The sequence below is a fragment of the Streptomyces sp. ADI95-16 genome, assembly GCF_003721495.1.
GTDB lineage: Bacteria > Actinomycetota > Actinomycetes > Streptomycetales > Streptomycetaceae > Streptomyces > Streptomyces goshikiensis.
On record NZ_CP033581.1, the window covers coordinates 4684838 to 4908008 of the forward strand.

The following is a 223171-nucleotide window of genomic DNA, read 5'->3' on the forward strand; positions in this document are numbered from 1 at the left end:
GGCGCCGGTCACCACCCGGCGGGGTTCGCCCCGTCCACCGCGAAGACCGACCCGTCGGGGGCCGAGGCGTACACCTTGCCGGCGGCGACTACGGGGGCGGGGAGGGTCGGGGCCAGCTTGTCGCCGCCCATCCGGGGCTTCGTCTGCCCCAACAGCCGGTGGGTCGCGGCGTCCACCGCCAGCAGCCGCCCGTCCAGGGCCGTGAGGTACACCCGCCCCTCCCCGGCGGCGGGGCCCGACGCGGCGGTGACGCCGGTCTCCAGCCGCCACTGCTCCCGTTCCCCGTTCACGGCGGCCAGCGCGCCCGAGATGCCGAAGACGTAGGCCACCCCGTCGGGTCCGACCGTCGCCTGGGCCTGGAGCATCGGCGCCAGCAGCCGGACGGACCGCACCGTGCGCGAGCTCAGTTCTACGCGTACGACCGAGTGCGCCATCAGCTGCGCGTCATTGACCAGCAGGTACACGCTGCCGTGCGACAGCCCGAACGGCTCGGCCGTCCCGGCCACCCGGACCTGCGTGCGCGGCGTTCCGTTCGCCGGATCGATCACCGCCACCTGCGTCGACTTGCCGTCCGCGGCGGGCGTCGAGACGTAGAGGACGGGGTCACTGCCCGGTTCCCCCGATTCCGTCCGCCAAAGGGAGCCCACCCCGCCGACCTGCTTCGTCCACTGGACGGCACCGCTCGCCGCGTCCAGCGCGGTGGCCGTCCCGTCCGCCGCCGCGACGAGCACCCGGGTGCCCGCCCCGACCGCCTGCGCGCCCTGCGGCATCTTCCGGTTCCACCGCTCCGTACCCGTCGCGGGGTCCAGGGCCCGGAGCAGCCTGCCGCCCTCCGTGACCGTGAGCACCAGCCCGCCGCCGTGGAGGGGAGCGCCCGTCTGGAGCGTGCCCGGCGTCGTACGGGCAGACCACAGCAGGGAACCGTTCGCGGGATCCAGCCGGGCCACGGCCGTCCCGGGCCCCGAGCAGTACAGGGCCGCCGCGTCCCAGGAGCAGGTCGAGGCCCGGTCACCCAGGGACGCGGTCCACGGGGCGAAGGGCTTCGGCGCGGATCCGGCGGGCGCCGCCGCCCCGGCCGCGAGCCGTTCCGGTCCGGAGGGCGGTCCGGACATCAGGTATCCACCGGCCGCGCCGCACGCGAGCAGCAGCCCGAGCCCGGCCGCCACGGCCACCCACCGCCGGCGCCCACGGCTCCCACCCGCACCCGCGACCGCACCCGCGTCCTCGCCCTCGACCCGCTCCCGCAGGTGCGTGGCCTCGTCCGCCGCGGCCGCGGCCGCCGCCACCGGCCGCCGCGGCCGCTGCCGCGGTACGAACGACTGGGTGTCCTCGGCCGTCGGGTACGCGATCGCCCGCATCTCCGCGATCAGCGCCTCGGCCGTCGGCCGCTCCGCCGGCTCCTTCGCCAGGCACCGCGCGACGAGCGGCGCCAGCCGCTCCGGCAGCCCCGTCAGGTCGGGCTCGCTGTGCACCACCTGGTACGCCACCAGGTAGTGGCTGTCCGAGTCGAACGGCCCCCGCCCGGTCGCCGCGTGCACCAGCACCGCGCCCAGCGCGAAGACGTCCGCGGCCGTCCCGACCTCCCGGGGCCGCTGGAACTGCTCCGGCGCCATGTACGGCGGCGTGCCGATCAGCTTCCCGGTCTCGGTCCGCAGATCGCTGTCGGCCGGCCGCGAGATCCCGAAGTCGATCACCCGTACCCCGTCGGGGGCCATCAGTACGTTGCTGGGCTTCAGGTCCCGGTGCACGACCCCCGCCCGGTGGATGTCGCGCAGCGCCTCCGCCAGCCCGGCGGCGAGCCGCGTCAGCTCAGGGGGGTCCAGCACCCGCTCCCGTACCCGCTCGGCGAGCGTCGGGGAGTCGATGAACAGGGTCGCCATCCACGGCCGCTCCGCATCCGGATCGGCGTCCACGACGGGCGCGGTGAACGCTCCGCTCACCCGCCGCGCGGCCGCGACCTCCTGCCGGAACCGCGCCCGGAATTCCGGATCCACCGCGTGCTCGGGATGCACGATCTTGACGGCGAGTTTCAGCCCCGACCCTGACGTGGCCAGATGGACGACGCCCATCCCGCCGGAGCCGAGCACGGACTCCAGCCGGTACTGCCCGGCGTACTCCGGAAACCCCACGTAATCCGCGCGCAGCGAATGCACCGTCCACCACCCCCGACGGAGCCTAGTCCATGGCCCCGGGGCGGCTCCAAGGTCCTGCTACCCTGCGCGAGTTGCGCAGCGCAACACCCATGGGGGGAGATTTCACATGTCGGTTGAGAACGAATCAAGCCAAGTCACCACCGCGTCCGACGGCTCCGGATTCCAGACGTTTCCGGTCGCGCCGGGCTACCGGGTGAACGTCCGCAGCGGCCCGTCCACCACGTACCCGATCGTCAAGGTGCTGCCCTACGGAGCCTCCGTGACGATCCGCTGCCAGACGCCCGGCGAGCGGGTCAGCGGCCCCTGCGGCACCTCGAACATCTGGGACTGCATCGGGAACGGCCAGTACGTCGCCGACTCGTACGTCAAGACGGGTGCCGACGGCTACGTCACCAATCGCTGCGCCTAGGGCCTGTCTTCCGGATCATGCCGGGCTCGCGGGGTCTGGCACGCACGCTCGCCGCGTTGTCGTCGGTCGCCAACGCTCCGCGTTGACTCCCTCCTCCGCCTTGCGATCGCACGCACCAGACCCCGCTCCCTGATCCGGCCCGATCCGAAAGACAGGCCCTAGCCCCATCGGGGCGCGGGCGGTCTGACACGTGAGACGCGCCCGGCCGCCCCGGCCCGGCGGTGGATAATCGCTGGTGTGAGCGACGACCAGCGAGACCAGACCCCCGCCGGGCCGGCCCCGGCCGCGCCGGCCTCCCCGGCCGCCGGACCACAGCCCGAGCCGATCCGGTTCTTCGGCACGACCTGGGTCGATCACGACGGCGGCTACGCGCTGCTCCGCGTCGGCCTCGCCGCCGGCTCGCTCGTCACCGCCTTCGCCGCCGCGCTGCTGCTCCGCCTCGCCTACGAGGGCCTGGAGATCGGCAACGTCGGCCCCTTCCTCAGCATCTCCGTCGTGGTGCTCTTCGCGGTCGCCAGCTCCATCGCCTTCGCCAAGACCTGGGATTCCTTCCGGCGCCGCCCCGCCCCGTCCTCCGACGAGGCCGCGCTCAAGGGCCTGAAGACGATCGGTTTCATCGGCTCCCTCATCGCGTACTTCCTGCGCTGCTTCGTCGAGGCGCCCGGCGAGCAGCTGCGCCGCGCCGAGTACGAGCGCGCCACCGCCGAATTCGCCCGCCGCCGCAGCTCCCGCACGGGCAACCCGGCCGCACGCCGCCCCAAGCGCAAGAAGTAGCGGGCAGCGAGCAGCGCCGGCGAGAACCCCTCCCGGTCGACGCACCGGTTGACGCCCCGGCACAGCCGGGAGCATTATTCATCACATGATGAATAACCCGCCGGCGGTCGCCGTGCACGCACACGGCCTCACCGTCCGCCGCGGCACCGGCCGCACCCCGCGCACCGTCCTCGACTCCCTCGCCTTCGACGTCCCCCGCGGCCGCATCACCGGCCTCCTCGGGCCCTCCGGCTGCGGCAAGTCCACCCTCATGCGCGCCGTCGTCGCCACCCAGGCCCACGTCACCGGCACCCTCGACGTCCTCGGCCGCCCCGCCGGACACCCGGAGCTCCGCTCCCGCATCGGCTACGTCACCCAGGCGCCCTCCGTCTACGACGACCTCACCGTCCGCCAGAACCTCGACTACTTCGCCGCCGTCCTCGACCCCGGCCGCACCGCCGCCGACCGCCGCCGCGCCGCCGTCGACCGCGCCATCACCGACGTCGACCTCACGAGCCGCGCCGGAGCCCTCGCCGGCAACCTCTCCGGCGGCCAGCGCAGCCGCGTCTCCCTCGCCGTCGCGCTCCTCGGCACCCCCGAACTGCTCGTCCTCGACGAACCCACCGTCGGCCTCGACCCCGTCCTGCGCCGCGACCTCTGGAACCTCTTCCACGACATCGCCGCCACCCGCGGCGCCACGATCCTCGTGTCCTCCCACGTCATGGACGAGGCCGAGCGCTGCCACGACCTGCTCCTCATGCGCGAAGGCCGCATCCTCGCCCAGGACACCCCCGACGCACTGCGCACCCGCACGGGCACCACCACCGTCGAGGAAGGCTTCCTCCGCCTCGTCGACGAAGCGGGCGCCGCCGCCCGGGAAACCCAGGAGACCCAAGCCCGATGAACACCGCCCGCACCACCGCCACCGCCACCCGCGTCCTGCGCCAGCTCCGCCACGACCCGCGCTCCATCGCGCTGATGCTCCTGGTCCCCGTACTGATGCTGACGCTGCTCCGCTTCGTCTTCGACGGCGACGCCCACACCTTCGACAACATCGGGGCGTCCCTCCTCGGGATCTTCCCCCTCATCACGATGTTCCTGGTGACCTCCATCGCCACCCTCCGCGAGCGCACCTCCGGCACCCTCGAACGCCTCCTCGCCATGCCGCTCGGCAAGGGCGACCTCATCGCCGGCTACGCCCTCGCCTTCGGCGCCGTCGCCGTCGTCCAGTCCGTCCTCGCCACCGGCCTCGCCCTCTGGCTCCTCGGCCTCGACGTCGTCGGCTCCCCCTGGCTGCTCCTGCTCGTCGCCCTCCTCGACGCGCTCCTCGGCACCGCCCTCGGCCTGTTCGTCTCCGCCTTCGCCGCCTCCGAATTCCAGGCCGTCCAGTTCATGCCGGCCGTGATCTTCCCGCAGCTGCTGCTCTGCGGACTCTTCGCCGCCCGCGACACCATGCACCCCGTACTCGAAGGACTCTCGAACGTCCTGCCCATGTCCTACGCCGTCGACGGCATGACCCAGGTCCTCACCCACACCGACATGACGGCCGACTTCGTCCGCGACGCCGTCATCGTCGCCGCCTGCGCCCTGCTCGTCCTCGCCCTCGGCGCGGCCACCCTCCGCCGCCGCACCCCCTGACCGCGATCCGGACGCCTCGCCCCCGACCCCGGCCCTGGTGCGAGGATGAGGAGGGAGTACACGCATCGCAGACGAGGTGGATCGGGCATGACCCAGACAGTCGCAGTCCTCGGTACCGGCAAGATCGGCGAGGCCCTGCTCAGCGGAATGATCCGCGGCGGCCGGCCCGCCCAGAAACTCCTCGTCACCGCCCGCCGCCCCGAGCGCGCCGCGGAACTGCACACCCGCTACGGCGTCGAAGCCGTCAGCAACGCCGAAGCCGCCAAGCGCGCCGACACCCTCATCCTCACCGTCAAGCCGCAGGACATGGGCAAACTCCTCGAAGAACTCGCCCCGCACGTCCCCGCCGACCGCCTCGTCATCAGCGGCGCCGCCGGCATCCCCACCTCCTTCTTCGAGGAGCGGCTCGCCCCCGGCACCCCCGTCGTACGCGTCATGACGAACACCCCGGCCCTCGTCGACGAGGCCATGTCCGTCATCTCCGCCGGCAGCCACGCCACCGCCGCCCACCTCCAGCACACCGAGGAGATCTTCGGCGGCGTCGGCAAGACCCTGCGCGTCCCCGAATCCCAGCAGGACGCCGCCACCGCCCTCTCCGGCTCCGGCCCCGCCTACTTCTACTTCCTCGTCGAAGCCATGACCGACGCCGGCATCCTCCTCGGCCTGCCCCGCGCCCAGGCCCACGACCTGATCGTGCAGGCAGCCATCGGCGCCGCCGTGATGCTCCGCGACAGCGGCGAACACCCCGTCAAGCTCCGCGAAGCCGTCACCTCCCCGGCCGGCACCACCATCAACGCGATCGTCGAGCTGGAGAAGCACGGCGTACGGGCGGCCCTCATCGCCGCCCTCGAAGCCGCCCGCGACCGCAGCCGCGAGCTCGCCTCCGGCAACAGCTGACGGCCGGACGGTACGGGCCCCCGCGCAGGCGGGGGCCCGCCACCCGCCCCCTTCAGCGCTCCAGCAGCCCGATCGCCCGGTACGCCCGGTCCACCACCGGCCGCGCCAGCCCCCGGGCCCGCTCCGCCCCGGCCCGCAGCACCTTCTCCACCGCCCCGGGATCCGCCGCCAGCTCCGCGTACCGCTCCCGCACCGGCCGCAGCAGCTCCACCACCGCATCGGCGACGTCCCGCTTCAGCGCCCCGTACCCGCCGTACCCCTCGGCGAGCACCGCCGGCTCCGCGCCCGTACAGGCGCCCAGGACGTCCAGCAGATTGGCCACCCCCGGCCGCGCGGCCCGGTCGTAGACGACACCGCCGTCCCCGCTGTCGGTCACGGCCCGCATCACCTTCTTGTGGACGACCCCCGGCTCGTCGAGCATGAACACCACGCCCGCCCCCGCGTCACCGGACTTCCCCATCTTCGACGTCGGGTCCTGGAGGTCCATGACCCGCGCGGCCACGGCCGGCAGCGTCACCTTCGGCACGGCGAAGGTGGGCCCGTACCGCTGGTTGAACCGCACCGCCAGATCCCGCGTCAGCTCGACGTGCTGCCGCTGGTCCTCGCCCACCGGCACCTCCTCCGTGTCGTAGGCCAGGATGTCGGCGGCCATCAGCACGGGGTAGGTCAGCAGCGACAGCCGTACGCCGGCCCCCGCGGCCTGCGCCGCGGCGGCCTTCTCCTTGTACTGGATCATCCGCCGCAGCTCCCCGTCGGTGGCGGTGCACTCCAGCAGGTACGCCAGCCGGGTGTGCTCGTCCACGTGGCTCTGTACGAACAACGTGCACTTCTCGGGGCCCAGCCCGGCGGCGAGCAGCAGCGTCGCCGCCTGCCGGCTCAGCCGCCGCACCCGCGCCGGATCGTGCTCGACGGTCAGCGCGTGCAGATCGACGACGCAGAACAGCGCGTCGTCCGGCGCCTGGTCCGCGGCGACCCACTGCCGGACGGCCCCCAGGTAGTTCCCCAGCGTCAGATGCCCGGTCGGCTTGACCCCACTGAAGATCCTCGTCATGTCCTCTGTCTCCCTGTTCGTGTCGGAGCCGCCGCGTCGGGCGACCGAGCCACTCCCGGGAGGGGAGAAACAAGAACGGCCGCCGAGGCGGCGGCCGTGAGCGCATGCGTGCTCGTGTGGATGGTCGGCCGCCGTCAGGCGGCCCACCAGCGCAGGTTGAGCGTGAGCGCATGCGTGGTCATGGGACCCAGGCTAGCCCCGGAGAGTGACGCCTGTCCCAGGGTTGACACAACTGTCCTGGGTCCGTAAGGTTCTTCGAGTTGTCCGACGTGAGCGCCGACCCCGGTCGGTCCCCGGACAGCCATCCCGCACTACACATTCGAACGAACGACGCACTGTGTCGGCTCGTTTTTGATGCGTATTTGCGAATGAGGAATCCGCGTTCCAGGACGCAGTCGCCGATTAGGTTCGGGGACAGGGAATCCGCTACTGTCTCACTCGTCGCAAGGGCCCAACAGCCCCAACGGCAAACCCCGCTGACTGGGGGTCAGGCCCGAAAGGATCTGATAGAGTCGGAATCGCCGGAAAGGGAAAACGCGAAAGCGAATCACCTGGAAAGCGAGCGGGACTGACTCTGATAGAGTCGGAAACGCAAGAACGAAGAACGAAAGCCCGGAGGAAAGCCCGAGAGGGTGAGTACAAAGGAAGCGTCCGTTCCTTGAGAACTCAACAGCGTGCCAAAAATCAACGCCAGAAGTTGATACCCCGTCCACTTCGGTGGATGAGGTTCCTTTGAAAAAGACCTGTGAGGTCGCCTTCGGGTGATGCTTGCAGGCAATTACACAGCGAGGATGCAGTGGTCAGTCGGTCTTATTCCGACATGACTGACCCGCTCTAAGTGCGTGTGCACCCGATTACGGGTAAACATTCATGGAGAGTTTGATCCTGGCTCAGGACGAACGCTGGCGGCGTGCTTAACACATGCAAGTCGAACGATGAAGCCCTTCGGGGTGGATTAGTGGCGAACGGGTGAGTAACACGTGGGCAATCTGCCCTTCACTCTGGGACAAGCCCTGGAAACGGGGTCTAATACCGGATACCACTCCCGCCCGCATGGGTGGGGGTTGAAAGCTCCGGCGGTGAAGGATGAGCCCGCGGCCTATCAGCTTGTTGGTGGGGTAATGGCCCACCAAGGCGACGACGGGTAGCCGGCCTGAGAGGGCGACCGGCCACACTGGGACTGAGACACGGCCCAGACTCCTACGGGAGGCAGCAGTGGGGAATATTGCACAATGGGCGAAAGCCTGATGCAGCGACGCCGCGTGAGGGATGACGGCCTTCGGGTTGTAAACCTCTTTCAGCAGGGAAGAAGCGAAAGTGACGGTACCTGCAGAAGAAGCGCCGGCTAACTACGTGCCAGCAGCCGCGGTAATACGTAGGGCGCAAGCGTTGTCCGGAATTATTGGGCGTAAAGAGCTCGTAGGCGGCTTGTCACGTCGGATGTGAAAGCCCGAGGCTTAACCTCGGGTCTGCATTCGATACGGGCTAGCTAGAGTGTGGTAGGGGAGATCGGAATTCCTGGTGTAGCGGTGAAATGCGCAGATATCAGGAGGAACACCGGTGGCGAAGGCGGATCTCTGGGCCATTACTGACGCTGAGGAGCGAAAGCGTGGGGAGCGAACAGGATTAGATACCCTGGTAGTCCACGCCGTAAACGTTGGGAACTAGGTGTTGGCGACATTCCACGTCGTCGGTGCCGCAGCTAACGCATTAAGTTCCCCGCCTGGGGAGTACGGCCGCAAGGCTAAAACTCAAAGGAATTGACGGGGGCCCGCACAAGCAGCGGAGCATGTGGCTTAATTCGACGCAACGCGAAGAACCTTACCAAGGCTTGACATATACCGGAAAGCATTAGAGATAGTGCCCCCCTTGTGGTCGGTATACAGGTGGTGCATGGCTGTCGTCAGCTCGTGTCGTGAGATGTTGGGTTAAGTCCCGCAACGAGCGCAACCCTTGTCCTGTGTTGCCAGCATGCCCTTCGGGGTGATGGGGACTCACAGGAGACCGCCGGGGTCAACTCGGAGGAAGGTGGGGACGACGTCAAGTCATCATGCCCCTTATGTCTTGGGCTGCACACGTGCTACAATGGCCGGTACAATGAGCTGCGATACCGTGAGGTGGAGCGAATCTCAAAAAGCCGGTCTCAGTTCGGATTGGGGTCTGCAACTCGACCCCATGAAGTCGGAGTTGCTAGTAATCGCAGATCAGCATTGCTGCGGTGAATACGTTCCCGGGCCTTGTACACACCGCCCGTCACGTCACGAAAGTCGGTAACACCCGAAGCCGGTGGCCCAACCCGTAAGGGAGGGAGCTGTCGAAGGTGGGACTGGCGATTGGGACGAAGTCGTAACAAGGTAGCCGTACCGGAAGGTGCGGCTGGATCACCTCCTTTCTAAGGAGCACAGTACCGATTGCAGACAAATGTTCTGCACGGTCAGCTCATGGGTGGAACGTTGATTATTTGGCACGGTTTCCTGGATGGATCACGAGTACTGCTTCGGCGTGGAAAGTGAGTCACTGACGGGGGATCGTGCCTGGCACGTTGTTGGGTATCTGAAGGTACGGCCGTAAGGTCTTATCTTCGCGATGCCGGCCCCAGTGAACTTCACTTCTTGTAAGTGAGGGTGATGGGTGGCTGGTCGTTGCTTGAGAACTACACAGTGGACGCGAGCATCTGTGGCCAAGTTTTTAAGGGCGCACGGTGGATGCCTTGGCACCAGGAACCGATGAAGGACGTGAGAGGCCGCGATAGGCCCCGGGGAGCTGCCAACTGAGCTTTGATCCGGGGGTGTCCGAATGGGGAAACCCGGCAGTCGTCATGGGCTGTCACCCACTGCTGAACACATAGGCAGTGTGGAGGGAACGAGGGGAAGTGAAACATCTCAGTACCCTCAGGAAGAGAAAACAACCGTGATTCCGGGAGTAGTGGCGAGCGAAACCGGATGAGGCCAAACCGTATGCGTGTGATACCCGGCAGGGGTTGCGCATGCGGGGTTGTGGGAATTCTTTTGATCGGTCTGCCGGCCGGTCGGCGAGTCAGAAACCGTTGATGTAGTCGAAGGACATGCGAAAGGTCCGGCGTAGAGGGTAAGACCCCCGTAGACGAAACATCAGCGGCTTGCTTAAGAATCTCCCAAGTAGCACGGGGCCCGAGAAATCCCGTGTGAATCTGGCGGGACCACCCGCTAAGCCTAAATATTCCCTGGTGACCGATAGCGGATAGTACCGTGAGGGAATGGTGAAAAGTACCGCGGGAGCGGAGTGAAATAGTACCTGAAACCGTGTGCCTACAAGCCGTGGGAGCGTCGCCGTTGTTCTTCGGAACAACGGTCGTGACTGCGTGCCTTTTGAAGAATGAGCCTGCGAGTTAGCGGTGTGTAGCGAGGTTAACCCGTGTGGGGAAGCCGTAGCGAAAGCGAGTCCGAATAGGGCGATTGAGTTGCACGCTCTAGACCCGAAGCGGAGTGATCTAGCCATGGGCAGGTTGAAGCGGAGGTAAGACTTCGTGGAGGACCGAACCCACCAGGGTTGAAAACCTGGGGGATGACCTGTGGTTAGGGGTGAAAGGCCAATCAAACTCCGTGATAGCTGGTTCTCCCCGAAATGCATTTAGGTGCAGCGTCACGTGTTTCTTGCCGGAGGTAGAGCACTGGATAGGCGATGGGCCCTACCGGGTTACTGACCTTAGCCAAACTCCGAATGCCGGTAAGTGAGAGCGTGGCAGTGAGACTGTGGGGGATAAGCTCCATGGTCGAGAGGGAAACAGCCCAGAGCATCGACTAAGGCCCCTAAGCGTACGCTAAGTGGGAAAGGATGTGGAGTCGCAGAGACAACCAGGAGGTTGGCTTAGAAGCAGCCACCCTTGAAAGAGTGCGTAATAGCTCACTGGTCAAGTGATTCCGCGCCGACAATGTAGCGGGGCTCAAGCGTACCGCCGAAGTCGTGTCATTGCAGCGTATAGCCCCAACGGGTGTTGTGATGGGTAGGGGAGCGTCGTGTGCCGGGTGAAGCAGCAGCGGAAGCTAGTTGTGGACGGTTCACGAGTGAGAATGCAGGCATGAGTAGCGATACACACGTGAGAAACGTGTGCGCCGATTGACTAAGGGTTCCTGGGTCAAGCTGATCTGCCCAGGGTAAGTCGGGACCTAAGGCGAGGCCGACAGGCGTAGTCGATGGACAACCGGTTGATATTCCGGTACCCGCTTTGAAACGCCCAATATCGAATCAGGCGATGCTAAGTCCGTGAAGCCGTTCCGGACCCTTCGGGGAAAGGAAAGTGGTGGAGCCGACGAACCAGACTTGTAGTAGGTAAGCGATGGGGTGACGCAGGAAGGTAGTCCAGCCCGGGCGGTGGTAGTCCCGGGGTAAGGGTGTAGGCCGAGGGGTAGGCAAATCCGTCCCTCATTAAGGCTGAGACCTGATGCCGAGCCGATTGTGGTGAAGTGGATGATCCTATGCTGTCGAGAAAAGCCTCTAGCGAGTTTCATGGCGGCCCGTACCCTAAACCGACTCAGGTGGTCAGGTAGAGAATACCGAGGCGTTCGGGTGAACTATGGTTAAGGAACTCGGCAAAATGCCCCCGTAACTTCGGGAGAAGGGGGGCCATCACTGGTGATCGGATTTACTCCGTGAGCTGGGGGTGGCCGCAGAGACCAGCGAGAAGCGACTGTTTACTAAAAACACAGGTCCGTGCGAAGCCGTAAGGCGATGTATACGGACTGACGCCTGCCCGGTGCTGGAACGTTAAGGGGACCGGTTAGTGCGCTTTCGGGCGTGCGAAGCTGAGAACTTAAGCGCCAGTAAACGGCGGTGGTAACTATAACCATCCTAAGGTAGCGAAATTCCTTGTCGGGTAAGTTCCGACCTGCACGAATGGCGTAACGACTTCTCGACTGTCTCAACCATAGGCCCGGTGAAATTGCACTACGAGTAAAGATGCTCGTTTCGCGCAGCAGGACGGAAAGACCCCGGGACCTTTACTACAGTTTGATATTGGTGTTCGGTTCGGCTTGTGTAGGATAGGTGGGAGACTTTGAAGCGGCCACGCCAGTGGTTGTGGAGTCGTCGTTGAAATACCACTCTGGTCGTGCTGGATGTCTAACCTCGGTCCGTGATCCGGATCAGGGACAGTGTCTGATGGGTAGTTTAACTGGGGCGGTTGCCTCCCAAAGGGTAACGGAGGCGCCCAAAGGTTCCCTCAGCCTGGTTGGCAATCAGGTGTTGAGTGTAAGTGCACAAGGGAGCTTGACTGTGAGACCGACGGGTCGAGCAGGGACGAAAGTCGGGACTAGTGATCCGGCGGTGGCTTGTGGAAGCGCCGTCGCTCAACGGATAAAAGGTACCCCGGGGATAACAGGCTGATCTTCCCCAAGAGTCCATATCGACGGGATGGTTTGGCACCTCGATGTCGGCTCGTCGCATCCTGGGGCTGGAGTCGGTCCCAAGGGTTGGGCTGTTCGCCCATTAAAGCGGTACGCGAGCTGGGTTTAGAACGTCGTGAGACAGTTCGGTCCCTATCCGCTGTGCGCGTAGGAATATTGAGAAGGGCTGTCCCTAGTACGAGAGGACCGGGACGGACGAACCTCTGGTGTGCCAGTTGTCCTGCCAAGGGCATGGCTGGTTGGCTACGTTCGGGAGGGATAACCGCTGAAAGCATCTAAGCGGGAAGCCTGCTTCAAGATGAGTATTCCCACCTCCTTGAGAGGGTAAGGCTCCCAGTAGACGACTGGGTTGATAGGCCAGATGTGGAAGCCCGGTAACGGGTGGAGCTGACTGGTACTAATAGGCCGAGGGCTTGTCCTCAGTTGCTCGCGTCCACTGTGTTAGTTCTGAAGTAACGACCGTGTTTATGCCCGGTTGGTTAACTTCATAGTGTTTCGGTGGTCATAGCGTTAGGGAAACGCCCGGTTACATTCCGAACCCGGAAGCTAAGCCTTTCAGCGCCGATGGTACTGCAGGGGGGACCCTGTGGGAGAGTAGGACGCCGCCGAACAATCATTGTGGGAAAGCCCCGCACCAGGTAACTGGTGCGGGGCTTTTCTGCGTTTAGGGGTCGGTCGACGACCCGCGCCACGCCCGGGCCGGTGCTCGTGCGGGGGTGGCGGCGGGTGGGCTGGGGGGCTGAGATCGCGCGTTTGTCCTGCGGATGCCCGGCATGGGGTCCGGGTTGACGCGCACTGTCTGCTCGTAGTGTTGGGACATGGGCTACGACCTCGTCATCTTCGACAACGACGGCGTGCTGGTGGACAGCGAGCCACTCGCCAACGGGATCCTCGCCGGGTATCTGAGCGAGCTGGGGCACCCCACCTCGTACGACGACTCGCTCCGCGACTACATGGGAGCCGCCGTGCACCGGGTGCACGACGTCGTCTTCGAGCGGAGCGGGGCGCGGCTGCCGGCCGAGTTCGACGAGACCCTCCACGCGCGGACGTTCGCCGCGTTCGAGCGCGAGCTGAAGCCCGTGCCCGGTGTGGAGGAGGTGCTCGGGGCGCTGACCGCGCAGGGAGTGGCGTACTGCCTCGCCTCCTCCGGGAGCCACGAGCGGATCCGCGTCGGGCACCGGGCGGCCGGGATCGACGGGTGGTTCGAGGAGGAGTGGCTCTACAGCGCGGATGACGTCGGGAAGGGGAAGCCCGCCCCGGACCTGTACCTGCACGCGGCGGACCAGATGGGTGTGCTGCCCGCGCGGTGCGTCGTCGTCGAGGACAGCCCGCTCGGGGTGGAGGCCGCCGTCGCCGCGGGGATGGACGTGTACGCGTTCACCGGGATGATGTCGGCCGAGCGGCTCCCCGGGGCCACCGGGTACTTCGGGGACATGAAGCAGCTGATCGGGCTGCTCGGCCTGGAGGCCTGAGCGCGCGGTGCGGGCCGGCCGGGCGACGGCCGTCCCCGCGATCCCCGGGCACGCGAACATTGCCGTGTGATCTCTCTACCCACGGGTAGCCGCCGGGCCTACGCTGAGCCGCCATGACAGCTGATGTGCGGCTCCGCCGTGGGCGCGGGTCCCTGGGGTTCGCTTTCTTCGCGCAGGGCGTGACCTTCGCCCTGCTCGTGACCCGGATCCCGGCCATCCAGGACCGGTACGGGATATCCGACGGGCTGCTGCCCGCGTTCCTCGCCGCCGTCCCGGTCCTCGCCGGGGTCGCGAGCGTGGCCACCGAGCACCTGGTGAAGCGGGTCCCGCCCGCCCTCGTACTGCGGTGGGCGCAGCCGCTGGTGCTGCTGTCCCTGCTGGGCGTCGGGGCCGGTAGCCAGCTGTGGCACGTGGCGGTGGCCCTGGGGGCGTTCGGGCTGTCGGTGGGCGCGCTGGACGCGTCCATGAACATGCTCGGCGTCAGTCTCCAGCGGGCGTACGGGCGCAGCATCATGCTGGGCTTCCACGCCTCGTACAGCCTCGGCGGGATCGTCGGGGCGTCCGCGGCCTGGGCGGGGGCGCACTGGCACCTGTCGCTGCTCACGGGGTACTTCCCGGCGGTGGCGGTGCTGCTGCCCCTGGTGTTCTACGGGAGCCGGTTCTACGTCGGCCACCGGGACGGGGGAGAAGAGGTTCCCGAGAAGGGGCTGGGGGCCGGCGGGTTCAAGCTGCTGCTGCCGCTGTGCCTGGTGATGGCGTGTGCGTACATCGGGGACTCGACGGTCTCGAACTGGAGCGCCAAGTACCTCCAGGACGTGCTGGGGGGCTCGGAGCAGCTGGCGACGGTCCCCTACAACGTGTACATGGTGACGACCCTGATCGGGCGGGCCGCCGGTGACGTGGGCGTGCGGCGGTTCGGCGCGGTCGCGGTGGTGCGGGCCGGGACGGTGGTCGCCGCGGCCGGGTTCGCGGTGGTGGCCGCCGCGCCCGGGGCGTGGGCGGGGATGCTCGGGTTCACGCTGCTGGGGATCGGGCTGTGCGTGATCGTGCCGCAGACCTTCGCGGCGGCAGGGCGCCTCTTCCCCGGTGCCTCGGACACGGCGATCGCGCGGCTGAACATCTTCAACTACGTCGGGTTCCTGATCGGGTCGCCGCTCGTCGGCGGCATCGGGGACGCGTGGAGCTACCGGGGCGCGATGCTCGTACCGATGGGGCTGGTGCTGGTGACGCTCCTGTACGCCCGCTCGTTCGGCGCGGAGGGCGCCCGATACGGTGTCCGGCATGAGCGGCGAGCCGGTGACCGGGCTGTTGATGTGGGACGAGGCGGTAACGAGGTATGACTTCGGGCCGAGCCATCCGATGGACCCGGTGCGCCTGGCGCTGACCATGGGCCTGGTGCGCGCCTTCGGGCTGGACCGGGAGATGGAGGTGCGGGCGGCTCCGGAGGCGGGGGAGTCGACGCTGCGGCTCGTCCACCGCGAGGACTACGTGGCGGCCGTGCGGGAGGTGTCGGCGGATCCCGGGGTGGCCGACGGTTCGTACGGGCTCGGGACCATGGACGATCCGGCGTTCCACGGCATGCACGAGGCGTCCGCGCTGATCGCGGGGCAGTCGGTGGCGGGCGCGGAGGCGCTCTGGCACGGGGAGGCCGAGCACGCGGTGAACTTCGCGGGCGGGCTGCACCACGCGATGCCCGGGGGCGCGGCGGGGTTCTGCGTGTACAACGACGCGGCGCTCGCGATCGCGCGGCTGCTGGAGCTGGGGGCCGAGCGGGTCGCGTACGTGGATGTGGACGTGCACCACGGTGACGGGGTGCAGGCGGCGTTCTGGGACGACCCGCGGGTGCTGACGGTCTCCCTGCACGAGCACCCCCGGACGCTGTTCCCGCAGACGGGCTGGCCCGAGGAGACGGGCGGTCCGGCGGCGGAGGGTTCCGCGGTGAACGTGGCGCTGCCCGCCGGGACCGGCGACGAGGGGTGGCTGCGGGCGTTCCACGCGACGGTGCCGGAGCTGCTGGCGGACTTCCGGCCGCAGGTGCTGGTGTCGCAGCACGGGGCCGATACGCACTTCGAGGACCCGCTGGCCCACCTGGCGGTGTCGCTGGACGCGCAGCGGGTTGTCCAGGAGGCCTGTCACCGGCTCGCGCACGAGCACGCGGGTGGGCGCTGGCTGGCGCTGGGCGGCGGCGGTTACTCGGTGGTGGACGTCGTACCGCGCTCGTGGACGCATCTGGTGGGCATCGCGGCGCACCGGCCGGTGGATCCGGCGGCGACGGTGCCGGACGTGTGGCGGGACGAGGTGTACGCGCGGACCCGGCAGCCCGCGCCGGCCCGGATGACGGACGGGCGGAATCCGGTCTGGCGGGACTGGGAGGCGGGATACGACCCGGCGGACCGGACGGATCAGGCCGTTCTCGCGACCCGGCGGGCGGTGTTCCCGTTGCGTGGCCTGCTCACGTAGCGCGTGGCCGCGTCGTTACGCCAACTGTGGGGCTGTTCGCCGGAATTGAGGATCCGCGGGATGCGGTGCGGCAGCATCGGAGGGTGTTGAGCACCGCCGCGCTGCGCGCGCATCTGCTGGCCGCCCGGTTGGCCGGGCCCGTAGCGACCTCGCGGGAGGAGAGCCTGCGCAGTTACCGGCTGTTCGCGGCGCGCGATCCCCGGGTGCTGCTGGGGCTGGATCCCGAGTGGCGCTGGGGCGAGGGTGACTTACTGCGGCTGATGGCGGACAAATGCGGGGTCTCCGCGGACCCTTCGCACGTCAGCGGCCCGGACGTGATCGATCCGGAGCGGACGGTGGCGGCCCTGGAGGCGTTCGCGGACCGGCTGCGGGAGGCGGTCGGGGCGCGGTCGCCCGTACTGTTCGGGACGGGACATCCACACCGGCTCCTGGGGTTCTACGTCAGTTTGGCGCAGGCGCTGTCGGCGGCGGGCTGTGTTGTCCTCACCCCGGCGCAGGGGGTCGGTGTCGACATGGCGACCCGGTTCGGCGTACGCCCGCACCGCATCGATTACGTACGGGGGGTCGCACTGGTGCGAGAACCCGGCGCGCGGGAGCCGGGGAGTGCGACCGGCGCGCACACCCATTCGCCGCTGCCGGTTCGGATCGCGCTCGGGGCGCTGGCGGAGGCCGGCGGGCCACTGCCGGAGCTGGTGGTCGGAGATCACGGATGGGTCTGCGGTGCAGGTCAGCTCGGTGTGGACGCCATCGGGCTGGCGGACACGGATGATCCCGCGCTGTTCGTCGGGGAGGCCGAGGGGCGCGTCTCCGTGGCGGTTCCGCTTGATGACGCGGTGCGCTCGGACTACTACCGACCGCTCATCCGCTGGGTACTCCATCGAGCCAGTCTTCCGCCGGGCCAGGAGTGGCCGTAGCTCCTCTTCCCCACTCGTATCACACGCCCCTACTCTGGGGAGTGAGCGTGCGACGACGAGGAGTAACCGGAGGGGAAGCCGGTGCCCGTCATGCGCGGAAGGTCAAGGTGTGTCATGGCTGCTGGCGAGAGGCCTCTCAGTGAGGTTCAGTTCCTGACCGTGGCGGAGGTCGCCTCGGTGATGCGAGTGTCGAAGATGACCGTGTACCGCCTGGTGCACAACGGTCATCTGCCCGCAATCCGGGTGGGCCGGTCCTTCCGGGTCCCCGAAAACGCGGTCCACGAGTACCTTCGAGAGTCCTATGTGGGGGTGGAGTCGGCCTGAGGGGGACGCCTCGGGTCCCCGCGATCGCCCTCGGATTACAAGCTCAGAGCTCGGGCGGGTAGGCTAGGCCGACGTAGGTCGTGTGGGCCCAGACGCCCCGCACCGAGTGAAGAGAAGTGAGCGAGGGTAGTCGTGGGCTCTGTTATCAAGAAGCGGCGCAAGCGGATGGCTAAGAAGAAGCACCGCAAGCTGCTCAAGCGCACCCGCGTCCAGCGCCGTAACAAGAAGTAAACGGCAGCTGTACGTGTTCTCCGCAGCCCCTCCACCATCCTGGTGGAGGGGCTGCGGTGTAACCGGGGGACTTCTTCGAGGGAGGCGCTGAACTCGTGGGGAAGGTCGTGCTCGTCACCGGGGCTGCCCGGCAGCTGGGAGGCCGCTTCGTGCGCCGCATCCAGCGCGACCCGGATGTGGAGCGGGTGATCGCGGTGGACGCGGTGACCCCGACACACCGGCTCGGATCGGCCGAGTTCGTCCGTACGGACATCAGGCAGTCGGCGATCGTCCGCGTGCTCGCCGAGCACGCCGTGGACACGGTGGTCCATCTGGCGGTCACCGGAGGCACGGCGGTGCCGGGCGCCGGCCGCAGCGCCGTCAAGGAAACCAACGTCATCGGGACGATGCAGCTCCTCGGGGCCTGCCAGAAGTCCCCGACGGTGCGCCGGCTCGTGGTGAAGTCCAGTACCAGCGTGTACGGGGGCACCTCGCGGGACCCCGCCGTCTTCACCGAGAGCACCCAGCCCAAATCGCTGCCGTCGGGCGGGTTCGCCAAGGACGCCGCCGAGGTCGAGGGCTATGTACGGGGCTTCGCGCGCCGGCGGCCCGACGTGGCGGTGTGCGTGCTGCGCTTCGCGAACATCCTGGGCCCCTACGCCGACTCGGCGCTCGCCGAGTACTTCTCGATGCCGGTGATGCCGACGGTGCTGGGTTACGACCCGCGGCTCCAGTTCGTGCACGAGGACGACGTACTGGACGTCCTGGGGCTGGCGGCGCGCGAGCCCCGGCGCGGGACGCTGAACAGCGGTACCTTCAACATCGCGGGCGACGGCGTGATGCTGCTGTCGCAGTGCTCGCGGCGGCTCGGGCGGCCCACGGTGCCGCTGCTGCTGCCCGCGGTGACATGGGTGGGAGCCGCGCTGCGGACGGTGGGGGTCACGGACTTCTCGCCCGAGCAGATCAGGCTGCTGACCCACGGGCGGGTCGTGGAGACCACCCAGATGCGGGACACCTTGGGGTTCAAGCCGATGTACACCACCGCCGAGACCTTCCTCGACTTCGTCCGGAGCCGGGGGAACGGGCTGCTGCCGCCGGAGCGGGCGGGGCGCGCGGTGGACCGGGTGGCGGGGATGCTGAACGCGGATCTGACGAGTGCCGGGCCTACGGTTGAGGGAGCGCAGCGATAGTGGCGGACGCCAAGGTCATTCCGTTCGACGAGGACCGGCCGAGGCGGCGCCCGCCGCGCCGGGTGCGGGTCGCCGCGGCGACGGAGCCGGAGGCGGTGGCCCCGCTGCCCGCGCCGGGCGCGGAGGCGGGCGCCGGGCCGGGCGGCGGCAGCTGGGACCGGCGGATCGCCGGCGGGCTGGCGTTCCTGCGGCGGCGGGTCACCGGGGACTACGAGGTCGACGACTTCGGCTACGACGAGGAACTGACGGACCAGGTCCTGATGTCCCTGCTGCGGCCGCTGTACGACAAGTACTTCCGGGTCGAGGTCAAGGGCGTCGAGAACATCCCGAAGGAGGGTGGGGCGCTGATCGTGGCGAACCACTCGGGGACGCTGCCCCTGGACGGCCTGATGATGCAGGTCGCGGTGCACGACCACCATCCGGCGCGGCGGCACCTGCGGCTGCTGGCGGCGGACCTGGTGTTCATGCTGCCGGTGGTCAACGAGCTGGCGCGCAAGGCCGGGCACACCCTGGCGTGCGCGGAGGACGCGCAGCGGCTGCTGGAGGCCGGGGAGCTGGTCGGTGTCATGCCGGAGGGCTTCAAGGGGATAGGGAAGCCGTTCGGAGACCGGTACAAGCTCCAGCGGTTCGGGCGGGGCGGCTTCGTGTCCACGGCGCTGCGGGCGGGGACGCCGATCGTGCCGTGCTCGATCGTGGGGGCGGAGGAGATCTACCCGATGGTCGGCAACGCGAAGACGCTCGCGCGGCTGCTGGGGATCCCGTACTTCCCGATCACGCCGACGTTCCCGTGGCTGGGGCCGCTCGGGGCGGTGCCGCTGCCGACGAAGTGGACGATCCAGTTCGGGGAGCCGATCCCGACGGACGGGTATCCGCCGGAGGCGGCGGAGGATCCGATGCTGATGTTCAACCTCACCGACCAGGTGCGGGAGCAGATCCAGCACACCCTGTACCGGCTGCTCGTGCAGCGGCGGTCGGTCTTCTTCTGACCGGGCACCTTCCGGCCGGGCGCCACGAACGCCGGCGGGGCTGGATGATCCAGCCCCGCCGGCGTTCGGGTGCCGGGCTACTCCGCCGCGTCCTCCGCGCTCAGGCCCAGGCCCGGGAGGAGACCCGGGAGCAGGGGCGGGAGCGTGATGTCCGGCTTGGGGAGCTCCGGGGTGGCCGCCGAGGGAACGGGAGAGTGACCCCCGGGCGGGTTCAGGAGGTCACCCGTACCGCCCAGGAGGCCGCCGGAGGCCGGGGGCTTGCTGGTGGTGCTCCCCGACGGTGCCGCCGGGCTGGCGGGGTGTCCGCCGGCCGACGGGGTGCCGGGGGAGGCGGCGGGCTGCTGCTTCCCGGCGGGCGCGCTCGGCTTGGCCGAGGTCGCCCCGGTTCCGCCGCGGGGCTGCTCCGGTGGCTTGGGGAGCATGCTCTGCAGCGGCGCCACGTCCTCGTCTATGGCCTGGAAGACCGACTCGACCTCTCCGCCCACGTCGCCCAGCTGCGGCGGGAGCTTCTCGCGGAGCCTGCCCCACGCGTCGCGGTGCGAGCGGGAGAACGAGGACAGCGTCTGGATCGGGCCCAGCGAGCCGTCCCGCTCGTACGCCGCCTGGAGGAGCCGGTGGCCCTCCGAGGCGTCGTGTCTCATGCCCGCCAGCGCTCGGCGGATCTCGCCCAGGGACTCGTGGTCCAGGACGCCCGTACGGCCGCGCTCCATCAGCCTGCGGGCTTCCGACAGACGGTGCGAGGCCTGGTCGAGGTAGAGCTCGCCCCGGTCCGAATCGTCGTCGGCCATCCCGAGCTTCAGATCCTCCATGCCCCGCTTGACGGGGTACAGGGAGTCACCCGGCAGGGCGTCCGTACTGGCAGCGGCCACTCCGCTGAAAGCCCCCGCGGCCACACCGACCGTGAGACCGCCCGCTGCGATGCCCTTGGACCAGCGGGAGCGGGGCCGCAATTTCCGGAGCGAGGTCGCCCGGTGGGCGCCGCGGCCGGTCCGCTGCTCGGGCACCAGAGGGTCCGGGGCGGCACCGCCCCCGGCCCTCTGCTCCATCACCATGGCCTCCATGGCGGCAACGAGCTGGGCTCGCTGCACCACTTTGACCTCGGGGTCCAGCTCCGGGCGCGGCATTCGTTCGCCGAGCACGCTCGCCAGGGCCAACAACCGGTTGTGGTCAGCAGGTTCGGCAGGTGCCTCGGACTGCTCGGCCGCCGGGTCCGGTTCCGAAGGATCGGATGGGTTCCGATCCTCCAGGGCCTGGGCGAAGGCGTTCGCCCGCCGGTGCGGAGTCACGTTCGCGATCACTGGCGGCACCTCCTCTCGTCATGACGATCGACTCCCCAAGGTGTCCGGAAGGTTGCCTTCCTTGAGCACATCCACACTTTCGGGTGAGCGGCTTCGGGCAGGGCGTGTCCACAGGGAGCCTGCATTCCGCACAACGAGCGGCGCGGCACTTGGGTTACGGACGAAGGATGATCGGACCACAGCGTCATCAGAGTCAGGTTGTTTTGTCGTGTAGGCATGGGTGTGGGCTTCGGCGCGGGAGCGCCACCCGTCGGCGCGCGTCCCCGTCAGCGCGCGTCGTCGGGGAGCAGGCGGGCCAGGGTGCGCACCGCCCGGTACTGGAGCGTCTTGATGGCGCCCTCGTTCTTCCCCATCACACGGGCGGTCTCGGCGACCGAGAGGCCCTGGAGGAAGCGCAGGGTCACGCACTCCTGCTGCTGAGGGTTGAGTTTCCGTACGGCCTCCAGCAGGGCCGCGTTGGAGAGGGACTCCAGGACGGAGTCCTCGGGGGACCGTTCCACCTCGTTGGCGTCCAGCATTTCGCCGGTCGTCACTTCCAGGCGGAAGCGGCTCGACTTGAAGTGGTCGGCGACCAGGTTGCGGGCGATCGTCACGAGCCAGGCGCCGAAGTCCCGGCCCTGCCAGGTGAAGGTGGAGATGCGGCGCAGGGCGCGCAGGAAGGTCTCGCTGGTGAGGTCCTCCGCGGTCGCCTTGCCGCCGACGCGGTAGTAGATGTACCGGTAGACGGTGTCGCTGTACTGGTCGTAGAGCCGGCCGAAGGCATCCGCCTCTCCGGCCTGGGCGCGTTCGACCAGGTCCATCATGCGGGCCTGGTCGCTGTCCGCGGTGGGGCGGCGGGCGGTGGGGGCGCTCGTGCCGGTGGCACCGCCGCCCGCGTTGCCCGCGGAGCGACCGCGTCTGCCCACGGTCGCTCCGCCATCCGTCAGGGCATAGCAGGGACCGGCCGGGCCGAGGCCGGCAGGGACCGCGGCGGCGAAGGCGGGGACGGCGTACGCGGTGGGGACGAAGCCGCGCAGGTGGTCGAGGACCGTCGCGCGCAGCGTAGCCAGGCCCGAGGCGTCAACCCCGACAGGTGGGTACACGGGACTCCCAGAGGCAGAGCTTCCATCACGTGCAGTGCGGGACCGTTCACCCGTCGTGGCGACAGATGGCCGGTGGCATGCGTTTGAGGAGAATAACGCTTCGTACAGGCAGTGCTACACCCAGTTGCTCAAATCACCGCTTCCGACACTTCTGTTGCGTGTCGAGGGCATATTCAGACGCAATTGGTGATCGGTTCTTGATCGGTTGGATGCGCGGAATGGACGCTTCCAAGGTGGCTCGCGACCGAGTGGGGCATGCCGGAGTGCCGCGCCGAAGGCGCGGGCGGAGGTGGGGGGATCGCCGCCGGGGCGGCGGGCGGGAGGCGTCCGGGAGCGGGCCGCGGGGCGCGCGGGGGCTCCGGCGCAGGCGGCGGCCGGAAGGCGGGGCCGGGCGGTGTTACTTGCGGCGGCGGTGCAGGGCGATGGCGGCGGCCGCGCCGCCCGCGATCGCGCCGACACCGGCGGCCGCCGGGACGCCGACCTTCACGGCCTTGCGGCCGGTCCGGTAGTCGCGCAGCCGCCAGTCGTTGGCCCTGGCATGCTTGCGCAGTTTTGTGTCGGGATTGATCGCGTACGGGTGTCCGACGAGCGACAGCATCGGGATGTCGTTGTGCGAATCGCTGTACGCGGCGCAGCGTTCGAGATCGAGGCCCTCGGCGGCGGCCAGCGCGCGGACGGCCTCCGCCTTCGCGGGGCCGTGCAGCGGTTCGCCGACGAGCCGGCCGGTGTAGACGCCGTCCACGGACTCGGCCACGGTGCCCAGGGCCCCGGTCAGGCCGAGGCGGCGGGCGATGATCGTGGCGGTCTCGACGGGGGCGGCCGTCACCAGCCACACCTTCTGGCCGGCGTCGAGGTGGGCCTGGGCCAGGGCGCGGGTGCCCGGCCAGATCCGCTCGGCCATGTACTCGTCGTAGATCTCCTCGCCGATGGCCATGAGTTCGCAGACCCGGTGGCCCTTGACGATGGACAGGGCGCTGTCGCGGGCGTCCTGCATGTGCTCGGGGTCCTCGACGCCGGCCAACCGGAACCAGGCCTGCTGCCAGGCGAAGCGGGCGAGCTCGCGCCGCTGGAAGAACTCGCGCTTGTAGAGGCCGCGTCCGAAGTGGAAGATCGCGGCGCCCTGCATGACGGTGTTGTCGAGGTCGAAGAAGGCGGCGGCCAGATCGTCCCCGGCGACGGGGAAGGGGGCCGGGGCGGCCTCGGCGGCCGGTTCGGGCTCCGCCTGCGCCGTGTTGACCTGGACGTTCTCGTCGTCCTCGACGATTTCCGGATCCGGCGCATCGGTCAGAGCGGACTTGCGGGCGGCCTCGGCCGAGGCCTCGCCTGCCAGCACGCTCCGCGCTGTCGCGGAGCGCCTACGGGGGGTGAGCCATCCCAGAGCGGCCATGACGCGAGCATAGCCACTGTGTTCGGGAGTTCCCGAACCGATGGGATGCGGAGGCGTGAACTCTGCGGGGCGGGGGTGTTACGGACGGCGCGGGAGAATGGGGGCCATGAGCCCTTTGCTGCGTCGTAAGGAAAAGAAGCGCCCCGAGGAGCGGATGGTCACGCTCATCGGGAAGCCGGGGTGCCATCTGTGCGATGACGCCCAGGAAGTGATCGAGAAGGTGTGCGCCGAGACGGGCGCGCGCTGGGAGAAGAAGGACATCTCGCAGGACGAGGAGCTCTACCGGCTGCACTGGGAGCAGATCCCGGTGGTGCTGGTCGACGGTGAACAGCACACCTTCTGGCGGGTGAACCCCGAGCGCTTGCGCCGGGCATTGGGAGCCTGACCGCGCGGGCGGTTACCATCATGGGCGATTTATGGGGACTCGGGGGCGTATCGATGAGGAGTGTGTACGGTTTTGCCCCCGTCCGGATTTGAACGGGTTCGGCCCGTTCCCGGTTCCACCCCCGCGCGCCCGGGTCGCGTGACCCCGGTCACTTTGCTCGGACAAAGCGGACACAATCTTTGTGCACGCGTTCACAAAGACATAGCCTGCTTCCGACGGGGCGGTCTTGGGACAAGTGACCGCCTGCAGCCCCGCTCATCCCGCAGGAGCATCGTGGCAACTGGCCGAACTCACCGACCGGCGACCCGCAGCCGAGGTATCCCCGAGGCCACGGTCGCCCGGCTTCCGCTGTACCTGCGCGCCCTCACCGCGCTCTCCGAGCGATCGGTGCCCACGGTGTCCTCCGAGGAGCTCGCGGCCGCCGCCGGAGTCAACTCCGCGAAGCTGCGCAAGGACTTCTCCTACCTCGGTTCCTACGGGACGCGCGGCGTCGGCTACGACGTCGAGTACCTCGTCTACCAGATCTCCCGCGAACTGGGCCTGACCCAGGACTGGCCCGTCGTCATCGTCGGCATCGGCAACCTCGGCGCGGCCCTCGCCAACTACGGCGGCTTCTCCGCGCGCGGATTCCGCGTCGCGGCGCTCATCGACGCCGATCCGGCGATGGCCGGGAAGCCGGTCGCCGGCATGCCCGTCCAGCACACCGATGATCTGGAGAAGATCATCTCGGAGAACGGCGTCTCGATCGGCGTGATCGCGACCCCCGCGGGCGCGGCCCAGCAGGTCAGCGAGCGGCTGATCGCGGCGGGCGTCACCTCCATCCTGAACTTCGCGCCGACCGTGCTGTCCGTGCCCGACGGCGTGGACGTGCGCAAGGTCGACCTGTCGATCGAGCTCCAGATCCTGGCCTTCCACGAGCAGCGCAAGGCGGGCGAGGAAGCGGCGGCCGCCGGTTCCGTCGACGCCGACGGCGACGGGGCCCCGGACGCGGGTGCCGGCGCCGCCGATGGGGCCGGAGCCGGGACGGGGGCCGCCCCGGCCGCCGCCCTGATGCCGCCGGCCGGCCGCGGCGCCGCCGCTGCCGCCGCCGCGCGCAAGGGCGGCCCCGAGGGTGACGTCCCGGCGGTGATGCCGGCATGAGTCTGCTCGTCGTGGGGCTGAGCCATCGCAGCGCGCCGGTCAGCGTGCTGGAGCGGGCCTCCCTGAACGCCGACGCCAAGGCGAAGCTGCTGCACGACACGCTGGCCGCGGAGCCCGCGGCCGAGGCGACGGTGCTCGCCACGTGCAACCGGATCGAGCTCTACGCCGACGTGGACAAGTTCCACGCGGGCGTGTCCGAGCTGTCGACGCTGCTCGCGCAGCACAGCGGGGTGGCTCTGGAGGAGCTCACTCCGTACCTGTACGTGCACTACGAGGACCGGGCGGTGCACCACCTGTTCTCGGTGGCGTGCGGGCTGGACTCGATGGTGGTCGGCGAGGGCCAGATCCTCGGCCAGATCAAGGACGCGCTGGCGCTGGGGCAGGAGCTCCACACCGCCGGGCGGCTGATCAACGACCTGTTCCAGCAGGCGCTGCGGGTGGGCAAGCGGGCGCACTCCGAGACCGGGATCGACCGGGCCGGGCAGTCGCTGGTGACGTTCGGCCTGGAGCAGCTGGCCGTGCACCTGCCGGTGCGGGAGTGGGCCGTCGGCAAGCGGGCGCTGGTGCTCGGAGCCGGGTCGATGTCCTCGCTCGCGGCGGCGACGCTGGCGCGGGTCGGCTTCGCCGAGATCGTGGTGGCGAACCGGACCGCCGAGCGGGCGGAGCGGCTCGCCGAGATTCTGGTTGCCTCGGGCACCGGGGTGGCGGCGCGGGCCGTCGCCATGTCGGCCGTCGCCGATGAGCTGACACGTGTTGACGTGGTCGTCTCCTGTACCGGTGCGACCGGGCTCGTGCTGACCGCGGACGACGTGGCCGCGGCCGTGTCCCGTGGCTCCGCCGCGCACACGTCGGCGGGGCCGGAAGATCGGGGCTCCGCCCCGGACCCCGCGCCTCAAACGCCGGCGGGGCTGAGTGCGGCCGGCGCCGGTCCGGAGCTTGTCGACGCCGGGGTCGTCGCGCGGCTCGTTGCCGCCGCCGACGGCGGGCGGCGGCGGCTCGCCGATGCCGGGGCCGTGAGGGTGCTGGCGGCCGTGCCCGAGGGCGACGGGTGTCCCGTCGGCGACGGGCGGGCCGCGATCGCCGGAGTGGACGCCAGTTCGCTGGAGCTGCACGGCACCTGGGCCGACCAGGGCGAGGCGGCCGCGCAGCGCCAGCCCCGGCGCGGGGTGCGGGCGCAGGTCGACGGCGTCGCCGTCCGGCTCGCCCTCCTCGACCTGGCCATGCCCCGCGACATCGACGCCGCCGTGCACCGCATCCCCGGGGTACGGCTCGTGGACATCGAGTCGCTCGCAGAAGCCTCCGCCGACGCGCCCATGGCTGCCGATGTGGACGCCGTACGTGGGATAGTCACCGAGGAAGTGGCCGCCTTCGGCGCCGCGCAGCGGGCCGCGCACATCACGCCCACCGTCGTGGCCCTGCGGGCCATGGCCGCCGAGGTCGTGGCCATGGAAGTGGCCCGGCTCGACGGCCGGGTCCCCGACCTCGACGAGCGCCAGCGCGCCGAGGTGACTCAGACCGTGCGGCGCGTCGTGGACAAACTCCTCCACGCGCCGACCGTGCGCGTGAAGCAGCTCGCGAGCGAGCCCGGCGGCGCCGGGTACGCCGAGGCGCTGCGCGAACTCTTCGACCTCGACCCGCAGACGGTGGCCTCCGTCAGCCGGGCCGACGCGGCAGACCAGAACGACGACTCAGGACGGGCATCATGAATCCACGTCTCGACCAGCCCCTGCGGCTCGGCACGCGGCGCAGCAAGCTGGCCATGTCCCAGTCCGGCCATGTCGCCGACGCGGTCCGGGCCATCACCGGCCGCCCCGTAGAGCTCGTGGAGATCACGACGTACGGGGACGTCTCCCGTGAGAACCTCGCGCAGATCGGCGGCACCGGCGTCTTCGTGACGGCGCTGCGCGACGCCCTGCTGCGCGGCGAGATCGACTTCGCCGTGCACTCGCTGAAGGACCTGCCGACCACGCAGCCCGACGACCTCGTGATCGCGGCCATGCCGCCCCGCGAGGACCCGCGCGACGCGCTCGTCGCCCGCGACGGCCTGACCTTCGAGCAGCTGCCCGACGGCGCCCGCGTCGGAACCGGTTCGCCGCGCCGGATGGCGCAGCTCAACCACGCCGCGCGCGCCCTCGGCAAGCGCATCGAGACGGTCGCCATCCGCGGCAACGTCGACACCCGGATCGGCTTCGTACGGGACGGCGAGCTCGATGCCGTCGTCCTCGCGGCCGCCGGCCTCAACCGGATCGGCCGCAGTGATGAGGCGACCGAATTCCTGTCCGTGGACAGTGTGCTGCCGGCTCCCGGCCAGGGCGCCCTGGCCGTGGAGTGCCTCGCGTCCGACGCGGGGCTCATCGCCGCGCTCGCCGAGCTCGACGACCCGCACACCCGGGCCGCCGTGACCGCCGAGCGTTCCCTGCTCGCCGCCCTGGAGGCCGGCTGCAGCGCCCCCGTGGGCGCGCTCGCCGACCTCCTGGCCGACGGGCAGATTGTCAATGAAATGCGCCTGCGCGGCGTCGTCGGCACCCTCGACGGCACGACGCTCGTGCAGCTGTCCACCACCGGTCCCGTGCCCCAGTCGTACGACGACGCCATGGCGCTCGGCCGCGAACTCGCGGACGAGATGCTGGCCAAGGGCGCGGCCGGTCTTATGGGGGAGCGATCGCTTTGAACCCCTCACGTCCGACCACCTCCGCCCTTCCGGCCGTCGCCGCCCGGGGACACGTCACCTTCCTCGGTGCCGGCCCCGGCGACCCGGGTCTGCTCACGCTGCGCGCCGTCGAGGCGCTCACGGCCGCGGACGTACTGATCGCGGAGCCCGAGGTGCTCGATGTCGTACGTACGCATGCGCGCGCGGGTGTCGACACGCCGCAGCTGACGATAGCTGACGAAGCGTCAGCGGCCGCCGGTATCCCGGCGATCCGGGACGCGGCCAATCTTGTCATGGAGGCCGCGCGCTCCGGCAGGCGGGTCGTGCGTGCCGTCACCGGAGACCCCGGACTCGACGGCAACGCGGCCCAGGAGATGCTCGCCTGCGCCACCGCGGGCATCCCCTTCGAGGTGGTCCCCGGCGTCGCGACCGCCGTCGGCGTGCCCGCCTACGCGGGCGTCCCGCTCCGCGGCGAACAGGGCGCGGACGTCCGCTTCGTCGACGCCCGCACCGCCTCGGCGCGCTGCTGGAGCGAGGTCGGCGCCAGCGACGGCGTCCTCGTCGTCTCCGCGACGCTGGAGACGGTGTCGGCGGCCGCCGCCGAGCTGGTCAGCGCCGGGCGCAAGCCCGACACCCAGCTGACGGTGACCGTGGGCGGCACCACGACCCGCCAGCGCACCTGGAGCGCGACCCTCGGCACCATCGCCACGGTGTTCAAGCAGGGCAAGGTCCTCCCCTCGCCCGAGGGTGCCCGCCCGGTCATAGCCGTGGTCGGTGAGCACGGCGCCACCGCGCGCCGCGAGGAGCTGGCCTGGTTCGAGTCGAAGCCGCTGTTCGGCTGGCGGGTGCTCGTACCGCGCACCAAGGAGCAGGCCGCTTCGCTCTCCGACCAGCTGCGTTCGTACGGCGCGGTGCCGCACGAGGTGCCGACCATCGCCGTGGAGCCGCCGCGCACCCCGCAGCAGATGGAGCGGGCCGTCAAGGGGCTCGTCACCGGACGCTACGAGTGGATCGCCTTCACCTCGGTCAACGCCGTGAAGGCCGTCCGCGAGAAGTTCGAGGAGTACGGGCTCGACGCCCGCGCCTTCGCCGGGATCAAGGTCGCCGCCGTGGGCGAGCAGACCGCCGCCGCGCTCGTCGAGTTCGGCGTCAAGCCGGACCTGGTGCCGAGCGGCGAGCAGTCCGCCGCCGGGCTGCTGGAGGACTGGCCGCCCTACGACCCGGTCTTCGACCCGATCGACCGCGTCTTCCTGCCGCGCGCCGACATCGCGACCGAGACGCTGGTCGCGGGCCTGATAGAGCTCGGCTGGGAGGTCGACGACGTCACGGCCTACCGCACCGTGCGCGCCTCGCCGCCGCCGGCGGACACCCGGGAGGCCATCAAGGGCGGCGGCTTCGACGCCGTTCTCTTCACCTCGTCCTCGACCGTGCGCAACCTCGTCGGCATCGCCGGCAAGCCGCACAACGTCACCGTGATCGCCTGCATCGGCCCGGCGACCGCCAAGACGGCGGAGGAGCACGGCCTGCGCGTCGACGTCCTGTCGCCGGAGCCGAGCGTCGGCAAGCTGGCCGAGGCCCTGGCCGAGTACGGCGCGGCGCGCCGCGAGGCGGCCAAGGAGGCCGGCGAGACGGTGTTCCGGCCGAGCGAGCGCCGCCCCGGCGCCCGCCGGCGCCGCACCACCTGAGCGGTGGGCAGGAGTTGATCAGGGCCCGGACGCGCCGCGCGTCCGGGCCCTGACCCGTGCCGGGGGCCCGCCCGGCACGGCCTACGCTGGTTCCCGACTGTTCTCGAAGCTCGAAGAGGCGACTGAGTATGAGCGCGTACGGATCCTTCCCCGGCTCCCGGCCCCGCCGGCTGCGGACCACCCCGGCGATGCGGCGCATGGTCGCGGAGACCCGGCTGCACCCCTCGGACCTGATCCTCCCCGCTTTCGTGCGCGAGGGCATCAGCGAGCCCGCGGCCATCTCCGCGATGCCGGGCGTGGTCCAGCACACCCGGGACACGCTGCGGAAGGCCGCCGTGGAGGCGGTGGAGGCGGGCGTCGCCGGCATCATGCTCTTCGGCGTCCCGGCCGACGAGAACAAGGACGCGCTGGGCACGGCGGGCACCGAGCCGGACGGCATCCTCCAGCTCGCGATCCGCGACGTGAGGGCGGAGGTCGGCGACGACCTCGTCATCATGTCGGACCTGTGCCTGGACGAGTACACCGACCACGGCCACTGCGGCGTCCTGGACGAGAACGGCCGCGTCGACAACGACGCCACGCTGGAGCGCTACGCGGAGATGGCCCAGGTCCAGGCCGACGCGGGCGTCCACGTGGTCGGCCCCAGCGGCATGATGGACGGCCAGGTCGGCGTCATCCGCGACGCCCTCGACGAGACCGGCCACGAGGACGTCTCGATCCTCGCGTACACCGCGAAGTACTCCTCCGCGTTCTACGGCCCCTTCCGCGAGGCCGTCGGCTCCTCGCTCCAGGGCGACCGCAAGACGTACCAGCAGGACCCGGCGAACGCCCGCGAGTCCCTGCGGGAGCTGGCGCTGGACCTGGACGAGGGCGCCGACATGGTCATGGTCAAGCCCGCCGGCCCCTACCTGGACATCCTCCACCGGGTCGCGCAGGCCGTGGACGTACCGGTGTCCGCCTACCAGATCAGCGGCGAGTTCGCGATGATCGAGGCGGCGGCCGAGAGGGGCTGGATCGAGCGCGACCGCGCCATCCTGGAGAGCCTCCTCGGCATCAAGCGGGCGGGCGCGGACACGATCCTCACCTACTGGGCGACCGAGGTCGCGGGCTGGCTCCGCCGGGAGCGCTGACCGCGCCGGACCACGGGTTCCGCCGACTGGCCCCGGCCGCATGCCGGGAGCACCCTGGAGGGATGGAGGTCGACCTCTGGAGGTGATCCACCATGCCGACGCTGGTCGGGTGGCATGTGGAGCTGGAATTCACCGAGGAGGGCAACCGCACGAGCGCGGCTGCCCTGGTCAGACTCGGGGACGGCTCCGAGATGAGGGCGCGCGGCTACGCCATGCGCCACCCCACCGACCCGGAGCAGCTGCGGGTCGGCGAGGAGATCGCGGGATCGCGGGCGCTGATGGATCTCGCGTCGCAGCTCCTGCAGAAGGCGCACGCCGAGATCGACGACGCCTCGGGCAGGAACTCCTATCCGCTGACCCAGTGAGTCAGACCCGCCCAGGTTGAGGGCGAGAGGGTGAGCGTGGGGCCGTGCGGGACCTTCGAGTCCCGCACGTGCACCTCGTCCGCCGACGTGCAGGGAGCCATTTCGACGCAGGCACCACCTTCGTCGCCGCTGTAGCTGGACTTCCGCCAGGCGATGGCGACCTCCAGGCAGGCGCCGCCCTCGCTGCCGCTGTAGCTGGACTTGAACCACATGAGTTCGGTGCTCATTGCTCTCCTAGCAGCTCATCCAACAGGCCTTTCGTGTGGGTCACGTTGAGGGCCTGGGATCGCAGCATTGCATACTTCTGAGCAAGGATGCTGACCTCGTTGGGGTCGCGGACGAGGAAGCTGCCGCGCTGGGTCTCCGAGTACGCGAGACGCTGGTGGTCGGGGGTTTCCAGCAGGATGAACGGGCCGTTGAGACCCGCGTGGGCGGTGATGCCCAGGGGCAGGACCTGGAGCGAGATGGTCGGCCGGTCGGCACAGGCGCGCAGGTGCCGCAGCTGCTCCAGGTAGACCTCCTCGCCGCCGATGCGGTCGCGGATGGCGGGCTCCCAGATGACGAAACCGAGGGTGGGCGGCACCCGGCGGCGCAGTATTTCCTGGCGCTGCATCCGGCGGGCGGTCTTGAGCTCGATCTTCTCCTCCCCCATGTACGGGACGCGGCAGCTGAACACGGCGCGCGCATAGGCCTCGGTCTGGAGCAGGCCCGGGATGGTCAGCGTGTCGTACCAGGACAGGGCGAGGGCCTCGGCCTCCCGCGCGAAGTACTCCTCAGCCCATGGCGGGATCATGTCGACCTCGGGCATCCTGTTCGCGGCGACCGTCAGGAGCCCGGGAAGCCCCAGGATCCGGTCCATCCGCTCAGCGATGTCCGGCATGAGTACCCGGCGGCCCTGCTCGATGGAGGCGAGGGACTCCACGTCCATCACCACCTGCTCGGCGAGCGCGCGCTGGGTCAGTCCTTGGGCGACACGGGCGGTGGCGGCCTGCTCGCCGACCATCTTCATCGCCGTTGCGTTTGGCCGGGGCCTTTTCCTTGGTGGCATGAACCTGAACTCCCCACCTGGGCACGAGGGATAGCCGTATCGACCCGTACTCGGGAGTGAGTACGGGGCGACCGTCTCCCTGATGCTAGTCACGGACGGCGACGATCGTCAGGTGAATCTGAACATTCAACCCGCCCTGATGCGGGACCGGTTCTATCCGCGGAGTCTTCAAACGGTGCGCTCTGCCAGGGAGTTCGCCGATGTGACCCTTGACGCGTGGGGTGTGACATCGCGCCGGGACGACCTGTTGCTCTGCGTGAGCGAACTGGCCACCAACGCCCTGCTGCACGGCGTCCCGCCCGGCCGTGGGTACCGGCTGCGGCTGCTCCGGTTCGAGGGCGTCGTCCGGGTCGAGGTCCACGACAGCGGCCCCGGCCGGCCCCGGATCGCAGGCCGGAACACGTCGGCCGAGCACGGCCGAGGGCTGTTCCTCGTCGAGGCGCTCGCCGACCGGTGGGGGGTCGGCGCGCGGACCCCCGGCAAGGTGGTGTGGTCCGAGTTCGACGCCTGAGGCTCAGCCCAGACGGGCCTCCAGGCGGGCCATCGCCTCCGCGAGCTCGGCCGCCGCGCCCAGCGGGACGATCGCCGCGCGGCCCGGGACGCGGACGCCGCCCGTCAGGGCCACGCGGGTGCCGCCGCCCGGCTCCGGCGCGGCCGCCATGCCGATGATCAGGAACCGGCTCTGCAGCCAGCACCAGCCGGGCCGCAGCACCCCGCGCAAGCGAGCCCGCAGCCCCCACCGGCTGCGGGCCACCGCCTCCACCCGGTCACCGGCCACCCGCACCACGCGGACCCGCCGCATGTCCGGCTGGAAACGCCCGAACTCTCCCTCCAGGTCGGACATGAGCGCCCACACCCGCTCCACCGGCGCCGGAACGACCCGCTCGACCACCCGCGCCCCGCGCACCCCGGCCGCCATGACCCGCAACCGGGCCACCGTGTCGATCGCGGCCGCGTCACTCGCGTACGCCGTCATGAGAACCACGCCTTCCGGAAACTCGAACGGGCCCGGTGCAGCCGGGATTTGGCGGTGCCCGCCGGAACGCCCAGGACGGCCGCCGCGGCCTCCTCGTCCAGGCCCTCGATGTCCCGCAGGACCAAGACGGCCCGGTGCCCCGGGGAGAGCCGGGCCAGCACGTCGCCGATGTCGGCCGCCAGCTGCGGATCCCCGCGCTCCGGTACGTCGGCCAGCTCGGCCGGCACGGCCCGCGCCGCGCGCCGGGCGACCCGTACCGCCTCCCGGACCGCGATCGCCCGCACCCAGCCGTACAGGGCCTCCGGCTCGCGCAGGCCCCGTAGCGCCCGGAACACGGCGACCAGCGCCTCCTGCGTGGCGTCCGGGCCGTCGGCCAGCGCGATCGGGACGCAGATCCGGGCGATGTACGGGGTGAGGTGGTCGAGCAGGTCGTGCATCGCGAGGGTGTTCCCGGCGCGGGCCGCCCGGGCGAGGGCGATCCCGCGGTCCTCCCCGGCGACCGGGCTCACCGGACGCGCGCCAGCCGGGCCGCCGCCCAGCCCAGACCGAGGCAGACGGGCGTGTACAGGGCGAGGTTGAGGGCCCGGAACGGGCCGGCCGGGCCGTCGAGGAGCCCGGCCGCCCATCCCAGCCCCGCGAGGCCCCGTACCACCAGCCCGCCCGCGACGGCCCCCGTGACCAGCCGCGCGGGACGCCCGCCGCGGCCGTGGGCGTGCGCCAGGACCGCGCCGGCGGCCGTCAGGGTCAGCGCCGCCAGCGGCAGCACCACGCGCGGCGCGAAGGACACCTCAGTGCCGAGCACCGCCAGCGACAGCGCCCGCTCGCTCGCGGCGGGCCAGGTCAGGCCGGTGGCCCAGTACAGGTGCGCGACCCCGTCGGCGGCCAGGACCGCCGCCACCGCGACCCCCGTACGGCGCCGCCGTGCTGTCTCGTCCATGAGCGCTCCCCCCTCGGTGGTGACGGCCGAGTGGACGGCCGACACCCCAAAGAGGAGGCGCACAGGGAGAACGTTCCCTGTGCGCCTCGTCACACCGGCGGAGCGAGGGCCGTCAGAGGCGCTCGGGCGTCCGGATGCCCAGCAGGGACATGCCCTTGGTGAGCGTCCGGGCCGTCAGGTCGCACAGGAACAGCCGGTTCTCGCCGACGACCAGCTCCGGCTCCGGCTTGATGACCGGGCACTGGTCGTAGAACGTCGTGAACAGCGAGGACAGCTGGTACAGGTACGCCGCCAGCTTGTGCGGGGCGTGCTCGGCGGCCGCCTCGGCGATCAGCTCGCCGAACTGGTCCAGGTGCAGACCCAGCGCGCGCTCGGCCGGCGCCAGCTCCAGCTCCGGGTGCGCGACCGGCGTCCGGTCACCGGCCTCGGCCGCCTTGCGCAGGATCGACTTGATGCGGGCGTACGCGTACTGGAGGTAGACGGAGGTGTCGCCGTTCAGCGAGACCATCTGGTCCAGGTCGAACTTGTAGTCACGGGCGGCCGAGGTCGAGAGGTCCGCGTACTTCACGGCGCCGATGCCGACGAACCGGCCGTTCTCGACGATCTCCGCCTCCGACAGGCCGACCTTCTCCGCCTTCTCGCGCACGACGGCCGTCGCCCGGTCCACGGCCTCGTCCAGCAGGTCCACCAGCCGCACCGTCTCGCCCTCACGGGTCTTGAACGGCTTGCCGTCCTTGCCGAGGACCGTACCGAAGGCCAGCTGCACCGCCTGGACGTCCTCGTTCAGCCAGCCGGCGCGGCGGGCCGTCTCGAAGACCATCTTGAAGTGGAGCGACTGGCGCGCGTCCACCACGTAGATGAGGGTGCTGGCCTTCAGGCCGCCCACGCGGTCGCGGATCGCCGACAGGTCGGTCGCCGCGTACCCGAAGCCGCCGTCCGACTTCTGGACGATCAGCGGGGTCGGGTTGCCGTCCGGACCCTTGTACTCGTCGAAGAACACGCACAGCGCGCCGTTGGAACGGACGGCGACGCCCGAGTCCTCCAGCAGCTTGCAGGTCTCCGTCAGCATGTCGTTGTAGCCGGACTCGCCGACCACGTCCGCGTCCTGGATGTCCATGTCCAGCTTGTCGAAGACGGAGTAGAAGTAGATCTTCGACTCGTCGACGAACCGCTGCCACATGGCGAGGGTCTCCGCGTCCCCCGCCTGGAGGTCCACCACCCGGGCCCGGGCCCGCGTCTTGAACTCCTCGTCGGAGTCGAAGAGCGCCCGCGAGGCCTTGTAGAGACGGTTCAGGTTGGACATGGCCTCCTCACCGGAGACCTCGATGTCCGCCTCTGCGCCGGCGGCCTTGTGGTCCAGCTCGTGCGGGTGCTCGATCAGGAACTGGATGAGCATGCCGAACTGGGTGCCCCAGTCGCCGATGTGATGACGACGGACCACCTTCTCGCCCGTGAACTCCAGGATCTCGACCATCGCGGCACCGATCACGGCCGAGCGCAGGTGCCCGACGTGCATCTCCTTGGCGACGTTCGGCTGCGCGTAGTCGATCACCGTGGTCCCCGCGTTCGGGGAGAACGGCACGCCCAGCCGGTCGTCACCGGCGCGCGCGGCCAGCGTCTCGATGATCGCCCGGTCCGAGACCGTGATGTTGAGGAAGCCGGGGCCCGAGACCTCGATCTCCCGGATCACATCGCCCTCGCCGCCCGTCGGGATCCCCCCGACCACGGCCGTGGCGAGCTCACGCGGATTGGCCTTCGCCTTCTTCGCCAGCGCCAGGATGCCGTTGGCCTGGAAGTCGGCCCGGTCGCTTCGTCGCAGCAGCGGGTCGGCGGCACCGGCCTCCGGCAGGGCGGAGACGAGGGCGTCCGCGACGCGCTGATTGACGGAAGAAGCGAGGGAAGGGACCGATGCCATGAGCTGCCGTTCCTGTGAGGGAGGGATGGGTACCACGATTGGTTGTTCCGACAAGTGCCGAGTATCCCACGCGGGCGCCATCCGATTCGCGGCATAAAACAACCGCGGAGCGCCCCGCGACGTCTGGGAGAATGGCTGAAGCCAGCATTCGAGATAGAAGGACGTGTCGTGGCTCAGAGCAGCACCGAGACCGACTGGGTCTCCCGTTTCGCGGACGAGGTCATCGCCGAGGCGGAGCGCCGAGCACCCGGCAAACCTGTCGTCGTCGCGTCCGGACTCTCCCCCTCCGGCCCCATCCACCTGGGCAACCTCCGCGAGGTCATGACCCCGCACCTGGTCGCCGACGAGATCCGCCGCCGCGGCATCGAGGTCCGGCACCTCATCTCGTGGGACGACTACGACCGCTACCGCAAGGTGCCCGCGGGCGTGCCCGGCATCGACGAGTCGTGGGCGCAGCACATCGGCAAGCCGCTGACCGCCGTGCCCGCCCCGGCCGGATCCGCGTACCCGAACTGGGCCGAGCACTTCAAGGCCGCCATGGTCGAGGCGCTCGCCGAGCTGGGCGTCGAGTACGACCCCATCAGCCAGACCGAGCAGTACACCACCGGCGTGTACCGCGAGCAGGTGCTCTTCGCGATGAAGCACCGCGGCGACATCGACGCCGTGCTCGACCAGTACCGCACCAAGCAGAAGCCGGGCGGCAAGAAGCCGCAGCAGAAGCAGGTCGACGAGGCCGAGCTGGAAGCTGCCGAAGGCTCCGGCGCCGCCGCCGAGGACGACGGCAGCAGCTCCGAGAGCGGTTACTTCCCGTACAAGCCCTACTGCGCCGAATGCGGCAAGGACTTCACCACCGTCACCTCGTACGACGACGAGACGACCGAACTGACCTACGTCTGCGCCGAGGACCAGTTCACCGAAACGGTCAAGCTCAGCGAGTTCAACCGCGGCAAGCTGGTCTGGAAGGTCGACTGGCCGATGCGCTGGGCCTTCGAGGGCGTCATCTTCGAGCCCTCCGGCGTCGACCACTCCTCGCCCGGATCGTCCTTCCAGGTCGGCGGGCAGATCGTGCACATCTTCGGCGGCGAACAGCCGATCGGCCCGATGTACGCGTTCGTCGGCATCAGCGGCATGGCCAAGATGTCCTCCTCCAAGGGCGGCGTCCCCACCCCGGCCGACGCGCTGAAGATCATGGAACCGCAGCTGCTGCGCTGGCTCTACGCCCGCCGCCGCCCGAACCAGTCCTTCAAGATCGCGTTCGACCAGGAGATCCAGCGGCTTTACGACGAGTGGGACAAGCTGGAGTCCAAGGTCACCGACGGCTCGGTGCTCCCCGCCGACGCCGCCGCGCACGCCCGCGCCGTGCGGACCGCCGCCGGCGAGCTGCCCCGCACCCCCCGCCCGATGCCGTACCGGACCCTCGCGTCCGTCGTCGACATCACCGCCGGACACGACGAGCAGACCCTGCGCATCCTGTCCGACCTGGACCCGACCACCCCGCTGACCTCGCTCGACGAGGTCCGGCCGAGGCTCGACCGCGCCGAGAACTGGATCACCACCCAGGTCCCGGCCGACCAGCGCACCCTCGTGCGCGAAGACGCCGACACCGAACTGCTGTCCTCGCTCGACGCCGAAGGCCGCGAATCGCTGCGGCTGCTCGTCGACGGGCTCGACTCGCACTGGTCGCTCGACGGACTCACCACCCTCGTCTACGGCGTCCCGAAGGTGATGGCCGGCCTGGAGCCCGACGCCAAGCCGACGCCGGAGCTCAAGGTCGCGCAGCGGACGTTCTTCGCCCTGCTGTACCGGCTCCTCGTCACCCGCGAGACCGGACCCCGACTGCCCACCCTGCTGCTCGCGGTCGGCGCGGACCGCGTGCGCAAGCTGCTGGCCGCCTGAGCCGTCGACCGGTACGCGAAAGGGCCCGCACCCCGAGGGGGGTGCGGGCCCTTTGCGCTGCGTACCCGGTCAGGCGATGTGCTCGCTCTCCAGCTCGCGCTGGTAGCGCATCTTCAGCCCCGGCATCAGCTTCCGGATCATCGACGAGCTGCGCGGGTGCTCGATCCCGTGCCGGTCCGCGAGGTGTATGTCCACCTGCTCCGGGGTCGGGAAGTCCGAGTGCTCGTCGAGGTACGCGCGGAACACCTCGTACGCCGCCTCCGCGAACTTGACGTCGTCGAACCCGGCATCGGCCTCGGCGTCCGCCGCCGCCTCGGCCTCCTGCTGCGCAAGGTCCTCGCCCGGCCCGGCCGGGGGCATCACCGGCGTCGGCTCCAGACCCTCGACGTACTGCGGGTTGTAACCACCCTCGTACGAGGCCTGCGGCGCGAGCGGACCGGCGAACCAGGCGCTGTTGTGCGCCGCGGGCATCGCGGTCGGATCCACGGCGAACGCCGCCGCCGCGGCCTGCCCGGCAGCCTGGGCGGCCAACTGCTCGGCCAGCTGCCCCTGCACCTGGCCGGCCTCCTGCGCCGGGCCGTCGGCCTGGCCGGCCGCCTGTCCGGGGAGCTGCTCCTGCGCCGGGCCGTCGGGCCGGCCGAGAAGCCGGCTCGGGAACTGTCCCTGGCCGTCGGCCTGGCCGGCCGCCTGTCCGGGGAGCTGCTCCTGCGCCGGGCCGTTGGCCTGACCGGCCAGCAGCGCGAGCTGCGCCGCGAGCTGGGCTTGGCCTTGGGCATCGGGCTGGCCCTTGGCGTTGGCCAGCAGCGCGAGCTGCGCCAGGAGCTGACCCTGAGCGCCCGGCTGGCCCGGGACGAGGCCGTTGGCGTCGGGCTGGCCCGGCTGGGCGCCGGGCTGGGCCCCAGGGAGGCCCGAGGGCTGGTCCGCGTCCTCGTCACGCCCGGCCAGGGCAGCGGCAGGAGGCAGCAGGAGGGGATCGATGCCCGCCGCCGCCAAGCCTTCCGGCGCCGTCTGCGACAGCGGCACACCGATCCGGGCCAGCCGCAACGGCATCAACGCCTCGACCGGAGCCTTGCGGCGCCACGCCCGCCCGTACCGCGCCTGGAGACGCGCCTGGTAGATCAGCCGGTCCTGCTCCATACCGACCGCCTGCTCATAGGAGCGCAGCTCCCACAGCTTCATCCGCCGCCACAACTTGAACGTCGGCAACGGCGAGAGCAACCACCGCGTGATGCGGACGCCCTCCATGTGCCGGTCCGCGGTGATGTCCGCGATCCGCCCCACCGCGTGCCGCGCCGCCTCCACCGTGACCACGAACAGGATCGGGATCACCGCGTGCATGCCCACACCCAGCGGGTCCGGCCACGCCGCCGCGCCGTTGAACGCGATCGTCGCCGCCGTCAGCAGCCACGCCGTCTGCCGCAGCAACGGGAACGGGATCCGGATCCAGGTCAGCAGCAGGTCCAGCGCCAACAGCACGCAGATGCCCATGTCGATGCCGATCGGGAACACCAGCGAGAAGCTGCCGAAGCCCTTCTGCAACGCCAACGCGCGCACCGCGGCGTACGATCCCGCGAAACCGATCCCCGCGATGACCACGGCCCCGGCGACCACCACACCGATGAGTATTCGGTGCGTACGAGTCAGCTGCATCGCGGCCACCCGCGATCCCCTCCCCTTAATGAGCTACGGCAGGCACAGCGTACGGCCTACTGTCCGGAGGGCGACTGCTCCGGCTTCGGGGACTCCTGCTTGGCCTCGCCCTTGTTGGCGGCCTCCACCGAAGCGACGGTCTCCTTGGCGGCCGCGATGGCGTTCTCCATCAGCTGCGCCTGCTCAGGAGCGTCCGCGCCCTCGTAAGAGGCACCGTTGTAGTCCACCGTGACCACGACGTTCTGGGTACGCGCCACGATCGTCGTGTTGAAGAACTGGACGTCCTTCTTCACCCCGTACACCACCGACGTGCCCTCGTCACCGATGCTGCCCGCCGGCTCCACCTTCACATCGGTGGCGTCCTGCGTCGCCTTCGCCGACTCGACCTGCTTCTGGTACTGCTCCTCGGCACGCTTGTTGCCACTGCCCAGCGACGCGTGCGACTCGTAACGGACCAGCGACACCGCGAGCCAGCGGTACTTCGAGCCCTTCAGACCATCGACGTCGAGACCGTTCCAGGAACAGCTGGCCCGGCTGGACAAGTCGTTCGACTTCGTCGCCGCACCGCTCTTGTCCTTCGCCTGCGGGACGAGCGAATCGATGCTCTTCTCCGCTATGGCCTTGCAGGGGTCGGGCAGCGTGGCGTACGCCACCTTCTCCAGCTCGGCCGACGCCTTCGGCTTGGGCTTGGAAGAGGACGACGACGAGGACGAACCGGACTTCTTGCCGTTGTCCGAAGCCGAACCCGAGTCCTTGCCCGAATCGGAGGAGCAACCGGCGACGGTGAGGATCACCGGGACGGCTGCGCAGGCGAGAACGCGGGTGAAGCGCGAGGCTGATCGGTGCATGGTTCCTTCAGACGTTGTGGGTCTTCGTGGGTCTTCGTGGTCTTCGTACGGGCGTACGGAGGACGTTTCCAGGGCGCGGGACCCCGACAACGGTAGCCCGACGCCGCGCCGGCCTGCTGTGCCCGCCGTCACGCCGACACCGCCCGGGCCCCCGTCAGCCTCCGAACCGCTCGGACAGCGCCTCCGCCAACTCCCGCGCCGCGTCCTGGGTTTCCGTACTCGGCGGGACCGTCCCGGCCGCCGACGGCTGCACGCTGTACTCGACCGTGACGATGACGTTGGAGGCACGGAACACGATCCGCACGCTGCGCGCCTGCGCGGCGGTCGCACCGGCCGCGCCCAGCTTGTCGTCGAGGAAGGCCTCGTCACCGAGGTCCTCCAGGACCCGGGACCCGAGCACGGGGGCGGGGGAGCCGCTCGGGCTCCCGCTCGGGCTGGGGCCCGTACTCGCACCCGCCGAGGGGGCGGCACCGGCACTCGTACCGGGGCCGGGACTGGCGCTGCCACTGGGGCTGGCGCTGGGGCTGGCGCTGGGGCTCGGGCTGGTGGTGGGCCCGGGGAAGGGCAGCTTCGCGTCCGTCAGCTGACGCACGTACACCTGCCGCGCCCGGTCGTCGTCACTGGCGGCGGCGCGGTCGTAGGAGACCACGCGCTCGAATCCGACGTACAGCAGCCGGGTTTCGGCGGGCGTTCCGGCGGCCCAGCGGCAACCGACGTGCCGGTCGCCGTCGTAGGAGGTGTCCGCGGCGCCGGCGTAGAGCTTCTCGCGCTGTTCCTCGGTGAGGGAGTCCGGGGTCGGCAGCATCGCCTTGAGGCGCTTGATCTCGGGAGCCTTGCAGGGGGAGGGCAGGCTGCGGTACTTCCCCGCGGGCGCGGGGGCGGGGCTTCCGCCGGCCTTCGCGTCGCTCACGGTCCGGTCGCCGCCGCTGCTCGTACACCCGGTGAGACCGGCGGTCGCGAGCGCGGTGAGCATCGCTATGCCGGGCAGGACCCGTCGTACTGCTGTGGCCGCTCTGGCTGCCTTGCGCTGCACGTCCTCTGGCTCCCTTCGACCGGCCGGCCGGCCGCCGGTCAGGAAAATGCGTTGCCGCGGCTGAGGCGCGGCTGGACACAATGTCTATCGCACACGCTGGTGCCGGCGCCGGTCCGCTGTCTGTTTTGGGGCCATGAGCGAGGCTTTTGCGTATTGAGACTTTTCTTTGACTAACGGGGTATTGGGGCGGTTATGTCGTATGTAGAGGTGCCCGGGGCGAAAATCCCGATCCGGATGTGGACGGATCCGGCGTCGGTCGAGGCCGGCGCGATGCAGCAGCTCCACAACGTCGCGACCCTCCCGTGGATCAAGGGCCTGGCGGTCATGCCGGACGTCCACTACGGCAAGGGCGCCACGGTCGGCTCGGTGATCGCCATGAAGGACGCGGTCTGCCCGGCGGCGGTGGGCGTGGACATCGGCTGCGGCATGTCGGCGGTGAAGACCTCCCTGACGGCGAACGACCTGCCGGGCGACCTGTCGGCGCTGCGCTCGAAGATCGAGCGCGCGATCCCGGTGGGCGCGGGCATGCACCGCGACCCGGTGGACCCGGAGCGGCTGTACGGGTTCCCGGTGGAGGGGTACGGGGGGCTGTGGGAGCGGTTCGACTACCTGGCGGACGAGGTGAAGTTCCGGCGCGAGAGGGCTATGCGGCAATTGGGGAGCCTTGGCCAGGGGAATCACTTTTGGGAACTTTGTGTTGATGTGTCCGATTCGGTGTGGATCATGCTCCACTCCGGTTCCCGGAACATCGGCAACGAACTCGCCGAGCACCACATCGGCATCGCCCGGGGGCTCTCGCACAACCAGGGACTGGTCGACCGCGACCTCGCGGTGTTCCTCGCGAAGACCCCGGAGATGCAGGCCTACCGGAACGACCTCTTCTGGGCGCAGGAGTACGCCAAGTACAACCGCGCCGCGATGATGAGCCTGTCGAAGGAGGTCATCCGCAAGGAGTTCCGCAAGGCCAAGGTCTCCTTCGGCGAGGAGATCAGCTGCCACCACAACTACGTGGCGGAGGAGCGGTACGACGGCATGGACCTGCTGGTCACGCGGAAGGGCGCGATCCGCGCCGGCAGCGGTGACTACGGGATCATCCCGGGCTCGATGGGGACGGGCTCGTACATCGTGAAGGGCCTCGGGAACGCGAAGTCCTTCAACTCGGCCTCGCACGGCGCGGGACGGAAGATGAGCCGTACGGCGGCGAAGAAGCGGTTCTCGGCGCGGGATCTCGCGGAGCAGACCAAGGGCGTGGAGTGCCGTAAGGACACGGGCGTCGTGGACGAGATCCCGGGCGCGTACAAGTCGATCGAGCAGGTCATCGACCAGCAGACCGACCTGGTCGAGGTCGTGGCGAAGCTCAAGCAGGTCATCTGCATCAAGGGCTGACGGACAGCGGAAGGGCCCGGACCGATCTCATCGGTCCGGGCCCTTCCGCGTCACGCTTCAGTTCTTGTCGGCCCAGTCGGTGTCGAAGACCAGCTCGGCCAGCCGGAAGACGACGCGCGTGCGGGAGAGTTTGCCGTAGACGCGGACGTAGTACGCGTCCTCGCCGCCGTACCGGAACACCATGCGCCGCCTGGGCGAGTACGGCACCCCGTTCACATGCCCGGACTCGGCGACGGCCCGCAACTGCGCCTGCGCCTCCTCACGGGTGCCGTCGAACTTCTTCACCGTCTGAAAGCGGTGTATCTCGGAGTCGCAGTTCTCCGCGGTGATCACCCACTGGGCCATGTCGGCTCCCCTCCCCTAGATAGGTGGGAGCAGGCTACGGGTGCAGCTCGACGGCTACAGCTCGCGGTGGACCTTCGTGTTCGAGGCCTGGGCGCGGGGGCGGACCACCAAGAGGTCGATGTTGACGTGGCTGGGGCGGGTGACGGCCCAGGCGATGGTGTCGGCCACGTCGTCGGCGGACAGGGGTTCGGCGACGCCCGCGTAGACCTTCTCCGCCTTCTCCGCGTCGCCGCGGAAGCGGGTCTTCGCGAATTCCTCGGTCTTGACCATGCCCGGGGCGATCTCGATGACGCGGACGGGCTGGCCGACGATCTCCAGGCGGAGGGTTTCGGCGAGGACGCGGGCGCCGTTCTTGGCGGCGACGTAGCCGGCGCCGCCCTCGTAGGTGGAGTGGCCGGCGGTGGAGGAGAGGACGACCACCGTGCCGTCGCCGGAGGCGGTGAGGGCGGGGAGGAGGGCCTGGGTGACGTGGAGGGTGCCGATGACGTTGACCTCGTACATCGTGCGCCAGTCGGCGGGGTCGCCGGTGGCGACGGGTTCGGCGCCGATGGCGCCGCCGGCGTTGTTGACGAGCACGTCGCAGCGGTCCAGGGAGGCGGCGAAGGCGTCGACGGCGGCGCGGTCGGTGACGTCGAGGGCGTACGCGGTGGCGGCGTGGCCGGCGGCGGCCAGTTCGGCGGCGAGGGCCTCGATGCGCTCCTTGCGGCGGGCGGTGAGGACGACGTGGTAGCCGGCCTCGGCGAGCTGCCGGGCGGTGGCCGCGCCGATTCCGCTGCTCGCGCCGGTGACTACGGCGGTTCGGGTGGCGGCCGTGCTCATGTGCGGGCTCCTCGGTCGTGCGTACGGGCGATTACTCGCCAGCATAGGCGGGGGTCAGTGGCCGCGCGGGGCGTACATGATCAGGGCCATGCCGGCCAGGCAGACGAGGGCGCCGGTGATGTCCCAGCGGTCGGGGCGGTAGCCGTCGGCGACGGCGCCCCAGATGAGGGATCCGGCGACGAAGACTCCGCCGTAGGCGGCCAGGACGCGGGCGAAGTCGCCTTGGGGCTGGAGGGTGGCGACGAAGCCGTAGAGGCCGAGGGCGATGACGCCGGCGCCGATCCAGGCCCAGCCCTTGTGTTCGCGGACGCCTTGCCAGACGAGCCAGGCGCCGCCGATTTCGAGGAGGGCGGCGAGGGCGAACAGGGCGGCGGAGCGGGCGATGAGCATGGCTGGAAGCCTATGAGGGGTGTCGGGGCGCCAAGGTGCGGCGATTGGGGGAGGGGCTCGCCCTCGTTCGTGTGATGGTCCGATCGGTGGGTGGGTGTGCTGGCTAGCCTCCGCGCGTGGAGGTGGTGGCGGTGCGCCGTGGTGCCGTACGGAGTGTGGTGGTGGCGGGTTCGCTGGTGCTCGGCGTGGCGGGCCTGGCCTGCGGTGCGCAGGCGTCGGCCGGTGAGGCCCCGGGCGCTCGGGGTGCTCGGGGCGCCTGGGCTGCCGGGGGCGCGGGGGCGGGGTCCGAGGCGGATGTGTCGTACCACGGGCGGGTGCGGCTGGCCGGGGGCCGGCTGCGGGTGTGGCTGATCCCGGCGAACGACGGGCCGTCGGCGCTGCCCGACGCCGCGGTGCGGGTGCGGCTGTCGGCCGACCTCGCGGACCGGCAGGAGCTGGCGGAGGGCTGCGCGCGGACGGGGACGCGCGAGGTGGTGTGCGGGACGGGTCCGCTGCCGCGGCACGGCCGGGGCCGGCACATCGCTCTGGCGCTGGAGCTGCGGGAGCGCCCGGACGAGGTGTCGGTGCGGGTCGACACCTGGTGGAACGGCGGCGCGTCCGACCGGAACCGGGCCAACAACGAGCTGGTGGTGCTGGCCCTGGACACGGGTGACTCCTACGCGTTCTGAGCGGGGCCGCCCGGTGGCGGGCGTCGCGGTAGCAGCCAGGCTCCTACGGCGGCGGTGAGCTCGGCGTCCGTGGCCGTGGGGGCGCTCCAGGCGAGGTATCCGTCGGGGCGGACGAGTGCGCAGGCGGTGCGGGTGCCGTCGCGCCAGTGGGCGTGGGTGAGGGGGGCTGCGGGTGGGGTGGCGGCGCCGGGCGGGGTGATGAGGACGAAGCCGCCGGCGCGCAGGGCCTCGTACAGCCGCTGTCCGCCGGCGAGGGCGATGTCGGGGGCGCGCCGGCCGGCGGGGCGGCGGGTGCCGGGTGGGGGCGGGTAGGAGATGCCGAGGCCGGAGACGGTGGCGAGGGCGCGGTCCTGGGCGGGTCCGATCCGGCCGAGGAGGGAGGCGCCGAGGTTGCGGGCGGCGCGGCGTAGGGGGCCGGCGGCCATGACGACGCGGACGAGGGCGCCGCTGGTGCGCAGGACGAGGCGTCCGACGGGGTGGCGTTCGCGGTGGTAGCTGTCGAGGAGGGCTTCGGGGTCGGGGCTCTGGCCGTGGAGGGCGGCGGCCAGTTTCCAGGAGAGGTTGGCGGCGTCCTGGAGTCCGGTGTTCATGCCGAGGCCGCCGGCGGGGGAGTGGACGTGGGCGGCGTCGCCGGCGAGGAAGACGCGGCCGACGCGGTAGGAGGGGACTTGGCGTTCGTCGCTGCGGAGGCGGGAGATCCAGCGGGGGTCGTGCATGCCGTGGTCGGTGCCGAGGGCGGTGGTGGCGATGGCGCGGAGTTCTTCGAGGTCGGCGGGGTCGCCTTCGGCGGCGTGGGAGTCGCGGTGCCAGGCGATGGCGCGGTACCAGCCGTCGCCGAAGGGGACGAGGAAGGCGAAGGCGTCGGCGGTGCCGTTGACGGCGAGGAGGTCTTCGGGCGGGTGGGTCAGGCGTACGTCGGCCAGGATCATGGAGCGGATGACGGCCTGGCCGGGGAAGGGCAGGCCGAGGGCTTGGCGGACGGTGGAGCGGACGCCGTCGGTTCCGACGGCGTGGCGGGCGTGGATGCGGTGGATGCCGTCGGGGGCGCGGAAGTCGACGGCGACGGTGCCGGTTCCGGTGCCGGGTTCGCTGCGTTGGCGGAGGTCTTGGTGGAGGCCGATGACCTCGCGGTCATATCGGATGACGGCCCCTGTGGACAGCGCGCGGCGCTCCAGGAGTTTCTCTGTCTCATATTGGGGGGTGATCAGTACGAACGGGTAGCGGGAGCGCAGGCGTTGGAGGGAGAGGGCGATGCCACCGAAGGGGCGTACGCGGTCGATCCGTCGGCCGGTGGAGACGAGTTCGTCGGCGAGGCCGCGGGCGTCGAGGAGTTCGAGGGTGCGGGCGTGGACGGCGAAGGCGCGGGTGAGGTTGGCGGCGGTGCGGGCGCGGCGTTCGAGGAGGATGACGTGGAGGCCGGCGGCGGCGAGGTCCCCGGCGAGCAGGAGTCCGGTGGGGCCGGCGCCGATCACGACGACGTCGGCGGTTTCGGGGTCTCGCGGAGTTCCGGCGGCGGGGGCTTCGGCGGCGGTCATGCTCCGGCAGTCTGCCAGCCGGGCGCCTCCGGGCGGGGGTGCTACGCGGTGCCGACGCCGCCGAATTCGGCGACGGCTTCGGCCACGATCCGCTCCAGGCGGGCGTGGTGGGCGCCGCGCCAGTAGACGCGCTCGCAGTCGGCGCACTGGGCGAAGACGTCGTACGAGCGTTGCGTGCCGTGTTCGAGGCGCTCGCCGACGCTGTCCTTGTCGGCGTCGCGGAGGGGGCCGTTGCATGCCGTGCAGCGGGTCCAGGGGGCGAGGGTGGGGGCGAATCGGCTGAGGATGTCGCGCAGTTGCTCGTCGGGGTTGTCGCTGTAGACGTACGCGCCGGCGAAGAGCTCGCGGCGGCGCAGCAGTCCGCGGTCGCGGGAGAGCAGTACGCGGTGTTCGGCGGCGGAGCGGGTGGCGAGGGCGGGGTCGCCGATGTCCTCGTTCTCGTAGGCGGCGTCGACGCCGAGGAGGCGCAGGCGGCGGGCGAGGGTGCCGAGGTGGACGTCGAGGAGGAAGCGAAGGGGGGCGCCGGTGATCGGCTGGGGGCGGCTGACCGCGAGGACTTCTACGGACTGGCCGGCTTGGGGCACGTAGGAGACGGGTACTTCCTCGCCGTCGACGAGGAGGCGGCCGACTTCGGTGAGCGGGACGCCGGCGGATTCGACGACGTGTCCGATGCTGGAGGCGCCGTCGATGCCGGTGGGAACGCGTTCGGCGCGCCGGCTGGGCGGTGCGAAGAGGCGCAGTTCAGGGGCGAGGGTGAGCTCGATGCCGGGTCCGTTCACGGCCCCAGCATGCCACCGCCCACTGCCCCGCCGCGCCGGATTTACCGGGGTCCCCGTGGTGGGGGGCGGTGGTGCGGCGGGCGGTGCGGCGGGGTCAGGGCCAGACGAGGCAGTAGGGCTGGTGGCCGGCTTCGTGGAGGCGGTGGGAGAAGTCCTGCCATTCGTGGAGCAGCTGGTAGACGTTGAACGCGTCGCGGGGGCCGCCGCGGTCGGGGACCGTGGACCAGATGAAGGCGGCCGCGCCGACGGATTCCTCGCCGATGCCGCGCAGTGGGTCGACGACGGTCATCGGGAGCTTGACGACGGCGTAGTCGGGGTGGAGGACGACGAGTTCGAGCGGGGGCACCTTGTGCAGGGGTATGCCCTCGATGCCGGTCAGGACCATCGCGGCGACGGTCTCCGGTTTGATCTTGGTGAACATGCCGCCCATGCCGAGCTCGTCGCCGCCGAGTTCCTCGGGCCGCATCGTGACGGGCACGCGGGCGGCCGTCGCCCCGTCGGGGGCGCCGAAGTATTTGTAGGTCACTCCCATGCCGCGGCCCCTGGGTGCGCCGTCGCCGTCGTGGTCGTCGGGCGTCTGGAAGGGGCCCGGTACGGCGTCCGCGGCGTCCGTGGCGCGCCTGCGGTGTTTGCCGCGGCGGCGCGCGTCGCGGGCGCGCTGCGGGTCGAGGCCGTCGGTACCCTCGCCCGGTCCACCACCGCGTTGCATATCTCCACCCGACTGGTATTGCCTGCCCCGGCCCCGCGGCCCCCGCCACGCGGCCTGATCATCATGGCAGTGACCTCCCCCGGGGCGGCGCGGTGAAACGCCCGTCCGCAAGTCAGTCGCGGCCTGATGAGACCATGGCTGGTGTGAGCTACCCGTATCCGTATGAAGCCCCAGTCTCGCAGAACCTGTTTACGCGTGCGTCCCTCGTGACGCCGGGCGGCGTGAACTCTCCCGTGCGCGCCTTCCGCGCGGTGGGTGGAACGCCCAGGTTCATGGTGTCTGGTACCGGTCCTTATCTGACCGATGCCGACGGCCGCGAGTACGTCGACCTGGTCTGCTCGTGGGGTCCGATGATCCTCGGGCACTCCCACCCGGCCGTCACGGAGGCGGTGATGGCCGCGGTCGCCCGCGGCACCTCCTTCGGTACGCCCGGTGAGGGTGAGGTCGCGCTCGCCGAGGAGATCGTCGCGCGTGTCGAGCCGGTCGAGCAGGTCCGTCTGGTGTCCTCGGGCACCGAGGCGACCATGTCCGCGATCCGGCTGGCCCGTGGTTTCACGGGCCGGGCCAAGGTGGTGAAGTTCGCCGGCTGCTACCACGGGCACGTGGACGCGCTGCTGGCCGCGGCCGGCTCGGGTCTGGCGACCTTCGCGCTGCCCGACACCCCCGGGGTGACCGGTGCGCAGGCCGGGGACACGATCGTGCTCCCGTACAACGACCTGGAGGCGGTCCGGGCGGCGTTCGCCGCGCACCCGGGTGAGATCGCCTGTGTGATCACGGAGGCCGCGCCCGGCAACATGGGTGTCGTGACTCCGGCGGCCGGTTTCAACCAGGGGCTCGCGGACGTGTGCCGGGAGAACGGCGCGCTGTACATCTCCGACGAGGTGATGACGGGCTTCCGCACCTCGCGCGCCGGCTGGTTCGGTGTGGACGGGGTCAAGCCGGACCTGATGACCTTCGGCAAGGTCATGGGCGGCGGTTTCCCGGCGGCGGCGTTCGGCGGCCGCGCCGATGTGATGGGTCACCTGGCTCCGGTCGGCCCGGTCTACCAGGCGGGCACGCTGTCCGGTAACCCGATCGCCACCGCGGCGGGTCTGGCGCAGCTGCGGCTGCTGGACGACGCCGCGTACGAGAAGGTCGACGCGGTGTCGGCGCGGATCCAGGGTCTGGTCACGGAGGCGCTGACCAAGGAGGGTGTGGCGCACCGGCTCCAGACGGCCTCCAACATGTTCTCCGTGTTCTTCACCGAGGACGAGGTGACGAACTACGACGAGGCGAAGAAGCAGGAGGCTTTCCGCTTCAACGGGTTCTTCCACTCGATGCTGTCCCAGGGCGTCTACCTGCCGCCTTCCGCCTTCGAGTCCTGGTTCGTTTCGACGGCCCATGACGAGCGGGCCGTCGAGCGGATCGCGGCGGCGCTGCCCGCCGCCGCCCGCGCCGCGGCCGAGGCCACCCCGGAGGTGTCCGCATGAGCGAGATCACGGTCGTCCACCTGATGCGGCACGGCGAGGTGCACAACCCGGACGGTGTGCTCTACGGCCGCCGGGCCGGCTATCACCTCTCCGACCTGGGACGCGAGATGGCGGACCGGGTCGCCGAGCACCTGGAGAGCCGGGACATCACGCATGTGGTGTCCTCGCCGCTGGAGCGGGCGCAGGAGACTGCCACGCCGATCGCGAAGCTGCACGGTCTGGAGCTGGCGACCGACGGCCGGCTGATCGAGGCCGGCAACGTCTTCGAGGGCAAGACCTTCGGTGTCGGTGACGGCGCGCTGCGCAAGCCGGGCAACTGGAAGCACCTGACGAATCCGTTCAAGCCGTCCTGGGGCGAGCCGTACGTCGAGCAGGTCGTCCGGATGATGAGCGCGATCGAGTCGGCGCGTGACGCGGCCCGCGGTCATGAGGCGGTCGCGGTCAGCCACCAGCTGCCGATCTGGATCGTGCGCAGCTTCGCGGAGAAGCGGCGGCTGTGGCACGACCCGCGGCGCCGGCAGTGCACGCTGGCCTCGCTGACCTCGTTCACGTACCAGGGCGACGCGCTGGTGTCGGTGGGCTACAGCGAGCCGGCGCGGGACCTGGTTCCGGCGCATTTGCTGGCGGGGGCGAGGCCCGTGAAGGGGAAGTCGAAGGCGTTCGGCGCCTGACCAGCGCCTTAGCAGCCCGTCGGGGGGTGCGGAAGATCCGCAAATCGCCCATGCGAAACTTTTCACATGAGCCTTAGCCGCGCCCCCCGTCGCCGCCGCTCGACCAGCGGCCGCGCCACCCTGCTGACCGCGGTGACCCTCGCCGGCGCCTTCACCCTCGCGGCGTGCGGCGATTCGGGCGGTGGCGGTAAATCCGCCGGTTCCGCCGGCGGCAATTACGTGACGGGCCCCAGCGGCATCTCCACGGTCGCCAAGGCGGACCGTACGGACGCGCCCAAGCTCGACGGCGAGACCGTCGACGGCAAGACCCTCGACACCACCACGCTCAAGGGCAAGATCGTCGTCCTGAACGTGTGGGGTTCGTGGTGTCCGCCCTGCCGGGCGGAGGCACCGAACTTCGCGAAGGTCTCCAAGGAACTCGCCGACGCCGGCAAGGACGTCGCCTTCGTGGGCATCAACACCCGCGACAACAGCAAGCAGAACGCGGCGGGCTTCGAGGAGACCTTCGGGATCACCTATCCGAGCCTCTACGATCCGGACGGCAAACTGATGCTCCGCTTCCCCAAGGGGACGCTGAACGCGCAGTCGATCCCGTCCACGATCGTCCTCGACAGGGAGGGCAAGATCGCCGCCCGTACCCTGGTCGCGGTCAACGAGGAGCAGCTGCGCTCGATGATCGACCCGCTGCTCGCGGAGAAGTGACCTCGTGGTCACCGAACTCTCCCCGTTCCTCCTCGCGGCCGAGCAGACCGGCGTGAACACGACGGTCATGAACGGCGCGCTGCTGCTGGCCCTGCCGCTCGCGCTGCTGGCCGGGCTGGTCTCGTTCTTCTCGCCCTGTGTGCTCCCGCTCGTCCCCGGCTACCTCTCGTACGTGACCGGCGTCGGCGGAGCCGATCTCGCCGAGGCCCGGCGCGGCCGGATGCTGGGCGGCGCGACCCTGTTCGTCCTGGGCTTCTCGGCCGTCTTCGTCTCCACGGGAGCGCTCTTCGGCTACTTCGGGGACACCCTCGCGGCGAACAAGGACGGCATCTCCCGGATCCTGGGCGGCCTGGTCATCGTGCTCGGCCTGTTCTTCATGGGGGCGATCCCCGGTTTGACGATGCGCGAGTTCCGCTTCCACAAGAAGCCGGCGGTGGGCCTGATCGGCGCGCCGGTGCTCGGCGTGCTCTTCGGGGTCGGCTGGACCCCCTGTATGGGCCCGACGCTCGCGGCCGTCAACACGCTCTCCCTCGATCAGGCGACCGCCGGCCGCGGCGCGCTGCTGACCGTCGTGTTCTGCCTGGGACTCGGGCTGCCCTTCATCCTCACCGCCCTCGCCTTCCGCAAGGCGCTCGGCGCGTTCGGCTGGGTGAAGCGGCACTACGCGTGGGTGATGCGCATCGGCGGCGGCATGCTGATCCTGACGGGTCTGCTGCTCGTCACAGGAATGTGGAGCAGCATCGTCGGCGAGATGCAGAGCTGGACCAACGGCTTCACGGTGGGGATCTGAGGACTACACGGACATGAGTACGACTGACAACGCGCCCACAGGCGCGACGCGATCCGAAACCACCGCCGAGGCCGAGGCCGAGGCCGGGACCGAAGCCGAAGCCCGGGCCGAGGCCGGGACCGAAGCCGAAGCCGAAGCCCGGGCCGAGGCGAGCGCCGAGGCGGCCGCCGGGGCACAGCTGTCCACCGCGCCCCTCGACGACGCCCCCGCCGACCCCGTCGGCATCGGTGTCTTCGGCTGGGTCCGCTGGTTCTGGCGCCAGCTCACCTCCATGCGGGTGGCGCTGATCCTGCTGTTCCTGCTGTCCCTCGGCTCGATCCCCGGCTCCCTCATCCCGCAGACCCAGGTCGACGCCCTCAAGGTCGCCGACTGGAAGAAGGAGCACGCCTCCTGGGTCGGGATCGCGGAGAAGCTCCAGCTCTTCGACGTCTACAGCTCGGTGTGGTTCTCCGCGATCTACATCCTGCTGTTCATCTCGCTGATCGGCTGCATCCTGCCGCGCTCCTGGCAGTTCGTCGGCCAGCTCCGGGACCGCCCGCCGGGCGCCCCGAAGCGGCTCGACCGGATGCCCGCGTACGCGACGTGGCGCACGGAGAAGCCCGCCGGCGAGGTGCTCGCGCACGCCAGGACCCTGCTGGGCGGCCGCCGCTTCCGCACCGAGCCGTCCGGCGACTCCGTCGCCTCCGAGAAGGGCTATCTGCGCGAGGCCGGGAACCTGGCCTTCCACATCGCCCTGATCGTGATGCTGATCGCGTTCGCCTGGGGCCAGCTGTTCAAGTCCGAGGGCGGCAAGCTCGTCCTGCGCGGCAAGGGCTTCTCGAACACGCTCACCCAGTACGACGACTTCAAGAAGGGCGGCTTCTTCGAGCCCGACGACCTGCCGCCGTTCTCCTTCACGCTCGACAAGTTCGACGCGACCTTCGAGGAGTCCGGCCCGCAGAAGGGCACCCCGCGCGACTTCAAGGCGTACGTCACCCTCCGCGAGGGCTCGGACGGCAAGCCGCAGAAGCGCGAGATCGAGGTCAACACCCCGATGCAGGTCGAGGGCTCCAAGGTCTACCTGCTGGGGCACGGCTACGCGCCGGTCATCTCGGTGACCGCCCCCGACGGCAAGGTGATCTTCAAGGACGCCGTGCCGATGCTGCCCCAGGACGCGAACCTGACCTCCTCCGGCGCCGTCAAGGTCACCGACGGCTACAAGAACAAGGACGGCAAGGCGGAGCAGCTCGGTTTCAACGCCTGGTTCGTGCCGACGTACGCGGGCGAGGGCAAGGGGACGATGTTCTCCCAGTTCCCGGAGCTGAAGTTCCCCGTGCTCGCGCTCAACGCGTACCACGGCAGCCTCGGCGTGGACTCGGGCCTTCCGCAGAACGTGTACCAGCTCAACACGTCGAAGATGGAGAAGTTCACCGACGAGAACGGCGAGCTGTTCAAGCGGAAGCTGCTGCCGGGCGAGACGATGACCCTTCCCGACGGCGCCGGCACGGTGAAGTTCGAGGGCATCGAGCGCTGGGCCACCTTCTCCGTCACCCACCAGCCCGGCAGCGGCCTCGCCCTCGCGGGCGCGATCGCCGCCATCGGCGGCCTGGCCGCCTCCCTGTTCATCCAGCGCCGCCGGATCTGGGTCCGCGCGGTGACCGGCGAGGACGGCGTGACCGTCGTCGAGATGGCGGGACTGGGCCGCAGCGAGTCCGCCAAGCTCCCGGAGGAGCTGTCGGCGCTCGCCGCGGCGCTCCACCAGCAGGCGCCCACCGCGCCCGCGCCCGACCGACCTGCCAAGGAAACCGTTGAAGTTGAAGGGGAGCGCGGATGACGCCGCTCGCAGTCGCAACCGATGAGCACCTCGCTCAGATCAGCAACTACCTGGTCTATTCGTCGATGGCGGTCTACATGCTCGCCTTCTTCGCGCACATCGCCGAGTGGATCTTCGGCAGCCGCAGCAAGGTGGGCCGTACGGCCGCCGCGCTGACCGCCTCCAAGGCCGCCGGGGCCGCCGGGACCGCCGGGGCTCCCGCCGTGCAGGTGCGCGGCAAGGGCGGGACCGCCGTACTGGACCGGCCGAAGGTCGTCACGCGGTCCGCGGCCGGTTCCCGCGACGTCCCGGACGGCCCGGGCGCGGCCGGCGGCACCGAGCAGGGCGACCTGTACGGGCGGATCGCGATCTCGCTGACCGCGCTCGCCTTCATCATCGAGGCGGCCGGCGTCGTCGCCCGTGCCATGTCCGTGCAGCGCGCCCCCTGGGGCAACATGTACGAGTTCTCGCTGACCTTCTCCACGGTGGCGGTCGGCGCGTACCTGGCGCTGCTGGCGCTGAAGAAGAACGTGCGCTGGCTCGGCCTGATCCTGGTCACCACCGTCCTGCTGGACCTCGGCATCGCCGTCACCTGGCTGTACACCGACAGCGACCAGCTGGTGCCCGCGCTGCACTCGTACTGGCTGTGGATCCACGTCTCGACCGCGATCTTCTGCGGCGCCGTCTTCTACATCGGCGCGGCCGGCGCGGTGCTGTACCTGTTCCGCGACTCCTACGAGGCCCGGCTCGCCGAAGGCCGCACGCCGGGCCGGTTCGCGGCCTCGGTGATGGAGCGGCTGCCGTCCGCGGCCTCGCTCGACAAGTTCTCGTACCGCATCAACGCGGCCGTCTTCCCGCTGTGGACGTTCACCATCGTCGCGGGCGCGATCTGGGCCGGCGACGCGTGGGGCCGCTACTGGGGCTGGGACCCCAAGGAGGTCTGGTCCTTCGTGACGTGGGTGGCGTACGCCTGCTACCTGCACGCCCGCGCCACCGCCGGCTGGAAGGGCCGCAAGGCCGCGTACCTCGCGCTCTTCGCCTTCGCCTGCTGGATCTGGAACTACTACGGCGTGAACATCCTGCTCAACGGCAAGCACTCCTACGCGGGCATCTGACCGGCGGGAGTGGGACGCTGGTGTCATGTCTCCTGTGAGCCATGGCACCAGCGAGAGCCGGGGCGAGGACCGCCGGCTGCTGAGGTTCGAGCCGCACCTGCCCCACGCCTACGAGACGATCTGGCCCGCCCTGACCACGCCGGACGGGCTGCGCGGCTGGCTGGCCGAGGCGGACGTCCTGGAGCGGCGCCTGGGCGGAGCGGTCACGCTGCGCGGGGCGGAGGGCGGGCCGGCGCTCCCGGGGCAGGTCACGGCCTGGGACGTCGAGCGGGTCGTGGAGTACACGCTGACCGGGCTCGGGCGGATCCGCTTCCACCTGGAGCCCGTGGGCACCGACTCGACCGTGATCCGCTTCTCCCACGAGTACGCCCCGGACCAGCCCGGCCCCGGCCTCGGCCTCGACCGGCCCGGCTCCACCGGGGGCCGCGCGGTGGACGCGGAGTACCTGGCCGGCTGGCACCGCCGCTTCGAGCTGCTGGAGTCCGCGCTGGAGGGCCACCCGGCGGCGCCCCCGGCCCGTACCGACCAGCGCCTGGCCGCACTACGGGCCTCCTACACCCCACCCGCCGCCGCGGCCTGAGCCGCGTGCGCGGCCTCCGGGCACGCCGCCCGGACCCTGGCCCACGCCGCGCGCCTCGGCGTACCGTCCCGGTCTCGGCATCCGCCGCGCGGACCCTGGCTCACGCTGCCCGGTCTCGGCGTTCCGCCCCGGTCTCGGCGTACCGCCCCGGCCTCGGCGTCCGCCGCCCCGGTCTCGGCATCCGCCGCGCGGGCCTCGGCGTCCGCCGCCCCGGCCTCGGTGCGATTCCTCACCACACCGGTCGTAGCGCCGGCAGCGGGCCCTCCCCGTGCAGTGCGCGCACGAGTCGGGCCAGCTCCCCGCGCAGGGCGCCGAGGTCGGCGGTGTGCGCGAGTTCGGCCTCCAGCTCGTGCAGGATCCGGCCCGCCACGGCCAGGTGGTCGTGCGCCGCCCGCGTCAGGACCACGAGCTTGCGCCGTCCGCCCTCGGGGTGCGGTTCGCGCCGGACGTAGCCGCGCCGCTCCAGGTCGTCGACGATCTGCCCGGCCGCCTGTTTGGTCACCCCGAGGCGCTCGGCGAGCTCGGTGGCGGTGGCACCGGAGCGCCCCAGTACCTGGAACGTCATGCCGTGCAGGGGGCGCAGATCCTCGTACCCGGCCGCGGCGACCCGGCGGGTGAACTCGCCGAGCAGCAGCTGGAAGCCCATGCCGAGCAGAAACATCAGCTCGATGCCCTCGTCTTGGTTGCTGGTCACGCAGACATGGTGACACGCGCGTGTAAAGGTGCTTTACTCATTGCGAGTAAAGCACCTTGACTCGCCAGGAAGAAGACGAGGCCACCCCCATGCGCGTGATCAGCGTTTCCCCCGACAGCGTCACCACCACCCCGAACGCCACCATGACCGGGCTCGCCTCCCCCAGCCGGGGCAGCTCCGAGCTCAGCACCTGGCGGGTCGACATGCCCGCCGAGGCCACGGGGCCCGAGCACTCCGTCAGCCGCGAGCAGGTCTGGACCGTCACCACCGGCTCGCTGGAGGTCACCTGCGGCGGCCGCACCGAGAGGGTCGCCACCGGCCAGACCCTGGTCCTCCCGCCGGACGTCCCGCGCACCATCAGCGCCCCGGGGCGCTTCGAGGCCCACGTCGCGATGCGCGCGGACGCCGTCGTCACGGTCACGGGCGCGGAGGGCACCCGCGAACTGCCCTGGGCGCGCTAGTGACCTGAGTCGGAGGTTTCTCGTTGGTTCGGTATGAGTCGTCCTGGTCCGAAGATTCCGCCGTTGTCGGTGACCGATGCCCAGCGTGTTGTGCTGGAGGGCTGGTTACGTCGTCGTTCGACGGCCCAGGCTCTGGCTCAGCGGTCGCGGATCGTGCTGGAGTGCTCAGACGGCCGCTCGATCATGGAGGTGTCCCGTCGGCTGCGGATCGCTCCGGATACGGTCCGCACCTGGCGGCGGCGTTTCCTGGAGCACGGCTTGGACGGTCTGTGCGACGAGCCCCGGCCGGGTGTACCGCGGAAGATCACCGATGCCGATGTGGAGCGAGTGATCGTCAAGACCCTCGAGGAAACGCCGAAGAACGCCACCCACTGGTCCACCCGCTCGATGGCCGCGGCGACGGGGATGTCACAGTCGAGCATTTCACGGATCTGGCGGGCCTTCGCGCTGGCCCCGCACCGGTCGCAGACGTTCAAGCTGTCCACGGACCCGCTGTTCATCGACAAGGTCCGCGATGTCATCGGTCTTTATCTCGACCCGCCTGAGAAGGCCCTGGTTCTCTGCGTGGACGAGAAGTCGCAGATCCAGGCCTTGGACCGGTCCCAGCCGGTCCTGCCGATGATGCCCGGTGTTCCAGAGCGCCGCAGCCACGACTACATCCGGGCCGGCACCACCACCCTCTTCGCAGCCCTCGAAGTCGCGACCGGCAAGGTGATCGGATCACTGCACCGACGGCACCGGGCCGTCGAGTTCAAGAAGTTTCTGGCCAAGCTCGACAAGGAAGTCCCGGCCGGTCTCCAGGTCCATCTGATCCTGGACAACTACGCGACCCACAAGACGCCGGACGTGAAGAAGTGGCTGCTGGCGCACCCGCGCTTTCACCTGCACTTCACGCCCACGAGCGCGTCCTGGCTGAACCTGGTCGAGCGGTGGTTCGCCGAGCTCACCCAGAAGAAACTCAAGCGTGGAGTCCACCGCTCCGTCCAGGCACTCGAACGCGACATCCGGGCCTGGCTGACCGACTGGAACGACCAACCCAAGCCCTTCGTCTGGACGAAGACCGCCGACGAGATCCTCGACAAAGTCGCCGCCTACTGCCAACGAATCTCTGACTCAGGTCACTAGGGCGCCGGGCGCGCCAGGCGCGCAAGAGGCGTCCTAGTTCTTGTCCTTGCCGTCCTGCTCGTCGCGCAGGGACCGCAGGAACTCCGGGTTGTCGTCCGGCGCCACCCACTGCGCGCGCCGCGCCCGGCCCGCGCCGCCGCCGAAACCGCCGCCCGCGAGCGTCCGCTTCTTGCCGGCGGCCAGCCACACCACCGGGCCGACGATCGAGAAGAGCAGGATGATGATCACCCAGATCACCTTCGGGAGGTGCTTGACCTCCTCCTCCGGCGTGTTCAGGCAGTCGATGAAGGCGTAGATGGTCAGCGCGATGATCAGCAGGAACGGCAGATAGCGCAGCACGGTGTGGGACCGACTCCCGGGCAGTGGCGGCGGGGCCCCGCAGGGGGCGCCCCGGTGACGCCTCCAGGGTAGTTGGTGACGGATACTGGCCCCTATGGCTTACGACGATCTCCGCTCGCTGCTCCGGGCTCTGGAGCGAGAGGGCGACCTCAAGCGCATCAAGGCCGAAGTCGACCCGTACCTGGAAATCGGGGAGATCGTCGACAGGGTGAACAAGGCGGGCGGTCCCGCGCTGCTGTTCGAGAACGTCAAGGGCTCGGCGATGCCGCTGGCCATGAACGTCTTCGGGACCGACCGCCGCCTCCTCAAGGCCCTCGGCCTGAAGTCGTACGCGGAGATCAGCGAGAAGATCGGCGGGCTGCTCAAGCCCGAGCTGCCGCAGGGCTTCATCGGGGTCCGCGAGGCCTTCGGCAAACTCGGCTCGATGGTGCACGTGCCGCCGAAGAAGGTGAAGGGCGAGTCCGCCCCCGTCCAGGAGGTCGTCCTCACCGGCGACGACGTGGACCTGGACCGGCTCCCGGCCCTGTTCACCTGGCCCAAGGACGGCGGGTCCTTCTTCAACCTCGGTCTGACGCACACCAAGCACCCGGAGACGGGCGTGCGCAACCTCGGCCTCTACCGCCTCCAGCGCCACGACAAGCGCACCATCGGCATGCACTGGCAGATCCACAAGGACAGCCGCAACCACTACGCGGTGGCCCAGAAGCGGGGCGAGCGACTGCCGGTCGCGATCGCCTTCGGCTGCCCGCCGGCCGTGACGTACGCGTCGACGGCGCCGCTGCCGGGCGACATCGACGAGTACCTCTTCGCCGGGTTCGTCGCGGGCAAGCGGATCGAGATGGTGGACTGCAAGACGGTCCCGCTCCAGGTCCCGGCCAACGCCGAGGTCGTCATCGAGGGCTGGCTGGAGCCGGGCGAGATGCTGCCGGAGGGGCCCTTCGGCGACCACACCGGCTTCTACACCCCGCAGGAGCCGTTCCCGGCGCTGAAGATCGACTGCGTGACGATGCGCAAGCGTCCGCTCATCCAGTCGATCGTGGTCGGCCGCCCGCCGACCGAGGACGGCCCGCTGGGCCGCGCCACGGAACGCTTCTTCCTGCCGCTGCTGAAGATCATCATTCCGGACATCGTGGACTACCACCTGCCTGAGTCGGGCGGCTTCCACAACTGCGCGATCGTCTCGATCGACAAGAAGTACCCCAAGCACGCGCAGAAGGTCATGCACGCCATCTGGGGCGCCCACATGATGTCGCTGACCAAGCTGATCATCGTGGTGGACTCCGACTGCGACGTCCACGACCTGCACGAGGTGTCCTGGCGGGCCCTCGGCAATACGGACTACTCCCGTGACCTCACGGTCGTCGAAGGCCCGGTCGACCATCTCGACCACGCCTCGTACCAGCAGTTCTGGGGCGGCAAGGCCGGTATCGACGCCACGAAGAAACTGCCGGAGGAGGGCTACACGCGCGACGGCGGCTGGCCCGACATGGTGGAGTCCGACCCCGCGACGGCGGCCCTGGTGGACCGCCGCTGGAAGGAGTACGGCCTGTGAGCATCGCCGTGGGCGGTCCCGCCCTCTTCATCGGCAGCGACACCCCCTGCGTCGCCCTCGTGCGCCCCTCGATCGACCCCGCCCAGCCGGAGGTCCGCGAGGCCGCCGAGCGGGCCGGGGTCACCCCCGAGGAGTTCGCCGGACCGTCGGACCTGTGGCAGCTGATCGCCGACCGGACCGACGGCGAGGGCCGCGAGATCGCCCTGAACGACCTCTCCGACGCCGAGGCGGCCGCCTTCGCGGACAGCCTGCTGGCCGCGACCGCCGACCCGGACTCCGAGTTCTCGCTGGTGCTGACCGTGTCGGCGCACGATGTCCTGCGCCTGGACGGCCGCCCCGCGGGCGAGGGCTTCGCGTTCGTCGCCGCCGTCGTCCCGCCGCCCTCGGAGGGCACCCCGGCGCTGGAGGTCGAGATCGGCCCCCAGTCCGTCGCCGACCTCCGCGCCGAACTCGAACAGTTCCGGAGGAACCTCGGATGACGACCACCGCCGATGGGGTGATCGGGCCCGGCCCGGCACCGCAGCCGACCGGCAAGGTCAAGGCGTTCCTGCGGCTCGTGATGATCGAGCACTCGGTCTTCGCGCTGCCCTTCGCCTACATCGCCGCGCTCACCGCGATGTTCGAGCTGGACCGCACCATGCACTGGCGGGAGCTGCTGCTCGTCACCGTCTGCATGGTCGGCCTGCGGACCTTCGCGATGGCGGCGAACCGGATCATCGACCGCGAGATCGACGCCCGCAACCCGCGCACCGCCGGGCGCGAGCTCGTCACCGGCGCGGTGTCCGTGCGGACGGCGTGGACCGGGGCCGGGGTCGCGCTCGTGGTGTTCCTCGGGTCGGCGGCGCTGCTGAACCCGCTGTGCCTGATGCTGGCGCCGCTCGCCGTGGTGCCGATGGTGGTGTACCCGTACGGCAAGCGGTTCACGAACTTCCCGCACGCGATCCTGGGCCTGGCCCAGGCGATAGGCCCGATCGGGGCCTGGCTGGCCGTCACGGGCGAATGGTCCTGGGACGCGGTCATCCTGGGCCTCGCCGTCGGCGTGTGGATCGGCGGCTTCGACCTGATCTTCGGCTGCCAGGACGTGGCGGCCGACCGCGCCGAGGGCGTCAAGTCCGTCCCGGCCCGCTTCGGCATCCCCGCGGCCCTGTGGGGCGCCCGCGCCGCGCACGCGGTGACCACCGGCCTGCTCGTCTGGTACGCCCTCGCCACCGGCGCGGGCGTGCTGTTCTGGTGCGGCCTGCTGATCGTCGTCGCGGCGTTCCTCTACGAGCACACCATCGTCAAGCCGCACGACCTGTCCCGTCTGAACCGCGCATTCTTCACGGTCAACGGGTTCATCGGCATCGCCCTCTTCGTCTGCGCGGTCCTCGACCTGGCCGCCCGGGGCCTCGCCCTCTAGGCCGTCCTAGGCCATCCAGAAGAAGACGGCCGTCATGCGCTTGTCCTCCAGGGTGCTGCCCCGGTAGCCGGTCGCCGTGTGGATCATGTTGGCGGCGTAGAGCAGCAGCCGGTTGTAGCGGGGCGGGACGCGGACGTCCTCGGTGAAGGAGTCCGGCGGGACGAAGCGGGTGCCGAGGGCGTCGACCAGGTTGTTGTGCGGGGCGAGCACCTGGTTGCCGCCGAGGACGCCGCCCGGCAGCAGCTGCCGGTGGAAGCTCGTACCGCAGTCCTCGGGGAGGTCCGGGCTGAGGTAGAGGACGGCGGCGTAGCGGCACAGGGCGCGGGAGTCGGTGTGCGGGCGCGGCTCGGACTCGTCCTTGCCGACCACCTGGACGCAGTTGTGGTTGAAGGTGCCGCCGCCGGTGTGTTCCTCGGCCCAGATCCGGCGGGCTCCGGTCGCCCGCCGCACCACCTTCTCCACGTGCGCCAGTTCGGCCTGCTCCAGGCCGGGCATCGTCCGCAGTCCGGGCCAGGGCTCGGGCTTGTACGGGCGGCCCTCGACCCAGTCGTCGGAGGCGAGGTGCCGGGCGCGTACGGCGTCGGGGTCGGGGAGTACGTCGTCCAGGATCCAGTAGTCGCGCCCCCGGGTGGGCTTGCGGTAGGGCAGGACCGGTAACCCGCCGGGGCGCGGGGAGTGTGACGGCATGCCGCGAACGCTAGTTCCGGGACGGTTGCGCAGGCCCCAAGGGGGCCTCAAGGGGCCCTCAAATGGCTGCCAACGGGCCGCCAAGGCTCCGGCAAGGGGCCGCCGTCGCAGGCCGCCGGCCGCCGCCGCACGCCGCCGCACGCCGCCGGACGAGGCGTCAGGCGGCGCGTCGGGCGAGGCGTCAGGGCCCTGCCGGCTTGCGGCGGGGGAAGGCGAGCGCGGCGGCCACGCCCGCCAGGAGGCCGAACAGGTGGGCCTGCCAGCTGATCATGGAGTCGGTGGGCAGGACGCCGGTCAGGGCCGTCGTCCCCCACAGGGCGGCGATGACGATGCCGACGACCACGCCCAGCGCTCTGCGCTCCACGAACCCGCGCACCAGCAGGTAGCCGAAGAGCCCGAAGACCAGCCCCGAGGCGCCGGCCGTGATGGAGTCCGAGGGGGATATCAGCCACACCGCGAGCCCGTCGGCCACGGTGATCACCGCGCAGACGGCCAGGAAGCGGCGGATGCCGCCGAGGGCCGCGACGAAGCCGAGCACGAGCAGCGGCAGGCTGTTGGCGGCCACGTGCCCGAAGCCGAAGTGGAGGAACGGGGCCGCGAGGATCCCGCCGAGGGAGTCCGGCTCGCGGGCGACGATCCCGTACGCGTCGAGGGCGTGGCCGGTGGCGAGGTCGAGGACCTCGATCAGCCACAGCAGGGCCACCCAGCCCAGCATGAGTTTTCCGGCCGCCTTCGCCCGGTCGGCCGGGCTCCAGTCGTCGATCCGGGTGTCCGCTCTCGCGTACGCCATCGGGATCCCCCTTCCACTGTCCGTCCCACCCTGTGAACGTCGGGTCACCTTACTCAGTGCCCACCGGTGGTGGCCGGATAGTCTCGTAGGCATGACTGACGGCAAGCGCACCCCCTGGGTGGTTGGGGTATCCGGGGCGTCCGGGACGCCGTACGCGGCGGCGGTGGTCCGCGGGCTGCTGGCGGCGGGCGAGAGCGTGGACCTGGTGGTCAGCCGGGCCTCGCGGCTCACGCTGCTGGACGAGACCGGGATCGCCTTCCGGGACGCGCACTGGCGGGAGGACCTGGAGCGGTGGCTGGGCCGCGGGGCGGACGGGAAGCCGGAGACGTTCCCGCGCCCCGGTCTGGACGACGTCCGGTACTGGGGTGCCGGGGACCTGGCCGCCGGACCGAGCTCGGGCTCGTACCCGGTGAAGGGGATGCTCATCGTCCCCGCGTCGACGGCGTGCGTGGCGGGGGTGGCGCTCGGGCTTTCGAAGGACCTGCTCCAGCGGGCGGCGAGCGTGACGCTCAAGGAGCGGCGCCGGCTGGTGGTCGCGGTGCGGGAGACCCCGCTGAACGGACAGACCCTCAGGCATCTGGTGGCGCTGGACGAGGCGGGCGCAGTGGTGCTGCCCGCCTCTCCGGCGTTCTACGCGGGTGCGACGCACATCCAGGATCTGGTGGACTTCGTCGCGGGGCGGGTGCTCGACGCGGCAGGTGTGCCGCACGGGCTGTACCGCCGTTGGGAGGGGGAGCTCGGAAGCGCCCGCTCCCCGGGGGAGGCGAGCGGTGGCTAGCGCTTCTTGGCGTGGCCGGGCTTGCGGGTCTTGTCGACGCGACGGGCGGCGGCGGGCTGGTCGGTGCGGGATCGGTTGGCCAGCTCCTGGAGCTGTCGCATGTGCGCGTAGGCCATCTCGATCGTGTACACGGTGAACCACTCCTGATACTCGTCAGATCATCGTTGATCTGTTGAAAGATTCGCAGGGTGTTCACCCTGCGTGCCTTAGATTCTATACCTAAACTTGCAGGATCGCCGAATAATGGAAGGCTCCACGTAATGGACACGGTGGACAGGCAGCTCATCCAGGCACTCCGGGAAAACGGTCGTGCCTCGTACGCGGAGCTGGGCCGTCTCGTGGGCCTCTCCGGCCCCAGCGTCACCGACCGCATCAACCGCCTGGAGACGGCCGGTGTGATCACCGGCTACCGGGCGACCGTGGACTCGGCGTCGCTCGGCATGGGCGTCACCGCCCTCATCGGCATCTCGCTCTCGGACGCCGCCGACCACGAGGACGTGGCCCGCCGGCTGCGCGACCTCGCCGAGATCGAGGACTGCTGGTTCATCGCCGGCGACGACTCGTACATGCTCAAGGTGCGGGCCGGTGACGTGGACGGGCTGGAGCGGATCATCCGCAAGCTCTCCGGCACCAGAGGCGTCTCCCGCACCCGTACCACCATCGTGCTCTCCACGAAGTGGGAGAACCGGGTCGGGGATCTGCCCGAAGAGGCCTGAGAGTACGGTTGCGGGGTCGGACAAGGGCATGCGGTACAGGACGAAGAGGAGGCGACCGGCCGATGGACGCTGGGCTCAAGCGTGAGCTGGAGGAGAAGGTCCGCTCCGGCGAGCGGCTGACCCGTGAGGACGGCATCGCCCTCTACGAGTCGGATGACCTGGCCTGGCTGGGCGGCCTCGCCCACGAGGTGCGCATGCGCAAGAACGGTGACGTCGTCCACTTCAACGTCAACCGTCACCTCAACATGACGAACGTGTGCACCGCGTCCTGCGCGTACTGCTCGTTCCAGCGCAAGCCGGGCGAGAAGGACGCGTACACGATGCGCATCGAGGAAGCCGTCCGCCTGGCCAAGGCCATGGAGGGCGAGAACCTCACCGAGCTGCACATCGTCAACGGCCTGCACCCGAGCCTGCCGTGGCGCTACTACCCGCGCTCGCTCTCGGCCCTGAAGGAGGCGCTGCCGAACGTCTCGCTGAAGGCGTTCACGGCGACCGAGATCCACCACTTCGAGACGATCTCCGGGATGTCGGCCTCCGACATCCTGGACGAGCTGATCGAGGCGGGTCTGGAGTCGCTCACCGGCGGCGGCGCCGAGATCTTCGACTGGGAGGTCCGCCAGCACATCGTCGACCACCGCACCCACTGGGAAGACTGGTCGCGCATCCACCGGCTCGCGCACGAGAAGGGGCTCAAGACCCCCTCGACCATGCTCTACGGGCACATCGAGGAGCCCCGGCACCGCGTCGACCACGTGCTGCGGCTGCGCGAGCTCCAGGACGAGACCGGCGGTTTCCAGGTCTTCATCCCGCTGCGGTACCAGCACGACTTCGTGGACATGAAGGACGGCAAGGTCCGCAACAAGCTCCAGGCGCGGACGACGATGGCCACCGGCGCGGAGGCGCTGAAGACCTTCGCGGTCTCGCGGCTGCTGTTCGACAACGTCCCGCACGTCAAGGTCTTCTGGGTGATGCACGGCGTGCAGACCGCCCAGCTCGCGCTCCAGCACGGCGCGGACGACATGGACGGCTCGGTCGTCGAGTACAAGATCACGCACGACGCCGACAACTACGGCACCCCGAACAAGCTGGGCCGTGACGACCTCCTGGAGCTCATCCGGGAGGCCGGCTTCCGCCCGGTCGAGCGCAATACGCGCTACGAGGTCATCCGCGAGTACCCCGGCCCGAACACGGAGCTGCGCGAGACCCCGCAGCCGATGCGCCTCTGACGCCCCGAGCACGCTGAAGCCCCGGTCCCGCGCGGACCGGGGCTTCGTTGTTCCCGGGCTCCGTTGCCCCCGCCGCGCGTAAGGGATAGTTTTGCGCTGTGACCCTTACCTTCACCTTCGATCCCGCCGTCGACCCCGCCCTGCGCGACGGCCTCGTCGACCTCTGGACCGACGCCTCCAACGCCGGCGGGGCCATCGGCTTCGTCCCGCCCGTCACCCGCGAGGACATCCGGCCCGAGCTGGTCAAGCACCTCGCCGCCATGGCGGAGGGCCGCACCCGTCTGGTCGTCGGCCGTGACGGCGACGGCCGGGTCGGGGCCGCCGCGTTCCTCGCGTTCAACACGCACCGGCTGCAACGGCACTGGGTCTGGGCCTACACGGTGATGGTCCACCCCGGCCTCCAGGGCTGGGGCGTCGGCCGCGAGCTGATGGCGGCCGTCGCCGACGCCGCCCGCACGCTCGACGGGATCGACGCGATCCGCCTGGGCTGCCGCGGCGGCCACGGCCTGGAGCGCTTCTACGCCTCCTGCGGCTACAAGGAGGTCGGCCGCGTCCCCGCCGCGATCCGCGTGGCACCGGGCGACGACCGCGACGACATCACGATGCTGCTGCCGCTGCTCTGACCCCGCCGGGCCGCAGGGGGGTCCGGTCGTGCTTCACTGGACGGGCACGTCCGGACGTACCGAGAGAGAAGGGGTCACCGTGTCCCTCAAAGCGAGCGCAACGATCCGCTACACCGCGATGCGGCTGGGCATCTTCGTCGGCTGCTTCGTCGTCGTCCTGGGCCTGGTCCAGCTGCACTGGGTGCCCGCCGGCATCGGCGACGCCAACATCGCCTGGGTCGCACTGCTCGCCCTCGTCGTGTCCGCGCCCCTCTCCTTCGTCCTGCTGCGCAAGCAGCGTGACGACATGTCCGAGCAGATCGCCGGACGCGTCGCGGGTGCGAAGGAGAAGCTGGCCTCGAACCGTTCGCAGGAGGACGCGGCCGACGACGCCGCCCGTGTGACCCCGTAAGGGACCCGTTAGCTTCCTCACACACCGAACCGCCCCAGCGCTGGCCGTACCCCCGGTAGCGCTGGGGCGGTGGTGTTTTTCCCGGGTGCGCAAGCAGGCCCCGTGCGCCGCTGGCTCAAAGCGCTCCTTTGAGGTTCCCAAAGGGTAAGTGTTAGCGTGTTCAACATGTTGACCACAGCTGCGCACCCGATGACCGCGAGCGTTCCGCTCGTGGCGCGCCTGCACGTCGACCTCTGCCGCCGCGTGTCCGCGGCCTGTTGCTGTTGTCGCTGAGCTGAGCTGAATCGATACAGCAGCGGTCCCGGCCGGCACTTTCCGGCTGCCGCACCGCTTCACCACCGCAGAACGTCCCCCCGTCTTTCCCCCGTGCGCCACCTCCGGAGTGTGTTGTCCGTGTCCGCGACCCCCCAGGCCCCCGCCAAGGCCTCGTTCAAGTTCCCCTTCTGGGCCCAGATCATCACCGGTCTCGTGCTCGGCGTGCTCTTCGGCTGGCTCGCCAAGAGCCAGGACATCAGCTGGCTGAAGACCACCCTGGAGCAGGTCGGCGACATCTTCGTCCAGCTGCTGAAGCTGGCCGTCGCCCCGCTCGTCTTCTTCGCGATCCTGGTGTCCATCACCAACCTCCGGAAGGTGAACAACGCCGCGCGGCTCGCCTCCCGCACGCTGCTCTGGTTCATGATCACCTCGCTGATCGCGGTGGGCATCGGCCTCGCGATCGGCCTGCTGACCAACCCGGGCGCCGGCACCGGCCTCACCCCGCAGGACGGCAAGCTGCCGAAGAAGACCGGCTCCTGGATCGACTTCCTCACCGGCATCGTGCCGACGGACGTCGTCACGCCGTTCACCGAGCTGAACGTCCTTCAGATCGTCTTCATGGCCGCCGTCGCCGGTATCGCCGCCCTCCAGCTGGGCGCGAAGGCGCAGCCGGTCCTGAGCCTCGCCGAGTCCGTCCTGGAGCTCCTCCAGAAGGCCCTGTGGTGGGTCATCCGCCTCGCCCCGATCGGCACCGTCGGCCTCATCGGCACCGCGATCGCCACCTACGGCTGGGACCTGATCGGCAAGTACGCCACCTTCACCGCCGACGTCTACGTCGGCTCGGCGCTCGTCATGTTCGGCGTCTACCCGCTGCTGCTCGCCACCGTCGCCAAGGTCAACCCGGTCCAGTTCTTCAAGGGCGCCTGGCCAGCCATCCAGCTGGCCTTCGTCTCCCGCTCCTCCGTCGGCACCATGCCGGTCACCCAGAAGGTCACCGAGCGCCTCGGCGTCCCGAAGGAGTACGCGAGCTTCGCCGTTCCGTTCGGCGCGACCACGAAGATGGACGGCTGCGCCGCGATCTACCCGGCGCTGGCCGCGATCTTCATCGCCCAGATCTTCGACGTCCAGCTGGGCATCAAGGAGTACGTCCTGATCGCCTTCGTGTCGGTGATCGGCTCGGCCGCGACGGCCGGTCTGACGGGCGCCACGGTCATGCTGACCCTGACCCTCTCCACCCTGGGCCTCCCGCTGGAGGGCGTCGGCCTGCTGATGGCGATCGACCCGATCCTGGACATGATGCGCACCGCCACCAACGTGGCCGGCCAGGCCGTGGTCCCGGTCATCGTCTCGGCCCGCGAGGGAATCCTGGACAAGGAGGCCTATGAGGCCGCCTCCTCCTCCCCGCTGGACGAGCGCCCCGCGGTGGCCGTCGCCGCCTGACCGCACGTACCCGCCGCGGCCCCCGCCCCCGTCCGGGCGGGGGCCGCGGTGCGTCCGGGCTACGCCAGGGTGGTCATGCGGACGTACGCGACGACTCCGAGGACCAGGGGCGGCGCGAACCACCACGCGCCCATGGCCCGGCGCACGCTCGGGATCAGCGTGATCAGGCCCCCGATCACGCTGAGGCAGAGCGACATGAAGCACGCCGCCGATATGCGGGTGTACCCCCGGTCGTCCCACGGCCCTTGCGGGCCGGCCGCCACGGCGGCGAGGACGAACAGGGCGTTCAGGAGGTGGATGAGGCCGAGGGGCAGGCCCAGCACCCAGCGGAGGCACCCCCGGTCCTCCGGCAGGTCCATGTGGTCGGTGATGTGAGGTCTCCCTTGCGAAGTCAGCCGGTGGTCCCGAAGGCCAGGCGGAGTCGTTCCTGGTCGGTGGCGACGTCGGTGGCGCCGGCGCGGACCCGGGCGGACTCGGCGCGGGTGAGGGCGCGGCCGAAGAGGCGGACGTCGTCCAGGCCGCCGTTGAAGAGCTCCTTCACCCCGGTGGCCTGGTTCGGGAAGTCCGGCCGGGCGCCGACGTGGATGTTGAACTGCCCGGGCGGTGTGATGTCGCCCGCCGGTGCGGGGGCGCTGAACTCCGTACCGTCGTCCACGGACAGCAGCAGCCTGCCGGCCTCCCGCTTGAAGACGACGTGGTGCCAGGCGCCGTCGTTGTAGGCGGAGTCGGTCTTGACCTCCGCGTAGGAGGTGTCGGTCTGGATCGCGGCCCGCAGCCGCTTCTGGCCCGGCTCGGCCTTGAGCCAGAACTGGCGGACCTTCGGGTTCGGGTGGCCCGCGTCGGACATGCCGTACGCCCACACGATCGGCAGGCCGCCGCCGGTGGCCGTGTGCCGGAACCAGGCCGTCACCGTGAAGTCCTGCTGCCTGACGCGCAGCGCGTCCGTGCAGCCGACCAGCCGCAGGTAGTCGTCCTTGCCGTCGAACTCCATCGCCTTGCCGTCGGCCCGGACGCCGGGCCGCGCGCCGCCGTGCACCACGGCGTCGTTGTGGTGGGCGCTGGTGTCCGGGGTCCGCGGGCGCCGGAGTTCGGTCCTGGCGGCGTCCATCCGGGCTTCGGTGAAGGAGGTGAAGACGACGCTGCCGTGCGGGATGGTCGTCGCGGTCTCGTACACGACGCCGATGGACGACCGGTCCGCCAGCAGGGCGAGGTCGGAGTAGCCGCTGCGGCCGGCGGTGATGAGCGTTCCGGCGGTCTGCCAGGTCCGGCCCTCGTCGATGGAGGAGCGGATGGCCAGCTCGCGCCGGTCCTCCAGCGGGCTCGGGCCGAGCCGGGAGGGTCCGGAGTACAGCAGCCGGTCGGGGCGGCCGTCGAGGTCGGTGGAGTGCAGGCGCAGCAGCGAGCCGTACGTGGGTGAGGTGTCCAGGTTCGCCACCGGGGCGAAGCCGGCGGGGGCGAAGGTGGCGCCGCCGTCCGGGCTGGTGGTCGCGAGCCGGTGGTCGTTGGTGGCGCAGCGCACGTTCTCGGAGTTGCGGGCGCTCACGTACAGGCTGCCGTCAGCGGTCTCGGCGGTTTCGGCGACCGTCGGCTCGGCCGGGTACGAGCCGGACTTGGGCGCCTCGGAGCGGGCGCCCAACTCCCAGGTGAGGCCGCCGTCGTCGCTGTAGTAGAGCTGGATCCCGGCCGTGGTGTCGGAGGCGGCGGTGTGGTCACCGGGGACGACGAGGCGGCCGCGGTGGCTGCCGCGGGCGAGCTGGATGCCGTGTCCCGGGCCGGTGGACACCCAGTTCCAGCCCGCCGGTTTGAGCTGCGGCTGCTCGGCCGGCCGGGACCAGGTGGTGCCGTCGTCCGTGCTCTGCGCCGCCCACACGGTGCGCGCGAAGCCCGCGCGGGAGGGGTTGCCCTGGTCGCGGTTCCAGTCGCTGCTGGAGTAGAGGAGGGATATCCGGCCGGTGACGGCGTCGACCACCGGTGCGGGGTTGCCGTGCGCCAGCTTGTCGGTCCCGGCGCCCACCAGCACCTTCAGGGGGCCCCAGGTCGCGCCGCCGTCGGTGGACTTCTTCATGACGATGTCGTTGTCGCCGACGTCGCCGCATCCCTCGCTGCCGCGCACCCGGCCCTCGGCGAAGGCGAGCAGGGCGCCGGAGCGGGTGGTGACCAGGGCGGGGATCCGGGTGCAGTGGTAGCCGTCGGCGCCCGCGGCGAAGGGCGTGGACACCACGGCCGGTACGGGGTTCTCGGCGGCCCCTGCCGTGGCGGCCCCTGCGGTGGCGGTCGGCGCCTCGGCGGCCGATGCCTCGGTGGCCGATGCCTCGGTGGCGGGCGAGGGGGCCAGGGTGAGGGCGGTGGCGGCGAGCAGGCCGAGCGTGAGGCCGCACAGCCGGGCGGGGCGCGGGAAGCGCCGCTGCCCGCCGGGGACTTGGGGTGCAGGGGAAGGCATGGGGTCACTTTCGGTGCGGGCGTGGCCGATGATCATCGGCGGTCATGCTGCCACGTCGCACCGGGTGTTAAATGATGTAGATGGTGCTAGCGTCCTTATCACCATGTTGCTGAGGCTGAACATCGCGGACAACCGTCCCCTGCACGAGCAGGTGGCCGGCGCCATCCGGCGGGCCATCGCCGAGGGGGAGTGCGGACCGGGCGACCGGCTGCCGCCGGCGCGGGAGTTGTCGCTGGCGCTGGGCGTCAACGCCAACACCGTCCTGCGCGGGCTGCGCGCGCTCCGCGACGAGGGGCTGCTGGAGTTCCGGCGCGGCCGCGGGGTGACCGTGGCCGGCGGGGCGGACGGTCGGTCGGTGCTCCTGGAGCGGGTGCGGGAACTGGTGGCCGACGGGGCGCGCCGGGGCTACGGCAAGGCCGAACTCATACGGATGATCGAGGAGGCGCGGTGAGCGAGCGCGGGGACCGCGGGAAGTTACGGGAGATACGGGCACCGAGGGGCTGGGCCGCATGGGGTACGACCGCCTGGGCGGCCGGGATCCTCGCGCTGCTCGTGGTGGCGCCGCTGTCGATGCGCGGGGCCTACGGGGATCGGCTGGCGACGCACTGGGGCACCCTCGGGGAGCCCGACGGGTCGCTTCCGCTCTGGGCGGCCGCGGTGGCGCCGGCGGCGGTCTGGGCCGTGCTCGTCGCCGCCGCCGTCTTCTGGCGGGCGGCCCGCCGGTGGCGCGCGGCGGTGCTGGCCCCGGGCGGGGTGCTGCTGGCCGGGGGGCAGGTCTCGATCGTGCGGGCGAACCTCCACCACGCGGACTGGCACGACGCGGACCCGGTGGCCGTCGGGGCCGTGGTGACGCTCCTCGCGGCGGCCGCGGCCGGATGCGTGGCGTGGCTGGTGAGCCGCCGGCCGGCCGCCGCTCCCGCGAAGCGCGGGCAGGGCGAGCGGATGGAGATTCCCGAAGGGGAGCGCCGGGTGTGGCTCTCGCGCACCGCCAACCCCTGGCTGAGGCTGGTCGCCGCCGCCACCGGGGCGGTCGCGGTGGCCGCGCCGCTGGTCGGGACCGGCGGCCTCGCCGCGTCGAGGTGGCTGCTGATCGTGCCGTTCGCGGCGGCCTCGGCGGCGGTGCTGGTCTGTTCCTCGGTACGGGTGCGGGTCGGCGAGCGGGGCGTGGACGTGGCGTTCGGGCCCCTGGGATGGCCGGTGCGGCGCTGGGACGCGGCGGACGTCGAGTGGGCGCGGGCCGAGCGCCGGACGCCGGCGCAGGTCGGCGGCTGGGGGTACCGGCTCAGCGGCCTCGGTACGACGGTGATGCTGCGCGCCGGCGAGTGTCTGGTGATCCGGGCCAAGGGGAAGGACTTCGCGGTCAGCGTGGACGACGCCGAGCGGGGCGCGGCCCTGCTGAACTCCCTGGCCGGCGCGCGCGCCGAACGCCCCTGACCCGGGTCTCCAGTGGTGCCGGTCGTGTGACGGTGGTGGGTGGGTCTTGTTCGCGGGCTGGTCAGTGAGGTTACGGTTGCGTAGATTACCGGCGGTAACCTCCTGTCGAGCCGAGGGGAACGCCCGTGGATACCGAGCTGGTGACGGTGGGGTCCGGGCTGCCCGAACCGCCCTTCAAGACGGTCGTCGACGGCGTCGTGCGCGAGGTGGTCGTGCCGCCGCTGGCGCCGCCCGGGTACGGCTCGCTCGGGGACATCCCGTTCGACAACGCCCTGGCCGCGCCGGCCGAAGCCGTACTGGCGCGCAAGGACCGGGACGGCACCTGGCGCGACGTGAGCGCCGTCGAGTTCGCCGCGCAGGTGCTCGCCGTCGCCAAGGGACTGATCGCCGAGGGGCTCCGCGAGGGCGACCGGCTCGCGATCATGGCGCGGACCACCTACGAGTGGACGCTGCTCGACTTCGCGGGATGGGCGGCGGGGCTGGTCACCGTACCCGTCTACCCGACCGCCTCCGCCCTCCAGGCGCGCTGGATCATCCAGGACTCCGGAGCCGTCGCCTGCGCCGTCGAGGACACCGAACAGGCCCGGCTCATCAGCTCCGAACGGGCGAACCTGCCCGGCCTCGCGCACCTGTGGGAGTTCGACACCGGGGCGATCGAGCGGCTGGTCAAGGCCGGGGAGCGGATCCCCGGCGCCCTCGTGCACGCCCGGCGGGCGGCGCGCACCCCGGACTCGGTGGCCACCCTCGTCTACACCTCGGGGACCACCGGACAGCCCAAGGGGTGCGTGCTGACGCACGCCAACTTCTTCGCCGAGGTCGACAACGCGGTCGGGCTGCTGCACCCGGTGTTCAGATCGGTGAGCAGAGAACCCGCGTCCACCCTGCTCTTCCTGCCGATGTCGCACGTCTTCGGGCGGATGGTCGCGGTGGCCTGCCTGCGGGCGAGGGTGCGGCTGGGGCACGCGCCGAGCATCAGCACCGAGGACCTGCTGGCCGACCTGGCGGGGTTCCGGCCCACGTTCCTGCTGGCCATCCCGTACGTCCTGGAGAAGGTCTACAACACCGCCCGCGCCACCGCCGAGAAGATGGGCCGCGCCTCCTCCTTCGACCGGGCCGCGCGGATCGCCCGCCGCTACGGGGAGACCGTCGAGGGCAAGCGGCCGGGCCTCGGCCTGCGCATGGCGCGGGCGCTGTACGACCCGCTCGTCTACCGGCGGATCCGGGCGGCGCTCGGCGGGCACGTCCGGTACGTCCTCAGCGGCGGCTCCCCGCTGGGGCGCCGGCTCGCCGCGTTCTACACCGGCGCGGGCATCGAGGTCTTCGAGGGGTACGGGCTGACGGAGACCACGGGGGCGTCCACCGTCACCCCGCCGCTGCGGCCGAGGCTGGGGACGGTGGGGTGGCCGCTGCCGGGCACGGCGGTCCGCATCGCCGACGACGGCGAGGTGCTGCTGGGCGGCCGGCACGTCTTCGCCGGGTACTGGAACGTCGCCGCGCACGAGGGCGGCCAGTGGCTGGCCACCGGGGACATCGGCGAACTCGACGACGACGGGTACCTGACGATCACCGGGCGGAAGAAGGACCTGATCATCACCTCCGGCGGCAAGAACGTCGCCCCGGCCCCGCTGGAGGACTGGCTGCGCGCGCACCCGCTGGTCGGGCAGTGCCTCGTGGTCGGAGACAACCGGCCGTACGTCGCCGCGCTGATCACGCTGGAGCCGGAGGGGCTGGCGCACTGGCGGCAGATGCACAAGAAACAGGACGTCCCCGGGCGCGAGCTGGTCCGGGACGAGGAGCTGCGGGCCGATGTCCAGCGGGCCGTCGACGAGGCGAACCGGCTGGTGTCGCGGGCGGAGTCGATCCGGCGCTTCACAGTGCTGCCCGGGCAGTTCACGGAGCGGCGGGGGCACCTGACGCCCTCGATGAAACTGAGGCGGGCCGCGATCGCCCGGGACTACGGCCGGGAGATCGACGAGCTGTACCGGCGGCCGTGACCCCTGCCGAGTCCGGCCCCCCGGGCGCCCCGCGAGGGGCCGTATGATCCACAGGATCGGACTCCGGGGGGAGAAACATGGTGAAGTTCGGGCGCATCGGCGCCGCCGTCGCGGCCGCGGCCGTGTTCGGCGGCGCTCTCGCCGGGTGCACGGCGGGGGAACCGGAGGGCGAGGGCGCCCGGACGACGGGGCCCGCGTCGCCCCCGCCGGTGGTCAGGCGGACGCCGACGCCGACCCCGCCGCCCGCCACACCGGCCGGGACCGAGGAATTCGGGCCCGCCGTCGCCCAGCAGGGGGACGTGAAGGCCTTCGCCGCCGTCCGGGGCGGGGAGCGCCGGCTGCGGATCCCCGTCGTGATCACGAACACGCAGACCCGGCAGGGCTTCTACGAGGTCACCGTACGGGTCACCGGGCCGGACGGGTACGAAGCCTCCGGCAGCTTCACCACCGACACCGTCGGCGTCTACCACGGCGTCTCCTGGCCCACCGAGGTCACCGTCGAGATGACCGGCCGCGAGGCCCCGGAGCCGAAGCTGCTCACGGTGGAGATCGCGGACGTCAAGCAGCGTTAGGGCCGCCCCCGGCATAGGGTCGTCCGAGGGGGTCGCCCGAGGGGGTCGCCCGAGGAGGGTGCCGTGCACCGGTCCCGCCGTTTCCGAAGCCTGCGCAGGTCCGCCGCCGCCGCGACCGCGGCCGCCGGCGTGGCCGCCGCGCTCGCCGCGGCCCCCTCGCCCGGCGCCGCCGCCGGTGACGGGCTCGACCGGTTCTACGACCAGCGGGTCCGGTGGGGCGCCTGCCCCCAGCGGCGCGTGCCCGACGGGATGCGGTGCGGCGAGATCGCCGTCCCCCTCGACCACGCCGACCCGGCCAAGGGCTCGATCAGGCTCGCCCTCGCCCGGATACCCGCCACCGGCGGCGGAGGCCCGCGCCTGGGATCCGTACTCCTGAACTACGGCGGCCCCGGCGGTTCCGGGATCGAGAACCTCGCCGCCGACCCCAAGCCCTTCGCGGACCTCGGCAAGCGGTACGACCTCGTCACCTTCGACCCCCGGGGCGTGGCCCACAGCGAGCCCGTCTCCTGCGGGGGCTCCCTGGAACTGGACTCCGCCGCGGGGGAGGACGCCGCCTCGCAGCTGGCCGCGCTGCGCCTGCTGGTGCGGCGGTGCGAGCTGCACTCCGGACCCGTGCTCCCGTACATCGGCACCGTCCACGTCGCCCGCGACCTGGACGTCATCCGCCAGGTGCTCGGCGACCCGAAGCTCAACTACCTCGGCTTCTCCTACGGGACCCGGCTCGGCGCCGTGTACGCCGCCCAGTTCCCCGGGAAGACCGGCCGGATGGTGCTCGACGGGGTCGACACCCTCACCGAGCCGCTCACCGAGCAGGCCCTCGTATCGGCGCGCGGACAGCAGCGGGCGCTGGACGGCTTCCTCGGCTGGTGCGCCCGCCGGCCCGGCTGCGTCTACGGGACCAACACCCGGACGGCGAAGGAGAAGGTCAACGACCTCGTGGCGCGGCTCGACGCGCGCCCGCTGGTCGACGGCGGCAGGTACATCACCGGGCGGGACGTGGTCGCGGCCGTGGCGGCGGCCCTGTACGCGCCCGCCACGTGGCCCGCGCTCGCGGACGGGCTGCGGCGGATCGAGCGGGACGCGGACCCCTCCGCGCTGACACGGCTGGGCGAGCCCGCGGACCCGGCCGACGAGGGCGACGGCCCGAGGCGTATTCCCGTCGACAACGCCGAGGCCGCGCTCGCCGCCGTGAACTGCGCCGACGACCCGGACCGGGGCGAGGACAAGGCCGCTCCGGCCGCCGTGGAGCAGGAGATCCGGGGGCTGATCGGAGAGTTCCGCGCGGCCTCGAAGATCTTCGGGCCCAGCCAGCTGATGACCGTGCTGTCCTGTTACGGCCGCCCCGCCGGCACCGACTTCATCCGGAGGATCGACCGGCCGGCCGGCCTCCCGCGGATGCTGCTCGTCGGCACCCGCGGCGATCCGGCGACCCCGTACGAATGGACGGAGGAGACGGCGCGCCGCCTCGGCCGCTCCGCCGTGGTCCTGGACCACAAGGGCGAAGGGCACACCGGCTACATGACCTCGCCCTGCGTACGGGACTTCGTGAACCACTTCCTCGTCGACGGCGGGCTGCCGTCCGGCACGCGGGCCTGCCCCGCGGGACAGTGAGGGGGCGGATCCGGCCAGGCCGGGGCGGGGTTTCGCGCCCCGGCCCGGCCGTCCGGACCGCCCCGCGGTGGCGTACCCGCCGGTGTGGGCGGGATGGACGAATGGCTCCGCCGGTCCGCAGGGTGGCCTGAACTCATCGGCGGCCCGGTACCCCTGGCGCGGACCGCCAGCGAAACCCGCCCCAAAGAGGGCATATCCATGCGGTGACGGGCGCCCGTGAGCGTCGCGGTGGACGGCACGGTGCGAGAGGGGGTGAACCCGAGACGAATGGTGCGTCACATATCCCAGGGCGACGGCAAGTCGGGTGCGAATACCTGATAGACAGAACATTCATGGCTCGACCGGCCGGACGCGACGCTGGCCGCCCTGGGGGGATTTACGCACTGTGAAGCCGCTTCACCGCCACCTCGTCAACACCTCTCGCAAGGTGCTGTGCACCGCTGCGCTCGCGGCCAGCCTGACCACTGCCGCCGTGGCGACCACCCCGTCCACCGCCGACGCGGGCGAGTCCGAGCCGAGCCCGGACAGCCCCCAGGCCACCGACCGCGGTGACGCCCGGCTGGATCTGCCCGCACCGGTGGCGGACCCGCAGGTCCCGCCGACGACCACCGCCCCCGGCGGAGCCAGCGGCATACCCGGCACCGCCCTCGACGCGTACAAGCGCGCGGAACTGTCGGTGGCCGCCGCGCTGCCCGGCTGCAAGCTGCCGTGGCAACTCCTGGCGGGCATAGGCCGGGTCGAGTCCGTGCACGCCTCCGGCTACGGGCTGAAGCCCGACGGCTCCACCGAGAAGCCGATCCGCGGACCGCGCCTGGACGGCAACGGCTTCGCCGAGGTGCGCGACACCGACCAGGGCGAGTGGGACGCGGACACCTCGTACGACCGGGCCGTGGGCCCGATGCAGTTCATCCCCTCCACGTGGAAGAAGTGGGGAGCGGACGGCAACGGAGACACCAAGCGCGACCCGAACAACATCTACGACGCGGCGCTGGGCGCGGGCCTGTACCTGTGCGCGGGCGACCGCGACCTGTCGGACCCGGCCGCCCTCGACCGGGCGATCCTGAGCTACAACAACTCGCGCGAGTACGTGAACACGGTGCTCGGCTACATGAAGCAGTACAAGGACGGCGGCGTCGCCGAGATCCCGAACCCGCCCGTCGGGAACTACCCGACGCAGCCGACGACGGGGACGCTGCCGACCCCGACGCCGCCGCGGCAGCCGGTGACGCGGCCCACGCCGAACCCGACGCCGGCCCCGTCGAAGCCGGCCACGCCGACGACCCCGCCCGCGAAGCCGACGACCCCGCCCGCCGAGCCGTCGAAGCCGACCACGCCGACCACTCCCACGACGCCGACGACACCGACGACGCCCACCACTCCGCCGGCGGCCACCCTGGCCAAGGTGGAGCTGGTCGGCGCATCGGGGATCACGGCCGAGGCCGGGTCCGCGTTCACGGCGGCGCCGAAGGTCAAGGCGGTGCTCAGCGACGGCAAGCCGGCGAAGAACCAGGTCGTCGTGTTCGTGGTCGGCGACGACACCACCGGAGCCACCCGCTTCGGTACGTCGGACAGCCTCGTGGTCCGCACGGACGACCAGGGCATCGCGGCCGCACCGGGCCTCAAGGCGGGCGCGAAGGCGGGCACGTTCACCCTGCGGGCCACGGCGTACGGCTCCGCGAACGAGTACACGGTGGCCTTCAAGGGCACCGTCACGGCCGCGCCGGTGGTGCTCGCCCGCAAGGGCACGGAGCCGCTCGACGTGGTCGTCGGCAAGTCCCTCACGGGCGTGGAGCTGTTCGCGACGGCCGCGGGGCAGCCGGTCGTCGGCCTGAAGACCACGGCCGGGCTGGTGGAGAAGGACGAAGCCGGGAAGTGGCAGCCGGTGAAGCCGGAAGCCGCCGCGAAGGGGCCGTACTTCAAGGGCGGCAAGGACGGCGCCGAGAAGCTCACGGTGATCGAGCCGGCCGCCACCGGGGCCGAGGGCAAGCTCGTGCTGCCGGAGCTGTTCACGGCGCCGGAGACGCTGCCGGGGACGTACCACCTGCGGATCCTGACGGCCGAGGGCGTTGCCCTCGTCCTGGAGGTCAAGGTCACGGCCGTGCCGGCCCCGGCCCCGCAGGCGTAGCCACGTACACCGGGAGCCCCCGGCGAGCCCCTTGCGGGGATCTCGCCGGGGGCTCCGCCGTTCTCCCGCGCCCACCCGGGAGGCCCACCCCGGGAAAGGCAGGAGCCCTGCCGCTCTCGCTCGCGCGGGAGAGGAAGGGCTCCTTGGGTACTGCTAATCCAACCGCGATCCGGTTGGCCCAGGCGACTAGGCCGGGGTGACGTTCTCCGCCTGCGGGCCCTTCGGACCCTGCGTGACGTCGAAGTTCACCAGCTGGTTCTCCTCCAGGGAGCGGAAGCCAGAGGCGTTGATCGCGGAGTAGTGGACGAAGACATCCGGGCCGCCGCCGTCCTGGGCGATGAAGCCGAAGCCCTTTTCAGCGTTGAACCACTTCACGGTTCCGGTAGCCATGAGCCCTCCTATGGGCCAAAGGGTCGCCCTGCTCCAGAACCTGCTAAGAAGTCTGAAAACTACAAAAGCCTGCGGGTCACATTCTCCGCAGGCCTCGTACTGCAAGGGAAACCAAACTGCAACTTGCGTCGAGCCTAGCATGCACCCTGCGGCCGAGACCAGAGGGAAAGATCACGTCACCCGGACGTTTGAGACCCGCGGGAAGGCTGACGAACACACGGCGGCTAGTCTCGCGATGTGGACGTCTATCGCAGCCGGCCCCGCGTCGGCCACATCCAGTTCCTGAACTGCCTGCCCCTGTACTGGGGGCTGGCCAGAACCGGCACGCTGCTGGACCTGGAACTGACCAAGGACACCCCCGAGAAGCTGAGCGAGCGGCTCGTCCGGGGTGAGCTGGACATCGCCCCGATCACCCTCGTGGAGTTCCTCCGCAACGCCGACCAGCTCGTCGCGTTCCCCGATCTGGCGGTCGGCTGTGACGGCCCCGTCATGTCCTGTGTGATCGTCTCCCAGGTGCCGTTGGAGCAGCTGGACGGCGCCCGCGTGGCCCTCGGATCGACCTCCCGGACCTCCGTCCGGCTCGCCCAACTGCTGCTCGCCGAGCAGTACGGGGTGCGCCCCGACTACTACACCTGCCCCCCTGACCTGGGGTTGATGATGCAGGAGGCGGACGCGGCGGTGCTCATCGGCGACGCCGCGCTGCGCGCCTCGCTGCACGACGCGCCCCGGCTCGGCCTCGCCGTGCACGACCTGGGTCAGATGTGGAAGGAGTGGACGGGACTGCCGTTCGTCTTCGCCGTCTGGGCCGCCCGCAAGGACTACCTGGCCCGGGAGCCCGTCGTCGTCCGCAAGGTGCACGAGGCCTTCCTCGCCTCCCGGGACGTCTCCCTGGAGGAGGTCACCAAGGTCGCCGAGCAGGCGGCCCGCTGGGAGGCCTTCGACGCGGAGCTGCTGGAGCGGTACTTCACCACCCTCGACTTCCGCTTCGGTCCGGAGCAACTGGCCGGCGTCCGGGAATTCGCGCGCCGCACGGGAGCGACGACCGGCTATCCCGCGGACATCGCGGTGGAGCTTCTGGCGGCGGTCGAGGCGAGCCATTGATCACGGGGCAATGATCGCGGGGCATTGGTCCCCGGCCATTGATCGCGCTTATGCCCCGCTCGGCGCGGCCGCGCGAAATCGAATATTCCGTTTACCGGGAATTCGTTCCCCTTTCGGCATCGTGTAGCCCTTGGCGGAATGCGTTCGAGGTGCATGGGGTTCGTGGGGCGCGGGTTGTGCGACGGCCTTCGGGCCCGGCATCGCGCAACCGTAGGAGATCCCTCCCGCTCCGCCCTAAGGTGCTGTCTGGCCAAAGCCACAGCACGCACGACGTACTCACGGGGGAGGGGGACGCGATGCAGCCGCTCGAAGCCGGCGAACCGCGGACCATCGGCGCCTACCGGCTGCTCGGCCGGCTCGGGGCGGGTGGCATGGGGCGGGTCTACCTCGGCCGCAGCGCCGGCGGCCGGACCGTCGCGGTCAAGATCGTGCACCCGCACTTCGCCTCCGACGAGGAGTTCCGCGCCCGGTTCCGCCGCGAGGTCGAGGCCGCCCGGCGGGTCGGCGGGGAGTGGACCGCGCCCGTACTCGACGCGGACCCGGACGCCCCCGTGCCGTGGGTGGCCACCGGGTACGTCGCCGGGCCCTCGCTGGACCGGGCGGTGGCCTCGCACGGACCGCTTCCGCAGGCCTGCGTACGGGCCGTCGGCGCGGGGCTGGCCCGCGCCCTGGTGGCGGTGCACGGGCTGGGCCTGGTCCACCGGGACGTGAAGCCGTCGAACGTGATGCTGACCCTCGACGGACCCCGGCTCATCGACTTCGGGATCGCCCGGGCCACGGACGGGACGGCCTCGCTGACCTCCACCGGGGTCTCCATCGGCTCACCCGGGTACATGTCGCCCGAGCAGATCCTCGGCAAGGGGGTCACGGCCGCCGCCGACGTGTTCTCCCTCGGCGCGGTCCTGGCCTTCGCGGCGTCCGGGCGGCCCCCCTTCACCGGGGACAACTCCGCCACCCTCCTCTACAAGGTGGTCCACGAGCCGCCGGAGCTGGGTGCGATCGAGCCCGGGCAACTGCGCGAGCTGGTCGCCGCCTGCCTGTCCAAGACGGCCGCCGACCGGCCGGAGCCGCGGGCCCTCGCGGACGCCCTCGGCGGCGCGCTCGGCGCCCCCGGCTGGCTGCCCGCGCCGCTGGTCGAGGAGGCCAGCCGGGCCGCCGTGGCGCTGCTCGATCTGGAGGCCGGCCCCGCCGGGGGCCTCGCGGGAGCCGGGACGGGAGCCGGATCGGCGGACCCCTGGCCCGTGGCCGCGGCGGCCCGGGAGTTCCCTTCGGGGCCGGTGCCGTTCACGGCCTCCTCCTACGGGAGCCCGGCGGCCGGAGGTTTCGGCCCGGCGGACGCCTCGTACGGCGCCGGCCCCTACGGCAGCCCCACCGAGACCGCCGCGGGCGCGGGCTCCGGTTCCGGTTCCGGCGCCGTTCCGCAGCCGCGGACCGCGCCCGAGGACCCGGCGGCCGGGCGCCGGGTCTCCGTCAGCGCGGCGGGCCGGCGCTTCAGTTGCACCCTCGTCCTCGCGGCGGCCGCGGTCCTCGCCGTGCTCTCCGGCGGGCTGTACGGGATGGGGTTGCTGCCCGGCCAAGGGGACGGGGACAGGAACCTGGCCGACGGCGCCGCGACGCCCTCCGCCTCCGCCCCCGCCCCGGCGGGCAGCGCCGGCCCGGGCGCCACGCCCCCCAAGGGCACCCGCGCGGACGTCCCGAAGGAACTCACCGGCACCTGGAAGGGCACCGTCACCACCGCCCGCCTGGGCGTCGCGAGCGAGTTCGAGATCACCATCAGGTCCGGCAGGGTCGGCGAGGTCGTCGGCCGTGACAAGTCCGTCCTCGCCGTCCTCGGCACCGACTGCGGCGGGGACTGGAAGCTGGCCTCCGCCACCGACCGCTCCCTCGTGCTGGACACCTCCGGCAACACCAACCCGGCTCCCGGCATCTGTTCGGGCGGCTCGGCCGACGAGCGCTTCACCCTCAACGAGAACGGGACACTGCACTACAAGTCGGGCGACGGTCCGGCGGGGAACCCGGAGGGCGACCTGACCCGTAGCCCCTGATCCGCGGCCACGGCCGCTGGCGTACGCTGGATCGGTCCGACCCCGTGATTTCTTGGCCCTCCGCCTTGACCCACCGCCGAAAGGTGACGCACCGGTGACTGACCAGGCCGCTCTCCAGTCTGTCCTCGACCGCGCCGCCGCGGGGGGCCGGATCACCAAGGAAGAGGCGCTCGACCTCTACCGCCACGCTCCGCTGCACGCGCTCGGCCAGGCCGCCGACGCGGTGCGCCGCCGCCGCTACGCGGGTACCGAGCACATCGCGACGTACATCATCGAGCGGAACATCAACTACACCAACGTGTGTGTGACGGCGTGCAAGTTCTGCGCCTTCTACGCGGCGCCCAAGGACAAGAAGAAGGGCTGGTCCCGGGACCTCGACGACATCCTGCGCCGCTGCGCGGAGACCGTGGAGCTCGGCGGCACCCAGATCATGTTCCAGGGCGGCCACCACCCGGACTACGGCGTCGAGTACTACGAGCACCACTTCTCCGCCATCAAGAAGGCGTTCCCGCAGCTGGTCATCCACTCCCTCGGCGCGTCCGAGGTCGAGCACATGGCCCGCATCTCGGGCGTCTCGGCGGAGGAGGCCATCCAGCGCATCCACGCCGCGGGCCTCGACTCCTTCGCGGGCGCCGGCGCCGAACTGCTGCCGGCGCGGCCGCGCAAGGCGATCGCCCCGCTCAAGGAGTCCGGCGAGCGCTGGCTGGAGATCATGGAGATCGCCCACAAGCTGGGCGTGGAGTCCACCTCCACCATGCTGATGGGCACCGGCGAGACCAACGCCGAGCGCATCGAGCACATCGCGATGATCCGGGACACGCAGGACCGCACCGGCGGCTTCCGCGCCTTCATCCCGTACACGTACCAGCCCGAGAACAACCACCTCAAGGGCCGCACCCAGGCCACGGTGTTCGAGTACCTGCGCATGATCGCGATCGCGCGCCTCTTCCTCGACAACATCGCCCACATCCAGGGCTCCTGGCTGACCGTCGGCAAGGAGGCGGGCCAGCTCTCGCTGCACTACGGCGCGGACGACCTCGGCTCGATCATGCTGGAGGAGAACGTCGTCTCCTCGGCCGGTGCCAAGCACCGCTCCAACCGCATGGAGATCATCGAGCTGATCCGCAAGGCGGGCCGCGTCCCGGCGCAGCGCGCGACCACGTACGAGCACCTCCTGGTGCACGACGACCCGGCGAACGACCCGGTCGACGACCGCGTGGTCTCGCACATCTCCTCCACCGCCATCGAGGGCGGCACGGCGCACCCCGAGCTGAAGCTCATCTCCGCCAACTGACGCGCCCGTGCTGACGCTCCACACCGCCGAACTCCTCGTCCCGGGGGCGCGCTCCGCCGCGCTGCCCGGTGGCGCCGTCCTGGTCGAGGGCGATCTGATCGCCCGCGTCGGGCCGTACGAGGAGCTCGCGGCGGCCCGCCCGCACGCGCGGGTCCGGCGCTGGCCCGGAGTGCTGACCCCGGGCCTGCTGGTGCGCGGCGGGGACGCTCTGCTGGAGCGGACGTACTACCCGGACGATCCGTACGAGGTCACCGAGCTCGGCGCCGACCCGATCGGCGGGGAGGCCGCGCTGGCCGACCTCAAGCTCACCGAGGCCCGCTGGGGGCACAGCGCCCGGCGCGGCACGCAGAAGCTGCTGGCGCGCGGGGTGGTGGCGGTGACGGGGCGGTTCGCGATCCCGGCGGTGCGGACGGCGGTGGCCCGGTCGGGGCTGACGGTCCTGCCCCCGGCCGCCACCACCGGAGCGGAGCCCTCGCCGGAGCCCTCGCTGGACCCGTTCGCCGGGCGGGAGTCGGCCGCGGAGGCCTTCCACGGGGTGCTGGAAGCGGGCGCTCCGGCCCGCTTCGCGGCCTTCGCCGTCGCGGACCCGGCGGAGCTGCTCGCCCGGGGCGCGACCACCTGCGTGGCCACGGTCATCGGGGGACGGCTGCTGCACCGCCGCCGCTAGGGCCGCCGGGTCTGGTGCCCTCGCGGGCCAGGGCGGCCAGCAGGCAGGCCTGGAGGCGGCTGATCCCGCCCAGCTTGGCCCGTATGTTGTGGACGTGGAACTTGACCGTGCTGACGGACAGTTGCAGCTCGCCGGCCAGCTCCGCGTTCGAGGCGCCGGTCGCCAGGCACAGGAACACGGCCGACTCCTGTTCGGTCAGCTGGACCTCGCCCCGCACCTCCTCCCCGCCACGGGGCGGAAACCAGGCCGGGATGCTGAAGCTGACGACGCGCACGGTTCCCACTCCTCGCCCCCGGCCGCTGCCCCGGGGGTCGGGTCACCGGCTCTTCCTGTGTCCTAAAGGACGCGCGGGCCCGACAGGTAGGTTCCCTTCCGGTCGAACGGCCAGGCGTTCGCCGTACATCCGAGCAGCCCCTTGATCTGCTGCATCATCGCGGGCGCGAGCTGCCCCGGCCCCGGGCAGGTCTCGTGCTCGCGGCCGATCTCGTGCCCCACCTCGTGGTTGACGATCAACGCCCGGTAATCCTCCACCGGGCCGCTGAACTGCGGAGATCCCTTCTGCCAGCGCTTGAGGTTCACCACCACCGTGTGCCCGGCCCGGCAGTTGGTCTCGCCCTTGAGCTCGGGGGTGACCACCTCGCACAGCCGGTCGGTGGTGGTGGGCGTGGCGATCTTCACGGTGAAGTCCACCGGCTGTCCGGACCCGGCCAGTTGGAACCCGTACGCCGGGTCCTTGATCCAGCCCCGCTCGTCCCCGAGGATCGCCTCGACGGACCGGGCGGCGGCGTCCGGATCCACCCCGCTGCCCTCCTCCACCTCGACCCGCCAGCGCCGTACGGGGCCCTTGCCCTGCGGCTGCCCCGACGCGGAGGAGGCCCCGAAGGTGCCGGGACCGGTCGTGGGGACGGGCGCGGAGGCCGACGCCGACGCCGAGGACGACGCGGAGGCCGAAGCGCCGCCCGAGGGGCTGGCGGCCGGGGAGGACGCGGAACCGGGCGCGTCGCCCGTCGCCGCCGAGGGGGCGGTCGGGCGCTGGCCACCCTGCGCGCTCGGCGCCCCGCCCACACCGCCCGCCGCCGGCGAGGGGCCCGCGTCCGCCCCGGGCTCCGGGGCCGCACGGCCGTCCGCGACGGCCTTGGTCCCGCTCGCCGGGGCCAGGGCGTACGCGGTGCCCATGAGTGCGACGAGCGCCGCCGAGCCCATGACCGTACGGCGCAGGCGCTTGCGGCGTTCGGCGGCCCGGCGCCCGGCGCGGGAGGCGAGAGCGCTGGTGGAGCGGCCGGTGGAGCGGCGGCCGGAGCGACTGGTGGAACGACCGGTGGAATGGCCTGCCGGCATGGTGTGAAGCCCTTTGTTCATGGAGGGCCACCGAGTGTGACCCCGGGCGGCGCCCGCGGCGTACCGGCGATGACCGCCCCGGCCGACCGGCTGCCCGCGGCCAGTCAACGGGGCGCGCGCCGCCCCGCGTAACTGTCCTCCAGGCCAGTTGTGCGGTGCCGATCCGCGGCGCGGCGGAAGGCCCCGGCCCGTGGGGCCCGGCGCGGGCGGCGGGCCGGGCCTGCGAAGATGGGTGCGTTGACCGCCGATCCGCATCGCACACCGAGGGGCGAACGCCAGTGACAAGGGCTTCCCTGGAAAAGCAGCCGCACGAAGTCGCCTCGATGTTCGACGGTGTGGCGGCGAACTACGACCTCACCAACGACGTCCTCTCCCTCGGCCAGGCCCGGCTGTGGCGCAAGGAGGTCGCCAAGGCGGTCGGCGCGCGCCCCGGGCACACGGTGCTGGACCTGGCCGCCGGAACCGCGACCTCCTCGCTGCCCTTCGCCGCGACCGGCGCGTACGTCGTCCCCTGCGACTTCTCCCTCGGCATGCTCCGCGAGGGCAAGAAGCGGCACGCCTGGCTGCCGCTGACCGCCGGCGACGCGACGCGGCTGCCGTTCAAGGACGACGTCTTCGACACCGTGACGATCTCCTTCGGGCTGCGCAACGTCCAGGACACCGACGCGGCGCTGCGCGAGCTGTACCGGGTCACCAAGCCGGGCGGGCAGGTCGTGATCTGCGAGTTCTCGCAGCCCACCTGGTCCCCCTTCCGGACGGTCTACACCGAATACCTGATGCGGGCCCTGCCGCCGGTGGCCCGCGCGGTGTCCTCCAACCCGGACGCGTACGTGTACCTCGCCGAGTCCATCCGCGCGTGGCCGGACCAGCCCGCGCTGGCCCAGTTGCTGCGGAAGGCCGGCTGGTCGAAGGTGGCGTGGCGGAACCTGAGCGGCGGCATCGTGGCGCTGCACCGCGGCACCAAGGCGTAGTACGCACGTGGACTACCAGCGGCTGCTGGAGCGGATCGAGGCGGACATCGCCCCGCTGGTGGGCAGCGGAACGCCCGCCGAATACATTCCGGCGCTCGCGACCGTGGACCCCGGGCAGTTCGGGATGGCGATCGCCGACCTCGAAGGGAACGTCTTCGGGGTCGGGGACTGGCGGGTCCCGTTCTCCGCGCAGTCCATCACCAAGGTGTTCGCGCTGGCCCTGGCGCTCGCGGAGGGCGGCGACAGCCTGTGGGAGCGGGTGGGCCGGGAGCCGTCCGGCAACCCGTTCAACTCGCTCGTGCAGCTGGAGTACGAGAACGGCATTCCGCGCAACCCGTTCATCAACGCGGGCGCGCTCGTGGTGACCGACCGGCTCCAGACCCTGACGGGCGACGCGAGCAGCGAACTGCTGGAGTTCCTGCGGGAGGAGAGCGGCAACCCCGAGGTCGGCTTCGACGCGGAGGTGGCCGCCTCCGAGCAGGAGAACGGGGACCGCAACGCGGCCCTGGCCCACTTCATGGCCTCGTACGGGAACATCGACAACCCCGTGCCGGCGCTGCTGGACCACTACTTCTGGCAGTGCTCCATCGAGATGAGCTGCGCCGACCTGGCCCGCGCCGGGCGGTTCCTGGCCCGGCACGGGCTGCGCGCCGACGGCACCAGGCTGCTGACGCGGAGCGGGGCGAAGCAGATCAACGCGGTGATGCTGACCTGCGGGACGTACGACGCGGCGGGGGAGTTCGCCTACCGGGTCGGCCTGCCGGGCAAGAGCGGCGTCGGCGGCGGCATCGTCGCGGTCGTTCCGGGCCGCTGCACCCTGGCGGTCTGGAGCCCCGGCCTGGACTCCCAGGGCAACTCGGTCGCGGGCGTGGCCGCCCTGGACCGCTTCACGACCCTGACGGGCCTGTCCGTCTTCTGACGCGCGGCTCGCGCGCCTCGCGCGCCTCGCGCGGTTCCCAGGCCGGCCGCCGGGCTCACGAAAGGCGTGGCGCCGCGCGGGGCGTGGCGCCACGCCCCCGTCAGGCGAGGGACAGAGCGTAGCGGCGGCCCGGGTTGCCGCCCGGGGTGAGGAACTCCTCGGCCAGGTCCATGCCGAGCCGCTCCGCCACCGCCACGGAACGCGTGTTCCGGGCGTCGATCATCGCGACCACGTACGGAACCCCCGCCTCGCGGAGCCGGTCGAGGGTGGCCAGCGCGGCGGCGTACGCGTACCCCTTGCCCCACGCGGAGCGACCCAGCCGCCAGCCGATCTCGATCTCCCCGACCGGCCCCCACTCCTTGCGGGGCCACGGCTGGGCGCCGGTGAACCCGATCACCGCCCCCTCCGCGTCCAGCAGCGTCCACATGCAGTAGCCGAGCTGGGCGTCGTGCATGCGCTGGCGCGCCGTGAACTCCTCGTAGACGGACAGTTCGGCGGGGCCGCCGAGGAACTCCATGACGTCGGTGTCGTCGAAGACGGTGTGCCAGGCGTGCGCGTCCTCGTCAGTGGGCACGCGGAGCTGTACGGCCGGGAGCGGCGGCCGGGTCGGCGAGGTGGTCACAGGGGCAGCCCTTCGGATCGTGATCTCTTCCGCTGCATAGACTGCGACATGTCCTGTGCCGTTGGGCACCCTTTATCGAGCCTTCGGGAGACCCCGCAGTGACCGAGCCCCTCTCCGAACACTCCGCGGATGTGATCGTCGTCGGGGCCGGGCCCGCCGGCTCCACCACGGCCTACTACCTCGCCAAGGCCGGACTGGACGTCCTGCTCCTGGAGAAGACCGCGTTCCCGCGCGAGAAGGTGTGCGGTGACGGCCTGACCCCGCGCGCCACCAAGCAGCTGGTCGCGATGGGCATCGACATCTCCGAAGAGGCCGGCTGGCTGCGCAACAAGGGCCTGCGGATCATCGGCGGCGGCCAGCGGCTCCAGCTGGACTGGCCGGAACTCGCCTCCTTCCCGGACTACGGGCTCGTCCGCAAGCGCGACGACTTCGACGAGACCCTCGCCCGCCAGGCCCAGAAGGCCGGCGCCCGCCTGTACGAGCGCTGCAACGTCGGCGAGCCCGTCCGCGACCCGCGCACCGGCCACATCACCGGTGTGCAGGCGAAGGTCGGCGAGGAGAAGACCGCCGTCACCTTCAGCGCCCCGCTCGTGGTCGCCGCCGACGGCAACTCCTCGCGGCTGTCCCTGGCGATGGGCCTGCACCGGCGCGAGGACCGCCCGATGGGCGTCGCCGTCCGTACGTACTTCACCTCGCCCCGCCACGACGACGACTACCTGGAGTCCTGGCTGGAGCTGTGGGACCGGCGCGGCGCGCAGGACCGGCTGCTGCCCGGCTACGGCTGGATCTTCGGCATGGGCGACGGCACCTCCAACGTCGGCCTCGGCATCCTCAACTCCTCCTCCGCCTTCAAGGAGCTGGACTGGCGCGAGGTCCTCAAGGCCTGGTGCGCCTCGATGCCGCAGGACTGGGGCTACACCCCGGAGAACATGACGCAGCCCATCCGCGGCGCGGCCCTGCCGATGGCCTTCAACCGGCAGCCGCACTACACCAAGGGCCTGCTGCTGGTCGGCGACGCGGGCGGGCTCGTCAACCCGTTCAACGGCGAGGGCATCGCCTACGCGATGGAATCGGGCCAGATCGCGGCCGACGTCATCGTGCAGGCGCACGCCCGGGCCACCCCGGCCCAGCGCGAGCTGGCCCTGCACAGCTACCCGAAGGTGCTCAAGGAGACCTACGGCGGCTACTACACGCTGGGCCGCGCCTTCGTGAAGCTGATCGGCAACCCGAAGGTCATGAAGATCGCCGCCCAGCGCGGCCTGACCCACCCGGTGCTGATGCGGTTCACGCTGAAGATGCTGGCCAACCTGACCGACCCGACGGGCGGCGACGCGATGGACCGCGTCATCAACGGCCTCTCGAAGGTGGCCCCGAAGGCCTGATCGTTCAAGGCCGGGCCGCGCGGCGCACAAGACCGAGCGGCCCGGCCTGCTCCGGCCGACCTCTCAGACGTCGACGATCTTCACTTTCGGCGAGCCGGGAAGTTCCTCGGCAGCCTTGCACAGCGCCGGGATGTGCGATCTGTCGGACGTGACGAGCAGTACCGGGGGTGCGCAGAGTGCGGCCGTGGCCACCACGAGTGCGTCCACGAGGCATTCGTGCCCGCTGAGGCCCGAGACGTCCAGCAGCGTTGCAGCGGCGTCCGTCACCGCGTCGCTGACCGGTTTCACGTCGAACCGCGACAGCAGGAACTGGAGCCGCTTGGCGGCCTCTCCGGTTCGGCGCACTTCCAGGGGCGTCAGGGCGGACAGTGCAACTCGCCTGCCGCTCGCCTGAGCGACTTCGATGCGTGCCCGCATCCCCTCGTCGCCGTCTACGTGCAGCGAAAGCCCCTGGGCGTCAAGGACCAGCGTGCCCTCACTCTTGGCTTTGATCTTGAGGCGCTTGCTCACCACTCCTGTTCCGCCTGCCGCCGAGCTTCGGCGGAGACGGGGCCGAAGGCCTTGCGGTCGGCGGCCACGACCTCGCGGAGCTTCTGCGCGGCGAGCCACTCCTCCAGAGCTTCGGCCACGACGGAGGAGAAGCCGTTCTTGCCGGTGCGCTCCTCGACTTCCTTGATCAGGGATTGCGCCAGCGACACGGATCTCTTACCGGCCCGCTCGGTGGCCTGGTGGGCTACGTGGCTGCTCATGCCTAAAACGTAACACCAGTGGTAGGAAATTTGGTGGTGTCGGGCCGGCCGGCCGGCGCTAGGCGGTGGGGCGGGGTGGGGCCGGGGTGTCCTCGTGCGGGGCTTCGTGCACCGTGCGGACGCAGCGGGTCAGCAGGGCCAGGCCGCCGAGCAGCAGTGCCGCCGAGGCCGCCCAGCCCACGCCGAGCGTGACGGGGTGGCCCGGGCCGTTCCAGGGGCGGGCGGTGGTCAGGAGCCAGCCGCCGATCGCGAGGAGCGCGAGCCCGGCGGCGGCCGGGACGGCGGTGGGGTCGCCGGTGCCCTGGTCCTCGTACGGTTCGGTGATCACGGGACCACCACCTCCAGGGGTCATTCGGTCAGACATGCCCCGCTATCTTCGCAAAGCCTCGGCCGGTTCGATACGGGCTGCCCGCCAGGCGGGATGGAGACCGGCCAGCAGCCCCGTGAGCAGCCCGGCGAGCGGGGCGGCCGCGACGGTGGCCGGGTGGATGACCGGGGTCCAGTCGCGGGCCAGGGACACCCCGACGACGGTGAGTTCGCCGAGGGCGGTGCCGACCAGCCCGCCGAGCGCGCCCAGGGCGGCGGACTCGGTGAGGAACTGCGCCCACACGTGCCGTCCCCGGGCGCCGAGCGCGCGCCGCAGCCCGATCTCCCCGGTCCGCTCCAGGACGGCGACCAGGGTGGTGTTGGCGATCCCGACCGCGCCGATGACCAGGCAGATCCCGGCGAGCAGCAGGAACAGCGCGCTGAGGTCGGAGGTCACCCCGGAGCGCAGCACCCGGGGATCGGGCGGTGGTACGGCCTTCAGGTACTCGGGGTGGTCGGGGCGCAGGGCGAGCGGGACGAGGCCGGCGACCTGCCGGGCGGCCCCGAGCTCGGTGTCGATCAGCAGGCTCGCGGAGGCCGGGCCGGGCGGCCCCCACAGCTCCTCGGCGGTGGCGCGGGGGACCAGCACCGACAGCAGGTGCTCGGGCCTGCGCTCGACGTCCGCGATGATCCCGGCCACCGTGAACGGCTCCTGGCCGATGTGGACGACGGGGCGGGTGGCGAGGGTGGTGATGCCGAGGCGGTCGGCGACGCCGCTGCCGAGGACGGCGACGCGCTGGTGCGTCCGCTCGGCGAACTCGTCGTAGAGCCGGCCCTGCCGCAGGGTGGGCGCGAGGGCGGCGACGGCCCCGGGGGAGGCGGCGACGACGGCGGTGCCCCCGCCCTCGCCCGCGCCCCCGCCCGCGCCGGTGGGGAGCGCGCCGACGGCGGTCCCGGGGTCCAGCCGTACGGTCCACAGCACCCCGGCGTGCGCGATGCCCGCGACCTGGCGCAGCCGCTGTTCGGCGTCGGCGGGGAAGGCGGGACCGGCGAACTCGTCGTGCTCGGCGGCGACGTCCTGGACGGTCACCTCGGTGGCGGTGAGGAGGTTGAAGCGGCCGTCGATCCGGGAGGAGAGGGTGGCGGTGAGCCCGAGCACGGCCACGAAGCTGCCGACGCCGAGGACGGTGCCGAGCGCGGTGAGCACGGCCCGGCCGGGGCGGCGCAGGATCCCGGCGAGCGCCTCGGAGAGGGTGTCGCGGGCGGACAGCCGGGTGGCGCGGACGGGGGGCGTCACGCGCGGAGCCGTCCGTCGCGGAGGGTGACCGTCCGGTGGCCGCGGGCGGCTACCCCGGGGTCGTGGGTGATGACGACGACGGTCATCCCGGCGCCGTGCAGCTCGTCCAGCAGGGCGAGTACGGAGGCGGCGTTCGCGGAGTCCAGATTGCCGGTCGGCTCGTCGCAGAGCAGCAGCGAGGGACGGCCGACGAGGGCCCGGGCGATGGCCACGCGCTGGCGCTCGCCGCCCGAGAGCCGGCCGGGGACGGCGTCGGCGCGGTGCGCCAGCCCGACCTGGGCGAGTGCCTCGCGGGCCCGTACGAGGCGCTCCTCGCGGGGGACTTCGGTGTACAGCATGGCCAGGGTGACGTTCTCCAGGGCGGAGCGGTGGGGGAGGAGGTGGAAGGCCTGGAAGACGAACCCGATGCGGCGGCCGCGCAGCGCGGCCCGGCGGCGGTCGGGCAGCGCGGCGGTGTCGATGCCGTCGAGGAGGTAGCGGCCGCAGGTGGGGGAGTCGAGCAGCCCGGCGACGTTCAGGAACGTGGACTTGCCGGAGCCGGAAGGCCCGATGACGGTGACGAACTCACCTCGCGGGACGAGCAGATCGCACGGCCGCAGCGCCGCGACGGCCGGCGGCCCGGGATAGGTGAGCCCGACCCCGCGGAACTCGATCACGGGCGCCGTCATCTGCCCGCCCCCCGTGACGCGGCCGCGCCGGGCGCGGTGCCGATGACCACCTTCGTGCCGGGGGCGAGGTCGGCCGGCCGGGCCGGGGTCACGGCGATGAAGCCGTCGCCGCTGGTGCCGGTACGGACCTCGACGCGGCGCTGCGTGCCGTCGGCGGCGCGGGCGGTGACGACCGTACGGCCGTCCGCCCCGGCGGAGACGGCGGTGACGGGGACGACGAGGGCCTCGCCGTCGGTGGCGGCGGACTCGACGGTCAGCCGTACGTCCTGCCCGGCGAAACCGGCGGGCAGCGGCTGCCCGGCGCGGACGACCATCCGGTAGCCGAGGTCGCCCCCAGGGGGCTGCGGCGCGGGGGACCGCTCGGCGGCGACGACGGCCACCGCGCCGCGGGTGTCGCTGCCCGCGAGCTCGGAGGAGATCACCACCGGCATCCCGGGGCGCAGCAGCTGCCTCTTGTCCTCCTTCAGGTAGGCCTCCACGACGAGCTCCCCGGCGGACAGGGTCAGCACCGGCCCGGACACGGTGGCGCCGACCTGCGCGGCCACCGCCGCGACGCGGGCGGGGAACCCGCGCAGGAACACCGCCTCGGCGGCGGGCAGCATCGGCCCGTCGGCCGCCTCCGCCGCGGCGAGGCCCTCCTGCGCCTCCCGCAGCGCCTCCAGGGCCCGCTCCCGCTCCCGCCGGACCCCGGCCCCGGCCCCGGACCCGGCCCCGGCGCCCTTCCCGGCCCCGGCCCCGGACCCGGCCCCGGCGCCCTTCCCGGCCCCGGCCCCGGACCCGGCCCCGGCGCCCTTCCCGGCCCCGGCCCCGGATCCGGACCCCGCCCCGGACCCGGTGCCCTTCCCAGGCCCAGACCCGGCCTCGGGCCCAGACCCGGCCGCGACCCCCGCCCCGCCGGGTTTTCCGGTCGGGGACGGGGCGCCCGGCGGCGGGGTGCCCGGCGCCTTGGGGGTGCCCGGCGCCCCGGGGGGCGCGGCCGTCGGGGAGGACGGGTCGGGGGCGGGGAGTTCGGGCGGGGTTTCGGTGTCCTCCAGGGCCCAGCGCGCCGCGCGGACCGCGTCCCGGGCCGCCTTCACGGTGGCCGGGCCGTCCTTGAGGGCGGGGAGCGGGGCGTAGCCGACGGCGCGGTAGAGCTCCGCCAGGGCGGCCTTCGTGCCCGGGCCGAAGGCCCCCTTCGGGTCGGTGCCCGTGCCGTGGCCCAGCTCGCGCAGCGCCGCCTGGACCTGCGCGACGTCGTCGCCCGTCGCCCCCGGCACCAGGTCCCGGTACATCGGCACCGCGCCGCGCAGCGCGAACACCGGCCGCCCCGACACCTCGGCCAGCAGCCGCCCCGCCGCGACCGGATCCCCGGCCTTCAGCGGCAGCTTCGTCACCACCCCCGGCGGGGCCACCGTCACGCTCTGGTCCGCGACCACCGTCCCCCGCGTCACCACCGTCTCCGCGAGCACCCGCCGCTCCACCTCCGCGGTCAGCACCCCCTGCGCCGGCGGGCCGGCCTCCGCCGCCAGCTGCGCCGGGGACTTCACCACCGCCGTGGCCAGCAGGGCGCCGACCGCCATCAGCACGGCCCCGCCGACGACCCCGAGTACCCCGCGCCGCCCCCTCATTCCCGCTCCAATTCGTCCTCGCGAGGCTCCCCGCATTCCGTGGGGACGATGGCGAAGCCCTTCTTCTCCGGGCGGTCGCAGAAGGCGATCTCGGCCGCGGCGGGCGGTGGGGAGTCGCCCGGACGGGGTTCCTCGTCACCACCGCGTCCCGTCGGGGAAATTCGGCAGGCGGGGATCGGGGAGAAATGGCGTGCGCGCACGACGGTGATTCCCTTGCGGAGATAGAAGTGGAATTCGCGCGTCCGTGGAGGGGCGGTACAGAGGGCGCGGCCAGATGGTAGGGAGACCGGATCGCGGGCGACAAGTCTCGTGCAAGCCAAGTCACATGACTGTCCATCAGGCGCGAAACCGCCTGTTGTGGCGCCCGGCCGGACTGTTGAATCCCGGCCGGGCGGAAACCGCGATCGCGGCGCGCCGCCCCGCACCGTATTTCACCCGAAGAGTGAGGAACGCGTGATGAACAAGGCAATGCGCAGGCTGGCGTCGGGCTTTATGGCCGTCGTCTCGGTGGGCGGAGTGCTTATTGGATCAGCCGCTTCCGCATCCGCGATGGGCAAGGACGGCACCCTGGATCCCGACGAGTTCGGCCTTTTCTACTACGCGGGCCGATCGGGCTGTGTCTTCGACCTCTATGGCGAGGACCGGAACTTCAGCGACGACACGTTCAAGGGCTCCTGCACGGGATCCGGTTTCCTCGTGAACGACAACACGGAGTCCTACCGGAACCGGGACGCCTACGCCTGGAAGGTGGCCACCGACAAGGACCTCGACGGGAACGTCGGGGAGATCCCCTCCAAGTACGAGGGCAACGCCTCGGCCACCTTCAAGAACAAGATCAGCTCCTCCACCTACACCCTGCACCCCTGACCCGAGCCCCGGTCACCGCCACCCGAACCCCGCGAAGGAGCCCGCGCGATGCGCAACGCCCGCCGCCCCCGGCCCGCCGTCCTGGCCGCCGCACTGCCGACGGCCCTGGCGGCCGCGCTCCTGGCCGGCTGCGCGGACCCGGGCGGCGGCGCGGCCGGGGGCGGTGAGCCGCCGCTCGGCACGGTCGAGCTCAACCCCGCCACCGCCTCGGTCTCGCTGCCCATGGACGCGTACACGGACTCCGAGGCCGAGGCGGTGCGGATGGGCCGCGTCCAGGAGGGCCTGGTCTCGCGGTGCATGGCCCGCTACGGGTTCGCGTACGAGGGCCCGAGGCCGGCCGTGGGCCCCGCCGGCGCGGCCTCCGAGGACCGGCACCGCTACCTCTTCGGGCTCGCCGATCCGGCGTACGCGGCCGCCCACGGCTACGACAAGGGCGCGGCCACCGGCATGACCGGGGGAAAGCGGGAGAAACCGGCCGCCCCGCAGCTGAGCGACAGCGGGTACGCCGTCATGCACGGCGAACGGCGCGGCGCCGCCCCGGCCGGCGGGCGGGCCCCCGACGCCGCCACCGAGGAGGAGGCGGCCGGGACGGACAGCGGCATCGAGGTCGGCGGGCGCAAGGTGCCGGCCGGCGGCTGCGGCAGGGAGGCGTACCGCAAGCTCTACGCGCCGACGAAGGACAGCGTGGACCTGCTGTTCGCGTTCGGGCTGGCGTCGGAGGCGCACGACCGCTCCAAGCGGGACTCCCGGGTCGCCGGGGTGCTCGCCAAGTGGTCGGCCTGCATGGACAAGTCGGGGTACACCGGGATCAAGTCCCCGTACGACGTCGTCGACGGGCTCGGCCTGCAAGACGACAAGGGAGGCGCCAAGGCGGTCGCGGCGGCCACGGCGGACGTGACGTGCAAGCGCGAGGTGAACCTGGTCGGCGTCTGGGCGGCGGTGGAGAAGGCGTACCAGGAACGGCTCGTGGAGGAGCACGCGCAGACGCTGGCCCTCTACCGGGAGCAGCGCGACGCCCGCTTCGAGCTGGCGGCGGACCTCAGCTGACCAAAGGCTGACAAAACGCCAGAAGAGGGCCGCGAAAGGGCCGGTACTCCACCCCCGAGCGGGGGAGTACCGGCCCTTTCGTACGCCTCGGAGGCGTCAGACGGCGCTCAGACGGCTCACAGGACGCGGACGGCGCCCGTCGGACGGTCGTAGCTCATCGGGCGCTCGACGATGCCCGTGCTGGGGTTCTGGGCGCCCACGAAGTTGCCGCCGCCGACGTAGATGGCGACGTGGTACGCGCTGCCCTTGCTGCCCCAGTACAGGATGTCGCCCGGCTGAAGGTTGCTCAGCGACACGGAGGTGCCGGCCAGGGACTGCGACTGCGAGGTGCGGTCGAGCGTGATGCCGGCCTGGCGGTACGCGGCCTGGACGAGGCCGGAGCAGTCGTACGCGGAGGAGCCGGTGGCGCCCATGACGTACGCCTTGCCGACCTGGGCGCGCACGAAGTTCACGATGGCCGCGGCGGAGCCGGTGGCCGGAGTGCTGGAGCCGGAGGAGGCCCTGGACGGCGCGGTGGCCTTGCCGGAGCCCGAGTTCGACGCGGACGCGGTCGTCAGCGAGGAGCGGTCGGTGCTGCGGTTGGCGCGGTCGGCCGCCGCCTGGCGGTCCGCCTCGTCCTTGAGCTTCTTCTCGGCGTCGGCCTTCTTCTGGGCCTCTTCCTTGGCTTCCTTCGCCTCGGCGGCGGCTCCCGTACGGGCGTCCTCCTCCTGGGCGTTCAGCTCGCCTTCGAGGGCGGCCGCGCGGGTGTTCTCGGCGGCCGTGGTGACGGCGGAGGCGACGTCGGAGGCCAGGTCCATGTCGAGGACCGGCATTTCGAGCGTCGTCTCGGTCACGGGCTCGGCGACGGGGGACGCGCTCGCCGTGCCGGCCATGGCCAGGGTGCTGAGGACGCCACCGGCAACTCCGGCGCGGACCGCGAGCTTCGAGGCGCTACGGCGGGGCTTCCGGTGGCTGGGTATGTGAGCGGTGTGGGACATGAGGACAACCGGTATCAGGGGGTTGCGGTCCGCTTCAAGAAACGTGGTCTGCGCCACAGTTGCGCCGGAGGGGGTTTAACGAGGCGCCTGATGGGCGCTGCTGACGCCGTAACGGACGAAACGGACACGGTGTCGAAAGCCTGTGATCATGGGGTTTCAGTAATAAGTCCGAATTGATCTGACGCTTACCATTCACCGCTACTGATGGCCAAGCCCTCGATCGGCGGCTCGATTTTGGAGTGGCGCAGGTCACAGCAATGTCACGCCGCAGGGCCGCTGCGGCCGGGCCGTGACCCTCCTGTGAGGGAGTCGCCGGGTTCGTGAACGGATGCACACCCTCCGTACACCCCCCGCGTGACCCCCCGGGCGACTCCCGGGCGTCCACTTCGGTCCTCGCGGACTCCCTCGACCGGACGACGCGGATCCCTTTACCCGCCCCGGCACCCCCTTGCAAATTTGCCTGTAAGTGGCATGTTTGATAGTGCGACCTCGCGTCTACCTGCGGTAACACCCCGGGATGTCACCTTTGGTGATCATGTGGATGCTTCGCGTATGTAGATCACCACTCATCGGACTTCATGATCGTTCGTCAGGTGGTAGAGATCACAAACTCGTTGTTGTTACCCGTGTCGCAGATCACAGACCGGCAGGCATAAGATGCGCACCAGTCCGGCTTGTGAACTGCCTCACATGCGATCTCGTTGAGTTGGGCGATCTTCGCGAGGCGGCGCACGCGGCGCCGGCACAGCGGTCCATCGGTCAAGGACGACTGGAAGGAGCGAGGAGCGTGAATGCGTACGCGCCCATCCTCGTGCTCGGCGCCCTCGGCGCAGGGTTTGCGATCTTCTCCGTGGTCATGGCCACGCTGATCGGCCCGAAACGGTACAACCGGGCGAAGCTCGAAGCGTACGAGTGCGGCATCGAGCCCACACCGGTCCCGGCCGGCGGCGGTCGCTTCCCCATCAAGTACTACCTGACGGCGATGCTCTTCATCGTCTTCGACATCGAGGTTGTCTTCCTCTACCCCTGGGCCGTCACCTTCGACTCCCTGGGGATCTTCGGGCTCGTCGAGATGCTGCTCTTCGTGCTCACCGTCTTCGTCGCCTACGCCTACGTCTGGCGCCGCGGCGGCCTGGAATGGGACTGAGGGGCTGAATTTTCCATGGGACTGGAAGAGAAGCTGCCGAGCGGCTTTCTGCTGACCACCGTCGAACAGGCCGCGGGCTGGGTGCGCAAGTCATCCGTCTTCCCGGCCACCTTCGGCCTCGCGTGCTGCGCCATCGAGATGATGACCACCGGAGCGGGCCGGTACGACCTGGCCCGCTTCGGCATGGAGGTCTTCCGCGGCTCCCCGCGCCAGGCCGACCTGATGATCGTGGCCGGCCGGGTCAGCCAGAAGATGGCGCCCGTGCTGCGGCAGGTGTACGACCAGATGCCCGCTCCCAAGTGGGTCATCTCCATGGGCGTTTGCGCCTCTTCGGGCGGAATGTTCAACAACTACGCGATCGTCCAGGGCGTCGACCACATCGTGCCCGTGGACATCTATCTGCCCGGCTGCCCGCCCCGCCCCGAGATGCTGCTGGACGCGATCCTCAAGCTCCACCAGAAGATCCAGGGCTCGAAGCTCGGAGTGAACCGGGAAGAGGCGGCGCGCGAGGCGGAGGAGGCGGCCCTCAAGGCCCTCCCCACCATCGAGATGAAGGGGCTGCTCCGGTGAGCGACGACCCGGCCGTGGAGAACGGCAACAACGTGCCCGCGCCCAGGGGGACCGCCGGCCCCGAGGTGATCCGCGTCCGCAAGGGCATGTTCGGCGCCGCCGGCGGCGGCGACACCAGCGGCTACGGCGGCCTCGTCCGCACCGTGGCCCTGCCGGGCGCCGGCGTCCGCCCGTACGGCTCGTACTTCGACGAGGTCGCCGACGAGCTCGAAGGCGCCCTGGAGGAACAGGGCCTCGTCCCCGAGAACGCCATCGAGAAGACGGTGGTCGACCGGGGCGAGCTCACCTTCCACATCGCCCGCGAACACCTCGTCAAGGTGGCCTCCACCCTGCGCGACGACCCCGCCCTGCGCTTCGAGCTGTGCACCGGCGTCTCCGGGGTGCACTTCCCCGGCGACAAGGGCCGCGAACTGCACGCCGTCTACCACCTGCGCTCGATCACCCACGGCCGCGTGGTGCGCCTGGAGGTCTCGGCCCCGAACGGCGACCCGCACGTCCCCTCGCTCGTCGCGGTCTACCCGACCAACGACTGGCACGAGCGCGAGACGTACGACTTCTTCGGCCTGATCTTCGACGGGCACCCGGCGCTCACCCGGATCATGATGCCGGACGACTGGCAGGGCTTCCCGCAGCGCAAGGACTACCCGCTCGGCGGGATCCCCGTCGAGTACAAGGGTGCCCAGATCCCGGCTCCCGACCAGCGGAGGTCGTACAGCTGATGTCCACGTCGAACCACGCCTCCTCGAACGCCGCCTCCTCCCGCGAGACGACCGAAGGCACCGTCTACACCGTCACCGGCGGCGACTGGGACGAGGTCGTCCAGTCCGCGGCCCGTGCCGACGACGAGCGGATCGTCGTCAACATGGGCCCGCAGCACCCGTCCACCCACGGAGTGCTCCGCCTGATCCTGGAGATCGACGGCGAAACGGTCACCGAGGCCCGCTGCGGAATCGGCTACCTGCACACCGGCATCGAGAAGAACCTCGAATTCCGGAACTGGACGCAGGGCACCACCTTCGTGACGCGCATGGACTACCTGACGCCGTTCTTCAACGAGACGGCGTACTGCCTGGGCGTCGAGAAGCTGCTCGGCATCACCGACCAGATCCCGGACCGCGCCACCGTCCTGCGCGTCCTGCTGATGGAGCTCAACCGGCTCTCCTCCCACCTGGTGTGCATCGCCACCGGCGGCATGGAGCTGGGCGCGACCACGATCATGATCTACGGCTTCCGCGACCGCGAGCTGATCCTCGACATCTTCGAGCTGATCACCGGCCTGCGCATGAACCACGCGTTCATCCGCCCCGGCGGCCTCGCCCAGGACCTGCCCCCGGGCGCCGTCGACCAGCTGCGCGACTTCGTGAAGACCATGAGGAAGAACCTGCCGGAGTACGACAAGCTCGCCACCGGCAACCCCATCTTCAAGGCCCGCATGCAGGACGTCGGCTACCTCGACCTCACCGGCTGCATGGCCCTCGGCGCCACCGGCCCGATCCTGCGCTCGGCCGGCCTGCCGCACGACCTGCGCAAGTCGGATCCGTACTGCGGCTACGAGAACTACGAGTTCGACGTGCCGACCACCGAGAGCTGCGACTCCTACGGGCGGTTCCTGATCCGCCTGGAGGAGATGCGCCAGTCGCTCCGGATCGTCGAACAGTGCCTGGAGCGCCTGGAGCCCGGCCCGGTCATGGTCGCCGACAAGAAGATCGCCTGGCCCGCGCAGCTCGCGATGGGCCCGGACGGCCTCGGCAACTCCCTCGACCACATCCGCACCATCATGGGCACCTCCATGGAGGCCCTCATCCACCACTTCAAGCTGGTGACCGAGGGCTTCCGGGTACCGGCCGGCCAGGCCTACGCGGCCGTCGAGTCCCCCAAGGGCGAGCTCGGCGTGCACGTCGTCTCCGACGGCGGCACCCGCCCCTACCGGGTCCACTTCCGCGATCCGTCCTTCACCAACCTTCAGGCCATGGCCGCGATGTGCGAGGGCGGCCAGGTCGCCGACGTCATCGTCGCCGTCGCCTCCATCGACCCCGTGATGGGAGGCGTCGACCGATGACCGCCAGTCCTCAGACCCCAGGGGTCTCCCTGGGCATGCCCCAGCTGCCGGCCCCCGATTTCCCGGCCGACGTACGCGCCCGGCTCGAAGCGGACGCCGGGGAGGTCATCGCCCGCTACCCCGACAGCCGCTCCGCGCTGCTGCCGCTGCTGCACCTGACGCAGTCCGAGGAGGGCTACGTCTCCCGCACCGGCATCCGGTTCTGCGCCGAGGTCCTCGGGCTGACCACCGCCGAGGTCACGGCCGTCGCCACCTTCTACACGATGTACCGGCGGGGTCCCTCGGGCGACTACCAGGTCGGCGTCTGCACCAACACCCTGTGCGCGGTCATGGGCGGGGACGCCATCTTCGAGGAGCTCAAGGAGCACCTCGGGGTCGGCAACAACGAGACCACCCCGGACGGCAAGGTCACGCTGGAGCACATCGAGTGCAACGCGGCCTGCGACTACGCCCCCGTGGTGATGGTCAACTGGGAGTTCTTCGACAACCAGACCCCCCAGTCCGCCAAGGCCATCGTGGACGACCTGCTCGCCGGCCGCCCGGTCGCGCCGACCCGGGGCGCGCCGCTGTGCACGTACAAGGAGACCGCCCGGATCCTGGCCGGGTTCCCGGACGAGCGCCCGGGCGCGGTCGAGGCGAGCGGCGGCGCCGGCCCCGCCTCCCTGATCGGCCTTCGCATCGCGCGCGGCGAGACCCCGCAGCCCGGCAGGGTCGTGCACCCGCGTGGCGAGTCCGCGGCCGACACCGAGGAGGGGGAGTGATGACCGTGACCGCCGAGATGCACGAGAACGGCGCCCCGGAGAAGCTGCTGGCACCCGTGCTGTCCGCGTTCTGGGACGAGCCGCAGTCGTGGACGCTGGAGACCTACCGGCGCCACGAGGGCTACGAGGGCCTGCGCAAGGCGCTCGCGATGACCCCGGACGACCTCATCGCCTACGTGAAGGACTCGGGCCTGCGCGGCCGCGGCGGCGCGGGCTTCCCCACCGGAATGAAGTGGCAGTTCATCCCGCAGGGCGACGGAAAGCCGCACTACCTCGTCGTGAACGCGGACGAGTCGGAGCCGGGAACCTGCAAGGACATCCCCCTCCTCTTCGCCAACCCGCACTCCCTCATCGAGGGAATGATCATCGCCTGCTACGCGATCCGGTCGGAGCACGCCTTCATCTACCTGCGCGGCGAGACCGTGCCGGTCCTGCGACGCCTGCACGAGGCGGTGCGCGAGGCGTACGAGGCCGGCTACCTCGGGAACGACGTCCTCGGGAGCGGGCTGAAGCTCGACATCACGGTGCACGCGGGGGCGGGCGCGTACATCTGCGGTGAGGAGACGGCGCTGCTCGACTCCCTCGAAGGCCGACGCGGTCAGCCCCGGCTGCGTCCTCCCTTCCCCGCCGTCGAGGGGCTCTACGCCTGCCCCACCGTCGTCAACAACGTCGAGTCCATCGCCTCGGTTCCCGCGATCCTGAACCGGGGCAAGGACTGGTTCAAGTCGATGGGGACCGAGAAGTCCCCCGGCTTCACGCTGTACTCGCTCTCCGGACACGTCGTCGGCCCCGGCCAGTACGAGGCCCCGCTCGGCATCACCCTGCGCCAGCTCCTCGACATGAGCGGCGGGATGCGCCCCGGGCACCGGCTGAAGTTCTGGACCCCGGGCGGCTCCTCCACCCCGATGTTCACCGACGAACACCTCGACGTCCCGCTCGACTACGAGGGCGTGGGCGCCGCCGGCTCGATGCTCGGCACCAAGGCCCTCCAGTGCTTCGACGAGACGACCTGCGTCGTGCGCGCCGTCACCCGCTGGACCGAGTTCTACGCGCACGAGTCCTGCGGCAAGTGCACCCCGTGCCGCGAAGGCACGTACTGGCTGGTCCAGCTGCTCCGCGAGATCGAGGCCGGCAAGGGCGTCATGTCGGACCTCGACAAGCTGAACGACATCGCCGACAACATCAACGGAAAGTCGTTCTGCGCCCTCGGCGACGGCGCCGCCAGCCCGATCTTCTCCTCGCTCAAGTACTTCCGCGAGGAGTACGAGCAGCACATCACGGGCAAGGGCTGCCCCTTCGACCCCAAGAAGTCGACCCTCTGGGCTGACACGGAGGTGAACGCGTGACCGTCACCAGTAACGCCCCCGCCGGTGGCGGCGAGGCAGCGGAGCGGCCGAAGGCCGCCGAGAACACGGTCTCCCTGACCATCGACGGCATCGAACTCTCGGTGCCCAAGGGGACCCTGGTCATCCGGGCCGCCGAGCAGATCGGCATCGAGATCCCCCGGTTCTGCGACCACCCCCTCCTCGACCCGGTCGGCGCCTGCCGGCAGTGCATCGTCGAGGTCGAGGGCCAGCGCAAGCCGATGGCCTCCTGCACCATCACCTGCACCGACGGCATGGTCGTCAAGACGCAGCTGACCTCCCCGGTCGCCGAGAAGTCCCAGCGCGGTGTGATGGAGCTGCTGCTCATCAACCACCCGCTGGACTGCCCGGTCTGCGACAAGGGCGGCGAGTGCCCGCTCCAGAACCAGGCGATGTCGCACGGGCAGAGCGACTCCCGTTTCGACGGCAAGAAGCGCACGTACGAGAAGCCGGTCGCGATCTCCACGCAGGTACTGCTCGACCGCGAACGGTGCGTGCTGTGCGCGCGCTGCACCCGCTTCTCCACGCAGGTGGCCGGCGACCCGATGATCGAGCTCCTGGAACGCGGCGCGCTCCAGCAGGTCGGCATCGGCGAGGGCGACCCCTTCGAGTCGTACTTCTCCGGCAACACCATCCAGATCTGCCCCGTCGGCGCCCTCACCTCGGCCGCCTACCGGTTCCGCTCCCGCCCGTTCGACCTCGTCTCCTCCCCGAGCGTGTGCGAGCACTGCGCGGGCGGCTGCGCGACCCGGACCGACCACCGGCGCGGCAAGGTGCTGCGCCGGCTGGCCGCCGAGGACCCCGAGGTCAACGAGGAGTGGATCTGCGACAAGGGCCGCTTCGGGTTCCGCTACGCGCAGCGCCCCGACCGGCTCACGACCCCGCTGGTGCGCGGCTCCGACGGGGTGCTCGCCCCGGCGAGCTGGCCCGAGGCCCTGGAGGCCGCGGCCGCGGGGCTCGCCGCCGCGCGCGGCCGGGCCGGCGTGCTGACCGGCGGCCGGCTCACCGTCGAGGACGCCTACGCGTACGCCAAGTTCGCCCGGGTCGTCCTCGACACCAACGACATCGACTTCCGGGCCCGGGTCCACAGCGCGGAGGAGGCCGAGTTCCTGGCCGCCACCGTCGCCGGCACCGGCCTGGACCTCGACGGACGCGGAGTGACGTACGCGAGGCTGGAGGCGGCGCCCGCCGTCCTGCTCGCCGGGATCGAGTCCGAGGAGGAGGCCCCCGGGGTCTTCCTGCGGCTGCGCAAGGCCCACCGCAAGTACAAGCAGCGGACCTTCGCCCTCGCCCCGTTCGCCACCCGGGGCCTGGACAAGGCGGGCGGCACCCTGCTGGCCGCCGCCCCCGGCACCGAGCCCGAGTGGCTCGACGCGCTGGCGTCCGGGACCGGCCTGGAGGCCGGCGGGGCCGGGGCCGCCGAGGCGCTGCGGCTGCCCGGCGCGGTCCTCGTCGTCGGGGAGCGCCTCGCGGGCGTGCCCGGCGCGCTGACCGCCGCCGTACGGGCCGCCGCCGCCACCGGGGCCTCGCTCGTGTGGATCCCGCGCCGGGCCGGGGAGCGGGCCGCCGTCGAGGCGGGCGCGCTGCCGTCGCTGCTGCCCGGCGGCCGCCCGGCCACCGATCCGCGGGCCCGCGAAGAGGTCAGGTCGGCCTGGGGCCTGGAGGAACTCCCGCACCGCTACGGCCGTGACACGGGGCAGATCGTCGAGGCCGCCGCCGTACGCGAACTCTCCGCCCTGCTCGTCGCGGGCGTCGAGGTCACGGACCTGCCGGACCCGGCCCGCGCCCGGACCGCCCTGAAGGAGGCGTTCGTCGTCTCCCTGGAGCTGCGGCCCGGCGAGGTCACCGACCACGCCGACGTGGTCCTCCCGGTCGCCGCCGTCGCCGAGAAGGCGGGCGCGTTCATCAACTGGGAGGGCAGGGTCCGCCCGTTCGAGGCGGCCCTCAAGCCCGACCAGATGACCCGCCGGCTCGCCCCCGCCGACCACCGCGTGCTGCACATGCTGGCCGACGCGGCGGAGCGGCCGATCGCGCTGCCCGACGTACACGCCGTACGCCGGGAGCTCGACCGGCTCGGCCCGTGGGCCGGGGAGCGCGCCGAGGAGCAGTCCACCGGCGCGGAGCCGCTGCCCCGCCCCGGCGCGGGCGAGGCGGTCCTCGCGGGCCACCGGCTCCTCCTCGACCAGGGCCTGCTCCAGGAGGGCGACGAGGCCCTCGCCGGTACCCGGCACGAGGCGAACGCCCGGCTGTCGGCCGCCACGGCCGCCGAGACGGGCGTCAAGGACGGCGACGTCCTCGCGGTCACCGGCCCGGCCGGCTCCGTGGAACTCCCGCTCCGGATCACCGAGATGCCCGACCGGGTGGTCTGGCTCCCGCTGAACTCCACCGGCCGCGGCGTCCTCGCCGACGCCGGGGCCCGCCCGGGCACCCTCGTACGGATCGGCCCGGCGACGCCGGCCGACAGCAGCGGCACCGATGCGGAGGTGGGCGCGTGAACGCGGTACAGCTCGCTGCCGAGGACCTCTCCCTGTTCGGCAGGGACGTCTGGTGGCTGGTCGTCGTCAAGGCGGTGTTCTGCTTCGCCTTCCTGATGGTGACCGTGCTCTTCTCCATCGTCTGGGAGCGCAAGGTCGTCGCCTGGATGCAGCTGCGCATCGGCCCCAACCGGCACGGCCCCTGGGGCATGCTCCAGTCGCTCGCCGACGGCGTGAAGCTGATGCTCAAGGAAGACCTCATCGTCAAGCGGGCCGACAAGGTCGTCTACGTCCTGGCCCCGATCATCGCGGCGATCCCGGCCTTCATGGCCATCGCGGTGATCCCCTTCGGCCCGGCCGACGACCAGGTCTCGATCTTCGGCCAGCGCACCACGATGCAGCTCACCGACCTGCCGATCGCGATGCTCTACATCCTCGCGGTGGCCTCGGTCGGCATCTACGGCATCGTCCTCGCCGGCTGGTCCTCGGGCTCGACGTACCCCCTGCTCGGGGGCCTGCGCTCCTGCGCGCAGATGATCTCGTACGAGATCGCGATGGGCGCGGCCTTCGCCTCGGTCTTCCTCTACTCCGGGTCGATGTCGACCTCGGCGATCGTCGAGGCGCAGGCGGACCGCTGGTACGTCATCCTGCTGCCGGTCTCCTTCATCATCTACGTCATCACGATGGTCGGCGAGACGAACCGCGCCCCCTTCGACATGCCGGAGTCCGAGGGCGACCTCGTCGGCGGCTTCAACACCGAGTACTCCTCCATCAAGTTCGCGCTGTTCATGCTGGCCGAGTACGTCAACATGGTCACCGTCTCGGCGGTCTCGGTCACCCTCTTCCTCGGCGGCTGGCGGGCCCCGGCGCCCATCTCCACGTACTGGGAGGGTGCGAACCACGGCTGGTGGCCGATGCTCTGGTTCGTCATCAAGGTCCAGCTGCTGCTGTTCTTCTTCATCTGGCTGCGCGGCACGCTGCCCCGGGTCCGCTACGACCAGCTGATGAAGCTCGGCTGGAAGGTCCTGATCCCGGTCTCCGTGGTCTGGCTGATGCTCGTCGCCACCGTCCGCGCGCTGCGGAACGAGAACTACGACTTCCAGGAGATCGTGCTCTACGTCGGCGGCGGCGTCATCGCGATCCTGCTGCTGTCCTTCGTCGCGGACCTCTTCCGCGACAAGAAGGAGAAGGCGGCCGCCGAGGAAGCCGGGAAGGCCGCGACGGAGGCGGTCTTCGACCCGCTGGCGGGCGGGTTCCCCGTACCGCCCAAGCCCGGCCAGGAGCTGGCACCCGTACCGCGCAGGCGGCCCCGCTCGGAGCGGGAGCTGATTGTCAGTGGCGGGACGAATACTGACAGTGACCGAGAGGAGGGTGCTGAGAATGCCTGACGCGGAGAACGAGAAGTGGCAGAACCCGGTGGCCGGCTTCGGCGTGACCTTCAAGGCCATGTTCAAGAAGCGCCTCACCGAGCAGTACCCGGAGCAGCCGAAGACCACCGCGCCGCGCTTCCACGGCCGGCACCAGCTCAACCGGCACCCCGACGGCCTGGAGAAGTGCATCGGGTGCGAACTGTGCGCCTGGGCCTGTCCCGCCGACGCCATCTACGTGGAGGGCGCGGACAACACCGAGGAGGAGCGCTACTCCCCGGGCGAGCGGTACGGCGCGGTCTACCAGATCAACTACGCCCGCTGCATCCTGTGCGGGCTGTGCATCGAGGCCTGCCCGACCCGCGCGCTGACGATGACGAACGAGTTCGAACTCGCCGACGCCAGCCGCGAATCGCTCATCTACACCAAGGAGCAGCTGCTCGCCGGTCTGACCGAGGGCATGGTCGAGGCCCCGCACTCGGTCTTCCCCGGCACGGACGAGCAGGACTACTACCGGGGGCTGGTGACCGGGGCGGCTCCCGGTACGGAGCGGCAGGTCGCGGTCTCGAAGGGCGAGAAGGCGGCGCCCTCCGAGGAGGTGGGGGCGTGAGCACGATCGCGGCCGCCACCGCCACGGTCACCTCCACCGGGGAGGCCGTGCAGTTCTGGGTCCTCGCCACCGTCGCCGTCATCGGCGCCCTGTCCACGATCCTGATGAAGAAGGCCGTGCACAGCGCGCTCAGCCTCGCCGGGACGATGATCGTCCTGGCGGTCTTCTACCTCGCCAACGGGGCGTACTTCCTGGGCGTCGTCCAGGTCATCGTCTACACCGGCGCCATCATGATGCTGTTCCTCTTCGTGGTCATGCTCGTCGGCGTCACCGCGGCGGACTCCCTCAAGGAGACCCTCAAGGGCCAGCGCTGGATGGCCGTGCTGTGCGCCCTCGGCTTCGGCACCCTGCTGATCGCCGGCATCGCCCACGCCCGGCTGAACCACTTCAACGGGCTCGGCCGGATCAACTCCGGCGGAAACGTGGAGGGCCTGGCCACGCTGATCTTCACCAAGTACGTGTTCGCCTTCGAGATCACCGGCGCCCTGCTGATCACCGCGGCCGTCGGCGCGATGGTGCTCACCCACCGCGAGCGCACCGAGCGGGCCGCCACCCAGCGCGAACTCGCCGAGCGGCGCGTCCGCGAGGGCGTCCAGCTCCCGCCGCTGCCCGCCCCCGGTGTCTACGCCCGGCACAACGCGGTGGACGTCGCCGGTCTGCTGCCGGACGGCACCCCGTCCGAGCTGACCGTCAGCAAGACGCTGCGCGCCCGCGGCCAGATCCGGGACGTCTCCAGCGAGGCGCTCAGCGACCTGAAGGCGCTGGAACAGGCCTCGGCGGAGCGCCTCGGCCGTGAGGAGGCATCCCAGTGAATCCGGTCAACTACCTTTACCTGGCCGCCCTGCTGTTCACCATCGGGGCCTCCGGCGTCCTCATCCGGAAGAACGCGATCGTGCTGTTCATGTGCGTCGAGCTGATGCTCAACGCCTGCAACCTCGCGTTCGTCGCCTTCTCCCGGATGCACGGCAACCTCGACGGCCAGATCATCGCGTTCTTCACGATGGTCGTCGCCGCCGCGGAGGTCGTGGTGGGCCTCGCGATCATCGTGTCGCTCTTCCGTACCCGCCACTCGGCCTCGGTCGACGACGCCAGCCTGATGAAGCTGTAAGGGGCGTTCACACAGTGGAGAATCTGATCGCGCTGCTGATCGCGGCGCCCCTGCTCGGAGCGGCGGTGCTGATGTGCGGCGGCCGGCGCCTCGACAAGGCCGGGCACTGGCTCGGCACCCTGTTCGCCGCCGCCTCCTTCGGGATCGGCGTGGCCCTGTTCACCGACATGCTCGGGCGCGCGGCCGACGACCGGACCCTGTCCCAGAAGCTGTACACCTGGATCCCCGTCGAGGGCTTCCAGGCGGATGTCGCCTTCCAGCTGGACCAGCTGTCGATGACCTTCGTCCTGCTGATCTCCGGGGTGGGCACGCTCATCCACGTGTACTCGATCGGGTACATGGAGCACGACGAGCGCCGCCGCCGCTTCTTCGGCTACCTCAACCTGTTCCTGGCGGCGATGCTGCTGCTCGTCCTCGCCGACAACTACCTGCTGCTGTACGTCGGGTGGGAGGGCGTGGGCCTGGCCTCGTACCTGCTCATCGGCTTCTGGCAGCACAAGCCCAGCGCGGCGACCGCCGCGAAGAAGGCCTTCCTGGTCAACCGGGTCGGCGACATGGGCCTCTCGATCGCCATCATGCTGCTGTTCACCACCTTCGGGACCTTCGCCTTCGGGCCGGTGTTCGCCTCGGTGGGCAACGCGACCGAGGGCAAGCTGACGGCGATCGCCCTGATGCTGCTGCTCGCCGCCTGCGGCAAGTCGGCCCAGGTGCCGCTGCAGTCCTGGCTCGGGGACGCGATGGAGGGCCCGACCCCGGTCTCGGCCCTGATCCACGCGGCGACGATGGTGACGGCGGGCGTGTACCTGATCGTCCGCTCGGCCGCCGTCTTCAACGGGGCGCCGGACGCCCAGCTGGTGGTCACCGTCGTCGGCGCGGTCACGCTGCTCTTCGGTGCGATCGTCGGTTGCGCGAAGGACGACATCAAGAAGGCCCTCGCCGGGTCGACGATGTCGCAGATCGGCTACATGATCCTGGCGGCGGGCCTCGGCCCGATCGGGTACGTGTTCGCGATCATGCACCTGGTGACGCACGGCTTCTTCAAGGCGGGCCTCTTCCTCGGCGCCGGCTCCGTCATGCACGGCATGAACGACGAGGTCGACATGCGCATGTACGGCGCCCTGCGGAAGTTGATGCCGGTCACCTTCGTCACCTTCGGCCTCGGCTACCTGGCGATCATCGGCTTCCCCGGTCTGTCCGGCTTCTTCTCCAAGGACATGATCATCGAGGCGGCCTTCGCCAAGGGCGGCACCCAGGGCTGGATCCTCGGCGGGGTCACCCTGCTGGGCGCCGGCATCACCGCCTTCTACATGACCCGCGTCATGCTCCTCACCTTCTTCGGCGAGAAGCGCTGGCAGCCGGACGCGGCCGGACACGAGCCGCACCCGCACGAGTCCCCGAAGTCCATGACCGTCCCGATGGTCATCCTGGCGTTCGGGTCGGTCTTCGCCGGCGCGTTCTTCGAGATCGGCGAGCGCTTCCTGAAGTGGCTGGAGCCCGTCACCGGCTACGAGCACGGCAACTCCCCGGTCAGCGCCACGGCGGTGACCGCGTCCACCATGGTGGTCCTGGTCGTCGGCGTCGGCATCGCCTGGTCGATGTACGGCCGCAGGCCGGTCCCCGTGCTCGCCCCGCGCGGCTCGCTCCTCACCCGGGCGGCCCGCCGGGACCTGTTCCAGGACGACTTCAACCACGTCGTCCTAGTGCGCGGCGGCGAGCACCTGACCCGCTCGCTCGTGTACGTCGACCACAGCCTGGTCGACGGGGTGGTCAACGGGACCGCCGCGTCGGTCGGCGGGCTGTCGGGCCGGCTGCGCAAGCTGCAGAACGGCTACGCCCGCAGCTACGCGGTCTCGATGTTCGGGGGGACGGCGATCCTGATCGCCGCGACCCTGCTGATGAGGGCGGTGTGAAATGAGTTTCCCGCTTCTGACGGTGACGGCCGTGGTACCGGCGGCCGGTGCCGTCCTGACGGCGGCCGTCCCGGCCGCCCGCAGGACCGCCGCCAAATGGCTCGCGCTGCTCTTCTCCCTGGCGACCCTGGCGCTGGCCGTGCTCGTCGCCGTCCGCTTCGAGCCCGGTGGCGCCCGCTACCAGCTCACCGAGTCCCACGCCTGGATCCCCGACTTCGGGGTCCGCTACGAACTGGGCGTGGACGGCATCGGGGTGGTGCTGATCGCGCTCACCGCGCTGCTGATCCCCTTCGTCATCGCGGCCGGCTGGCACGACGCCGACCCGCTGGAGACCAATTCCTCCCGCTGGCGGCCGACGCAGGGGTTCTTCGCCCTGATCCTGCTGGTCGAGGCCATGGTGGTCATCTCCTTCGAGGCCACCGACGTCTTCCTCTTCTACGTCTTCTTCGAAGCCATGCTCATCCCGATGTACTTCCTCATCGGCGGCTTCGGCGACCGGGCCCACTCCGGGTCCGATGAGAACGCGGCCGCGCAGCGCTCGTACGCGGCGGTCAAGTTCCTCCTCTACAACCTGGCCGGCGGCCTGATCATGCTCGCCGCCGTCATCGGGCTGTACGTGGTCGCAGGGAACTTCTCGCTCCAGGAGATCACCGCCGCCCGCGCCGCGGGCACGCTCGACATGGCGACCAACACCGAGCGGCTGCTGTTCCTCGGCTTCTTCTTCGCCTTCGCGGTGAAGGCCCCGCTGTGGCCGCTGCACACCTGGCTGCCGAACGCGATGGGGGAGTCCACGGCGCCGGTGGCCGTCCTGATCACCGCGGTCGTCGACAAGGTCGGCACCTTCGCGATGCTCCGCTTCTGCCTCGGGCTGTTCCCGGACGCCAGCAAGTGGGCCACCCCGGTGATCCTCGTACTGGCACTGATCAGCATCGTCTACGGGGCGCTGCTCGCCGTCGGCCAGCGCGACATCAAGCGGCTGGTCGCCTACGCGTCGATCTCGCACTTCGGCTTCATCGTCCTGGGCATCTTCGCGATGACCTCCCAGGGACAGTCGGGCGCGACGCTGTACATGGTCAACCACGGGCTCTCGACGGCGGCGCTGATGCTGGTGGCCGGCTTCCTGATCTCGCGGCGCGGCTCGCGGCTCATCGCCGACTACGGCGGTGTGCAGAAGGTGGCCCCGGTCCTCGCCGGCACCTTCCTGATCGGCGGCCTCGCCACCCTGTCGCTGCCGGGCCTGGCCCCGTTCGTCAGCGAATTCCTGGTCCTGGTCGGCACGTACGCCCGGTACCCGGTCGTCGGCATCATCGCCACCGTCGGGATCGTGCTGGCCGCGCTCTACACGCTGGTGCTCTACCAGCGCACCATGACCGGCCCCGTGAAGGAGGAGGTCCGCGCGATGCCGGACCTGCACCTGCGCGAAATGCTGGTCGTCGCCCCGCTGATCGCCCTGCTGATCGGGCTCGGCGTCTACCCGAAGGTGCTCACCGACATCGTCAACCCGGCGGTCGAGTACACCATGTCCGACGTGAAGCGGACGGACCCGAAGCCCGAGGTCGCGGTAGAGGCCGTGCCCGCGAAGAATGGGGAGGCGGCGAAGTGAGCACCCTGACTGCTGCCCACGGCCTGTCGGCACTGGCGGCCGCCGCTCCGGCGGACCGCATCCCGGCTCCGCACATCGAGTACGCGCAGCTCGCGCCCACGCTCATCGTGGTGGGCGCGGCCGTCCTCGGCGTCCTCGTCGAGGCGTTCGTACCGCGCAGGTCCCGCTACTACGTCCAGGTGTTCCTGGCCGTCGCCGCGCTGGCCGCGGCCTTCGCGGCGGTCGTCGCCCTCGCCGCCGGCGGGTACGCGAGCGACAAGGCGCGGATCGCCGCCATGGGCGCCATCGCGGTGGACGGCCCGGCGCTGTTCCTCCAGGGCACCATCCTGCTGGCCTCGGTCGTCGCCGTCTTCACCTTCGCGGAGCGGCGCCTGGACCCGGCCGCGCACGGCAACCGGGTGGACTCCTTCGCCGCCCAGGCGGCGTCCGTACCGGGCAGCGAGAGCGAGAAGGCCGCCGTGAAGGCGGGCTTCACCACCACTGAGGTGTTCCCGCTGGCGCTGTTCGCGATCGCCGGCATGCTGGTCTTCCCGGCGGCCAACGACCTGCTGACGCTGTTCGTGGCCCTGGAGGTCTTCTCCCTCCCGCTGTACCTGCTCTGCGCCGTCGCCCGCCGCCAGCGGCTGATGTCGCAGGAGGCCGCCGTCAAGTACTTCCTCCTCGGCGCCTTCTCCTCGGCGTTCCTGCTGTTCGGCATCGCGCTGCTCTACGGCTACGCCGGCTCCGTCTCGTACGCGGTGATCGCGGACGTGGTGGACGGCACGGTCCAGACGGTCGACCCGGCGCTCGCCGACACCATGGGCAACGACGCGCTGCTGCTCATCGGCGGCGCGCTGATCCTGACGGGCCTGCTGTTCAAGGTCGGTGCGGTCCCCTTCCACATGTGGACGCCGGATGTCTACCAGGGCGCGCCGACGCCGGTGACCGGTTTCATGGCGGCCGCGACGAAGGTGGCCGCGTTCGGCGCGCTGCTGCGCCTGCTGTACGTGGTGCTGCCGGGGCTGCGCTGGGACTGGCGCCCGGTGATGTGGGGCGTCGCGATCGTCACGATGCTCGCGGGCGCCGTGATCGCGGTGACCCAGACCGACGTCAAGCGGCTGCTGGCTTACTCCTCGATCGCGCACGCGGGCTTCATCCTGGCCGGTGTGATCGCCACGTCGGCGGAGGGCGTCCAGTCCGTCCTCTTCTACCTGGCCGCGTACTCCTTCGTGACGATCGGCGCCTTCGCGGTGGTCACGCTGGTGCGCGACGCGGGCGGCGAGGCGACGCACCTGTCCAAGTGGGCCGGGCTGGGGCGGCGTTCGCCGCTGACGGCGGCCGTGTTCGCGGTGTTCCTGCTGGCCTTCGCGGGCATCCCGCTGACGTCCGGCTTCGCCGGGAAGTTCGCCGTGTTCAAGGCGGCGGCGGAGGGCGGCGCCGGGGCGCTGGTCGTGGTCGGTGTCATCTCGTCCGCGATCGCCGCGTTCTTCTACATCCGGGTGATCGTGCTGATGTTCTTCAGCGAGCCGAAGGCCGACGGCCCGACGGTGGCGGTCCCCTCGCCGCTGACGATGACCACCATCGCGGTGGGCGTCGCGGTCACCCTGGTCCTGGGCCTCGCGCCGCAGTACTTCCTGGACCTGGCGGGACAGGCGAGCACGTTCGTCCGCTGAGCCGTCCGCACGGCACGCAGGAGGGCCCGGATCCCGTGGGGGGAGCCGGGCCCTTCCGCGTGGCCGCGTGTGGTCGCGCGTGGTCGGACCGACGCCAGTGGCCGTGCGCCGCTAGTGGCCGTGCGCGTGCGCGGGCTGCGCCGGGGCTCCGGCCTTGGCCGGGCAGGTCAGGGCGGGGTTCCAGTTGTGGAAGCGCCCGGCCGGGTTCTCCTTGTACGCCCACATGTGCAGGTCGTAGTGCTTGGGCATGCCCGCCCAGTGGCCCGGCATGGGCCCGTCGAAGGGCAGCCCGAACATGCTGGGCCGGTCGTCGGAGGTCTTCAGGTCCTGGTCCCGGTCGGTGGACATCCACTCCACGGTCTGGAGCCTGCGACGGCCGTTGCGGTCCTTCTCCGTGCTGTAGAGGAGCGCGGTCGGCCTCGCGGGGTCCATCGAACCCCAGTTGGCCTGCTTGACGTAGTGGTAGCCCATGGCGCCCACCCCGAACGGGTTGGTCATGCACTCCTTGCCCTGCGGGACGTACCCGTCCTTGAGGGCCTGCCGCTCGTCCGCGTACTTGGCCGTCACCGCGATCGCCGTCGCCATGTCCCTCATCGCCCGCTGGTCGCGCGGGTCGGGCGCGGGCCCCTCCACCCCGTGGGCCGGGGCCACGGCGACCAGGCCGAGCGACACGGCTGCCGCGCAGGTGACGAGGGTCTTCAGGCTGCGTACGGTCATGGCGGCGGCTCCTCGCGGTGGGGGTACGGGGTACGGGTGTCCCCGAACCACCATCGCGGTCCGCCCCGTCCGGCGCACGTGGCGCGCCTCCGAACGGGGCGTCCCCGAGGCGTGGGGCTAGCGGGATCCCACGATGCGGCCGGTGACCTCGCCCAGGCCCACCCGGGTGCCGTTGGCGCCCGGCGCCCAGGCGGTGAGGGTGACGGTGTCGCCGTCCTCCAGGAAGGTGCGCTTGCCGTCGGCGAGCTCGATCGCGTCGCGGCCGTTCCAGGTCAGCTCCAGCAGGGAGCCGCGCTGGTCGACCTCCGGACCGCTGACGGTGCCGGAGCCGTAGACGTCGCCGGTGCGCAGGGAGGCGCCGTTGACGGTCATGTGCGCCAGCTGCTGGGCGGCGGTCCAGTACATGGTGGCGAACGGCGGGCGCGCCACCTCCTGGCCGTTGATGGAGACGCTGATGTGCAGGTCGAAGCCGCCGGGGCGGTCGCTGTCGGCGTCGTCCAGGTAGGGCAGCAGCGGGAAGTCCCGGGCGGGCGGGGCGGTCCGGGCCGCGTCCAGGGCCTCCAGCGGGGTGACCCAGGCGGAGACGGAGGTCGCGAAGGACTTGCCGAGGAAGGGGCCGAGCGGCACGTACTCCCAGGCCTGGATGTCGCGCGCGGACCAGTCGTTGAGGAGGAAGAGGCCGAAGACGTGGTCCTCGAACTCGGCCAGCGGCACCGGGCGGCCCAGCTCGGAGGGGGTGCCGACGACGAAGCCGACCTCGGCCTCGATGTCGAGCTTGACCGACGGGCCGAAGACCGGCGCCGGGTCGGTGGGCGCCTTGCGCTGTCCGGAGGGGCGTACGACATCGGTGCCGGAGACGACGAGGGTGCCGGAGCGGCCGTGGTAACCGATCGGCAGGTGCTTCCAGTTGGGGGTGAGCGCGTCGCCGTCGGGGCGGAACATCTTGCCGACGTTGGTGGCGTGGTGCTCGCTCGCGTAGAAGTCGACGTAGTCGGCGACCTCGTACGGGAGGTGCAGGACGGCCTCCTCCAGCGGCAGCAGGTGCGGCTCGACGGCCGGCCGGTGGCCGGGGTCGGTGACCCACGCGGTCAGCGCGCGGCGCACGTCGCGCCACGCGGTGCGGCCCGCGGCCAGCAGCGGGTTGAGCGAGGGCCGCCCGAGCAGTCCGGCGTACGGGGACCCGAGCGCGGCCGCGGCCGCCCCGGCGTCGAGCACGTACCCGCCGATGCGCACGCCGATCCGCCGGCGGGTGTCCCCGGAGGTGGAGAAAACGCCGTACGGAAGATTGTGCGGACCGAACGGATCGCCCTCGGGAACATCGAGGGGGCTCTGCTGGGGCATGGGGTAGTGCCTCACTTTCGATGCGGTCCGGTCCGGGGGTGTCCCGGGGGGCTGGTCGACACGTTACCCGCGTGAAAGCCCCGCCTTCGGGCGGGGCTACGACGTCATTTGGTCACAAATGCAGAGGGAACGCGCATCATCGAAAATTACCGGCCCACCTCCCCGATACCCGCCCTTCGCGCACACAAGATCAGTACGGTGATCCGAGCGGGGAGGGTCTCCTGGGTCTTCTGTGTCCCCTGGGTCTGATGGCACGCCAAGTGACGTGTGGGGCCTCGGGGAGGCCGGATTCGGGTGCCATTTGTAGGACTTGTCCCAGAGGGTCCGTATCCTTGGCGCCGTGACTTCCGCCCCGCTTCCGGCCCTTCCCTATGCCTTGATCGCCACTGACCTGGACGGGACTCTGCTGCGCGCCGGAGACACCGTCTCGGCCCGCTCGTACGCGGCGCTCGCGACGGCGCGCGCCGCCGGCGCACAGCACATCATCGTGACCGGGCGCCCGGTCCCCCAGGTACGGCACGTCCTGGACGGCCTCGGATACACGGGGCTCGCGGTGTGCGGCCAGGGCGCGCAGGTGTACGACGCGGCGGCCGGGACGCTGCTGCACTCCGTGTCGATGGACCGGGAGCTGGCGGAGGTGGCCCTCGGGAAGATCGAGGCGGAGATCGGCGAGGTCTACGCGGCCGTCAACCAGGAGGGGGTGGACGCGGAGATGCTGATAGGGCCCGGCTACCGGATGTGGCACCCGCACCTGCCGACGGTCCCGGTGCCCCGGCGGGCCGATCTGTGGGCCGCGCCCATCAACAAGGTGCTGCTCCAGCACCCGGAGCTGGACGACGACGAACTGACGCGGGTCGCGCGGGGCGTGGTGGGCCACCTGGTGAACGTCACCATGGCCGGGGAGCACACGGTCGAGCTCCAGCCGCCGGGCATCGACAAGGCGAGCGGACTCGCCCGGGCGGCGGCCGTCCTGGGCGTCCCGCCCGAGTCCACGATCGCCTTCGGGGACATGCCGAACGACGTCCCGATGTTCGCGTGGGCCGCGCACGGGGTGGCGATGGCCAACGCCCACCGCGAGCTGGTCGCCGTCGCCGACGAGCTGACCCTCTCCAACGAGGAGGACGGCATCGCGGTGGTCCTGGAACGCCTCTTCGCGTAGCGACGGCGCGCGCCGCCGCGGCTCAGCCGGCGGCGCGGGGGATGCGGCGTTCCCAGGTGCGGTGGAAGACCACCTCCTCGCCCTCCCGGCAGACGAGTTCGTTCGACGTCAGGAAGCCGCCCTCGTCGCAGGTGATCTCCGACCGGGTCTCCACCCGGGTGTCCCAGGACAGGTCGGGACGGTGCAGCCGGATCCGCCACCGCGAGCTGGTCCGGGCCGACAGCGGGTCCGCCTCCTGGATCTCGTACGCCTCCGCAGCTTCCTCGCCGCACTCCAGCCCGTCCGGGTACACCCGCGTCCCCCCGTACCGGGGGTCCACCTCCAGCCGCCAGGTCCCGCGCGCGACGTCCCGTACGACGAGCCGCTCCGGGCGCGGCTCGTCCAGGGTCGCCGGGAGGACCACGCCCAGCGGGGCCGACTGTTCCGGGGGCTCGAAGGCGATCTCCGCTCCGGCGGTGGCCGTGCGGACCGGGAGCGTCAGCGCGCTGCCCGCCGGTTCCACCGTCCAGCCGGCCTCGGATCCGGCCCGCGGCCAGATCCACGGCCAGTAGGCGGAGGACAGCGCCAGCCGGATCCGGTGGCCGGGCGGGAAGGAGTGGCCGATGGCGTTCAGCTCGAACGTCACGTCCTCGTACGCGCCCACCGGCCACCGGGCGACCCTGTCCCGCCCCAGCCGCGCGGAGAGGTTCAGGGCACCCCGGGTGACCAGCGTGGAGGCCCCGTCCGGCGCCACGTCGCAGAGCCGCGCCACCACCTGGCCGTACGGGACGTCCATCCGCAGCCGCAGGGTGACCGAAGGACGCCCCAGGACCTCCACCGCCTCCCCGCCGGCCGCGACCGGGAACTCGAAGCACGCCGACTTCGCGTCCTCCTCCCGCTGGTCCGGCGGCAGGTCCGCCTCGTTGCCGAAGGGGAGGAACCGCCCCGCGTCCAGCCCCGTGTGCTGCGGCGAGGCCACCGGCACCGGCGCCCCCTGGAGCTCGTACGAGAGGGGTACGACCGAGGGCGGGGGCCAGGCCCGGTCGCCGACCCAACGGCCCTCCATCCGCTCGTACACCGGCGCCGGGCGGTGCGACTCGGAGATCCAGGACCTCAGCAGCGGCTCGGCCATGACCCCGTTGTCCACGCCCTTCAGCCAGTGGTCCCACCAGCGCAGCGTCTCCTGGAGGAAGCCGATCGCCGGGCCCGGCGCGAGCCCGCGGTCCGGGTACTGGTGCGACCAGGGCCCGATCAGCCCCCGCACCCGGTCGGGGGGCAGGTGCGACACCAGCCGCAGCACCGTGTCCCGGTACGGGTCGTGCCAGCCGCCCACCGCCAGCACGGCCGCGCCGATCGCCCCGTAGTCCTCGCGGACGCTGCCGCGGCGCCAGTAGTCGTCCCGCGTCTGGTGCGACAGCCAGGTGTGGAGGAGGGGTTCCACCGACTCCAGCCGCGCCAGCCACTGCTCCCGCCAGCCGTCGCCGGCGAACAGCGGGTCCGGCGGCCGCGCGGCGAAGGCCAGCATGGCGGCCGCCCGCGCGTGCATGTCCACGGCCAGTACCGAGCCGCCCATGTAGTGCGCGTCGTTGTCGTACCGGTCGTCCGTCGCGCAGACGGTGACCACGGCCTTCAGCGGCTCCGGAGCGAGCGCCGCGATCTGGAGGGAGTTGCAGCCGCCCCACGAGATCCCGAACATCCCCACCGACCCCGTGCACCACGGCCGCGCCGCCAGCCACTCCACCACCGCCGTGCCGTCGGCGAGTTCCCGCGCGTCGTACGCGTCGCCCGGCGCGCCCCCGCTGCACCCGTGGCCGCGCACGTCCACCCGTACGGAGGCGTAGCCGTGGCCCGCGTACCAGGGGTGGCGCTGCCAGTCGCGCGGCGCGGTCCAGTCCGTCAGCCGGTGCGGGAGGTACTCCAACAGCGCCGGAACGGGTTCGTCCGTCACCGGGCGCCAGATCCGCGCGTACAGCTCGACTCCGTCGGGCAGCGGAATCCGGACATCCTCGCGCGTCGTCGCGTACGGGAAACCGGTGCGGATGATCATGCGGAAGCCCTCGCGCGGCCCGGGAGGGCGTGGCCGTCGCGGCGGGGCGGCCGGTCGGCCGCCGGATCCGCCGGCAGCTCGTCCATGTCGGTCACAGTTCTGGGCAAAACGTATTCTCCGGTCGATTCGGCTACTGCCGAACATACCGGGGTGGTTCGGGCGCTGCGCGCGTGACGAGGCCGCCGTGGCCGGGAAGGCGCTCTCCGTGATCGAAAACGGACGGGATACGCTGGCTTGAGTGATGGCAGCGACACATCGACAATCCATGTGATCGTCAGCGTGATCGTCAGCAGACAGGAGTACCCCTCGTGACCGTCGTCGGGCCGTTCGGACTGAGCGTGCGGGACCAGGCTCTTGAAACCGATGTCCAGGCCGGACTGGCCGCCGTCGAGGCGGGTCTGCTGGAAGCCACCAAGAGCGAAGTCCCCTTCATCACCGAGGCAGCGCAGCACCTGGTGCGCGCCGGAGGAAAGCGGTTCCGCCCGCTGCTGGTCATGCTCGCCTCGCGCTTCGGTGATCCCTACGCACCGGGCATCGTGCCGTCCGCCGTGGTCGTGGAGCTCACCCACCTGGCGACGCTCTACCACGACGACGTCATGGACGAGGCGGACGTGCGCCGCGGCGTGGCCAGCGCCAACGCCCGCTGGGGCAACTCGGTGGCCGTCCTGACGGGTGACTTCCTGTTCGCCCGCGCCTCGCACATCCTGGCGGACCTCGGGCCCGAGGCCGTCCGGATCCAGGCCGAGGCCTTCGAGCGGCTCGTGACCGGCCAGATCCTGGAGACGGCCGGTCCGCGCGACGGGCGCGACCCCGTCGAGCACTACCTGGACGTCATCGCCGGCAAGACCGGCTCGCTGATCGCGGTCTCCGGCCGCTTCGGCGCGCTGATGTCCGGCGCCGACGAGTCGGTCGTGGACATCCTGACCCAGTACGGCGAGCGCCTCGGCACCGCCTTCCAGCTCGCGGACGACGTCCTCGACATCGCCTCCGACTCGCACGAGTCCGGCAAGACCCCGGGCACCGACCTGCGCGAGGGCATCCCGACGCTGCCCGTGCTGCGGCTGCGCGAGACGGCCGCCCGCGGCGGGAACCCGGACGACCTGGAACTCGTACGGCTCCTGGACGGCGACCTGACGGACGACGCCCTGCACGCCGACGTGCTGGCCCGGCTGCGGGTGCACCCCGCGCTGGAGCAGGCCCGCCGCGACACGATCCGGTACGCGCAGGACGCGCGGGCCACGCTCGCGCCGCTGCCGGAGTGCTTCGCGAAGTCGGCGCTGGAGGAGCTGTGCGACGCGGTGGTGCACCGCGCCGGATAGCGGCGCCCGCGGGGCGCCGCGCGAGGACGACAGCAGGGGCCCGGGCCCGGCATCCCCTACGGGTGGGGGAGGCCGGGCCCGGGTTTTGTCATCCCTGGGGCGTACGCGGAGTTGATTCCGGGGAGTGACGCCTTACCCCCCTCTCCTTTGGTCAGATAGAGGCACATCCCCACCAGATCGGGTGAGATTGGCGCCGCGGGGTGGACGTGACGCATCTACGGAGGCAGGGCATACAGATGGCAACGAACTCGAAGACCCGCAAGGCCGCTCGGTACGCCGTACCGGTGGCGGTGCTCGGCGTCGCCGCGGCGACCATCGCGATCCCGGCGTTCGCCAACGGCGGCGGCCCGGACCTGCCGAAGGTCACCGCACAGCAGCTCGTCGAGAAGATCGCGGCTTCGGACGTGGAGCAGCTGTCCGGCACCGCGAAGATCAGCACGGACCTGGGCCTGCCGACCGTGGCGAGCGGCCTCCTCGGCGGCGGCGGTGTCGCGGGCGGCTCGGCCGACCCGCAGGACAAGGTCGCCCAGCTGGCGAACGGGACGCACACCTTCCGCGTCGCGGCCGACGGCGAGGACCGCCAGAAGCTGACCTTCCTCGACGGCAAGGACGAGTACACCCTCGTCCACAACGGCGCCGACGTGTGGGGATACGACACCCGGTCGAACGAGGCCTTCCACGAGAAGGACGCCGACGCGGCCAAGGGCGGCCAGCGCAAGGGCGAGCGCCTTCCCGCCTCGCCCCAGCAGATCGCCCAGGACGTCCTGAAGGCCGCCGGCCCGACCACGGACGTCACCGTCGGTGACACCGCCCAGGTCGCCGGCCGGGACGCCTACCAGCTGGTGCTGAAGCCCAAGCAGAGCGGCTCGACGATCGGCTCCGTCCAGATCGCCGTGGACGCCAAGACCGGCGTGCCGCTGCGCGTGCAGGTGCTGTCCAGCCAGGGCGGCAAGCCGATCGTGGACGCGGGCTTCACCAAGGTGGACTTCGCCAAGCCGGCCGCCGACACCTTCACCTTCACCCCGCCCAAGGGCGCGAAGGTGACCGAGGGCGCGCCCGGGAAGGGCGAGGGCCGCGGCGGCCACGACAAGGGCTTCAAGGCCCTGGAGTCCCTCCCGGGTCTGGGGGGTCTGACCGGCGGCGGCGAGCACGGCGAGCCGAAGGTGCTCGGCGAGGGCTGGTCGACGGTCGCGCGCATCGACACGGGCGCCGGCCAGGGGCTCAAGGCGCTGGAGAGCGACAAGAACGCGCCCAAGGAGGCCAAGCAGCTCCTCAATTCGCTCGGCGACAAGGTCAAGGGCGGCTTCGGCGAGGGCCGGATCCTCTCGACCCGCGTGGTCAACGCCCTGATCACCGACGACGGCAAGGTCTACGTCGGAGCGGTCACCAAGGACGCGCTGGTGAAGACGGCGAACGCCGACAAGTAACCGCCGCATGGTGCGAAGGGTGGGCGGGGACTGTGTCCCCGCCCACCCTTCGGCCGTTCCGGTCCCCGGTACAGCGGCCCCGCTGTACGGTGAAAAGCATGTCGAGACACGTCACCATCCGCCTGAACGAAGAGTTCCACGAACGCCTCAAGGCGCGCGCGGCGGCACTGGGGACGACGGTCACCGCGTTGATCACCGAGGTCACGGAACGCGAACTGGACGAGGACCGGAGCAACTTCCTCTCCGGCATCGAGGAGTTCGCCGACCACTGGGGCTACTTCCAGGAGCGGTTCGGCAATTGAAAATCACCATGGAGTGGGCCTGGACCGCGCTGGCCCATCATCTGCCCTCGGATCCCGCCGTGTGGGATCCCTCCGGCGTGGCCGCGGCCGTCGCCCGGCACCAGAACGATCTCGTCCTGGTCCCCGAACAGCCCGCCCCGGACACCGCGTGGCGGGCCGCCGCGTTTTTGCACACCCTCGCGGTGTGCCCGGCGCTGGAATCGCCGATGAACGAGTTCTACGCGGCCGCCGCCACCCGCTCGTACCTGCGGGTGGCGGGGGCCGGGCAGTTGCCCTCGCCCGAGGAGCTGGGCGACCTGGTCGAGGCGGCGAAGCTGGGGCTCGCGGACGTCGCCGCGGTCGCCCGGGAGCTGCGGGCCCGGATCCAGGCGCCGCAGCCCTCCTCCTTACGGGCGGGGCCGGAGGACTAGAAGGTGATCTTCCAGCTGTTGATGTAGCCGACGTCCTGCGCCGCCGCGTCCTTGACCTGGAGCTTCCAGACCCCGTTGGCGACCTCGCTGGAGGCGTTGACGGTGTACGTCTGGACGAGGTTGTCCGCGCTGCCGCCGCTGCGGTTGTGGAGGTTGTAGACCGTGCCGTCGGGGGCGACCAGGTCGACCACCAGGTCACCGCGGTACGTGTGGACGATGTTCACGTCCACCTTGGTGGTGGCCGGGGCGTTGCCCGTGACACCCGTGACCGTGATCGGCGAGTTCACCGCGGCGCCGGGGGAGTCCGGGATGCTGACGTCCGCGGTGTTCTCGAAGGACTGGCCGGGCGGCACCGGGGTGGCCGCGCCGAGGGTCCAGACCGCGTAGGCGATGGCGTCGGCGTTGCGGTCGAGGGCGGTGTCGTTGATGTTCGCCGAGGTGTCGCAGGAGGAGTGGTAGCAGCGGTCGAAGGCCTGACCGGAGGTGCCGCCCCACTTCTGCGCCTGGGTCGCCGTCTTGGTGTAGTCGGCGCCGGAGAACAGGCCGCCGACGGGTATGCCCGCGCTCTTGAACGGCGCGTGGTCGGAGCGGCCGTCGCCCTCGGTCTCTATCTCCGTCGGGACGCCGAGCCCGGCGTAGTAGTTCTTGAAGGTCTGCTCGATGGCCGGGTCGTCGTCGTAGACGAAGTAGCCCGGGTTCGGCGAGCCGATCATGTCGAAGTTCAGGTAGCCGGAGATCTTCGCCTTCTCGGCGGCCGGCAGGTTGTTGACGTAGTACTTCGAGCCGACCATGCCGAGTTCCTCGGCGCCCCACCAGCCGAAGCGCAGGTGCTTCGTCGGCTGGAGCCCGGCCCGCGAGACCGCCAGCGCGGTTTCCAGGATGGCGGCCGAACCGGAGCCGTTGTCGTTGATGCCGGGACCCGCGGTCACCGAGTCCAGGTGGGAGCCGGACATCAGGACCGAGCTCGGGTCGCCGCCGGGCCAGTCGGCGATCAGGTTGTAGCCGGTGGCTCCGCTGGAGGTGAAGGTCTGCAGCGTGGTCGTGAAGCCCGCCGCGTCCAGCTTGGCCTTCACGTAGTCGATCGAGGCCTTGTAGCCGGCCCGGCCGTGGGCGCGGTTGCCGCCGTTGGCGGTGGCGATGGACTGGAGCTGCGTCAGGTGCGCCTTGACGTTGGCCAGCGGGATGTCGGGCGGCGTCGGCGCCGCGGCCTGGGCCGGGGCCTGGGTCGGGGCCTGGGTCGGGGGCGCGGCGAGCGCGGCGGGAGCGGTGGAGGCGAACAGCCCCGTGACCGCGATCGCGGTCACGGCGGCGAGGCGCCGGGAGACGGACATGCTCATGTGGGGGCTCCGGGATTCCGTTTGGGGATGTGAACGGAACGTGCGGGGATGGCGCGGGTGAGCGTTCGTGCGTCAGTGCGAGCCCGATGGTCAGTGAGCGGGTGACTATCCGTCAAGACCAGATTTTGGACAGGGGAGTTCGGAAAACGGACGATCCCCGCCGCGGAAGTTCCGCAGCGGGGATCGAGGGGTTCGTGGGTGGGGTGTTACGCGGGCTCGCGCGCCGGTGTGGCCACCGTGGGGGGCGGCTCAGGAGCTCCGTGGACCGCTCCGGCAACTTCGGCCGCTCCGGCAACCTCGGCCGTCACGGCCGCTTCGGTCGCGGCGGTCGCGGCGCTCGCTCCGGCCTCGGCCAGCCGGGCCCGGGAGCGGCGCGCCGTCCGCAGTGCGTCCCAGGTCAGCAGCGCGAGCGCGACCCAGACCAGGGAGAAGCCGGCCCAGCGCTCCGGCGGCATCGCCTCGTGGAAGTAGACGACGCCCAGCCCGAACTGGAACACCGGCGCCAGGTACTGGAGCAGCCCCAGCGTGGACAGCGGGACCCGGATCGCGGCCGCCCCGAAGCAGATCAGCGGGATCGCCGTGACCAGCCCGGTCGCGGCCAGCAGCCAGGCGTGCCCGGGGTCGCCGAGGGCGAAGGTGGACCGCCCCTGGACGCCCAGCCACACCAGGTAGCCGAGGGCCGGCAGGAACAGCAGCGCGGTCTCGGCGGCCAGCGACTCCACCCCGCCCATGTTGAGCTTCTTCTTGATCAGCCCGTAGGCGGCGAAGGAGAAGGCCAGCACCAGCGAGATCCACGGCGGCCGCCCGTACCCGATGGCGAGCACCAGGACGGCGGCGACACCGATGCCGACCGCCGCCCACTGCGCGCGGCGCAGCCGTTCGCCGAGCACCAGTACGCCGATCGCGATGGTGACCAGGGGATTGATGAAGTAGCCGAGGCTGGCCTCGACGACCGCGCCGTTGTTGACGGCCCAGATGTACAGGCCCCAGTTCACGGAGATCACCGAGGCGGCCAGCGTGGTCAGGGCGAGCTTGCGGGGCTGGCGGAGCAGCTCCCGTATCCAGCCCCAGCGGCGCATCGCCAGCAGTGCCACGCCGACCACGGCCAGCGACCACACCATGCGGTGCGCGAGGATCTCGATGGCGCCGGAGGGCTTGAGGAGCGGCCAGAACAGGGGCACGAGGCCCCACATCCCGTACGCGCCGAATCCGTAGAGCAAACCCGTGCGCTGCTCGGTCTGTGCCTTCACGGGGCCTCCAGTGCGAAATCCAGCCAACCTCTCGACGACGGTAGCGTCGCGCGGTCCGGATGTCATGCCCGTTATCGCGAGATACTCATGACATCGCCGGGGTCTTGCGCACCGGGGGCGGTCAGGCCAGGGCGCCCGCGATCGCCTCGGACACCGGGGTCGTCGGCCGGCCGATCAGCCGGGACAGGTCGCCGCCCGTACCGGCGAGGCGGCCGCGCGAGATCGCCGCGTCCACGTCGACCAGGAGCGCCGCGAAGCCCTCCGGGAGGCCGGCGCCCGTCAGGATCGACAGGTGCGCCTCGGCCGGGACCTCGGTGTACGCGACCGCGCGGCCCGCCTGCGCGGCGACCTCGGCGGCGTACTCCGCCAGGCTCCAGGCGGTGTCGCCGGACAGCTCGTAGACCCGGCCGAGGTGGCCGTCCCCGGTCAGCACGACGGCCGCGGCGGCCGCGTAGTCCGCCCGCGCCGCCGAGGCGACCCGGCCCGCGCCCGCGCTGCCCACGACCGCGCCGTGCTCCAGGACGGTGCCCAGGTTGCCGGTGTAGTTCTCGTGGTACCAGCCGTTGCGCAGGAAGGTGTACGGCAGTCCGGAGTCGAGGATCGCCTGCTCGGTGACCTTGTGCTCGGCGGCCAGCTCGAAGTCCGCCTCGGGGCCGCCCAGGATGCCGGTGTACGCCAGCTGCGCCACGCCCGCCGACTTCGCGGCCTCGATCACGGCGGTGTGCTGCGGCACGCGGCGCCCGACCTCGCTGCCCGAGATCAGCAGGACGCGGTCGCCGGCGTGGAAGGCGCCGGCCAGGCTCGCCGCGTCGTCGTAGTCGGCGATCCGTACGTCGATGCCGCGCTCGGCGAGGTCGGCGGCCTTCTCCTTGTTGCGGACGACGACGGCGAGGCGGTCGGCGGGGACCCGGCTCAGCAGCTCTTCGACGACGAGTCGGCCGAGGGCTCCGGTGGCTCCGGTGACGACGATGCTCATGGTGCTCTCCTGGTTTCCTTGCTGCGGGGTGATGTCACTAGCGTAGGGAGAGCGCTAACTTTTCGGTAGTACCCACTTCAAAGTAAGGTACTGGTATGGGAGTAAGCAGCGAAATCGCCGTGAAGGCCCCGATGTGCCCCTCCCGGGGGGTGCTGGAGCACGTCACCAGCCGCTGGGGCGTGCTGGTCCTGGCCGCCCTCGTCGAGCGCTCGTACCGCTTCAGCGAACTGCGCCGGGAGGTGGGCGGCGTCAGCGAGAAGATGCTGGCCCAGACCCTGCAGACGCTGGAGCGCGACGGGTTCGTCCTCCGCGACGCCAAGCCGGTGATCCCGCCGAGGGTGGACTACTCGCTCACGGAGCTGGGGCGCGAGGCCGCCGATCAGGTGTGGGCCCTGGCGCGCTGGACCGAGCGGCGCACGGCCGACGTGCAGGCGGCGCGGCTCGCCTACGACGCGGCCCGGACCCCCTAGACGGGGATCCGGGCCGGTCGGGTCGATCGCCGCCGGCTCAGCCGACGACGGTCCAGGTGTCGTTCCCGGTGAGCAGCGAGGCGAGGTCCCCCTTGCCGTGCTGGTCGACTGCCGTCTCCAGCTGCTCGGCCATGAGGGTGTCGTACACCGGCCGCCCGACGCTGCGGAACACCCCGATCGGGGTCTGGTGCAGGGTGTCGGGGTCGGCCAGCCGGGAGAGCGCGAAGGCGGTGGTCGGAGACGCGCCGTTCGCGTCGTGGACCAGGATCCGCGACTCGTTCTCCGGCGTCACCGTCACCACCTCCAGGTCGCCGGTGCGCTGGTCGCGGACCACGCCCTTGCCGCCCTCGGCGCCGAAGCGGATCGGCTGCCCGTGCTCCAGCCGGATCACCGCCTCCTGCGCCTGGTCCTTGTCCTTGAGGACCTCGAAGGCGCCGTCGTTGAAGATGTTGCAGTTCTGGTAGATCTCCACCAGCGCGGTGCCCTGGTGGTCGGCGGCCGCCCGCAGCACCTCGGTGAGGTGCTTGCGGTCGGAGTCCACCGTGCGCGCCACGAAGCCGGCTTCGGCGCCCAGCGCCAGGGACACCGGGTTGAACGGCGCGTCCAGCGAACCCATCGGGGTGGACTTGGTGACCTTGCCCAGCTCGGAGGTGGGCGAGTACTGGCCCTTGGTGAGCCCGTAGATCCGGTTGTTGAACAGCAGGATCTTGAGGTTGACGTTCCGGCGCAGCGCGTGGATCAGGTGGTTGCCGCCGATGGACAGCGCGTCGCCGTCCCCGGTCACCACCCACACCGACAGGTCGCGCCGCGAGGTGGCGAGCCCCGTCGCGATCGCCGGGGCGCGGCCGTGGATGGAGTGCATCCCGTAGGTGTTCATGTAGTAGGGGAAGCGGGAGGAACAGCCGATTCCGGAGACGAAGACGATGTTCTCCTTCGCCAGGCCGAGTTCGGGCATGAAGCCCTGTACGGCGGCGAGGACGGCGTAGTCACCGCAGCCGGGGCACCAGCGCACTTCCTGATCGGACTTGAAGTCCTTCATGGACTGCTTGGCCTCGGCCTTGGGCACCAGGGACAACAGGGTGGGTGCCTCAGTCATCGGTGGCCTCCTTGAGAACCGTGGCGAGCTGCTCGGCCTTGAACGGCATTCCGTTCACCTGGTTGTACGACTGCGCGTCGACCAGGTACTTCGCCCGGATCAGGGTGGCCAGCTGCCCGAGGTTCATCTCCGGCACCACTACCTTGTCGTAACGCTTCAGGACCTCACCCAGATTCCCCGGGAAGGGGTTGAGGTGGCGCAGATGGGCCTGTGCGATCGGGACCCCGGCGAGCCGCAGCCGGCGCACGGCGGCGGTGATCGGTCCGTACGTGGAGCCCCAGCCGATGACGAGCGTGCGGGCCCCGGCCGGGTCGTCGACCGTCAGCTCCGGCACGGCGATGTTGTCGATCTTGGCCTGCCGGGTGCGGACCATGAGGTCGTGGTTGGCCGGGTCGTACGAGATGTTGCCCGAGCCGTCCTGCTTCTCGATGCCGCCGATCCGGTGCTCCAGACCCGGGGTGCCCGGGACCGCCCACGGCCGGGCCAGCGTCCGCGGATCGCGCTTGTACGGCCAGAAGACCTCGGTGCCGTCGGCCAGCTCGTGGTTCGGGCCCGCCGCGAACGGGGTCTTCAGGTCCGGGAGGTCCGCCACGTCCGGGATCCGCCACGGCTCGGAGCCGTTCGCGAGGTACCCGTCGGAGAGCAGGAACACCGGAGTCCGGTACGTCAGCGCGATCCGGGCGGCGTCCAGCGCCGCGTCGAAGCAGTCCGCCGGGGTCCGCGGCGCCACGATCGGGACCGGGGCCTCGCCGTTGCGCCCGAACATGGCCTGGAGCAGGTCCGCCTGCTCCGTCTTGGTCGGCAGCCCCGTGGAGGGCCCGCCGCGCTGGATGTCGACGATCAGCAGCGGCAGCTCCAGGGAGACCGCCAGGCCGATCGTCTCCGACTTCAGCGCCACACCCGGCCCGGAGGTGGTGGTCACCGCGAGGGACCCGCCGAAGGCCGCGCCCAGCGCCGCCCCGATGCCGGCGATCTCGTCCTCGGCCTGGAAGGTCCGTACGCCGAAGTTCTTGTGCTTGCTCAGCTCGTGCAGGATGTCGGAGGCCGGGGTGATCGGGTACGAGCCCAGGTAGAGCGGCAGCTCGGCCTGCCGGCCCGCCGCGATCAGCCCGTACGACAGGGCCAGGTTCCCCGAGATGTTGCGGTAGGTCCCGGTGGGGAAGTCGCGGGTGGCGGGGGCGACCTCGTAGGAGACGGCGAAGTCCTCGGTCGTCTCGCCGAAGTTCCAGCCCGCCCGGAACGCGGCGACGTTCGCCTCCGCGATCTCCGGCTTCTTCGCGAACTTCTGCCGCAGGAAGGCCTCCGTCCCCTCGGTGGGCCGGTGGTACATCCAGGACAGCAGGCCCAGCGCGAACATGTTCTTGCTGCGCTCGGCCTCCTTGCGCGGCAGCCCGAAGTCCTTCAGGGCCTCGACGGTGAGCGACGTCAGCGGGACCGGGTGGATGCTGTAGGCGTCCAGCGTGCCGTCTTCCAGCGGCGAGGTCGCGTAGCCGACCTTCGCCATCGGGCGCTTGGTGAACTCGTCGGTGTTGATGATGATCTCCGCGCCGCGCGGCACGTCCCCGATGTTCGCCTTCAGCGCCGCCGGGTTCATCGCCACCAGGACGTTCGGGGCGTCGCCCGGCGTCAGGATGTCGTGATCGGCGAAGTGCAGCTGGAAGGAGGAGACGCCCGGCAGGGTGCCGGCGGGCGCCCGGATCTCGGCGGGGAAGTTCGGCAGGGTGGAGAGGTCGTTCCCGAACGACGCCGTTTCCGAGGTGAACCGGTCACCGGTCAACTGCATGCCGTCACCCGAGTCACCCGCGAACCGGATGATCACCCGATCGAGACGGCGGACCTCCTTGCGGTTCCCGTTCCCACCCGGATGGCCGGCCGTCCGTTGCTCGCCGACCGCAGTCCCTTCGGCCTCTTCGGCCCCGTCGGCCTGCTCGGCTGGGCTACTGACCTGGCTGGTCACTGAACTGGACCTCCTTCGAGGCGGGCGCTCGCTCCCGAGGTCAACCCTACGTCCGTGAGGGTTTGCATCCTCGGGGCGCCCGAATTCTGGACCGCCCCGGAGGGCGGCCTGTCCGACAGACGCCGTGCTGCATACCTGACAGAGTGTCAGTTGATCAAGACCGGAGGTAGGTGAGAACCGCCAGGACGCGCCGGTGATCCCCGTCACTCGGGGACAGACCGAGCTTCATGAAGATGTTGCTGACGTGCTTCTCCACCGCCCCGTCGCTCACCACGAGCTGCTTCGCGACCGCCGAATTCGTGCGGCCCTCGGCCATCAGGCCCAGCACCTCGCGCTCGCGGGGCGTCAGACCCGCCAGCACGTCCTGCTTGCGGCTGCGGCCCAGCAGCTGGGCGACTACCTCCGGGTCCAGGGCCGTACCGCCCCTGGCCACCCGGACCACCGCGTCCAGGAACTCCCGGACCTCGGCCACCCGGTCCTTCAGCAGGTACCCCACCCCGGTGCTGGAACCGGCCAGCAGTTCGGTGGCGTACTGCTCCTCCACGTACTGCGACAGCACGAGCACGCCTATGCCCGGGTGGTCGCGCCGCAGCCGCACCGCCGCCCTGACGCCCTCGTCGGTGTGGGTCGGCGGCATCCGTACGTCCGCCACCACCACGTCCGGCAGCGCGTCCTCCGCGGCGAGGTCCGAAACCGTCTTGATCAGGGCCTCCGCGTCACCGACGCCCGCGACGACGTCATGCCCCCGGTCGGTCAGCAACCGGGTCAGGCCCTCGCGCAGCAGCACTGAGTCCTCGGCGATGACCACACGCACCCTGTCTTCCACGATTCAGCAGCTCCCGCATCCACAACGCGTCCGGTAATGCCTGGCACAGCCAAGCATCCCAGCCTTGAGCCTCGATCAAGGGCGGTTCCGGGCCAACACGTCGCGTACGGACAGCGATTTCCGATGCGGGGCGGTACGGAGCGGGACGGGTGCGGAACGTTTCGCGGCGCCCGGCGCAGCCCCGACGCGGGCCCCGGCGCGGCCCCGGCGCCCCGGCGCCCTTCCGTCCCGGCGGCCCGGGCGCCCTTCCGTCCCGGCGCCCGCGCGGCCCCGGCACCCTGCGCCTGGTGCGCTGGCGGCCCGGTGCCCCGGTGCCCCGGTGCCCCGGCGGTCTTGCGGCCCGGCGCCTGGTGCCCTGGCGGCCCGGGGCCCTTCCGTCCCGGCGCCCGGCGCCTTTCGGTCGGCGCCCGGCGCCGTTCCGCCCTACGCCCGCCAGGGGAGCTCGGCCGTGACGGTCGTGCCGCCCGCGGCGGGGGAGTCCACCACCAGGACCCCGTCCACGGCGTCCAGCCGCTCGGTGAGCCCGGCCAGCCCGCCGCCCTGCCGGGCATCGGCCCCGCCGCGGCCGTCGTCGGTGACCTGGATCAGCAGCCGGTCCCCGGACTTCCACACGTCCACGCTCGCGTTCCGGGCCCCCGCGTGCTTGCTGATGTTCTGGAGCAGCTCCGAGACGGTGAAGTACGCGATCCCCTCGATCGCCGCCGCCGGGCGGCCCGGCAGCTCCACCGCCACCCGGACCGGCACGGCGCACCGGGAGGCCACCGAGGACAGTGCCGCGTCCAGCCCCCGGTCCGTGAGCACCGCCGGGTGGATGCCGCGGGCCAGGTCGCGCAGCTCCTGGAGGGCGATCTTCACCTCGCCGTGCGCCTCGTCGACCATCCGGGCGGCCGCCCGCGGGTCCTCGGTCAGCTTCTCCTTCGCCAGCCCCAGGTCCATGGCCAGCGCCACCAGCCGGGCCTGCGCCCCGTCGTGCAGGTCCCGCTCGATGCGCCGCAGGTCGGCGGCCGCGGTGTCGACGACGACGCCCCGGTCGGACTCCAGCTCGCTGACGCGGTGGGCGAGCCGGGAGGGCCCGAGCAGCCCCGCGACGAGCACCCGGTCGACGGTGGTCAGCGCCCGCACCACCCACGGCGTGAGCAGCGTGAACGCCAGTCCGATCAGGCAGGCCGCGGCGATCTCGGCGGGGCCGTCCAGGTAGAGGGAGTGGTCGTCGTTCTCGAAGAGCTCCAGCCCCGGCTGGTCGGTGTAGGTGGGGAAGACCCAGTACCAGAGCGGGTACAGGAGCATGGCCCACCCGTACGCCCAGAACACCAGCGCCAGCGAGAAGGTGAACACCGCCCACGGGAAGTGGATCACCGAGTACAGCGCGTGCCGCCAGGCGCTCCCGCTCTTCAGTACCGTCCCCATCGCGGCGAGCGGCCCCGGCTTCGCGGCCCGGACCGGCTCCGGATCCGCCACCTCCACGCCCAGCAGCCCGCGCACCCGGGCCCGCTCCAGATATCCGAAGCCGCGGCACATCGCGAGTACGCCGGCCAGCACCGGAATCCCGAGGAAGGTGACCAGCAGCCCGGCGCCGAGGCTGATCCCGGTGATGGCGAGCGAGAAGTACACCGTGCTCAGCGGCAGCCCGAGCATCAGGTACCCGAACTCCCGCCAGGCCCACCCCGACACCGGCGCCCGCAGCACCCGGCCGATACCCGTCCCGTTCGCCATGACCCCACCCCGTCCTTCCACGATCCTGTCCACCCCCCCAACCCTCGCCGCCGCCCGCCCCGCCGACCATCCGGCCCGTGGGCGTCCCCACCGGGGGGATAACCCCACCCCGGGCCCGGCCGCCTGACCCCAGCCCCGCCGACCGACCCCAGCCCTGCGGCCCGATTCCAACCCCGCCGCCTGACCCACCCCCGCCGAGTGACTCCACTCCGTCGCCTGATTCCAGCCCCGCCGGCGTTTGAGGCGCGGGGTCCGGGGCGGCGCCCCGGGAAGCCGACCCGCAGGGCGGCAACAGCGCCGCAGCCCCACGGGCCAAAGCCCGCAGGGCGGTAACGATGGCACCCCACGGCCCCGGCCCCGCAGGGCGGTAACGGCGGTACCTCACGGGCGCGGGCCCGCGGGGCGGCTACGGCAGTACCTCGCAGACGCGGGCCCGCAGGGCGGCTACGGCAGCACCCCACGGGCGCGGGCCCGCAGGGCGGCTACGGCAGCACCCCACGGGCGCGGGCCCGTACGGCGACGGCGGTACCTCACGGGCGCGGGCCCGCAGGGCAGCTGCGGCGGTGCACCGCGGCTCCCGGCCCGTACCGCGGCAGCGGCCCGGCTACATCCCCCGGTCCCGCCACGGCAGCTCCGCCGTGACCACCGTCCCCGCCCCCTCCGGGGAATCCACCAGGAACACCCCGTCCACCGCCCCCAGCCGCTCCGCGAGCCCCGCCATCCCCGACCCGGCCAGGGCACTGGCTCCGCCCCGCCCGTCGTCCGACACCCGGATCAGCAGCCGCGCCCCCGACCGCCACACCTCGACCCCCGCGCCCCGGGCCTGCGCGTGCTTGCTGACGTTCTGCAGCAGCTCCGAGACCACGAAGTACGCGATCCCCTCGATCGCGGCCGCCGGCCGCGCCGGCAGGTCCACCGCCACCTTCACCGGCACCACGCACCGCGACGCCACCGACGACAGCGCCGCGTCCAGACCCCGGTCCGTCAACACGGCCGGGTGGATCCCCCGCGCCAGGTCCCGCAGCTCCTGGAGGGCCAGCTTCACCTCGCCGTGCGCCTCGTCCACCATCGCCGCCGCCCCCTCGGGGTCCTCCAGCAGCTTCTCCTTGGCCAGGCCCAGCCCCATCGCCAGCGCCACCAGCCGGGCCTGCGCCCCGTCGTGCAGGTCCCGCTCGATGCGCCGCAGGTCGGCGGCCGCGGTGTCGACGACGACCCCCCGGTCGGACTCCAGCTCCGCGATCCGCCGCTCCAGCTCGTCCGACGGGGACAGCAGGCCCCGTACCATCGCCCGGTCCACGTTGGCCAGCCCGCGCGCCACGTACGGCAGTACCGGCCACAGCACGAACAGCCCGGTCAGCGTCACCGTGAAGGTCAGCACCCCCCACGGCAGCCGCACCAGCTCGAACAGCACGTTCCGCCAGGCCACCGGGTCCTTGACCGTCGCCCACAGCCACGGGAAGAACCCGCCGGCCCGCGCCGGCCCCGGCAGCGGAGTCGGCTCGTCCACCCGGACGCCCAGCAGCGCCCGTGCCCGCGCCCGCTCCAGCCGTCCCAGCCGGCGAGACACGAAGAGACCGCAGGCGAGCAGCGGAATGCCGATCGCGGTAACGGACAAACCGCCCGCCGTCACTACCATGGTGAGGGTGTAGACGAAGCCGATCAGCGCCGCCGGCAGATTGGCCAGCAGGTACGCGATTTCCTTCCAGGTACCGGCACTGAGGGCCGGACGTACCCGGGGCGGCCGGTCTTGGTCGGAGGCTTGAACGATCACGGTCATGCGGCACAGCCTGCCAAGCGCGGGCCGCCGGTGCCATGGGGTGGCCGGGTGCTGTGAACGGGGGATAACCCCACCCCGTGAGAGGCAGGCCCTAGACTCCCGTCCGTACCAGATCATGCGACAGCGCAGCATCAACAGCATCAACGATGTCGACAGTGGCCGAGGAGCGAGGAACGGACGTGCCAAACCCGACGGTATCGACCGGGGCCGTGCTCGCGGCGGACTACTTCCGGAGTTATTCGGTCGTCGGCCTGCTCGCCGTCCTCGGTGTGCTCTTCGTCGCCGTGGCCTTCGGTGCCGGCCGCCTGCTGCGGCCCGTCGTCCCGACGCCCGAGAAGCTGCTGACGTACGAATGCGGAGTGGACCCGGTCGGCGAGGGCTGGGCACACACCCAGGTCCGCTACTACGTCTACGCGTTCCTCTACGTCATCTTCGCCGTCGACTCGATCTTCCTCTTCCCGTGGGCGACGGTGTTCGCCGCCGCCGGTTACGGCGCCACGACGCTCGTGGAGATGTTCATCTTCCTGGGCTTCCTGGCCGTCGGCCTGCTCTACGCGTACAAGAAGGGCGTCCTCGAATGGACGTGACACCGGTGGGGACACCGGCCGAGCCCCAGCTGCTTCCCGAGCCCAAGCGCCTGGGAGTCCTCTCCCGGCTGGCCCCGGAACCCATGAAGGTGGTCCTGAACTGGGGCCGCCGGTACAGCCTGTGGGTCTTCAACTTCGGCCTCGCCTGCTGCGCGATCGAGTTCATCGCCGCGTCGATGGCCCGCCACGACTTCATCCGCCTCGGGGTGATCCCGTTCGCGCCCGGCCCGCGCCAGGCCGACCTGATGATCGTCTCGGGCACCGTCACCGACAAGATGGCCCCGGCCGTCAAGCGGCTGTACGAGCAGATGCCGGAGCCGAAGTACGTCATCTCCTTCGGCGCCTGCTCCAACTGCGGCGGCCCGTACTGGGACTCGTACTCGGTGACGAAGGGCGTCGACCAGATCATCCCCGTCGACGTCTACGTCCCCGGCTGCCCGCCCCGCCCGGAGGCCCTCCTCCAGGGCATCCTCAAGCTCCAGGAGAAGATCGCCCGGGAGTCCCTCGCGGAGCGCTACGCCACGGATCCGTCGGTCGCCCAGCTCACCAGCGGCCTGGTCAGCGCGCCGCCCGCACCGGGAGCCGGCGCATGAACCTGTACGACACCCTTCCCGACGCGGCGGCCACGGTCTTCGGCGCGGAGGCCGTCGGCTCGTCCGCGTACGACGTCCTGACCGTGGACGTGCCCGTCGGCTCCTGGATCCCCTCCCTCGAAATCGCCCGCGACAAGCTGGGCTGCACCTACTTCGACTGGCTGAGCGCGGTCGACGAGCCGGGCACCGGCTTCCGGATCTGCGCGCACGTGGTCTCCCTCGAAGACCACCGCGTACGGCGTCTCCTGCTGCGCACGACGGTCCCGCACTCGGCGCCCTCGCTGCCGTCCGCCATCGCGGTGTACGCGGGCGCGGAATGGCACGAGCGCGAGACGTTCGAGATGTTCGGCGTGACCTTCACCGACCACCCGCACCTGGTCCCGCTCCTCCTCCCGGAGAACTTCGAGGGCCACCCGCTGCGCAAGGACTTCGTCCTGGCGGCGCGCGTCGCGAAGGCCTGGCCGGGTGCGAAGGAGCCGGGCGAGACCCACGACCCGGACGCCCCGAAGCGCCGCCAGATGCTCCCGCCGGGCGTCCCGGACCCCAACGACTGGGGCCCCCTCAAGGGACAGCTCCCCCCGGCCCCCACCCGCCCCACCCGCACCCCCCGCCGCGACGGCGCAACCCCCCCGCCCCGCCGCACCCGCGCGGCAACGACCGACCCCGCCGCCCCGGCGGCCGCCCCGGACCCCACCGCCCCGGCGGAGGCCCCGGCCCGCCCGCCGCGCCGCACCCGCTCGGTCACCGACGGCTCCGCCAGCCAGGCGACGGCGCCCGAGCCGCCCCCCGGCGAAGCCGAACCTCCGGCTCGCCCGCCGCGTCGTACCCGCTCGGTCACCGACGGCTCGGCCAGCCAGGCGACGGCGCCCGAGCCGCCCCCCGGCGAAGCCGAGCCCCCGGCCCGGCCGCCGCGTCGCAGCCGCTCCGCGGCCGACGGCTCCGCCAGCCAGGCGGCGGCCGGGGCAGGCCCGGACGCCGAGGGGGGTCCCGCTCAACCCGGCGGAGCCGACCGGCGTCGGACCGCGCCCCGGAGCGCGGACGCGCCCTGGCACCACGCGAAGCCCGCCTTCGAGGAGCCGGCGGCAGAGCCGAAGGCCACGCCCGACACCGACACCGACACCGACACCGAAAACGGAGGCGACGCGTGAACGACGTCCTCGACGTCGCCCTGCGACTGATCGTCGTCTTCGCCGTGTTCCTCGTGCTTCCGCTCGTGGTCGGGCAGACGGAGCACAAGGTCATGGCCCACATGCAGGGCCGTCTCGGCCCCATGTACGCCGGCGGCTTCCACGGCTGGGCCCAGCTCGTCGCCGACGGAGTCAAGTTCGCGCAGAAGGAAGACATCGTCCCGGCGGGCGCCGACCGGCGGATCTTCCAGCTCGCGCCCGCCGTCGCCCTGCTCCCGTACCTGCTCGTCCTCGTCGCCGTCCCCATCGGCCCCGGCGAAGGCGCCGTCGGGCAGGTCATCGACGCCGGGCTGTTCTTCGTACTCGCCGTCATGGGCGTCGGAGTCCTCGGCTCCCTCATGGCCGGCTGGGCCTCGGCCAACAAGTTCTCCCTCCTCGGAGGCCTCCGCACCGCCGCACAGCTGCTCGCCTACGAGCTCCCCATGCTGCTCGCGGCCGCCTCGGTCGCCATGGCCGCCGGGACCGTGTCCCTCCCCGGCATCGTCGAGGCCTTCGAGTGGTGGTGGCTGCCCTGGCAGATCGTCGGCGGGCTCGTCTTCTTCACCGCCGGCCTCGCCGAACTCCAGCGGCCCCCCTTCGACATGCCCGTCGCCGACTCCGAGATCATCTTCGGCGCGTACACCGAGTACACCGGACTCCGCTTCGCGCTGTTCCTGCTCGCCGAGTACGCCGGCATCGTCGTCCTGTGCGCCCTCACCACCGTCCTCTTCCTCGGCGGCTGGCACGGCCCCTTCGGCGCCGACGGCCTCGGCTGGGTCTGGACCCTGCTCAAGACCGCGATCCTCGCCTTCGTCGTGATCTGGCTCCGCGTGAGCTACCCGCGGCTGCGCGAGGACCAGCTCCAGAAGCTCGCCTGGACCACGCTCATCCCGCTCGCGCTCGCCCAGATCGCGCTCACCGGCATCGTGAAGGTGGCGATCCAGTAATGCCCATCCCCGGATCCGGCCTCGCCAAGGGCCTGGCCGTCACGCTGCGCACGATGACGAAGCGCTCGCACACCGCCCAGTACCCCGAGGTGCAGCCCGAACTCCCGCCGCGCTCGCGCGGGGTGATCGGCCTGTTCGAGGAGAACTGCACGGTCTGCATGCTCTGCGCGCGCGAGTGCCCCGACTGGTGCATCTACATCGACTCCCACAAGGAGACCGTCCCGGCCGCCGCCCCCGGCGGCCGCGAGCGCAGCCGGAACGTCCTCGACCGGTTCGCCATCGACTTCTCCCTCTGCATGTACTGCGGCATCTGCATCGAGGTGTGCCCCTTCGACGCCCTCTTCTGGTCGCCGGAGTTCGAGTACGCGGAGACCGACATCCACGAACTCACCCACGAGCGCGACAAGCTGCGCGAGTGGATGTGGACCGTGCCGGCCCCGCCCGCGCTGGACCCGGCCGCCGAGGAGCCGAAGGAGATCGCCGCCGCCCGCAAGGCCGTCGAGAAGGCCGAAGCCGCCGCGGCGGCCCAGGCCGCAGCCGCGGCCGCCCCGGCCACCGAAGCGGACCCGGGCACCGGCCCGGGCACCGGCCCGGCCACCGGTCCGGCCACCGAAGCGGACCCGGGCACCGGTCCGGGCGCGCCCGGGCCCGGCAGCGGTACCCCCGACACCCCGGCCGGAGGCCCCGCCTGATGCTCACCGCCCACCTCGCGGCCGCCGCCCAGGGCCCCGGGTTCCTCTCCCCGACCGGCGTCGAGATCGCGTTCGTCCTCGTCGGCCTCGCCACCCTCGGCGCGGCCGTCATCACCGTCAACACCAAGCAGCTCGTGCACGCCGCCCTGTGGCTCGTCGTCGCGCTCGGCGGCATCGCCGTCGAGTACCTGCTGCTGACGGCCGAGTTCATCGCCTGGGTGCAGGTCCTGATCTACCTCGGTTCCGTGGTCGTCCTCCTCCTCTTCGGGCTGATGCTCACCAAGGCCCCCATCGGCCGCTCCCCGGACGCCGACTCGAACAACCGCTGGGTCGCGCTCGGCGTCGCCTCGGTCGCGGCCGCCGCGCTCGTCTGGGTCGTCGTCGACGCCTTCCGCACCACCTGGATCGACCTCGACGGCCCCGCCCAGGGCTCCACCAAGGTCTCCGGCGAGATCCTCTTCCAGCACTGGGTGCTGCCCTTCGAGGCGCTCTCCGTCCTCCTCCTCGCGGCCCTGATCGGCGCCATCGTGCTGTCCCGCAAGGACGACGCGCCCACCGCCGACGAGGCCGCCCCGGCCGGCCAGGCCGCCACCGCCGCCCCCGACGAAAGCAAGGGGCAGCGCTGATGCACCTCGCCTACCCCGCCGTGCTCGCGGCGCTGCTCTTCTGCACGGGCCTGTACGGAGTACTGGCCCGCCGCAACGCCATCCTGGTCCTGATGTCCGTCGAGCTGATGCTCAACGCCGTCAACCTCAACCTGGTGGCCTTCGACGTCTGGCTGCGCGACACCCTGCACGCCGGCCAGGCCCTCACCCTCTTCACCATCGCCATCGCCGCCGCCGAGATCGGCATCGGCCTCGCGATCGTGCTGATGGTGTACCGCAACCGGGGCACCTCGGACGTCGACCGGCTCCGCGACACCGCCGAGGGCCACGAACCCGACCAGAACGCAGCCCGGCCGGAGGTCGCCGCGTGAGCACCACGACCCTCGCCGTCCTCGTCCCCCTCCTCCCCTTCCTGGGCGCGCTGGCGGGACTCCTCCTGGGCCGCACCGCACCCGGGTTCGTCCGCCCCCTCGCGGTACTGCCGACGCTGGCCGCCGCCGTACTGGCCGTGGTCGTCGCCGTCCGCCAGGGCGGCGGCAAGCCCATCAGCGCGGCGACCGAGCTGACCCCGACCGGCTCCGTGCCGATCGACCTGTCGCTGTACCTGGACGGCTTCGCCGTGCTGGTCGCCGTCCTGGTCGGTGTCGTCGCCACCTGCGTACAGGTCTACTCGACGGCGTACCTCCGCGAGGACCCGCGCTACCCGTCGTACGCCGCTCTGGTCTCACTGTTCACCTCCGCCATGCTGCTCGTCGTCTACTCCGGCGACCTGATGGTGCTGCTGGTCGGCTGGGAGATCATGGGCATCTGCTCGTACTTCCTGGTCGGCCACTACTGGGAGACCGAGGCGGCCCGCTCCGCCTCCCTGAAGGCGTTCCTCGTCACCAAGCTCGGCGACGTCCCCTTCCTGTTCGGCCTGTTCGCGCTCGCCATCGACGCCGGCTCCTTCCAGATCACCAAGATCCTCGGCACCGTCGCCGCCGGCGGACTCGACCACCCGACGCTGATCGCCCTGCTCCTGCTCGCCGGCGTCGCGGGCAAGTCCGCGCAGTTCCCGCTGCACACCTGGCTCCCGGACGCCATGGCGGGCCCCACTCCGGTCTCCGCCCTGATCCACGCCGCGACGATGGTCGCCGCCGGTGTCTACTTCGTCGCCCGCCTCCTCCCCGTCTTCGCCGCCTCCCAGGCAGCGCTGGTGGTCATGGCCGTCATGGCGGCCGTCACGATGATCGGCTCGGGCCTGGCCGCCCTGGCCCAGGACGACATCAAGCGCGTGCTCGCCTACTCCACGATCGGCCAGCTCGGCTACATGACCGGGGCCCTGGCCGTCGGCGACCGCGAGGCCGCCGTCTTCCACCTCCTGTCCCACGGCGCCTTCAAGGCGCTCCTGTTCCTCGGCGCGGGCGTGATCATCCACGCCGCCGGTACGAACTCCCTGGCCGCCATGTCCCGCATGGACGGCCTGGCCAAGCGCATCCCCGACGCCTTCTGGACGATGACGATCGCGCTGCTCGCGCTCGCCGCGATCCCGCCGTTCGCCGGCTTCTTCTCCAAGGAAGCCGTCCTCGTCGCCGCCGAGCAGACCGCGACCGGCCACTCCGACCTCGCCCCCGCCACGGCCGGCTGGGTCGTCCTCGTCGCCGGCGTGCTGACCGCCCTGCTCACCGCCGCCTACGCCGCCCGGCTGTGGCTGATGGCCTTCCGCGGCCACGGCGCCACCGCCCCCGACCACGGCAAGGAGCCCCTCGCCATGACCGGCGTGCTGTGGCTGCTCGCCGTCCCGTCGATCGCGTTCGGCCTCGCCTTCGGCCCCCTCACCGACTGGCTCGACGGCAGCGGGCTCACCCCGACACTCGCCACCTCGCTCCTCGGCACCGGCGCCGCCGTCATCGGCGCACTGCTCACCTACGGCCTCTGGCAGCGCGCCACCGCGAAGGCCGCCGCGGCTCCCGCCGCGATCGGCGCCGCGGCCGCGGCGGCCGCCGGAGCCGCCACCGAGCAGCCGGCCGCCATGGCCGCCTCCACCTCCGCCGCCACCGCCGCCGCGGTATCCGCCGCCGAGACCCCCGAGGTGGACGAGGTGACCCACGACCACCCCGCCGTCCCGGCCGGACCCGCCCCCGACCCCGGGCGCGCGCTCCTCGGCCCCCTGTACCGCCACGCGGCCGCCGGTTTCCACCTCGACGCCGTCTACGACCGGCTGTTCGTCCGCCCCGTCCAGGCCTCGGCCGGCCTCGTCCGCTTCCTCGACCGCGAGGTCGTCGACACGTACGTCCGCGGCGCCGGCCTCGGCCCCCGGCTGCTCGGCGCCCTCGTCCGCCGCGCCCAGACCGGCAACGTACAGACCTACCTGAGCGCCCTGCTCGCCGGAGCCGTGGTCCTGGCGATCGCCACCGCCGTCCTCGCCAACGTCAACGCCGGATCGTGAGCCGTGAGTCAGCCGTGATTGATATCAGCCCGTCCGTGATGCAGTTCCTTCTGGCGTTCATCCTGGCCGCACCGCTCATCGGCGCCGCCGCGGCCCTCCTGCCGGCCCCGCCCGGACTGAGGGGCAAGAGTCCCGAACAGGCCGTGCTGCGCCACGGTGTGACCGTGACCGGCGTGATCCTCGCCGCGGCGATCGCCCTCACCCTGGGCTTCGACCACGACGCCCCGGCCCGCTTCCAGGCGACGACGGACATCAGCTGGATCCAGGCGCTGAACGTCCGGATCCACCTCGGCATCGACGGCATCTCGCTCCCCCTCCTCCTGATGACCGCGCTGCTGTTCTTCCTCTGCGCGCTCTACAGCTACTACAAGCTCCCCGAAGGCCCCTCCCCGAAGGCCTTCATCGCGCTGCTCCTCGTCCTCGAAGCCGGCACCCTCGCGACCTTCGCCGTCCTCGACCTGCTGCTGTTCTTCCTCGCCTTCGAGATGGTCCTCATCCCGATGTACTTCCTCATCGCCCGCTGGGGCGGTGCTCAGCGGCAGGCCGCCGCCTGGAAGTTCATCCTCTTCACGCTCCTCGGCTCCGTGGTCATGCTGCTCGGTCTGCTGCTGATCGGACTGAACAGCGGCACTTTCGACATGGTGGCACTCGCCTCTGACAACGGCCGCGAACTGACCCACACCACCCAGCTCCTGGCCGTCCTGGCCATCGGCATCGGCCTCGCCGTCAAGACCCCGATGTGGCCCCTGCACAGCTGGCTCCCCGACGCCCACACCGCCGCCCCCACCGTCGGCTCCGTCCTCCTCGCGGGCGTCCTGCTGAAGATGGGCACGTACGGGTTCGTGCGCATCCTGCTCCCCATCACCCCCGGCGGAATGCAGACCTTCGCCCCCTACCTGGGCGCCTTCGCCGCCATCGGCATCGTCTACGGATCCCTCGCCTGCCTCGCCCTCGCGCGCAAGGGCAACAAGGGCGACCTCAAGCGCCTCATCGCGTACTCCTCCGTCGGCCACATGGGCTTCGTACTCCTCGGCATCGCGACCATGACCCCCACCGGCGTCAACGGCGCGCTCTTCGCCAACATCGCCCACGGCCTGATCACCGGCCTCCTCTTCTTCCTGGTCGGCGCCCTCAAGGACCGCTACGGCACCGCCGACCTCGACACCCTCGCCGGGGCCACCGGCGCGGCCCTCTACGGCCGCGCCCCCCGCCTCGGCGCGTTCCTCGCCTTCGCCGCCGTCGCCTCCCTCGGCCTGCCCGGACTCGCCGGCTTCTGGGGCGAGATGCTCGCCCTGTTCGGCGCGTTCGACCCGGCCGAGGGCCTGTCCCGGCCCGCGTTCCTCACGTACATGGCCATCGGCGGTCTCGGCACCCTGCTCACCGCCGGCTACCTGCTGATCGTCGTACGGCGCGTCTGCATGGGCGACCCGAAGGCCAAGAGCGCCGCCCCCGCGGCCCTCCCGGACATCCAGCACTACGAGTTCGCCGCCTGGACCCCGCTCGTCGCCCTCACCGTCCTCGCCGGCCTGTGGCCCGCCGTCCTCCTCGGCCTCACCGATCCGGCCGTCCAGAAGCTCCTCGCCGGAGGCAACTCATGACGGTCCTGTCCGCCCTTCCCGCCCTCGCCGCGGGCCCCGCCCAGACCCCCGGCCTGGTCCAGTCCGTCGACTGGCTCGCCCTGGCGCCCGTGGTGATCACCGCCGCCGTCGGCCTCGTCGTACTCGTCGCCGACCTCTTCGTGGGGGAGAAGCGCAAGCCGCTGCTCGGCTGGATCTCCGTGGCCGGCCTGGCCGCCGCCACCCTCACCCTGCTGCCGCTGCGCGCCGGGGACCGCACCACCTTCTGCCTGACCGGCGACCCCGACGCGTGCAGTTACACCGCCGACCACTTCACGCTGGTCATCCAGTTCCTGGTGCTGGCCGGCGCGCTCGTCACCGCCCTGCTGTCGGTGACCGCCGTCCGCGACGCGCGGATGCCGGCCGGCGAGTACTGGTTCCTGCTGCTCTCCTCGGCGGCCGGCGCGGCCCTGCTGCCCGCCTCGCGCGACCTCGCCACCCTGATCGTCGCCCTCGAAGTCGCCTCGCTGCCCGCCTTCGCCCTCGTCGGCATGCGCCGCGGCGACCGGCTCTCCTCCGAGGCCGCCCTCAAGTTCTTCCTGTCCTCCGTCACCGCCACCGCCGTGTCGCTGATGGGCGTCAGCTTCGTCTACGCAGCCACCGGCTCCCTGCACCTCACCCAGGTCGCCGACCGCCTCGAAGACGTCCCCGGACAGCTCGACACCCTCGCCATGGCGGGCGTCGCGCTCACCCTCGTCGGCTTCGCCTTCAAGACCGCGGCCGTCCCCTTCCACTTCTGGGTCCCGGACACCTACGTCGGCGCGCCCCTGCCCATCGCCGGCTACCTGTCCGTGGTCGGCAAGGCCGTCGGCTTCACCGGCCTCATCCTCGTCACGGTGATCGCCTTCCCGGCGTACTCCGACATCTGGGGCCCGGCCCTCGCCGTCCTCGCCGCGCTCACCATGACGCTCGGCAACGCCGCCGCGCTGCGCCAGTCCGCGGACCGCGTGAACGGCGCCGTCCGGCTGCTCGCCTGGTCATCGGTCGGCCAGGCCGGCTACCTGCTGGTCCCGATCGCGGCCGCCGCGTACTCCGACCGCGACCAGATCGGCTCCACCGTCGCCTACGCGCTGATGTACGCCGCCGTGAACCTCGGCGCCTTCGCCGTGGCCGCGCTGGTCGCCCGTACGAAGCCGCTCCAGCGCCTCGCCGACTACCGGGGCCTGTACGCGCGGCGCCCGCTCGCCGCCCTCTCGCTGGCCTTCTTCCTGCTCTGCCTGGCCGGACTGCCGCCGGGCATCATCGGGCTCTTCGCCAAGGTCACCGTCTTCCAGTCCGCCGTCGACGCGGGCCTGGGCTGGCTGGCCGTGGTCATGGCGATCAACGTCGTGATCGCCCTGTACTACTACCTGCGCTGGACGGCGCTGCTCTTCCGCACCCCGGAGGAGGGCGGGGCCGCCCCGGACCCGGCCGCCGCCGCCCGTACGAGGGCTCCGCTGCCGGTCACGGCCGCGATCGTGCTCACCATCGTCACCGCGCTGGTGCTCTCGGGCGCCCCGCAGCTGGTGCTGCGCTTCGCCTCGGGCAGCTTCTTCCCGCAGTAGGCCGCGGCCCGGCCCGTACGCGGCCGTACGAGGCTCCGTACGCGGTCATACGCGGTCATACGCGGTCCTATGGCTCCCGTACGCGGTCGGGCCGGGGGCCTCACCCGTACGGCCCAACCCGCGCCACCGCCCCCGCCGCCCCCGCTCCGGCGGCGGCGCCGCCGGCCTGCCCTGGGAACCTGCCGCGCTCACCTCGCGTTGTCCATGAAGGGAGGGTCCACTGGACCGTAGACCCTCAAATCCATGACGGGGCTCCCCTGCCGCACCATTTGGAGGGCGTACCGTGCACCGCCGGCACAACGGGCTGAAGACCGCCGTACTCCTCGGCGGGCTGTCCGCACTCATCATCGTCATCGGGAGCTTCTTCGGACGGACCGGCCTCATCGTGGCCGTTCTGATCGCCCTCGGGACCAACGCCTACGCGTACTGGAACAGCGACAAGCTGGCTCTACGCGCGATGCGCGCCCGTCCCGTCAGCGAGTTCGAGGCCCCCGCTCTCTACCGCATGGTGCGCGAACTCTCCACGTCCGCGCGCCAGCCCATGCCCCGGCTCTACATCTCGCCGACCGAGGCCCCCAACGCCTTCGCCACCGGCCGCAACCCGCGCAACGCCGCGGTCTGCTGCACCGAGGGGATCCTGCGCATCCTCGACGAACGCGAGCTGCGCGGGGTCATCGGGCACGAGCTGAGCCACGTCTACAACCGGGACATCCTCATCTCGTCCGTCGCCGGAGCGCTCGCCTCCGTGATCATGTTCCTGGTGAACTTCGCCTGGCTGATCCCGGTCGGCCGCTCCAGCGACGACGAGGGCCCGGGCCTCCTGGGCATGCTCCTGATCATGATCCTGGGGCCCATCGCGGCGTCCGTGATCCAGCTCGCGATCAGCCGCTCGCGCGAGTACGAGGCCGACGCGTCCGGCGCCCAGCTCACGGGCGACCCGCTCGCCCTGGCCAGCGCCCTGCGGAAGCTGGACGCGGGCACCAAGCAGCTCCCGCTGCCGCCGGAGCCCCGTCTGGAGACCGCGAGCCACATGATGATCGCGAACCCGTTCCGGCCGGGCGAGGGCCTCTCCCGGATGTTCGCGACCCACCCCCCGATGGCCGAGCGGATCGCCCGGCTCGAACAGATGGCAGGACACCGGCAGTGAAGACAATCCTGAACGTCATTTGGCTCGTACTCAGCGGAGTCTGGCTGTTCCTGGCGTACTGCCTGGCGGGCGTGCTCCTCTGCATCACCATCATCGGCATCCCCTTCGGGATCGCCGCCTTCCGCATCGCCGTGTACGCGCTCTGGCCGTTCGGCTACACCACGGTCGAGCGCCACGACGCGGGCGCCGCGTCCTGCGTCGGCAACGTCCTGTGGCTGGTCCTGGCCGGCTGGTGGCTCGCCCTGAGCCACATCGTCACCGGCATCGCCCTCTGCGTCACGATCATCGGCATCCCGTTCGGCATCGCCAACTTCAAGATGGTCCCGCTGTCCCTGCTCCCGCTGGGCCGCGAAATCGTCCCCACGGACGCCCCGTTCGCCGCCCGCTGACCGGGAGAGGCGCAGGTCAAGGCGATTGTCAGTGGCGTCGGTCACACTGAACGCATGACCGAGACCGAGCAGTTGCCGAAGCAAGCCGCCCGCCGCGTGCGTAACTCCGCGCGCCACCAGGCGAACCGGCCGCCGGGACCACCCGGCGCCGGTGCGCCGACGGCGGCCGAAGACATATCCGGCCGGGCGTCCGCGCCCCGCGCGTGACCCTCGCCCGCACCCCGCAGGTCACCGCGCCCGCCACCGCCGAGGCGGCCGACAGCGCGCAGGCCGTCACCACACGGCCGGACAGCCCGACCGCTGCCACGGCCCGCTCCTTGACAGCTGAACCGAGAGCCCACGCGGAGACGTTCGCGATCGCGCATCAGGCCCGCGCCGGGCCATGAGCGCCGCCGGGGCGGACGCGGCGAAGACGCCCGCCGCCACCATCGCGCCCGGCCCGACGAAGACGACGGCGTCGCCGACGCCCAGCGTGCGTTCCGATGCGTCGTCCACGGGCGGAGGGCGGCCGGGCCGGAGGGGTTGCCGGGACCGGGTGCGCCCGGCGCGGTCAGGCGACGCCCTCGCGGCCGGGCAGCGGGGCCGCCCGCTTGCGCTCCCACCCGTCGAGCGCGGTCAGGCAGGCATGGTCGAGGTGGCGCAGCCCGCTCAGGTCGAGCCGTACCGACGGCGCGGGCGGCAGCGCGTCCAGGGCGTCGAGCAGCTTCGGCAGCCGCAGGAAGCTGGCGTTCCCCAGGATCCGGACGCACAGCTCATCGCCCTCCCACACCTCCTCGACGTGTACGTGGGAGGTCTCCCAGGCGGCCTTGGCGACCGCCAGCCCCAGGCCGACGAGCACCCCCTCGAAGAGATTGGTGGCCACGATCGCGGCGGCCGTCGCCACCAGCACCACCGCCTCGCCCCGGTGCGTGCGCCACAGCGCGGCCACCGCCCGGGCCGGCAGCAGCTTCCAGCCGGCGTGCAGCAGCACCCCGGCGAGCGCGGCGAGCGGCACCACCTCCAGCGCCTGGGGGAGTGCCACGGCGAACAGCAGCAGCCAGCCGCCGTGCATGATCCGGGCCGCCCGAGTGCGCGCCCCGGCCTCCACGTTGGCGGCGCTGCGCACGATGACGGCGGTCATCGGCAGCGCCCCGAGCAGCCCGCATACGGTGTTGCCGAAGCCTTGGGCGACGAGTTCCCGGTCGTAGTCGGTGCGGTCCCCGTCGTGCATCCGGTCCACGGCGGCCGCGCTGAACAGCGTCTCGGCGGAAGCGATCAGCGCGAGCGCGACCACGGTCCCGGCGACCCCGACGGAGGCCAGCACCCCGAAGTCCCCCCAGGCAGGCGGGGACACCGCGTCCAGGACCCCCGTGACCCGCACCTTCGCCACCGACAGTTCCAGCAGCGCGGCCGCGGCGGTCGCGGCCGCCACCCCGACCAGCGCGCCCGGTACGAGCCGCAGCCGGGCCGGCAGCCGCCGCCACACCACCAGGACGGCCACGGTCCCGGCGCCCAGCGCCACCGCGGCCCAGTCGGCCCGCCCGCCGAGCTCGGCCATGCCGCCGAGCTTCCCCAGGGTGTCCCCGGGCGCCGGGACACCGCCCAGCGCGTACAACTGCCCCGCGATCAGGACGAGCCCGATCCCGGCCAGCATCCCGTGCACGACGGCGACGGAGATCGCCCGGAACCACCGCCCGAGCCCGAGCGCCCCCATGCCCAGCTGGAGTACTCCGGCGGCCAGCACCAGCATCCCGAGCGCGGCCAGGCCGTACGCCGACACCGCCTCGTAGACGAGTACGGTCAGCCCCGCCGCCGGGCCGCTGACCTGCAGCGAGCTGCCCCGGAACCAGCCGGTGACCAGCCCGCCGACCACCCCGGTGACGATCCCCAGCTCGGCCGGCACCCCGGAGGCGACGGCGACCCCCACACAGAGCGGGAGCGCCACCAGCGCGACGACCACGGACGCCCCGAAGTCTTCGCGGAAACTGCCGGCCCCAGGCATGCGAGAACCCCCTGCCACACGGTGATGGATGCCACCCAGCGTGCTGGGCGCATCCGCCCACGCCTAGTGACCACAGGGGGTCCACAAAGGGGCGTGCGCCGCGCACGCCCCGCACACGCCCTTCCGAGCGCCTACCTTTAGCGGTAGTTCACGAACTGGATCGCGAAGTCCAGGTCCTTGCCCTTGAGGAGCTGCTGGATGGCCTGGAGGTCGTCACGGCTCTTGGAGCTGACGCGCAGCTCCTCGCCCTGGACCTGGGCCTTGACGCCCTTGGGGCCCTCGTCACGGATGATCTTCGCGACCTTCTTGGCGTTCTCCTGGGAGATGCCCTCCTCGATGGTGGCGAAGATCTTGTACTCCTTGCCGGACAGCTGCGGCTCACCGGCGTCGAGCGCCTTCAGCGAGATCCCGCGCTTGACCAGCTTGGTCTCGAAGACGTCGAGAACGGCCTTCACGCGCTCCTCGGAGTTCGCCTCCATCAGGATCTTCTCGCCGGACCAGGCGATCGACGCGCCGGTGCCCTTGAAGTCGTAGCGCTGCGAGAGTTCCTTGGCGGCCTGGTTGAGGGCGTTGTCGACCTCCTGCCGCTCGACCTTCGAGACGATGTCGAAACTGGAGTCGGCCATGTGCTGTGGCTCCTTGAAGTCGGCTGTGATGTGCCCCGTGGGGCGCGGCCGGACATCCCCGGCCCGCTCGGCAAAGCCTAGCCACCACGCCCGCCGGGAGCGCTGATCAATCAGGTGGCGGAGCACCCCCGCACATCAGGTATCGTTTACGTCGTTGCCACGGAGCGCCGCCGAAAGGCGGAAAGACGGCAGCGATCTTGGCGGTGTGCCCGAGTGGCCAAAGGGAGCAGACTGTAAATCTGCCGGCTCAGCCTACCCAGGTTCGAACCCTGGCGCCGCCACGCGAGTGAGACCCCCGTTACTGCGGAAACGCAGTGGCGGGGGTCTTCTCGTACACGCCCTCCCCACCGCCGCGGCGCCCGAAAACCCGTGGGCCCGGGCGGGGTCCGTGCGGCATGCTGGGCGCGTGATCAGCATCCGAAAGGCCCGTGCCGCGTAAGGCACCCTCGCAGGTCAGACTGGACCTGCCGCGCGCACCCTCCCGCAGGGACAGTCGCGCCGTCATCCCCGGCATCTCCGGCAAGGCCCTCGCCGAGATCGCCCGCCTCGAACGCCACCGCTACGCGCCCGGCGCCGCCTGGCACGCGCTGAGCCACTGGCGTGGAATCGTCCACGGCCGCGGCACCTGGGTGATGTACCCGAGGTTCTTCAGCGACCACCCGTGCTGCGACCCCCCGTGGGGCGGTGAGCACCGCCAGATACTGGAGGAGTTCCTCGCCGCGCTGCCGCGCCGGGCCCGGCGCGAGCTCCACGCCGTACTCGCGCCGCTCGACGCCCGGTTCCTCGCGCGCACGCTCAGCGATCCGTACGCGGCGCCCGGCGATCCGTGGTGGCGCCGGCGGCTGGAGAGCCCGTGAGCCCCCGCCCCCGTGGGCCGCCTCGGCTACTCCACCGTCAGGTGGTACGTCGTATCGACCCAGAACCCGTCCGCCGCCGCGGCCTTGATCTCCAGGACGAACTGCCCCGCCGGCAACGGGCCGAGCCCGCACCACAGCCCCCACGCCCGGCGCGGCACCCCCAGCACCGCGAACCGCTTCGAGGAGAACTCGCTCAGCTCCAGCGGCGAGCCGTTCAGGTACGCCTCGGCCCGCTTCACCTCCAGCCGCCGCGGCCCGCCCGCGAACGGCACCGCCACCGCCTGGGTGTTGAGGACCGGGAAGAACACCGGCACGCCCGAGGGGATCGGGCACCGCCTCACCACCCGCCCCCCGTACGTGCCCGCGAGGAACCACACGTCCTGCGGCTGCCGCCAGTCGGCGTACCTCCCCGTGGTGTCACTGACCGGGCTCCGGTCCTCCGGGGCCGACAGCGCCCACTGCCACCACCGGGCCGCCAGCCGGCCGCCCTCCGCCTCGCCGATGCGTCCGTCCCCGCCGCCCATGCCCCACCCCGGCACCTCGTACGACCACCCCCTGCGGTCGAATTCCGTGTGACCCTATCGGGCGCCCCGGCCGCACCGATGCGGGCGTCCGGTCGTTCTCCCGGCGTGAAACGGACTTCGGACACGGGTGGCAAAGTCGGCGGCGGGGTACTCCTCGCCCTGCTCGGCGCCGGGATCCCGGCCCTGGTGGGAGCGGCCCTGGACAGCCGTGTGGGGGAGCCCTACCAGGAGACCCGGCTCTACAGCGCCGAGTTCTGACCGGCGGACGGGCTGAGCGGCGGACGGGCTGAGCGGCTGAGCGGCGGCCGGCGCCGGTCAGTTGCCCGCCACGTCCTTCACGGCCACCTCGACCGGCGTCGAACCGGAGACCAGCTCCAGCGTCAGACCGGCCGTCGCCGGGGTCTCGATCAGCTCCGCCAGCACCGCCGCCACGTCGTCGCGCGGGACCGACCCGCGCCCCGTCCGCACCTCCAGCCGGACCAGGCCCCTGCCCGCGTCGTCGACCAGCGCGCCCGGGCGCAGCACCGTCCACTCCAGCCCCAGCCGGGTGCGGACGTGGTCGTCGGCCTCGCCCTTGGCCCGCAGATAGGCGTCGAACACCTCGTCGCCGTCGTGCCAGGCGTCCGCCCCCATCGAAGAGACCATCAGGAACCGCCGCACCCGCGCCCGTTCGGCGGCGTCGGAGAACAGCACCGCCGCGGCCCGGTCCACGGTGTCCTTGCGCTCCACCCCACTGCCCGGGCCGGCGCCGGCCGCGAACACCGCCACGTCCGCGCCTTGCAGGATCCCCGCCACGTGCTCCACCGAAGCCGACTCCAGGTCGCAGAGCACCGGCTCGGCGCCCGCCTCCCTGAGGTCGTCGCCCTGTGCCGGATCGCGGATGATGCCCGCGACCTCGTACCCGCGTGCGGAGAGCAGCCGCTCCAGCCGCAGCGCGATCTGACCGTGTCCACCCGCGATGACGATGCGCATGCCCCGACCGTACGACGAGCCGGGCGCCCACGCCCGCGAACGGCGGGCGGACGCTCAGGGCCCGGGCTCCATCCGGCCCTGCCGGGGCAGGTCCAGGGCCACCGCGACGGCGGAGTCGCAGTACTCCCGCACGGCACTCGTACGGGCTACCACCCGCCCCCGGTGGATCACGATCCGGCTGTACGCCAGGGACAGCACGCCCGCGATCCGGTCCCCGCGCACGGCGAGCAGCTCCGCCGGGAAGCCGGCCTCCACCCGTACCTCCGGCAGCCCCATCGCCTCGCGGGCGGCGGCGCTGACCGACGCGTACGCCTCGGCGGGGCGCAGCCCGCCCTGGGAGGCCAGCAGGTACGCGGCCTCCAGCGGGTCCCCGCGGCCGACCGGGTTCCCGGCGTCCCGCAGCGCCCCGCTCCCGGCCGCGACCCGGACCCCGGCGGCGCGCAGCAGCCGTACGGGCGCGGTGCGCAGGCCCCGGCGCTCCAGGGCCGCGCAGTCCCCCTGGGGCAGGCAGGTCACCCGTACCCCGGCGGCGGCCAGCTGGTCGGCCGCCCGGTGCGCCGCCTCCAGCGGGAGCCGGGACAGGCCGCCGCAGGGGCCGATGGTGACCCCGGGGCGCAGCCCGCCGGACATCGCCGCGAGCCGGGCCAGGCGGGCGGGATCGTCACCGTCCGTGTGCAGGTCCACGGGGCAGCCGTGCTCGGCGGCGAGTTCCAGGACGGCTTCGAGGAAGCCCGTCGGGTCGGGGTCCAGGTCCGGGCAGCCGCCGATCACGGCGGCGCCCATCTTCACGGCGTCGCGCAGCCGGGCGAGCCCGTCGGCCCCGGCCACGCCGGTGAGGAGGCGGGGCACGGCGACGGCGGTGAGGTCGGTGAGGCCGCGCAGCGAACGGCGGGCCTGGAGCACGGCCTCCATGGGGCCGAGGCCGTGCACGTCGCCGATCCGGACGTGGGACCGCAGGGCCGTCGCACCGTGGCCGAGCTGGAGCAGGGCCGCCTCGGTGGCGCGGCGCTGGACCTCGTCGGGCGTGTAGGAGACCGGGCCCTCGCCGTCGGCGGTCAGCGCGGTGTCCCCGTGGGCGTGCGGCTCGGCGGGGGCGGGGAGCAGCAGGTAGCCGCCGAGGTCCACGCGGGAGAGGGCGGGGGCGGGGAGGCTGCCCGCGGTGCCGACGGCCTGGATCCGGCCGCCGCCGAGCCGGACGTCGACGGTGCGGCCGTCGGTGAGGCGGGCCCCGGCGAGCAGCAGGCCGGTGGACTCGGCGGCGGCCGCGTTCCCGCCGCAGCCCTCGCCGCCGCGGCCGCTGCGCGGGGAGTGGGACGGCTGCTGCGGCTGGCTGTCGGACATCGCGCTCCTGCGGTGGCTCGGGCGGTTCCTGGGCGGGGTTGTGGCCCGTGGCCCGCGGCCCAAGATCACGCAGCGTGGTCAGAGCCTAGGGGGCCGGGGTGCCCGCTTCGCGGAGGAGCGCAATAGTCGTACCGGTGTGGTGCACGTCCTGGCGCTCGGGCGGAGGCGCCGGGTCGGAGAGGTGGGGCGAAGGGGTGGGGCGAGCGCGGCGCGTGGCGCTTGGGGCGGATGCGGAACCGGTGACGGGGAGGGCCGGTGGTGAGCCCGGTCACAAAAGGGGCCGAAATCGGCTCGGGAGGCCTCTCGTCCTTGATCGGAAATGCCGACCGGACCCCCTCGGAGCCCGGTCCTCCCAAAGGATTTGGGCGATGGGCGCGCAACCGTGTAATGTCTTCCTCGCTCGCCCCAATAGCTCAGTCGGTAGAGCGTCTCCATGGTAAGGAGAAGGTCTGCGGTTCGATTCCGCATTGGGGCTCTGGTGAGAGAGGTTCCCTACCCTCGGGTGGGGGGCTGATCACATCAAAGCGGCGTAGCTCAGTCGGTAGAGCAAGCGGCTCATAATCGCTGTGTCACCGGTTCAAGTCCGGTCGCCGCTACACACAGTAGCCGATTGCGGGGTCGGTCTCCCGGTCGGCTACTCTTGTATGCGTTCATCCGTCCCAATTGTCCGTCAAGGAGCACTCACGTGGCTGCCACCGACGTCCGCCCGAAGATCACGCTGGCCTGCGTGGAGTGCAAGGAGCGGAACTACATCACCAAGAAGAACCGGCGTAACAACCCGGACCGCATGGAGATGAAGAAGCACTGCCCGCGCTGCAACTCGCACACCGCGCACCGCGAGACCCGCTGACCCCAGCGAAGTCTCAAATACAGGCACCGTCATGAGGTCGTCCCCTTCATTGGGGGCGGCCTTGTGTCGTTTCCGCAGCCGTCTTTGTTGTTCCGGTTGTTTTCGAGTCCCTTCAATCAGGAGGTAGTGAGCCATGGCGCTCGACCAGTCCTTCGTGGGGCGGAGCTACCCGCCCACCGATCCGTACGAGGTCGGCAGGGAGAAGATCCGTGAATTCGCGGTAGCGGTGGGTGACGCCAATCCCGTCTACACCGACCCCGATGCGGCCAAGGCGTTCGGGCACATGGACGTGATCGCCCCCCCGACCTTTGTGTTTGCCATCACATTCACGGCGGCGAGCCAGGTCATCGAGGACCCGCAACTGGGTCTGGACTACAGCCGGGTCGTGCACGGGGACCAGAAGTTCGCGTACACCCGCCCGGTGCGCGCCGGCGACCGTCTCTCGGTGACCTCCACGATCGAGGCCGTGAAGTCGATGGCGGGCAACGACATCATCGACATCCGCGGCGAGGTCCACGACGAGACCGGCGAGCACGTGGTGACGGCGTGGACGAAGCTCGTGTCCCGCGCCCCCGAGGAGGCCTGAGATGACCGCGCAGATCCAGTACGCCGACGTCGAGGTCGGCACCGAACTGCCGTCGGGGTCCTTCCCCGTGACGCGCGCCACGCTCGTGCGGTACGCGGGGGCCTCGGGCGACTTCAACCCGATCCACTGGAACGAGAAGTTCGCCAAGGAGGTCGGACTGCCGGACGTGATCGCGCACGGCATGTTCACGATGGCCGAGGCGATCCGCGTCGTCACCGACTGGGTCGGCGACCCGGGTGCGGTGGTCGAGTACGGCGTCCGGTTCACCAAGCCGGTCGTGGTCCCCAACGACGAGCGGGGCGCGGTGATCGAGGTCTCGGCGAAGGTGGCCGTGAAGCTGGACGACAACCGCGTCCGCGTGGACCTGACGGCGATGAGCGCGGACCAGAAGGTCCTGGGCATGTCCCGCGCGGTCGTCCAGCTGGGCTGAGGCCGGGCCCGTGCCCGGGGTGGTGCTGGATAGGCGCCCGACCGGTGTCGGAACGGAGCCCGGGGCGACTCCGGGTGGCTCGTTGCACTGAGGTCCCGGGACCGGGGTGGGCTGGGCCGGGGCCGGCCCGGTGCGGTGCGGGCTGGGCCGGGGCCGGGCTGGCTCGGGGCGGCCCGCCGTCCGGCCCGGCCCGGCCGGGTTGTGGGGCCGGTCCGGCCTTGGTGGCGGTGCGTGGGCGGCCTTCAGGTGTGTGGTGGGCTGAGGTACAAGCGTGACCTGCAAGAAGAGGGCCGCCCGGGGCTGGCGTCGGCCGTTACCCGCCGGTTCGATCTCCCGGGCGATCAGACGCCCCTGCCGCCGTCCGGTTGAACCCGAGGGTCCGCGCGCGGGCCGGAGCGCTTCCTGGCCGTACCGGTCGGTGGTCCTTTGGTTGTACCGGTCGGTGGTCCCTCTGGGAGGGACCACCTCTGGGCTCTGGTGGGCCGGCCTGATCCCGGCGTCCCTCCGCGCATCATCGGATCGACCGTGCACCCGGAGATCGCCTCTGGGCCCTGGTGGGTCGGCCTGGTCCCGGCGGTCCCTCCGCCCACCGTCGCCATCACCATCCCCATCGGGTCGTCCGCGCACCGGGGACCGTTCGGGCGCCAGCGGGCCGTCCGGGAGTCAGCGGATCGTCCTGGAGTCAGGGGACCGTTCGGGCCCTGGCGGGTCGTGCGGGCGTTGGGGACCGTCCGGGCCCCGGCGGATCGTCCGGGCATTGGGAGACCGTCCGGGCCCCGGCGGATCGTCCGGGCATCGGGAGACCGTCCGGGCCCCGGCGGATCGTCCGGGCGTCAGGGGACTCTCCGGGCCCCGGCGGATCGTCCGGGCGCAGGGGGATCCTCGGCGCACCGGGGGCGTGTTTGGGCACCAGGGGTTTGTCTGGGCGGCCACCACGCACGAGTCGGCGGGTGACGGCCGGCCTCAGCCCCCGGCGGGCCTCTTCTTGCAGGTCACGCTTGTACCTCAGCCCACCACCGGCCCGGCGGCGGCCGATGAAACTCATGCGCACCCCCACCCCGGTTCCCTCGACCCCGCTCTTGCTTCCCCATCCCGCTCCCACCCCCAACCTCGCTCGCCCCTCCCAACCCTGGCCCCACCCCAACCCCACCCCAACCCCGCTCGCGCCTCCCAACCCCGCCCAACCCCGCTCGCGCCTCCCAACCCCGCCCAACCCCGCTCGCGCCTCCCAACCCCGCCCAACCCCGCTCCCACCCCCACCCCCCAGTTGACGAAGTTAGTGATTGAGCACTAACTTCGAATCATGGCAAGGATGAGCGCAGAAGAGCGGCGCGAGAGCGTCATTCGCGCGGCGATGCACGAGTTCGCCCGTCGCGGCTATTACGGGACCTCCACCGAGGCGATCGCCAAGCGCGTCGGGGTCTCGCAGCCGTATCTCTTCCGGCTCTTCCCGAACAAGCAGGCCATCTTCCTGGCCGCCACCACGCGCTGCATGGAGGACATCCGGCTCGTCTTCGAGGAGGCCGCCGAGGGCCGCACCGGCGACGAGGCGCTCGGCGCCATGGGGGACGCCTACATGAAGCTGATCACCGAGCACCCCGACAAGCTCCAGATGCAGCTCCAGGTCAACGTGACCGTCGCCGCCGCCGAGGCCGCCGGGGAGCTGGAGTTCGGCCGGCTGGTGCGGGCCGGCTGGGAGGGGCTGTGGGACACCGTCCGCATGCCCCTCGGGGGAGATGTGGAAGCGGCCACGAGCTTCATGGCGCACGGAATGCTCATCAACACCCTCTCCGCCCTCGGCTTCCCGCCCGAGCACCGGGTCTGGGCGGGCTGCTATCCCGCCGCCAAGCCCGTCCGTGCCAAGGGGGAAGAGGGGGCGCAGGAGTGAGGGCGGGGGCTCCGCGGCCCCGGCCGCGGCCCCGGTCGTCCGGCCGGCGCCGTCCGCCCGTTCGTATGGGCACGAAAGTTAGTCAGTAATCACTAACAAAGACTTCCAGGGGGAAATCGTGACCACGCACACCGCCACCGCCTCCGGCGCCGTCACCGACGGCGCCCGGCTCCGGGGGCCCGCCGTCTGGGCGCTTCTCATCACCGCCACCGCCGGATTCATGGCGGCCCTCGACAACCTCGTCGTCACCACCGCCCTCCCCGCCATCCGCGAGGACCTCGGCGGGAAGCTGGAGGACCTCGAATGGACGGTGAACGCCTACACCCTCACCTTCGCCGTCCTGCTCATGTTCGGCGCCGCCCTCGGTGACCGCTTCGGGCGCCGCAGGCTCTTCATCGCCGGCCTCGCCGTCTTCACCGGAGCCTCCGCCGCCGCCGCCCTCTCGCCCGGCATCGACGAACTGATCGCCGCCCGCGCCGTCCAGGGCGTCGGCGCCGCGATCATGATGCCGCTCACCCTCACCCTGCTCACCGCCGCCGTCCCGGCCGCCCGCCGCGGCATGGCCCTCGGCATCTACGGAGCCGTCACCGGCCTCGCCGTCGCCAGCGGCCCCCTCATCGGCGGCAGCCTCACCGAGCACATGTCCTGGCAGTGGATCTTCTGGCTCAACGTCCCCATCGGCCTCGCCCTGATCCCGCTCGCCCGCCTCCGCCTCGCCGAGTCCTCGGCCCCCCAGTCCCGCCTCGACATCCCGGGCACCCTGCTCATCAGCGGCGGCCTCTTCGGCATCGTCTACGGCCTGGTCAACGCCAACGCGCACGGCTGGACCAGCGCCCCCGTCCTCACCGGCCTGATCGGCGGCGCCGCGCTCGTCGGGTGGTTCATCCGTCACGGCTTCCGCAGCGCCAACCCCATGCTCCCCATGCGCCTCTTCCGCGACCGTGGCTTCTTCGGGATCAACTTCGCCAGCCTGCTGATGTTCGTCGGCATGTTCGGCTCGATCTTCCTGCTCAGCCAGTACTTCCAGGGCGTCTCCGGCTACTCGCCCGCCGAAGCCGGACTGCGCATGCTGCCCTGGACCGGCATGCCGATGATCGTCTCCCCGATCGCGGGCATCCTCGCCGACCGGATCGGCAGTCGACCCGTCATCTCCGCCGGTCTCGCCTTCCAGGCCACCGGGCTCGCCTGGTACGCCATGACCCTGTCCGCCGACATGTCGTACACCGCCCAGCTCCCCGCCCTGATCCTCAGCGGCATCGGCATGGGTCTGTACTTCGCCCCCGCCTCCTACGCCCTGATGGCCACCGTGGCCCCCGCCGACCAGGGCAAGGCCTCCGGCACCAACAGTGCCCTGCGCGAGGTCGGCGGCGCGCTCGGCATCGCCGTCCTCGCCTCCGTCTTCTCCGCCCAGGGCGGCTACGAGAGCCCGCAGGCCTTCACCGACGGCACCGTCCCCGCCCTGTGGATCGGCGCGGGAGCCGTCGCCGCCGCCTCCCTGTTCGCCCTGCTGCTCCCCTCCAAGGCGAAGGAACAGAGCCGGCGCCCGGCCGCCGCCGGGGCGGCAGCCCGCGAGGAGCTCGTCGTCCTCGACAAGGCGCCGGCCCACTGACCATCCGGCCCGAGCCGAGCGCGCCGGGCGAGTACGGTCCGTGGCCCCGCAGGGATGCGAGGGGCACGGACCGTACTCTTGTGCACGTGCAGGAACTCCACGACGCCCCCCTCGCCCCGCTGACCACCTTCCGCCTCGGTGGTCCCGCAGCCCGCCTGGTCACCGCGGTCACCGACGCCGACGTGATCGACGCCGTCCGCGCGGCCGACGACAGCGGGACCCCGCTCCTCGTCATCGGCGGCGGCAGCAACCTGGTCATCGGCGACCAGGGCTTCGACGGCACCGCCCTGCGCATCGCGACCACCGGCTTCACCCTGACGGGCACCACCCTGGAGCTCGCCGCCGGGGAGAACTGGAGCGCGGCCGTCGCCCGTACGGTCGAAGCGGGCCTCGCCGGCGTCGAATGCCTCGCCGGCATCCCCGGCTCCGCCGGCGCCACCCCGATCCAGAACGTCGGGGCGTACGGCCAGGAAGTCTGCGACACCATCACCGAGGTCGTCGCCTACGACCGCACCCGCCGCGAGACGGTCACGCTGACCGCCGCCGAGTGCGCGTTCTCGTACCGCAACAGCACCTTCAAGGACCAGCCCGACCGGTACGTCGTGCTCCGCGTCCGCTTCGCCCTGGAGGACGCCGGCGGGCTGTCCGCGCCGATCAAGTACCCCGAGACCGCCCGCGCGCTCGGCGTCGAGGCCGGCGACCGGGTGCCCGCCGCCACCGCCAGCGCCACCGTGCTGAGGCTGCGCGCCGGCAAGGGCATGGTGCTGGACCCCGCCGACCACGACACCTGGTCCGCCGGCTCCTTCTTCCACAACCCGGTCCTCGGCGACGAGGCGTACGCCGCCTTCCTCGCCCGCGTCCAGGACCGCCTCGGCCCCGACACCGCCCCGCCCGCCTACCCGGCCGGCGACGGGCGTACGAAGACCAGCGCGGCCTGGCTGATCGACAAGGCCGGATTCACCAAGGGCTACGGCGCCGGCCCCGCGCGCATCTCCACCAAGCACACCCTCGCCCTGACCAACCGCGGCCAGGCCACCACCGAGGACCTCCTCGCCCTGGCCCGCGAGGTCGTCGCGGGCGTCCACGCGGCCTTCGGCGTCACCCTGGTCAACGAGCCGGTGACGGTCGGCGTCAGCATCTGAAGGAGCCCGGGCGCGCCATGCAATGCCCCCTGCACGGTGCCGGAACGGACCCCACCCGCCTGGTGGGACGCACGATCAGCGGCATCGTCGCGTCGTGGCACGTCTACGAAGGCGAACGCTCCGAGGCACCGCTCGACGTCTGGCTGATCGACAGCGAGGGCGAGTCCACCCGGATCACCACCGGGTCCGACTGGTGCCTCATCGTGGAGTCCGCCACCCCGCACGAGCCGTACGACATGGGGGAGTGGGGCCGCATCGAGGTCGGCGAGGACCTCGGCTACCACCCCTTCCTGCGCCACCTCGGCCACACCGTGGCGACCGTCGCCGAGTTCGCGGCCCCGCAGACCGGGCGCACCCACCTGGAGATCGGCTTCGCCGACGGCGACCGCGTGCGCGCCGACTGCTGGGAGGGCGACCTGCGGCTCACCCGCTGACGGCTACGGGGCCAGCCAGTGGTCGATCCCGGCCAGCAGCTTCGCCTGTACGTCCTCGGGCGCGGCCGAACCGCGTACGGACTGCCGCGCCAGCTCGGCGAGCTCCGCGTCCGTGAAGGCGTGGTACCGGCGCGCGATCTCGTACTGCGCGGCCAGCCGGGACCCGAACAGCAACGGGTCGTCGGCGCCCAGCGCCATCGGCACCCCGGCCTCGAAGAGGGTCCGCAGCGGGACGTCCTCGGGCCGCTCGTACACACCGAGGGCGACGTTGGAGGCCGGGCACACCTCGCAGGTGATCTGCCGGTCGGCGAGCCGCTTGAGAAGGCGGGGATCCTCCGCGGCCCGCACGCCGTGCCCGATGCGGGCGGCGTGCAGGTCGTCGAGGCAGTCGCGGACGGAGGCGGGGCCGGTCAGCTCACCGCCGTGCGGGGCGGCGAGCAGGCCGCCCTCGCGGGCGATGGCGAAGGCCCGGTCGAAGTCACGGGCCATGCCGCGGCGCTCGTCGTTGGAGAGGCCGAAGCCGACGATGCCGCGGTCGGCGTAGCGGACGGCGAGGCGGGCCAGGGTACGGGCGTCCAGGGGGTGCTTCATCCGGTTCGCGGCGATCAGGACGCGCATCCCGAGCCCGGTCTCGCGGGAGGCGGCGTCGACGGCGTCCAGGATGATCTCGACGGCCGGGATCATGCCGCCGAGCAGCGGGGCGTAGGAGGTGGGATCCACCTGGATCTCCAGCCAGCCGCTGCCGTCCCGGACGTCCTCCTCCGCGGCCTCGCGCACCAGGCGCCGGATGTCGTCGGGCTCGCGCAGGCAGGAGCGGGCGGCGTCGTAGAGCCGCTGGAAGCGGAACCAGCCGCGCTCGTCGGTGGCGCGGAGCTTGGGCGGCTCGCCGGCGGTCAGCGCGTCGGGGAGGCGCACGCCGTACTTGTCGGCTAGCTCCAGCAGGGTCGATGGGCGCATCGACCCGGTGAAGTGCAGGTGGAGGTGGGCCTTCGGCAGAAGCGTGAGATCGCGTACGTGCTCCATCCGGTGATCCTGCCGCATATGTCACCCGATTGGCAGCGCATTACCTGAACGGGACATTGCCCGAACGCGAATCCGAGGGTCGCGGGAGCCCGCGGGAGCCGCGAACGCCGGAGCGGCGGCACCCCCGTGGGGTGCCGCCGCTCCGGGAACGGTTCCGCGCGCCGCTCTAGGCCTTGGCCTCCGCCAGCAGCTTCTGGATGCGGGACACGCCCTCCACCAGGTCCTCGTCGCCCAGGGCGTACGAGAGGCGCAGGTAGCCCGGGGTGCCGAAGGCCTCGCCCGGGACGACCGCGACCTCGGTCTCGTCCAGGATCAGGGCCGCGAGCTCGATGCTGCTCTGCGGGCGCTTGCCGCGGATCTCCTTGCCGAGGAGCTCCTTGACCGACGGGTACGCGTAGAACGCGCCCTCCGGGGTCGGGCAGAAGACGCCCTCGATCTCGTTCAGCATCCGCACCATCGTCTGGCGGCGCCGGTCGAAGGCGGTGCGCATCTTGGCGACCGCGTCCAGGTTCCCGGAGACGGCGGCCAGCGCCGCGACCTGGGCCACGTTGGAGACGTTGGAGGTGGCGTGCGACTGCAGGTTGGTCGCGGCCTTGATGACGTCCTTCGGGCCGATGACCCAGCCCACCCGCCAGCCCGTCATGGCGTACGTCTTGGCGACGCCGTTGACGACGATGCACTTGTCGCGCAGCTCGGGCACGATCGCCGGCAGCGAGACGAACTTCGCGTCGCCGTAGACCAGGTGCTCGTAGATCTCGTCGGTCAGCACCCACAGGCCGTGCTCGGCGGCCCAGCGGCCGATGGCCTCCGCGTCGGCCTCCGGGTACACGGCGCCCGTCGGGTTGGACGGGGAGACGAACAGGACGACCTTCGTCCGCTCGGTCCGCGCGGCCTCCAGCTGCTCCACGGAGACGCGGTAGCCGGTGGTCTCGTCGGCGACGACCTCGACCGGGACACCGCCCGCGAGGCGGATCGACTCCGGGTAGGTGGTCCAGTACGGCGCCGGGACGATGACCTCGTCGCCCGGGTCGAGGATGGCCGCGAACGCCTCGTAGATCGCCTGCTTGCCGCCGTTGGTGACCAGGATCTGCGACGCGTCGACCTCGTAGCCGGAGTCGCGGAGCGTCTTCGCGGCGATCGCGGTCTTGAGCTCGGGCAGACCGCCGGCCGGCGTGTAGCGGTGGAACTTCGGGTTGCGGCAGGCCTCGATCGCGGCCTCGACGATGTAGTCCGGGGTCGGGAAGTCGGGCTCGCCCGCGGCGAAGCCGATCACCGGGCGCCCGGCGGCCTTGAGCGCCTTGGCCTTGGCGTCGATGGCGAGGGTGGCTGACTCGGAAATGGCGCCGATACGGGCGGACACGCGGCGCTCGGAGGAAGGCGTAGCAGAGGTCATGCGGCCAATCGTCCCAGACGTCCTTGAAGCCCCGCACACCGTTTCAGTGAGCGGACGCGATGGGTCCGCATGGCGATCTCACACGCGCTCCTGAGCCCGCCGACGATCTTCCGGCGGCTTCTGTTCGACGTCAGGGCCCGGACCACGTACACTCACCTGTCGTTGGCCCCCGCCGATCGCCCCAGAGCGTGAGCACTCCGTGCACTCGCTCGGATGCGGTAGGTTGGGGAACGCAAAGGGTCGTAGCTCAATTGGTAGAGCACTGGTCTCCAAAACCAGCGGTTGGGGGTTCGAGTCCCTCCGGCCCTGCTCCACACTCCTTCTCGGACGTGTGCGCAGGTACGTACTTCGATGCAACGCCGTGCGGCGCAACCGGGCGCGGCTACGGCCACGACCCGGATTCAGGTGAGAGACATGACGGACGCCCTGGGCTCCATCGACATGCCTGATGCCGAGGACGACACCCGCGAGAAGAAGGCCCGCAAGGGCGGCAAGCGCGGCAAGAAGGGCCCTCTGGGCCGGCTCGCGCTGTTCTACCGTCAGATCGTCGCGGAACTCCGCAAGGTTGTCTGGCCCACTCGGAACCAGCTCACGACGTACACCACCGTGGTGATTGTCTTCGTCGTCATCATGATCGGTCTGGTGACCGTGATTGACTATGGGTTCCAGCAAGCCATCAAGTTCGTCTTCGGCTGATCCCCGCGGAGGGCGGCGCCTTGATGGGTGCCGCCCGTTTTCGCATGTTCGACCACCTTTTGTATCCAGGAAGAAGCAGCCACCGTGTCTGACCCGAACCTGAACGTGAGCCCCGACTCCGTCGAGTCCGTCGAGGACGAGCTCGACATCGTCGAGGCTGCAGACGCTGTGGACCCCGATGAGGCCGAGCTCGCCGACGCCGAGGCCGGCATCGCCGCGGAGGACGCCGCGCTGCACGTCGAGGACGAGGCTGACGCCGACGTTGAGGACGCCGCCGACACCGAGGCTGACGACGACGACACCGAGGCTGCCGAAGACGACGCCGCCGAGGACGAGGGCGACGTCGAGGCCGAGGCCGACACCGACGGGGAAGAGGCCGAGGAGGCCGCCCCCGCCGAGCCCGTCGACCCCATCCAGGCCCTCCGCGAGGAGCTCCGCCTGCTCCCCGGCGAGTGGTACGTGATCCACACCTACGCGGGCTACGAGAAGCGCGTGAAGGCCAACCTGGAGCAGCGCGCCGTCTCGCTGAACGTCGAGGAGTTCATCTACCAGGCCGAGGTGCCCGAGGAAGAGATCGTCCAGATCAAGAACGGCGAGCGCAAGAACGTCCGGCAGAACAAGCTGCCCGGTTACGTTCTCGTCCGCATGGATCTGACGAACGAGTCCTGGGGCGTCGTCCGCAACACGCCTGGCGTCACCGGCTTCGTCGGCAACGCGTACGACCCGTACCCGCTGACCCTGGACGAGATCGTCAAGATGCTCGCCCCGGAGGCGCAGGAGAAGGCCGCCAAGGCCGCCGCGGAAGAGGCCGGTCTGCCCGCGCCCGCCGTCAAGCGCACCATCGAGGTCCTGGACTTCGAGGTCGGCGACTCGGTCACCGTCACCGACGGCCCCTTCGCCACGCTGCAGGCGACGATCAACGAGATCAACCCGGACTCGAAGAAGGTCAAGGGCCTCGTTGAGATCTTCGGCCGCGAGACCCCGGTCGAGCTGAGCTTCGACCAGATTCAGAAGAACTGATCTTCTGAGACAACGCTTCCGGACAGGTCAGATCGCCCCGCGAAGGGCGGTCTGACCTGCTCGGTTTTTAGCCCCGCTCCGATACCCGTTATCGTGGTGCGGTATGCCTCCATCCGGATGACCGGATTGGCGGCGAAAAACTCTCACTAGGACCCGGAGAGAGCAATGCCTCCCAAGAAGAAGAAGGTCACGGGGCTTATCAAGCTCCAGATCAAGGCCGGTGCGGCCAACCCGGCTCCGCCGGTCGGCCCCGCGCTCGGTCAGCACGGCGTCAACATCATGGAGTTCTGCAAGGCCTACAACGCCGCGACCGAGTCGCAGCGTGGCATGGTCGTGCCGGTGGAGATCACGGTCTACGACGACCGCTCCTTCACCTTCATCACGAAGACCCCGCCGGCCGCGCGCCTCATCCTGAAGGCCGCGGGCATCGAGAAGGGCTCCGGCGAGCCGCACAAGACCAAGGTCGCCAAGCTCACCGGCGCCCAGGTCCGCGAGATCGCCGAGCTGAAGATGCCCGACCTCAACGCCAACGACGTCGACGCCGCGATGAAGATCATCGCCGGCACCGCGCGTTCGATGGGCGTCACGGTCGAAGGCTGATCCAGCCACCCCCAGCACCACCAGTGGTAGGACCAAGCGCTGGTCCGCACCACGACTCCATGCCTGAAGCCAAAACACAGGAGCAGAAGTGAAGCGCAGCAAGACTCTCCGCGCTGCGGACGCCAAGGTCGACCGGGAGAAGCTGTACGCCCCGCTCGAGGCCGTCCGTCTCGCCAAGGAGACCTCCGCGACCAAGTTCGACAGCACCGTCGAGGTCGCCTTCCGCCTGGGTGTCGACCCGCGCAAGGCCGACCAGATGGTCCGTGGCACCGTGAACCTCCCGCACGGCACCGGCAAGACCGCCCGGGTCCTGGTCTTCGCGACCGGTGACCGTGCTGCGGCCGCGGAAGCCGCCGGCGCCGACATCGTCGGCGATGACGAGCTGATCAACGAGATCGCCAAGGGCAACCGCCTGAACGAGTTCGACGCCGTTGTGGCCACCCCGGACCTCATGGGCAAGGTCGGCCGCCTCGGCCGCGTGCTCGGTCCCCGTGGCCTCATGCCGAACCCGAAGACCGGCACCGTCACGATGGACGTCGCGAAGGCTGTCACCGAGATCAAGGGTGGCAAGATCGAGTTCCGCGTCGACAAGCACTCGAACCTGCACTTCATCATCGGCAAGGTCTCCTTCTCCGATGAGCAGCTGGTCGAGAACTACGGCGCGGCCCTGGACGAGATCCTCCGTCTGAAGCCGTCCGCCGCGAAGGGCCGCTACATCAAGAAGGCCGCCCTGAGCACCACGATGGGTCCCGGCATCCAGCTGGACTCCAACCGCACCCGGAACCTCCTCGTCGAGGAAGACCCGGCCGCGGTCTGAGCCTTCCCGGCTCACTGAGTGGCTGAACGGGCCCCTCGCCCCCTTCACAGGGCGGCGAGGGGCCCGTTCTTCGTATTCCGGCTTCGTATTCCGGCAGCTTTCGGCCGAAATCCGTTCGGTGGCCGCCGGGAGTAGAACGTATGGTCGTACCAACGAAACGATCATTTCAGGGGTGGGGACTCCAATGCTTGCGAACCGCAAGAAGACCGTCGGCGCGGCGCTGGCCGCCGTACTGCTCGTGGGTGGGGCCACGGCGTGCGAGAACGGCGACAAGAACGACAAGAAGGACTCGGGCAAGGCGGCCGCGACCGCCTCGGCGTCTGCCCCGGCCTCCGCCGCGGCGGGCAAGGGGGCCGCCGCGGCGACGCCCGTCGCGCTGCTGGAGGGCACGAAGAAGACGTCCGAGGAGATCACCTCGCTCCGGTACGCGATGTCCGGCACCACCCCCGACGGGGCGGTCTCGGGCGAGGTGTCGATGGCGCTGAAGCCGGCCGTCGCGATGGCGATGAAGCTGGCCTCGCCGGACAGCCCGGGGGAGACCGTCGAGATGCGCCTGGTCGCCGGCGCCATGTACATCGGCGCCGAGGGCAAGTGGCTCAAGTTCGACGTGAAGTCCATGGACCCGAAGGCCGCCGCACAGCTGGACGCGGCCGGCAAGGGCACCCAGAACGCCGAGAACCCGGGTGACAAGGCGAACGCCCTGCTCCAGTCCAAGGACGTCAAGCTGGTCGGCGAGGAGACCATCGACGGCCAGAAGACGAAGCACCTGGCGGGCACCCTCACGCTGGACCAGATGAAGACCGCGGCCGCGAGCGAGGACCAGGCGACGAAGGACCGCCGGGAGAAGACGCTCCAGGAGCTGCAGAAGCAGGGCATCACCAGCCTGACCATGGACATGTGGATCGACGAGAGCAACCACACCAAGCAGGTGCGCACGCGCGGCCAGGGCTCCAAGGGCGCCACGGACATGACGATCAAGTTCACGGACTACAACAAGCCCGTCGACGTGCAGGCCCCGCCGGCTGACCAGGTCGTGGACCTCGCCGAGATGATGAAGGGCTCGGGCGAGGGCGGCGCCTGACCGGCCACGCTCCGCACTCCGTCGTGACAACGGGCTCTCCGCCTCCCTTCCCGGGGGTGGGGGGCCCGTTTCGTCGTGGATGTGGGGATTTCTCATCTTCCGCGTAGGGTCGGGGAGTTGTACAGAGATCCACACATGGGGGAGACCAGATGAACAAGGCTGTCCGGACACGGGCCGGCGCCGCCATGGCGGGCGCCGTACTGCTCGTGGGCGGCCTCACGGCCTGCGGCGGGGACAAGGCCGGGGCCGACGGGGGCAAGGCCGGCGCGGACCGGAAGGCGGGGGCCACGGCCTCCGCCCCGGCCCAGACGCCCGCGGAAGCCGTGAAGGCGTCCTACCTGAAGACGGTGAAGGCCGGATTCGCGAAGGTCGAACTGTCGACCGTGGGGGCGGACGGGAAGACCCTGAAGCAGTCCGGGACCAAGGGCTGGTACCCGTCCACGCACGACATCACGCTGACCCGCGACAAGGGCGACACCCGCTCGATCATGCTCGGCGACACCGTCTACAGCCACATGGACAAGCCGGTCGACGGCAAGATCTGGATGCGGATGGAACTGGCCAAGGACGGCAAGCCCGGCGTCCGGCTGAACGAGGACCCCGCCGAGTACCTGGCGATGCTGCTCGGGCAGCAGAAGCTCACGTTCGTCGGCGCCGAGCGGACCGGTGGGGCCGAGACCCGGCACTTCAAGGCCGCCCTCACCAACGAGGACCTGCTCAAGGCGGACGAGAGCGGCAAGGTCATGGAGGAGAAGGACCGCGCGTACCTCCACGAGGCGCTGAAGAAGATCTCCGCCGTCGAGGTGGACCTGTGGATCGGCGCCGACGGGCACCCCGCCCGCGTCGACTCCGTGACCACCGGCGAGGAGGGGAAGAGCAAGACCACGGCGACGTTCTCCGACTACGGCAGCGTCCCGGCGATCACGGCCCCGCCGGAGGGCGAGGTGATCCTCTTCGACGAGGTCATGAAGCGCTCGGGCTCCTGACGCCGCCGGTGGCGCCCGCCGTTCCCGACCAGTCCGGCGGGCGCCCCCGCGGCCGATTTGCCTCGGCTCGACCCCTTCACGTAGTCTTCCCCGGAAGCCAAAGACCGCTGGTCGTTGCCGTGCCCGCAAGGGTGCGGCGGCCGAAGGATCCGCTAACTGCGGACGTCCTGCGCAGGTGACTGTGGAAAGTTCCCGGAACTCGTTCCGGTTGAGCTACGCCCTGGCGCCTGCGCCGGGGCGTTTCGTATTTCAGCCCCTTCTGAGCGGTCCTCATCACCCGGAAGGAGGCCGACGCACTATGCCGACGCCCAACAAGGCTGCCGCGGTAGCCGAGCTCAAGGACGCGTTCCAGAGCTCGAACGCCGCCGTGCTGACCGAGTACCGGGGTCTCACCGTCGCGCAGCTCAAGACGCTGCGTCGCTCTCTCGGTGAGAACGCCCAGTACGCCGTGGTGAAGAACACGCTGACCAAGATTGCGGCCAACCAGGCCGGGATCACCGCGCTGGACGAGCACTTCGCTGGTCCGACCGCGGTCGCCTTCATCACCGGTGACCCGGTGGAGTCGGCGAAGAGCCTGCGTGACTTCGCCAAGGACAACCCGAACCTCATCATCAAGGCGGGTGTCCTTGATGGTAAGGCGCTCACCGCCGATGAGATCAAGAAGCTTGCGGACCTCGAGTCCCGCGAGGTTCTGCTCAGCAAGCTGGCCGGCGCGTTCAAGGGCAAGCAGTCTCAGGCTGCCTCGCTCTTCCAGGCGCTGCCGTCGAAGTTCGTCCGCACCGCGGAAGCGCTTCGCGTCAAGCTCGCCGAGCAGGGCGGTGCCGAGTAATTCGGCTCGCGCACTGATCCACGCCGCCTAGTGCGTGGGTCGTAGCGGGCCGTTACGCCCGCCTCTATATACATCCGGCACCTGCCGATTTAGTGGAAGGATCGCCCATCATGGCGAAGCTCTCTCAGGACGACCTCCTCGCCCAGTTCGAGGAGATGACCCTCATCGAGCTCTCTGAGTTCGTGAAGGCCTTCGAGGAGAAGTTCGACGTCACCGCCGCCGCGGCCGTCGCGGTTGCCGGCCCGGCCGGTGGCGGCGCCGCTGTCGAGGCCGTCGAGGAGCAGGACGAGTTCGACGTCATCCTCACCGGTGCCGGCGACAAGAAGATCCAGGTCATCAAGGTCGTGCGTGAGCTGACCTCCCTGGGCCTGAAGGAGGCCAAGGACCTCGTGGACGGCGCTCCGAAGCCGGTCCTCGAGAAGGTCGCCAAGGAGGCCGCTGACAAGGCCGCCGAGTCCCTCAAGGCTGCCGGCGCGGCTGTCGAGGTCAAGTAACACCTCTGAGGCTCTCTGAAGCCTCTTCAAAGGGCGATCACCCGTAAGGGTGGTCGCCCTTTGGCGTACCCGTTGTGCCTGACTTGCCCTGGTCTCGTTGGGGAGTAGGGTGATCTTCGTTGCCTCGAAGCAGGGTCCGGAGATGATCCGCTCGGAGCAGGGGGCCTTGACGAACGGCACGCGGCGCGCAATTCTCAGTCCCGATGTGAGATCGGTCCGCTGGTCCGGGATCCGAGGCTCTGGTCGAGGATCCGAGGTATGGATCGACTACGAAGAGGGCAGTACTGATACGCGCTCTGTGTACGAGGGCGGCAGTGTTGGACGCAGTGTTGGACGCAGGGTTGGTTCGTTTTAGACGACATGGGGAAGGCCTGTTGCCGGTTTCCGGAAACCTGGTCTGGACATCAGTGAGCCAAGTGGCTACACTGACCCTTTGCGCTGCCTGTTAGCTGCCCCCTGCCCGTCGCCAGGGGCATGCCCACGCTTGAGCACACTTGATTGATACGCCCTGACCTGGTCATCCGGCCGGATTGGGGGGCCTGTCTTCTGTGTCAGCTGGGACCGGTACGCGCGTAGTGAGTCCGAGCCCTCGGAAGGACCCCCTCTTGGCCGCCTCGCGCAACGCCTCGACCAATACGAACACCGGTGCCAGCACCGCCCCGCTGCGCATCTCCTTTGCAAAGATCAAGGAGCCCCTCGAGGTTCCGAACCTCCTGGCGCTGCAGACCGAGAGCTTTGATTGGCTGCTCGGAAACGCAGCCTGGAAGTCTCGCGTCGAGTCGGCGCTTGAGAGTGGACAGGACGTCCCCACCAAGTCCGGTCTGGAAGAGATCTTCGAGGAGATCTCGCCGATCGAGGACTTCTCCGGGTCGATGTCGCTGACCTTCCGCGACCACCGTTTCGAGCCGGCGAAGAACTCTGTCGACGAGTGCAAGGAGCGCGACTTCACGTACGCGGCTCCGCTGTTCGTCACGGCCGAGTTCACGAACAACGAGACCGGAGAGATCAAGTCTCAGACGGTCTTCATGGGCGACTTCCCGCTCATGACCAACAAGGGCACCTTCGTCATCAACGGCACCGAGCGTGTCGTGGTGTCGCAGCTCGTCCGTTCCCCCGGTGTCTACTTCGACTCCTCCATCGACAAGACGTCCGACAAGGACATCTTCTCCGCCAAGATCATCCCGTCCCGGGGTGCCTGGCTGGAGATGGAGATCGACAAGCGCGACATGGTCGGTGTCCGCATCGACCGCAAGCGCAAGCAGTCCGTCACCGTCCTCCTGAAGGCTCTCGGCTGGACCACCGAGCAGATCCTCGAGGAGTTCGGCGAGTACGAGTCCATGCGCGCCACCCTGGAGAAGGACCACACCCAGGGTCAGGACGACGCGCTGCTCGACATCTACCGCAAGCTGCGTCCGGGCGAACCGCCGACCCGCGAGGCCGCTCAGACGCTGCTCGAGAACCTCTACTTCAACCCGAAGCGCTACGACCTCGCCAAGGTCGGCCGCTACAAGGTGAACAAGAAGCTCGGCGCCGACGAGCCGCTGGACGCCGGTGTGCTCACCACCGACGACATCATCGCGACGATCAAGTACCTCGTGCGGCTCCACGCCGGCGAGACCGAGACCATCGGTGAGTCGGGCCGTTCGATCGTCGTCGAGACCGACGACATCGACCACTTCGGCAACCGTCGTCTGCGCAACGTCGGCGAGCTCATCCAGAACCAGGTCCGCACGGGTCTGGCTCGTATGGAGCGCGTCGTCCGCGAGCGCATGACGACTCAGGACGTCGAGGCCATCACGCCGCAGACCCTGATCAACATCCGGCCGGTCGTCGCCTCCATCAAGGAGTTCTTCGGCACCAGCCAGCTGTCGCAGTTCATGGACCAGAACAACCCGCTCTCGGGCCTGACCCACAAGCGCCGCCTGTCGGCGCTGGGCCCCGGCGGTCTGTCCCGTGAGCGGGCCGGCTTCGAGGTCCGTGACGTTCACCCGTCGCACTACGGCCGCATGTGCCCGATCGAGACCCCTGAAGGCCCGAACATCGGTCTGATCGGCTCGCTCGCGTCCTACGGTCGCGTCAACGCGTTCGGTTTCGTCGAGACCCCGTACCGCAAGGTCATCGACGGTGTCGTCACCGACGACGTCGACTACCTGACGGCCGACGAGGAAGACCGCTTCGTCATCGCCCAGGCCAACGCCGGCCTGTCCGAGGACATGCGCTTCACCGAGAACCGCGTGCTGGTCCGCCGTCGTGGCGGCGAGATCGACTACATCGCCGGCGACGACGTCGACTACATGGACGTCTCCCCGCGCCAGATGGTGTCCGTCGCGACCGCGATGATCCCCTTCCTGGAGCACGACGACGCCAACCGCGCCCTCATGGGCGCGAACATGATGCGCCAGGCCGTTCCGCTCATCAAGGCGGAGGCGCCGCTCGTCGGCACCGGCATGGAGTACCGCTGTGCGGTCGACGCCGGTGACTCGATCCGCGCGGAGAAGGACGGTGTCGTCCAGGAGGTCTCGGCCGACTACGTCACCGTCGCCAACGACGACGGCACGTACACCACGTACCGCGTCGCGAAGTTCTCCCGCTCGAACCAGGGCACCTCGGTCAACCAGAAGGTCATCGTCAACGAGGGCGACCGGATCGTCGAGGCCCAGGTCCTCGCCGACGGCCCGGCCACCGAAGAGGGCGAAATGGCCCTCGGCAAGAACCTGCTCGTCGCGTTCATGCCGTGGGAAGGTCACAACTACGAGGACGCGATCATCCTGTCGCAGCGCCTCGTGCAGGACGACGTCCTCTCCTCGATCCACATCGAGGAGCACGAGGTCGACGCCCGTGACACCAAGCTGGGCCCCGAGGAGATCACCCGGGACATCCCGAACGTCTCCGAGGAGGTCCTCGCCGACCTCGACGAGCGCGGCATCATCCGCATCGGTGCGGACGTCGTCGCCGGCGACATCCTGGTCGGCAAGGTCACGCCCAAGGGCGAGACCGAGCTGACCCCGGAGGAGCGCCTGCTCCGCGCGATCTTCGGTGAGAAGGCCCGCGAGGTGCGTGACACCTCGCTCAAGGTTCCTCACGGTGAGATCGGCAAGGTCATCGGTGTCCGCGTCTTCGACCGCGAGGAGGGGGACGAGCTTCCCCCGGGCGTGAACCAGCTGGTCCGCGTCTACGTCGCCCAGAAGCGCAAGATCACCGACGGTGACAAGCTCGCCGGCCGCCACGGCAACAAGGGTGTCATCTCCAAGATCCTTCCGATCGAGGACATGCCCTTCCTTGAGGACGGCACGCCGGTCGACATCATCCTGAACCCGCTGGGTGTCCCGTCCCGAATGAACCCGGGACAGGTCCTGGAGATCCACCTCGGCTGGCTCGCCAGCCGCGGCTGGGACGTCTCCGGCCTCGCGGAGGACTGGGCCGAGCGTCTGAAGGTCATCGGTGCCGACCGTGTCGAGCCCGGTACCAACGTCGCCACCCCGGTGTTCGACGGTGCCCGTGAGGACGAGCTCGCCGGCCTGTTCGAGCACACCATCCCGAACCGCGACGGTGACCGCCTGGTCCTGCCGTCCGGCAAGGCGCGCCTGTTCGACGGCCGCTCCGGTGAGCCGTTCCCGGACCCGATCTCGATCGGGTACATGTACATCCTCAAGCTCCACCACCTGGTCGACGACAAGCTCCACGCCCGGTCGACCGGTCCGTACTCGATGATCACGCAGCAGCCGCTGGGTGGTAAGGCGCAGTTCGGTGGCCAGCGCTTCGGTGAGATGGAGGTGTGGGCGCTTGAGGCTTATGGCGCCGCTTACGCCCTCCAGGAGCTGCTGACCATCAAGTCCGATGACGTCACCGGCCGCGTGAAGGTCTACGAGGCCATCGTCAAGGGCGAGAACATCCCCGAGCCGGGCATTCCCGAGTCCTTCAAGGTGCTCATCAAGGAAATGCAGTCGCTCTGCCTCAACGTGGAGGTGCTGTCCTCGGACGGCATGTCCATCGAGATGCGCGACACCGACGAGGACGTCTTCCGCGCGGCGGAGGAGCTCGGTATCGACCTGTCCCGGCGTGAGCCGAGCAGCGTCGAAGAGGTCTGACGGGCCTGACGGGGGGCTCGCTCAAGAGCCCCCCGTCATCCCCGGGACCGTTCAGACCATGATTGAGACTCGACCCCGAAAGAGGGATTGACGCACAGTGCTCGACGTCAACTTCTTCGACGAGCTGCGGATCGGCCTTGCCACCGCGGACGACATCCGAACCTGGTCGCACGGCGAGGTCAAGAAGCCGGAGACCATCAACTACCGCACCCTCAAGCCCGAGAAGGACGGACTCTTCTGCGAGAAGATCTTCGGTCCGACCCGGGACTGGGAGTGCTACTGCGGCAAGTACAAGCGTGTCCGCTTCAAGGGCATCATCTGTGAGCGCTGTGGCGTCGAGGTCACGCGCGCCAAGGTGCGTCGTGAGCGGATGGGCCACATCGAGCTTGCCGCTCCCGTCACCCACATCTGGTACTTCAAGGGCGTCCCGTCGCGCCTTGGCTACCTGCTGGACCTCGCGCCGAAGGACCTCGAAAAGGTCATCTACTTCGCCGCGTACATGATCACGTTCGTCGACGACGAGCGCCGCACCCGCGACCTCCCGTCGCTGGAGGCGCACGTCTCCGTCGAGCGCCAGCAGATCGAGAACCGCCGTGACGCGGACCTCGAAGGCCGTGCCAAGAAGCTTGAGACCGACCTGGCCGAGCTTGAGGCCGAGGGCGCGAAGGCCGACGTACGCCGCAAGGTGCGCGAAGGTGCCGAGCGCGAGATGAAGCAGCTCCGTGACCGCGCCCAGCGCGAGATCGACCGCCTCGACGAGGTCTGGGCCCGCTTCAAGAACCTCAAGGTCCAGGACCTCGAAGGCGACGAGCTGCTCTACCGCGAGCTGCGTGACCGCTTCGGCACGTACTTCGACGGTTGCATGGGCGCCGCCGCGCTGCAGAAGCGGCTGGAGTCCTTCGACCTCGACGAAGAGGCCGAGCGCCTCCGCGAGATCATCCGTACCGGCAAGGGCCAGAAGAAGACCCGTGCGCTCAAGCGCCTCAAGGTCGTCTCCGCGTTCCTGCAGACCAGCAACAAGCCCAAGGGCATGGTTCTGGACTGCGTGCCGGTGATCCCGCCGGACCTGCGTCCGATGGTGCAGCTGGACGGTGGCCGCTTCGCGACCTCCGACCTGAACGACCTGTACCGCCGCGTGATCAACCGCAACAACCGCCTGAAGCGCCTTCTCGACCTCGGTGCCCCCGAGATCATCGTGAACAACGAGAAGCGCATGCTCCAGGAGGCCGTGGACGCCCTCTTCGACAACGGTCGTCGTGGTCGCCCGGTGACCGGTCCCGGTAACCGTCCGCTGAAGTCCCTGAGCGACATGCTCAAGGGCAAGCAGGGTCGATTCCGTCAGAACCTTCTCGGCAAGCGCGTGGACTACTCCGCGCGTTCCGTGATCGTCGTCGGTCCGCAGCTGAAGCTGCACCAGTGTGGTCTGCCCAAGGCCATGGCGCTGGAGCTCTTCAAGCCGTTCGTGATGAAGCGCCTGGTCGACCTGAACCACGCGCAGAACATCAAGTCGGCCAAGCGCATGGTCGAGCGCGGCCGCACGGTCGTGTACGACGTGCTCGAAGAGGTCATCGCCGAGCACCCGGTGCTGCTGAACCGTGCGCCCACGCTGCACCGTCTCGGCATCCAGGCCTTCGAGCCCCAGCTGGTCGAAGGCAAGGCCATCCAGATCCACCCGCTCGTCTGCACCGCGTTCAACGCGGACTTCGACGGTGACCAGATGGCCGTGCACCTGCCGCTCTCCGCGGAGGCGCAGGCCGAGGCCCGCATCCTGATGCTGTCCTCGAACAACATCCTCAAGCCGGCCGACGGCCGTCCGGTCACGATGCCGACCCAGGACATGGTCCTCGGTCTGTTCTTCCTGACCACCGACGGTGAGCTCCGTGACGTCAAGGGCGAGGGCCGCGCGTTCGGCTCGACCGCCGAGGCGATCATGGCGTTCGACGCCGGCGAGCTCGCGCTGCAGTCGTCCGTCGACATCCGCTTCCCGGTGGGCACCATCCCGCCGCGCGGCTGGGTGGCGCCGGTCGCCGAAGAGGGCGAGCAGGAGTTCCAGCCGGGTGACAGCTTCCGTCTGAAGACGACCCTGGGTCGCGCGCTCTTCAACGAGCTGCTGCCCGAGGACTACCCGTTCGTCGACTACTCGGTGGGCAAGAAGCAGCTCTCCGAGATCGTCAACGACCTGGCGGAGCGCTACCCCAAGGTCATCGTGGCGGCGACGCTCGACAACCTGAAGGCGGCCGGCTTCCACTGGGCGACCCGTTCGGGCGTCACCGTGGCCATCTCCGACGTCGTCGTGCCCGAGGCCAAGAAGGCCATCGTCGCGGGCTACGAGGCGATGGACGAGAAGGTCCAGAAGCAGTACGAGCGCGGTCTGATCACCAAGGACGAGCGCACGCAGGAGCTCATCGCGATCTGGACCAAGGCGACCAACGAGGTTGCCGAGGCGATGAACGCGAACTTCCCCAAGACGAACCCCATCTTCATGATGGTTGACTCGGGTGCCCGAGGAAACATGATGCAGATGCGACAGATCGCCGGTATGCGTGGTCTGGTGTCGAACGCGAAGAACGAGACCATCCCGCGTCCGATCAAGGCGTCCTTCCGTGAGGGCCTCACCGTTCTGGAGTACTTCATCTCCACGCACGGTGCCCGTAAGGGTCTGGCGGACACCGCCCTGCGTACCGCCGACTCGGGTTACCTCACCCGTCGTCTGGTGGACGTCTCGCAGGACGTCATCATCCGCGAGGAGGACTGCGGCACCGAGCGCGGCCTCAAGCTCAAGATCGGTGTCAAGGACGAGGCGGGTGTCCTCCGCAAGGCGGACGACGTCGAGACCTCCGTGTACGCCCGCATGCTGGCCGAGGACGTCGTCATCGACGGCAAGGTCATCGCGCCGGCGAACGTGGACCTCGGTGACGTGCTCATCGACGCCCTCATCGCGAACGGCGTCGAGGAGGTCAAGACCCGCTCGGTCCTGACCTGCGAGTCCGCGGTCGGCACCTGTGCCTTCTGCTACGGCCGCTCGCTGGCCACCGGCAAGCTGGTCGACATCGGTGAGGCGGTCGGCATCATCGCCGCCCAGTCCATCGGTGAGCCCGGTACCCAGCTGACGATGCGTACCTTCCACACCGGTGGTGTGGCCGGTGACGACATCACGCAGGGTCTGCCGCGTGTCGTCGAGCTCTTCGAGGCCCGTACCCCGAAGGGTGTCGCCCCGATCTCCGAGGCCGCCGGCCGCGTGCGGATCGAGGAGACCGAGAAGACGAAGAAGATCGTCATCACGCCCGACGACGGCAGCGAGGAGACGGCGTTCCCGATCTCCAAGCGCGCCAAGGTCATCGTGCACGAGGGCGACCACGTCGAGGTGGGCCAGAAGCTCACCATGGGTGCCACCAACCCGCACGACGTGCTGCGCATCCTCGGCCAGCGTGCCGTCCAGGTCCACCTGGTCGGCGAAGTCCAGAAGGTCTACAACTCGCAGGGCGTGTCGATCCACGACAAGCACATCGAGATCATCATCCGGCAGATGCTGCGCCGCGTGACGATCATCGAGTCCGGCGACGCGGAGCTCCTGCCGGGCGAGCTCGTCGAGCGCTCGAAGTTCGAGACCGAGAACCGTCGTGTGGTCACCGAGGGCGGACACCCCGCCTCCGGCCGCCCGCAGCTGATGGGTATCACCAAGGCCTCGCTGGCGACGGAATCCTGGCTGTCGGCCGCCTCCTTCCAGGAGACGACCCGAGTCCTGACGGATGCGGCGATCAACGCCAAGTCCGACAGCCTCATCGGCCTCAAGGAGAACGTCATCATCGGTAAGCTCATCCCGGCCGGTACGGGTCTGGCCCGCTACCGCAACATCCGGGTCGAGCCCACCGAAGAGGCCAAGGCCGCGATGTACTCGGCCGTCGGCTACGACGACATCGACTACTCGCCCTTCGGCACCGGCTCCGGCCAGGCTGTCCCGCTGGAGGACTACGACTACGGCCCGTACAACGGCTGAGTCGCAGCAGAGCGTCTACCGCAGGGCGGTCACCCGAGAGGGTGGCCGCCCTGCGGCGTTTCACGGGGCCGGCCGGAGGTACGGCCGGAGGTGGTGCAGCCGGGTGCGGTGGTCGGGGTGGGAGGAGAGCAGCCGGGCGAACGCCCCGGTGCCGCGCCGGGAGGCGTTCTCGCGGCGTTCCTGTTCCTCCTCCTCGGCGAGGACCCGCTCCAGCAGCGCCGCCAGCATCGGCCCGAAGCCCAGGGCCGCGGCGTGCGCGTCGGCGCGCAGCTCACCGCGGCGGGTGACGGCGGCGCTCAGCCAGGGGAGGCCGAGCAGGAGCAGCGGCAGGCCGTACGTGGCGGCCAGGGTCAGGTACGCGAGCCAGCAGGCGGCCGCGGTCAGCGCGAGGGTGGCGCCGCGGGAGAGGCCGCGGGCCATCCGGGGCCACAGCCGGACGGCCAGCTGCCAGGCGGCCCGGGCCGGGAGGGCGTACCAGCGGGCGAGGAGCGCCGCCCAGGCGTGACCGCCGGTGTGGTGGCCGAGCTCGTGGGCGAGTACGGCGGCGAGCTGGGAGCGGGGGAGGTTCTCGACGGCGTACCGGGTCACGCCGACGAGGTGCCCGGCGGCGGCGAAGGCGTTGAGGTCCCGGCCGTCCTCGATCCACAGCTGGTAGCGGCTGCCGTCGATCCCCGCGCGGGCGGTGACCTCGCGCCAGACCGGCTCCAGGACGGCGAGTTCGTGGGGGAGCGGCCGGTGCAGCCGCAGCAGGTGGCGGGCGAGGCGGTCCTCGACGGTCCGGTTGAAGACGAGGGCTCCGGACGCCAGCCAGAGGAGCGCCGGCAGCCAGGCCGGGAGGCCGAGCCACGCGTCGAGGAGGAGGGACAGGGCCAGCACCAGGCCGAGGCCGAGCAGGAACGCGGGCAGGTGCAGGGCGAGGCCCAGCCAGGCCGTGGCGTCGACGGAGCGCTGCCGGGCCCGGTAGGTGACGCGCGTTCCGGGAGCGTGCCGGCGGACCAGGTCGTCGGGGTCGGAGCCGGGGCCGGGGTCGGGGCCGGGGTAGGGGTCGGGGCCGGGGCCGGGGGCGGAGCCGGGGTCGGGGTCGGGGCCGGGGCCGGAGCCGGGGTCGGGCATCGGGTGCATGGCGGGCCTCCGGTCAGCCGATCAGCAGGGCGGCGGGCAGCAGGAACAGGCCCGCGCAGAAGGCGACCAGGCCGGCCCGTATCCACTGGTGCTTGCGGACGACGATGCGGCTGTTCGCCGCGAGCGCCGAGCGGACCGCCCCGGCGGGGTCCCGGCCGGTGACGGCGAGGGCCTGCTCCAGGCGGTCCTGCCGGTCGGCGGAACGGATGTCCCCGAAGTAGGACAGCGGGGTCCCGTCCCGCCACTGGGCACGCAGCGACCTGGGCAGTACGGCGAGCAGCAGCGCGGGCAGCGCCAGCGCGAGCGCCCCCGCACCGGCCCACCACACGACCTGCCCGGCCCCGGACAGCACGCCGGGCCGCCACCTCTGCGCGGCGAGCTGCGAACTGAGCACCCCGGTGGTCATCCCGAGCGCCCCGACCAGCACGGCCGCCTTGCTGTCGGCCCGGGCGATCTCGCACCGCACGTCGGCGAGCAGCTGCGCGGCGAACGCTCCGCCGGGCTCGCAGGCGGTCATCGAGGGCTGCCCTGGGCGGCGGACGGCTCCGGAGGCACGGGCGGCTGCCAGGCGGGAAGGGCTTCGGGCGGCGGGTAGGGGGCGGCGGCAGCCGGCGCCGGCTCCTCGGCCACGGCGGCCGGGTCCGCACCGCCCGGATCCCCCGGGACGTGCTGCCCGAAGACGGCATTGAAGGCGTCGATCGCGAGACGCCGCGGTCCCTCCAGCTCGAAGGGTTCCGTACCCGCCTTGGTCAGCAATTCCTTGATCAGGTTCATCTGTGCGCGGAGCCGTTCCCGCTGGTCCTCGCGGAGGCTGCCCAGGGCCTTCGCGGAATCCTCCGGGTGCTGGACCAGGTGCATGGCCCACGCGTCGACCCCGCCGCGGGTCAAGTACTCCTGGTAGAAGGCGATCCGCTCGGCCTCGTACTTCTGGAGCTCCAGGCGCTGGCGGTGCTGGGCCCCGGCCCGCGCCGCCTTCTCCTGATCGGCCTGATGTCCGTACCGCTCCGTGTGGATCTCTTCCGTGGCCGCGTGCTCGATGGCCTGCAGTCGCCGGGCGTGCGCGATGCCGTTCTCGTCACGGCGCAGCCGTGCCGTCCAGGAGACGTGCAGGCCCGCGTCCTCGCCCAGCGGCTTCCCCTGACGGACGACGGCGATCAGCTCGGCCTCGGCGGCCGCGCTGTCGGCGATCGGGAACCGCCGGGTGACGTGCCGGGCCACGTGCTCCACTTCGCCCAGGAGCAGCCGGGGCACGTCGCGGTGCCCGCTGCGGACGAAGCGGGCCGGGTCGGTGACCTGCCAGTCGAACTCGACGCTCGCCTCGAACTCGTGCGCGTCGTTGTCGCTGGGCAGCGCCATCCGGGCCTGCGCCGGGTGGACGCCCATGTCCACCTCGTAGACGGCGGTGTAGCGGCGCCGGAGGCGGCGGGGCCGCAGCGGTGGCAGGAAGACCTCGTGGCCACCCCGGGCGGTGGTGTACACCAAGGCGTGATCGATACGGGTGGGCGGCCTGCCCGGCAGGCCGAGACGGCCGATCTGGCGGACGGTGATGACCGGGTCGATCAGCCGGGTGTGCCGGTCGGCGTGCTGATCCCAGTCGGCGGAACGGTACAGAGGGCTGTCCATGAGCGGGCCTCCTGTCAGACGTGGGCGAGGGGAGCGGCGGGAGGGGCGGCGAGCGTGGCGCGCAGCCGGGTGGCGACAGTGGGTCCGGGCTTTCCGTCGAGACCCGACACCGTGTCGAGGAGGTGGTCGAGCCGGGCCGCGTCACGGGTGCCCGTGACGAGCGCGGGGAGCAGGGTGGCCAAGGCCACCGCCGTGCCCGCGTCGGAGTCGGCGGCCCGGACCCAGGCCCGCAGCACCGCCTCCGCGCGCTCGTTGAACGAACGGTCGTTCAGGGCGGCGCTCAGCAGCCGGGCGACACCTGCGAAGGCGGCCGGGGCTCCCGCGTACCCCGCGAGCAGGGGCGGGGCGGAGGCGGGAGCGGGACGCTCGCAGGCGGTGAGGAAGCCGTCCAAGGCCAGCGTGCGGGCGGAGGCATGCCCGTCCAGGGTGGGCAGCAGCTCGGCGAGCGCGGCTCCGGCGGCGGGCGAGAGCAACAACAGGGCGACGGATTGCGGGAGTTCCGCGGTGACCTGCTGGTCACCCACCCCGATCCTGGGCTGGGCGAGCTTCTTCTCGTACTGGTGACGTGCTTGTACGCGCAGGGCGGCCAGGGTTTCGGCCGGGCGCTCGGGGCCGATCAGGCCCAGGGCGCGGACCGCGACCCAGCAGCGTTTGGGATCCTGGCCGTCGGCGCTCCAGCCGTTGATGATCCGCGGGATGTTCGGTGCACCGATCCGATGGGCGAGGGCGAGGGCGCTCACCGCGGTGAGCTGGCGCCGGGACTCCTTCGCACGTGCCCAGCGCTCCAGGATCAACGCCATGGTGGAGGGAAGGTCGGTGAAGGCGAGGACGGCCACGGTGGCCGCCGCCCGGGTCCGTACGAAAGGCCGGCCGTCGGCGGCGAGACCGTCGAGCCAGGTGATCAGGGCGGGCCGGGCCGCCGGGTGACCGGTCCAGACCTCGCGGAGCAGGATCGGTGCCACCCGGTCGTCGAGGAAGGCCGCCTTCAGCTGGGTGACCGGGCCCCACTCGGTCTGCTCGTCCGCGGTGTAACGCCGGGCCCGCGCGATCTGGAGCCGTTTGGCGATGTGGGTGCCGAAGACCGGGATGGCCTTCTGGAACCGGTCGTCGCCGGTCCTGAGCAGCGCCGAGTAGAGGGTGTCGCTGAGCTCGGCGGTCAGCGCGTACGGACCGTTGTCGAACGCGGCCAGCGCGATCAGGAAGGCCTTCTCCCGCAGATGGAGCCTGTTGTCGGCCTCCTCGAACCACTCCTGGACCTGACGTTCCAGCGTGACCAGCGAGTACTGCTCCATCTCGGTCTCATCGGCGCGCAGGAGCACGGCGGCGTAGCCCACGACCTCGCGGATCTGGTGCCCGCGCGAGAGGAACTCGGTGACCGCGGGCCGGGCCAGCAGCTCTTGCGCCTCGGCCTGGCCGAGATGCCGGTGCAGGAGGGTGGAGAGAACGGTCTCCGGTGCGGGAGCCTGCCAGTCGGCGAGACGGACGGTGTCCTCGATGTACGGGCTGTGACCCGTCGTGATCACGAGGTAGGCGTTCTGTTCCCGCAGTTGCCCGCGCAGGGCGAGCAGGTGGGCCTCGCGCAGCGGTTGCTCCCGTGAGGGTTCCAGATCGCACAGCACGTGGCCGTGGGCCTCTCCCGTGGAGACGAACCTCCGGCTGAGCTCGCTGGGTGTCACCTCGCGGTCCATGGCGTGGACCGGGGTGGCCCCGAGGCGGTGGAGCAGCATCAGGGCGGCGGTGCGGCGGCCCGTGAAGGGGGCGCCGGTCAGGACCAGGACGTGCTCGTGGCGCAGCCGCTCCAGCAAGGACCCGAAGGCGGTCCCCTCGGAGACGAACGAATCCGCCAGCCGTTCCAGTGTCCCGGCCGGGATCTCGCCGGAGACCTGGCCGCCGCCGAAGCCGCCGAAGCCGCCGAATTCGTAGTGGATCTCGGTCTTGCCGCCCGAGATGATGTCGCCGATGACCTGGTGAGCGGTGACGCCCCGGTTGATGCCGTCGAAGACCATCGAGGGAGGGGTGTGCGCGTCCAGGTCCCGGCGGGCGGCCCAGGGTTCCTGGGCCGGCTGTTCGGGTTCCGCCGCGGCCTTCTCCTGCGCGGGGCCGGCGGCCTCGGCGGGCGCGTCCGGCGGCGGCTGGTCACTCATCGGCGCTCGCCCGGGGTCCCGAACGTGATGCCGCCCGTGATCTGGTTGGCGATCGCGCCGTGGTTGGTGCCGTGGAACTCGATTCCGCCGGCCGCGGCGGCTCCGGCGGGCCGGGTGGCCGGTGCGGGCTCCGGCGAAGGCGACGGCTGCGGACCGCGGCCGGCGTCGGCGGGGTGGGGTGGGGCCGGTCGGAGCGGGCCGTGGAGCCAGGCTGGGAGGGGGCCGTTTTTGGTGGGGACCGTGATGTGGGTGAACTCCTCGGCCGGGATGCCGGTGTGCTGGTGGCGCACGATGCCCGCGTGGACGGATTCGGAGACGCAGAGGACGAAGTCGCCCGCGCGCTCGCGCAGTGCGGCCCGCAGCGGGTCGGCGTCGAGGAGGCGGCAGGCGTCGTTGAGGTCCGTCCCCACCCAGCCGTCGTACTCGTCGATGGCGACGTACCCGCCGGCCAGGACCGCGCGCAGCCGCAGCTGGGTGGAGCTGGCGGCCATCCGGTTCATCGCGCGCAGCTCCGCCGGGAGGTCCGTGAGCAGTGCGCGGAGCAGGGTGGTGAGGGGGATGGCGGGGTCGATCAGTTCCATGACGGCGTCGCCGCGGTCGGCGCGCAGCCGCATGGTCTGGTCGACGCCGGCGGTGAGCAGGACCCGGTCGACGAGGCTGAAGAGCATCCGGCGCAGGAGCGCCTGCTGGACGTCGTCCCGGTCGCTGAAGCGCTCGGTGTCGATGAGGAGCATGGTGCGGGGCAGGGGTGCTGTCTGAGGCATGCCAGGAGCGTGCACCGGTGCGGGCTGCGACCGTGAGGGCGGATGACGCACCCGGAGTGTGACCGGGTGCACTGAAGGGGCGGGGTCAGGCCGTCGGGGGCTGTGACCGGGCGATCCGGTGCAGCACGTCCGGCCGTACGATCACCAGCGCGCGCCGGCCCGTACTGACCACCCCGCGGTCCCGCAGGTCCTTGAGCTGGCGCTGGACCATCTCCCGGGAGGCGCCCACGGCCCCGGCCAGTTCCTGCTTGGTCAGCGGCACGGCCACCTCCAGCCCCTCCGCCGTGCGCCGGCCGTGCAGCTGCGCCAGCTCCAGCAGCAGTACGGCGAGCCGTTCGCGCACGCTCAGCGCGGCGAACTCCAGGCGCCGCCGGTCTCCCGCGCGCTGGCGGTCGGCCGTGAGGGCGAGGAGTTGCAGGGCGGCGTCGGGGCAGCGGGCGAGGAAGGCGCGGAAGGTCTCGTGCTCGATGACCAGCGCGCGGACGCGTTCGAGCGAGGTCACGCTCGCGGAGCGGGGACGGCGGGTCAGCGCGGCGGACTCACCGACGATGTCGCCGGGACCGCGCAGGGCCAGCAGGGCCTGGTAGCCGTTGGAGTAGGCGGCGGTGACCTTGGTCCAGCCGTGCAGGAGCAGCAACACGTGGGCCGTGGGCTCGTGCTGGTGCAGCAGCGCGGTGCGGGGCGGGTAGACGAGCTCGTGGCCGAGCGCGCGTAACGCGGCGCCGTCCACGTCTTCGAGCCGGGCGAGGAAGGGGACCCGGTCGTCGAGCCCGCCGTCGCCGCCGTCCGCCAGGTGTTCCAGGATCATCTGCCGCCGCCCCCGCCCCGTTGATCAAGGCGGTCAATGTACTGAACACCGGGTTGGGGCGGCCCGGAAACGGACGAATTACCCCCGCCGGCCCGCGCGGCGGCGGCGGAGGCGGGGGGCGAGGGTGACCGCGGTCAGGGCGAGGAGGGCCAGGGTCGCGGCGGCGAGGCCCGGGGCGAGGCCCTTCGGGGTGAAGGCGCAGGACAGGGGGGCGCCGTCGCGGGGGACGGGGAGGGCGAGCAGGCCGTGGAAGGGGAGCGGCGGGGCCGAGCAGTGCCAGCCGGGGGCGGCCGTCACGGCGAACACGGCGGTGCCCGTCGCGCCCGGCGGGAGGGTGGCCTCGATGGTGTGGCCGCCGGCGCGGACCGAGGTGGCGCCGGTGGCCGTGAGCCGGCGGACCGCCGCGCCGAGGCGGGTGCGGTCCAGGCAGCCGACGGGGTGCTCCCCGGCGGTGGCCCCGGCCGCGCGGGTGCGGACGGCGACGGAGATCCGGCCGGAGGCGGGCACCGGGCCCAGGGGCACGACGCCGCTGACGCGGCCCTCCAGGCGGCGCCGGGTGCCGCCCGAGACGGCGGTGCCGTGGATCGCGGGGGAGTACCAGTACGCCTCGGAGCCCGGCGCGCAGCCGGCCTCGTACGTCCGCGCGGTGTCGGAGCCGGCGACGCCGACCGGCGGGACCCGGTAGACGGTGGCGCCCAGGACGTTCTCCTGGCGGGCGTAGACGCTGTCGGCCGGGTTCGGGGACGTGTACGGGGCGGAGCGGACCGTGACCAGCGGCGGCGCGGGGAAGCGCGCCGCGGTCCACGTGCCCGGGGCGGCTCCCGGGCGGACCCGCGCGCCGATCGAGAAGATCGCGTCCAGCACCGGGTTGTCGGCGCCGAAGAAGGTCCGGCCGTCGTTCTTGAAGCCGTATCCGAGCGGCTCCAGGGCCTGGTACGTAGCCTGCGGCAGGTAGCTGCTGTAGTACTGCGGCCCCTCCGCGCCGAGCGCCAGGGCGTCGTTGTACGAGGTTTGCGGCGCGCCCGAATCCGTCCGGTGGGCGGGCCAGTCGTCCACGCCCCGGACGGCCTCGTAGTGCCGGCTGATCGAGGCGCTCGACGTGACGGCGGGCGACGCCCAGCGTTCGCGGGCGCGCCGGGCGTCGGCGTTGGCGGCCGCCGCGGTGGACTCGGCGAAGACGACCCCGGCCATCAGCACGGCCGCCACCGGGACCAGCACGCGCCGCCCCCGCCCCCGGCCCGGCCCCGGCAGGGTGAGGGCCAGCAGCGACAGCGCCCCGCCGGCCAGTACGGCGGGCCAGGTCCAGCCGCCGAAGTCGTCGGCGCCGCGGAGCGCGAAGGCGGCCGCCACCAGCAGCCCCGCCGACAGCGCCAGGTGGAGCGGGCGGGGGCGGTGGGCCAGCGCCAGCCAGGCGAGGATCACCACCATCGCGCTGAAGACGAAGGTCTCCCGGTACGGATTGCCGTTCGGGACGGCGAGCCCGTGCCACGCGTACTGCGTCGGCGGGAACTGGAACGAGGCCAGCACCAGCAGCGTCGCACCCGCCCACACCAGCCGGGTCCGGCGGGCGATCGCCGAGTTGAGCACGAAGGTTCCCGCGAGGATCAGGCCCAGCGAGGCCACGTACAGCCGGGGCCGGCCGCCCCACAGGTGGGTGGCCGGGAGCATCCCCGCGAGGAACGCGTCCAGCCGCACCGGCTCGAAGGCGGCCGCCCGGGTGGGCTGCGCGGCCCCGCTGGAGAGGAACGCCGGCAGGAGGAGGGGGAGGGTGAGCGCGACGCCCGTCGCGGCGGCGGTGGCGGCCCGCCCCAGGGCCCGCAGCCGCTCGCGGCCGGTCATCTCGCGGGTGAGCAGCCGGATCCCGAGCAGCAGGCAGGCGGCCATCGTCGCCATCATCGCGGTGTAGAAGTTGCCGAACCAGGCGAGCGCCACCAGCAGGGTCGCGCCCGGCCAGCGGCGGCCCTCCAGGCACCACTCGACGGCGATCCCCAGCAGCGGCAGCGCGACCAGGCCCCACAGCCACATCGGGATGTACGAGGCGTCGCTGAGGGCCCAGCCGCACAGTCCGTAGCAGGCGCCGAGGGTTCCGCGCTGCCACCAGGGGCCGGGCTGGAGCATGCCGAGGTAGCCGGTCATCAGCGCGGCGGCGGTGCCCATGGTCAGCGGGGTGACCACGAAGACGGCCAGGTCCACGTGGCCGCGCGGGACCAGCACGGCGAGCCAGGAGAAGGGGTTGCCGAGGTAGGTGTGGTAGTCGGCCAGGAACTGCTGGCCGAAGCCGCCGCGCCAGGTGAAGAGCAGGTCACCGGCGGCCCGGCCGTGGACCAGGTCCCACAGGCCGCGGTGGAAGGGCACGTACTGGTTCGCCTGGTCGTTGACGGCCCGGCCGGCGGGCCCGAAGGGGTAGGCGCCGCGGACGGCCCAGGCCGCGCAGAAGGCGCCCGAGGTGATCGCGAAGGCGAGCAGGGGCCCGTACAGCCGGGCGAGCCGGGCCGGCAGGGGGAGCCGGCGCGGACCGGGGCCGGGGTCGGGGGCCGGGGGGCTCCCCGCCGTCACCGGATCCGGGCTGCCCGAGGTGACCGTCCCCAATGTCCCGCTCCCTGGTGAGAAGTGCCGTTCGGGATGAATCGCTGAGGCAGTGTAGATCGCGGGGCCGCTCCGGCGCGGGTCGAGCCGTGTCGCTCGCGCGGGTGTCCGTACCACATCCGAACGACTTCCGCACATCCGGACTGTCGCCCGGATGTGGCGCGGGGGCGTCGGCCGTGCGGCGCCCGGCCTGTGGGCATGCGCCGGGTCCGCGGCGGCCGGTGCGGAAGGGCTTTTGTTTTGACCGGAGTGGATGCGGTAGGTACGCTCAGACCTTGTGCCTGGGGTGTGCCTGGGCTCCCGTGCGTGTCCATCAACCGCACGCGAGTCGAATCAGCCACCGCGATCCATGCGTTTCCGTGCTTGCGCGGAGGTCCGCCGGATCCGACACACCCGACCGCGTGGGTCGGCAAATGTTCCAGGTTAGCTTCACTACACGGCACACAGAAACCGGAGAAGTAGTGCCTACGATCCAGCAGCTGGTCCGGAAGGGCCGGCAGGACAAGGTCGAGAAGACAAAGACCCCCGCGCTTGAGGCTTCGCCCCAGCGTCGTGGCGTCTGCACGCGTGTGTTCACGACCACCCCGAAGAAGCCGAACTCGGCGCTCCGTAAGGTCGCGCGTGTGCGTCTGACCTCCGGCATCGAGGTCACCGCTTACATTCCGGGTGAGGGACACAACCTGCAGGAGCACTCGATCGTGCTCGTGCGTGGTGGCCGTGTGAAGGACCTGCCGGGTGTTCGTTACAAGATCATCCGCGGTGCGCTTGACACCCAGGCTGTCAAGAACCGCAAGCAGGCCCGCAGCCGCTACGGCGCCAAGAAGGAGAAGTAAGAATGCCTCGTAAGGGCCCCGCCCCGAAGCGCCCGGTCATCATCGACCCGGTCTACGCATCTCCTCTGGTGACGTCGCTCATCAACAAGATCCTCCTGAACGGCAAGCGCTCCACCGCCGAGCGCATCGTTTACGGCGCCATGGAAGGCCTCCGCGAGAAGACCGGCAACGACCCGGTCATCACGCTGAAGCGCGCGCTGGAGAACGTCAAGCCGTCGCTTGAGGTCAAGTCCCGCCGTGTCGGTGGCGCGACCTACCAGGTCCCCGTCGAGGTCAAGCCGGGTCGCCAGTCGACCCTGGCCCTCCGCTGGCTCGTGGGTTACTCCCGCGCCCGTCGTGAGAAGACCATGACCGAGCGCCTCATGAACGAGCTGCTCGACGCCTCCAACGGTCTTGGCGCTGCCGTCAAGAAGCGCGAGGACACGCACAAGATGGCCGAGTCCAACAAGGCCTTCGCGCACTACCGCTGGTAGTCCCACCCCACATCGAGACCGAGAGAAGACCGAAGCCTTATGGCTACCACTTCGCTTGACCTGGCCAAGGTCCGCAACATCGGGATCATGGCCCACATCGACGCGGGCAAGACGACCACCACCGAGCGCATCCTGTTCTACACCGGTGTGTCGTACAAGATCGGTGAGGTCCACGACGGCGCTGCCACGATGGACTGGATGGAGCAGGAGCAGGAGCGTGGTATCACCATCACGTCTGCCGCGACGACCTGCCACTGGCCCCTCGAAGACGTTGACCACACCATCAACATCATCGACACCCCGGGCCACGTCGACTTCACCGTCGAGGTGGAGCGTTCGCTCCGCGTCCTCGACGGCGCCGTCACCGTCTTCGACGGTGTCGCCGGTGTGGAGCCGCAGTCCGAGACGGTCTGGCGTCAGGCCGACCGTTACGGCGTGCCCCGCATCTGCTTCGTCAACAAGCTGGACCGCACCGGCGCCGAGTTCCACCGCTGCGTCGACATGATCAAGGACCGCCTCGGTGCGGTTCCGATCGTCATGCAGCTCCCCATCGGTGCCGAGATGGACTTCCAGGGCGTTGTCGACCTGGTCACCATGAAGGCGTTCGTCTGGTCCGCCGAGGCGACCAAGGGCGAGATGTACGACATCGTCGACATCCCGGCCACGCACACCGAGGCCGCTGAAGAGTGGCGCGGCAAGCTGATCGAGACCGTCGCCGAGAACGACGACGAGATCATGGAGCTCTTCCTGAACGGCGACGAGCCGTCCGTGGAGCAGCTGCACGCCGCCGTCCGTCGGATCATCCTGAACTCCGGCAAGGGCAAGGGCGAGCCCACGATCACCGCGGTGTTCTGTGGCACGGCGTTCAAGAACAAGGGCGTTCAGCCCCTGCTCGACGCCGTCGTCCGCTACCTGCCGTCGCCGCTGGACATCGAGGCCATCGAGGGTCACGACGTCCGCGACGCCGAGGTGGTCGTGAAGCGCAAGCCGTCCGACGAGGAGCCCCTCGCGGCGCTGGCGTTCAAGATCATGAGTGACCCGCACCTCGGTAAGCTCACCTTCGTCCGGGTTTACTCGGGCCGCCTGGAGGCCGGCACTGCGGTGCTGAACTCCGTCAAGGGCAAGAAGGAGCGCATCGGCAAGATCTACCGCATGCACGCCAACAAGCGTGAAGAGATCGCCGCGGTGGGCGCCGGTGACATCGTCGCCGTCATGGGCCTGAAGCAGACCACCACCGGTGAGACGCTGTGTGACGACAAGCAGCCCGTGATCCTGGAGTCCATGGACTTCCCGGCTCCGGTCATCCAGGTCGCCATCGAGCCCAAGTCCAAGGGTGACCAGGAGAAGCTGGGTGTCGCCATCCAGCGCCTGGCGGAGGAGGACCCCTCCTTCCACGTTCACTCGGACGAGGAGACGGGCCAGACCATCCTCGGCGGTATGGGCGAGCTGCACCTTGAGGTGCTGGTCGACCGTATGAAGCGCGAGTTCAAGGTCGAGGCCAACGTCGGCAAGCCGCAGGTCGCGTACCGCGAGACGATCCGCGGGACCGTGGAGCGTCACGACTACACCCACAAGAAGCAGACCGGTGGTACCGGTCAGTTCGCCAAGGTGCAGATCGCGATCGAGCCCATCACCGAGGCCGACGGTCCGGCGTACGAGTTCGTGAACAAGGTCACCGGTGGCCGCGTGCCGAAGGAGTACATCCCTTCGGTCGACGCCGGTGCGCAGGAGGCCATGCAGTTCGGCATCCTGGCCGGCTACGAGATGACGGGCGTTCGCGTCACGCTTCTCGACGGTGGCTACCACGAGGTCGACTCCTCCGAGCTCGCGTTCAAGATCGCCGGTTCGCAGGCCTTCAAGGAGGCCGCGCGCAAGGCGTCCCCCGTGCTCATGGAGCCGATGATGGCCGTTGAGGTCACCACGCCCGAGGACTACATGGGCGACGTCATCGGTGACATCAACTCCCGCCGTGGCCAGATCCAGGCCATGGAGGAGCGTCACGGTGCTCGCGTCGTGAAGGGCCTCGTGCCCCTTTCGGAGATGTTCGGCTACGTCGGAGACCTCCGCAGCAAGACCTCGGGTCGCGCCAGCTACTCGATGCAGTTCGACTCCTACGCCGAGGTTCCCCGGAACGTCGCCGAGGAGATCATCGCGAAGGCCAAGGGCGAGTAACTCTTCCGAGTACACGCTTTAGGCTTGTCACCGGAGCCTCTGGGGCAACAGGAGTAACCCTCCGTTGCCCCGGAGGGACCGGCTTTCCAGCAAAGATCACCTGGCGCCGATGAGTAAGGCGTACAGAACCACTCTCCAGGAGGACCCCGTGGCGAAGGCGAAGTTCGAGCGGACTAAGCCGCACGTCAACATCGGCACCATCGGTCACATTGACCACGGTAAGACGACCCTCACGGCCGCCATTACCAAGGTGCTGCACGACGCGTACCCGGACCTGAACGAGGCCTCGGCCTTCGACCAGATCGACAAGGCTCCTGAGGAGCGCCAGCGCGGTATCACCATCTCCATCGCGCACGTCGAGTACCAGACCGAGGCGCGTCACTACGCCCACGTCGACTGCCCGGGTCACGCTGACTACATCAAGAACATGATCACGGGTGCCGCGCAGATGGACGGCGCCATCCTCGTGGTCGCCGCCACCGACGGCCCGATGCCGCAGACCAAGGAGCACGTGCTCCTGGCCCGCCAGGTCGGCGTTCCGTACATCGTCGTCGCCCTGAACAAGGCCGACATGGTGGACGACGAGGAGATCCTGGAGCTCGTCGAGCTCGAGGTCCGTGAGCTCCTCTCCGAGTACGAGTTCCCCGGCGACGACCTGCCGGTCGTCCAGGTCTCGGCGCTCAAGGCGCTCGAGGGCGACAAGGAGTGGGGCGAGAAGCTCCTCGGCCTCATGAAGGCCGTCGACGAGCACATCCCCACGCCGCCGCGTGACACCGAGAAGCCGTTCCTCATGCCCGTCGAGGACGTCTTCACGATCACCGGTCGCGGTACGGTCGTCACCGGCCGTATCGAGCGTGGTGTCCTGAAGGTCAACGAGACCGTGGACATCATCGGCATCAAGGAAGCCAAGACCACCACCACGGTCACCGGCATCGAGATGTTCCGCAAGCTGCTCGACGAGGGCCAGGCCGGTGAGAACGTCGGTCTGCTCCTCCGTGGCATCAAGCGCGAGGACGTCGAGCGCGGCCAGGTCATCATCAAGCCCGGTTCGGTCACGCCGCACACCGAGTTCGAGGCCCAGGCCTACATCCTGTCGAAGGACGAGGGTGGCCGTCACACCCCCTTCTTCAACAACTACCGCCCGCAGTTCTACTTCCGTACCACGGACGTCACGGGTGTCGTCACCCTGCCGGCCGGCACGGAGATGGTCATGCCGGGCGACAACACCGAGATGACGGTCGCGCTGATCCAGCCGGTCGCCATGGAGGAGGGCCTGAAGTTCGCCATCCGTGAGGGTGGTCGTACCGTGGGCGCCGGCCAGGTCACCAAGATCACGAAGTAATTTCGTGCTCTGACCTGGTAGCTCGCGCGAGCGGGCACCATGTTTGACAGAAGGGCCCCTCCCTTGTCGCCTCGGCGGCGGGGGAGGGGCCCTTCGTCGTACCCGGCGACGGGCTTGTGAGAGGCTCCGAAACGTCTGGGCAGGAACGTTTCAGGGGTGGGGAAGCATGGGTCGGCAAGGCGACGACGGTCCGGGGATATCGGACGCGGAGTGGGACCGGTTCCGCGAGGAGATGGAGCGGCAGGACGGGAACGCCCCCAAGGAGCCGTCCGCGCGGGCGCGGATGGTGACCGAGCGGCTGCGGCGCGAGGACGAGGAGCGCCGGCGGGCCGAGCGGGGGCGGTTCGGGCGCGCGCGGACCTCGCAGCCGGCGCAGCCGCCCGGGTGGCGCACCGGGCCCGCCTGGCAGGGGGCCCAGGGCTCGGGGAGCGGCAAGCGGCGCCTGAAGGCCGCGGGGGCCATCGTGCTCATCGCCGGGCTGGCCCTGATCGCGGTGCGGCCCGAGCTGGTGATCGACCGGATCACGGGGAAGACGCAGGCCCGCGAGGACGCGCGGAACGCCCCCTTGCCGCCCGTGGAGTCCGTACGCCCGACCGCGGCCCCGGAGGCCGGGCAGCCGGACCGGCCGACCCTGAAGGAGCCCTTCAGGGGCTCCCCGGCCCTCCAGTGGGCCGACGGCGCCGCCGGGATCGAGGTGCCGCCAGCCACGGCGGCCGGCGGGATGTCGAAGGAGCAGGTCGCGCAGGCGCTCGACCAGGCGAAGCGGTTCCTGGTCGCGGCCAACCTGGACCCCGCGGTGCTGCGCGGAGAGCGGCCCGAGGCGGTGCTGGCGCTGCTCGAACCGCAGGGGGAGCGGGACCGGCGCCTGCTGGAGAAGGCGCTGGCCCGGCCGACCGCGGAGCAGGACCCGCTCTGGCTGGTCAGCCGCTTCCCGGCGGCCGAGGTCCGGCTCGCGACGGACGTGGTCAAGACGCGCGGGCGGATGACCTTCGAGGGGGGCAGGCCCGGAGAGGTCAAGGTGAGCCTGGACTACACCTTCACCTACGCCCTGACGAAGGCGGCGCCCGGTTCCGAAGAGGTGACGCGGACCATCGTGCGGCGCCAGTTCGAGCTGTACCTGCGGGATCCGGAGCGCTGGCAGGAGACCACGAAGGGCACCCTTCAGCTGGGGGATTCCTCGCACGAGTACGGCAACGCCCGGTGCGCCGTCCACGACGGCTACCTGCATCCGAGCTTCCCGACGGACGGCCCGGACAGGGTGGCGCCCTCGGGCGCGCCGGTCGACCCGTACGACCGGAGCAGAAACCTGGAACGGTCCGAAACCGGCGAATGCGGAGAGATCACAAGGTTCTGACCTGGGAAGCCCCGTCGCGTGGCGCAGTTTGACGTGTCCGCGCAGCGGGGTATTCTCTTCCGCCCGATTGGCGCAGTACGTGTGTCGTATGGCAGACTACTCAAGTTGCTCGGTTGAGTGCCGATGCTGCGCGCCTCCCGCCGGGAGGACCGGAAGCGAGTCCCACAGTACTCGTCGCCTCTATCTGTCCCTCGGGGCAGCAATGGAAGCGGACGTACGGGAATCTTCTGGGAAGTGTCAGCACGGTGCCGGCCAGGAACCCGGTGGGTGTTTCTCCCCCGAACCGCGGTCTTTGGGACCGCACCCCCTTGATGAGGGAAATTTCCGTATGGGGATTTTCTGTAGAGGGAGTGCGACACGCCCGACCGCGTGGGTCGGAGAGAAGCGGTGGAGAGATCCACAGCCGCCCGGGTGCCAGAGCGTTTCCACAACAGACAGGACTACGGAGTAGCCATGGCGGGACAGAAGATCCGCATCCGGCTCAAGGCCTACGACCACGAGGTCATCGACTCCTCGGCGAAGAAGATCGTCGAGACGGTGACGCGCACTGGTGCGTCGGTCGCGGGCCCGGTGCCGCTGCCCACTGAGAAGAACGTGTACTGCGTCATCAAGTCGCCGCACAAGTACAAGGACTCGCGCGAGCACTTCGAGATGCGCACGCACAAGCGCCTGATCGACATCCTCGACCCGACCCCCAAGACCGTTGACTCGCTGATGCGCCTGGACCTTCCGGCCGGCGTTGACATCGAGATCAAGCTCTGAGAGGCGTCGAGAAGATGGCAAAGCAGATCAAGGGCGTCCTGGGCGAGAAGCTCGGCATGACCCAGGTCTGGGACGAGAACAACCGTGTCGTCCCGGTCACCGTGGTCAAGGCCGGACCCTGCGTCGTTACCCAGGTCCGTACGAACGACATCGACGGCTACGAGTCGGTCCAGATCGCCTTCGGCGAGATCGACCCGCGCAAGGTGAACAAGCCCCTCAAGGGCCACTTCGCCAAGGCCGACGTCACCCCGCGCCGCCACCTGGTGGAGCTCCGCACCTCCGACGCCAGCGAGTACACGCTCGGCCAGGAGATCACCGCCCAGGTGTTCGAGTCCGGCGTCAAGGTTGACGTCACGGGCAACAGCAAGGGCAAGGGCTTCGCCGGTGTCATGAAGCGGCACAACTTCCGGGGCCTCGGCGCCGGTCACGGTGTGCAGCGCAAGCACCGCTCCCCCGGTTCGATCGGTGGCTGCGCCACCCCTGGGCGTGTCTTCAAGGGCATGCGCATGGCCGGTCGCATGGGCAACGAGCGCGTCACCACCCAGAACCTGACCATCCACGCGGTTGACGCGGAGAAGGGTCTGCTGCTCATCAAGGGCGCGGTCCCCGGTCCGAACGGCGGCCTCGTCCTGGTCCGTACCGCGGCCAAGGGGGCTTGAGGTAATGAGCACCATTGACATCCTTTCGCCGGCAGGCGACAAGGCCGGTACCGTCGAGCTCCCCGCGGAGATCTTCGACGCGAAGACCAGCGTTCCGCTGATCCACCAGGTCGTTGTCGCTCAGCTGGCCGCTGCCCGTCAGGGCACGCACAAGACCAAGCGTCGTGGCGAAGTCCGTGGTGGTGGCCGCAAGCCGTACCGCCAGAAGGGCACCGGCCGCGCCCGTCAGGGTTCGACCCGCGCTCCGCAGTTCGTCGGCGGTGGCGTCGTCCACGGCCCGCAGCCGCGTGACTACTCCCAGCGGACCCCGAAGAAGATGAAGGTCGCCGCCCTCCGCGGTGCCCTCTCGGACCGTGCGCGTCACTCCCGCATCCACGTCGTCACCGGCGTGGTCGAGGGTGCCGCCTCCACGAAGGCCGCCAAGACGCTGTTCGGCAAGATCTCGGAGCGCAAGAACGTGCTCCTGGTCGTCGAGCGCGCCGACGAGGCCGCGTGGCTGTCCGCCCGCAACCTGCCCCAGGTCCACATCCTGGAGCCGGGCCAGCTGAACACGTACGACGTGATCGTCTCTGACGACGTGGTCTTCACTCAGGCCGCGCTTGAGTCCTTCGTGTCTGGCCCCAAGGCCGATGAGACCGAAGGGAGCGACGCCTGATGTCTGAGGCGACCGTTACCAGCAAGACCTTCACTGACCCGCGCGACCTGCTGATCAAGCCGGTTGTCTCGGAGAAGAGCTACGCGCTGCTGGACGAGAACAAGTACACGTTCATCGTCGCGCCCGGCGCCAACAAGACCCAGATCAAGCAGGCCGTCGAGGCGGTCTTCTCGGTCAAGGTCACCGGGGTCAACACGATCAACCGTCAGGGTAAGCGCAAGCGCACCAAGACCGGTTTCGGCAAGCGCGCGAACACCAAGCGCGCCATCGTGACCCTCGCTGAGGGCGACCGAATCGACATCTTCGGCGGCCAGGCCTCCTAACGGAGGTCTAGTCGTCCGGAATCGGACGAGGACTGAGAAATGGGTATCCGCAAGTACAAGCCGACGACCCCGGGCCGTCGTGGCTCCAGCGTCGCCGACTTTGTCGAGATCACGCGGTCCACGCCGGAGAAGTCGCTGGTTCGCCCGCTGCACAGCAAGGGCGGCCGTAACAACACCGGTCGGATCACTGTTCGCCACCAGGGTGGCGGTCACAAGCGCGCCTACCGCGTGATCGACTTCCGTCGTCACGACAAGGACGGCGTGCCGGCCAAGGTCGCGCACATCGAGTACGACCCCAACCGCACCGCGCGCATCGCGCTCCTGCACTACGCGGACGGCGAGAAGCGCTACATCATCGCGCCGAAGGCTCTGAAGCAGGGCGACCGGATTGAGAACGGCCCGACGGCCGACATCAAGCCCGGTAACAACCTGGCGCTCCGCAACATCCCGGTCGGTACCACGATCCACGCGATCGAGCTCCGTCCCGGTGGCGGCGCGAAGTTCGCCCGCTCGGCTGGTGCCTCGGTGCAGCTGCTCGCGAAGGAGGGCACCATGGCCCACCTCCGCATGCCGTCCGGCGAGATCCGTCTCGTCGACGCCCGCTGCCGCGCCACGGTCGGCGAGGTCGGCAACGCCGAGCAGTCGAACATCAACTGGGGCAAGGCCGGCCGTATGCGCTGGAAGGGCGTTCGCCCCTCCGTCCGCGGTGTCGCGATGAACCCGGTTGACCACCCGCACGGTGGTGGTGAGGGCAAGACCAGTGGTGGTCGCCACCCGGTCTCCCCGTGGGGTCAGAAGGAGGGTCGTACTCGCTCGCCGAAGAAGGCTTCGAGCAAGTACATCGTCCGCCGCCGCAAGACGAACAAGAAGCGCTAGGAGCGGGTTTAGATGCCGCGCAGTCTCAAGAAGGGGCCCTTCGTCGACGACCACCTCGTAAAGAAGGTGGACGTCCAGAACGAAGCCGGCACCAAGAACGTCATCAAGACCTGGTCCCGTCGCTCGATGATCATCCCCAGCATGCTGGGTCACACCATCGCGGTGCACAACGGCAAGACCCACGTCCCGGTGTTCGTCACCGAGTCGATGGTCGGCCACAAGCTCGGCGAGTTCTCGCCGACTCGCACCTTCCGCGGCCACGTCAAGGACGACCGGAAGTCGAAGCGCCGCTAAAGGCGGGGTGGTTACGACTATGACTTACACCGAAGGGACAACCATGGAAGCCAGGGCCCAGGCGCGGTACATCCGCGTCACGCCCATGAAGGCCCGCCGAGTGGTGGACCTTATCCGTGGCATGGATGCCACGGAGGCTCAGGCGGTCCTGCGTTTCGCCCCGCAGGCCGCGAGCGTGCCGGTTGGCAAGGTGCTGGACAGCGCCATTGCCAACGCCGCACACAACTACAACCACCCGGACGCCTCCACGCTGGTCATCAGCGAGGCGTTCGTGGACGAGGGCCCGACCCTGAAGCGGTTCCGTCCGCGTGCGCAGGGCCGTGCCTACCGGATCCGCAAGCGGACCAGCCACATCACCGTGGTCGTCAGCAGCAAGGAAGGTTCCCGGTAATGGGCCAGAAGGTAAACCCGCACGGGTTCCGGCTCGGCATCACCACCGACTTCAAGTCGCGTTGGTACGCCGACAAGCTGTACAAGGACTACGTCAAGGAAGACGTCGCCATCCGTCGGATGATGACGTCCGGCATGGAGCGCGCCGGCATCTCGAAGGTTGAGATCGAGCGCACCCGTGACCGCGTGCGTGTGGACATCCACACCGCTCGTCCGGGCATCGTCATCGGCCGCCGTGGCGCCGAGGCCGACCGCATCCGCGGTGACCTCGAGAAGCTCACGGGCAAGCAGGTCCAGCTGAACATCCTCGAGGTCAAGAACCCCGAGCTTGACGCTCAGCTGGTTGCCCAGGCCGTTGCCGAGCAGCTTTCCTCCCGCGTCTCCTTCCGTCGCGCCATGCGTAAGAGCATGCAGGGCACGATGAAGGCCGGCGCCAAGGGCATCAAGATCCAGTGTGGCGGTCGTCTCGGCGGCGCCGAGATGTCCCGCTCCGAGTTCTACCGCGAGGGTCGTGTGCCGCTGCACACGCTGCGCGCGAACGTGGACTACGGCTTCTTCGAGGCCAAGACCACCTTCGGCCGTATCGGTGTGAAGGTCTGGATCTACAAGGGCGACGTCAAGAACATCGCCGAGGTTCGCGCCGAGAACGCTGCGGCCCGTGCGGGTAACCGCCCGGCCCGTGGCGCGCAGGGCGCTGGCGACCGTCCCGCCGGCCGTGGTGGCCGTGGTGGCGAGCGCGGCGGCCGTGGTGGCCGCAAGCCGCAGCAGGCTGCTGGTGCCGAGGCCCCCAAGGCCGACGCTCCCGCCGCCGCTCCGGCCGAGAGCACCGGAACGGAGGCCTGACCGACATGCTGATCCCTCGTAGGGTCAAGCACCGCAAGCAGCACCACCCGAAGCGCAGTGGCATGGCCAAGGGCGGTACTGAGGTCACGTTCGGCGAGTACGGCATCCAGGCGCTGACCCCGGCGTACGTGACGAACCGCCAGATCGAGGCGGCTCGTATTGCGATGACCCGCCACATCAAGCGTGGCGGCAAGGTCTGGATCAACATCTACCCGGACCGCCCGCTGACGAAGAAGCCTGCCGAGACCCGCATGGGTTCCGGTAAGGGTTCTCCTGAGTGGTGGATCGCCAACGTGCACCCGGGCCGGGTCATGTTCGAGCTGTCCTACCCGAACGAGAAGATTGCTCGTGAGGCGCTCACCCGCGCTGCTCACAAGCTTCCGATGAAGTGCCGGATTGTTCGGCGCGAGGCAGGTGAGTCGTGATGGCGACGGGAACCAAGGCGTCCGAGCTGCGTGAGCTCGGCAACGAGGAGCTCGTTGGCAAGCTGCGCGAGGCCAAGGAAGAGCTGTTCAAGCTGCGCTTCCAGGCGGCCACGGGCCAGCTGGAGAACAACGGCCGGCTCAAGTCCGTCCGTAAGGACATCGCTCGCATCTACACCCTGATGCACGAGCGTGAGCTCGGTATCGAGACGGTGGAGAGCGCCTGATGAGCGAGAAGAACGTGACTGAGACCACTGAGCAGCGCGGTTTCCGCAAGACCCGTGAGGGTCTGGTCGTCAGCGACAAGATGGACAAGACCGTCGTCGTCGCCGTCGAGGACCGCGTGAAGCACGCCCTGTACGGCAAGGTCATCCGCCGTACGAACAAGCTCAAGGCTCACGACGAGCAGAACGCTGCCGGCGTCGGCGACCGCGTCCTCATCATGGAGACGCGTCCGCTGTCGGCGAGCAAGCGCTGGCGCATCGTCGAGATCCTCGAGAAGGCCAAGTAATTATCTGAGGCCCTGGACAACAAGTTCAGGGGCCCCTCAGGTTCGTTCCGCCAGGCTCGGTGGGGGCGGTAGCTCCTCGGAGTGAAACCCCCGCCGGGAACCGGCAGACAAACAGGAGATACACACGTGATCCAGCAGGAGTCGCGACTGCGTATCGCCGACAACACTGGTGCGAAGGAAATCCTTTGCATCCGTGTTCTCGGTGGTTCGGGTCGCCGCTACGCGGGCATCGGTGACGTCATCGTCGCCACCGTCAAGGACGCGATCCCCGGTGGCAACGTGAAGAAGGGTGACGTCGTCAAGGCGGTCATCGTTCGCACCGTTAAGGAACGCCGCCGCCAGGACGGCTCGTACATCCGCTTCGACGAGAACGCCGCTGTCATTCTCAAGAACGACGGCGACCCTCGTGGCACCCGTATCTTCGGCCCCGTGGGCCGTGAGCTGCGCGAGAAGAAGTTCATGAAGATCATCTCGCTCGCGCCGGAGGTGCTGTAAGCATGAAGATCAAGAAGGGCGACCTGGTTCAGGTCATCACCGGTAAGGACAAGGGCAAGCAGGGCAAGGTCATCATGGCCATCCCTACTGAGAACCGCGTCCTCGTCGAGGGTGTCAACCGGGTCAAGAAGCACACCAAGGCCGGGCAGACCGCTGGTGGTTCGCAGGCCGGCGGCATCGTGATCGTCGAGGCCCCGATCCACGTCAGCAACGTTCAGCTGGTTGTGGAGAAGGACGGCCAGAAGGTCGTTACCCGCGTCGGTTTCCGCTTCGACGACGAGGGCAACAAGATCCGCGTTGCCAAGCGGACGGGTGAGGACATCTGATGGCTACCACTCCGCGTCTCAAGACGAAGTACCGCGAGGACATCACCGGCAAGCTGCGTGAGGAGTTCTCGTACGAGAACGTCATGCAGATCCCCGGCCTCGTGAAGATCGTCGTCAACATGGGTGTGGGCGACGCCGCCCGCGACTCCAAGCTGATCGACGGCGCCATCAAGGACCTGACGACGATCACCGGTCAGAAGCCGGCCGTCACGAAGGCCCGCAAGTCCATCGCGCAGTTCAAGCTGCGCGAGGGTCAGCCGATCGGCTGCCACGTCACCCTCCGTGGTGACCGCATGTGGGAGTTCCTGGACCGTACGCTGTCGCTCGCGCTGCCGCGTATCCGTGACTTCCGCGGTCTGTCGCCGAAGCAGTTCGACGGCCGTGGCAACTACACCTTCGGTCTCACGGAGCAGGTCATGTTCCACGAGATCGACCAGGACAAGATCGACCGTACCCGGGGTATGGACATCACCGTGGTCACCACGGCGACCAACGACGCTGAGGGCCGCGCGCTCCTTCGTCACCTCGGCTTCCCCTTCAAGGAGGCGTAAGCGAGATGGCGAAGAAGGCTCTCATCGCGAAGGCTGCCCGCAAGCCCAAGTTCGGTGTGCGTGCGTACACCCGCTGCCAGCGCTGCGGTCGTCCCCACTCCGTGTACCGCAAGTTCGGCCTGTGCCGCGTCTGCCTTCGTGAGATGGCTCACCGTGGCGAGCTGCCGGGCGTGACCAAGAGCTCCTGGTAATTCCCTCTCGTCCGCAAGGACTTGGGAACTTCCAGGCACTCTCGGTAAGCATCTGGTCGGTGGGTGCCCTGCTCCGCATGCCGTAGGCTTGTGGGGTTGGGCGTCCGCCGTCCATAACGACTTACTACGCCGTAGGTCCCCGCACCGCACCCGTCCCGCCACAGAGTGGGGAGAGGGATGGCGCATACAGGAAACCCCGGCGAGAGAGGCCGAAGGCCACTTCATGACCATGACTGACCCGATCGCAGACATGCTGACCCGTCTGCGTAACGCTAACTCGGCGTACCACGACTCCGTCGTGATGCCGCACAGCAAGATCAAGTCGCACATCGCGGAGATCCTCAAGCAAGAGGGTTTCATCACCGGCTGGAAGGTCGAGGACGCCGAGGTCGGCAAGAACCTCGTCCTCGAGCTGAAGTTCGGGCCGAACCGTGAGCGCTCCATCGCGGGCATCAAGCGGATCTCGAAGCCCGGTCTGCGCGTGTACGCAAAGTCCACCAACCTGCCGAAGGTCCTCGGCGGCCTGGGCGTGGCGATCATCTCCACGTCCCACGGTCTCCTGACCGGCCAGCAGGCAGGCAAGAAGGGCGTAGGTGGGGAAGTCCTCGCCTACGTCTGGTAGTCGGGAACGGAGGAAAAGCAATGTCGCGAATCGGCAAGCTCCCCATCCAGGTTCCCGCCGGTGTGGACGTCACCATCGACGGCCAGACGGTCGCTGTGAAGGGCCCCAAGGGTTCCCTGTCGCACACCGTCAAGGCGCCGATCGAGATCGTCAAGGGTGAGGACGGCGTTCTGAACGTCACCCGCCCGAACGACGAGCGTCAGAACAAGGCCCTGCACGGCCTGTCCCGCACGCTGGTGGCGAACATGATCACCGGTGTGACCACGGGGTACGTCAAGGCTCTCGAGATCAGCGGTGTCGGTTACCGCGTCGCCGCGAAGGGCTCCGACCTGGAGTTCCAGCTTGGTTACAGCCACCCGATCCTGATCGAGGCGCCCGAGGGCATCTCCTTCAAGGTCGAGTCGCCCACCAAGTTCTCGGTCGAGGGCATCGACAAGCAGAAGGTCGGCGAGGTCGCCGCCAACATCCGCAAGCTGCGGAAGCCCGACCCGTACAAGGCCAAGGGTGTCAAGTACGCCGGCGAAGTCATCCGCCGCAAGGTCGGAAAGGCTGGTAAGTAGCCATGGCATACGGTGTGAAGATCGCCAAGGGCGACGCGTACAAGCGCGCTGCCAAGGCTCGCCGCCACATCCGCATTCGCAAGAACGTGTCGGGTACGGCGGAGCGTCCGCGCCTCGTCGTGACGCGTTCCAACCGCAACATCGTTGCTCAGGTCATCGACGACCTCCAGGGTCACACCCTGGCGTCCGCGTCGACCCTGGACACCTCGATCCGCGGTGGCGAAGGCGACAAGAGCGCCCAGGCCCAGGCCGTCGGCGCGCTCGTGGCCGAGCGTGCGAAGGCTGCCGGCGTCGAGACCGTTGTCTTTGACCGCGGTGGCAACCGATACGCCGGGCGCATTGCCGCTCTGGCTGACGCCGCCCGCGAAGCCGGGCTGAAGTTCTAAGCCCCGGTTCCGGGACTCACGGACGTAACAGAGAGAGGTAATCCAATGGCTGGACCCCAGCGCCGCGGAAGCGGTGCCGGTGGCGGCGAGCGGCGGGACCGGAAGGGTCGCGACGGTGGCCCTGCCGCCGAGAAGACCGCTTACGTTGAGCGCGTTGTCGCGATCAACCGCGTTGCCAAGGTTGTCAAGGGTGGTCGCCGCTTCAGCTTCACCGCGCTGGTCGTGGTGGGCGACGGTGACGGCACTGTAGGTGTCGGTTACGGCAAGGCCAAGGAAGTTCCCGCGGCCATCGCCAAGGGTGTCGAGGAAGCCAAGAAGTCCTTCTTCAAGGTTCCGCGCATCCAGGGCACCATCCCTCACCCGATCACGGGCGAGCGTGCCGCGGGCGTCGTGCTGCTGAAGCCGGCCGCCCCCGGTACCGGTGTTATCGCCGGTGGCCCGGTGCGCGCCGTTCTGGAGTGCGCCGGCGTTCACGACATCCTGTCGAAGTCGCTCGGCTCTTCCAACGCGATCAACATCGTGCACGCGACCGTGGCGGCCCTCAAGGGCCTGCAGCGTCCCGAGGAGATCGCGGCTCGCCGTGGTCTGCCCCTCGAGGACGTCGCCCCCGCGGCTCTCCTTCGTGCACGTGCCGGGGCGGGTGCGTAATGGCTCGCCTCAAGATCACGCAGACGAAGTCGTACATCGGCAGCAAGCAGAACCACCGCGACACGCTGCGTTCGCTCGGGCTCAAGCGCCTGAACGACGTCGTCGTCAAGGAGGACCGCCCCGAGTTCCGCGGAATGGTTCACACCGTCCGCCACCTCGTGACGGTTGAGGAGGTTGACTAATCATGGCTGAGAACAGCCCGCTGAAGGCCCACAACCTCCGTCCCGCCCCCGGCGCCAAGACCGCGAAGACCCGTGTCGGTCGTGGTGAGGCGTCGAAGGGTAAGACGGCCGGTCGTGGTACGAAGGGCCAGAAGGCCCGTTACCAGATCCCGCAGCGCTTCGAGGGTGGGCAGATGCCCCTCCACATGCGTCTGCCGAAGCTCAAGGGCTTCAAGAACCCCTTCCGCACCGAGTTCCAGGTTGTCAACCTGGACAAGCTCGGCGCTCTCTACCCCGAGGGTGGAGAGGTCACGGTGGCCGACCTGGTCGCCAAGGGCGCGGTGCGCAAGAACAGCCTCGTCAAGGTCCTGGGCCAGGGCGAGCTCTCCGTGGCGCTGCAGGTTTCGGTTGACGCCGTCTCCGCTTCCGCCAAGGAGAAGATTGCCGCTGCCGGCGGCACCGTCACTGAGCTCGTCTAAGACGAAACTCGGTGATTAATAGCTGAAACCCGACCGGGGATGCCTCACATATGGGGCATCCCCGGTTGGTCGTTCCACGGGGGGCACTGTCGCCGGTAAGGTGGCCTGCACCTTTGCTTGTACGTATTCGTCGATCCCTCAGACCGTCACCTCTGACGCAGTAGCGCGGGGGTCGCAGGAGGCACCGTGCTCACCGCGTTCGCCCAGGCGTTCAAGACGCCTGACCTGCGCAAGAAGCTGCTCTTCACGCTCGGCATCATCGTGCTGTTCAGGCTCGGGTCCCACATCCCGGTACCCGGCGTGAGCTACAAGAACGTTCAGATCTGTGTCGACCAGCCGGGGAACAGCAATGGACTGTTCGGTCTGGTCAACCTGTTCAGCGGCGGTGCGCTGCTGCAGATCACGATCTTCGCGCTCGGCATCATGCCGTACATCACGGCGAGCATCATCCTGCAGCTGCTGACCGTGGTCATCCCGAAGCTGGAGAACCTCAAAAAAGAGGGTCAGTCCGGCACGGCGAAGATCACTCAGTACACGCGCTATCTGACGGTCGCGCTCGCGATCCTGCAGGGCACCGGCCTCGTGGCCACCGCCCGCAGCGGCGCCCTGTTCCAGGGCTGCCAGGTCGCCAGCCAGATCGTCCCGGACCGGTCGATCTTCACCACTGTCGTCATGGTCATCACGATGACCGCCGGCACCTGCGTCGTCATGTGGCTCGGTGAGCTCGTGACCGACCGCGGCATCGGCAACGGCATGTCGATCCTCATGTTCATCTCCATCGCCGCCGGCTTCGTCAGCGCGCTGTGGGGGATCAAGGTCCAGGGCAAGATCGCGGGCGGCTGGGTCGAGTTCGGCGTGGTCATCCTCGTCGGTCTCGCGATGGTCGCCCTCGTGGTCTTCGTCGAGCAGGCGCAGCGCCGGATCCCGGTCCAGTACGCGAAGCGCATGATCGGCCGCAGGGCCTACGGCGGTACCTCGACCTACATCCCGCTCAAGGTCAACCAGGCGGGTGTCATCCCGGTCATCTTCGCCTCGTCGCTGCTGTACATCCCGGCGCTGATCGTTCAGTTCAGCGGTTCGACCGCCGGCTGGGCGACGTGGATCAGCAAGCACTTCGTCAAGGGCGACCACCCTTACTACATCGCCGCCTACTTCCTCCTGATCGTTTTCTTCGCGTTCTTCTACGTGGCGATCTCGTTCAACCCCGAGGAAGTTGCAGACAACATGAAGAAGTATGGTGGGTTCATCCCGGGCATCCGCGCCGGCCGACCCACCGCCGAGTACCTCAGCTACGTACTCAACCGGATCACCTGGCCGGGGTCGCTGTACCTGGGTCTCATCGCTCTTGTGCCGACGATGGCGTTGGCGGGCTTCGGCGCGAACCAGAACTTCCCGTTCGGCGGGACGAGCATCCTGATCATCGTGGGTGTCGGTCTGGAGACCGTGAAGCAGATCGAGAGCCAGCTCCAGCAGCGCAATTACGAAGGGTTCCTCCGCTGATGCGAATCGTCCTCGTCGGACCTCCCGGTGCGGGCAAGGGAACGCAGGCCGCGTTCCTTGCCAAGAACCTGTCGATCCCGCACATCTCCACGGGCGACCTCTTCCGCGCCAACATCAGCAAGGGCACGGAGCTCGGCCGCAAGGCGAAGGCGATCATGGAGGCGGGCCAGCTGGTCCCCGACGAGATCACCATCGCCATGGCCCAGGACCGCATGGAGCAGGCCGACGCCGCGGGCGGCTTCCTGCTCGACGGCTTCCCCCGCAACGTCTCGCAGGCCGAGGCCCTCGACGCCTACCTCAAGGCCGGGGACCTGAAGCTGGACGCGGTCCTCGACCTGGAGGTCGAGGAGGACGAGGTCGTCAAGCGGATCGCCGGCCGCCGGGTCTGCCGCAACGACTCCTCGCACGTCTTCCACGTCACGTACGCGGCGCCGAAGACCGAGGGTGTCTGCGACACCTGTGGTGGCGAGCTCTACCAGCGCGGTGACGACTCGGAGGAGACGGTCCGCAACCGGCTGGATGTCTACCACACGCAGACCGAGCCGATCATCGACTACTACAAGGCCCAGGGCCTGCTGGTGACCATCCCGGCCCTCGGTGAGGTCGCGGACGTCACGCAGCGCGCGATGGACGCCCTCAAGAAGTAGTCCCCTTGTTGTGCAGGTACGGCCGCGGTGTCCCCAGGGCATCGCGGCCGTACTGTTGAAAAGACCCGATTCAAAGGTGGAAGGCACTCTCCATGGTCCAGATCAAGACCCCCGAGCAGATCGCGAAGATGCGCGAGGCGGGGCTGGTCGTCGCCGCGATCCACGCGGCGACTCGTGAGGCGGCCGTTCCGGGCGCCACGACGCGGGATCTGGACATGGTGGCCCGCAAGGTCATCGCCGACGCCGGCGCGAAGTCGAACTTCCTCGGGTACGGCGGTTTCCCCGCGACCATCTGCACCTCGGTGAACGAGGTCGTCGTCCACGGCATCCCGGACGACAAGACGGTCCTCAAGGACGGCGACGTCATCTCGATCGACGCCGGCGCGATCGTGGACGGCTGGCACGGCGACGCGGCGTACACGGCCTTCGTGGGCACGGGGCACGCGCCTGAGCTCATCGAGCTGTCCCGGGTGACCGAGGAGTCCATGTGGGCCGGCATCGCCGCCATGAAGCTCGGCAACCGCCTCGTGGACATCTCCAAGGCCATCGAGGGCTACATCCGCCGGCAGCCGCGTCCCGCGACCGGCAAGTACGGGATCATCGAGGACTACGGCGGCCACGGCATCGGTTCCGAGATGCACATGGACCCCCACCTGCTGAACTACGTCTCGCGCAAGCGGGGCAAGGGCATCAAGCTGGTCCCGGGCGTCTGCCTGGCGATCGAGCCCATGGTCTCCCTGGGCACCGCCCAGACGGAGGTCCTGGCGGACGACTGGACGGTCATCACGACCGACGGCACCTGGTCCTCGCACTGGGAGCACTCCATCGCGCTGACCGAGGAGGGCCCGATCGTGCTGACCAGCCCGGACTGCGGCAAGGCCCGCCTGGCGGCCTACGGCGTCACGACGGCGCCCGATCCGCTGGGCTGAGCCGCAGGTTAATGATCTAGTCTGTGGGGCAAACTTTCCGGATTCGTCTTTCTGGGTGCCCTGACGTAGACTGACTCGTCGGCTCCTTTGCACCCGCATGTCCACATGCGAAGCGGGGAGCTGATCAAGGTAGCCGATTCGAAAGGCGAAGCGTGGCCAAGAAGCAAGGTGCCATCGAAATCGAGGGCACCGTGATCGAGTCCCTCCCGAACGCGATGTTCAAGGTGGAACTCCAGAACGGTCACAAGGTCCTCGCGCACATCAGCGGCAAGATGCGGATGCACTACATCCGAATCCTGCCCGATGACCGGGTCGTGGTGGAGCTTTCCCCGTACGACCTGACGCGTGGCCGGATCGTCTACCGATACAAGTAGATCTTGTCTTCGCTCCCGTCTGGGCGTTTCGTCCCGGCGCGGGTGGTGGCACTGACCCGGAGAACCTCACCAACATGAAGGTCAAGCCGAGCGTCAAGAAGATCTGCGACAAGTGCAAGGTGATCCGCCGTCACGGCCGGGTCATGGTCATCTGCGACAACCTGCGCCACAAGCAGCGCCAGGGCTGACGCACGCCGACCGACCTGCCTTCCGCAGTTCTTCGCGCGACGTAAGAAAAACGTACATACGCAGAACCCGCCCAGCCCCTCACGGGGCCGGCGGCACCTCCGGCGGGGGCCGGGGACCCGGACGTACCACCACCCATCAGGAGTGGTCGGCGGTCGGGGGCGGTTCTGCTGAAGACCCCCGAACACACAGGAGCCATTGAATGGCACGCGTTTCCGGTGTTGACATCCCGCGCGAAAAGCGCGTGGAGATCGCACTCACCTACGTCTTCGGTGTCGGTCGCACCCGGTCCAAGGAAATCCTTGCGGCCACCGGTGTGAACCCCGACACCCGCGTTCGTGACCTGGCCGAAGAGGACCTGGTCAAGATCCGCGAGTACGTGGACGCCAACCTCCGCACCGAGGGTGACCTCCGCCGCGAGATCCAGGCCGACATCCGCCGCAAGGTCGAGATCCAGTGCTACCAGGGTATCCGCCACCGTCGCGGCCTCCCGGTGCACGGTCAGCGCACCAGCACGAACGCTCGTACCCGCAAGGGTCCGCGTCGCGCGATCGCCGGTAAGAAGAAGCCGGGCAAGAAGTAGTCCTGTTCAGCGGTCTTGCGCTGTAGGACCGACCACCTCCCGTAGGAGATTTAGATGCCCCCCAAGGGTCGTCAGGGCGCTGCCAAGAAGGTGCGCCGCAAGGAAAAGAAGAACGTCGCTCACGGGCACGCCCACATCAAGAGCACGTTCAACAACACCATCGTTTCGATCACCGACCCCTCGGGCAACGTGATCTCCTGGGCCTCCGCCGGCCACGTCGGCTTCAAGGGCTCGCGCAAGTCCACCCCCTTCGCCGCGCAGATGGCCGCCGAGTCGGCCGCCCGCCGCGCGCAGGAGCACGGCATGCGCAAGGTTGACGTCTTCGTCAAGGGTCCGGGCTCCGGCCGCGAGACCGCGATCCGCTCCCTCCAGGCCACTGGCCTGGAGGTCGGCTCGATCCAGGACGTCACCCCCACCCCGCACAACGGCTGCCGCCCGCCGAAGCGCCGCCGCGTCTGACGCAGCGACGCCTGTGCGTCTTTGAGTGTCCGGGCGGTGCGGACCCCTTCGGGGGGACGTACCGCCCGTACCCTTGCTGTACCTGGCTTTACCCGTCGGGCGTCAAATAGTGGGCGTCCACGACTGAAGGAACACAGACATGCTTATCGCTCAGCGTCCTTCGCTGACCGAAGAGGTCGTCGACGAATACCGCTCGCGGTTCGTGATCGAGCCGCTGGAGCCGGGCTTCGGCTACACCCTCGGCAACTCGCTGCGTCGTACCCTCCTGTCCTCCATCCCGGGTGCCGCTGTCACCAGCATCCGCGTGGACGGCGTCCTGCACGAGTTCACCACCGTGCCGGGCGTCAAGGAAGACGTCACCGACATCATCCTCAACATCAAGCAGCTGGTCGTCTCCTCGGAGCACGACGAGCCGGTCGTGATGTACCTGCGCAAGCAGGGTCCCGGCCTGGTCACCGCTGCTGACATCGCGCCCCCGGCCGGTGTCGAGGTGCACAACCCGGACCTGGTCCTCGCCACGCTCAACGGCAAGGGCAAGCTGGAGATGGAGCTGACCGTCGAGCGCGGTCGCGGCTACGTCTCCGCCGTCCAGAACAAGCAGCTGGGCCAGGAGATCGGTCGCATCCCGATCGACTCCATCTACAGCCCGGTCCTCAAGGTCACCTACAAGGTCGAGGCGACCCGAGTCGAGCAGCGCACCGACTTCGACAAGCTGATCGTCGACGTCGAGACCAAGCAGGCCATGCGCCCGCGCGACGCCATGGCGTCCGCCGGCAAGACCCTGGTCGAGCTGTTCGGCCTGGCGCGCGAGCTCAACATCGACGCCGAGGGCATCGACATGGGCCCCTCGCCGACGGACGCGGCCCTGGCCGCCGACCTGGCGCTGCCGATCGAGGAGCTTGAGCTCACGGTCCGCTCGTACAACTGCCTCAAGCGCGAGGGCATCCACTCCGTGGGTGAGCTCGTCGCCCGCTCCGAGGCCGACCTGCTCGACATCCGCAACTTCGGTGCGAAGTCGATCGACGAGGTCAAGGCGAAGCTCGCCGGCATGGGCCTGGCCCTCAAGGACAGCCCGCCCGGGTTCGACCCGACCGCCGCCGCCGACGCCTTCGGCGCCGACGACGACGCGGACGCCGGTTTCGTCGAGACCGAGCAGTACTAAGCACCACCTGTAGAGCTTTCCCGCGGCGTCCGCCCCGGGGGAACTGACACCGGTACCTGACACGGCCGGTGCAGATATGAAGGAGTATCACCATGCCGCGTCCCGCAAAGGGTGCCCGTCTGGGCGGCAGCGCCGCGCACGAGAAGCACCTCCTCGCGAACCTCGCGAAGTCGCTCTTCGAGCACGGCCGCATCACGACGACCGAGGCCAAGGCCCGCCGCCTGCGTCCGGTCGCCGAGCGTCTGATCACCAAGGCGAAGAAGGGCGACATCCACAACCGTCGCCTCGTTCTGCAGACGATCACGGACAAGAGCATCGTGCACACGCTGTTCACCGAGATCGCCCCGCGCTACGAGAACCGCCCCGGTGGTTACACGCGCATCACCAAGATCGGCAACCGTCGTGGCGACAACGCCCCGATGGCCGTGATCGAGCTGGTCGAGGCCCTTACGGTCGCCCAGCAGGCCACCGGTGAGGCCGAGGCCGCCACCAAGCGCGCGGTCAAGGAGGCGGAGGCCACCGAGGCTCCCGCCGCCGAGTCCGCCGACGAGTCGGCCAAGTAGTTCGGTCAAGGAGGCCTGATCCCCTCCGGGATCACGCCGAACGGCTCTGAACGGGCCCGCCCCCCTTCCGGGGGCGGGCCCGTTCTGCATGTCTGAGAGGATCTGTCGCGTGAGTGACGAGGTGGAGCCCGGGCACGTCCGGGTGCGGCTGGACCTGTCGTACGACGGGAAGGACTTCTCCGGCTGGGCGAAGCAGCGCGTGCTGCGGACCGTCCAGGGCGAGCTGGAGTCCGCCCTGACGACCGTGATGCGGCTGCCGGACCCGGTCGAGCTGACCGTGGCCGGTCGGACCGACGCCGGGGTGCACGCCCGCGGGCAGGTCGCGCAGTTCGACGTGGCCGAGGAGGTGTGGGCCGAGCACCACGACAAGCTGCTGCGCCGGCTCGCCGGGCGGCTGCCGCACGACGTCCGGGTGTGGAAGGTCGCCGAGGCCCCCCGGGGCTTCAACGCCCGGTTCTCCGCCATCTGGCGCCGCTACGCCTACCGCGTCGGCGACCACCAGGGCGGCGTGGACCCGCTGCGCCGCGGGCACGTGCTGTGGCACCAGTGGCCGCTCGACGTCGACGCCATGAACCGGGCCGCCGCCGCGCTGCTCGGGGAGCACGACTTCGCCGCGTACTGCAAGAAGCGCGAGGGCGCCACGACGATCCGTACGCTCCAGCAGCTCAGCTGGGAGCGGGCCGAGGACGGGATCGTCACCGCGACCGTGCGGGCCGACGCCTTCTGCCACAACATGGTCCGCTCGCTGGTCGGCGCGCTGCTGCACGTCGGCGACGGGCACCGGCCCGTCGAATGGCCCGGCCAGGTGCTGGCCGCGGGCGTACGGGACTCCTCGGTGCACGTCGTGAAGCCGCACGGGCTCACCCTGGAGGAGGTCGGCTACCCGGCGGACGAGCTGCTCGCCGCGCGCAGCAAGGAGGCGCGCAACCTGCGCACCCTTCCGGCCGCCGGCTGCTGCTGACGGGCTCCGCGCGGGGCCGCCGGGGGCAATCCGTTTGGGCGGGCCCGGTGCGGGGCTGTTGAATGCCCCGCATGGGACATCTCGAAGCCAGCCACCTGGAGTACTACCTTCCCGACGGGCGGGTCCTGCTCCCCGACGTCTCCTTCCGGGTGGGGGAGGGGTCGGTCGTCGCCCTCGTCGGGGCGAACGGGGCCGGCAAGACCACCCTGCTGAAGATGATCTCCGGGGAGCTCCAGCCGCACGGCGGCGGGATCACCGTCTCCGGCGGCCTCGGCGTGATGTCGCAGTTCGTGGGGTCGGTGCGGGACGAGACGACCGTGCGGGACCTGCTGGTGTCGGTGGCGCAGCCGCGGATCCGGGAGGCCGCGAAGGCCGTGGACCGGGCCGAGCAGCTGATCCTGACGGTGGACGACGAGGCCGCGCAGATGGCGTACGCGCAGGCGCTCAGCGACTGGGCCGACGTACAGGGCTACGAGGCGGAGACCCTGTGGGACGTCTGCACGATGGCCGCGCTGGCGATCCCGTACGACACCGCGCAGTTCCGCGAGGTGCGCACGCTCTCGGGCGGTGAGCAGAAGCGGCTCGTGCTGGAGGCGCTGCTGCGCGGGCCGGACGAGGTGCTGCTGCTCGACGAGCCGGACAACTACCTGGACGTTCCGGGCAAGCGGTGGCTGGAGGAGCAGCTGAAGGCCACCCGCAAGACGGTGCTGTTCGTCTCGCACGACCGGGAGCTGCTGACCCAGGCCGCCGAGAAGATCATCAGCCTGGAGGCGAGCCCGACGGGCTCGGACGTCTGGGTGCACGGCGCGGGCTTCGACACGTACCACGACGCCCGCAAGGAGCGCTTCGCGCGCTTCGAGGAGCTCAAGCGGCGCTGGGACGAGGAGCACGCCCGCCTGCGGGCGCTGGTGCTGCGGCTGCGCAACCAGGCGGCGAGCAGCCCGGACATGGCCTCGCGGTACCGGGCGATGCAGACCCGCTTCCAGAAGTTCGAGGAGGCCGGTCCGCCGCCGGAGCCGCCGCGCGAGCAGGACATCCGGATGCGGCTCAAGGGCGGGCGTACGGGCGTGCGCGCGCTCACCGTGGAGAACCTGGAGCTGACGGGGCTGATGAAGCCCTTCTCGCTGGAGGTCTTCTACGGCGAGCGGGTCGCGGTGCTCGGCTCGAACGGCTCCGGGAAGTCGCACTTCCTGCGGCTGCTGGCGGGCGAGGAGGTCAAGCACACGGGCACGTGGAAGTTGGGCGCCCGTGTGCTGCCGGGGCACTTCGCGCAGACCCACGCGCACCCGGAGCTGTTCGGCCGGACGCTGGTCGACATCCTGTGGACGGAGGCCGCGAAGCCCCTGGGCGCCGCGATGGGCGTCCTGCGGCGCTACGAGCTGGAGCGCCAGGGGGAGCAGCCGTTCGAGAAGCTCTCCGGCGGGCAGCAGGCGCGCTTCCAGATCCTGCTGCTGGAGCTGGCGGGGACGACGGCGCTGCTGCTGGACGAGCCGACGGACAACCTGGACCTGGAGTCGGCGGAGGCCCTGCAGGACGGACTGGAGTCGTACGACGGCACTGTGCTGTGCGTCACGCACGACCGGTGGTTCGCCCGCACATTTGACCGCTATCTGGTCTTCGGTTCGGACGGGGTGGTGCGGGAGACTCGGGAACCCGTCTGGGACGAGCGGCGCGTGGAGCGCGAGCGCTGAGGCCCTCCGGCGGGGGATCGGGCGCGTTCGACGGACGGAGTCCGGCGCGGCCGTCCGAAGCCCGCGAGGCCCCTGGGGCCGAGCGGTGCGAGGGCGGCGGGGCGAACGGGGTCTCAGGAACCCGTCTGGGACGAGCGGCGCGTGGAGCGCGAGCGGTCCTAGGGAGCGCGAGCGGTCCTAGGGGCGGGCGGAACCGACTGGGAGGCGTTGTGGGGCTGAGGGCCGGCACCTGGCTCAGGAGATGGGACGGCGCCCGGGCGCGGGGGCCCGGGGAGCGGGCCGAGCGGCTCGTCGGGTGGCTGCTGAGGCCGGCGTCCCGGCCCTGGCAGGCCGTCTCGCTCGCGGTGCTCCTCGGCATCTGCGTCTCCACCAGCCTGCGCGGGAACTGGGGCTCCGACAACGCCTTCGTGGTCAAGGCCGCCGACGCGCTGCTCGCGGGCTCCTCCCCGTACGAGGACAAGCGGTTCCTGTACCTGCCGAGCGCCGTGGTCATGGCGGTGCCCGAGGCGCTGCTGCCGACGCCGGTGCTGCGCTGGCTGCTGCCGGTGGGGATGTCGGGGCTGCTGGCGGTCGGCTGGTGGGCGGCGCTGCGGCTGTTCTCGGTGCCGCTGCGGTCCCGGTTCGCGGTGGGCGGTTTCGCGCTGTTCGCGATCGCCTACAAGCCGTACGTGAACCTCGTGCTGATCGGGAACTGGACGGCCATCTCCGCGGCCGCCCTGCCGGTGGCGCTGCTGCTCGCGCACCGCAGGTCCTGGGTGGGCGCCGGGCTGGTGGTGGGGCTGGCGATCGCCTGCAAGCCGATGCTGGTGCCGGTCGGACTGCTCTTCGTACTGGCCCGGCAGTGGCGGGGGCTGGCGGCGGCGGTGCTGCTGCCGGTGACGGTGTCGCTGGCCGGGGCGCTGCTGATGCCGAGCCCGACGCTGTTCTTCACCAAGACGCTGCCGTTCCTGCTGGGCGGGCAGGACGCGTACGCGCTGCCCTGGGACGCCTCGCCGATAGCGGTGCTGCCGCGGCTGGGCGTGCCGCAGCCGGTGGCGGTCGCGGTGGCCTTCGCGGGGGCCGCAGGCGGGCTGTGGGGCGCCTGGCGGCGCTGGCGGCGGCCGGACCCCGCCCAAGGCGAGGGGGGTGACGAGGGGCAGCTGAGGCTGGTGGAGACGGCCTGCATGGTGATGCTCGCCGCATTCCTGGTCTCCCGTCCCTCCTTCGACCACTACCTCCTGGTGGTGCTGCCGCTGCTGCTGGCCTCGGGGGTGCGGCCCGGCTCGATGCCCCGCTCGCCCTGGTTCTGGCTGGCCCTGACGCCCCAGGTGGCCCTGCTCCCGTGGCCCTCGGAGCTGGCCCACAAACGGCGCGCCTTCAAGGACTGCGCCACCCTGTGCGGGCTCGCGATCCTGCTGGCGCGTCGTGCACTGCTCTCCGGTCGGGTTACCCTGGAGCCCGTAACAACTGCGGGGTCCCCACCCAGGACCGAACCGGAGTGCGCCGCGACGCCAGCAGCATCGGCATCGCGGACCGCGTTTTGACCCGTACGGGTCTGCTTGGGTATCCTGCTGGTTTGTTATGCGTATTGGCTTTCTCATTCTCACGTGAAAGGGCCTTGCGCCGGTCCACCGGACCGATGACCAGCAGTTCACACGGGTTGCGTCCCCGATGTGAACGAGGGCTGTCGTGATCGTCCGTGGTGACCCTGTCAGGACCCGTCCCTTTGGGCTCACGCCCTGGGGATGACCCACCACTGAAGAAGCGAAGGCATACGCGTGCGTACGTTCAGCCCCAAGCCCGGCGACATCTCGCGCCAGTGGCTCGTCATCGACGCCCAGGACGTTGTCCTCGGCCGTCTGGCGACCCAGGCCGCCGCCCTCCTGCGCGGCAAGCACAAGCCGACTTACGCCCCCCACATGGACATGGGCGACTTCGTCATCATCGTCAACGCCGACAAGGTTCACCTGTCCGGCAACAAGGCGTCGCAGAAGATGGCGTACCGCCACTCGGGCTACCCGGGCGGTCTCCGTTCGGTGCGCTACGACGACCTCCTGGCGAACAACCCGGAGAAGGCCGTCGAGAAGGCCATCAAGGGCATGCTCCCCAAGAACACCCTGGGCCGTCAGATGCTCTCGAAGCTGAAGGTCTACTCGGGCGACCAGCACCCCCACGCTGCCCAGCAGCCGGTGCCGTTCGAGATCACCCAGGTCGCGCAGTAGTTCCGGCCACCCCCTAAGACGTAGAAAATTCTGAGGAGCATCGTGGCCGAGACCACCGCCGAGACCCCCGTCGAAGAGTTCGAGGGCGTCGAGGAGTACACCACCGAGTCTGAGGTCGTCGTCGAGGGCGACTACACCTCCGAGTCCCTTGCCGGTCGCTTCGGTGACCCCCAGCCGGCCGCCGGCCTGGGCCGTCGCAAGAACGCCATCGCCCGCGTCCGGATCGTTCCGGGCACCGGCAAGTGGAAGATCAACGGTCGCACCCTTGAGGACTACTTCCCCAACAAGGTGCACCAGCAGGAAGTCAACGAGCCGTTCAAGCTCCTTGAGCTCGACAACCGCTACGACGTCATCGCGCGCATCGCGGGTGGCGGCGTCTCCGGCCAGGCCGGCGCCCTGCGCCTCGGCGTGGCCCGTGCGCTGAACGAGGCGGACGTCGACAACAACCGCCCGGCGCTGAAGAAGGCCGGCTTCCTTTCCCGCGACGACCGTGCGGTCGAGCGCAAGAAGGCCGGTCTCAAGAAGGCCCGTAAGGCTCCGCAGTACAGCAAGCGTTAATCTGCGCCTGCTGTTCAGCAACGAAACCGCCCCGGCAGCACTCTCCGTGCTGCCGGGGCGGTTCGTTTACCGCCACAAGCGGCAATACCTGGCACAAGCGGTCACACACAATCAGTGAACTCGGGAGGACAACAGTGGGACGACTCTTCGGGACGGACGGTGTACGAGGCGTCGCCAACGCGGATCTGACGGCTGAGCTCGCGCTCGGCCTCTCCGTGGCGGCTGCGCACGTACTCGCCGAAGCGGGCACGTTCGCGGGCCACCGGCCGACGGCCCTGGTCGGCCGCGACCCCCGGGCCTCCGGCGAGTTCCTTGAGGCCGCGGTCGTCGCGGGCCTCGCGAGCGCGGGCGTGGACGTCCTGCGCGTCGGTGTGCTGCCCACCCCGGCGGTGGCGTATCTCACCGGTGCGCTGGGCGCCGACCTCGGCGTGATGCTCTCCGCCAGCCACAACGCGATGCCCGACAACGGCATCAAGTTCTTCGCGCGCGGCGGCCACAAGCTCGCCGACGAGCTGGAGGACCGCATCGAGTCGACCTACGATCAGCACCGCACCGGCGCCCCCTGGGACCGGCCCACCGGCGCCGGCGTCGGCCGGGTCTCCGACTACGACGAGGGCTTCGACAAGTACGTCGCCCACCTCATCGGCGTGCTGCCCAACCGCCTCGACGGGCTGAAGATCGTCCTGGACGAGGCGCACGGCGCGGCCGCCCGCGTCTCGCCCGAGGCCTTCGCCCGGGCCGGCGCCGAGGTCATCACCATCGGTGCCGAGCCCGACGGCCTGAACATCAACGACGGGTGCGGCTCCACCCACCTGGGTCTGCTGAAGCAGGCCGTCGTCGAGCACGGCGCCGACTTCGGCATCGCGCACGACGGCGACGCCGACCGCTGCCTCGCGGTCGACGGCGCGGGCGAGGAGATCGACGGCGACCAGATCCTCGCGGTGCTGGCGCTGGCCATGCGCGAGGCGGGCCAGCTGCGCGGCAACACGGTGGTCGGCACCGTGATGTCGAACCTGGGCTTCAAGCTGGCCATGGAGGGCGAGGGCATCCACGTCGTGCAGACCGGAGTCGGCGACCGCTACGTGCTGGAGTCGATGAAGGAGAACGGCTACGCGCTGGGCGGCGAGCAGTCCGGCCACGTGATCATCCTCGACCACGCGACCACCGGTGACGGCACCCTGACCGGCCTGATGCTGGCGGCGCGCGTCGTGGCCACCGGCCGGTCCCTGGCCGAGCTGGCCGGCGTCATGCAGCGGCTGCCGCAGGTCCTGGTCAACGTCCCGGACGTGGACAAGTCCCGCGTCTCCACCTCCGCCGAGCTGGCCGCGGCCGTCGCCGAGGCCGAGCGCGAGCTGGGCACCACCGGCCGGGTGCTGCTGCGCCCGTCGGGTACGGAGCCGCTGGTGCGCGTGATGGTCGAGGCCGCCGACATCGAGCAGGCCCGCGCGGTGGCGGGCCGGCTCGCCGACGTCGTGAAGTCGGCGCTGGGCTAACGCCGGCCCGGCCCGTGCTGCCGGGGGTTCAGCCCCCCGGAACGGCGGATCCAGCGACCTCGCTGGGTCCGCCACAGTGCTTTCTGGGCGTACAGGGTCAGCACGCCGGCCAGCATGATGCCGCACAGGTTCAGCAGGAGCTGCTCCAGCGATCCCCACATCTGGCCGAACTCCCCGTAGCTGAGGGCGACGGCGGCGTTCGCCGCGGCCGGGACGGTGGTCACGGAGATCGCCACGCCGACGAGCGCCCCGGACTTCGCGGAGGTCAGCGAGAGCGTGCCGGCGATGCCCGCGAGCAGCGACACCACCAAGGACAGCGGGTCCGGCTGCCAGATGAAGTTCGTGTTCGGGCGGGGCTGGTCCAGCATCTCCCGCGAGAACTGCCCGATGGCGTCCATCCCCAGGCTGAACACGGTGGTGGCGGCGATCCCCACGGCGAAGCCGATCAGCAGGGCCGTCAGGGAGCGCAGCGCGAGACGCGGCTTGGAGCGGACGATCCCCGTGCAGACCCCCGCCAGCGGGCCGAACTCCGGGCCGACGGCCATCGCGCCCACGATCAGGATCGAGTTGTCGAGCACCACACCACAGGACGCGATCATGGTCGCGAGGATCATGAACCCGCAGTAGGTGACGGAGAGCGTGGACTCCTCGTGGGTCGCCTCGGCCAGCTGCTCCCACAGGACGGCGTCGGCCGCCTCCCCCGGGGCCTCCTGCTCGGCCGCGTCCGCCCGCTCGGACAGGGACAGGTCGATGTTCTCGACGGCGATCGAGCCGTCCTTCTCGATGCCCAGGCCCTGGAGCTCCCGCAGCAGCTCGTCCCCGGCCTCCCGGGCGACGTCGCAGAGCACGAGGTCGCCCTCGGGGTCGCGCGCGGCGCCGGGCAGCACGACCACGTGCGTGGTGCCGACCGTCGATTCGATGACCGACAGCGCGGACTGCGTACGGTCGGGCGGGACGATCAACCGGAGGTGCAGCATGCCCGCACCTTAAGGGCCGGGCGGTCAGAGCTTGCGGAGGCTGAGTTTCTGCACCTTGTGATCAGGGCCCTTGCGGACGACGAGGGTGGCGCGGCCGCGGGTGGGGGCGACGTTCTCCAGCAGGTTGGGCTTGTTGATCGTGCGCCACATGGTCTGCGCGTACTCCAGGGCCTCCTCCTCGGAGACCTGGGTGTACTTGCGGAAGTAGGAGAACGGGTTCTGGAACGCGGTCTCGCGGAGCTTGCGGAACCGGTTGAGGTACCAGCGCTCGATGTCCTCGGGGCGGGCGTCCACGTACACGCTGAAGTCGAAGTAGTCGGCGAGGCCGACGCGGGTGCGGCCGTCCTTGCCGGGCAGGGCCGGCTGGAGGACGTTGAGCCCCTCGACGATGAGGATGTCGGGGCGGCGTACGACGAGCCGCTCGCCCGGGACGATGTCGTAGATCAGGTGCGAGTACACCGGGGCCGTGACCTCGTCCTTGCCGGCCTTGATGTCGGCGACGAAGCGGGTCAGCGCGCGGCGGTCGTACGACTCGGGGAAGCCCTTGCGGGCGGTCAGACCGCGCCGCTGGAGCTCCTTCATGGGGTAGAGGAAGCCGTCGGTGGTGACGAGCTCGACGCGGGGGTGCTCGGGCCAGCGGGCGAGCAGGGCCTGGAGCAGGCGGGCCACCGTGGACTTGCCGACGGCGACGGAGCCGGCGACGCCTATGACGAAGGGCGTGCCCTGCTGGGCGCCGTGACCGTTGCCGGCGTCCCCGAGGAAGGTGTTCAGGGTGCCGCGCAGCTGGCTGGTGGCGCCCACGTACAGGTTGAGGAGGCGGGAGAGCGGGAGGTAGACGTCCCGGACCTCGTCGAGGTCGATGACGTCGCCGAGACCGCGCAGCCGCTCGACCTCGTCGGCGGTGAGGGGGAGCGGGGTCCGCTCTCTCAGGGCGCTCCACTCGGCCCGGGTGAGGTCGACGTACGGCGAGACCTCGGCCCGGCGCGGGGGGCGGTCGGCCCGGTCGGTCCGGTCGGGGCGCTCCATCGCGCTGTCCGGCGTGCTTCGTGGCGGCGAAGTGATCACAGGGCCATTGTCGGGGCTCGGGGCCGGTTGTGGGTGGTGGGCTCGGTCACGTACGGGGCCGGGGGCACGGTTGCGGGCGGGGTCACGGGTGGGGTCACCGGCGTGGGTTTTCGTCTTGTTCAGGTCCCTGGCAGGAGCCGGACGGGGGCGTACCCTGCCGCCTATGTGCGGAATTGTGGGTTACGTGGGAGCGCAGTCGGCGCTCGATGTGGTCATCGCCGGACTCAAGCGACTGGAGTACCGCGGCTACGACTCGGCCGGGGTCGCCGTGCTCACGGACGGGGAGCTGGCCACCGCCAAGAAGGCCGGCAAGCTGGTCAATCTGGAGAAGGAGCTGGTGGGGCACCCGCTGCCGGCCGGCTCCGCGGGGCTCGGGCACACCCGGTGGGCGACCCACGGCGGGCCCACCGACATCAACGCGCACCCGCACCTCGACAACGCGGGGCGGGTGGCCGTCGTCCACAACGGGATCATCGAGAACTTCGCCGCGCTGCGCGAGGAGCTGGCCGAGCGCGGGCACCGGCTGGAGTCCGAGACGGACACCGAGGTCGTGGCGCACCTGCTGGCGGAGCGCTTCGGTGCCTGCGGGGACCTGGCGGAGGCCATGCGGCAGGTCTGCCGGCGGCTGGAGGGCGCGTTCACGCTGGTCGCGGTGCACGCCGACGCGCCGGACGTGGTGGTCGGCGCCCGCCGGAACTCGCCCCTGGTGGTGGGCGTTGGAGAAGGCGAGAACTTCCTCGCCTCGGACGTGGCCGCCTTCATCGCCCACACGCGGTCCGCGATCGAGCTGGGGCAGGACCAGGTCGTCGAGCTCCGCCGCGAGGGGGTGACGGTGACCGACTTCGGCGGTGCGCCGGCGACCGTGCGGGCGTACCACGTGGACTGGGACGCCTCGGCGGCCGAGAAGGGGGGATATGACTACTTCATGCTCAAGGAGATCGCCGAGCAGCCGAAGGCTGTCGCCGACACCCTCCTGGGCAGGATCGACGCGAACGGCTCGCTGACCCTGGACGAGGTGCGCATCCCCGCCTCGGTGCTCCGGGAGGTCGACAAGGTCGTGATCGTGGCGTGCGGTACGGCGTACCACGCGGGCATGATCGCGAAGCTGGCGATCGAGCACTGGACCCGCATCCCGTGCGAGACGGAGCTGGCGAGCGAGTTCCGCTACCGCGACCCGATCCTGGACCAGCGGACGCTGGTGATCGCGATCTCGCAGTCCGGCGAGACCATGGACACCCTGATGGCGCTGCGGCACGCGCGCGAGCAGGGCGCCAGGGTGCTGGCCGTCTGCAATACGAACGGGTCGACTATCCCCCGCGAATCGGACGCCGTGCTGTACACGCACGCCGGTCCGGAGGTGGCCGTCGCCTCGACCAAGGCGTTCCTGACGCAGCTGGTGGCCTGCTATCTGGTCGCGCTGTACCTCGGGCAGGTGCGGGGTACGAAGTGGGGCGACGAGATCGAGGCGGTGATCCGGGAGCTGTCGGAGATCGCCGGCGCGGTGGAGACCGTACTGGAGACCATGGAGCCGGTGCGGGCGCTGGCGCGGTCGCTGGCGGACAAGGACACGGTGCTGTTCCTGGGGCGGCACGTCGGGTACCCGGTGGCGCTGGAGGGCGCGCTCAAGCTCAAGGAGCTGGCGTACATGCACGCCGAGGGCTTCGCGGCGGGCGAGCTCAAGCACGGGCCGATCGCGCTGATCGAGGAGGACCTGCCGGTGGTGGTGGTCGTGCCGTCGCCGCGCGGGCGCTCGGTGCTGCACGACAAGATCGTGTCGAACATCCAGGAGATCCGGGCGCGCGGGGCGCGGACCATCGTGATCGCGGAGGAGGGCGACGAGGCGGTCGTCCCGTACGCCGACCACCTGATCCGGATCCCGGCCACGCCGACGCTGCTCCAGCCGCTGGTGGCGACGGTGCCGTTGCAGGTGTTCGCGTGCGAGCTGGCGACGGCCCGGGGCAACGAGGTGGACCAGCCGCGTAATCTCGCGAAATCGGTGACGGTGGAGTAGATGGCGGAGCAGGCAGGGGTCTGGTGTTGTGATTATCGGTGTGGGGATTGACGTTGCCGAGATCGAGCGGTTCGGCGCCGCGCTGGAGCGGACGCCGCACCTGGCGGGGCGGCTCTTCATCGATGCCGAGTTGACGCTGCCGAGCGGCGAGCGGCGCGGGGTCGCCTCGCTCGCCGCCCGGTTCGCGGCGAAGGAGGCCCTGGCCAAGGCGCTCGGCGCGCCCGCCGGGCTGCTGTGGACGGACGCCGAGGTGTACGTCGAGGAGAGCGGGCAGCCGAGGCTGCGGGTGTCCGGGACGGTCGAGCGGAGGGCGCGGGCGCTGGGCGTGAAGTCCTGGCACATCTCGCTGAGCCACGACGCGGGGGTGGCCTCCGCCGTGGTGATCGCCGAGGGGTAGTCGAGGCGAGGGGCGCGAGGGGTCGCCCGGAAGGTCCGTCGGGAGGTCCGTCGGGAGGTCTGCCGGGAGGTCCGTCGGGCAGGCTGGGGGCATGCGTACTGCTTACAGCGTGGAGACCGTACGGGCCGCCGAGCGCGAGCTGATCGCCAGGCTGCCGGAGGGCGCCCTGATGCAGCGGGCCGCGGCCGGGCTGGCCGCCGTGTGCGCGGGGCTGCTGCGGAAGGTGTACGGGGCGCGCGTCGTCCTGCTGGTCGGCCCCGGGGACAACGGCGGCGACGCCCTGTACGCGGGCGCGCGGCTCGCGCGGCGCGGGGCCGGGGTGACGGCGGTGGCGATGGATCCGGAGCGGATCCACGAGGGCGGGCTACGGGCGCTCCTGGCGGCCGGCGGCCGGCTCGCGGACGGCGTTCCCGCGCGGGCCGACCTGGTCCTTGACGGGCTCGTCGGGATCGGCGGGCGGGGCGGCCTGCGGCCGGCCGCGGCGGCCCTGGTGGAGCGGATCCCCGCCGGGGCGGTGGTGGTGGCCGTGGACCTGCCGAGCGGGGTGGACGCGGACACCGGGGAAGTGGCGGGAGCGGCCGTACGGGCCGACGTCACGGTGACGTTCGGGGCGTACAAGCCGGGGCTGCTCATCGACCCCGGGGCCTCGCGGGCCGGGGCGGTGCGGCTGGTGGACATCGGGCTGTCGCTGCCCGAACCGGAGGTCGAGGCGCTGCAGGACGCCGAGGTGGGGGCGCTGCTGCCGGTGCCGACGGCTTCGAGCGACAAGTACCGGCGGGGCGTGGTCGGGGTCGTCGCCGGGTCGGCGCAGTACCCGGGCGCGGCGGTGCTGGCCGTGTCGGGGGCGCTGCGGGGCGGCGCGGGCGCGGTGCGGTACGTGGGGCCGGCGGTGGACGCGGTGCTCGCGCGGTACCCGGAGACGCTGATCGGGCGGGGCCGGGTGCAGGCGTGGGTGATCGGCCCGGGACTGGGCACCGGCCGGGCCGCCGAGGTCGCGGAGGTCCTGGCGGACCCGGTGCCGGTGCTGGTCGACGCGGACGGGCTGCGCGGGCTGGACCCGGCGGTGCTGCGGGGCCGGCCGGCCCCGACGCTGCTGACCCCGCACGCGGGGGAGGCGGCGGCGCTGCTGGGGGTCTCGCGGGAGGAGGTGGAAGCGGCCCGGCTGACGTCGGTCCGCGCGCTGGCCGCGAAGTACGGGGCGGTGGCGCTGCTGAAGGGCTCGACGACGCTGGTGTCCGCCGCCGGGGGGCCGGTACGGGTGAACCCGACGGGGACGCCGTGGCTGGCGACCGCGGGCAGCGGTGACGTCCTCTCGGGGCTCACGGGGTCCCTGCTGGCGGCGGGCCTGGACGCGGTGGACGCCGCCTCGGTGGGCGCGTACCTGCACGGCCTGGCGGCCCGCCGAGCCGCCTCCGGCGCCCCCCTCCTGGCCCAGCACATCGCCGAGTCCCTCCCGGAAGCCTGGCGCCAACACCCCTGACGCCGCCGCCCGTGCCGCGCGCCGCGTCGAGCCACGGAGGGGGTGGGGCGGGCGTTCTGAGAGACTGTGCGGGATGAACGAGACAGCGACGCGCGTGTACGCCGAGATCGATCTTGATGCCGTACGGGACAACGTGCGCGCCCTGCGGGAGCGGGCGCCGCGCGCCCGGGTCATGGCCGTCGTCAAGGCGGACGGCTACGGGCACGGCGCCGTCCCCTGCGCCCGCGCCGCCCTGGACGCCGGCGCGGCGTGGATCGGTACCGCCACGCCCCAGGAGGCCCTCGCGCTCCGCGCCGCCGGCATCGACGCTCCCCTCATGTGCTGGCTGTGGACCCCCGGCGGGCCCTGGCGGGAGGCCGTCGAGGCCGGCATCGACGTCTCCGTCAGCGCCCTGTGGGCCCTCGACGAGGTACGGGCCGCCGCCCGCGCCGCCGGCCGCACCGCGCGGATCCAGCTGAAGGCCGACACCGGCCTCGGCCGGGCCGGCTGCCAGCCCGCCGACTGGGCGGAGCTCGTCGGCGCGGCCGTCGCCGCCCAGGCCGAGGGCACCGTCCGGGTCACCGGCCTCTGGTCGCACTTCGCCTGCGCCGACGAGCCCGGCCACCCCTCCGTCCCGCTCCAGCTCGCCGCGTTCCGCGACATGCTCGCGTACGCCGAGAAGGAGGGCGTCGAGCCCGAGGTCCGGCACATCGCCAACTCGCCCGCGACCCTCACCCTCCCCGAGAGCCACTTCGACCTCGTCCGCTGCGGCCTCGCCGTCTACGGCGTGTCGCCCGCCCCCGAGCTCGGCACGCCCGCCCAGCTCGGGCTGCGCCCGGCGATGACCCTCAAGGCCTCCGTGGCGCTGGTCAAGGCCGTCCCCGCCGGGCACGGCGTCAGCTACGGGCACCACCACGTCACCGCCGGGGACACGCGCCTCGCGCTGATCCCCGCCGGGTACGCCGACGGCGTCCCGCGCCACGCCTCCGGCCGCGGGCCGGTGCTGGTCGGCGGGAAGGTCCGTACCGTCGCCGGGCGCGTCGCGATGGACCAGTTCGTCGTCGACCTCGGCCCCGACGACCTGGTCGAGGCGGGTGACGAGGCCGTCCTCTTCGGCCCCGGCGACGGCGGCGAACCCACCGCCGAGGACTGGGCGCAGGCCGCCGACACCATCGCGTATGAGATCGTCACCCGTATCGGCGGCCGGGTGCCCCGGGTGTACCGCAACGGCTGAGCGAGGACGGGCGTGGGTGACGGCGTGGGCGACGGCGTGAGCGAGAACTGGCGCAAGGCCGGCTGGGCCGGCGCCGCCATCGGTGTCATCGCGGCGGGCGCGGCGGCCGGAGTCGCCATGGAGCGGCTCACCGTAGGCCGCGGCATGCGCATGAAGGCCCGCCTCGCGCTCGACGCCGCCGGGGACTACGGGTCCCTGCGCGGCACCGAGGGGACCACCCGCGCCGAGGACGCCACCGAGATCTACTACGAGACCGACGAGCTGCCCGAGGAGAAGGGCAGCCGGGGCCGCCTGCTGCGCCGCAAGGCCGCGGCCGCGCCGACCGTCGTGTTCTGCCACGGCTACTGCCTCAGCCAGGACTCCTGGCACTTCCAGCGCGCCGCCCTGCGCGGCGTGGTCCGCTCCGTCTACTGGGACCAGCGCAGCCACGGCCGCTCCGCGCGCGGTCTCGCCCAGGCCGACGGCGACCCCGTGACCATCGAGCAGCTCGGCCGCGACCTGAAGGCCGTCATCGACGCGGCCGCGCCCGAGGGCCCGCTCGTGCTCGTCGGGCACTCCATGGGCGGTATGACGATCATGGCGCTGGCCGAGCAGTTCCCCGGGCTGGTACGGGACCGCGTGCTCGGGGTGGCCCTGATCGGCACCTCCAGCGGGGGCCTGGGCGAGGTCACGTACGGGCTGCCGCTGCCCGCCGCCGGGCTGAGCGCGGTGCGGCGGGTGCTGCCCGGGGTGCTGAGGGCGCTCGGCTCCCAGGTCGAGCTGGTCGAGAAGGGCCGCCGGGCCACCGCCGACCTCTTCGCCGGGATGGTCAAGCGCTACTCGTTCGGCTCGCGCGACGTGGACCCGGCCGTCGCCCGCTTCGCCGAGCGGCTCATCGAGACCACCCCCATCGACGTGGTCGCGGAGTTCTACCCGGCGTTCCAGATCCACGACAAGTCCGCCGCGCTCCAGCGGTTCGCGGACATCCCCGTCACCGTCATCGCCGGGGACCGCGACATGATCACCCCGGCGGCGCACAGCGAGGCCATCAAGGCCGAGCTGCCGGCCGCCGAGCTGACCGTCCTGGAGTCCGCCGGGCACCTGATGATGCTGGAGTACCCGGAGACCGTGACGGGGCTGCTGGGCGACCTGCTGGTGCGCACCGGAGCCGTGGCCGCAGCGACTAACGTTGGCGGGCATGGAAGAAGTACCGCGGGAAGCACCGCAGGAACCGCAGGAAGTACCCCGCAGCCGGGCCACTGACGCCGCTGCCCAGGCCCTCGTCACCGTCGACTCCCCGGACTCCATGCGGGAGCTGGGCCGCAGGATCGCGGGCCTGCTGCGCCCCGGCGACCTCGTGCTGCTGACCGGCGAGCTCGGCGCCGGCAAGACCACCCTGACCCGGGGCCTGGGCGAGGGTCTCGGGGTGCGCGGGGCCGTGACCTCGCCGACCTTCGTGATCGCCCGGGTGCACCCCCCGCTGGGGGACGGACCGCCGCTGGTGCACGTGGACGCGTACCGGCTCGGCGGCGGGCTGGACGAGATGGAGGACCTGGACCTGGACGTCTCGCTGCCCGAGTCCGTGGTCGTCGTGGAGTGGGGCGACGGCAAGGTCGAGGAGCTCTCCGACGACCGGCTGCACGTGGTCATCGCGCGGGCGGTCGGGCACGAGGAGGTCCTGGACGATGTCCGGGAGGTCTCGGTGCACGGGGTCGGGGCGCGCTGGGCGGACGGCGCCGGGCTGGAGGAGCTCTCCGGAGTCCTCTCGGAGTAGCCGTCCGTCCCGGCGATCGCCCCGGGGACGACCGCCCCGGTGGCCGTCCCGGCGGCCGCCGGGGGTAAACGTACCGACAACTCGTCGGCAAGATATTGCGCTGGTGGTGGGGGTCGTGGTCACATGGTACCGAAGCTTTCTTAGGTATGCCTAAGTTCGGCGTCCGGACCCCCAGGAGGCAGCCATGTCGGCAGACGCGGCAGTGCACGGCGACCCCCGCCCGTCCGCCCTGTCCATGAGGGCGCTGCTGGCGGCGGGCATGGCCGCCAGCGCGGTGTCCACACCGCCCGCGTGGGGATGGGCGCTGCCGGAGGAGTCCGAGGGCGCCACGACGGAAGCGGCCGCCCCGGAGTCCGAAGCGGCCTGATGTCCTGATCCCGTACGGGTGAATGCAGGGGGAAGATCCGTCAGGAAACGACGACGACCTTCGAGTCGATCGTCGCGAAGGCCCACATGGCGTCCCCGTCCAGGCGCGACATCCGGATGCCGCCGGTCTTCTTGTTCGGGTCGGGCTCCGGCATCGAACCGTCCACCCGGGCGCTGAACCCGACCGCGACGCCCTCGGCCGTGGCGAAGCGCACGACGTGCTCGATCGGCACCCCGTCCGATCCGGTGACCGCGCCCGAACGCGCGCCGACCTTGACCGTGTAGGCACCCGGCTTCGGGTGCACCGTGCTCGGCATCACCGTGAACGACTTGGGCGCGCCACCCTCCCCGACCAGCCACACCCGCTTCTGGGACAGCGAGTACACGACCCGGGTCCCGGTGCCGGAGTTCTCCGGCAGGGCCGCCGGCTTGGCCGGATCCTGCTTGGCGGGCGCGGCGCCGGACGGGCTCGCGGCGGGGCTCGGGGCCTGGCCGGCGGCCTTCGGCGGGAGCGCGGGCGCCGTCGCGGAGGCCTGGTAGCCGAGGAAGCCGACGGCGGCCAGTGCCGCGACGGTGAGCCCCGCCACGATTCCCGAGCTGCTGCGTCCC

Annotated in this window: 224 protein-coding genes, 4 tRNA genes and 3 rRNA genes (1 of these 231 only partly in view); 164 read left to right on the top strand and 67 right to left on the bottom strand. The window is 70.8% G+C overall.

Annotated features, from left to right (window positions below):
- Positions 1–8: 8 nt before the first annotated feature.
- Complete coding sequence (locus tag EES41_RS20800) at positions 9–2129, bottom strand: PQQ-binding-like beta-propeller repeat protein (RefSeq protein ID WP_302186164.1); 2121 nt, start codon at positions 2127–2129, stop codon at positions 9–11.
- 130 nt (positions 2130–2259) lie between these two features.
- Here EES41_RS20800 and EES41_RS20805 point away from each other — a divergent pair, with 130 nt between their 5' ends.
- The 5 genes from EES41_RS20805 to proC all read left to right on the top strand — a co-directional run bounded on the left by EES41_RS20805 (position 2260) and on the right by proC (position 5850).
- The gene (locus EES41_RS20805; RefSeq protein WP_123079847.1) at positions 2260–2562 is read left to right on the top strand and encodes an SH3 domain-containing protein; all 303 of its coding nucleotides are present in this window, start codon (positions 2260–2262) and stop codon (positions 2560–2562) included.
- A 237-nt stretch (positions 2563–2799) separates the two neighbouring features.
- Positions 2800–3336, top strand: coding sequence for a hypothetical protein (locus tag EES41_RS20810; protein WP_123079848.1), 537 nt, complete (start codon positions 2800–2802; stop codon positions 3334–3336).
- Positions 3337–3421: 85 nt separating this feature from the next.
- Positions 3422–4219 (top strand): ABC transporter ATP-binding protein, encoded by a 798-nt coding sequence (locus tag EES41_RS20815; RefSeq protein ID WP_123079849.1) that lies wholly within the window; start codon positions 3422–3424, stop codon positions 4217–4219.
- The gene (locus EES41_RS20820; protein ID WP_123079850.1) at positions 4216–4953 is read left to right on the top strand and encodes an ABC transporter permease; all 738 of its coding nucleotides are present in this window, start codon (positions 4216–4218) and stop codon (positions 4951–4953) included. Before EES41_RS20815 ends, EES41_RS20820 begins: the two co-directional genes overlap by 4 nt.
- An 87-nt stretch (positions 4954–5040) precedes the next feature.
- Positions 5041–5850 (top strand): pyrroline-5-carboxylate reductase, encoded by an 810-nt coding sequence (proC, locus tag EES41_RS20825; RefSeq protein ID WP_123079851.1) that lies wholly within the window; start codon positions 5041–5043, stop codon positions 5848–5850.
- A 52-nt stretch (positions 5851–5902) separates the two neighbouring features.
- On the opposite strand, the gene trpS is transcribed toward proC, so the two are convergent.
- Positions 5903–6901 (bottom strand): tryptophan--tRNA ligase, encoded by a 999-nt coding sequence (gene trpS / locus EES41_RS20830; RefSeq protein WP_123079852.1) that lies wholly within the window; start codon positions 6899–6901, stop codon positions 5903–5905.
- Between the two features lie 867 nt (positions 6902–7768).
- Here trpS and EES41_RS20835 point away from each other — a divergent pair.
- From EES41_RS20835 to EES41_RS20885, 11 genes are all read left to right on the top strand, one after another.
- Positions 7769–9293 (top strand): 16S ribosomal RNA (locus EES41_RS20835).
- Positions 9294–9579: 286 nt separating this feature from the next.
- Positions 9580–12703 (top strand): 23S ribosomal RNA (locus EES41_RS20840).
- A gap of 73 nt (positions 12704–12776) precedes the next feature.
- A 5S ribosomal RNA gene (gene rrf, locus EES41_RS20845) occupies positions 12777–12893 on the top strand.
- Together the 16S, 23S and 5S rRNA genes form the textbook arrangement of a ribosomal RNA operon.
- A 207-nt stretch (positions 12894–13100) precedes the next feature.
- A complete protein-coding gene (locus EES41_RS20850; protein WP_123079853.1) occupies positions 13101–13754 on the top strand; it encodes an HAD family phosphatase in 654 nt (217 codons plus the stop codon).
- A gap of 113 nt (positions 13755–13867) precedes the next feature.
- The gene (locus tag EES41_RS20855) at positions 13868–15094 is read left to right on the top strand and encodes an MFS transporter (RefSeq protein ID WP_123079854.1); all 1227 of its coding nucleotides are present in this window, start codon (positions 13868–13870) and stop codon (positions 15092–15094) included.
- A complete protein-coding gene (locus EES41_RS20860; protein ID WP_123082602.1) occupies positions 15066–16214 on the top strand; it encodes an acetoin utilization protein AcuC in 1149 nt (382 codons plus the stop codon). Before EES41_RS20855 ends, EES41_RS20860 begins: the two co-directional genes overlap by 29 nt.
- 83 nt (positions 16215–16297) lie before the next feature.
- Positions 16298–17128, top strand: a complete 831-nt coding sequence (locus EES41_RS20865) for a phosphatase (protein WP_123082603.1) — start codon at positions 16298–16300, stop codon at positions 17126–17128.
- A gap of 114 nt (positions 17129–17242) precedes the next feature.
- Positions 17243–17452 carry a helix-turn-helix domain-containing protein gene (locus tag EES41_RS20870; RefSeq protein WP_008738568.1) on the top strand — a complete coding sequence of 70 codons (210 nt, stop codon included), beginning with the start codon at positions 17243–17245 and terminating at the stop codon, positions 17450–17452.
- A gap of 132 nt (positions 17453–17584) precedes the next feature.
- Positions 17585–17683: an AURKAIP1/COX24 domain-containing protein gene (locus EES41_RS20875; RefSeq protein ID WP_003948845.1), complete on the top strand. Its 99-nt coding sequence runs from the start codon at positions 17585–17587 to the stop codon at positions 17681–17683.
- Positions 17684–17778: 95 nt separating this feature from the next.
- Positions 17779–18852: an NAD-dependent epimerase/dehydratase family protein gene (locus tag EES41_RS20880; RefSeq protein WP_123079855.1), complete on the top strand. Its 1074-nt coding sequence runs from the start codon at positions 17779–17781 to the stop codon at positions 18850–18852.
- Positions 18852–19838, top strand: a complete 987-nt coding sequence (locus EES41_RS20885) for a lysophospholipid acyltransferase family protein (protein WP_123079856.1) — start codon at positions 18852–18854, stop codon at positions 19836–19838. The genes EES41_RS20880 and EES41_RS20885 overlap by 1 nt, the downstream gene beginning before the upstream one ends.
- Positions 19839–19915: 77 nt before the next feature.
- On the opposite strand, the gene EES41_RS20890 is transcribed toward EES41_RS20885, so the two are convergent.
- The 3 genes from EES41_RS20890 to EES41_RS20900 form a co-directional block, all read right to left on the bottom strand.
- Complete coding sequence (locus EES41_RS20890) at positions 19916–21136, bottom strand: DUF5667 domain-containing protein (protein WP_123079857.1); 1221 nt, start codon at positions 21134–21136, stop codon at positions 19916–19918.
- Positions 21137–21402: 266 nt separating this feature from the next.
- Entirely contained in the window at positions 21403–22218 is an 816-nt protein-coding gene (locus EES41_RS20895) for an ECF subfamily RNA polymerase sigma factor, BldN family (protein WP_123079858.1), read from the bottom strand.
- A 397-nt stretch (positions 22219–22615) separates the two neighbouring features.
- On the bottom strand, positions 22616–23605 hold the full coding sequence (locus EES41_RS20900; protein WP_123079859.1) for an HAD family phosphatase: 990 nt from the start codon (positions 23603–23605) through the stop codon (positions 22616–22618).
- A 106-nt stretch (positions 23606–23711) separates the two neighbouring features.
- On the opposite strand from EES41_RS20900, the gene EES41_RS20905 reads away from it, so the two are divergent.
- From EES41_RS20905 to EES41_RS20935, 7 genes are all read left to right on the top strand, one after another.
- Entirely contained in the window at positions 23712–23990 is a 279-nt protein-coding gene (locus EES41_RS20905; RefSeq protein ID WP_174261710.1) for a glutaredoxin family protein, read from the top strand.
- A 273-nt stretch (positions 23991–24263) separates the two neighbouring features.
- A complete protein-coding gene (locus EES41_RS20910) occupies positions 24264–25130 on the top strand; it encodes a redox-sensing transcriptional repressor Rex (RefSeq protein ID WP_123079861.1) in 867 nt (288 codons plus the stop codon).
- Positions 25127–26836 (top strand): glutamyl-tRNA reductase, encoded by a 1710-nt coding sequence (locus tag EES41_RS20915; RefSeq protein WP_123079862.1) that lies wholly within the window; start codon positions 25127–25129, stop codon positions 26834–26836. The genes EES41_RS20910 and EES41_RS20915 overlap by 4 nt, the downstream gene beginning before the upstream one ends.
- The gene (hemC, locus tag EES41_RS20920; RefSeq protein ID WP_123079863.1) at positions 26833–27801 is read left to right on the top strand and encodes a hydroxymethylbilane synthase; all 969 of its coding nucleotides are present in this window, start codon (positions 26833–26835) and stop codon (positions 27799–27801) included. Before EES41_RS20915 ends, hemC begins: the two co-directional genes overlap by 4 nt.
- On the top strand, positions 27798–29465 hold the full coding sequence (locus tag EES41_RS20925; RefSeq protein WP_123079864.1) for a uroporphyrinogen-III synthase: 1668 nt from the start codon (positions 27798–27800) through the stop codon (positions 29463–29465). Before hemC ends, EES41_RS20925 begins: the two co-directional genes overlap by 4 nt.
- Before the next feature lie 128 nt (positions 29466–29593).
- Positions 29594–30595: a porphobilinogen synthase gene (gene hemB, locus EES41_RS20930; RefSeq protein ID WP_123079865.1), complete on the top strand. Its 1002-nt coding sequence runs from the start codon at positions 29594–29596 to the stop codon at positions 30593–30595.
- Between the two features lie 92 nt (positions 30596–30687).
- The gene (locus EES41_RS20935; protein ID WP_073794533.1) at positions 30688–30960 is read left to right on the top strand and encodes a DUF1876 domain-containing protein; all 273 of its coding nucleotides are present in this window, start codon (positions 30688–30690) and stop codon (positions 30958–30960) included.
- Here EES41_RS20935 and EES41_RS20940 read toward each other — a convergent pair.
- Both EES41_RS20940 and EES41_RS20945 read right to left on the bottom strand, forming a co-directional pair.
- Positions 30942–31187 (bottom strand): DUF397 domain-containing protein, encoded by a 246-nt coding sequence (locus EES41_RS20940; protein ID WP_123079866.1) that lies wholly within the window; start codon positions 31185–31187, stop codon positions 30942–30944. The two genes, EES41_RS20935 and EES41_RS20940, sit on opposite strands and share 19 nt — an antisense overlap.
- The gene (locus EES41_RS20945) at positions 31184–31969 is read right to left on the bottom strand and encodes a helix-turn-helix transcriptional regulator (RefSeq protein ID WP_355802041.1); all 786 of its coding nucleotides are present in this window, start codon (positions 31967–31969) and stop codon (positions 31184–31186) included. Before EES41_RS20945 ends, EES41_RS20940 begins: the two co-directional genes overlap by 4 nt.
- 178 nt (positions 31970–32147) lie before the next feature.
- Between EES41_RS20945 and EES41_RS20950 the strand changes: the two genes are divergently transcribed.
- Positions 32148–32519, top strand: a complete 372-nt coding sequence (locus EES41_RS20950) for an ATP-binding protein (protein ID WP_123082604.1) — start codon at positions 32148–32150, stop codon at positions 32517–32519.
- A 3-nt stretch (positions 32520–32522) separates the two neighbouring features.
- On the opposite strand, the gene EES41_RS20955 is transcribed toward EES41_RS20950, so the two are convergent.
- The 4 genes from EES41_RS20955 to argS all read right to left on the bottom strand — a co-directional run bounded on the left by EES41_RS20955 (position 32523) and on the right by argS (position 35836).
- Positions 32523–32984, bottom strand: coding sequence for a hypothetical protein (locus EES41_RS20955; RefSeq protein WP_254211525.1), 462 nt, complete (start codon positions 32982–32984; stop codon positions 32523–32525).
- Positions 32981–33493 (bottom strand): RNA polymerase sigma factor, encoded by a 513-nt coding sequence (locus EES41_RS20960; RefSeq protein WP_123079869.1) that lies wholly within the window; start codon positions 33491–33493, stop codon positions 32981–32983. Before EES41_RS20960 ends, EES41_RS20955 begins: the two co-directional genes overlap by 4 nt.
- Positions 33490–33921 carry a DUF3995 domain-containing protein gene (locus EES41_RS20965; RefSeq protein WP_123082605.1) on the bottom strand — a complete coding sequence of 144 codons (432 nt, stop codon included), beginning with the start codon at positions 33919–33921 and terminating at the stop codon, positions 33490–33492. The genes EES41_RS20960 and EES41_RS20965 overlap by 4 nt, the downstream gene beginning before the upstream one ends.
- Before the next feature lie 112 nt (positions 33922–34033).
- Complete coding sequence (argS, locus tag EES41_RS20970; RefSeq protein ID WP_123079870.1) at positions 34034–35836, bottom strand: arginine--tRNA ligase; 1803 nt, start codon at positions 35834–35836, stop codon at positions 34034–34036.
- A 168-nt stretch (positions 35837–36004) separates the two neighbouring features.
- Here argS and lysS point away from each other — a divergent pair, with 168 nt between their 5' ends.
- Positions 36005–37732 carry a lysine--tRNA ligase gene (gene lysS, locus EES41_RS20975; protein WP_174261711.1) on the top strand — a complete coding sequence of 576 codons (1728 nt, stop codon included), beginning with the start codon at positions 36005–36007 and terminating at the stop codon, positions 37730–37732.
- A 69-nt stretch (positions 37733–37801) separates the two neighbouring features.
- Here lysS and EES41_RS20980 read toward each other — a convergent pair whose 3' ends face one another.
- The 3 genes from EES41_RS20980 to EES41_RS20990 form a co-directional block, all read right to left on the bottom strand.
- Positions 37802–39391, bottom strand: a complete 1590-nt coding sequence (locus tag EES41_RS20980; RefSeq protein WP_123079871.1) for a DUF2637 domain-containing protein — start codon at positions 39389–39391, stop codon at positions 37802–37804.
- A 47-nt stretch (positions 39392–39438) separates the two neighbouring features.
- Positions 39439–40230, bottom strand: a complete 792-nt coding sequence (locus tag EES41_RS20985; RefSeq protein WP_123079872.1) for a DUF3558 family protein — start codon at positions 40228–40230, stop codon at positions 39439–39441.
- A 154-nt stretch (positions 40231–40384) separates the two neighbouring features.
- Positions 40385–41263 (bottom strand): DUF3558 domain-containing protein, encoded by an 879-nt coding sequence (locus EES41_RS20990; RefSeq protein WP_174261712.1) that lies wholly within the window; start codon positions 41261–41263, stop codon positions 40385–40387.
- A gap of 192 nt (positions 41264–41455) precedes the next feature.
- Here EES41_RS20990 and EES41_RS20995 point away from each other — a divergent pair, with 192 nt between their 5' ends.
- Entirely contained in the window at positions 41456–42649 is a 1194-nt protein-coding gene (locus EES41_RS20995; protein ID WP_123079874.1) for an RtcB family protein, read from the top strand.
- 57 nt (positions 42650–42706) lie between these two features.
- Here the strand turns inward: EES41_RS20995 and EES41_RS21000 are convergent, their stop codons facing one another.
- The 3 genes from EES41_RS21000 to EES41_RS21010 are packed head-to-tail and all read right to left on the bottom strand — an operon-like array spanning position 42707 to position 44203.
- On the bottom strand, positions 42707–42994 hold the full coding sequence (locus EES41_RS21000; RefSeq protein WP_123079875.1) for a hypothetical protein: 288 nt from the start codon (positions 42992–42994) through the stop codon (positions 42707–42709).
- Positions 42995–43048: 54 nt separating this feature from the next.
- Entirely contained in the window at positions 43049–43813 is a 765-nt protein-coding gene (locus EES41_RS21005; RefSeq protein ID WP_123079876.1) for an SDR family NAD(P)-dependent oxidoreductase, read from the bottom strand.
- 54 nt (positions 43814–43867) lie between these two features.
- The gene (locus tag EES41_RS21010; RefSeq protein WP_123079877.1) at positions 43868–44203 is read right to left on the bottom strand and encodes a YnfA family protein; all 336 of its coding nucleotides are present in this window, start codon (positions 44201–44203) and stop codon (positions 43868–43870) included.
- Between the two features lie 116 nt (positions 44204–44319).
- Between EES41_RS21010 and EES41_RS21015 the strand changes: the two genes are divergently transcribed.
- Complete coding sequence (locus EES41_RS21015) at positions 44320–44871, top strand: hypothetical protein (protein ID WP_123079878.1); 552 nt, start codon at positions 44320–44322, stop codon at positions 44869–44871.
- Here EES41_RS21015 and EES41_RS21020 read toward each other — a convergent pair.
- The 3 genes from EES41_RS21020 to EES41_RS21030 all read right to left on the bottom strand — a co-directional run bounded on the left by EES41_RS21020 (position 44859) and on the right by EES41_RS21030 (position 47717).
- Positions 44859–46406, bottom strand: a complete 1548-nt coding sequence (locus tag EES41_RS21020; RefSeq protein WP_254211526.1) for an FAD-dependent monooxygenase — start codon at positions 46404–46406, stop codon at positions 44859–44861. The genes EES41_RS21015 and EES41_RS21020 overlap by 13 nt on opposite strands.
- Positions 46407–46447: 41 nt before the next feature.
- Entirely contained in the window at positions 46448–47185 is a 738-nt protein-coding gene (locus EES41_RS21025; protein ID WP_123079879.1) for a Mut7-C RNAse domain-containing protein, read from the bottom strand.
- Positions 47186–47279: 94 nt separating this feature from the next.
- Positions 47280–47717 carry a hypothetical protein gene (locus tag EES41_RS21030; RefSeq protein ID WP_008738524.1) on the bottom strand — a complete coding sequence of 146 codons (438 nt, stop codon included), beginning with the start codon at positions 47715–47717 and terminating at the stop codon, positions 47280–47282.
- 311 nt (positions 47718–48028) lie between these two features.
- Between EES41_RS21030 and hemL the strand changes: the two genes are divergently transcribed.
- From hemL to EES41_RS21065, 7 genes are all read left to right on the top strand, one after another.
- A complete protein-coding gene (gene hemL / locus EES41_RS21035; RefSeq protein WP_174261713.1) occupies positions 48029–49363 on the top strand; it encodes a glutamate-1-semialdehyde 2,1-aminomutase in 1335 nt (444 codons plus the stop codon).
- Positions 49360–50034, top strand: coding sequence for a histidine phosphatase family protein (locus EES41_RS21040; RefSeq protein WP_123079880.1), 675 nt, complete (start codon positions 49360–49362; stop codon positions 50032–50034). The genes hemL and EES41_RS21040 overlap by 4 nt, the downstream gene beginning before the upstream one ends.
- A 66-nt stretch (positions 50035–50100) precedes the next feature.
- Complete coding sequence (locus EES41_RS21045; protein ID WP_123079881.1) at positions 50101–50736, top strand: TlpA disulfide reductase family protein; 636 nt, start codon at positions 50101–50103, stop codon at positions 50734–50736.
- Between the two features lie 67 nt (positions 50737–50803).
- Positions 50804–51526 carry a cytochrome c biogenesis CcdA family protein gene (locus EES41_RS21050; RefSeq protein ID WP_123082609.1) on the top strand — a complete coding sequence of 241 codons (723 nt, stop codon included), beginning with the start codon at positions 50804–50806 and terminating at the stop codon, positions 51524–51526.
- Positions 51527–51539: 13 nt separating this feature from the next.
- Entirely contained in the window at positions 51540–53339 is a 1800-nt protein-coding gene (locus tag EES41_RS21055) for a cytochrome c biogenesis protein ResB (protein WP_174261714.1), read from the top strand.
- Entirely contained in the window at positions 53336–54433 is a 1098-nt protein-coding gene (gene ccsB / locus EES41_RS21060) for a c-type cytochrome biogenesis protein CcsB (protein ID WP_073794565.1), read from the top strand. Before EES41_RS21055 ends, ccsB begins: the two co-directional genes overlap by 4 nt.
- A gap of 25 nt (positions 54434–54458) precedes the next feature.
- Complete coding sequence (locus tag EES41_RS21065; protein ID WP_254211527.1) at positions 54459–55013, top strand: SRPBCC domain-containing protein; 555 nt, start codon at positions 54459–54461, stop codon at positions 55011–55013.
- 229 nt (positions 55014–55242) lie between these two features.
- On the opposite strand, the gene EES41_RS21070 is transcribed toward EES41_RS21065, so the two are convergent.
- On the bottom strand, positions 55243–55674 hold the full coding sequence (locus EES41_RS21070; RefSeq protein WP_123082611.1) for a MarR family winged helix-turn-helix transcriptional regulator: 432 nt from the start codon (positions 55672–55674) through the stop codon (positions 55243–55245).
- An 89-nt stretch (positions 55675–55763) separates the two neighbouring features.
- On the opposite strand from EES41_RS21070, the gene EES41_RS21075 reads away from it, so the two are divergent.
- Both EES41_RS21075 and EES41_RS21080 read left to right on the top strand, forming a co-directional pair.
- A complete protein-coding gene (locus EES41_RS21075) occupies positions 55764–56168 on the top strand; it encodes a cupin domain-containing protein (RefSeq protein ID WP_254211528.1) in 405 nt (134 codons plus the stop codon).
- Between the two features lie 33 nt (positions 56169–56201).
- Entirely contained in the window at positions 56202–57293 is a 1092-nt protein-coding gene (locus tag EES41_RS21080; protein WP_123079884.1) for an IS630 family transposase, read from the top strand.
- A 33-nt stretch (positions 57294–57326) separates the two neighbouring features.
- Here EES41_RS21080 and EES41_RS21085 read toward each other — a convergent pair whose 3' ends face one another.
- Positions 57327–57632 carry a PLD nuclease N-terminal domain-containing protein gene (locus EES41_RS21085; RefSeq protein ID WP_174261715.1) on the bottom strand — a complete coding sequence of 102 codons (306 nt, stop codon included), beginning with the start codon at positions 57630–57632 and terminating at the stop codon, positions 57327–57329.
- A 94-nt stretch (positions 57633–57726) separates the two neighbouring features.
- Here EES41_RS21085 and EES41_RS21090 point away from each other — a divergent pair, with 94 nt between their 5' ends.
- From EES41_RS21090 to mqnP, 3 genes are read left to right on the top strand one after another with little or no spacing between them, the layout of a single operon-like run.
- Positions 57727–59184, top strand: a complete 1458-nt coding sequence (locus EES41_RS21090; RefSeq protein WP_008738498.1) for a menaquinone biosynthesis decarboxylase — start codon at positions 57727–57729, stop codon at positions 59182–59184.
- Positions 59181–59663: a hypothetical protein gene (locus EES41_RS21095; RefSeq protein ID WP_123079885.1), complete on the top strand. Its 483-nt coding sequence runs from the start codon at positions 59181–59183 to the stop codon at positions 59661–59663. The genes EES41_RS21090 and EES41_RS21095 overlap by 4 nt, the downstream gene beginning before the upstream one ends.
- Positions 59660–60583: a menaquinone biosynthesis prenyltransferase MqnP gene (gene mqnP / locus EES41_RS21100; protein WP_123079886.1), complete on the top strand. Its 924-nt coding sequence runs from the start codon at positions 59660–59662 to the stop codon at positions 60581–60583. The genes EES41_RS21095 and mqnP overlap by 4 nt, the downstream gene beginning before the upstream one ends.
- 6 nt (positions 60584–60589) lie before the next feature.
- Here the strand turns inward: mqnP and EES41_RS21105 are convergent, their stop codons facing one another.
- A complete protein-coding gene (locus tag EES41_RS21105; RefSeq protein WP_123079887.1) occupies positions 60590–61270 on the bottom strand; it encodes a DUF6445 family protein in 681 nt (226 codons plus the stop codon).
- 181 nt (positions 61271–61451) lie between these two features.
- On the bottom strand, positions 61452–62060 hold the full coding sequence (locus tag EES41_RS21110) for a rhomboid family intramembrane serine protease (protein WP_123079888.1): 609 nt from the start codon (positions 62058–62060) through the stop codon (positions 61452–61454).
- 91 nt (positions 62061–62151) lie between these two features.
- On the opposite strand from EES41_RS21110, the gene EES41_RS21115 reads away from it, so the two are divergent.
- The gene (locus EES41_RS21115; RefSeq protein WP_008738486.1) at positions 62152–62838 is read left to right on the top strand and encodes a UbiX family flavin prenyltransferase; all 687 of its coding nucleotides are present in this window, start codon (positions 62152–62154) and stop codon (positions 62836–62838) included.
- Here EES41_RS21115 and EES41_RS43845 read toward each other — a convergent pair.
- Positions 62835–62969, bottom strand: a complete 135-nt coding sequence (locus EES41_RS43845; RefSeq protein WP_008738484.1) for a hypothetical protein — start codon at positions 62967–62969, stop codon at positions 62835–62837. The genes EES41_RS21115 and EES41_RS43845 overlap by 4 nt on opposite strands.
- Positions 62970–63098: 129 nt before the next feature.
- On the opposite strand from EES41_RS43845, the gene EES41_RS21120 reads away from it, so the two are divergent.
- From EES41_RS21120 to EES41_RS21140, 5 genes are all read left to right on the top strand, one after another.
- Entirely contained in the window at positions 63099–63554 is a 456-nt protein-coding gene (locus EES41_RS21120) for an Lrp/AsnC family transcriptional regulator (RefSeq protein ID WP_008738483.1), read from the top strand.
- Positions 63555–63616: 62 nt separating this feature from the next.
- The gene (gene mqnE, locus EES41_RS21125; protein WP_123079889.1) at positions 63617–64780 is read left to right on the top strand and encodes an aminofutalosine synthase MqnE; all 1164 of its coding nucleotides are present in this window, start codon (positions 63617–63619) and stop codon (positions 64778–64780) included.
- Between the two features lie 98 nt (positions 64781–64878).
- The gene (locus EES41_RS21130; RefSeq protein WP_123079890.1) at positions 64879–65403 is read left to right on the top strand and encodes a GNAT family N-acetyltransferase; all 525 of its coding nucleotides are present in this window, start codon (positions 64879–64881) and stop codon (positions 65401–65403) included.
- Between the two features lie 79 nt (positions 65404–65482).
- Positions 65483–65794, top strand: coding sequence for a DUF4229 domain-containing protein (locus tag EES41_RS21135; RefSeq protein WP_037791398.1), 312 nt, complete (start codon positions 65483–65485; stop codon positions 65792–65794).
- A gap of 387 nt (positions 65795–66181) precedes the next feature.
- The gene (locus tag EES41_RS21140; RefSeq protein WP_174261716.1) at positions 66182–67489 is read left to right on the top strand and encodes a dicarboxylate/amino acid:cation symporter; all 1308 of its coding nucleotides are present in this window, start codon (positions 66182–66184) and stop codon (positions 67487–67489) included.
- 59 nt (positions 67490–67548) lie between these two features.
- Here EES41_RS21140 and EES41_RS21145 read toward each other — a convergent pair whose 3' ends face one another.
- Together EES41_RS21145 and EES41_RS21150 are read right to left on the bottom strand one after the other, a co-directional pair.
- Positions 67549–67848: a hypothetical protein gene (locus tag EES41_RS21145; RefSeq protein ID WP_123079892.1), complete on the bottom strand. Its 300-nt coding sequence runs from the start codon at positions 67846–67848 to the stop codon at positions 67549–67551.
- A gap of 32 nt (positions 67849–67880) precedes the next feature.
- Positions 67881–69929 carry a sialidase family protein gene (locus tag EES41_RS21150; protein WP_123082612.1) on the bottom strand — a complete coding sequence of 683 codons (2049 nt, stop codon included), beginning with the start codon at positions 69927–69929 and terminating at the stop codon, positions 67881–67883.
- Positions 69930–70032: 103 nt separating this feature from the next.
- On the opposite strand from EES41_RS21150, the gene EES41_RS21155 reads away from it, so the two are divergent.
- The 6 genes from EES41_RS21155 to EES41_RS21180 all read left to right on the top strand — a co-directional run bounded on the left by EES41_RS21155 (position 70033) and on the right by EES41_RS21180 (position 77665).
- On the top strand, positions 70033–70380 hold the full coding sequence (locus EES41_RS21155; RefSeq protein ID WP_123079893.1) for a GntR family transcriptional regulator: 348 nt from the start codon (positions 70033–70035) through the stop codon (positions 70378–70380).
- Positions 70377–71363 carry a DUF1648 domain-containing protein gene (locus EES41_RS43100; protein WP_254211529.1) on the top strand — a complete coding sequence of 329 codons (987 nt, stop codon included), beginning with the start codon at positions 70377–70379 and terminating at the stop codon, positions 71361–71363. The genes EES41_RS21155 and EES41_RS43100 overlap by 4 nt, the downstream gene beginning before the upstream one ends.
- Before the next feature lie 140 nt (positions 71364–71503).
- On the top strand, positions 71504–73357 hold the full coding sequence (locus EES41_RS21165) for a long-chain fatty acid--CoA ligase (protein WP_254211776.1): 1854 nt from the start codon (positions 71504–71506) through the stop codon (positions 73355–73357).
- Between the two features lie 77 nt (positions 73358–73434).
- On the top strand, positions 73435–73929 hold the full coding sequence (locus EES41_RS21170) for a hypothetical protein (RefSeq protein WP_123079895.1): 495 nt from the start codon (positions 73435–73437) through the stop codon (positions 73927–73929).
- Positions 73930–73992: 63 nt separating this feature from the next.
- Complete coding sequence (locus tag EES41_RS21175; RefSeq protein ID WP_123079896.1) at positions 73993–75540, top strand: alpha/beta hydrolase; 1548 nt, start codon at positions 73993–73995, stop codon at positions 75538–75540.
- A 385-nt stretch (positions 75541–75925) separates the two neighbouring features.
- A complete protein-coding gene (locus tag EES41_RS21180) occupies positions 75926–77665 on the top strand; it encodes a lytic transglycosylase domain-containing protein (protein WP_254211530.1) in 1740 nt (579 codons plus the stop codon).
- 186 nt (positions 77666–77851) lie between these two features.
- On the opposite strand, the gene EES41_RS21185 is transcribed toward EES41_RS21180, so the two are convergent.
- Positions 77852–78055, bottom strand: coding sequence for a cold-shock protein (locus tag EES41_RS21185; RefSeq protein WP_008738468.1), 204 nt, complete (start codon positions 78053–78055; stop codon positions 77852–77854).
- A gap of 237 nt (positions 78056–78292) precedes the next feature.
- On the opposite strand from EES41_RS21185, the gene EES41_RS21190 reads away from it, so the two are divergent.
- The 4 genes from EES41_RS21190 to EES41_RS21205 all read left to right on the top strand — a co-directional run bounded on the left by EES41_RS21190 (position 78293) and on the right by EES41_RS21205 (position 83162).
- Positions 78293–79156, top strand: a complete 864-nt coding sequence (locus EES41_RS21190) for a menaquinone biosynthetic enzyme MqnA/MqnD family protein (RefSeq protein WP_008738467.1) — start codon at positions 78293–78295, stop codon at positions 79154–79156.
- A gap of 296 nt (positions 79157–79452) precedes the next feature.
- Positions 79453–81201 carry a serine/threonine-protein kinase gene (locus EES41_RS21195; protein WP_123079898.1) on the top strand — a complete coding sequence of 583 codons (1749 nt, stop codon included), beginning with the start codon at positions 79453–79455 and terminating at the stop codon, positions 81199–81201.
- A gap of 94 nt (positions 81202–81295) precedes the next feature.
- Positions 81296–82495 (top strand): cyclic dehypoxanthinyl futalosine synthase, encoded by a 1200-nt coding sequence (gene mqnC / locus EES41_RS21200; protein WP_008738465.1) that lies wholly within the window; start codon positions 81296–81298, stop codon positions 82493–82495.
- 7 nt (positions 82496–82502) lie between these two features.
- Positions 82503–83162: a hypothetical protein gene (locus EES41_RS21205; RefSeq protein ID WP_123079899.1), complete on the top strand. Its 660-nt coding sequence runs from the start codon at positions 82503–82505 to the stop codon at positions 83160–83162.
- Here EES41_RS21205 and EES41_RS21210 read toward each other — a convergent pair.
- Both EES41_RS21210 and EES41_RS21215 read right to left on the bottom strand, forming a co-directional pair.
- Entirely contained in the window at positions 83128–83436 is a 309-nt protein-coding gene (locus EES41_RS21210; RefSeq protein WP_214352375.1) for a response regulator transcription factor, read from the bottom strand. The genes EES41_RS21205 and EES41_RS21210 overlap by 35 nt on opposite strands.
- A 62-nt stretch (positions 83437–83498) precedes the next feature.
- Positions 83499–84500: a DUF3152 domain-containing protein gene (locus EES41_RS21215; protein ID WP_254211531.1), complete on the bottom strand. Its 1002-nt coding sequence runs from the start codon at positions 84498–84500 to the stop codon at positions 83499–83501.
- A gap of 278 nt (positions 84501–84778) precedes the next feature.
- Between EES41_RS21215 and EES41_RS21220 the strand changes: the two genes are divergently transcribed.
- On the top strand, positions 84779–85471 hold the full coding sequence (locus EES41_RS21220) for a demethylmenaquinone methyltransferase (RefSeq protein WP_123079901.1): 693 nt from the start codon (positions 84779–84781) through the stop codon (positions 85469–85471).
- 7 nt (positions 85472–85478) lie between these two features.
- Positions 85479–86390 (top strand): glutaminase, encoded by a 912-nt coding sequence (locus EES41_RS21225; RefSeq protein ID WP_123079902.1) that lies wholly within the window; start codon positions 85479–85481, stop codon positions 86388–86390.
- Positions 86391–86490: 100 nt separating this feature from the next.
- On the opposite strand, the gene EES41_RS21230 is transcribed toward EES41_RS21225, so the two are convergent.
- A complete protein-coding gene (locus EES41_RS21230) occupies positions 86491–87012 on the bottom strand; it encodes a GNAT family N-acetyltransferase (RefSeq protein ID WP_008738454.1) in 522 nt (173 codons plus the stop codon).
- 98 nt (positions 87013–87110) lie between these two features.
- On the opposite strand from EES41_RS21230, the gene EES41_RS21235 reads away from it, so the two are divergent.
- Complete coding sequence (locus EES41_RS21235; RefSeq protein ID WP_073773842.1) at positions 87111–88394, top strand: geranylgeranyl reductase family protein; 1284 nt, start codon at positions 87111–87113, stop codon at positions 88392–88394.
- A gap of 63 nt (positions 88395–88457) precedes the next feature.
- On the opposite strand, the gene EES41_RS21240 is transcribed toward EES41_RS21235, so the two are convergent.
- The 7 genes from EES41_RS21240 to EES41_RS41530 are packed head-to-tail and all read right to left on the bottom strand — an operon-like array spanning position 88458 to position 93221.
- Positions 88458–88904, bottom strand: coding sequence for a DNA-binding protein (locus tag EES41_RS21240; protein ID WP_214352374.1), 447 nt, complete (start codon positions 88902–88904; stop codon positions 88458–88460).
- On the bottom strand, positions 88901–89143 hold the full coding sequence (locus EES41_RS21245) for a hypothetical protein (protein WP_123079903.1): 243 nt from the start codon (positions 89141–89143) through the stop codon (positions 88901–88903). The genes EES41_RS21240 and EES41_RS21245 overlap by 4 nt, the downstream gene beginning before the upstream one ends.
- Positions 89144–89201: 58 nt before the next feature.
- The gene (locus EES41_RS21250; protein WP_123079904.1) at positions 89202–89471 is read right to left on the bottom strand and encodes a hypothetical protein; all 270 of its coding nucleotides are present in this window, start codon (positions 89469–89471) and stop codon (positions 89202–89204) included.
- A gap of 42 nt (positions 89472–89513) precedes the next feature.
- Positions 89514–90746, bottom strand: a complete 1233-nt coding sequence (locus tag EES41_RS21255) for an ABC transporter permease (protein WP_123079905.1) — start codon at positions 90744–90746, stop codon at positions 89514–89516.
- Positions 90743–91414 carry an ABC transporter ATP-binding protein gene (locus EES41_RS21260; RefSeq protein WP_123079906.1) on the bottom strand — a complete coding sequence of 224 codons (672 nt, stop codon included), beginning with the start codon at positions 91412–91414 and terminating at the stop codon, positions 90743–90745. Before EES41_RS21260 ends, EES41_RS21255 begins: the two co-directional genes overlap by 4 nt.
- Positions 91411–93021, bottom strand: a complete 1611-nt coding sequence (locus tag EES41_RS43850; protein WP_164495899.1) for a peptidoglycan-binding protein — start codon at positions 93019–93021, stop codon at positions 91411–91413. Before EES41_RS43850 ends, EES41_RS21260 begins: the two co-directional genes overlap by 4 nt.
- Positions 93018–93221, bottom strand: a complete 204-nt coding sequence (locus EES41_RS41530) for a hypothetical protein (RefSeq protein ID WP_164495900.1) — start codon at positions 93219–93221, stop codon at positions 93018–93020. Before EES41_RS41530 ends, EES41_RS43850 begins: the two co-directional genes overlap by 4 nt.
- Positions 93222–93477: 256 nt before the next feature.
- Here EES41_RS41530 and EES41_RS21275 point away from each other — a divergent pair, with 256 nt between their 5' ends.
- Positions 93478–93888, top strand: coding sequence for a hypothetical protein (locus tag EES41_RS21275; RefSeq protein ID WP_164495901.1), 411 nt, complete (start codon positions 93478–93480; stop codon positions 93886–93888).
- Positions 93889–93936: 48 nt separating this feature from the next.
- Positions 93937–94935 (top strand): hypothetical protein, encoded by a 999-nt coding sequence (locus EES41_RS21280; protein ID WP_123079909.1) that lies wholly within the window; start codon positions 93937–93939, stop codon positions 94933–94935.
- Positions 94936–95051: 116 nt separating this feature from the next.
- Here the strand turns inward: EES41_RS21280 and EES41_RS21285 are convergent, their stop codons facing one another.
- Positions 95052–95912, bottom strand: coding sequence for a C40 family peptidase (locus tag EES41_RS21285; RefSeq protein WP_123079910.1), 861 nt, complete (start codon positions 95910–95912; stop codon positions 95052–95054).
- Between the two features lie 787 nt (positions 95913–96699).
- Between EES41_RS21285 and EES41_RS21290 the strand changes: the two genes are divergently transcribed.
- Genes EES41_RS21290 through nuoN form a run of 14 tightly spaced genes read left to right on the top strand, consistent with a single transcriptional unit; the run spans position 96700 to position 112537 of the window.
- On the top strand, positions 96700–97059 hold the full coding sequence (locus EES41_RS21290; protein ID WP_008738438.1) for an NADH-quinone oxidoreductase subunit A: 360 nt from the start codon (positions 96700–96702) through the stop codon (positions 97057–97059).
- Between the two features lie 15 nt (positions 97060–97074).
- The gene (locus EES41_RS21295; protein WP_123079911.1) at positions 97075–97629 is read left to right on the top strand and encodes an NADH-quinone oxidoreductase subunit B family protein; all 555 of its coding nucleotides are present in this window, start codon (positions 97075–97077) and stop codon (positions 97627–97629) included.
- Positions 97626–98348 carry an NADH-quinone oxidoreductase subunit C gene (locus tag EES41_RS21300; protein WP_123079912.1) on the top strand — a complete coding sequence of 241 codons (723 nt, stop codon included), beginning with the start codon at positions 97626–97628 and terminating at the stop codon, positions 98346–98348. The genes EES41_RS21295 and EES41_RS21300 overlap by 4 nt, the downstream gene beginning before the upstream one ends.
- Positions 98348–99688, top strand: a complete 1341-nt coding sequence (locus tag EES41_RS21305) for an NADH-quinone oxidoreductase subunit D (protein WP_123079913.1) — start codon at positions 98348–98350, stop codon at positions 99686–99688. The genes EES41_RS21300 and EES41_RS21305 overlap by 1 nt, the downstream gene beginning before the upstream one ends.
- On the top strand, positions 99685–100449 hold the full coding sequence (gene nuoE / locus EES41_RS21310; protein ID WP_123079914.1) for an NADH-quinone oxidoreductase subunit NuoE: 765 nt from the start codon (positions 99685–99687) through the stop codon (positions 100447–100449). Before EES41_RS21305 ends, nuoE begins: the two co-directional genes overlap by 4 nt.
- Positions 100449–101795, top strand: coding sequence for an NADH-quinone oxidoreductase subunit NuoF (gene nuoF, locus EES41_RS21315; protein WP_123079915.1), 1347 nt, complete (start codon positions 100449–100451; stop codon positions 101793–101795). The genes nuoE and nuoF overlap by 1 nt, the downstream gene beginning before the upstream one ends.
- On the top strand, positions 101792–104308 hold the full coding sequence (locus EES41_RS21320) for an NADH-quinone oxidoreductase subunit G (RefSeq protein WP_123079916.1): 2517 nt from the start codon (positions 101792–101794) through the stop codon (positions 104306–104308). The genes nuoF and EES41_RS21320 overlap by 4 nt, the downstream gene beginning before the upstream one ends.
- Positions 104305–105675 carry an NADH-quinone oxidoreductase subunit NuoH gene (nuoH, locus tag EES41_RS21325; protein WP_123079917.1) on the top strand — a complete coding sequence of 457 codons (1371 nt, stop codon included), beginning with the start codon at positions 104305–104307 and terminating at the stop codon, positions 105673–105675. Before EES41_RS21320 ends, nuoH begins: the two co-directional genes overlap by 4 nt.
- Complete coding sequence (gene nuoI / locus EES41_RS21330; RefSeq protein WP_123079918.1) at positions 105668–106264, top strand: NADH-quinone oxidoreductase subunit NuoI; 597 nt, start codon at positions 105668–105670, stop codon at positions 106262–106264. Before nuoH ends, nuoI begins: the two co-directional genes overlap by 8 nt.
- Positions 106261–107076: an NADH-quinone oxidoreductase subunit J gene (locus EES41_RS21335; RefSeq protein WP_123079919.1), complete on the top strand. Its 816-nt coding sequence runs from the start codon at positions 106261–106263 to the stop codon at positions 107074–107076. Before nuoI ends, EES41_RS21335 begins: the two co-directional genes overlap by 4 nt.
- Positions 107073–107372, top strand: coding sequence for an NADH-quinone oxidoreductase subunit NuoK (gene nuoK, locus EES41_RS21340; RefSeq protein ID WP_008738417.1), 300 nt, complete (start codon positions 107073–107075; stop codon positions 107370–107372). Before EES41_RS21335 ends, nuoK (EES41_RS21340) begins: the two co-directional genes overlap by 4 nt.
- Positions 107373–107386: 14 nt before the next feature.
- On the top strand, positions 107387–109282 hold the full coding sequence (gene nuoL, locus EES41_RS21345) for an NADH-quinone oxidoreductase subunit L (protein WP_123079920.1): 1896 nt from the start codon (positions 107387–107389) through the stop codon (positions 109280–109282).
- Position 109283: 1 nt separating this feature from the next.
- Positions 109284–110885 (top strand): NADH-quinone oxidoreductase subunit M, encoded by a 1602-nt coding sequence (locus tag EES41_RS21350; RefSeq protein ID WP_123079921.1) that lies wholly within the window; start codon positions 109284–109286, stop codon positions 110883–110885.
- A gap of 32 nt (positions 110886–110917) precedes the next feature.
- Entirely contained in the window at positions 110918–112537 is a 1620-nt protein-coding gene (nuoN, locus tag EES41_RS21355) for an NADH-quinone oxidoreductase subunit NuoN (protein ID WP_123082616.1), read from the top strand.
- Between the two features lie 111 nt (positions 112538–112648).
- Here the strand turns inward: nuoN and EES41_RS21360 are convergent, their stop codons facing one another.
- Together EES41_RS21360 and fahA are read right to left on the bottom strand one after the other, a co-directional pair.
- A complete protein-coding gene (locus EES41_RS21360) occupies positions 112649–113254 on the bottom strand; it encodes a hypothetical protein (protein WP_123079922.1) in 606 nt (201 codons plus the stop codon).
- A 117-nt stretch (positions 113255–113371) separates the two neighbouring features.
- Complete coding sequence (gene fahA, locus EES41_RS21365; RefSeq protein WP_123079923.1) at positions 113372–114595, bottom strand: fumarylacetoacetase; 1224 nt, start codon at positions 114593–114595, stop codon at positions 113372–113374.
- A gap of 340 nt (positions 114596–114935) precedes the next feature.
- Here fahA and EES41_RS21370 point away from each other — a divergent pair, with 340 nt between their 5' ends.
- A complete protein-coding gene (locus EES41_RS21370; RefSeq protein WP_123079924.1) occupies positions 114936–115754 on the top strand; it encodes an HAD family hydrolase in 819 nt (272 codons plus the stop codon).
- A gap of 22 nt (positions 115755–115776) precedes the next feature.
- Here the strand turns inward: EES41_RS21370 and EES41_RS21375 are convergent, their stop codons facing one another.
- Complete coding sequence (locus EES41_RS21375; RefSeq protein WP_123079925.1) at positions 115777–117780, bottom strand: CocE/NonD family hydrolase; 2004 nt, start codon at positions 117778–117780, stop codon at positions 115777–115779.
- 308 nt (positions 117781–118088) lie between these two features.
- Here EES41_RS21375 and EES41_RS21380 point away from each other — a divergent pair, with 308 nt between their 5' ends.
- The 4 genes from EES41_RS21380 (at position 118089) to EES41_RS21395 (ending at position 121238) form a co-directional block, all read left to right on the top strand.
- The gene (locus tag EES41_RS21380; protein WP_123079926.1) at positions 118089–119099 is read left to right on the top strand and encodes a polyprenyl synthetase family protein; all 1011 of its coding nucleotides are present in this window, start codon (positions 118089–118091) and stop codon (positions 119097–119099) included.
- Between the two features lie 236 nt (positions 119100–119335).
- Positions 119336–120526: a sigma-E factor regulatory protein RseB domain-containing protein gene (locus EES41_RS21385; protein ID WP_123079927.1), complete on the top strand. Its 1191-nt coding sequence runs from the start codon at positions 119336–119338 to the stop codon at positions 120524–120526.
- 98 nt (positions 120527–120624) lie between these two features.
- The gene (locus tag EES41_RS21390) at positions 120625–120828 is read left to right on the top strand and encodes a ribbon-helix-helix domain-containing protein (RefSeq protein ID WP_229895123.1); all 204 of its coding nucleotides are present in this window, start codon (positions 120625–120627) and stop codon (positions 120826–120828) included.
- Positions 120825–121238 (top strand): hypothetical protein, encoded by a 414-nt coding sequence (locus EES41_RS21395; protein WP_008738400.1) that lies wholly within the window; start codon positions 120825–120827, stop codon positions 121236–121238. The genes EES41_RS21390 and EES41_RS21395 overlap by 4 nt, the downstream gene beginning before the upstream one ends.
- On the opposite strand, the gene EES41_RS21400 is transcribed toward EES41_RS21395, so the two are convergent.
- The 3 genes from EES41_RS21400 to EES41_RS21410 form a co-directional block, all read right to left on the bottom strand.
- Complete coding sequence (locus EES41_RS21400) at positions 121235–122575, bottom strand: M28 family metallopeptidase (protein WP_123079928.1); 1341 nt, start codon at positions 122573–122575, stop codon at positions 121235–121237. The genes EES41_RS21395 and EES41_RS21400 overlap by 4 nt on opposite strands.
- Positions 122576–122781: 206 nt before the next feature.
- Positions 122782–123825 (bottom strand): EamA family transporter RarD, encoded by a 1044-nt coding sequence (gene rarD, locus EES41_RS21405; protein WP_123079929.1) that lies wholly within the window; start codon positions 123823–123825, stop codon positions 122782–122784.
- Between the two features lie 121 nt (positions 123826–123946).
- Positions 123947–124801: an SDR family oxidoreductase gene (locus EES41_RS21410; RefSeq protein ID WP_123079930.1), complete on the bottom strand. Its 855-nt coding sequence runs from the start codon at positions 124799–124801 to the stop codon at positions 123947–123949.
- Positions 124802–124896: 95 nt separating this feature from the next.
- On the opposite strand from EES41_RS21410, the gene EES41_RS21415 reads away from it, so the two are divergent.
- Entirely contained in the window at positions 124897–125271 is a 375-nt protein-coding gene (locus EES41_RS21415; RefSeq protein WP_123079931.1) for a helix-turn-helix domain-containing protein, read from the top strand.
- 37 nt (positions 125272–125308) lie between these two features.
- Here EES41_RS21415 and EES41_RS21420 read toward each other — a convergent pair whose 3' ends face one another.
- The 5 genes from EES41_RS21420 to EES41_RS21440 all read right to left on the bottom strand — a co-directional run bounded on the left by EES41_RS21420 (position 125309) and on the right by EES41_RS21440 (position 132640).
- Positions 125309–126367, bottom strand: a complete 1059-nt coding sequence (locus EES41_RS21420; RefSeq protein WP_123079932.1) for a 2-oxoacid:ferredoxin oxidoreductase subunit beta — start codon at positions 126365–126367, stop codon at positions 125309–125311.
- The gene (locus EES41_RS21425; RefSeq protein WP_123079933.1) at positions 126360–128324 is read right to left on the bottom strand and encodes a 2-oxoacid:acceptor oxidoreductase subunit alpha; all 1965 of its coding nucleotides are present in this window, start codon (positions 128322–128324) and stop codon (positions 126360–126362) included. The genes EES41_RS21420 and EES41_RS21425 overlap by 8 nt, the downstream gene beginning before the upstream one ends.
- 154 nt (positions 128325–128478) lie before the next feature.
- Positions 128479–129138, bottom strand: coding sequence for a response regulator transcription factor (locus EES41_RS21430; RefSeq protein WP_302186190.1), 660 nt, complete (start codon positions 129136–129138; stop codon positions 128479–128481).
- Between the two features lie 435 nt (positions 129139–129573).
- Positions 129574–130863: a sensor histidine kinase gene (locus EES41_RS21435; RefSeq protein WP_123079935.1), complete on the bottom strand. Its 1290-nt coding sequence runs from the start codon at positions 130861–130863 to the stop codon at positions 129574–129576.
- A 604-nt stretch (positions 130864–131467) separates the two neighbouring features.
- Positions 131468–132640, bottom strand: coding sequence for a sensor domain-containing protein (locus EES41_RS21440; RefSeq protein WP_123079936.1), 1173 nt, complete (start codon positions 132638–132640; stop codon positions 131468–131470).
- Between the two features lie 146 nt (positions 132641–132786).
- On the opposite strand from EES41_RS21440, the gene EES41_RS21445 reads away from it, so the two are divergent.
- The 13 genes from EES41_RS21445 (at position 132787) to EES41_RS41535 (ending at position 144561) form a co-directional block, all read left to right on the top strand.
- On the top strand, positions 132787–133227 hold the full coding sequence (locus tag EES41_RS21445) for an NADH-quinone oxidoreductase subunit A (protein ID WP_047960658.1): 441 nt from the start codon (positions 132787–132789) through the stop codon (positions 133225–133227).
- Positions 133218–133820, top strand: coding sequence for an NADH-quinone oxidoreductase subunit B (locus EES41_RS21450; protein ID WP_037798010.1), 603 nt, complete (start codon positions 133218–133220; stop codon positions 133818–133820). Before EES41_RS21445 ends, EES41_RS21450 begins: the two co-directional genes overlap by 10 nt.
- Positions 133817–134968, top strand: a complete 1152-nt coding sequence (locus EES41_RS21455) for an NADH-quinone oxidoreductase subunit C (RefSeq protein WP_123079937.1) — start codon at positions 133817–133819, stop codon at positions 134966–134968. The genes EES41_RS21450 and EES41_RS21455 overlap by 4 nt, the downstream gene beginning before the upstream one ends.
- Positions 134965–135933 (top strand): complex I subunit 1 family protein, encoded by a 969-nt coding sequence (locus EES41_RS21460; protein ID WP_073794625.1) that lies wholly within the window; start codon positions 134965–134967, stop codon positions 135931–135933. The genes EES41_RS21455 and EES41_RS21460 overlap by 4 nt, the downstream gene beginning before the upstream one ends.
- On the top strand, positions 135933–136625 hold the full coding sequence (locus EES41_RS21465) for an NADH-quinone oxidoreductase subunit I (protein ID WP_123079938.1): 693 nt from the start codon (positions 135933–135935) through the stop codon (positions 136623–136625). Before EES41_RS21460 ends, EES41_RS21465 begins: the two co-directional genes overlap by 1 nt.
- Entirely contained in the window at positions 136625–137251 is a 627-nt protein-coding gene (locus EES41_RS21470) for an NADH-quinone oxidoreductase subunit J (RefSeq protein WP_123079939.1), read from the top strand. Before EES41_RS21465 ends, EES41_RS21470 begins: the two co-directional genes overlap by 1 nt.
- Positions 137251–137601 (top strand): NADH-quinone oxidoreductase subunit NuoK, encoded by a 351-nt coding sequence (gene nuoK, locus EES41_RS21475; protein ID WP_037798018.1) that lies wholly within the window; start codon positions 137251–137253, stop codon positions 137599–137601. Before EES41_RS21470 ends, nuoK (EES41_RS21475) begins: the two co-directional genes overlap by 1 nt.
- The gene (locus EES41_RS21480) at positions 137598–139658 is read left to right on the top strand and encodes an NADH-quinone oxidoreductase subunit L (protein WP_123079940.1); all 2061 of its coding nucleotides are present in this window, start codon (positions 137598–137600) and stop codon (positions 139656–139658) included. Before nuoK (EES41_RS21475) ends, EES41_RS21480 begins: the two co-directional genes overlap by 4 nt.
- A 38-nt stretch (positions 139659–139696) precedes the next feature.
- Complete coding sequence (locus EES41_RS21485; RefSeq protein ID WP_123079941.1) at positions 139697–141256, top strand: NuoM family protein; 1560 nt, start codon at positions 139697–139699, stop codon at positions 141254–141256.
- Positions 141253–142818, top strand: coding sequence for an NADH-quinone oxidoreductase subunit N (locus tag EES41_RS21490; protein WP_123079942.1), 1566 nt, complete (start codon positions 141253–141255; stop codon positions 142816–142818). Before EES41_RS21485 ends, EES41_RS21490 begins: the two co-directional genes overlap by 4 nt.
- A 283-nt stretch (positions 142819–143101) precedes the next feature.
- Complete coding sequence (gene htpX, locus EES41_RS21495; protein WP_037798025.1) at positions 143102–143965, top strand: zinc metalloprotease HtpX; 864 nt, start codon at positions 143102–143104, stop codon at positions 143963–143965.
- Positions 143962–144354 carry a YccF domain-containing protein gene (locus tag EES41_RS21500; protein WP_037798026.1) on the top strand — a complete coding sequence of 131 codons (393 nt, stop codon included), beginning with the start codon at positions 143962–143964 and terminating at the stop codon, positions 144352–144354. Before htpX ends, EES41_RS21500 begins: the two co-directional genes overlap by 4 nt.
- A gap of 54 nt (positions 144355–144408) precedes the next feature.
- The gene (locus EES41_RS41535) at positions 144409–144561 is read left to right on the top strand and encodes a hypothetical protein (RefSeq protein ID WP_164495902.1); all 153 of its coding nucleotides are present in this window, start codon (positions 144409–144411) and stop codon (positions 144559–144561) included.
- 343 nt (positions 144562–144904) lie between these two features.
- On the opposite strand, the gene EES41_RS21510 is transcribed toward EES41_RS41535, so the two are convergent.
- On the bottom strand, positions 144905–146335 hold the full coding sequence (locus EES41_RS21510; RefSeq protein ID WP_123079943.1) for a SulP family inorganic anion transporter: 1431 nt from the start codon (positions 146333–146335) through the stop codon (positions 144905–144907).
- A 137-nt stretch (positions 146336–146472) separates the two neighbouring features.
- On the bottom strand, positions 146473–146961 hold the full coding sequence (locus tag EES41_RS21515; protein ID WP_037798029.1) for a YajQ family cyclic di-GMP-binding protein: 489 nt from the start codon (positions 146959–146961) through the stop codon (positions 146473–146475).
- A gap of 199 nt (positions 146962–147160) precedes the next feature.
- Here EES41_RS21515 and EES41_RS21520 point away from each other — a divergent pair.
- Positions 147161–147242 (top strand) — tRNA-Tyr (locus tag EES41_RS21520).
- A 147-nt stretch (positions 147243–147389) separates the two neighbouring features.
- A complete protein-coding gene (locus tag EES41_RS21525; protein WP_123079944.1) occupies positions 147390–147818 on the top strand; it encodes a hypothetical protein in 429 nt (142 codons plus the stop codon).
- 26 nt (positions 147819–147844) lie between these two features.
- On the opposite strand, the gene EES41_RS21530 is transcribed toward EES41_RS21525, so the two are convergent.
- Positions 147845–148342, bottom strand: a complete 498-nt coding sequence (locus EES41_RS21530; protein ID WP_123079945.1) for a hypothetical protein — start codon at positions 148340–148342, stop codon at positions 147845–147847.
- A gap of 105 nt (positions 148343–148447) precedes the next feature.
- Here EES41_RS21530 and EES41_RS41540 point away from each other — a divergent pair, with 105 nt between their 5' ends.
- Positions 148448–148600, top strand: coding sequence for a hypothetical protein (locus tag EES41_RS41540; protein ID WP_164495903.1), 153 nt, complete (start codon positions 148448–148450; stop codon positions 148598–148600).
- 57 nt (positions 148601–148657) lie between these two features.
- Here EES41_RS41540 and EES41_RS21535 read toward each other — a convergent pair whose 3' ends face one another.
- Together EES41_RS21535 and EES41_RS21540 are read right to left on the bottom strand one after the other, a co-directional pair.
- On the bottom strand, positions 148658–149314 hold the full coding sequence (locus EES41_RS21535) for an SDR family oxidoreductase (protein ID WP_123079946.1): 657 nt from the start codon (positions 149312–149314) through the stop codon (positions 148658–148660).
- 54 nt (positions 149315–149368) lie between these two features.
- Positions 149369–150655 carry an amidohydrolase family protein gene (locus tag EES41_RS21540; RefSeq protein WP_174261717.1) on the bottom strand — a complete coding sequence of 429 codons (1287 nt, stop codon included), beginning with the start codon at positions 150653–150655 and terminating at the stop codon, positions 149369–149371.
- 402 nt (positions 150656–151057) lie between these two features.
- Here EES41_RS21540 and EES41_RS21545 point away from each other — a divergent pair.
- The 9 genes from EES41_RS21545 (at position 151058) to EES41_RS21585 (ending at position 157594) form a co-directional block, all read left to right on the top strand.
- Positions 151058–151130 (top strand) — tRNA-Thr (locus tag EES41_RS21545).
- 48 nt (positions 151131–151178) lie between these two features.
- Positions 151179–151251, top strand: a tRNA-Met gene (locus tag EES41_RS21550).
- Between the two features lie 89 nt (positions 151252–151340).
- The gene (gene rpmG, locus EES41_RS21555) at positions 151341–151505 is read left to right on the top strand and encodes a 50S ribosomal protein L33 (RefSeq protein ID WP_007265873.1); all 165 of its coding nucleotides are present in this window, start codon (positions 151341–151343) and stop codon (positions 151503–151505) included.
- 133 nt (positions 151506–151638) lie between these two features.
- A complete protein-coding gene (locus EES41_RS21560; RefSeq protein WP_073794641.1) occupies positions 151639–152091 on the top strand; it encodes a MaoC family dehydratase N-terminal domain-containing protein in 453 nt (150 codons plus the stop codon).
- A 1-nt stretch (position 152092) separates the two neighbouring features.
- Positions 152093–152521 carry a MaoC family dehydratase gene (locus EES41_RS21565; protein WP_037798039.1) on the top strand — a complete coding sequence of 143 codons (429 nt, stop codon included), beginning with the start codon at positions 152093–152095 and terminating at the stop codon, positions 152519–152521.
- Positions 152522–153824: 1303 nt separating this feature from the next.
- A complete protein-coding gene (locus EES41_RS21570) occupies positions 153825–154409 on the top strand; it encodes a TetR/AcrR family transcriptional regulator (protein ID WP_123079947.1) in 585 nt (194 codons plus the stop codon).
- 199 nt (positions 154410–154608) lie between these two features.
- On the top strand, positions 154609–156018 hold the full coding sequence (locus EES41_RS21575) for an MFS transporter (protein WP_123082619.1): 1410 nt from the start codon (positions 154609–154611) through the stop codon (positions 156016–156018).
- Positions 156019–156098: 80 nt separating this feature from the next.
- The gene (locus EES41_RS21580) at positions 156099–157160 is read left to right on the top strand and encodes a UDP-N-acetylmuramate dehydrogenase (protein WP_302186165.1); all 1062 of its coding nucleotides are present in this window, start codon (positions 156099–156101) and stop codon (positions 157158–157160) included.
- A gap of 17 nt (positions 157161–157177) precedes the next feature.
- A complete protein-coding gene (locus tag EES41_RS21585; protein ID WP_123079948.1) occupies positions 157178–157594 on the top strand; it encodes a hypothetical protein in 417 nt (138 codons plus the stop codon).
- 3 nt (positions 157595–157597) lie between these two features.
- Here the strand turns inward: EES41_RS21585 and EES41_RS21590 are convergent, their stop codons facing one another.
- Together EES41_RS21590 and EES41_RS21595 are read right to left on the bottom strand one after the other, a co-directional pair.
- Positions 157598–158617: an adenosine deaminase gene (locus EES41_RS21590; protein WP_123079949.1), complete on the bottom strand. Its 1020-nt coding sequence runs from the start codon at positions 158615–158617 to the stop codon at positions 157598–157600.
- A gap of 166 nt (positions 158618–158783) precedes the next feature.
- A complete protein-coding gene (locus EES41_RS21595; protein ID WP_123079950.1) occupies positions 158784–160010 on the bottom strand; it encodes a pyridoxal phosphate-dependent aminotransferase in 1227 nt (408 codons plus the stop codon).
- Positions 160011–160246: 236 nt separating this feature from the next.
- Here EES41_RS21595 and EES41_RS21600 point away from each other — a divergent pair.
- The 11 genes from EES41_RS21600 to EES41_RS21655 all read left to right on the top strand — a co-directional run bounded on the left by EES41_RS21600 (position 160247) and on the right by EES41_RS21655 (position 174618).
- Positions 160247–160319, top strand: a tRNA-Trp gene (locus EES41_RS21600).
- Between the two features lie 105 nt (positions 160320–160424).
- On the top strand, positions 160425–160706 hold the full coding sequence (gene secE, locus EES41_RS21605) for a preprotein translocase subunit SecE (RefSeq protein ID WP_037792022.1): 282 nt from the start codon (positions 160425–160427) through the stop codon (positions 160704–160706).
- Between the two features lie 84 nt (positions 160707–160790).
- Positions 160791–161726, top strand: coding sequence for a transcription termination/antitermination protein NusG (gene nusG / locus EES41_RS21610; RefSeq protein ID WP_123079951.1), 936 nt, complete (start codon positions 160791–160793; stop codon positions 161724–161726).
- Positions 161727–161891: 165 nt separating this feature from the next.
- Positions 161892–162326 carry a 50S ribosomal protein L11 gene (gene rplK, locus EES41_RS21615; RefSeq protein WP_008739735.1) on the top strand — a complete coding sequence of 145 codons (435 nt, stop codon included), beginning with the start codon at positions 161892–161894 and terminating at the stop codon, positions 162324–162326.
- A gap of 88 nt (positions 162327–162414) precedes the next feature.
- Positions 162415–163143, top strand: a complete 729-nt coding sequence (rplA, locus tag EES41_RS21620) for a 50S ribosomal protein L1 (protein ID WP_030710300.1) — start codon at positions 162415–162417, stop codon at positions 163141–163143.
- A 184-nt stretch (positions 163144–163327) separates the two neighbouring features.
- Positions 163328–164224 carry an LppX_LprAFG lipoprotein gene (locus tag EES41_RS21625; RefSeq protein ID WP_250569404.1) on the top strand — a complete coding sequence of 299 codons (897 nt, stop codon included), beginning with the start codon at positions 163328–163330 and terminating at the stop codon, positions 164222–164224.
- A gap of 149 nt (positions 164225–164373) precedes the next feature.
- Positions 164374–165210, top strand: coding sequence for a hypothetical protein (locus tag EES41_RS21630; RefSeq protein WP_123079952.1), 837 nt, complete (start codon positions 164374–164376; stop codon positions 165208–165210).
- 298 nt (positions 165211–165508) lie between these two features.
- A complete protein-coding gene (gene rplJ, locus EES41_RS21635; protein WP_008739730.1) occupies positions 165509–166039 on the top strand; it encodes a 50S ribosomal protein L10 in 531 nt (176 codons plus the stop codon).
- Between the two features lie 110 nt (positions 166040–166149).
- Positions 166150–166533: a 50S ribosomal protein L7/L12 gene (gene rplL, locus EES41_RS21640; protein WP_037792014.1), complete on the top strand. Its 384-nt coding sequence runs from the start codon at positions 166150–166152 to the stop codon at positions 166531–166533.
- A gap of 605 nt (positions 166534–167138) precedes the next feature.
- Positions 167139–170621: a DNA-directed RNA polymerase subunit beta gene (gene rpoB, locus EES41_RS21650; protein ID WP_008739728.1), complete on the top strand. Its 3483-nt coding sequence runs from the start codon at positions 167139–167141 to the stop codon at positions 170619–170621.
- A gap of 97 nt (positions 170622–170718) precedes the next feature.
- Positions 170719–174618 (top strand): DNA-directed RNA polymerase subunit beta', encoded by a 3900-nt coding sequence (locus EES41_RS21655; RefSeq protein WP_123079953.1) that lies wholly within the window; start codon positions 170719–170721, stop codon positions 174616–174618.
- A 60-nt stretch (positions 174619–174678) separates the two neighbouring features.
- Here EES41_RS21655 and EES41_RS21660 read toward each other — a convergent pair whose 3' ends face one another.
- The 7 genes from EES41_RS21660 to EES41_RS21690 all read right to left on the bottom strand — a co-directional run bounded on the left by EES41_RS21660 (position 174679) and on the right by EES41_RS21690 (position 183668).
- The gene (locus EES41_RS21660; RefSeq protein ID WP_254211533.1) at positions 174679–175740 is read right to left on the bottom strand and encodes a M48 family metalloprotease; all 1062 of its coding nucleotides are present in this window, start codon (positions 175738–175740) and stop codon (positions 174679–174681) included.
- Between the two features lie 13 nt (positions 175741–175753).
- Complete coding sequence (locus EES41_RS21665) at positions 175754–176257, bottom strand: Pycsar system effector family protein (protein WP_123079954.1); 504 nt, start codon at positions 176255–176257, stop codon at positions 175754–175756.
- Positions 176254–177363 (bottom strand): hypothetical protein, encoded by a 1110-nt coding sequence (locus EES41_RS21670; protein ID WP_123079955.1) that lies wholly within the window; start codon positions 177361–177363, stop codon positions 176254–176256. Before EES41_RS21670 ends, EES41_RS21665 begins: the two co-directional genes overlap by 4 nt.
- 14 nt (positions 177364–177377) lie before the next feature.
- On the bottom strand, positions 177378–179507 hold the full coding sequence (locus EES41_RS21675; RefSeq protein ID WP_123079956.1) for a hypothetical protein: 2130 nt from the start codon (positions 179505–179507) through the stop codon (positions 177378–177380).
- On the bottom strand, positions 179504–180271 hold the full coding sequence (locus EES41_RS21680) for a hypothetical protein (protein WP_123079957.1): 768 nt from the start codon (positions 180269–180271) through the stop codon (positions 179504–179506). Before EES41_RS21680 ends, EES41_RS21675 begins: the two co-directional genes overlap by 4 nt.
- A gap of 85 nt (positions 180272–180356) precedes the next feature.
- Positions 180357–181079, bottom strand: a complete 723-nt coding sequence (locus EES41_RS21685) for a Crp/Fnr family transcriptional regulator (RefSeq protein ID WP_123079958.1) — start codon at positions 181077–181079, stop codon at positions 180357–180359.
- A 78-nt stretch (positions 181080–181157) separates the two neighbouring features.
- On the bottom strand, positions 181158–183668 hold the full coding sequence (locus EES41_RS21690; protein ID WP_254211534.1) for a YfhO family protein: 2511 nt from the start codon (positions 183666–183668) through the stop codon (positions 181158–181160).
- A 458-nt stretch (positions 183669–184126) separates the two neighbouring features.
- On the opposite strand from EES41_RS21690, the gene rpsL reads away from it, so the two are divergent.
- The 41 genes from rpsL to glmM all read left to right on the top strand — a co-directional run bounded on the left by rpsL (position 184127) and on the right by glmM (position 213300).
- Positions 184127–184498: a 30S ribosomal protein S12 gene (gene rpsL, locus EES41_RS21695; protein WP_007265893.1), complete on the top strand. Its 372-nt coding sequence runs from the start codon at positions 184127–184129 to the stop codon at positions 184496–184498.
- A gap of 2 nt (positions 184499–184500) precedes the next feature.
- A complete protein-coding gene (rpsG, locus tag EES41_RS21700; protein ID WP_007265894.1) occupies positions 184501–184971 on the top strand; it encodes a 30S ribosomal protein S7 in 471 nt (156 codons plus the stop codon).
- Positions 184972–185010: 39 nt separating this feature from the next.
- Positions 185011–187143 (top strand): elongation factor G, encoded by a 2133-nt coding sequence (gene fusA, locus EES41_RS21705; RefSeq protein ID WP_123079960.1) that lies wholly within the window; start codon positions 185011–185013, stop codon positions 187141–187143.
- 148 nt (positions 187144–187291) lie between these two features.
- Positions 187292–188485 carry an elongation factor Tu gene (gene tuf / locus EES41_RS21710; RefSeq protein ID WP_037798043.1) on the top strand — a complete coding sequence of 398 codons (1194 nt, stop codon included), beginning with the start codon at positions 187292–187294 and terminating at the stop codon, positions 188483–188485.
- Positions 188486–188651: 166 nt separating this feature from the next.
- Positions 188652–189839, top strand: coding sequence for a hypothetical protein (locus EES41_RS21715; protein WP_123079961.1), 1188 nt, complete (start codon positions 188652–188654; stop codon positions 189837–189839).
- A gap of 453 nt (positions 189840–190292) precedes the next feature.
- Complete coding sequence (rpsJ, locus tag EES41_RS21720; RefSeq protein ID WP_003948644.1) at positions 190293–190601, top strand: 30S ribosomal protein S10; 309 nt, start codon at positions 190293–190295, stop codon at positions 190599–190601.
- Between the two features lie 14 nt (positions 190602–190615).
- Positions 190616–191260 (top strand): 50S ribosomal protein L3, encoded by a 645-nt coding sequence (gene rplC / locus EES41_RS21725; RefSeq protein WP_008739720.1) that lies wholly within the window; start codon positions 190616–190618, stop codon positions 191258–191260.
- Positions 191261–191264: 4 nt separating this feature from the next.
- On the top strand, positions 191265–191915 hold the full coding sequence (gene rplD / locus EES41_RS21730) for a 50S ribosomal protein L4 (protein WP_008739719.1): 651 nt from the start codon (positions 191265–191267) through the stop codon (positions 191913–191915).
- Positions 191915–192238, top strand: coding sequence for a 50S ribosomal protein L23 (gene rplW, locus EES41_RS21735; RefSeq protein WP_037792012.1), 324 nt, complete (start codon positions 191915–191917; stop codon positions 192236–192238). Before rplD ends, rplW begins: the two co-directional genes overlap by 1 nt.
- A 39-nt stretch (positions 192239–192277) precedes the next feature.
- Positions 192278–193114 carry a 50S ribosomal protein L2 gene (gene rplB / locus EES41_RS21740; RefSeq protein ID WP_008739715.1) on the top strand — a complete coding sequence of 279 codons (837 nt, stop codon included), beginning with the start codon at positions 192278–192280 and terminating at the stop codon, positions 193112–193114.
- A gap of 12 nt (positions 193115–193126) precedes the next feature.
- Positions 193127–193408, top strand: coding sequence for a 30S ribosomal protein S19 (rpsS, locus tag EES41_RS21745; RefSeq protein WP_008739713.1), 282 nt, complete (start codon positions 193127–193129; stop codon positions 193406–193408).
- A 43-nt stretch (positions 193409–193451) separates the two neighbouring features.
- Positions 193452–193799: a 50S ribosomal protein L22 gene (gene rplV / locus EES41_RS21750; RefSeq protein ID WP_037792011.1), complete on the top strand. Its 348-nt coding sequence runs from the start codon at positions 193452–193454 to the stop codon at positions 193797–193799.
- On the top strand, positions 193799–194641 hold the full coding sequence (gene rpsC / locus EES41_RS21755; RefSeq protein ID WP_008739710.1) for a 30S ribosomal protein S3: 843 nt from the start codon (positions 193799–193801) through the stop codon (positions 194639–194641). The genes rplV and rpsC overlap by 1 nt, the downstream gene beginning before the upstream one ends.
- Before the next feature lie 5 nt (positions 194642–194646).
- On the top strand, positions 194647–195066 hold the full coding sequence (gene rplP, locus EES41_RS21760; protein ID WP_008739704.1) for a 50S ribosomal protein L16: 420 nt from the start codon (positions 194647–194649) through the stop codon (positions 195064–195066).
- On the top strand, positions 195066–195290 hold the full coding sequence (gene rpmC / locus EES41_RS21765) for a 50S ribosomal protein L29 (protein ID WP_008739703.1): 225 nt from the start codon (positions 195066–195068) through the stop codon (positions 195288–195290). The genes rplP and rpmC overlap by 1 nt, the downstream gene beginning before the upstream one ends.
- A complete protein-coding gene (gene rpsQ / locus EES41_RS21770; protein ID WP_008739702.1) occupies positions 195290–195574 on the top strand; it encodes a 30S ribosomal protein S17 in 285 nt (94 codons plus the stop codon). The genes rpmC and rpsQ overlap by 1 nt, the downstream gene beginning before the upstream one ends.
- A gap of 126 nt (positions 195575–195700) precedes the next feature.
- Positions 195701–196069, top strand: a complete 369-nt coding sequence (gene rplN / locus EES41_RS21775) for a 50S ribosomal protein L14 (protein ID WP_008739701.1) — start codon at positions 195701–195703, stop codon at positions 196067–196069.
- Positions 196070–196071: 2 nt separating this feature from the next.
- The gene (gene rplX / locus EES41_RS21780; RefSeq protein WP_008739700.1) at positions 196072–196395 is read left to right on the top strand and encodes a 50S ribosomal protein L24; all 324 of its coding nucleotides are present in this window, start codon (positions 196072–196074) and stop codon (positions 196393–196395) included.
- A complete protein-coding gene (rplE, locus tag EES41_RS21785; protein WP_037792008.1) occupies positions 196395–196946 on the top strand; it encodes a 50S ribosomal protein L5 in 552 nt (183 codons plus the stop codon). Before rplX ends, rplE begins: the two co-directional genes overlap by 1 nt.
- A 5-nt stretch (positions 196947–196951) precedes the next feature.
- Positions 196952–197137 (top strand): type Z 30S ribosomal protein S14, encoded by a 186-nt coding sequence (locus EES41_RS21790; protein ID WP_003956452.1) that lies wholly within the window; start codon positions 196952–196954, stop codon positions 197135–197137.
- 223 nt (positions 197138–197360) lie between these two features.
- Positions 197361–197759 (top strand): 30S ribosomal protein S8, encoded by a 399-nt coding sequence (gene rpsH, locus EES41_RS21800; protein ID WP_008739698.1) that lies wholly within the window; start codon positions 197361–197363, stop codon positions 197757–197759.
- Between the two features lie 20 nt (positions 197760–197779).
- Positions 197780–198319, top strand: coding sequence for a 50S ribosomal protein L6 (gene rplF, locus EES41_RS21805; protein WP_008739697.1), 540 nt, complete (start codon positions 197780–197782; stop codon positions 198317–198319).
- A 2-nt stretch (positions 198320–198321) separates the two neighbouring features.
- A complete protein-coding gene (rplR, locus tag EES41_RS21810; protein ID WP_008739696.1) occupies positions 198322–198705 on the top strand; it encodes a 50S ribosomal protein L18 in 384 nt (127 codons plus the stop codon).
- A gap of 45 nt (positions 198706–198750) precedes the next feature.
- Positions 198751–199353 carry a 30S ribosomal protein S5 gene (rpsE, locus tag EES41_RS21815; protein ID WP_008739695.1) on the top strand — a complete coding sequence of 201 codons (603 nt, stop codon included), beginning with the start codon at positions 198751–198753 and terminating at the stop codon, positions 199351–199353.
- Entirely contained in the window at positions 199353–199535 is a 183-nt protein-coding gene (gene rpmD, locus EES41_RS21820; protein WP_005313525.1) for a 50S ribosomal protein L30, read from the top strand. Before rpsE ends, rpmD begins: the two co-directional genes overlap by 1 nt.
- A 2-nt stretch (positions 199536–199537) precedes the next feature.
- A complete protein-coding gene (rplO, locus tag EES41_RS21825) occupies positions 199538–199993 on the top strand; it encodes a 50S ribosomal protein L15 (RefSeq protein ID WP_008739693.1) in 456 nt (151 codons plus the stop codon).
- Positions 199994–200179: 186 nt separating this feature from the next.
- Positions 200180–201493 (top strand): preprotein translocase subunit SecY, encoded by a 1314-nt coding sequence (secY, locus tag EES41_RS21830; protein ID WP_008739692.1) that lies wholly within the window; start codon positions 200180–200182, stop codon positions 201491–201493.
- Positions 201493–202140, top strand: coding sequence for an adenylate kinase (locus tag EES41_RS21835; protein WP_008739691.1), 648 nt, complete (start codon positions 201493–201495; stop codon positions 202138–202140). The genes secY and EES41_RS21835 overlap by 1 nt, the downstream gene beginning before the upstream one ends.
- A gap of 92 nt (positions 202141–202232) precedes the next feature.
- A complete protein-coding gene (gene map / locus EES41_RS21840; RefSeq protein WP_123079962.1) occupies positions 202233–203069 on the top strand; it encodes a type I methionyl aminopeptidase in 837 nt (278 codons plus the stop codon).
- Positions 203070–203221: 152 nt separating this feature from the next.
- Positions 203222–203443, top strand: coding sequence for a translation initiation factor IF-1 (infA, locus tag EES41_RS21845; protein WP_003956442.1), 222 nt, complete (start codon positions 203222–203224; stop codon positions 203441–203443).
- Between the two features lie 74 nt (positions 203444–203517).
- Positions 203518–203631 carry a 50S ribosomal protein L36 gene (gene rpmJ / locus EES41_RS21850; RefSeq protein ID WP_003956441.1) on the top strand — a complete coding sequence of 38 codons (114 nt, stop codon included), beginning with the start codon at positions 203518–203520 and terminating at the stop codon, positions 203629–203631.
- A 200-nt stretch (positions 203632–203831) separates the two neighbouring features.
- Positions 203832–204212 (top strand): 30S ribosomal protein S13, encoded by a 381-nt coding sequence (gene rpsM, locus EES41_RS21855; RefSeq protein ID WP_008739674.1) that lies wholly within the window; start codon positions 203832–203834, stop codon positions 204210–204212.
- A gap of 54 nt (positions 204213–204266) precedes the next feature.
- Positions 204267–204671 carry a 30S ribosomal protein S11 gene (gene rpsK, locus EES41_RS21860; protein WP_003956432.1) on the top strand — a complete coding sequence of 135 codons (405 nt, stop codon included), beginning with the start codon at positions 204267–204269 and terminating at the stop codon, positions 204669–204671.
- Positions 204672–204810: 139 nt separating this feature from the next.
- Positions 204811–205833 carry a DNA-directed RNA polymerase subunit alpha gene (locus EES41_RS21865; RefSeq protein ID WP_008739666.1) on the top strand — a complete coding sequence of 341 codons (1023 nt, stop codon included), beginning with the start codon at positions 204811–204813 and terminating at the stop codon, positions 205831–205833.
- A 92-nt stretch (positions 205834–205925) separates the two neighbouring features.
- The gene (gene rplQ / locus EES41_RS21870) at positions 205926–206396 is read left to right on the top strand and encodes a 50S ribosomal protein L17 (RefSeq protein ID WP_123079963.1); all 471 of its coding nucleotides are present in this window, start codon (positions 205926–205928) and stop codon (positions 206394–206396) included.
- Between the two features lie 109 nt (positions 206397–206505).
- Entirely contained in the window at positions 206506–207357 is an 852-nt protein-coding gene (gene truA, locus EES41_RS21875; RefSeq protein ID WP_123079964.1) for a tRNA pseudouridine(38-40) synthase TruA, read from the top strand.
- A gap of 62 nt (positions 207358–207419) precedes the next feature.
- The gene (locus tag EES41_RS21880; protein WP_123079965.1) at positions 207420–209048 is read left to right on the top strand and encodes an ABC-F family ATP-binding cassette domain-containing protein; all 1629 of its coding nucleotides are present in this window, start codon (positions 207420–207422) and stop codon (positions 209046–209048) included.
- A 209-nt stretch (positions 209049–209257) separates the two neighbouring features.
- A complete protein-coding gene (locus EES41_RS21885) occupies positions 209258–210571 on the top strand; it encodes a glycosyltransferase family 87 protein (RefSeq protein ID WP_254211535.1) in 1314 nt (437 codons plus the stop codon).
- Between the two features lie 234 nt (positions 210572–210805).
- Positions 210806–211249, top strand: coding sequence for a 50S ribosomal protein L13 (gene rplM / locus EES41_RS21890; protein ID WP_008739660.1), 444 nt, complete (start codon positions 210806–210808; stop codon positions 211247–211249).
- 42 nt (positions 211250–211291) lie between these two features.
- Positions 211292–211807: a 30S ribosomal protein S9 gene (gene rpsI, locus EES41_RS21895; RefSeq protein WP_008739658.1), complete on the top strand. Its 516-nt coding sequence runs from the start codon at positions 211292–211294 to the stop codon at positions 211805–211807.
- A 134-nt stretch (positions 211808–211941) separates the two neighbouring features.
- The gene (glmM, locus tag EES41_RS21900; RefSeq protein ID WP_123079966.1) at positions 211942–213300 is read left to right on the top strand and encodes a phosphoglucosamine mutase; all 1359 of its coding nucleotides are present in this window, start codon (positions 211942–211944) and stop codon (positions 213298–213300) included.
- On the opposite strand, the gene EES41_RS21905 is transcribed toward glmM, so the two are convergent.
- Complete coding sequence (locus EES41_RS21905; RefSeq protein ID WP_123079967.1) at positions 213297–214277, bottom strand: DUF389 domain-containing protein; 981 nt, start codon at positions 214275–214277, stop codon at positions 213297–213299. The two genes, glmM and EES41_RS21905, sit on opposite strands and share 4 nt — an antisense overlap.
- Positions 214278–214301: 24 nt before the next feature.
- Complete coding sequence (gene coaA / locus EES41_RS21910) at positions 214302–215303, bottom strand: type I pantothenate kinase (RefSeq protein ID WP_008739652.1); 1002 nt, start codon at positions 215301–215303, stop codon at positions 214302–214304.
- A gap of 202 nt (positions 215304–215505) precedes the next feature.
- Here coaA and glmS point away from each other — a divergent pair, with 202 nt between their 5' ends.
- From glmS to EES41_RS21945, 7 genes are all read left to right on the top strand, one after another.
- Positions 215506–217353 carry a glutamine--fructose-6-phosphate transaminase (isomerizing) gene (gene glmS, locus EES41_RS21915; RefSeq protein WP_123079968.1) on the top strand — a complete coding sequence of 616 codons (1848 nt, stop codon included), beginning with the start codon at positions 215506–215508 and terminating at the stop codon, positions 217351–217353.
- 28 nt (positions 217354–217381) lie between these two features.
- Complete coding sequence (locus tag EES41_RS21920; protein ID WP_008739648.1) at positions 217382–217750, top strand: holo-ACP synthase; 369 nt, start codon at positions 217382–217384, stop codon at positions 217748–217750.
- Between the two features lie 91 nt (positions 217751–217841).
- Positions 217842–219230 (top strand): NAD(P)H-hydrate dehydratase, encoded by a 1389-nt coding sequence (locus EES41_RS21925; RefSeq protein ID WP_123079969.1) that lies wholly within the window; start codon positions 217842–217844, stop codon positions 219228–219230.
- Positions 219231–219303: 73 nt separating this feature from the next.
- Entirely contained in the window at positions 219304–220443 is a 1140-nt protein-coding gene (alr, locus tag EES41_RS21930) for an alanine racemase (RefSeq protein ID WP_123079970.1), read from the top strand.
- A 12-nt stretch (positions 220444–220455) separates the two neighbouring features.
- Positions 220456–221685 (top strand): alpha/beta fold hydrolase, encoded by a 1230-nt coding sequence (locus EES41_RS21935; protein ID WP_123079971.1) that lies wholly within the window; start codon positions 220456–220458, stop codon positions 221683–221685.
- Positions 221621–222196 (top strand): tRNA (adenosine(37)-N6)-threonylcarbamoyltransferase complex ATPase subunit type 1 TsaE, encoded by a 576-nt coding sequence (gene tsaE, locus EES41_RS21940; protein ID WP_078489046.1) that lies wholly within the window; start codon positions 221621–221623, stop codon positions 222194–222196. Before EES41_RS21935 ends, tsaE begins: the two co-directional genes overlap by 65 nt.
- A 184-nt stretch (positions 222197–222380) precedes the next feature.
- Positions 222381–222563 carry a hypothetical protein gene (locus tag EES41_RS21945; RefSeq protein ID WP_123079972.1) on the top strand — a complete coding sequence of 61 codons (183 nt, stop codon included), beginning with the start codon at positions 222381–222383 and terminating at the stop codon, positions 222561–222563.
- A 40-nt stretch (positions 222564–222603) separates the two neighbouring features.
- Here EES41_RS21945 and EES41_RS21950 read toward each other — a convergent pair whose 3' ends face one another.
- Positions 222604–223171: the 3' portion of a hypothetical protein gene (locus EES41_RS21950; RefSeq protein ID WP_164495904.1), read on the bottom strand. 2 nt of this gene lie beyond the right edge of the window; 568 of the gene's 570 nt are visible here — the last part of the coding sequence; only part of the start codon is in view: it crosses the right edge, with 1 base visible at position 223171; it ends in the stop codon at positions 222604–222606.

Excerpts from the sequence above, each read along its gene's own strand:
- rpsS (WP_008739713.1), top strand. The coding sequence starts at position 193,127 with ATGCCGCGCAGTCTCAAGAAGGGGCCCTTCGTCGACGACCACCTCGTA.
- EES41_RS21195 (WP_123079898.1), top strand. The coding sequence starts at position 79,453 with ATGCAGCCGCTCGAAGCCGGCGAACCGCGGACCATCGGCGCCTACCGG.
- nuoF (WP_123079915.1), top strand. The coding sequence starts at position 100,449 with ATGACCGTGACCGCCGAGATGCACGAGAACGGCGCCCCGGAGAAGCTG.
- EES41_RS21400 (WP_123079928.1), bottom strand. The coding sequence starts at position 122,575 with ATGAGCATGTCCGTCTCCCGGCGCCTCGCCGCCGTGACCGCGATCGCG.
- rplW (WP_037792012.1), top strand. The coding sequence starts at position 191,915 with ATGTCTGAGGCGACCGTTACCAGCAAGACCTTCACTGACCCGCGCGAC.
- EES41_RS21390 (WP_229895123.1), top strand. The coding sequence starts at position 120,625 with ATGTCGAGACACGTCACCATCCGCCTGAACGAAGAGTTCCACGAACGC.
- rplK (WP_008739735.1), top strand. The coding sequence starts at position 161,892 with ATGCCTCCCAAGAAGAAGAAGGTCACGGGGCTTATCAAGCTCCAGATC.
- EES41_RS21675 (WP_123079956.1), bottom strand. The coding sequence starts at position 179,507 with ATGAGTGACCAGCCGCCGCCGGACGCGCCCGCCGAGGCCGCCGGCCCC.
- EES41_RS43850 (WP_164495899.1), bottom strand. The coding sequence starts at position 93,021 with ATGAGGGGGCGGCGCGGGGTACTCGGGGTCGTCGGCGGGGCCGTGCTG.
- EES41_RS21835 (WP_008739691.1), top strand. The coding sequence starts at position 201,493 with ATGCGAATCGTCCTCGTCGGACCTCCCGGTGCGGGCAAGGGAACGCAG.
- EES41_RS20805 (WP_123079847.1), top strand. The coding sequence starts at position 2,260 with ATGTCGGTTGAGAACGAATCAAGCCAAGTCACCACCGCGTCCGACGGC.
- EES41_RS21515 (WP_037798029.1), bottom strand. The coding sequence starts at position 146,961 with ATGGCCGACTCCAGTTTCGACATCGTCTCGAAGGTCGAGCGGCAGGAG.
- EES41_RS21120 (WP_008738483.1), top strand. The coding sequence starts at position 63,099 with ATGGACACGGTGGACAGGCAGCTCATCCAGGCACTCCGGGAAAACGGT.
- hemC (WP_123079863.1), top strand. The coding sequence starts at position 26,833 with ATGAATCCACGTCTCGACCAGCCCCTGCGGCTCGGCACGCGGCGCAGC.
- EES41_RS21050 (WP_123082609.1), top strand. The coding sequence starts at position 50,804 with ATGAACGGCGCGCTGCTGCTGGCCCTGCCGCTCGCGCTGCTGGCCGGG.
- tsaE (WP_078489046.1), top strand. The coding sequence starts at position 221,621 with ATGGAAGAAGTACCGCGGGAAGCACCGCAGGAACCGCAGGAAGTACCC.
- EES41_RS21790 (WP_003956452.1), top strand. The coding sequence starts at position 196,952 with ATGGCGAAGAAGGCTCTCATCGCGAAGGCTGCCCGCAAGCCCAAGTTC.
- rplR (WP_008739696.1), top strand. The coding sequence starts at position 198,322 with ATGGCATACGGTGTGAAGATCGCCAAGGGCGACGCGTACAAGCGCGCT.
- nuoK (WP_037798018.1), top strand. The coding sequence starts at position 137,251 with ATGCACCTCGCCTACCCCGCCGTGCTCGCGGCGCTGCTCTTCTGCACG.
- EES41_RS20860 (WP_123082602.1), top strand. The coding sequence starts at position 15,066 with ATGTGGGACGAGGCGGTAACGAGGTATGACTTCGGGCCGAGCCATCCG.
- EES41_RS21560 (WP_073794641.1), top strand. The coding sequence starts at position 151,639 with ATGGCGCTCGACCAGTCCTTCGTGGGGCGGAGCTACCCGCCCACCGAT.
- EES41_RS21410 (WP_123079930.1), bottom strand. The coding sequence starts at position 124,801 with ATGAGCATCGTCGTCACCGGAGCCACCGGAGCCCTCGGCCGACTCGTC.
- EES41_RS20955 (WP_254211525.1), bottom strand. The coding sequence starts at position 32,984 with ATGACGGCGTACGCGAGTGACGCGGCCGCGATCGACACGGTGGCCCGG.
- EES41_RS21590 (WP_123079949.1), bottom strand. The coding sequence starts at position 158,617 with ATGGAGCACGTACGCGATCTCACGCTTCTGCCGAAGGCCCACCTCCAC.
- EES41_RS21080 (WP_123079884.1), top strand. The coding sequence starts at position 56,202 with ATGAGTCGTCCTGGTCCGAAGATTCCGCCGTTGTCGGTGACCGATGCC.
- rpmD (WP_005313525.1), top strand. The coding sequence starts at position 199,353 with ATGGCTCGCCTCAAGATCACGCAGACGAAGTCGTACATCGGCAGCAAG.
- EES41_RS21485 (WP_123079941.1), top strand. The coding sequence starts at position 139,697 with ATGCAGTTCCTTCTGGCGTTCATCCTGGCCGCACCGCTCATCGGCGCC.
- EES41_RS21215 (WP_254211531.1), bottom strand. The coding sequence starts at position 84,500 with ATGCCGGCAGGCCATTCCACCGGTCGTTCCACCAGTCGCTCCGGCCGC.
- rplD (WP_008739719.1), top strand. The coding sequence starts at position 191,265 with ATGAGCACCATTGACATCCTTTCGCCGGCAGGCGACAAGGCCGGTACC.
- EES41_RS21245 (WP_123079903.1), bottom strand. The coding sequence starts at position 89,143 with ATGAGCAGCCACGTAGCCCACCAGGCCACCGAGCGGGCCGGTAAGAGA.
- EES41_RS21630 (WP_123079952.1), top strand. The coding sequence starts at position 164,374 with ATGAACAAGGCTGTCCGGACACGGGCCGGCGCCGCCATGGCGGGCGCC.
- EES41_RS21070 (WP_123082611.1), bottom strand. The coding sequence starts at position 55,674 with ATGTTTCTGCTCGGCATGGGCTTCCAGCTGCTGCTCGGCGAGTTCACC.
- alr (WP_123079970.1), top strand. The coding sequence starts at position 219,304 with ATGAACGAGACAGCGACGCGCGTGTACGCCGAGATCGATCTTGATGCC.
- mqnP (WP_123079886.1), top strand. The coding sequence starts at position 59,660 with ATGACGACCACCGCCGATGGGGTGATCGGGCCCGGCCCGGCACCGCAG.
- EES41_RS21510 (WP_123079943.1), bottom strand. The coding sequence starts at position 146,335 with ATGCCTGGGGCCGGCAGTTTCCGCGAAGACTTCGGGGCGTCCGTGGTC.
- EES41_RS20855 (WP_123079854.1), top strand. The coding sequence starts at position 13,868 with ATGACAGCTGATGTGCGGCTCCGCCGTGGGCGCGGGTCCCTGGGGTTC.
- EES41_RS21665 (WP_123079954.1), bottom strand. The coding sequence starts at position 176,257 with ATGACCGCCTGCGAGCCCGGCGGAGCGTTCGCCGCGCAGCTGCTCGCC.
- EES41_RS21420 (WP_123079932.1), bottom strand. The coding sequence starts at position 126,367 with ATGACTGAGGCACCCACCCTGTTGTCCCTGGTGCCCAAGGCCGAGGCC.
- rpsH (WP_008739698.1), top strand. The coding sequence starts at position 197,361 with ATGACCATGACTGACCCGATCGCAGACATGCTGACCCGTCTGCGTAAC.
- EES41_RS21185 (WP_008738468.1), bottom strand. The coding sequence starts at position 78,055 with ATGGCTACCGGAACCGTGAAGTGGTTCAACGCTGAAAAGGGCTTCGGC.
- EES41_RS21570 (WP_123079947.1), top strand. The coding sequence starts at position 153,825 with ATGGCAAGGATGAGCGCAGAAGAGCGGCGCGAGAGCGTCATTCGCGCG.
- ccsB (WP_073794565.1), top strand. The coding sequence starts at position 53,336 with ATGACGCCGCTCGCAGTCGCAACCGATGAGCACCTCGCTCAGATCAGC.
- EES41_RS21670 (WP_123079955.1), bottom strand. The coding sequence starts at position 177,363 with ATGGACAGCCCTCTGTACCGTTCCGCCGACTGGGATCAGCACGCCGAC.
- rpsK (WP_003956432.1), top strand. The coding sequence starts at position 204,267 with ATGCCCCCCAAGGGTCGTCAGGGCGCTGCCAAGAAGGTGCGCCGCAAG.
- hemB (WP_123079865.1), top strand. The coding sequence starts at position 29,594 with ATGAGCGCGTACGGATCCTTCCCCGGCTCCCGGCCCCGCCGGCTGCGG.
- EES41_RS20915 (WP_123079862.1), top strand. The coding sequence starts at position 25,127 with ATGAGTCTGCTCGTCGTGGGGCTGAGCCATCGCAGCGCGCCGGTCAGC.
- EES41_RS21565 (WP_037798039.1), top strand. The coding sequence starts at position 152,093 with ATGACCGCGCAGATCCAGTACGCCGACGTCGAGGTCGGCACCGAACTG.
- EES41_RS21285 (WP_123079910.1), bottom strand. The coding sequence starts at position 95,912 with ATGTCCCACACCGCTCACATACCCAGCCACCGGAAGCCCCGCCGTAGC.
- EES41_RS21360 (WP_123079922.1), bottom strand. The coding sequence starts at position 113,254 with ATGACCGTACGCAGCCTGAAGACCCTCGTCACCTGCGCGGCAGCCGTG.
- EES41_RS21090 (WP_008738498.1), top strand. The coding sequence starts at position 57,727 with ATGGCTTACGACGATCTCCGCTCGCTGCTCCGGGCTCTGGAGCGAGAG.
- EES41_RS21415 (WP_123079931.1), top strand. The coding sequence starts at position 124,897 with ATGGGAGTAAGCAGCGAAATCGCCGTGAAGGCCCCGATGTGCCCCTCC.
- EES41_RS21275 (WP_164495901.1), top strand. The coding sequence starts at position 93,478 with ATGAACAAGGCAATGCGCAGGCTGGCGTCGGGCTTTATGGCCGTCGTC.
- EES41_RS20935 (WP_073794533.1), top strand. The coding sequence starts at position 30,688 with ATGCCGACGCTGGTCGGGTGGCATGTGGAGCTGGAATTCACCGAGGAG.
- coaA (WP_008739652.1), bottom strand. The coding sequence starts at position 215,303 with ATGGAGCGCCCCGACCGGACCGACCGGGCCGACCGCCCCCCGCGCCGG.
- EES41_RS21490 (WP_123079942.1), top strand. The coding sequence starts at position 141,253 with ATGACGGTCCTGTCCGCCCTTCCCGCCCTCGCCGCGGGCCCCGCCCAG.
- EES41_RS20850 (WP_123079853.1), top strand. The coding sequence starts at position 13,101 with ATGGGCTACGACCTCGTCATCTTCGACAACGACGGCGTGCTGGTGGAC.
- rplX (WP_008739700.1), top strand. The coding sequence starts at position 196,072 with ATGAAGATCAAGAAGGGCGACCTGGTTCAGGTCATCACCGGTAAGGAC.
- EES41_RS21000 (WP_123079875.1), bottom strand. The coding sequence starts at position 42,994 with ATGGCCCAGTGGGTGATCACCGCGGAGAACTGCGACTCCGAGATACAC.
- EES41_RS21385 (WP_123079927.1), top strand. The coding sequence starts at position 119,336 with ATGGCAACGAACTCGAAGACCCGCAAGGCCGCTCGGTACGCCGTACCG.
- argS (WP_123079870.1), bottom strand. The coding sequence starts at position 35,836 with ATGGCATCGGTCCCTTCCCTCGCTTCTTCCGTCAATCAGCGCGTCGCG.
- EES41_RS21530 (WP_123079945.1), bottom strand. The coding sequence starts at position 148,342 with ATGGGCGGCGGGGACGGACGCATCGGCGAGGCGGAGGGCGGCCGGCTG.
- EES41_RS21110 (WP_123079888.1), bottom strand. The coding sequence starts at position 62,060 with ATGGCGTACGCGAGAGCGGACACCCGGATCGACGACTGGAGCCCGGCC.
- EES41_RS21865 (WP_008739666.1), top strand. The coding sequence starts at position 204,811 with ATGCTTATCGCTCAGCGTCCTTCGCTGACCGAAGAGGTCGTCGACGAA.
- EES41_RS21535 (WP_123079946.1), bottom strand. The coding sequence starts at position 149,314 with ATGCGCATCGTCATCGCGGGTGGACACGGTCAGATCGCGCTGCGGCTG.
- EES41_RS20905 (WP_174261710.1), top strand. The coding sequence starts at position 23,712 with ATGAGCCCTTTGCTGCGTCGTAAGGAAAAGAAGCGCCCCGAGGAGCGG.
- EES41_RS21350 (WP_123079921.1), top strand. The coding sequence starts at position 109,284 with ATGAGTTTCCCGCTTCTGACGGTGACGGCCGTGGTACCGGCGGCCGGT.
- fahA (WP_123079923.1), bottom strand. The coding sequence starts at position 114,595 with ATGCCCCAGCAGAGCCCCCTCGATGTTCCCGAGGGCGATCCGTTCGGT.
- rpsE (WP_008739695.1), top strand. The coding sequence starts at position 198,751 with ATGGCTGGACCCCAGCGCCGCGGAAGCGGTGCCGGTGGCGGCGAGCGG.
- EES41_RS20815 (WP_123079849.1), top strand. The coding sequence starts at position 3,422 with ATGATGAATAACCCGCCGGCGGTCGCCGTGCACGCACACGGCCTCACC.
- EES41_RS21680 (WP_123079957.1), bottom strand. The coding sequence starts at position 180,271 with ATGCCTCAGACAGCACCCCTGCCCCGCACCATGCTCCTCATCGACACC.
- EES41_RS21455 (WP_123079937.1), top strand. The coding sequence starts at position 133,817 with ATGAACCTGTACGACACCCTTCCCGACGCGGCGGCCACGGTCTTCGGC.
- EES41_RS21595 (WP_123079950.1), bottom strand. The coding sequence starts at position 160,010 with ATGACCTCTGCTACGCCTTCCTCCGAGCGCCGCGTGTCCGCCCGTATC.
- EES41_RS21170 (WP_123079895.1), top strand. The coding sequence starts at position 73,435 with ATGGTGAAGTTCGGGCGCATCGGCGCCGCCGTCGCGGCCGCGGCCGTG.
- secE (WP_037792022.1), top strand. The coding sequence starts at position 160,425 with ATGACGGACGCCCTGGGCTCCATCGACATGCCTGATGCCGAGGACGAC.
- rpsQ (WP_008739702.1), top strand. The coding sequence starts at position 195,290 with ATGAGCGAGAAGAACGTGACTGAGACCACTGAGCAGCGCGGTTTCCGC.
- rplQ (WP_123079963.1), top strand. The coding sequence starts at position 205,926 with ATGCCGCGTCCCGCAAAGGGTGCCCGTCTGGGCGGCAGCGCCGCGCAC.
- EES41_RS21010 (WP_123079877.1), bottom strand. The coding sequence starts at position 44,203 with ATGCTCATCGCCCGCTCCGCCGCCCTGTTCGCCCTCGCCGCCCTCCTC.
- fusA (WP_123079960.1), top strand. The coding sequence starts at position 185,011 with ATGGCTACCACTTCGCTTGACCTGGCCAAGGTCCGCAACATCGGGATC.
- EES41_RS20950 (WP_123082604.1), top strand. The coding sequence starts at position 32,148 with ATGCGGGACCGGTTCTATCCGCGGAGTCTTCAAACGGTGCGCTCTGCC.
- rplP (WP_008739704.1), top strand. The coding sequence starts at position 194,647 with ATGCTGATCCCTCGTAGGGTCAAGCACCGCAAGCAGCACCACCCGAAG.
- EES41_RS21540 (WP_174261717.1), bottom strand. The coding sequence starts at position 150,655 with ATGTCCGACAGCCAGCCGCAGCAGCCGTCCCACTCCCCGCGCAGCGGC.
- EES41_RS20940 (WP_123079866.1), bottom strand. The coding sequence starts at position 31,187 with ATGAGCACCGAACTCATGTGGTTCAAGTCCAGCTACAGCGGCAGCGAG.
- EES41_RS21150 (WP_123082612.1), bottom strand. The coding sequence starts at position 69,929 with ATGCCTTCCCCTGCACCCCAAGTCCCCGGCGGGCAGCGGCGCTTCCCG.
- EES41_RS21105 (WP_123079887.1), bottom strand. The coding sequence starts at position 61,270 with ATGCCGTCACACTCCCCGCGCCCCGGCGGGTTACCGGTCCTGCCCTAC.
- EES41_RS21585 (WP_123079948.1), top strand. The coding sequence starts at position 157,178 with ATGCAATGCCCCCTGCACGGTGCCGGAACGGACCCCACCCGCCTGGTG.
- rplB (WP_008739715.1), top strand. The coding sequence starts at position 192,278 with ATGGGTATCCGCAAGTACAAGCCGACGACCCCGGGCCGTCGTGGCTCC.
- EES41_RS21030 (WP_008738524.1), bottom strand. The coding sequence starts at position 47,717 with ATGGGAGTGACCTACAAATACTTCGGCGCCCCCGACGGGGCGACGGCC.
- rplL (WP_037792014.1), top strand. The coding sequence starts at position 166,150 with ATGGCGAAGCTCTCTCAGGACGACCTCCTCGCCCAGTTCGAGGAGATG.
- nuoI (WP_123079918.1), top strand. The coding sequence starts at position 105,668 with ATGCCTGACGCGGAGAACGAGAAGTGGCAGAACCCGGTGGCCGGCTTC.
- EES41_RS21115 (WP_008738486.1), top strand. The coding sequence starts at position 62,152 with ATGACTGACGGCAAGCGCACCCCCTGGGTGGTTGGGGTATCCGGGGCG.
- mqnE (WP_123079889.1), top strand. The coding sequence starts at position 63,617 with ATGGACGCTGGGCTCAAGCGTGAGCTGGAGGAGAAGGTCCGCTCCGGC.
- EES41_RS21295 (WP_123079911.1), top strand. The coding sequence starts at position 97,075 with ATGGGACTGGAAGAGAAGCTGCCGAGCGGCTTTCTGCTGACCACCGTC.
- hemL (WP_174261713.1), top strand. The coding sequence starts at position 48,029 with ATGGCTGGTGTGAGCTACCCGTATCCGTATGAAGCCCCAGTCTCGCAG.
- EES41_RS21470 (WP_123079939.1), top strand. The coding sequence starts at position 136,625 with ATGCTCACCGCCCACCTCGCGGCCGCCGCCCAGGGCCCCGGGTTCCTC.
- EES41_RS21020 (WP_254211526.1), bottom strand. The coding sequence starts at position 46,406 with ATGACCGCCGCCGAAGCCCCCGCCGCCGGAACTCCGCGAGACCCCGAA.
- rplF (WP_008739697.1), top strand. The coding sequence starts at position 197,780 with ATGTCGCGAATCGGCAAGCTCCCCATCCAGGTTCCCGCCGGTGTGGAC.
- EES41_RS21880 (WP_123079965.1), top strand. The coding sequence starts at position 207,420 with ATGCCCCGCATGGGACATCTCGAAGCCAGCCACCTGGAGTACTACCTT.
- rpsJ (WP_003948644.1), top strand. The coding sequence starts at position 190,293 with ATGGCGGGACAGAAGATCCGCATCCGGCTCAAGGCCTACGACCACGAG.
- EES41_RS21715 (WP_123079961.1), top strand. The coding sequence starts at position 188,652 with ATGGGTCGGCAAGGCGACGACGGTCCGGGGATATCGGACGCGGAGTGG.
- EES41_RS21305 (WP_123079913.1), top strand. The coding sequence starts at position 98,348 with ATGTCCACGTCGAACCACGCCTCCTCGAACGCCGCCTCCTCCCGCGAG.
- rplC (WP_008739720.1), top strand. The coding sequence starts at position 190,616 with ATGGCAAAGCAGATCAAGGGCGTCCTGGGCGAGAAGCTCGGCATGACC.
- EES41_RS20820 (WP_123079850.1), top strand. The coding sequence starts at position 4,216 with ATGAACACCGCCCGCACCACCGCCACCGCCACCCGCGTCCTGCGCCAG.
- EES41_RS21450 (WP_037798010.1), top strand. The coding sequence starts at position 133,218 with ATGGACGTGACACCGGTGGGGACACCGGCCGAGCCCCAGCTGCTTCCC.
- EES41_RS21065 (WP_254211527.1), top strand. The coding sequence starts at position 54,459 with ATGTCTCCTGTGAGCCATGGCACCAGCGAGAGCCGGGGCGAGGACCGC.
- rpsC (WP_008739710.1), top strand. The coding sequence starts at position 193,799 with ATGGGCCAGAAGGTAAACCCGCACGGGTTCCGGCTCGGCATCACCACC.
- rpmJ (WP_003956441.1), top strand. The coding sequence starts at position 203,518 with ATGAAGGTCAAGCCGAGCGTCAAGAAGATCTGCGACAAGTGCAAGGTG.
- EES41_RS21440 (WP_123079936.1), bottom strand. The coding sequence starts at position 132,640 with ATGACCGTGATCGTTCAAGCCTCCGACCAAGACCGGCCGCCCCGGGTA.
- EES41_RS21435 (WP_123079935.1), bottom strand. The coding sequence starts at position 130,863 with ATGGCGAACGGGACGGGTATCGGCCGGGTGCTGCGGGCGCCGGTGTCG.
- EES41_RS21155 (WP_123079893.1), top strand. The coding sequence starts at position 70,033 with ATGTTGCTGAGGCTGAACATCGCGGACAACCGTCCCCTGCACGAGCAG.
- EES41_RS21045 (WP_123079881.1), top strand. The coding sequence starts at position 50,101 with ATGAGCCTTAGCCGCGCCCCCCGTCGCCGCCGCTCGACCAGCGGCCGC.
- nuoE (WP_123079914.1), top strand. The coding sequence starts at position 99,685 with ATGACCGCCAGTCCTCAGACCCCAGGGGTCTCCCTGGGCATGCCCCAG.
- EES41_RS20945 (WP_355802041.1), bottom strand. The coding sequence starts at position 31,969 with ATGAAGATGGTCGGCGAGCAGGCCGCCACCGCCCGTGTCGCCCAAGGA.
- EES41_RS21945 (WP_123079972.1), top strand. The coding sequence starts at position 222,381 with ATGTCGGCAGACGCGGCAGTGCACGGCGACCCCCGCCCGTCCGCCCTG.
- EES41_RS21040 (WP_123079880.1), top strand. The coding sequence starts at position 49,360 with ATGAGCGAGATCACGGTCGTCCACCTGATGCGGCACGGCGAGGTGCAC.
- EES41_RS21685 (WP_123079958.1), bottom strand. The coding sequence starts at position 181,079 with ATGATCCTGGAACACCTGGCGGACGGCGGCGACGGCGGGCTCGACGAC.
- EES41_RS21280 (WP_123079909.1), top strand. The coding sequence starts at position 93,937 with ATGCGCAACGCCCGCCGCCCCCGGCCCGCCGTCCTGGCCGCCGCACTG.
- rplE (WP_037792008.1), top strand. The coding sequence starts at position 196,395 with ATGGCTACCACTCCGCGTCTCAAGACGAAGTACCGCGAGGACATCACC.
- EES41_RS20965 (WP_123082605.1), bottom strand. The coding sequence starts at position 33,921 with ATGGACGAGACAGCACGGCGGCGCCGTACGGGGGTCGCGGTGGCGGCG.
- EES41_RS20870 (WP_008738568.1), top strand. The coding sequence starts at position 17,243 with ATGGCTGCTGGCGAGAGGCCTCTCAGTGAGGTTCAGTTCCTGACCGTG.
- EES41_RS20995 (WP_123079874.1), top strand. The coding sequence starts at position 41,456 with ATGTCGTATGTAGAGGTGCCCGGGGCGAAAATCCCGATCCGGATGTGG.
- map (WP_123079962.1), top strand. The coding sequence starts at position 202,233 with ATGGTCCAGATCAAGACCCCCGAGCAGATCGCGAAGATGCGCGAGGCG.
- rpmC (WP_008739703.1), top strand. The coding sequence starts at position 195,066 with ATGGCGACGGGAACCAAGGCGTCCGAGCTGCGTGAGCTCGGCAACGAG.
- rpsM (WP_008739674.1), top strand. The coding sequence starts at position 203,832 with ATGGCACGCGTTTCCGGTGTTGACATCCCGCGCGAAAAGCGCGTGGAG.
- rplJ (WP_008739730.1), top strand. The coding sequence starts at position 165,509 with ATGCCGACGCCCAACAAGGCTGCCGCGGTAGCCGAGCTCAAGGACGCG.
- EES41_RS20900 (WP_123079859.1), bottom strand. The coding sequence starts at position 23,605 with ATGGCCGCTCTGGGATGGCTCACCCCCCGTAGGCGCTCCGCGACAGCG.
- EES41_RS21375 (WP_123079925.1), bottom strand. The coding sequence starts at position 117,780 with ATGATCATCCGCACCGGTTTCCCGTACGCGACGACGCGCGAGGATGTC.
- EES41_RS41535 (WP_164495902.1), top strand. The coding sequence starts at position 144,409 with ATGACCGAGACCGAGCAGTTGCCGAAGCAAGCCGCCCGCCGCGTGCGT.
- rplO (WP_008739693.1), top strand. The coding sequence starts at position 199,538 with ATGGCTGAGAACAGCCCGCTGAAGGCCCACAACCTCCGTCCCGCCCCC.
- EES41_RS21145 (WP_123079892.1), bottom strand. The coding sequence starts at position 67,848 with ATGGACCTGCCGGAGGACCGGGGGTGCCTCCGCTGGGTGCTGGGCCTG.
- EES41_RS21055 (WP_174261714.1), top strand. The coding sequence starts at position 51,540 with ATGAGTACGACTGACAACGCGCCCACAGGCGCGACGCGATCCGAAACC.
- EES41_RS20985 (WP_123079872.1), bottom strand. The coding sequence starts at position 40,230 with ATGCACCGATCAGCCTCGCGCTTCACCCGCGTTCTCGCCTGCGCAGCC.
- proC (WP_123079851.1), top strand. The coding sequence starts at position 5,041 with ATGACCCAGACAGTCGCAGTCCTCGGTACCGGCAAGATCGGCGAGGCC.
- rpsG (WP_007265894.1), top strand. The coding sequence starts at position 184,501 with ATGCCTCGTAAGGGCCCCGCCCCGAAGCGCCCGGTCATCATCGACCCG.
- EES41_RS21465 (WP_123079938.1), top strand. The coding sequence starts at position 135,933 with ATGCCCATCCCCGGATCCGGCCTCGCCAAGGGCCTGGCCGTCACGCTG.
- EES41_RS21660 (WP_254211533.1), bottom strand. The coding sequence starts at position 175,740 with ATGCACCCGATGCCCGACCCCGGCTCCGGCCCCGGCCCCGACCCCGAC.
- rplV (WP_037792011.1), top strand. The coding sequence starts at position 193,452 with ATGGAAGCCAGGGCCCAGGCGCGGTACATCCGCGTCACGCCCATGAAG.
- EES41_RS21925 (WP_123079969.1), top strand. The coding sequence starts at position 217,842 with ATGCGTACTGCTTACAGCGTGGAGACCGTACGGGCCGCCGAGCGCGAG.
- trpS (WP_123079852.1), bottom strand. The coding sequence starts at position 6,901 with ATGACGAGGATCTTCAGTGGGGTCAAGCCGACCGGGCATCTGACGCTG.
- EES41_RS21005 (WP_123079876.1), bottom strand. The coding sequence starts at position 43,813 with ATGAGCACGGCCGCCACCCGAACCGCCGTAGTCACCGGCGCGAGCAGC.
- EES41_RS21445 (WP_047960658.1), top strand. The coding sequence starts at position 132,787 with ATGTCGACAGTGGCCGAGGAGCGAGGAACGGACGTGCCAAACCCGACG.
- glmS (WP_123079968.1), top strand. The coding sequence starts at position 215,506 with ATGTGCGGAATTGTGGGTTACGTGGGAGCGCAGTCGGCGCTCGATGTG.
- EES41_RS21625 (WP_250569404.1), top strand. The coding sequence starts at position 163,328 with ATGCTTGCGAACCGCAAGAAGACCGTCGGCGCGGCGCTGGCCGCCGTA.
- EES41_RS21905 (WP_123079967.1), bottom strand. The coding sequence starts at position 214,277 with ATGCTGCACCTCCGGTTGATCGTCCCGCCCGACCGTACGCAGTCCGCG.
- EES41_RS21260 (WP_123079906.1), bottom strand. The coding sequence starts at position 91,414 with ATGACGGCGCCCGTGATCGAGTTCCGCGGGGTCGGGCTCACCTATCCC.